The 221541-nt window shown below is 67.2% G+C and carries 224 protein-coding genes and 3 tRNA genes (2 of these 227 cut by a window edge); 131 read left to right on the top strand and 96 right to left on the bottom strand.

The genetic code is table 11. From position 1 onward, the window contains the following. The 3 genes in view from B9N75_RS03650 to B9N75_RS03640 are tightly spaced (at most 8 nt apart) and all read left to right on the top strand, a layout consistent with a single transcriptional unit that may run on beyond the window. On the top strand, positions 1-29 hold the end of the coding sequence (locus tag B9N75_RS03650) for a hypothetical protein (RefSeq protein ID WP_157123678.1). The gene continues 367 nt to the left of window position 1, outside the view; only the last 29 of its 396 coding nucleotides appear in the window; its start codon lies off the left edge, out of view; it ends in the stop codon at positions 27-29. Beyond that, positions 26-343, top strand: a complete 318-nt coding sequence (locus B9N75_RS03645) for a hypothetical protein (RefSeq protein WP_085217573.1) — start codon at positions 26-28, stop codon at positions 341-343. Before B9N75_RS03650 ends, B9N75_RS03645 begins: the two co-directional genes overlap by 4 nt. A gap of 8 nt (positions 344-351) precedes the next feature. Next, the gene (locus B9N75_RS03640; protein ID WP_157123677.1) at positions 352-903 is read left to right on the top strand and encodes a hypothetical protein; all 552 of its coding nucleotides are present in this window, start codon (positions 352-354) and stop codon (positions 901-903) included. 36 nt (positions 904-939) lie between these two features. Here the strand turns inward: B9N75_RS03640 and B9N75_RS03635 are convergent, their stop codons facing one another. The 3 genes from B9N75_RS03635 to B9N75_RS03625 form a co-directional block, all read right to left on the bottom strand. Beyond that, positions 940-1263, bottom strand: coding sequence for a hypothetical protein (locus B9N75_RS03635; RefSeq protein ID WP_085217572.1), 324 nt, complete (start codon positions 1261-1263; stop codon positions 940-942). A 154-nt stretch (positions 1264-1417) separates the two neighbouring features. Continuing rightward, positions 1418-1957: a glycine zipper 2TM domain-containing protein gene (locus B9N75_RS03630; RefSeq protein ID WP_085217571.1), complete on the bottom strand. Its 540-nt coding sequence runs from the start codon at positions 1955-1957 to the stop codon at positions 1418-1420. 98 nt (positions 1958-2055) lie between these two features. Then, complete coding sequence (locus tag B9N75_RS03625) at positions 2056-2253, bottom strand: KTSC domain-containing protein (protein WP_085219384.1); 198 nt, start codon at positions 2251-2253, stop codon at positions 2056-2058. An 83-nt stretch (positions 2254-2336) separates the two neighbouring features. Here B9N75_RS03625 and B9N75_RS03620 point away from each other — a divergent pair, with 83 nt between their 5' ends. The 3 genes from B9N75_RS03620 to B9N75_RS03610 all read left to right on the top strand — a co-directional run bounded on the left by B9N75_RS03620 (position 2337) and on the right by B9N75_RS03610 (position 4270). Continuing rightward, a complete protein-coding gene (locus B9N75_RS03620; RefSeq protein ID WP_085217570.1) occupies positions 2337-2585 on the top strand; it encodes a DUF2171 domain-containing protein in 249 nt (82 codons plus the stop codon). Between the two features lie 26 nt (positions 2586-2611). Next, complete coding sequence (locus tag B9N75_RS03615; protein ID WP_085217569.1) at positions 2612-3001, top strand: GFA family protein; 390 nt, start codon at positions 2612-2614, stop codon at positions 2999-3001. Between the two features lie 147 nt (positions 3002-3148). Beyond that, entirely contained in the window at positions 3149-4270 is a 1122-nt protein-coding gene (locus B9N75_RS03610; protein WP_085217568.1) for an extracellular catalytic domain type 1 short-chain-length polyhydroxyalkanoate depolymerase, read from the top strand. Positions 4271-4638: 368 nt separating this feature from the next. Here B9N75_RS03610 and B9N75_RS03605 read toward each other — a convergent pair whose 3' ends face one another. Then, entirely contained in the window at positions 4639-5352 is a 714-nt protein-coding gene (locus tag B9N75_RS03605; RefSeq protein ID WP_157123675.1) for a hypothetical protein, read from the bottom strand. Between the two features lie 122 nt (positions 5353-5474). Between B9N75_RS03605 and B9N75_RS03600 the strand changes: the two genes are divergently transcribed. Beyond that, complete coding sequence (locus B9N75_RS03600; protein ID WP_244552415.1) at positions 5475-6410, top strand: GIY-YIG nuclease family protein; 936 nt, start codon at positions 5475-5477, stop codon at positions 6408-6410. A 32-nt stretch (positions 6411-6442) separates the two neighbouring features. On the opposite strand, the gene B9N75_RS03595 is transcribed toward B9N75_RS03600, so the two are convergent. From B9N75_RS03595 to lepA, 7 genes are all read right to left on the bottom strand, one after another. Further along, the gene (locus B9N75_RS03595) at positions 6443-6697 is read right to left on the bottom strand and encodes a DUF2442 domain-containing protein (RefSeq protein ID WP_085217565.1); all 255 of its coding nucleotides are present in this window, start codon (positions 6695-6697) and stop codon (positions 6443-6445) included. Between the two features lie 159 nt (positions 6698-6856). Further along, positions 6857-7909, bottom strand: a complete 1053-nt coding sequence (locus tag B9N75_RS03590) for a ribonucleotide-diphosphate reductase subunit beta (protein WP_085217564.1) — start codon at positions 7907-7909, stop codon at positions 6857-6859. 125 nt (positions 7910-8034) lie between these two features. Beyond that, positions 8035-8349, bottom strand: a complete 315-nt coding sequence (locus B9N75_RS03585) for a hypothetical protein (protein WP_244552414.1) — start codon at positions 8347-8349, stop codon at positions 8035-8037. 155 nt (positions 8350-8504) lie between these two features. Further along, the gene (locus tag B9N75_RS03580) at positions 8505-10376 is read right to left on the bottom strand and encodes a ribonucleoside-diphosphate reductase subunit alpha (RefSeq protein ID WP_244552413.1); all 1872 of its coding nucleotides are present in this window, start codon (positions 10374-10376) and stop codon (positions 8505-8507) included. 644 nt (positions 10377-11020) lie between these two features. Then, positions 11021-12988 carry a M1 family metallopeptidase gene (locus tag B9N75_RS03575; protein WP_244552412.1) on the bottom strand — a complete coding sequence of 656 codons (1968 nt, stop codon included), beginning with the start codon at positions 12986-12988 and terminating at the stop codon, positions 11021-11023. Positions 12989-13153: 165 nt separating this feature from the next. Continuing rightward, positions 13154-13852, bottom strand: a complete 699-nt coding sequence (locus tag B9N75_RS03570; RefSeq protein WP_425292408.1) for a hypothetical protein — start codon at positions 13850-13852, stop codon at positions 13154-13156. 66 nt (positions 13853-13918) lie between these two features. Beyond that, positions 13919-15748 carry a translation elongation factor 4 gene (lepA, locus tag B9N75_RS03565; protein WP_085217561.1) on the bottom strand — a complete coding sequence of 610 codons (1830 nt, stop codon included), beginning with the start codon at positions 15746-15748 and terminating at the stop codon, positions 13919-13921. Positions 15749-15905: 157 nt separating this feature from the next. Here lepA and B9N75_RS03560 point away from each other — a divergent pair, with 157 nt between their 5' ends. After that, a complete protein-coding gene (locus tag B9N75_RS03560) occupies positions 15906-16667 on the top strand; it encodes a CsgG/HfaB family protein (protein ID WP_244552411.1) in 762 nt (253 codons plus the stop codon). A gap of 232 nt (positions 16668-16899) precedes the next feature. Here B9N75_RS03560 and B9N75_RS03555 read toward each other — a convergent pair whose 3' ends face one another. After that, positions 16900-17523 (bottom strand): D-Ala-D-Ala carboxypeptidase family metallohydrolase, encoded by a 624-nt coding sequence (locus tag B9N75_RS03555; protein ID WP_085217560.1) that lies wholly within the window; start codon positions 17521-17523, stop codon positions 16900-16902. A gap of 89 nt (positions 17524-17612) precedes the next feature. On the opposite strand from B9N75_RS03555, the gene B9N75_RS03550 reads away from it, so the two are divergent. Then, a complete protein-coding gene (locus B9N75_RS03550; protein WP_085217559.1) occupies positions 17613-18572 on the top strand; it encodes a YncE family protein in 960 nt (319 codons plus the stop codon). Positions 18573-18600: 28 nt separating this feature from the next. Here B9N75_RS03550 and B9N75_RS03545 read toward each other — a convergent pair whose 3' ends face one another. Together B9N75_RS03545 and B9N75_RS03540 are read right to left on the bottom strand one after the other, a co-directional pair. Continuing rightward, positions 18601-18777 (bottom strand): DUF1328 domain-containing protein, encoded by a 177-nt coding sequence (locus tag B9N75_RS03545; protein WP_085217558.1) that lies wholly within the window; start codon positions 18775-18777, stop codon positions 18601-18603. Positions 18778-19307: 530 nt separating this feature from the next. Then, positions 19308-21671 carry a putative bifunctional diguanylate cyclase/phosphodiesterase gene (locus tag B9N75_RS03540; RefSeq protein WP_085217557.1) on the bottom strand — a complete coding sequence of 788 codons (2364 nt, stop codon included), beginning with the start codon at positions 21669-21671 and terminating at the stop codon, positions 19308-19310. 116 nt (positions 21672-21787) lie between these two features. On the opposite strand from B9N75_RS03540, the gene B9N75_RS13895 reads away from it, so the two are divergent. From B9N75_RS13895 to B9N75_RS03515, 6 genes are all read left to right on the top strand, one after another. Continuing rightward, the gene (locus tag B9N75_RS13895; RefSeq protein ID WP_157123674.1) at positions 21788-21982 is read left to right on the top strand and encodes a hypothetical protein; all 195 of its coding nucleotides are present in this window, start codon (positions 21788-21790) and stop codon (positions 21980-21982) included. Between the two features lie 39 nt (positions 21983-22021). After that, positions 22022-22345: a polyhydroxyalkanoic acid system family protein gene (locus B9N75_RS03535; RefSeq protein WP_085217556.1), complete on the top strand. Its 324-nt coding sequence runs from the start codon at positions 22022-22024 to the stop codon at positions 22343-22345. Positions 22346-22427: 82 nt separating this feature from the next. Then, positions 22428-23738: an FAD-dependent oxidoreductase gene (locus B9N75_RS03530; protein ID WP_085217555.1), complete on the top strand. Its 1311-nt coding sequence runs from the start codon at positions 22428-22430 to the stop codon at positions 23736-23738. 124 nt (positions 23739-23862) lie between these two features. Next, positions 23863-23939, top strand: a tRNA-Pro gene (locus B9N75_RS03525). A 97-nt stretch (positions 23940-24036) separates the two neighbouring features. Beyond that, the gene (gene gloB, locus B9N75_RS03520; protein ID WP_085217554.1) at positions 24037-24765 is read left to right on the top strand and encodes a hydroxyacylglutathione hydrolase; all 729 of its coding nucleotides are present in this window, start codon (positions 24037-24039) and stop codon (positions 24763-24765) included. 28 nt (positions 24766-24793) lie between these two features. Continuing rightward, the gene (locus B9N75_RS03515) at positions 24794-25210 is read left to right on the top strand and encodes a hypothetical protein (RefSeq protein ID WP_157123673.1); all 417 of its coding nucleotides are present in this window, start codon (positions 24794-24796) and stop codon (positions 25208-25210) included. A 153-nt stretch (positions 25211-25363) separates the two neighbouring features. On the opposite strand, the gene B9N75_RS03510 is transcribed toward B9N75_RS03515, so the two are convergent. The 3 genes from B9N75_RS03510 to B9N75_RS03500 all read right to left on the bottom strand — a co-directional run bounded on the left by B9N75_RS03510 (position 25364) and on the right by B9N75_RS03500 (position 30033). Then, the gene (locus B9N75_RS03510) at positions 25364-27154 is read right to left on the bottom strand and encodes an AMP-dependent synthetase/ligase (RefSeq protein ID WP_085217552.1); all 1791 of its coding nucleotides are present in this window, start codon (positions 27152-27154) and stop codon (positions 25364-25366) included. A 46-nt stretch (positions 27155-27200) separates the two neighbouring features. After that, on the bottom strand, positions 27201-28916 hold the full coding sequence (ggt, locus tag B9N75_RS03505; protein WP_085217551.1) for a gamma-glutamyltransferase: 1716 nt from the start codon (positions 28914-28916) through the stop codon (positions 27201-27203). Between the two features lie 100 nt (positions 28917-29016). Next, positions 29017-30033 (bottom strand): quinone-dependent dihydroorotate dehydrogenase, encoded by a 1017-nt coding sequence (locus B9N75_RS03500; protein WP_085217550.1) that lies wholly within the window; start codon positions 30031-30033, stop codon positions 29017-29019. 98 nt (positions 30034-30131) lie between these two features. On the opposite strand from B9N75_RS03500, the gene B9N75_RS03495 reads away from it, so the two are divergent. The 7 genes from B9N75_RS03495 to B9N75_RS03465 all read left to right on the top strand — a co-directional run bounded on the left by B9N75_RS03495 (position 30132) and on the right by B9N75_RS03465 (position 37852). Then, positions 30132-31952, top strand: coding sequence for a DUF885 domain-containing protein (locus B9N75_RS03495; protein ID WP_085217549.1), 1821 nt, complete (start codon positions 30132-30134; stop codon positions 31950-31952). A 177-nt stretch (positions 31953-32129) separates the two neighbouring features. Continuing rightward, positions 32130-33575, top strand: a complete 1446-nt coding sequence (locus B9N75_RS03490) for a M48 family metalloprotease (RefSeq protein ID WP_157123672.1) — start codon at positions 32130-32132, stop codon at positions 33573-33575. A 79-nt stretch (positions 33576-33654) separates the two neighbouring features. Next, on the top strand, positions 33655-35058 hold the full coding sequence (locus B9N75_RS03485; protein WP_085219380.1) for an amino acid permease: 1404 nt from the start codon (positions 33655-33657) through the stop codon (positions 35056-35058). Then, positions 35055-35684: a hypothetical protein gene (locus B9N75_RS03480; RefSeq protein ID WP_085217547.1), complete on the top strand. Its 630-nt coding sequence runs from the start codon at positions 35055-35057 to the stop codon at positions 35682-35684. The genes B9N75_RS03485 and B9N75_RS03480 overlap by 4 nt, the downstream gene beginning before the upstream one ends. 4 nt (positions 35685-35688) lie before the next feature. Beyond that, complete coding sequence (locus tag B9N75_RS03475; protein ID WP_085217546.1) at positions 35689-36981, top strand: MFS transporter; 1293 nt, start codon at positions 35689-35691, stop codon at positions 36979-36981. A gap of 91 nt (positions 36982-37072) precedes the next feature. Continuing rightward, complete coding sequence (locus B9N75_RS03470) at positions 37073-37534, top strand: hypothetical protein (RefSeq protein WP_085217545.1); 462 nt, start codon at positions 37073-37075, stop codon at positions 37532-37534. Between the two features lie 51 nt (positions 37535-37585). Beyond that, entirely contained in the window at positions 37586-37852 is a 267-nt protein-coding gene (locus B9N75_RS03465) for a PepSY domain-containing protein (protein ID WP_085217544.1), read from the top strand. A 122-nt stretch (positions 37853-37974) separates the two neighbouring features. Here the strand turns inward: B9N75_RS03465 and glnA are convergent, their stop codons facing one another. The 6 genes from glnA to map form a co-directional block, all read right to left on the bottom strand. Beyond that, entirely contained in the window at positions 37975-39387 is a 1413-nt protein-coding gene (gene glnA, locus B9N75_RS03460; RefSeq protein WP_085217543.1) for a type I glutamate--ammonia ligase, read from the bottom strand. 170 nt (positions 39388-39557) lie between these two features. Beyond that, positions 39558-39770, bottom strand: a complete 213-nt coding sequence (locus B9N75_RS03455) for a helix-turn-helix domain-containing protein (RefSeq protein ID WP_085217542.1) — start codon at positions 39768-39770, stop codon at positions 39558-39560. Positions 39771-39783: 13 nt separating this feature from the next. Beyond that, positions 39784-40122, bottom strand: a complete 339-nt coding sequence (locus tag B9N75_RS03450; protein WP_085219379.1) for a P-II family nitrogen regulator — start codon at positions 40120-40122, stop codon at positions 39784-39786. A gap of 56 nt (positions 40123-40178) precedes the next feature. After that, positions 40179-40568: a DUF6356 family protein gene (locus B9N75_RS14240; RefSeq protein ID WP_085217541.1), complete on the bottom strand. Its 390-nt coding sequence runs from the start codon at positions 40566-40568 to the stop codon at positions 40179-40181. Between the two features lie 10 nt (positions 40569-40578). Beyond that, positions 40579-41286, bottom strand: a complete 708-nt coding sequence (locus B9N75_RS03440) for an energy transducer TonB (RefSeq protein ID WP_085217540.1) — start codon at positions 41284-41286, stop codon at positions 40579-40581. Continuing rightward, positions 41279-42109, bottom strand: coding sequence for a type I methionyl aminopeptidase (gene map, locus B9N75_RS03435; RefSeq protein ID WP_085219378.1), 831 nt, complete (start codon positions 42107-42109; stop codon positions 41279-41281). Before map ends, B9N75_RS03440 begins: the two co-directional genes overlap by 8 nt. 73 nt (positions 42110-42182) lie before the next feature. On the opposite strand from map, the gene B9N75_RS03430 reads away from it, so the two are divergent. Together B9N75_RS03430 and B9N75_RS03425 are read left to right on the top strand one after the other, a co-directional pair. Next, a complete protein-coding gene (locus tag B9N75_RS03430; RefSeq protein ID WP_085217539.1) occupies positions 42183-42938 on the top strand; it encodes a competence/damage-inducible protein A in 756 nt (251 codons plus the stop codon). A gap of 8 nt (positions 42939-42946) precedes the next feature. Beyond that, positions 42947-44119, top strand: a complete 1173-nt coding sequence (locus B9N75_RS03425) for a glycosyltransferase family protein (RefSeq protein ID WP_085217538.1) — start codon at positions 42947-42949, stop codon at positions 44117-44119. On the opposite strand, the gene B9N75_RS03420 is transcribed toward B9N75_RS03425, so the two are convergent. The 10 genes from B9N75_RS03420 to B9N75_RS03375 form a co-directional block, all read right to left on the bottom strand. Further along, positions 44114-44305, bottom strand: coding sequence for a hypothetical protein (locus B9N75_RS03420; protein WP_085217537.1), 192 nt, complete (start codon positions 44303-44305; stop codon positions 44114-44116). The genes B9N75_RS03425 and B9N75_RS03420 overlap by 6 nt on opposite strands. A gap of 203 nt (positions 44306-44508) precedes the next feature. Beyond that, positions 44509-45399 (bottom strand): SDR family NAD(P)-dependent oxidoreductase, encoded by an 891-nt coding sequence (locus B9N75_RS03415; RefSeq protein ID WP_172840797.1) that lies wholly within the window; start codon positions 45397-45399, stop codon positions 44509-44511. A 19-nt stretch (positions 45400-45418) separates the two neighbouring features. After that, the gene (locus tag B9N75_RS03410) at positions 45419-46372 is read right to left on the bottom strand and encodes an NAD(P)H-dependent flavin oxidoreductase (protein WP_085217535.1); all 954 of its coding nucleotides are present in this window, start codon (positions 46370-46372) and stop codon (positions 45419-45421) included. Next, positions 46369-48078 carry a class I adenylate-forming enzyme family protein gene (locus tag B9N75_RS03405; protein ID WP_085217534.1) on the bottom strand — a complete coding sequence of 570 codons (1710 nt, stop codon included), beginning with the start codon at positions 48076-48078 and terminating at the stop codon, positions 46369-46371. Before B9N75_RS03405 ends, B9N75_RS03410 begins: the two co-directional genes overlap by 4 nt. Before the next feature lie 43 nt (positions 48079-48121). Next, complete coding sequence (locus B9N75_RS03400) at positions 48122-49363, bottom strand: thiolase family protein (RefSeq protein WP_085217533.1); 1242 nt, start codon at positions 49361-49363, stop codon at positions 48122-48124. Continuing rightward, positions 49360-51072, bottom strand: coding sequence for a phenylacetic acid degradation protein PaaN (gene paaN / locus B9N75_RS03395; RefSeq protein WP_085217532.1), 1713 nt, complete (start codon positions 51070-51072; stop codon positions 49360-49362). Before paaN ends, B9N75_RS03400 begins: the two co-directional genes overlap by 4 nt. 2 nt (positions 51073-51074) lie before the next feature. Then, positions 51075-52241, bottom strand: a complete 1167-nt coding sequence (locus tag B9N75_RS03390) for an acetyl-CoA C-acyltransferase (RefSeq protein ID WP_244552472.1) — start codon at positions 52239-52241, stop codon at positions 51075-51077. Positions 52242-52275: 34 nt separating this feature from the next. Next, a complete protein-coding gene (locus B9N75_RS03385; protein WP_085217530.1) occupies positions 52276-53712 on the bottom strand; it encodes a carotenoid oxygenase family protein in 1437 nt (478 codons plus the stop codon). 41 nt (positions 53713-53753) lie between these two features. After that, positions 53754-54797 carry a hypothetical protein gene (locus tag B9N75_RS03380; RefSeq protein ID WP_085217529.1) on the bottom strand — a complete coding sequence of 348 codons (1044 nt, stop codon included), beginning with the start codon at positions 54795-54797 and terminating at the stop codon, positions 53754-53756. Position 54798: 1 nt separating this feature from the next. Then, positions 54799-55749, bottom strand: coding sequence for a DUF1295 domain-containing protein (locus tag B9N75_RS03375; protein ID WP_244552410.1), 951 nt, complete (start codon positions 55747-55749; stop codon positions 54799-54801). A 179-nt stretch (positions 55750-55928) separates the two neighbouring features. Here B9N75_RS03375 and B9N75_RS03370 point away from each other — a divergent pair, with 179 nt between their 5' ends. From B9N75_RS03370 to B9N75_RS03355, 4 genes are read left to right on the top strand one after another with little or no spacing between them, the layout of a single operon-like run. Next, the gene (locus tag B9N75_RS03370; protein ID WP_085217527.1) at positions 55929-58307 is read left to right on the top strand and encodes a TonB-dependent receptor; all 2379 of its coding nucleotides are present in this window, start codon (positions 55929-55931) and stop codon (positions 58305-58307) included. A gap of 22 nt (positions 58308-58329) precedes the next feature. Further along, positions 58330-59235 carry an SDR family NAD(P)-dependent oxidoreductase gene (locus B9N75_RS03365; RefSeq protein ID WP_085217526.1) on the top strand — a complete coding sequence of 302 codons (906 nt, stop codon included), beginning with the start codon at positions 58330-58332 and terminating at the stop codon, positions 59233-59235. Further along, the gene (locus B9N75_RS03360) at positions 59232-59660 is read left to right on the top strand and encodes a nuclear transport factor 2 family protein (RefSeq protein ID WP_172840796.1); all 429 of its coding nucleotides are present in this window, start codon (positions 59232-59234) and stop codon (positions 59658-59660) included. The genes B9N75_RS03365 and B9N75_RS03360 overlap by 4 nt, the downstream gene beginning before the upstream one ends. Then, entirely contained in the window at positions 59657-61162 is a 1506-nt protein-coding gene (locus tag B9N75_RS03355) for an AMP-binding protein (protein ID WP_085217524.1), read from the top strand. Before B9N75_RS03360 ends, B9N75_RS03355 begins: the two co-directional genes overlap by 4 nt. On the opposite strand, the gene B9N75_RS03350 is transcribed toward B9N75_RS03355, so the two are convergent. The 3 genes from B9N75_RS03350 to B9N75_RS03340 all read right to left on the bottom strand — a co-directional run bounded on the left by B9N75_RS03350 (position 61147) and on the right by B9N75_RS03340 (position 63656). Further along, positions 61147-62109: a winged helix-turn-helix transcriptional regulator gene (locus B9N75_RS03350; RefSeq protein WP_244552409.1), complete on the bottom strand. Its 963-nt coding sequence runs from the start codon at positions 62107-62109 to the stop codon at positions 61147-61149. The genes B9N75_RS03355 and B9N75_RS03350 overlap by 16 nt on opposite strands. A gap of 89 nt (positions 62110-62198) precedes the next feature. Beyond that, positions 62199-62864 carry a hypothetical protein gene (locus B9N75_RS03345; RefSeq protein ID WP_085217522.1) on the bottom strand — a complete coding sequence of 222 codons (666 nt, stop codon included), beginning with the start codon at positions 62862-62864 and terminating at the stop codon, positions 62199-62201. A gap of 27 nt (positions 62865-62891) precedes the next feature. After that, a complete protein-coding gene (locus B9N75_RS03340; protein WP_085217521.1) occupies positions 62892-63656 on the bottom strand; it encodes a hypothetical protein in 765 nt (254 codons plus the stop codon). Positions 63657-63830: 174 nt separating this feature from the next. On the opposite strand from B9N75_RS03340, the gene B9N75_RS03335 reads away from it, so the two are divergent. From B9N75_RS03335 to B9N75_RS03325, 3 genes are read left to right on the top strand one after another with little or no spacing between them, the layout of a single operon-like run. After that, entirely contained in the window at positions 63831-64997 is a 1167-nt protein-coding gene (locus tag B9N75_RS03335) for a PepSY-associated TM helix domain-containing protein (RefSeq protein WP_085217520.1), read from the top strand. Continuing rightward, entirely contained in the window at positions 64994-65173 is a 180-nt protein-coding gene (locus tag B9N75_RS03330; RefSeq protein WP_085217519.1) for a hypothetical protein, read from the top strand. Before B9N75_RS03335 ends, B9N75_RS03330 begins: the two co-directional genes overlap by 4 nt. Before the next feature lie 19 nt (positions 65174-65192). Beyond that, positions 65193-67421 (top strand): TonB-dependent receptor, encoded by a 2229-nt coding sequence (locus tag B9N75_RS03325; protein ID WP_342039339.1) that lies wholly within the window; start codon positions 65193-65195, stop codon positions 67419-67421. Between the two features lie 7 nt (positions 67422-67428). Here B9N75_RS03325 and B9N75_RS03320 read toward each other — a convergent pair whose 3' ends face one another. Further along, a complete protein-coding gene (locus B9N75_RS03320; protein ID WP_157123671.1) occupies positions 67429-68358 on the bottom strand; it encodes a hypothetical protein in 930 nt (309 codons plus the stop codon). Positions 68359-68587: 229 nt separating this feature from the next. On the opposite strand from B9N75_RS03320, the gene rplQ reads away from it, so the two are divergent. The 4 genes from rplQ to B9N75_RS03300 all read left to right on the top strand — a co-directional run bounded on the left by rplQ (position 68588) and on the right by B9N75_RS03300 (position 71600). Further along, a complete protein-coding gene (gene rplQ, locus B9N75_RS03315; protein WP_085217517.1) occupies positions 68588-69010 on the top strand; it encodes a 50S ribosomal protein L17 in 423 nt (140 codons plus the stop codon). A gap of 111 nt (positions 69011-69121) precedes the next feature. Then, the gene (locus B9N75_RS03310; RefSeq protein ID WP_085217516.1) at positions 69122-69700 is read left to right on the top strand and encodes a hypothetical protein; all 579 of its coding nucleotides are present in this window, start codon (positions 69122-69124) and stop codon (positions 69698-69700) included. A 53-nt stretch (positions 69701-69753) separates the two neighbouring features. Then, entirely contained in the window at positions 69754-71112 is a 1359-nt protein-coding gene (gene der / locus B9N75_RS03305; protein WP_085217515.1) for a ribosome biogenesis GTPase Der, read from the top strand. A gap of 77 nt (positions 71113-71189) precedes the next feature. Then, positions 71190-71600: an Hpt domain-containing protein gene (locus B9N75_RS03300; protein ID WP_342039338.1), complete on the top strand. Its 411-nt coding sequence runs from the start codon at positions 71190-71192 to the stop codon at positions 71598-71600. A gap of 114 nt (positions 71601-71714) precedes the next feature. Here B9N75_RS03300 and bfr read toward each other — a convergent pair whose 3' ends face one another. The 4 genes from bfr to B9N75_RS03280 form a co-directional block, all read right to left on the bottom strand. Beyond that, positions 71715-72200, bottom strand: coding sequence for a bacterioferritin (bfr, locus tag B9N75_RS03295; RefSeq protein WP_085217514.1), 486 nt, complete (start codon positions 72198-72200; stop codon positions 71715-71717). Between the two features lie 84 nt (positions 72201-72284). Continuing rightward, the gene (locus tag B9N75_RS14320) at positions 72285-72455 is read right to left on the bottom strand and encodes a (2Fe-2S)-binding protein (protein ID WP_085217513.1); all 171 of its coding nucleotides are present in this window, start codon (positions 72453-72455) and stop codon (positions 72285-72287) included. A gap of 69 nt (positions 72456-72524) precedes the next feature. Continuing rightward, positions 72525-74675 (bottom strand): phosphoribosylformylglycinamidine synthase subunit PurL, encoded by a 2151-nt coding sequence (purL, locus tag B9N75_RS03285; protein ID WP_085217512.1) that lies wholly within the window; start codon positions 74673-74675, stop codon positions 72525-72527. Positions 74676-75027: 352 nt separating this feature from the next. After that, entirely contained in the window at positions 75028-75411 is a 384-nt protein-coding gene (locus B9N75_RS03280) for a hypothetical protein (protein WP_085217511.1), read from the bottom strand. A 164-nt stretch (positions 75412-75575) separates the two neighbouring features. Between B9N75_RS03280 and B9N75_RS14180 the strand changes: the two genes are divergently transcribed. The 19 genes from B9N75_RS14180 (at position 75576) to B9N75_RS03185 (ending at position 98291) form a co-directional block, all read left to right on the top strand. Further along, on the top strand, positions 75576-75869 hold the full coding sequence (locus B9N75_RS14180) for a hypothetical protein (protein ID WP_210189355.1): 294 nt from the start codon (positions 75576-75578) through the stop codon (positions 75867-75869). 329 nt (positions 75870-76198) lie between these two features. Further along, positions 76199-76678: a division/cell wall cluster transcriptional repressor MraZ gene (locus tag B9N75_RS03270; protein WP_157123669.1), complete on the top strand. Its 480-nt coding sequence runs from the start codon at positions 76199-76201 to the stop codon at positions 76676-76678. Positions 76679-76689: 11 nt separating this feature from the next. Beyond that, positions 76690-77652, top strand: coding sequence for a 16S rRNA (cytosine(1402)-N(4))-methyltransferase RsmH (rsmH, locus tag B9N75_RS03265; RefSeq protein ID WP_085219375.1), 963 nt, complete (start codon positions 76690-76692; stop codon positions 77650-77652). Further along, complete coding sequence (locus tag B9N75_RS03260) at positions 77649-78338, top strand: hypothetical protein (protein ID WP_085217509.1); 690 nt, start codon at positions 77649-77651, stop codon at positions 78336-78338. The genes rsmH and B9N75_RS03260 overlap by 4 nt, the downstream gene beginning before the upstream one ends. Beyond that, positions 78335-80017 carry a peptidoglycan D,D-transpeptidase FtsI family protein gene (locus B9N75_RS03255; RefSeq protein WP_085217508.1) on the top strand — a complete coding sequence of 561 codons (1683 nt, stop codon included), beginning with the start codon at positions 78335-78337 and terminating at the stop codon, positions 80015-80017. Before B9N75_RS03260 ends, B9N75_RS03255 begins: the two co-directional genes overlap by 4 nt. Continuing rightward, the gene (locus B9N75_RS03250; RefSeq protein ID WP_085217507.1) at positions 80017-81444 is read left to right on the top strand and encodes a UDP-N-acetylmuramoyl-L-alanyl-D-glutamate--2,6-diaminopimelate ligase; all 1428 of its coding nucleotides are present in this window, start codon (positions 80017-80019) and stop codon (positions 81442-81444) included. The genes B9N75_RS03255 and B9N75_RS03250 overlap by 1 nt, the downstream gene beginning before the upstream one ends. Before the next feature lie 265 nt (positions 81445-81709). Continuing rightward, the gene (locus tag B9N75_RS03245; RefSeq protein WP_085217506.1) at positions 81710-83089 is read left to right on the top strand and encodes a UDP-N-acetylmuramoyl-tripeptide--D-alanyl-D-alanine ligase; all 1380 of its coding nucleotides are present in this window, start codon (positions 81710-81712) and stop codon (positions 83087-83089) included. After that, complete coding sequence (gene mraY / locus B9N75_RS03240; protein WP_085217505.1) at positions 83089-84159, top strand: phospho-N-acetylmuramoyl-pentapeptide-transferase; 1071 nt, start codon at positions 83089-83091, stop codon at positions 84157-84159. Before B9N75_RS03245 ends, mraY begins: the two co-directional genes overlap by 1 nt. Further along, complete coding sequence (gene murD, locus B9N75_RS03235; RefSeq protein WP_085217504.1) at positions 84156-85562, top strand: UDP-N-acetylmuramoyl-L-alanine--D-glutamate ligase; 1407 nt, start codon at positions 84156-84158, stop codon at positions 85560-85562. Before mraY ends, murD begins: the two co-directional genes overlap by 4 nt. 17 nt (positions 85563-85579) lie before the next feature. Continuing rightward, a complete protein-coding gene (locus tag B9N75_RS03230) occupies positions 85580-86764 on the top strand; it encodes an FtsW/RodA/SpoVE family cell cycle protein (protein ID WP_244552408.1) in 1185 nt (394 codons plus the stop codon). Then, positions 86749-87999, top strand: coding sequence for a UDP-N-acetylglucosamine--N-acetylmuramyl-(pentapeptide) pyrophosphoryl-undecaprenol N-acetylglucosamine transferase (locus B9N75_RS03225; protein WP_085217502.1), 1251 nt, complete (start codon positions 86749-86751; stop codon positions 87997-87999). Before B9N75_RS03230 ends, B9N75_RS03225 begins: the two co-directional genes overlap by 16 nt. Beyond that, positions 87996-89411: a UDP-N-acetylmuramate--L-alanine ligase gene (gene murC / locus B9N75_RS03220; RefSeq protein ID WP_085217501.1), complete on the top strand. Its 1416-nt coding sequence runs from the start codon at positions 87996-87998 to the stop codon at positions 89409-89411. Before B9N75_RS03225 ends, murC begins: the two co-directional genes overlap by 4 nt. Beyond that, positions 89408-90322, top strand: coding sequence for a UDP-N-acetylmuramate dehydrogenase (gene murB, locus B9N75_RS03215; RefSeq protein WP_085217500.1), 915 nt, complete (start codon positions 89408-89410; stop codon positions 90320-90322). Before murC ends, murB begins: the two co-directional genes overlap by 4 nt. After that, positions 90319-91251, top strand: a complete 933-nt coding sequence (locus B9N75_RS03210) for a D-alanine--D-alanine ligase (RefSeq protein ID WP_085217499.1) — start codon at positions 90319-90321, stop codon at positions 91249-91251. The genes murB and B9N75_RS03210 overlap by 4 nt, the downstream gene beginning before the upstream one ends. After that, positions 91248-92192: a cell division protein FtsQ/DivIB gene (locus B9N75_RS03205; protein ID WP_085217498.1), complete on the top strand. Its 945-nt coding sequence runs from the start codon at positions 91248-91250 to the stop codon at positions 92190-92192. The genes B9N75_RS03210 and B9N75_RS03205 overlap by 4 nt, the downstream gene beginning before the upstream one ends. Next, positions 92189-93460 carry a cell division protein FtsA gene (gene ftsA / locus B9N75_RS03200; protein ID WP_085217497.1) on the top strand — a complete coding sequence of 424 codons (1272 nt, stop codon included), beginning with the start codon at positions 92189-92191 and terminating at the stop codon, positions 93458-93460. Before B9N75_RS03205 ends, ftsA begins: the two co-directional genes overlap by 4 nt. A 111-nt stretch (positions 93461-93571) precedes the next feature. Continuing rightward, entirely contained in the window at positions 93572-95035 is a 1464-nt protein-coding gene (ftsZ, locus tag B9N75_RS03195) for a cell division protein FtsZ (RefSeq protein ID WP_085217496.1), read from the top strand. 173 nt (positions 95036-95208) lie between these two features. Then, positions 95209-97128, top strand: coding sequence for an SPOR domain-containing protein (locus tag B9N75_RS03190; protein WP_172840795.1), 1920 nt, complete (start codon positions 95209-95211; stop codon positions 97126-97128). Then, positions 97125-98291 carry a deoxyguanosinetriphosphate triphosphohydrolase gene (locus B9N75_RS03185; protein WP_085217494.1) on the top strand — a complete coding sequence of 389 codons (1167 nt, stop codon included), beginning with the start codon at positions 97125-97127 and terminating at the stop codon, positions 98289-98291. Before B9N75_RS03190 ends, B9N75_RS03185 begins: the two co-directional genes overlap by 4 nt. A 22-nt stretch (positions 98292-98313) precedes the next feature. On the opposite strand, the gene B9N75_RS03180 is transcribed toward B9N75_RS03185, so the two are convergent. Further along, positions 98314-99333 carry a ferritin-like domain-containing protein gene (locus B9N75_RS03180; protein WP_085217493.1) on the bottom strand — a complete coding sequence of 340 codons (1020 nt, stop codon included), beginning with the start codon at positions 99331-99333 and terminating at the stop codon, positions 98314-98316. Positions 99334-99519: 186 nt separating this feature from the next. Here B9N75_RS03180 and B9N75_RS03175 point away from each other — a divergent pair, with 186 nt between their 5' ends. The 10 genes from B9N75_RS03175 to B9N75_RS03130 all read left to right on the top strand — a co-directional run bounded on the left by B9N75_RS03175 (position 99520) and on the right by B9N75_RS03130 (position 108358). Beyond that, positions 99520-100167: a Rossmann-fold NAD(P)-binding domain-containing protein gene (locus B9N75_RS03175; protein ID WP_085217492.1), complete on the top strand. Its 648-nt coding sequence runs from the start codon at positions 99520-99522 to the stop codon at positions 100165-100167. Between the two features lie 73 nt (positions 100168-100240). Next, complete coding sequence (argS, locus tag B9N75_RS03170; protein WP_085217491.1) at positions 100241-101971, top strand: arginine--tRNA ligase; 1731 nt, start codon at positions 100241-100243, stop codon at positions 101969-101971. Beyond that, positions 101971-102672, top strand: coding sequence for an SPOR domain-containing protein (locus tag B9N75_RS03165; RefSeq protein ID WP_085219374.1), 702 nt, complete (start codon positions 101971-101973; stop codon positions 102670-102672). Before argS ends, B9N75_RS03165 begins: the two co-directional genes overlap by 1 nt. Before the next feature lie 68 nt (positions 102673-102740). After that, the gene (locus B9N75_RS03160) at positions 102741-103748 is read left to right on the top strand and encodes a glycoside hydrolase family 3 N-terminal domain-containing protein (RefSeq protein ID WP_085217490.1); all 1008 of its coding nucleotides are present in this window, start codon (positions 102741-102743) and stop codon (positions 103746-103748) included. A 42-nt stretch (positions 103749-103790) separates the two neighbouring features. Then, a complete protein-coding gene (locus B9N75_RS03155; RefSeq protein ID WP_085217489.1) occupies positions 103791-104540 on the top strand; it encodes a segregation and condensation protein A in 750 nt (249 codons plus the stop codon). Continuing rightward, entirely contained in the window at positions 104537-105127 is a 591-nt protein-coding gene (gene scpB / locus B9N75_RS03150) for an SMC-Scp complex subunit ScpB (protein ID WP_085217488.1), read from the top strand. The genes B9N75_RS03155 and scpB overlap by 4 nt, the downstream gene beginning before the upstream one ends. Positions 105128-105159: 32 nt before the next feature. Continuing rightward, the gene (locus B9N75_RS14450; RefSeq protein ID WP_085217487.1) at positions 105160-105426 is read left to right on the top strand and encodes a twin-arginine translocase TatA/TatE family subunit; all 267 of its coding nucleotides are present in this window, start codon (positions 105160-105162) and stop codon (positions 105424-105426) included. Between the two features lie 28 nt (positions 105427-105454). Continuing rightward, positions 105455-105835 (top strand): Sec-independent protein translocase protein TatB, encoded by a 381-nt coding sequence (gene tatB, locus B9N75_RS03140; RefSeq protein ID WP_085217486.1) that lies wholly within the window; start codon positions 105455-105457, stop codon positions 105833-105835. A gap of 1 nt (position 105836) precedes the next feature. Then, positions 105837-106631, top strand: a complete 795-nt coding sequence (gene tatC, locus B9N75_RS03135; RefSeq protein WP_085217485.1) for a twin-arginine translocase subunit TatC — start codon at positions 105837-105839, stop codon at positions 106629-106631. Between the two features lie 2 nt (positions 106632-106633). Beyond that, entirely contained in the window at positions 106634-108358 is a 1725-nt protein-coding gene (locus B9N75_RS03130) for a phospholipase D family protein (RefSeq protein WP_210189346.1), read from the top strand. Between the two features lie 51 nt (positions 108359-108409). Here the strand turns inward: B9N75_RS03130 and B9N75_RS03125 are convergent, their stop codons facing one another. Further along, on the bottom strand, positions 108410-108541 hold the full coding sequence (locus B9N75_RS03125) for an entericidin A/B family lipoprotein (RefSeq protein ID WP_085217483.1): 132 nt from the start codon (positions 108539-108541) through the stop codon (positions 108410-108412). A 368-nt stretch (positions 108542-108909) separates the two neighbouring features. Between B9N75_RS03125 and B9N75_RS14175 the strand changes: the two genes are divergently transcribed. Next, positions 108910-109110, top strand: coding sequence for a hypothetical protein (locus B9N75_RS14175; RefSeq protein ID WP_172840794.1), 201 nt, complete (start codon positions 108910-108912; stop codon positions 109108-109110). Next, a complete protein-coding gene (locus B9N75_RS03120; RefSeq protein WP_172840793.1) occupies positions 109094-109579 on the top strand; it encodes a pyridoxamine 5'-phosphate oxidase family protein in 486 nt (161 codons plus the stop codon). Before B9N75_RS14175 ends, B9N75_RS03120 begins: the two co-directional genes overlap by 17 nt. Here the strand turns inward: B9N75_RS03120 and B9N75_RS03115 are convergent. Beyond that, the gene (locus tag B9N75_RS03115; RefSeq protein WP_085217481.1) at positions 109569-111212 is read right to left on the bottom strand and encodes a sensor histidine kinase; all 1644 of its coding nucleotides are present in this window, start codon (positions 111210-111212) and stop codon (positions 109569-109571) included. The genes B9N75_RS03120 and B9N75_RS03115 overlap by 11 nt on opposite strands. Positions 111213-111239: 27 nt before the next feature. Next, positions 111240-111428: a NepR family anti-sigma factor gene (locus B9N75_RS03110; protein WP_425292407.1), complete on the bottom strand. Its 189-nt coding sequence runs from the start codon at positions 111426-111428 to the stop codon at positions 111240-111242. Positions 111429-111725: 297 nt separating this feature from the next. Between B9N75_RS03110 and B9N75_RS03105 the strand changes: the two genes are divergently transcribed. The 3 genes from B9N75_RS03105 (at position 111726) to B9N75_RS03100 (ending at position 113471) form a co-directional block, all read left to right on the top strand. Then, on the top strand, positions 111726-112526 hold the full coding sequence (locus B9N75_RS03105; RefSeq protein WP_085217479.1) for a response regulator: 801 nt from the start codon (positions 111726-111728) through the stop codon (positions 112524-112526). 82 nt (positions 112527-112608) lie between these two features. Next, positions 112609-112746, top strand: coding sequence for a hypothetical protein (locus tag B9N75_RS14170; RefSeq protein WP_172840792.1), 138 nt, complete (start codon positions 112609-112611; stop codon positions 112744-112746). Positions 112747-112826: 80 nt separating this feature from the next. After that, positions 112827-113471 (top strand): sigma-70 family RNA polymerase sigma factor, encoded by a 645-nt coding sequence (locus tag B9N75_RS03100; RefSeq protein ID WP_085217478.1) that lies wholly within the window; start codon positions 112827-112829, stop codon positions 113469-113471. Between the two features lie 75 nt (positions 113472-113546). Here B9N75_RS03100 and B9N75_RS13885 read toward each other — a convergent pair whose 3' ends face one another. Continuing rightward, positions 113547-113696, bottom strand: a complete 150-nt coding sequence (locus B9N75_RS13885; protein WP_157123668.1) for a hypothetical protein — start codon at positions 113694-113696, stop codon at positions 113547-113549. A gap of 105 nt (positions 113697-113801) precedes the next feature. Between B9N75_RS13885 and B9N75_RS03095 the strand changes: the two genes are divergently transcribed. The 8 genes from B9N75_RS03095 to B9N75_RS03060 all read left to right on the top strand — a co-directional run bounded on the left by B9N75_RS03095 (position 113802) and on the right by B9N75_RS03060 (position 123690). Beyond that, a complete protein-coding gene (locus B9N75_RS03095; RefSeq protein ID WP_085217477.1) occupies positions 113802-116513 on the top strand; it encodes a bifunctional [glutamine synthetase] adenylyltransferase/[glutamine synthetase]-adenylyl-L-tyrosine phosphorylase in 2712 nt (903 codons plus the stop codon). After that, a complete protein-coding gene (locus tag B9N75_RS03090) occupies positions 116510-116977 on the top strand; it encodes a redoxin domain-containing protein (protein ID WP_085217476.1) in 468 nt (155 codons plus the stop codon). The genes B9N75_RS03095 and B9N75_RS03090 overlap by 4 nt, the downstream gene beginning before the upstream one ends. A gap of 56 nt (positions 116978-117033) precedes the next feature. Then, entirely contained in the window at positions 117034-118422 is a 1389-nt protein-coding gene (locus tag B9N75_RS03085; protein WP_085217475.1) for an efflux transporter outer membrane subunit, read from the top strand. Further along, positions 118419-119873: an efflux RND transporter periplasmic adaptor subunit gene (locus B9N75_RS03080; protein ID WP_085217474.1), complete on the top strand. Its 1455-nt coding sequence runs from the start codon at positions 118419-118421 to the stop codon at positions 119871-119873. The genes B9N75_RS03085 and B9N75_RS03080 overlap by 4 nt, the downstream gene beginning before the upstream one ends. Further along, on the top strand, positions 119863-120564 hold the full coding sequence (locus B9N75_RS03075) for an ABC transporter ATP-binding protein (protein ID WP_085219373.1): 702 nt from the start codon (positions 119863-119865) through the stop codon (positions 120562-120564). The genes B9N75_RS03080 and B9N75_RS03075 overlap by 11 nt, the downstream gene beginning before the upstream one ends. Beyond that, positions 120564-121772 carry an ABC transporter permease gene (locus B9N75_RS03070; RefSeq protein WP_085217473.1) on the top strand — a complete coding sequence of 403 codons (1209 nt, stop codon included), beginning with the start codon at positions 120564-120566 and terminating at the stop codon, positions 121770-121772. The genes B9N75_RS03075 and B9N75_RS03070 overlap by 1 nt, the downstream gene beginning before the upstream one ends. Next, positions 121765-122568 (top strand): ferritin-like domain-containing protein, encoded by an 804-nt coding sequence (locus tag B9N75_RS03065; protein ID WP_085217472.1) that lies wholly within the window; start codon positions 121765-121767, stop codon positions 122566-122568. The genes B9N75_RS03070 and B9N75_RS03065 overlap by 8 nt, the downstream gene beginning before the upstream one ends. A gap of 240 nt (positions 122569-122808) precedes the next feature. After that, positions 122809-123690 (top strand): M23 family metallopeptidase, encoded by an 882-nt coding sequence (locus B9N75_RS03060; RefSeq protein ID WP_342039337.1) that lies wholly within the window; start codon positions 122809-122811, stop codon positions 123688-123690. A gap of 143 nt (positions 123691-123833) precedes the next feature. On the opposite strand, the gene purC is transcribed toward B9N75_RS03060, so the two are convergent. The 3 genes from purC to B9N75_RS03045 all read right to left on the bottom strand — a co-directional run bounded on the left by purC (position 123834) and on the right by B9N75_RS03045 (position 126858). Next, entirely contained in the window at positions 123834-124613 is a 780-nt protein-coding gene (gene purC, locus B9N75_RS03055) for a phosphoribosylaminoimidazolesuccinocarboxamide synthase (RefSeq protein WP_085217470.1), read from the bottom strand. A 116-nt stretch (positions 124614-124729) separates the two neighbouring features. After that, positions 124730-125953, bottom strand: a complete 1224-nt coding sequence (gene kynU, locus B9N75_RS03050; RefSeq protein ID WP_085217469.1) for a kynureninase — start codon at positions 125951-125953, stop codon at positions 124730-124732. Further along, positions 125950-126858 (bottom strand): alpha/beta hydrolase, encoded by a 909-nt coding sequence (locus tag B9N75_RS03045; protein WP_244552407.1) that lies wholly within the window; start codon positions 126856-126858, stop codon positions 125950-125952. The genes kynU and B9N75_RS03045 overlap by 4 nt, the downstream gene beginning before the upstream one ends. Before the next feature lie 72 nt (positions 126859-126930). Between B9N75_RS03045 and B9N75_RS03040 the strand changes: the two genes are divergently transcribed. Both B9N75_RS03040 and trmB read left to right on the top strand, forming a co-directional pair. Then, positions 126931-127377: a hypothetical protein gene (locus B9N75_RS03040; RefSeq protein WP_085217468.1), complete on the top strand. Its 447-nt coding sequence runs from the start codon at positions 126931-126933 to the stop codon at positions 127375-127377. Positions 127378-127409: 32 nt separating this feature from the next. Continuing rightward, positions 127410-128090: a tRNA (guanine(46)-N(7))-methyltransferase TrmB gene (gene trmB, locus B9N75_RS03035; RefSeq protein ID WP_085217467.1), complete on the top strand. Its 681-nt coding sequence runs from the start codon at positions 127410-127412 to the stop codon at positions 128088-128090. Here the strand turns inward: trmB and B9N75_RS03030 are convergent. Both B9N75_RS03030 and B9N75_RS03025 read right to left on the bottom strand, forming a co-directional pair. After that, positions 128087-128986 (bottom strand): hypothetical protein, encoded by a 900-nt coding sequence (locus B9N75_RS03030; protein ID WP_157123667.1) that lies wholly within the window; start codon positions 128984-128986, stop codon positions 128087-128089. The two genes, trmB and B9N75_RS03030, sit on opposite strands and share 4 nt — an antisense overlap. Positions 128987-129017: 31 nt before the next feature. Next, entirely contained in the window at positions 129018-130190 is a 1173-nt protein-coding gene (locus tag B9N75_RS03025; protein ID WP_085217466.1) for a PQQ-dependent sugar dehydrogenase, read from the bottom strand. 123 nt (positions 130191-130313) lie between these two features. On the opposite strand from B9N75_RS03025, the gene B9N75_RS03020 reads away from it, so the two are divergent. The 13 genes from B9N75_RS03020 (at position 130314) to B9N75_RS02960 (ending at position 143458) form a co-directional block, all read left to right on the top strand. Further along, positions 130314-131366 (top strand): type III polyketide synthase, encoded by a 1053-nt coding sequence (locus tag B9N75_RS03020; RefSeq protein ID WP_197685127.1) that lies wholly within the window; start codon positions 130314-130316, stop codon positions 131364-131366. A 4-nt stretch (positions 131367-131370) separates the two neighbouring features. Beyond that, on the top strand, positions 131371-131856 hold the full coding sequence (locus tag B9N75_RS03015) for an isoprenylcysteine carboxyl methyltransferase family protein (protein WP_085217465.1): 486 nt from the start codon (positions 131371-131373) through the stop codon (positions 131854-131856). Between the two features lie 32 nt (positions 131857-131888). Continuing rightward, complete coding sequence (locus B9N75_RS03010; protein WP_085217464.1) at positions 131889-132470, top strand: hypothetical protein; 582 nt, start codon at positions 131889-131891, stop codon at positions 132468-132470. A gap of 124 nt (positions 132471-132594) precedes the next feature. Continuing rightward, complete coding sequence (rimP, locus tag B9N75_RS03005; RefSeq protein ID WP_085217463.1) at positions 132595-133134, top strand: ribosome maturation protein RimP; 540 nt, start codon at positions 132595-132597, stop codon at positions 133132-133134. 3 nt (positions 133135-133137) lie between these two features. Next, entirely contained in the window at positions 133138-134763 is a 1626-nt protein-coding gene (gene nusA, locus B9N75_RS03000) for a transcription termination factor NusA (protein ID WP_085217462.1), read from the top strand. Further along, a complete protein-coding gene (locus B9N75_RS02995) occupies positions 134744-135550 on the top strand; it encodes a DUF448 domain-containing protein (protein ID WP_425292406.1) in 807 nt (268 codons plus the stop codon). The genes nusA and B9N75_RS02995 overlap by 20 nt, the downstream gene beginning before the upstream one ends. Further along, positions 135534-138050 carry a translation initiation factor IF-2 gene (infB, locus tag B9N75_RS02990; RefSeq protein WP_085217461.1) on the top strand — a complete coding sequence of 839 codons (2517 nt, stop codon included), beginning with the start codon at positions 135534-135536 and terminating at the stop codon, positions 138048-138050. The genes B9N75_RS02995 and infB overlap by 17 nt, the downstream gene beginning before the upstream one ends. A gap of 47 nt (positions 138051-138097) precedes the next feature. Beyond that, positions 138098-138493: a 30S ribosome-binding factor RbfA gene (gene rbfA, locus B9N75_RS02985; protein ID WP_085217460.1), complete on the top strand. Its 396-nt coding sequence runs from the start codon at positions 138098-138100 to the stop codon at positions 138491-138493. Then, entirely contained in the window at positions 138490-139035 is a 546-nt protein-coding gene (locus B9N75_RS02980; RefSeq protein WP_172840791.1) for a GNAT family N-acetyltransferase, read from the top strand. The genes rbfA and B9N75_RS02980 overlap by 4 nt, the downstream gene beginning before the upstream one ends. Continuing rightward, positions 139014-140012, top strand: coding sequence for a tRNA pseudouridine(55) synthase TruB (truB, locus tag B9N75_RS02975; RefSeq protein WP_085217459.1), 999 nt, complete (start codon positions 139014-139016; stop codon positions 140010-140012). The genes B9N75_RS02980 and truB overlap by 22 nt, the downstream gene beginning before the upstream one ends. 17 nt (positions 140013-140029) lie before the next feature. Continuing rightward, positions 140030-140299 (top strand): 30S ribosomal protein S15, encoded by a 270-nt coding sequence (gene rpsO, locus B9N75_RS02970; protein WP_085217458.1) that lies wholly within the window; start codon positions 140030-140032, stop codon positions 140297-140299. 149 nt (positions 140300-140448) lie between these two features. Beyond that, positions 140449-142806: a polyribonucleotide nucleotidyltransferase gene (gene pnp, locus B9N75_RS02965; RefSeq protein WP_085217457.1), complete on the top strand. Its 2358-nt coding sequence runs from the start codon at positions 140449-140451 to the stop codon at positions 142804-142806. Between the two features lie 229 nt (positions 142807-143035). After that, on the top strand, positions 143036-143458 hold the full coding sequence (locus B9N75_RS02960) for a hypothetical protein (RefSeq protein WP_085217456.1): 423 nt from the start codon (positions 143036-143038) through the stop codon (positions 143456-143458). Between the two features lie 51 nt (positions 143459-143509). On the opposite strand, the gene B9N75_RS02955 is transcribed toward B9N75_RS02960, so the two are convergent. After that, complete coding sequence (locus B9N75_RS02955; protein ID WP_085217455.1) at positions 143510-143773, bottom strand: DksA/TraR family C4-type zinc finger protein; 264 nt, start codon at positions 143771-143773, stop codon at positions 143510-143512. Between the two features lie 176 nt (positions 143774-143949). Between B9N75_RS02955 and katG the strand changes: the two genes are divergently transcribed. Genes katG through B9N75_RS02940 form a run of 3 tightly spaced genes read left to right on the top strand, consistent with a single transcriptional unit; the run spans position 143950 to position 147316 of the window. Continuing rightward, positions 143950-146142, top strand: coding sequence for a catalase/peroxidase HPI (katG, locus tag B9N75_RS02950; RefSeq protein WP_085217454.1), 2193 nt, complete (start codon positions 143950-143952; stop codon positions 146140-146142). Next, positions 146142-146609 (top strand): methyltransferase family protein, encoded by a 468-nt coding sequence (locus tag B9N75_RS02945; RefSeq protein WP_085217453.1) that lies wholly within the window; start codon positions 146142-146144, stop codon positions 146607-146609. Before katG ends, B9N75_RS02945 begins: the two co-directional genes overlap by 1 nt. A 41-nt stretch (positions 146610-146650) precedes the next feature. Further along, a complete protein-coding gene (locus B9N75_RS02940; protein ID WP_085217452.1) occupies positions 146651-147316 on the top strand; it encodes a hypothetical protein in 666 nt (221 codons plus the stop codon). Between the two features lie 3 nt (positions 147317-147319). Here the strand turns inward: B9N75_RS02940 and B9N75_RS02935 are convergent, their stop codons facing one another. Further along, entirely contained in the window at positions 147320-147985 is a 666-nt protein-coding gene (locus B9N75_RS02935; protein WP_085217451.1) for a TylF/MycF/NovP-related O-methyltransferase, read from the bottom strand. A 60-nt stretch (positions 147986-148045) separates the two neighbouring features. After that, positions 148046-148510, bottom strand: a complete 465-nt coding sequence (locus tag B9N75_RS02930) for an Lrp/AsnC family transcriptional regulator (protein WP_085217450.1) — start codon at positions 148508-148510, stop codon at positions 148046-148048. Between the two features lie 120 nt (positions 148511-148630). Here B9N75_RS02930 and cysD point away from each other — a divergent pair, with 120 nt between their 5' ends. From cysD to B9N75_RS02915, 3 genes are all read left to right on the top strand, one after another. Then, complete coding sequence (gene cysD, locus B9N75_RS02925; RefSeq protein WP_085217449.1) at positions 148631-149530, top strand: sulfate adenylyltransferase subunit CysD; 900 nt, start codon at positions 148631-148633, stop codon at positions 149528-149530. A 221-nt stretch (positions 149531-149751) separates the two neighbouring features. Beyond that, on the top strand, positions 149752-151026 hold the full coding sequence (locus B9N75_RS02920) for a spinster family MFS transporter (protein WP_085217448.1): 1275 nt from the start codon (positions 149752-149754) through the stop codon (positions 151024-151026). A gap of 39 nt (positions 151027-151065) precedes the next feature. Beyond that, positions 151066-152238: an acetyl-CoA C-acetyltransferase gene (locus B9N75_RS02915; protein ID WP_085217447.1), complete on the top strand. Its 1173-nt coding sequence runs from the start codon at positions 151066-151068 to the stop codon at positions 152236-152238. Here B9N75_RS02915 and B9N75_RS02910 read toward each other — a convergent pair. The 4 genes from B9N75_RS02910 to aroA are packed head-to-tail and all read right to left on the bottom strand — an operon-like array spanning position 152179 to position 156480. Continuing rightward, the gene (locus tag B9N75_RS02910) at positions 152179-153012 is read right to left on the bottom strand and encodes a shikimate dehydrogenase family protein (protein ID WP_085217446.1); all 834 of its coding nucleotides are present in this window, start codon (positions 153010-153012) and stop codon (positions 152179-152181) included. The genes B9N75_RS02915 and B9N75_RS02910 overlap by 60 nt on opposite strands. Beyond that, on the bottom strand, positions 153009-154115 hold the full coding sequence (gene aroB / locus B9N75_RS02905) for a 3-dehydroquinate synthase (protein ID WP_172840790.1): 1107 nt from the start codon (positions 154113-154115) through the stop codon (positions 153009-153011). The genes B9N75_RS02910 and aroB overlap by 4 nt, the downstream gene beginning before the upstream one ends. Further along, positions 154112-155191 carry a chorismate synthase gene (aroC, locus tag B9N75_RS02900; RefSeq protein ID WP_085217444.1) on the bottom strand — a complete coding sequence of 360 codons (1080 nt, stop codon included), beginning with the start codon at positions 155189-155191 and terminating at the stop codon, positions 154112-154114. Before aroC ends, aroB begins: the two co-directional genes overlap by 4 nt. Then, positions 155188-156480, bottom strand: a complete 1293-nt coding sequence (gene aroA / locus B9N75_RS02895) for a 3-phosphoshikimate 1-carboxyvinyltransferase (protein ID WP_172840789.1) — start codon at positions 156478-156480, stop codon at positions 155188-155190. The genes aroC and aroA overlap by 4 nt, the downstream gene beginning before the upstream one ends. A 36-nt stretch (positions 156481-156516) precedes the next feature. Here aroA and B9N75_RS02890 point away from each other — a divergent pair, with 36 nt between their 5' ends. From B9N75_RS02890 to B9N75_RS13880, 6 genes are all read left to right on the top strand, one after another. Then, positions 156517-156888: an NIPSNAP family protein gene (locus B9N75_RS02890; RefSeq protein ID WP_085217442.1), complete on the top strand. Its 372-nt coding sequence runs from the start codon at positions 156517-156519 to the stop codon at positions 156886-156888. A 290-nt stretch (positions 156889-157178) separates the two neighbouring features. Continuing rightward, on the top strand, positions 157179-158900 hold the full coding sequence (locus B9N75_RS02885) for a homoserine dehydrogenase (protein ID WP_085217441.1): 1722 nt from the start codon (positions 157179-157181) through the stop codon (positions 158898-158900). A 46-nt stretch (positions 158901-158946) separates the two neighbouring features. Beyond that, complete coding sequence (locus tag B9N75_RS02880; protein WP_085217440.1) at positions 158947-159888, top strand: glutaminase; 942 nt, start codon at positions 158947-158949, stop codon at positions 159886-159888. A gap of 98 nt (positions 159889-159986) precedes the next feature. After that, the gene (locus tag B9N75_RS02875) at positions 159987-161423 is read left to right on the top strand and encodes a cytochrome ubiquinol oxidase subunit I (RefSeq protein ID WP_085217439.1); all 1437 of its coding nucleotides are present in this window, start codon (positions 159987-159989) and stop codon (positions 161421-161423) included. Beyond that, positions 161423-162418 (top strand): cytochrome d ubiquinol oxidase subunit II, encoded by a 996-nt coding sequence (gene cydB, locus B9N75_RS02870; protein ID WP_085217438.1) that lies wholly within the window; start codon positions 161423-161425, stop codon positions 162416-162418. Before B9N75_RS02875 ends, cydB begins: the two co-directional genes overlap by 1 nt. Next, positions 162415-162540, top strand: a complete 126-nt coding sequence (locus tag B9N75_RS13880) for a DUF2474 family protein (protein WP_157123665.1) — start codon at positions 162415-162417, stop codon at positions 162538-162540. The genes cydB and B9N75_RS13880 overlap by 4 nt, the downstream gene beginning before the upstream one ends. A 9-nt stretch (positions 162541-162549) precedes the next feature. Here B9N75_RS13880 and B9N75_RS02865 read toward each other — a convergent pair whose 3' ends face one another. Together B9N75_RS02865 and B9N75_RS02860 are read right to left on the bottom strand one after the other, a co-directional pair. After that, positions 162550-162900, bottom strand: coding sequence for an iron chaperone (locus B9N75_RS02865; protein ID WP_085217437.1), 351 nt, complete (start codon positions 162898-162900; stop codon positions 162550-162552). 85 nt (positions 162901-162985) lie between these two features. After that, positions 162986-163471 carry an SRPBCC family protein gene (locus tag B9N75_RS02860; RefSeq protein ID WP_244552406.1) on the bottom strand — a complete coding sequence of 162 codons (486 nt, stop codon included), beginning with the start codon at positions 163469-163471 and terminating at the stop codon, positions 162986-162988. A 40-nt stretch (positions 163472-163511) separates the two neighbouring features. On the opposite strand from B9N75_RS02860, the gene B9N75_RS02855 reads away from it, so the two are divergent. After that, positions 163512-163835 (top strand): ArsR/SmtB family transcription factor, encoded by a 324-nt coding sequence (locus B9N75_RS02855; RefSeq protein WP_085217436.1) that lies wholly within the window; start codon positions 163512-163514, stop codon positions 163833-163835. Positions 163836-163989: 154 nt separating this feature from the next. Here the strand turns inward: B9N75_RS02855 and B9N75_RS02850 are convergent, their stop codons facing one another. After that, the gene (locus tag B9N75_RS02850) at positions 163990-164367 is read right to left on the bottom strand and encodes a VOC family protein (RefSeq protein ID WP_085217435.1); all 378 of its coding nucleotides are present in this window, start codon (positions 164365-164367) and stop codon (positions 163990-163992) included. 79 nt (positions 164368-164446) lie between these two features. On the opposite strand from B9N75_RS02850, the gene B9N75_RS02845 reads away from it, so the two are divergent. Beyond that, entirely contained in the window at positions 164447-164884 is a 438-nt protein-coding gene (locus tag B9N75_RS02845) for a MarR family winged helix-turn-helix transcriptional regulator (protein WP_085217434.1), read from the top strand. Positions 164885-165018: 134 nt separating this feature from the next. Here the strand turns inward: B9N75_RS02845 and B9N75_RS02840 are convergent, their stop codons facing one another. Then, complete coding sequence (locus tag B9N75_RS02840) at positions 165019-166080, bottom strand: magnesium transporter (RefSeq protein WP_085217433.1); 1062 nt, start codon at positions 166078-166080, stop codon at positions 165019-165021. 216 nt (positions 166081-166296) lie between these two features. Between B9N75_RS02840 and typA the strand changes: the two genes are divergently transcribed. Then, entirely contained in the window at positions 166297-168141 is a 1845-nt protein-coding gene (gene typA, locus B9N75_RS02835; RefSeq protein WP_085217432.1) for a translational GTPase TypA, read from the top strand. Positions 168142-168251: 110 nt separating this feature from the next. Continuing rightward, entirely contained in the window at positions 168252-169028 is a 777-nt protein-coding gene (locus B9N75_RS02830) for a DUF5131 family protein (protein ID WP_244552405.1), read from the top strand. Here B9N75_RS02830 and tcmP read toward each other — a convergent pair. Then, positions 168982-169914, bottom strand: coding sequence for a three-Cys-motif partner protein TcmP (tcmP, locus tag B9N75_RS02825; RefSeq protein WP_085217430.1), 933 nt, complete (start codon positions 169912-169914; stop codon positions 168982-168984). The genes B9N75_RS02830 and tcmP overlap by 47 nt on opposite strands. Positions 169915-170262: 348 nt before the next feature. Between tcmP and B9N75_RS02820 the strand changes: the two genes are divergently transcribed. From B9N75_RS02820 to B9N75_RS02810, 3 genes are all read left to right on the top strand, one after another. Continuing rightward, on the top strand, positions 170263-170730 hold the full coding sequence (locus B9N75_RS02820; protein ID WP_085217429.1) for a hypothetical protein: 468 nt from the start codon (positions 170263-170265) through the stop codon (positions 170728-170730). Between the two features lie 76 nt (positions 170731-170806). After that, positions 170807-171127, top strand: coding sequence for a YbaN family protein (locus tag B9N75_RS02815; RefSeq protein WP_085217428.1), 321 nt, complete (start codon positions 170807-170809; stop codon positions 171125-171127). A 32-nt stretch (positions 171128-171159) separates the two neighbouring features. Further along, positions 171160-172239, top strand: a complete 1080-nt coding sequence (locus tag B9N75_RS02810) for an alpha/beta fold hydrolase (RefSeq protein ID WP_085217427.1) — start codon at positions 171160-171162, stop codon at positions 172237-172239. 4 nt (positions 172240-172243) lie between these two features. Here the strand turns inward: B9N75_RS02810 and B9N75_RS02805 are convergent, their stop codons facing one another. From B9N75_RS02805 to B9N75_RS02790, 4 genes are all read right to left on the bottom strand, one after another. Continuing rightward, complete coding sequence (locus B9N75_RS02805; protein ID WP_085217426.1) at positions 172244-172630, bottom strand: cupredoxin domain-containing protein; 387 nt, start codon at positions 172628-172630, stop codon at positions 172244-172246. A 533-nt stretch (positions 172631-173163) separates the two neighbouring features. After that, a complete protein-coding gene (locus B9N75_RS02800) occupies positions 173164-173622 on the bottom strand; it encodes an OsmC family protein (protein ID WP_085217425.1) in 459 nt (152 codons plus the stop codon). 1 nt (position 173623) lies between these two features. Beyond that, positions 173624-174028 (bottom strand): hypothetical protein, encoded by a 405-nt coding sequence (locus tag B9N75_RS02795; protein WP_085217424.1) that lies wholly within the window; start codon positions 174026-174028, stop codon positions 173624-173626. Between the two features lie 32 nt (positions 174029-174060). Next, positions 174061-175461 (bottom strand): glutamate ligase domain-containing protein, encoded by a 1401-nt coding sequence (locus B9N75_RS02790; RefSeq protein WP_085217423.1) that lies wholly within the window; start codon positions 175459-175461, stop codon positions 174061-174063. Between the two features lie 49 nt (positions 175462-175510). Here B9N75_RS02790 and B9N75_RS02785 point away from each other — a divergent pair, with 49 nt between their 5' ends. The 3 genes from B9N75_RS02785 to B9N75_RS02775 all read left to right on the top strand — a co-directional run bounded on the left by B9N75_RS02785 (position 175511) and on the right by B9N75_RS02775 (position 177537). Next, positions 175511-176332, top strand: a complete 822-nt coding sequence (locus tag B9N75_RS02785) for an LD-carboxypeptidase (protein WP_085217422.1) — start codon at positions 175511-175513, stop codon at positions 176330-176332. Between the two features lie 77 nt (positions 176333-176409). Continuing rightward, complete coding sequence (locus B9N75_RS02780) at positions 176410-176688, top strand: SWIB/MDM2 domain-containing protein (RefSeq protein WP_072047029.1); 279 nt, start codon at positions 176410-176412, stop codon at positions 176686-176688. 99 nt (positions 176689-176787) lie between these two features. Further along, the gene (locus tag B9N75_RS02775; protein WP_085217421.1) at positions 176788-177537 is read left to right on the top strand and encodes an isocitrate lyase/PEP mutase family protein; all 750 of its coding nucleotides are present in this window, start codon (positions 176788-176790) and stop codon (positions 177535-177537) included. Positions 177538-177907: 370 nt separating this feature from the next. Here the strand turns inward: B9N75_RS02775 and B9N75_RS02770 are convergent, their stop codons facing one another. The 3 genes from B9N75_RS02770 to B9N75_RS02760 all read right to left on the bottom strand — a co-directional run bounded on the left by B9N75_RS02770 (position 177908) and on the right by B9N75_RS02760 (position 179527). Beyond that, complete coding sequence (locus tag B9N75_RS02770; RefSeq protein ID WP_085217420.1) at positions 177908-178636, bottom strand: extensin-like domain-containing protein; 729 nt, start codon at positions 178634-178636, stop codon at positions 177908-177910. Between the two features lie 36 nt (positions 178637-178672). Continuing rightward, positions 178673-179425, bottom strand: a complete 753-nt coding sequence (locus tag B9N75_RS02765; protein WP_085217419.1) for an NUDIX hydrolase — start codon at positions 179423-179425, stop codon at positions 178673-178675. 26 nt (positions 179426-179451) lie between these two features. After that, a tRNA-Ala gene (locus B9N75_RS02760) sits at positions 179452-179527 on the bottom strand. A gap of 228 nt (positions 179528-179755) precedes the next feature. On the opposite strand from B9N75_RS02760, the gene B9N75_RS02755 reads away from it, so the two are divergent. From B9N75_RS02755 to B9N75_RS02745, 3 genes are all read left to right on the top strand, one after another. After that, positions 179756-180838 carry a DUF2171 domain-containing protein gene (locus tag B9N75_RS02755; protein WP_172840788.1) on the top strand — a complete coding sequence of 361 codons (1083 nt, stop codon included), beginning with the start codon at positions 179756-179758 and terminating at the stop codon, positions 180836-180838. 165 nt (positions 180839-181003) lie between these two features. Continuing rightward, complete coding sequence (locus B9N75_RS02750) at positions 181004-181999, top strand: NADP-dependent oxidoreductase (RefSeq protein ID WP_085217417.1); 996 nt, start codon at positions 181004-181006, stop codon at positions 181997-181999. Next, on the top strand, positions 181996-182418 hold the full coding sequence (locus B9N75_RS02745) for a VOC family protein (RefSeq protein ID WP_157123664.1): 423 nt from the start codon (positions 181996-181998) through the stop codon (positions 182416-182418). Before B9N75_RS02750 ends, B9N75_RS02745 begins: the two co-directional genes overlap by 4 nt. Before the next feature lies 1 nt (position 182419). Here the strand turns inward: B9N75_RS02745 and B9N75_RS02740 are convergent, their stop codons facing one another. From B9N75_RS02740 to B9N75_RS02720, 5 genes are all read right to left on the bottom strand, one after another. Further along, complete coding sequence (locus B9N75_RS02740) at positions 182420-183874, bottom strand: UdgX family uracil-DNA binding protein (RefSeq protein WP_085217416.1); 1455 nt, start codon at positions 183872-183874, stop codon at positions 182420-182422. 92 nt (positions 183875-183966) lie between these two features. Next, a complete protein-coding gene (locus tag B9N75_RS02735; protein ID WP_085217415.1) occupies positions 183967-184449 on the bottom strand; it encodes a hemerythrin domain-containing protein in 483 nt (160 codons plus the stop codon). A 71-nt stretch (positions 184450-184520) separates the two neighbouring features. Beyond that, a complete protein-coding gene (locus tag B9N75_RS02730) occupies positions 184521-185759 on the bottom strand; it encodes a putative DNA modification/repair radical SAM protein (protein ID WP_085217414.1) in 1239 nt (412 codons plus the stop codon). 44 nt (positions 185760-185803) lie between these two features. After that, on the bottom strand, positions 185804-187210 hold the full coding sequence (locus B9N75_RS02725; RefSeq protein WP_085217413.1) for a peptide MFS transporter: 1407 nt from the start codon (positions 187208-187210) through the stop codon (positions 185804-185806). Next, entirely contained in the window at positions 187207-188679 is a 1473-nt protein-coding gene (locus B9N75_RS02720; RefSeq protein WP_157123663.1) for a hypothetical protein, read from the bottom strand. Before B9N75_RS02720 ends, B9N75_RS02725 begins: the two co-directional genes overlap by 4 nt. Positions 188680-188792: 113 nt before the next feature. Here B9N75_RS02720 and B9N75_RS02715 point away from each other — a divergent pair, with 113 nt between their 5' ends. Further along, positions 188793-190538: a DUF885 domain-containing protein gene (locus tag B9N75_RS02715; protein ID WP_085217411.1), complete on the top strand. Its 1746-nt coding sequence runs from the start codon at positions 188793-188795 to the stop codon at positions 190536-190538. Between the two features lie 24 nt (positions 190539-190562). Continuing rightward, the gene (locus B9N75_RS02710) at positions 190563-192311 is read left to right on the top strand and encodes a DUF885 domain-containing protein (RefSeq protein WP_085217410.1); all 1749 of its coding nucleotides are present in this window, start codon (positions 190563-190565) and stop codon (positions 192309-192311) included. Positions 192312-192366: 55 nt separating this feature from the next. Here B9N75_RS02710 and B9N75_RS02705 read toward each other — a convergent pair whose 3' ends face one another. From B9N75_RS02705 to hspQ, 4 genes are all read right to left on the bottom strand, one after another. Beyond that, on the bottom strand, positions 192367-192930 hold the full coding sequence (locus B9N75_RS02705) for a GNAT family N-acetyltransferase (protein ID WP_085217409.1): 564 nt from the start codon (positions 192928-192930) through the stop codon (positions 192367-192369). Between the two features lie 167 nt (positions 192931-193097). Then, positions 193098-193367, bottom strand: coding sequence for a 50S ribosomal protein L27 (gene rpmA / locus B9N75_RS02700; RefSeq protein ID WP_085217408.1), 270 nt, complete (start codon positions 193365-193367; stop codon positions 193098-193100). 26 nt (positions 193368-193393) lie between these two features. Further along, complete coding sequence (gene rplU / locus B9N75_RS02695; RefSeq protein WP_085217407.1) at positions 193394-193924, bottom strand: 50S ribosomal protein L21; 531 nt, start codon at positions 193922-193924, stop codon at positions 193394-193396. Positions 193925-194067: 143 nt separating this feature from the next. Beyond that, positions 194068-194448 (bottom strand): heat shock protein HspQ, encoded by a 381-nt coding sequence (hspQ, locus tag B9N75_RS02690; RefSeq protein ID WP_085219365.1) that lies wholly within the window; start codon positions 194446-194448, stop codon positions 194068-194070. Between the two features lie 151 nt (positions 194449-194599). Here hspQ and B9N75_RS02685 point away from each other — a divergent pair. Together B9N75_RS02685 and B9N75_RS02680 are read left to right on the top strand one after the other, a co-directional pair. Next, a tRNA-Ser gene (locus tag B9N75_RS02685) sits at positions 194600-194687 on the top strand. A 189-nt stretch (positions 194688-194876) separates the two neighbouring features. After that, entirely contained in the window at positions 194877-197048 is a 2172-nt protein-coding gene (locus B9N75_RS02680) for a M10 family metallopeptidase (protein WP_085217406.1), read from the top strand. Between the two features lie 228 nt (positions 197049-197276). Here B9N75_RS02680 and B9N75_RS02675 read toward each other — a convergent pair whose 3' ends face one another. The 7 genes from B9N75_RS02675 to glmM all read right to left on the bottom strand — a co-directional run bounded on the left by B9N75_RS02675 (position 197277) and on the right by glmM (position 203463). Next, a complete protein-coding gene (locus B9N75_RS02675; RefSeq protein ID WP_085217405.1) occupies positions 197277-198137 on the bottom strand; it encodes an AraC family transcriptional regulator in 861 nt (286 codons plus the stop codon). Positions 198138-198256: 119 nt separating this feature from the next. Further along, positions 198257-198640 (bottom strand): helix-turn-helix domain-containing protein, encoded by a 384-nt coding sequence (locus B9N75_RS02670; protein ID WP_085217404.1) that lies wholly within the window; start codon positions 198638-198640, stop codon positions 198257-198259. A gap of 66 nt (positions 198641-198706) precedes the next feature. After that, a complete protein-coding gene (locus B9N75_RS02665; protein ID WP_085217403.1) occupies positions 198707-199843 on the bottom strand; it encodes a site-specific DNA-methyltransferase in 1137 nt (378 codons plus the stop codon). Between the two features lie 209 nt (positions 199844-200052). Beyond that, positions 200053-200652 carry a ribonuclease HII gene (locus B9N75_RS02660; RefSeq protein ID WP_085217402.1) on the bottom strand — a complete coding sequence of 200 codons (600 nt, stop codon included), beginning with the start codon at positions 200650-200652 and terminating at the stop codon, positions 200053-200055. A 62-nt stretch (positions 200653-200714) separates the two neighbouring features. Beyond that, a complete protein-coding gene (gene thiD, locus B9N75_RS02655) occupies positions 200715-201893 on the bottom strand; it encodes a bifunctional hydroxymethylpyrimidine kinase/phosphomethylpyrimidine kinase (protein WP_085217401.1) in 1179 nt (392 codons plus the stop codon). Next, a complete protein-coding gene (locus B9N75_RS02650) occupies positions 201890-202126 on the bottom strand; it encodes a DUF1272 domain-containing protein (RefSeq protein ID WP_085217400.1) in 237 nt (78 codons plus the stop codon). Before B9N75_RS02650 ends, thiD begins: the two co-directional genes overlap by 4 nt. Then, positions 202126-203463, bottom strand: a complete 1338-nt coding sequence (gene glmM / locus B9N75_RS02645; protein ID WP_085217399.1) for a phosphoglucosamine mutase — start codon at positions 203461-203463, stop codon at positions 202126-202128. Before glmM ends, B9N75_RS02650 begins: the two co-directional genes overlap by 1 nt. 119 nt (positions 203464-203582) lie before the next feature. Here glmM and B9N75_RS02640 point away from each other — a divergent pair, with 119 nt between their 5' ends. Then, positions 203583-204887, top strand: coding sequence for a dicarboxylate/amino acid:cation symporter (locus B9N75_RS02640; protein WP_085217398.1), 1305 nt, complete (start codon positions 203583-203585; stop codon positions 204885-204887). Then, positions 204884-205306 carry an MAPEG family protein gene (locus B9N75_RS02635; RefSeq protein ID WP_085217397.1) on the top strand — a complete coding sequence of 141 codons (423 nt, stop codon included), beginning with the start codon at positions 204884-204886 and terminating at the stop codon, positions 205304-205306. Before B9N75_RS02640 ends, B9N75_RS02635 begins: the two co-directional genes overlap by 4 nt. Here B9N75_RS02635 and B9N75_RS02630 read toward each other — a convergent pair. The 3 genes from B9N75_RS02630 to B9N75_RS02620 are packed head-to-tail and all read right to left on the bottom strand — an operon-like array spanning position 205303 to position 207372. Then, complete coding sequence (locus B9N75_RS02630) at positions 205303-206223, bottom strand: cation diffusion facilitator family transporter (RefSeq protein WP_244552404.1); 921 nt, start codon at positions 206221-206223, stop codon at positions 205303-205305. The two genes, B9N75_RS02635 and B9N75_RS02630, sit on opposite strands and share 4 nt — an antisense overlap. Then, complete coding sequence (locus tag B9N75_RS02625; RefSeq protein WP_085217396.1) at positions 206220-206666, bottom strand: hypothetical protein; 447 nt, start codon at positions 206664-206666, stop codon at positions 206220-206222. Before B9N75_RS02625 ends, B9N75_RS02630 begins: the two co-directional genes overlap by 4 nt. A gap of 43 nt (positions 206667-206709) precedes the next feature. Next, positions 206710-207372, bottom strand: a complete 663-nt coding sequence (locus tag B9N75_RS02620) for an MBL fold metallo-hydrolase (RefSeq protein WP_085217395.1) — start codon at positions 207370-207372, stop codon at positions 206710-206712. Positions 207373-207546: 174 nt separating this feature from the next. Here B9N75_RS02620 and B9N75_RS02615 point away from each other — a divergent pair, with 174 nt between their 5' ends. From B9N75_RS02615 to B9N75_RS02605, 3 genes are all read left to right on the top strand, one after another. Continuing rightward, the gene (locus B9N75_RS02615; protein WP_425292405.1) at positions 207547-208380 is read left to right on the top strand and encodes an RcnB family protein; all 834 of its coding nucleotides are present in this window, start codon (positions 207547-207549) and stop codon (positions 208378-208380) included. A 142-nt stretch (positions 208381-208522) separates the two neighbouring features. Then, positions 208523-209791: a metal-dependent hydrolase family protein gene (locus B9N75_RS02610; protein WP_085217394.1), complete on the top strand. Its 1269-nt coding sequence runs from the start codon at positions 208523-208525 to the stop codon at positions 209789-209791. Further along, entirely contained in the window at positions 209788-210441 is a 654-nt protein-coding gene (locus B9N75_RS02605) for a prolyl hydroxylase family protein (RefSeq protein ID WP_085217393.1), read from the top strand. The genes B9N75_RS02610 and B9N75_RS02605 overlap by 4 nt, the downstream gene beginning before the upstream one ends. A 146-nt stretch (positions 210442-210587) precedes the next feature. On the opposite strand, the gene B9N75_RS02600 is transcribed toward B9N75_RS02605, so the two are convergent. Beyond that, on the bottom strand, positions 210588-210947 hold the full coding sequence (locus B9N75_RS02600; protein ID WP_085217392.1) for a DUF427 domain-containing protein: 360 nt from the start codon (positions 210945-210947) through the stop codon (positions 210588-210590). A 140-nt stretch (positions 210948-211087) separates the two neighbouring features. Between B9N75_RS02600 and B9N75_RS02595 the strand changes: the two genes are divergently transcribed. The 4 genes from B9N75_RS02595 to B9N75_RS02580 all read left to right on the top strand — a co-directional run bounded on the left by B9N75_RS02595 (position 211088) and on the right by B9N75_RS02580 (position 215910). Next, complete coding sequence (locus B9N75_RS02595; RefSeq protein WP_085217391.1) at positions 211088-211594, top strand: RcnB family protein; 507 nt, start codon at positions 211088-211090, stop codon at positions 211592-211594. 138 nt (positions 211595-211732) lie between these two features. Next, a complete protein-coding gene (locus tag B9N75_RS02590; RefSeq protein ID WP_085217390.1) occupies positions 211733-213559 on the top strand; it encodes a DUF885 domain-containing protein in 1827 nt (608 codons plus the stop codon). Between the two features lie 5 nt (positions 213560-213564). Continuing rightward, positions 213565-214065, top strand: a complete 501-nt coding sequence (locus B9N75_RS02585; protein ID WP_085217389.1) for a DUF6265 family protein — start codon at positions 213565-213567, stop codon at positions 214063-214065. A 27-nt stretch (positions 214066-214092) separates the two neighbouring features. Then, positions 214093-215910: a DUF885 domain-containing protein gene (locus B9N75_RS02580; RefSeq protein WP_342039336.1), complete on the top strand. Its 1818-nt coding sequence runs from the start codon at positions 214093-214095 to the stop codon at positions 215908-215910. 3 nt (positions 215911-215913) lie between these two features. Here the strand turns inward: B9N75_RS02580 and B9N75_RS02575 are convergent, their stop codons facing one another. Next, entirely contained in the window at positions 215914-216396 is a 483-nt protein-coding gene (locus B9N75_RS02575) for an Lrp/AsnC family transcriptional regulator (RefSeq protein ID WP_172840787.1), read from the bottom strand. 169 nt (positions 216397-216565) lie between these two features. On the opposite strand from B9N75_RS02575, the gene B9N75_RS02570 reads away from it, so the two are divergent. Then, positions 216566-217576 carry a S41 family peptidase gene (locus B9N75_RS02570; protein WP_172840786.1) on the top strand — a complete coding sequence of 337 codons (1011 nt, stop codon included), beginning with the start codon at positions 216566-216568 and terminating at the stop codon, positions 217574-217576. Positions 217577-217578: 2 nt separating this feature from the next. Here the strand turns inward: B9N75_RS02570 and B9N75_RS02565 are convergent, their stop codons facing one another. The 5 genes from B9N75_RS02565 to B9N75_RS02545 form a co-directional block, all read right to left on the bottom strand. Further along, positions 217579-218808 carry a TCR/Tet family MFS transporter gene (locus tag B9N75_RS02565; RefSeq protein ID WP_085217386.1) on the bottom strand — a complete coding sequence of 410 codons (1230 nt, stop codon included), beginning with the start codon at positions 218806-218808 and terminating at the stop codon, positions 217579-217581. Between the two features lie 60 nt (positions 218809-218868). Next, the gene (locus B9N75_RS02560; protein WP_157123661.1) at positions 218869-219336 is read right to left on the bottom strand and encodes a hypothetical protein; all 468 of its coding nucleotides are present in this window, start codon (positions 219334-219336) and stop codon (positions 218869-218871) included. A gap of 143 nt (positions 219337-219479) precedes the next feature. Next, on the bottom strand, positions 219480-219782 hold the full coding sequence (locus tag B9N75_RS02555; protein ID WP_085217384.1) for a hypothetical protein: 303 nt from the start codon (positions 219780-219782) through the stop codon (positions 219480-219482). Positions 219783-219861: 79 nt separating this feature from the next. Next, on the bottom strand, positions 219862-220545 hold the full coding sequence (locus tag B9N75_RS02550) for a tetratricopeptide repeat protein (protein WP_085217383.1): 684 nt from the start codon (positions 220543-220545) through the stop codon (positions 219862-219864). A gap of 88 nt (positions 220546-220633) precedes the next feature. Next, positions 220634-221541: the 3' portion of a lysine--tRNA ligase gene (locus B9N75_RS02545; RefSeq protein WP_085217382.1), read on the bottom strand. It continues 679 nt past the right edge of the window; the window shows 908 of its 1587 coding nt (coding positions 680-1587); the start codon falls outside the window, past its right edge; the stop codon is at positions 220634-220636.

Raw genomic sequence — 221541 nt, 5'->3', positions numbered from 1 at the left:
GCGACCGCATCCCGGAAAAGGCCGAATGATCCGCGTCGCGGGCGCGGCGCTGCTGCTGGCGCTTGCCGGCTGCGATGGCGGGCCGCAGACGCCGCAGCCTGCTGCCTCGCCCGCCGCCAATGCCTATGCCGATCGGCTGGTGGCAATGCCCGAAGGCGAACGCAATGCCGTCCTCATCCGCGCGATCCGCGATGCGGGTCAGGATTGCCAGCAGGTCGTGACCTCGATCCCGGCCGGGCCAGCGGGCTGGGATGCGCGCTGCGACGACGATCGGCCTTGGCGGATCAGCATCGGCGCCAACGGCGATGCCTCCGTCATACCGCTTTCCGAGCCTGCCGGTTGAAGGAGACGATGATGCGCGCGATCCCAATTGTATTGGCGCTGGTGTTCGTGGCAGGCTGTCAGAAGCCGGCGGCAGATGCCCCCGCTCCGGAAGTGGCGCCGAAGACCGCAGAAGCCACTGCGCCGGGTCAGCCGGGCGGACTGCCTGACGATCGCACGCCGGTCGCGGAGGCGCCGATCGCCGACAAGGGCCCTCAGGGCGCGGCGCAGGTGCTGCAATCCTATTTCGCGTCGTTGGAGGCGAAGGAGTATGGCGCGGCGTGGAAACTGTGGTCCGATGGCGGCAAGGCCAGCGGGCAGGATGCGAAGGCGTTCGCAGACAGCTTTGCCAATGTCGCCGAATATCATGCCGAGATCGGCGCGCCGGGAGCGCCGGAGGGCGCTGCGGGATCAACCTATGTCGAGGTGCCGATCCGCGTCTATGGCAAGACCGTAGGCGGCAGGGACTTCAGCGAGCGGGGAACGGCGGCGTTGCGGCGGGTGAACGACGTGCCCGGCGCGACGGCCGAGCAACTCCAGTGGCGCATCCACAATATGGGCGTCGCGCCGCCCGCCCAATGAGAAACGGCCGGAGCTTGGCTCCGGCCGTCTATGCGATCACCAGCCCCAGCGGCGCGGGTAATAGGGGCTGTAATAGCCCCGATGGCGCGGGTTGTAGCGATAGTAGCGCCGGTCCTGACGCACATCGCGGCGGTAGTCGCGACGCGCATCGCGGAGATCGCGGCGCAGGTCACGGCGTGCCTCGCGATAATCGCGGCGGCTGTCGGCGCGGCGGATGTCGCGGCGGTAATCGCGATAGGCATCGCGCACATCGCTTCGATATTCGCGATAATCGTTGCGGCCGCCCCAATATTGGGCGCTGGCGGGCGCGGCCGACAGGCCGAGGGTGCCGATGACGGCGGCGAGGATGAGTTTACGCATGATACGCTCCTGACGGATATCCGGGGATTCGACTTCAACGCGCCATCCGCGCCGCCCGTTTCATGAACCTGAAACTACATGCCGTTCATCTGCCCGACAGCAATGGGGCGGCCCCGCGTAGGACCGCCCCATCTTCAACGCCGAAGCTGACCGCTTAGCGGCAGCGGACGTTGCCGCGCTCGATCTCACGGCCGAGCAGACCGCCGGCGCCGGCGCCAACGAGCGTGCCGAGCAGGCTCGAGCGGCCGCCGTCGATGGCGTTGCCGAGCAGACCGCCGACCGCGGCGCCCAGGATCAGGCCGGTGGTGCCGTCCGGGCGGCGGCAATAATAGCGGCCGTCGTTGCCGCGATAGATGCGGTCACGCGCGCTCAGGCGGCGCTCCTGGTAATAGCGGCCGTCGCGATAATAACGGTCCGCATAGTAACGGTCCTGGCCGCGCTCCAGCCGGTTGTAGTCGTAGCGATTGTACTGGCGATAATCGCGCTGCGCCTGGCGGACGTTCTGGCGATATTCGCGGTTGGCGCGGCGCACGTCGCGGCGGCTGTCGGCATTGCGAAGGTCGCGCTGACGCTCGCGCTCCGCCTGGCGGATGTCGCGATTATACTCGCGCTGAGCCGAGCTCTGCGCCATCGCCGGCTGCGCCATCGGCACGGTAACGGCGGCCATCGCCGCGGCAAGAATAAGGCTACGCATGACACTTCTCCTCATAGGGAAGACCCGAAAGTCTCGGCCGCAGAACGAAGTGGTTGCCACTCGGTTGCGTGAACGCCGCACAACGAGACGAAACGCGCTCAGGCCACCTCGGTGAAGGCGAAGACGTCGCGGATGCGGGCGTTGAAATAGCGGCCCTTGGACGATGCCGCGCCAAGGCCGATCGCAGTGTCGGGCGGGACATCATGGTAGAGGTAGCGCCGCCCGGTGACGAAGGTGACGTCGAGCACCTGACGGGCGGCATCATAGGCATGATGACGAATGACGCTGGACGGCATGCCGGCGCAACGCGCGGGGCGGCAGCGCAGACGCATCCAAGTCCGCAGTCCGGCGTTGCAGCTGTGAAACCAAGGAGGACCAGATGACCGACACCAGCCAGATCAAGGAGCATATGGAAGTCATCGGCGCTGACGGCGTCCATGTCGGCACCGTCGACCGCGTCGATGGCCACCGCATCAAGCTGACCAAGAAGGACAGCGGTATGGGCAGCCACGAAGGCCATCACCATTATATCTCCACCGGCCTAGTCGCGGGCGTGGAGGGGGACAAGGTGCGGCTTTCGGCCAATGGCGATGTCGCCGTGGCCTTCGAAGAAGAAGAGGATGGCTGAGCGCGGGCGGCAGGTCGGAGACCCGAATGAGTGAGCGGTATGAGGGCGGGTGCCTGTGCGGGGCCGTGCGGATCGCGGCGACGGGGAAGCCCAATCGCGTCGCGGTGTGCCACTGCCTCGATTGCCGCAAGCATCATGGCGCGCTCTTCTATGCCGCGGCGATCTTTCCCGAAGATGCGGTGACGATCGCGGGCGAGACGCGCGGCTACCGCAACCGCCATTTCTGCCCGCAATGCGGATCGTCGGTGTTCGCGCGCTACGACGACGAGGTCGAGGTCCATCTCGGCACGCTCGATACGCCCGGACAGCTTGTCCCGACCTACGAGAATTGGACGATCCGCCGCGAGCCGTGGCTGCCGGAGCTGCCGCTGGCGTATCGCTATCTGCGCGATCGCGACGGCCCGAGCGGAGCCTAGCCCTGGCGCCTGACGTCTCAAAACGTCCCAGTTGCGCATAAAGATCAACCGGTTGCGCGATGCGCATTCGCAATCCCTCTCCCGCATCCCTATCTTGTTGCAGTGCAGCATGAACCGCAGTGTCGCGGGCTGCGAGGGAGAAACCTTATGCGACTCGCCAGGATCGTTTCCCGGATGAACAAGTCCGCCGCGGCCTTCGCGGCACCCGGACCGAAGGCGGCGATCGTCGATCGGCTCGCCGACCTGCCCGGCCCGTTTGACAATCCCGGCCAACTCGGCACGCGTTGCTATGTGCCTGCCAAGCTCAAGTCGCCCGCCGCGCTGATCGTGGTGCTGCACGGTTGCACGCAGGATGCGGCGACCTACGATCACGGATCGGGCTGGTCGCGGCTGGCGGACCGGCACGGCTTCGCGCTCCTCTATCCGGAGCAGCGGCGGAGCAACAATTTCAACCTCTGCTTCAACTGGTATCAGCCGGGCGACGCGGCGCGCGGGGCGGGCGAGCCGGCCTCGATCCGGGCGATGATCGCGCGGATGGCGGAGCTCCACCCGATCGATCCGGCGCGCATCTTCGTCACCGGCCTCTCGGCGGGCGGGGCGATGGCCTCGGTGATGCTCGCGACCTACCCCGAGACGTTCGCGGGCGGCGCGATCATCGCCGGGCTGCCCTATGGCGTCGCCGGCAACCTGCACGAGGCGTTCGAGACGATGGCGGGCCGCGGGATCGCCGACGACAAGGCGCTCACCGCCGCCGTTACCGCCGCATCGCCGCACGCGGGTCCGTGGCCGCGCATATCGGTGTGGCACGGCACCGCCGACAATCTGGTAGTGCGCGGCAATGCCGATGCCATCGTCCGCCAGTGGCAGGGCGTCCACGGGCTGAGGCGCGCGCCCGACGTTGCCGACCGCGTCGACGGATATCCGCACCGCGTGTGGCACGGCGCCGATGGCGCGGCGCTGATCGAGGAATATGAGATCACCGGCATGGCGCACGGCACCCCGCTCGCGCCCGGCCGCGGCGCCGGCCGATCGGGCAAGGCGGGCGCGCATATGCTGGATGTCGCGATAAGCTCGACCGACCGGATCGCGGCGTTCTTCGGGATCGCCAAGGCGGCGGCGCCTGCGGCGAAGCGGGTGGCGGCGAAGGCGGAGGCGGCGGCGACAAAGCACGCCGCGCCGCGCCGCAAGCCGGCAAAGGCGCCGCCGGCGCACGCGACGGTGCAGACGATAATCGAGGATGCGCTGCGCAGCGCGGGGCTGATGCGCTAGGCGGGGGCCAGGAGCGGGGATCGTTCGTCATTTCCCTATTCCGTCATCCTTCTATTCCGTCATCCCGGCGAAGGCCGGGATCCATGCTGACCCGGTGTTGTGACACGGCGACTCCGTATGGACCCGGCCTTCGCCGGGGTGACGGTGGAGGGATTGGGGCGCGAAAGCGGGTCTTTCCATTGGCCTGTGCCGTCACGCGAGTGAATCGCGTGACGTCGGTCGTGTCGCACCGGCAGAGCCGGAGCGCACGCCGTCCGGCACTTGCCGGCTCTTCGCGCAGGCGGCGAATGCTTCCGCATTCGCTCTCCTGCGCTCGGCGGCTCGTGCGAATGTTCCCAATGTTCGCACTGACCATGGGGGTGCAGAGATCACTCGGATGGCGCGTCGGCGAGGGTGTCGAGCTGGGTGGGGAAGGCGGCGCGGGCTTCGGATTGGGGATCGGCGGTGCCGTCCTTGCGCAGCTCCCACGGCGCGGCGAAGCGGCGGGGATCGAGGCGGGCGAGCAGCCACATGAGGAGCTTGTCGCTCGGTACCTTGCGCTCGGCAACGAGATCCCCGTCGCGATAGACCTGGTCGACGCGGCCGTTGATCGCGCGATCGAAAGCGAGCGCGGAGAGGCGGCCGACGGCGAGCTGCTCGGCGGTGTCCCACGCCGCGGCGAAGGGGGCGGAGCGGGCGCGCAGCCGATAGGCCGAGCGCGCCGACAGCCGCGCGGCCGAGCAGGCGAGATGAACCGATCCGGTTTCCGCGAGATTGGCGAGGAAGATGCGCTGGCGATCGGCGCTCCACCCAATCAGGCGCTTGCGGCTGTCCTCCAGCGCGACGCCGTCGAAAGGCATTGCGGGGGTGGGCGGCGCGGGCGCCATGGCAGTGTCGGAGGGCTGTGCGGCCTCGGCCGGCGGTTCAGCGGGGGCGGGCAGCAGATCGGTCGGCCACACCTCGCCGCGATCCGGCTGCGGCACCAGCGAAAGCCGCGGCCCACCCTCTTCATCCGCCGCCTCGGCCACCGCCTCATGGCGCCGCCGCGCGGCAGTCCACGCCTCGTAGTCGTCGATGTCCATTTCGCGGCTATGGCGTCTCATGAGATGCTCCTTCTGACAAGAATGGGAGCAAGCATCTTATCCTATATGGTTATCTGTAGGACATCATCTCGCTGTTATGACGGAAAGGTAAGCAGCGCAGGAGCGTAAAGAGGCTGTCGCGTGTGTTACAGGCGACCTCGACCGGCATTATCCACCTGCTTGCCGATGCCGACGAGTGGCAGCAAAGAGATTCTGTTTCAGTAGTTCAGCAAGGGAAGGCGGTTGCAGTGCCGCTCACGTTCAACGGTCTGCTCGCGGAGCATGGACTTTCGCCAAAGGGGGTAAGGCTGCTCCGTCATGCCAAGCGGCAAGGCGCGGCTGGAATGTCGCCGTTGCAGGCGTGGCGCGACGACCGGCCGCGGTTCGAAGCCTATCAATCGACGCAGCCGGCGAAGGACCGCGCTTTCTTCGACGCGCCATATTGGGCGAGCTTTGTCGCCTTCCCGCCGCGAGAGACGATGTTCGTGGGCCTCTACCGAATCGCCAAGGGCGAAGAACGTGTTCCCGCTTTCGATTGTCCCCTAACCGCGCGGCAAGTGCCGGAAGGACAGATCGACCGCTGGGCGACCCAGCCGCATCCGGATTTCATGGAGTTTGCGGGAAAGCTCTTCATCGACTGGGGTGCCGGAACCCGGAGCTGGGGCCAGCGGGCGGAGCGGCGAAACAAACCGATCTTGGAATTGCGCCGAGACGATCATGAGGAAACATATCCCGGTCACACGGCTTTTCTTCGCCAGCTTTCAGAAGTCGAGGCGTTGCCGCCGTCATGGGTGGCGATACTGCGCAGCAGCCGGGGCGTGTATCTGCTCACCTGTCCGGCGACGCGTGAGCAATATGTCGGCGCGGCGTTCGCCCAAGGCGGCTTTCACGAGCGCTGGGTGCAGCATGCTGGTCGACAGGGCGACGCGATCGCCTTCCGGTCACGAGCGCCGAGCGACTATCGCGTTAGCATCTTGGAGGTGGCCGGCTCGCTGGCGACGGATCAGGACATCATTGTGATGGAGCAGCGCTGGAAGGCCAAGCTGCAAAGCCGCGAGATGGGACTCAATCGGAACTAACGCTCTGAAGCGTGTCGTTCGCGACTTTCAAATTATGCCGCCCTTTTGCGTGTCCGCGTCGCGTCGCCGCGCCCGGCGATCAGACCGGCGATCGAGATGTCCTCATCGAGTCCTTCCCAATGGAGGCCGCTGGCGCTGATACTCACCTTGGCGCGCTCCTCCGGCGCTGCGTGGAGCAATCGGGGAAACCAGGTGAGAGGGATGCCGAGCGTGCGACCGTCGTCCAGCGCGACCCACATCTGGTCCTCGTCGAAGCGGACCTCTGTTGCCCTAGCCGAAATGCTCATGCCATGCCTCTTCGATCTTAGCACGATACACGTCTGGCCGACACGGGACTAAATCCCGTGTCGTCGGTCCTCGCTTTAGCGAGGCCGGCCGGCATTCGGCTGATCCTCGACTAAGCGACCCTCGCTGCGCTCCGGGTCGCTTAGGTTCGGGCCTCATGCTTACTCCGCAGCTACCCCAGCCCGCGTGAACATGTCGTCGCCCCCCTCAGCCTCCGGCGCGTCATTCGCCACCTTCGCCTTCTGGCGCTTGTCGAAACTGTCCCAGACCTCGTTCCAGTTGCCGCGGGTCGCGGCCTTGGAATATTCGGTGGCGCGGGTTTCGAAGAAATTGGCGTGCTCGACGCCGTTCAGGAGCGGCGTCAGCCAGGGCAGCGGGTGCTCGTCGACCATGTAGATGGGCTTCAAGCCGAGCTGGCCGAGCCGCCAGTCCGCGATGTAGCGGATATACTTCTTGATCTCGCGCGGGGTCATGCCCGGCACCGGCCCCTGCTCGAACGCCAGATCGATGAACGCATCCTCCAGCCGCACGGTCGTCTGGCAGACGTCCATGATGTCTTCCTTCACCGCCTTGGTGAGGCAGTCGCGCTCCTTGACGAAGGCGTGGAACAGGCGGGTGATGCCCTCGCAATGGAGGCTCTCGTCGCGGACCGACCAGGAGACGATCTGCCCCATGCCCTTCATCTTGTTGAAGCGCGGGAAGTTCATCAGCATCGCGAAGCTGGCGAAGAGCTGCAGCCCCTCGGTGAAGCCGCCGAACATGGCCAGCGTCTTGGCGATGTCCTCGTCGTTATCGACGCCGAACTGCTGAAGGTAATCGTGCTTGTCCTTCATCTCGGCATATTCGAGGAAGGCGCTGTACTCGCTCTCGGGCATGCCGATCGTGTCGAGCAGGTGGCTGTAGGCGGCGATGTGGACCGTCTCCATGTTGCTGAACGCGGTCAGCATCATCTTGATCTCGGTCGGCTTGAACACGCGGCCGTATTTGTCGTGGTAGCAATCCTGCACCTCGACGTCGGCCTGAGTGAAGAAGCGGAAGATCTGGGTGAGCAGATTGCGCTCGTGATCGGTGAGCTTCTGCGCCCAATCGCGGCAATCCTCGCCCAGCGGCACCTCCTCCGGCATCCAGTGGATCTGCTGCTGACGCTTCCAGAATTCGAACGCCCAGGGATATTCGAACGGCTTGTAGGTCTTGGAGGCTTGGAGAAGGGGCATCAGAGGAACTCCGGTCTAAATCGTCATCCCGGCGAAGGCCGGGATCCATGCGGCATCGGCGCCGCGCTGCATCAAGTCCGTCTGGACCCCGGCCTTCGCCGGGGTGACGGGAGGAGTAAGGCCACTCATCCCCGCACCACGCGGGTGCGGTAGACGGTGTGGGTGCGGCGGGCGCCGACGCCGAAGACGACGATGCCGAGGAAATAGCCGAAATCGTACCAGCCGCCGTTGTTCGGCACCGCATAGACCGCGACGTCGGGCATGAAGAGGCTCAGCACCCAGGCGACGGGGAAGATGAAGCCGTGCCACACGCCGAGCAGGAAGCCGGGCGAGTCCGGCGCGACGCCGGTGGCGACCTGCGTCGCGCAGGCGGTGAGGGCGAGGAGGGGAAGGAAGTTTAGAAACTGCCTAGCGCGAGCCAGCCGAAGATCCCGATCCAAAAAAACGCCATCGCCACGGCGACGACCAACAAAAGCCCCAGAAAGACGTTGAGCGCTATCCGCACGCTTCGTCTCTCGGGCACAGCCCGTGTCCCGAGCCATGCCAAGGCTGCGCAGATCGCCAAGGCGATCCACGGCCATTCCTTGGCGGTCACCTACTGACACGCCAGGCATTCGTCATAGTCCGTGGTCGCCGCCAGCTCGAGCTTCTTGAGTTCGGGCGTGTTGTCGGCTTCGACGCCGCCCGCGAAGCCGGCGCGCTGGACGCTCTTGGAGCGGAGGTAATAGAGCGACTTCACGCCCAGCTCCCAAGCGCGGAAGTGGAGCATGAGGAGGTCCCACTTGTCGACGTCGGCGGGGATGAAGAGGTTCAGCGAGGTCGCCTGGTCGATATAGGGTGTGCGGTCCGCGGCGAGCTCGATCAGCCAGCGCTGGTCGATCTCGAAGCTGGTCTTGAAGCAGTCCTTCTCCTCCTGGGTGAGGAAATCGAGATGCTGGACACTGCCGCCCTTCTCGAGGATCGAGTTCCAGATCGTGTCGGCGTTCTTGGCCTTCTCGATCAGCAGCTTCTCGAGATGCGGATTGCGGATCGCGAACGAGCCCGACAGCGTCTTGTGGGTGTAGACGTTGGCCGGGATCGGCTCGATGCACGCCGAAGTGCCGCCGCAGATGATGCTGATCGACGCGGTCGGAGCGATCGCCATCTTGCACGAGAAACGCTCCATCACGCCCATGTCGGCGGCGTCGGGACACGGCCCGCGCTCGTGCGCCAAGTGCATCGACGCCTCGTTCACCTGCGCCGAGATGTGCTTGAAGATCTTGAGGTTCCAGCTCTTCGCCATCGCGCCCTCGAAGGGGAGGCCGCGCGCCTGGAGGAAGGAGTGGAAGCCCATCACGCCGAGGCCGACCGAGCGCTCGCGGCTGGCGCTATATTTGGCGCGCGCCATCTCGTCCGGCGCGCGGTCGATATAGTCCTGGAGGACGTTGTCGAGCATGCGCATGACGTCCTCGATGAACGTCTTGTCGCCGTTCCACTCGTCCCACGTCTCGAGGTTGAGCGAGGACAGGCAGCAGACCGCGGTGCGGTCCTTGCCGAGATGGTCGGTGCCGGTGGGCAGCGTGATCTCGCTGCACAGATTCGAGGTGGTGACCTTGAGCCCCAGATCGCGGTGATGCTTGGGCATCGACCGGTTCACCTGATCGATGAAGATGATGTAGGGCTCGCCGGTCGCGAGGCGGGTCTCGACCAGCTTCTGGAAGAGCGCGCGCGCATCGACGGTGGCGCGGGCGGAGCCGTCCTTGGGGCTCTGCAGCGTCCATTCGGCGCCGTCGCGCACCGCTTCCATGAAGGCGTCGGAGATGAGCACGCCGTGGTGGAGGTTGAGCGCCTTGCGGTTGAAATCGCCCGAGGGCTTCCGGATCTCGAGGAACTCCTCGATCTCGGGGTGCGAGATGTCGAGATAGCAGGCGGCCGAGCCGCGGCGGAGCGAGCCCTGGCTGATCGCGAGGGTCAGTGAATCCATCACGCGGACGAAGGGGATGATGCCGCTAGTCTTGCCGTTGAGGCCGACCGGCTCGCCGATGCCGCGGACGTTGCCCCAATAGGTGCCGATGCCGCCGCCGCGCGACGCGAGCCAGACATTCTCGTTCCAGGTGCCGACGATGCCCTCGAGGCTGTCCGACACGGAATTGAGGTAGCAGGAGATGGGCAGGCCGCGCCCGGTGCCGCCGTTGGAGAGGACGGGGGTGGCGGGCATGAACCACAGCCGGCTGATATAATCGTAGAGCCGCTGGGCGTGCGCAGCATCGTCGGCATAGGCCGAGGCGACGCGGGCGAAGAGATCCTGATAGGATTCGCCGGGCAGCAGGTAGCGGTCCTGCAAGGTGTCCTTGCCGAAATCGGTCAGCAGCGCGTCGCGCGCGGCATCGGTCTTCACGTCGAAACGCTTGGCCATGACGGTCTTGCTCTCGCTGACGGCGCCGTCGCCGCTGTCCGCCGGGACGCTCTCGTTACCTGCGAAATCCACAGCTTTCTCCCCTATCTTATACACAATATATAGGGCGAGGGCCTCGCCCGATCCCCCTATGTTGTGATGACAGGGCTAAAACGGGCGGGCGGCCCATGGCAAGATGGGGTTTGGTTGCGGCAGGCGCAATGTGTCCGCCGTGCCACCCGCGACGCGCCGGAAAAGAGTCCTTTCCTGCCCCGTCAAGACGGTAAAAATTTTTTTACGATTGGGGTGGGGGAGGGAGGTGTGATGGTCTGACCGGCACGTGGATTCGCTGATGCTGGACACCCGCGCAGACGTCATGCTGAACTTGTTTCAGCATCCATCTCGATGAGGACGCGACTGTCGCCAAGATGGACCCTGAAACGAGTTCAGGGTGACGTTCTTGATAAGCATCAAGCGCTCGCGTTCCTCGGCGAAAGCCGGGGCCGAGCACTTATGCTCTGGCCCAGACCGGACCCCGGCGTGCGCCGGGGAGCAGTGGGTTGGCTGTGCAGCCGTCGCAGCCCGGCACCATGCGACGCGTCCAAGTTCTACGGTCATTGCGAGGAGCAAAGCGACGAAGCAATCCAGTCGCGCGGCTGGATTGCTTCGCTGCGCTCGCAATGACGGGAAGCCGACGTGAAGCTCTAAGACAATCCAGTTGGCGTTGCGAGGCGTACTTAGCCCGCCTTCTCCGCCTTCGCCGCTTCTTCCTCCGCCGGCTTGAGCAGCGCATCGACGCTTCCCGCCGTTACCGCGTGGTAGCCGGGCCTTGCCTTCGCATAGACGCGCTCGGCGATCGGGCGGCCCCAGTCGGCTTGGGCGAGGAGGTCGCGGAAGAGGGGTTCGACGAACTTGCGGCGGCCCATGCTGGTCAGGAAACGCTCGATCGCGGGGACGGCGGGGTCGTAGCGGTTGGCGATCGCGAGGCGGAGCCAGGCGAAGAGCACTTCGCTGTTGCGCGTCTGCGAGAGCTTGAAGGTGCCGTCGAGCCGCTGGAGCTGCTCGGTGCCGAGATCGCGCGGGAGGGCGTTCAAGAAGCGCACCCGCTCCTGCGTGCCCCAATTGTTGAAGCCGAGCGCGTCGGGCGAGGTCTCCGGGCCATAGGCCTTGGCGGCGGCCGCCATCTTCTCCAGCTCGGGCGAGACCGGCGCGGCGGCGTTGGACGGAATGCCGGGGCGATAGGCCCAGGCGTCGAGCTGCAGCTTCTTCTCCAGCGCCGTGTCGCCCTTGATGAGGTTGGCACGCAGATCCTCGAGGAACAGCCGCGTGGTGATCGGCTGGAAGGCGTGGCGGTCGAAATAGGAGCGGAGCCAAGCGTCGAACCGCTCGCGGCCGACCGCGGCCTCGATGGTGCGCAGGAACGCGGCGCCCTTCTCATAGGCGATGTCGGCCATGCCCTCGTCGGGGTCCTGGCCCTTGAGATCGAGGTGGAGCTGGGTGGCGGGAGCTGCGGCGCCGCCCGCGTCGCGCACCGCATTCTGGAGATCCTCCCAGCCGAGCGATTTGAGCATCTGCGCGCGCTCGGGGCCGTAGAGCGCTTCCATGATGCGACTCTCGATATAGGTGGTGATCCCCTCGTTCAGCCAGAAATCCGCCCAGGTGGCGTTGGTGACGAGATTGCCCGACCAGCTATGCGCCAGCTCGTGCGCGATGAGGCTGGTGAGGCTGCGGTCGCCCGCGAGCATCGTCGGCGTCAGGAAGGTCAGCATCGGATTTTCCATCCCGCCGAACGGGAAGGAGGGCGGCAGCACGATCATGTCGTAGCGGCCCCAGCGATAGGGGCCATAGAGCCGCTCGGCGGCGTCGACCATCTTCTCGGTATCGTGCAGCTCGTTGGCGGCCGCCTTCAGCGTCACCGGCTCGGCCCAGACGCCGGTGCGCGGCCCCAGGCTCTGGAAGGCGATGTCGCCCGCGGCGAGCGCGATGAGATAGGGCGCGACGGGCTTGTCCATGCGGAAGCGGAAGGCGCGCTTGCCCTCGCCCGCGGGCTCGCCTTCCGGAGTCAGCGCCTCGCCGCTCATCACCGCCTTCAGCGGCGCGGGGACGACGATGCGCGCCTCCCACGTCTGGCGGATGCCGGGGCTGTCCTGCGTCGGAATCCAGGTGCGGTTGAGGATCGACTGGCCCTGGCTGAACAGGAAGGGGTGGCGCTTGCCGGCGGTCTGCTCCGGGGTCAGCCATTGCAGCGCGGCGGCGTCCGGCGCGCTCCTATATTCGATGACGATGCGGTCCGCGCCGGCGAGCTCGACTTCGAGCGGGCGGCCGAGCATGTCGTCGCCCTCGCCGACCTGCCAGCGCAGCGGCTCGCCCGATCGGCTGCGGACCGAGACAATCTCCAGCCCCTTGTCGTCGAGGATGATGCGCTTGGCGCCCTTCGCCGCGGCGACGTGCAGCGTCGCGGTGCCGTAGAGGATCTTCTGCTGGAAATCGGCGGTGAGGTTGAGCGCGACATGCGTCACCCGCGCCTCCGCCGGAACGGCGTAGCTGTGGATGTCCTTGGCGTCCGGCGTCAGCAGCACCGGCGCGACCATCCGCTGCGCGCCCGCCTGCATCGGCGCGTCGGTCGGCGTCTCGGCCGGCTTCTCCTTGCACCCGGCAAGGGCAAGCGCGGCGGCGAAGGGAAGCGCGAGAGCGAAGCGGATCAAAGGCGGCCTTTCGGATCGGGGGAGGCCGAAAGGACTAACCCCAGCACCCGCTCCGGGCAAGGCTCGCGTCCCGCGGCCGCGTGGCCGCTGCTTGCCTGCGCGGTGCGGCCGAGGACTTCGAGGCGGGGCTGGCGATACCGCTCGCGGCGCGCTTCCGACGGGTGTTCAGGCGCCGTGGCCGGCGGCGGGGTCGTCGTCCATCGCTCCGCCCGCGCCGCCCATTCCGCCGCCGCCACCCATCCCGCCACCACCACCGCCACCACCGCCACCGCGCGCGCGATCGCCTTCGCCCTTGCCGCGCGCGCCGGCGCCAGCAGGCCGCGTCGGGCCTTGTGCCGGGATGTCGAGATCGGCCGGTATCGGCTCGAGATCGAGCGCGCGGCGAATGAAATCGCGAAGCGAGACGACGAGCGCATGGGTGTGCACCGCGCGTCCCGCCGCCAGCTCGCGCGCGGCACGCTCGGCCAGGCGGACATGCTCTTCGGTGCCGAGCAGGATGATGTCGGACAGCGCGGCCTCCACCGCATCGCGGATGCGCCGGGCGCGATCCGATCCCGGACCGCCGCTGGCCGGATCGGGAATCGCCACGGCATCGGCATCGCGCTGCCGGCGCCGCTCGTCACCCAGATGGGTCGGATCGACGGCGAGATCGCCGGTGAACGATCCGCCCAGGACCTTATAAGCCGCAATCAGCGTCCGTAGCCGCTCGTTGATCTGCCGGTTGAGCCGTTCGCGGCGCTGCTGGATCGTCATCATCGCGAGGAGGCGCACGCCGACGCCGATCAGAGCGAACAGGGCGAGGCCGATCAACGTGCCGAGCAGGCTGTGCCACGAACTGAAATCGATATTGCGCAACCGTGCCACCCCTCTGCCGTGCCGCGCAAGCCGACCGTGGCGAGCGCGGCGGAGCCGGACGTCCGGCGGGCGGGCTTATTCCTCGCCCATCCGGAGCGCGGCGATGAACGCCTCCTGCGGAATCTGGACGCTGCCATATTCGCGCATCCGCTTCTTGCCCTCTTTCTGCTTTTCGAGGAGCTTCTTCTTGCGGCTGATGTCGCCGCCATAGCATTTGGCGGTGACGTCCTTGCGGAGCGCCGCGATCGTCTCGCGGGCGATGACCTTGCCGCCGATCGCCGCCTGGATCGGGATCTTGAAGAGGTGGCGGGGGATGAGGTCCTTCAGCCGCTCGCACATGCCGCGGCCGCGCGTCTCGGCGCTGGCGCGGTGGACGATCATGCTGAGCGCATCGACCGGCTCGGCATTCACCAGGATCGACATCTTGACGAGATCGCCCTCGCGGTGGCCGATCTGGTGATAGTCGAAGCTGGCATAGCCGCGGCTGATGCTCTTCAGCCGGTCGTAGAAATCGAACACCACTTCGTTCAGCGGCAGCTCGTAGCGGAGCTGCGCGCGGCCGCCGACATAGGTCAGGTCTTTCTGGATGCCGCGCCGGTCCTGGCAGAGCTTGAGAATCGCGCCGAGATATTCGTCGGGCACATAGATGGTCGCCTCGATCCACGGTTCCTCGATGGTGTCGATCCGGTTGGGATCGGGCATGTCGGCGGGGTTGTGGAGCTCGATCGTCTTGGCGCCCTCCTCCTTCGATTTGGAGAGGTGGATCTTGTAGACGACGCTCGGCGCGGTGGTGATGAGATCGAGGTCATATTCTCGCGTCAGCCGCTCCTGGATGATCTCGAGGTGGAGGAGGCCGAGGAAGCCGCAGCGGAAGCCGAAGCCGAGCGCGGCGGACGTTTCCATCTCGAACGAGAAGCTGGCGTCGTTGAGGCGCAGCTTGTGGATCGAATCGCGCAGCTTCTCGAAATCCGCGGCATCGACCGGGAAGAGGCCGCAGAACACCACCGGCTGCACCTCCTTGAAGCCGGCGAGCGGCGCGGGCGCGGGGCGCTTGACGTCGGTGATCGTGTCGCCGACGCGGGTCTGGCTGATGTCCTTGATCTGCGCGGTGATGAAGCCGATTTCGCCGGGTCCGAGCTCGGGCAGATTCTCGATCTTGGGGCGGAACGCGCCGACGCGATCGACCAGATGCTGGGTACCGCCGGCCATGAACTTGACCATCTGGCCCTTGCGGATGCTGCCGTCGATCACGCGGATGAGGATGACGACGCCGAGATAGGGGTCGTACCAGCTATCCACCAGCATGGCCTTCAGCGGCGCGTCGCGATCGCCCTTGGGCGGCGGGATGCGATCGACCACCGCCTGCAGTACCTCGTCAATGCCGATGCCCGATTTGGCGGAGGCGAGCACCGCATCGTCGGCGGCGAGGCCGATGATGTCCTCGATCTCGGCCTTCACCTTGTCGGGCTCGGCCGAGGGAAGGTCGATCTTGTTGATGACGGGGACGATCTCGTGATCGTGCTCGATCGACTGGTAGACGTTGGCGAGCGTCTGCGCCTCGACGCCCTGCGCCGCATCGACCACCAGCAGCGCGCCCTCGCACGCCGCGAGGCTCCGGCTGACCTCGTAGGCGAAGTCGACGTGGCCGGGCGTGTCCATGAGGTTGAGCGTGTAGGTCTCGCCGTCCGCCGCGGTCCATTCCAGGCGCACGGTCTGCGCCTTGATGGTGATCCCGCGCTCCTTCTCGATGTCCATATTGTCGAGCACCTGGCTCGACATCTCGCGGTCGGTCAGCCCGCCGGTGCGCTGGATCAGCCGGTCCGCCAGCGTCGATTTGCCGTGGTCGATATGGGCGATGATCGAGAAATTGCGGATCTTCGAAAGGTCGGTCACGTCGGCTGCCATGTCAGGAAGTTCGCGAGCGCCGATAGCAGCGGCCTTCGCAAATGCGAAGCGGCTTCCGGGGGCGGCTGCGGGATGCTATGACGACGGCGAGCGCAGGGAAGGGATCCGGGGCCGCGCTCGTGTGGCGTCGCTGCCGGGATCGTGGGGAGATTCGAACGTGCGCACTTTCGTTACATTCGCCGTCGCAGCCGCTCTGGTCGCGACTGCCGCGCCCGCGCTGGCGCAGGGCAAGTCGTCGGGCCGCAAGATGCAGGAGCGCGGGCAGCAGGAAATTCCGGTCTGCACCCGAAAACTGGGCACGATCGCGGTGGTCGAGCCGGACAACAATTGGTGGCAGGCGCTGGGGCTCGGCAGCCCGGAGGCGATCATCAAGCTGTTCGTGATGAAATCGGGCTGCTTCGGCCTCGTCGACCGCAACAAGGGCCTCGCCAGCCGCAATATCGAGCGCGCGCTCGCCGACAATGGCGAGTTGCAGCAGGGCTCGAACATCGGCCGCGCGCAGGTGAAGGCGGCGGATTATTTCGTGGTGCCGGACATCGTCAGCCAGAATTCCAACAGCGGCGGCGGCGGCATCGGCGGCGCGCTGCTCGGTGGGCTTTCGAGCCGCTTCACCGGCGGCCTGATCGGCGGCATCTCGGTCAAGAAGAAGGAAGCGAACGTCATGCTGACGCTCGTCAACTCGCGCACCACCGAGCAGGAGCGGATGACCGAGGGTTATGCGCGCAAACAGGACATCGGCTTCGGCGCGGGTGCGGGCGGCTTCTGGGGCGGCTTCGCCGGCGTCGGCGGCGGCGGCTACCAGAACACCGACATCGGCCAGGTGATCGTCCTCGCCTATCTCGACGCCTACAAGCAGCTCGTGACGCAATTGGGCGGCCTGCCGCTCGATCCCAGCGCGGCGGCGCCGCAGGCGCAGTAAGCGGCGGCGGACAAACTGTTCCCCGGCGAAAGCCGGGGTCCAGACTCTAGTTTGTCCGATTCTCGAAGCTGAGCCCCGGCTTTCGCCGGGGAAGAGCGGGGGCGTGTTCGCTCTTACCGTCACCCTGAACTTGGTTCAGGGTCCATGGCGGAGACGGTCGCGATCGTCATCGGCATGGATGCTGAAACGAGTTCAGCATGACGGAGACGGGGGAGAAACACGGCCTCCCCCGCTACGCCGCGTTGCACGGCGAGGTCGCACCGGTGCCGTCGGGCCCCCATTTGCGGAAGCGTTTGGAATCGACGTGGAAGCGGGTGCCCGAATAGAAGCCGAGGCCGATGTCATAGCCTTCGCCCCGCCAGCGGTGGATGGCGCAGAGGCTGCGGATCATCGCCTCGCGCGTGATCGCCTGAATGGGCACCATGTCGATCGCGAAGAAGTGGCGGTGCGCGCTTTCCTTCGCGCCGCCCGAGCATTGGTTGAGCCCCTCGTTGCGATAGCCGGAGACCGCCTCGACCGGGCCGATCACCGGCGCGACATGGTTGCGCACGAACTTCAACGTCTTCACGACATGCGCCCATTCGGTGAAGGGCGCGACCTCGAAGCGCGGGCCGCCGCACTCCCGCCACATGCTCGCGGTGCGGACGAGCTGCCAGGTGGGCAGCACGTCGGCCACCGCCTGCGCCTCCAGATGCGTGCGAAAGGCGATCACCTTGGCGCGCGCATCGGGGCTGCGCGCCAGCCAGGCATGATAGTCGGCCTCGCCCTGCCCGTCGGCGACGCTCTCCGCCGCCGCGACGGGCGCAGCGAGGAGCGACAGCGCGGTGAGCGCTGGGAGAAGCCGGGGGAGGCGCATCGGGAGAAGATAGGGTCGCGTGCGCCGCCGTTGAACCCCTGCGCCGCTTCGCGCTAGGCTGGCACCAAGAGATATAAGGGGAGAGACAGATGCCCGTTTCCGCCATCGCCGCCCTGTTGCTGGCCGCCGCGCCGCCGCTGCCCGACGGATCGGCGGGGACGCTGCTGATCGGCAACAAGGGCGAGGACAGCATCAGCTTCGTCGATCTCGCGACCGGCCGCGAGGTGGCGCGGCGCGACACCGGCAAGAACCCGCACGAAATCGCCATATCGCCCGACGGCAAGCGCGCCGCGCTCGTCGCTTATGGCGGCAACAGCATCGACCTGTTCGACATCGCCAGCCGCGAGAAGACGGGCACGATCGACCTCGGCGCGAACCAGGCACCGCACGGCATCGTCTGGCTGAAGGACGGCCGCATCGTTGCCACCACCGAGAAGAGCGACACGATCGTGGTGGTCGGCGCCGACCTCAAGACGGTGACCGCGATCCCGACCGGGCAAAAGGCCTCGCACATGGTTGCGGTCTCGCCCGATGCAGCGCGTGCCTATGTCGCCAACATGCAATCCGGCAGCGCGAGCGTGATCGATCTGAAGGCGGGCAGGAAGATCGCCGATCTTCCCGCGGGCAAGGAGCCGGAAGGCCTGGCGCTGACGCCGGACGGCGGCCAGCTCTGGGTCGCGGACCGGCAGGGCGATGTCGTGCGGGTGTTCGATACGAAGTCGCTGAAGCCGGTGGGCGAAGTGGCGGTGGGCAAGAATCCGATCCGCATCGTCGTCACCCCCGACGGGCGGACGGCGATCACTTCGAACCTCGGCGGCGGGGATTTGAGCCTGATCGACGTCGCCAGCCGCAAGGTGACGCGGACGATCACGCTCAGCGGCCAGCAGGGTGCCGGGCAGGTGACAATCCTACTCAATGCGGACGGATCGCGGCTTTATGTGGCGGAGACGGGGATCGACCGGATCGCGGAGATTGATCTCTTCACCGGCAAGCTCATCGGGCGGCTGCCGGCGGGGAAGAACGGCGACGGCCTCGCCATCGCGCCTTAAGCGGACGCGCGGCGAGGCCTCGGCGTGGCTATCGCGCCAGCTTCTTGGCGCCCATGATGCCGAGCACCAGGAAGACGGCGAAGACGACCAGCGCGGCGACGAAGAGGAAGATCGCGATATTGGCGAACGTCCCCGCCGCGCCTGAAAAGCCGAGCACCGCAGCGACGAGCGCGATGAGCGCGGAGATGAAAGCGAGCTTGAGCATGGGTTTCGATCCTTCGATTGCGTTTGGATCGATCAATGCGGCGGGCGCCGGTGGAGTTCCGTCACGCGCTCCTCTCGTTTCATTCCCGCGAAAGCGGGAACCCGGCTTCACCGCCGCCTGGATCCCCGCTTTCGCGGGGATGACATGAGGGGTGATCAGGGCTTGGAGCATCCGGGCGTCGCGATGGAGATTCCGGCGCCTCTGCGCACCAGCAGAATCTTACTGCCGACCCGACAGTTGGCGATTTCTCGCTCATTAGAGGTGAATTGAACGGTTCTGCCGTCTTTCAAACGAACGGTCACGATAGGCCAGTGCGTAAACTTCGATTCCGACAGACCGAAGCGAGTTACCGTTCCCACCTCATATGATCTCGGCCCCGACGGCGCGGGCATCAACAGCGCTATGGCGATGAGACCCGCCGGAAAGAGCGAAGCGAACCCAATCGCTAAGCCATAATGCCGAATCCACCACATCGCGTGCGGAAATATTCGAAGTGAACGCGACCGGGCAGCCCAAACCCTTGGTTGCGATTACGCCGCTCGCCGGTCGCTTTGGCCCAGGACGCCGCGGAGTTCCTCGATGGGGAGGGGGTGGCTGAAGAGATAGCCTTGCGCTTCGGTGCAGCCGCGGTCGAGCACCGCGCTCATCTGCTCCTCGCTCTCGATGCCCTCGACCGTGGTGGTCATGCCGAGCCCGGTGGCGAGGTTGGTGACTGCCTCGATGATCGCATGGCAATCGCCGCGGCCGGCGTCGTCGCGGACGAAGGAGCGGTCGATCTTGATCTTGTCGAAGGGGAAGACGCGCAGGTAGCTGAGCGACGAATAGCCGGTGCCGAAATCGTCCATGACGATGCGCACGCCGAGATCGCGCAGCTTGTTGAGCGTAGCGAGGGTCTCCTCGCTGTCCCGGAGCAGCACCGCCTCGGTGATCTCGAGCTCCAGCCGCACCGGATCGAGCCCGGACTGGGCGAGCGCGGAGACGACGGTGTGGAGCAGCGCATCGCTGCGGAACTGGAGCGGCGAGACGTTGACCGCGATCTTGATGTGATCGGGCCATTGCGTCGCGACGTTGCACGCGTGGCGAATCGCCCAATCGCCCAGCGGGCCGATCAGCCCGCATTCCTCGGCGAGCGGGATGAAGTCCTGCGGCATCATCAGCCCGCGCGTCGGGTGCGCCCAGCGCATCAGCGCCTCGCAGCCGACGACCTCGCGGGTGCCGACTTTGACCAGCGGCTGATAGTGAAGCTCGAACTCGCCGCGGCCGACGCCAGCGCGCAAATCCGCCTCCAGCTCGCGCCGCTCGCGCATGACGCGCTCCATGTCGGGGCCGAAGAAGACGAAGCGGCCGCGGCCCTCGCTCTTCGCGCGATAAAGCGCGACGTCGGCGTGGCGGAGCAACTGATCGGGATCGAGCCCGTCATGCGGCGCCATCGCGACACCGATGCTGCAGCCGATCTGGACGTTGTGGCCGTTGACCTCGAACGGGCGGGTCAGCGCCTCGATCACGCGAGCGGCGAGCTTGGCGACATTGTCGCGTGTCTCAAGCCCGCCGACGATGCAGACGAACTCGTCGCCGCCGAGCCGCGCCACGGTGTCGCGCGGGCGGACGAGCTTGCGCAGACGCCCGGCGACCGCCTGGAGCAGCGCATCGCCGGTCGGATGGCCGAGCGAATCGTTGACGCCCTTGAAGCGATCGAGATCGAGGCAGAGGACGGCGAGCTCGCCGCCGCTGCTTTCCGCATCGCTCAGCGCCTTGCCGAGCCGCTGCGGCAGCTCCGCGCGGTTGATGAGATCGGTGAGCGGATCATGGCTCGCCATATGCGCGATACGGTCGTTCGCCTGCCGCTGGACGGTGACGTCCTCGGTAGTGACGACATAGCCGCCGCCCTGCATGGGGCGGTAATTGACCTCGATCGTCCGCCCATCGCCGAGCTGGCGCGAGAAGACGAGCGGCTCGTTGCGGGTGAGCTGCATCCGCTGGCGCTCGTAATAGACTTCGGGGTCTGCGTTGGAATTGCCGCGATTGATGAAATGCTCGGTGATGTCGCGCAGCGTCACCCCCGGTTTGATGACGTCGGGATCGAAGCCATAGACCTCAATGTAGCGCTTGTTGCAAACGAGCATGCGCAGATCCGCATCGAACATGGCGAGGCCCTGCGCCATGTTGCTGAGCGCGGCATCGAAGCGGAGCGTCTGGGCGCGAAGCAGCGCGTCCTGCTCCTCGAGCTGATTGTTCTTCTGCTCCAGCCGCTCGACGAGCGCGGTGGTGCGCGCGGCGGCGGCGAGCGAGCCGAAGGTCAGATCGTGGATGCTGCGCGCGATGCGGAACTGCAGCGCGAAATAGGCGATGGCGAGCAGCGCGAGGACAGCGAACACCGTGTCCTGCATTACCAGCCATGCGGCGGCGAGCGGGAAGAGCAGCAACGCGCACTGGCCAAGGACGAGGCGCGGCTCGGCACCCGACCGGCCGGTGGTGGCCGTCGCCGCGAGCACCACGCAGGCAGCGAGCAGCTGGACACCGGTGATGTCGGTCAGCGTGCCCAGCCAGCCGAACAGGCCGACCATGCCGGACGAGGTCCAGGAAAGGATGCTGTAGGCGCGCATCCAGCTTGCGACATCGGCCTCGCTGGCGAGCGGCGCCTCCTGGCGCTGATAATAGATTTGCACGCCCCAGCGGATCGCGCCTGACACCAAGATCAGCGCACCGCACAGCAGCAAGGCGGTGCTGCCCGCAATCATGCCCGCAAAGCAGGCCGCGGCCGCGCCGGTGAACTCGCCGCCCGGGATCAGCGTCGCCGGCTGACGGAACAGGCTGTCGACATGCGCGCGGAGGACTTTTTCGTCCGTTGCTTCGTGCGCATCGGCCGTGAAGCCGCTTTCAGATGAAATCCCCATCAGGCGCTCGCTAAAGGCTTAGCCTTAAGAAGCAGTATATCGCGGCGGTATTTCCCGCAGGCGGGACGGAACCGTGACGGCAACGCATCGGTTGACTGGGGAAAGGAGGTCTGCCTGTGCCGATCGAAGAGCCAGCCCCGCCGCCGCAGAAGCGCCCTACGAGCAACATTCTCTTTATGCTGGCGCTGCTGCTGCTCGTCGCCGGCCTTGCTTATTGGGCGATCCGCGCGGTGCCGCCCGCGACGCCCGATCCCACCGCGACCGCCTTTCCCGACCGCATCCCCAACGCGCCGCCGCCGCCCGAGCAATAGCCGCCTTGCGCGGCTCCGGCGGCGCGCTACATCTGCGCCATGCAGAAGCCCATCGTTATCAATCTTCCCCACACGCTCGGCGCCGAGGAGGCGAAGCGGCGGATGCAGAGCGGCATCGGCCAGCTCAAGGATCATATCCCCGGCGGCGCTGCCGACGTGCAGTCGCGCTGGGAAGGCGACCGCATGTTCCTCGACATCCGCGCGATGGGCCAGGCGGTCAGCGGCCATATCGATGTCGAGGAGCGCAAGGTGCGGCTCGAGGTGATGCTGCCCGCGATGCTCGCGATGTTCGGCCCCGTCATCGAACGCGCGCTTGCCAAGCGCGGCGGCGATCTGCTCGAGGACAAGAGCAAGCCCAAGTAGTCCGGCCGCCCGCCACGGACGGCGAGCGCACTTGCGTAGCCCGGCCCTGCCGCTAGCATCGCATCGGCAGGAGGAGCGGGCGATGAGGCATGTCGCGATCGTGGGGTCAGGGCCCGCCGGCTATTACAGCGCGGAGGCGCTGCAGAAGCAGTTCGGCGGCGCGGTGCGGATCGACATCATCGACCGCCTGCCCGTGCCCTACGGCCTCATCCGCTTCGGCGTCGCGCCCGATCACCAGTCGATCAAGGCGGTGGCCAAGCGCTACGAAAAGGTGGCGCTGAGCGACGGCGTCCGCTTCGTCGGTAACATCACTGTCGGCGAGCATGTCCGGATCGACGAGCTCACGGGTCTCTACGATGCGGTGATTCTGGCGACCGGCGCACCCAACGACCGGCCGCTCGACATTCCGGGGGCGGAACTGCCCGGCGTCATCGGATCGGCGGCTTTCGTCGGCTGGTACAACGGCCATCCCGAATTCGCCGATCTCGATCCGCCACTGGACGGCGCGTCCGCGGCAGTGATCGGCAACGGCAATGTCGCGCTCGACGTCGCGCGCATCCTTTCCAAGACGCCGGCAGAGTTCGTCGGATCGGACATCGTCGCGCACGCCTTCGAAGCGCTCGGCAACAGCCGCATCCGCGACATCACCATCCTGGGCCGCCGCGGGCCGCACCAGATCGCGATGACGCCCAAGGAGTTGGGCGAGCTGGGCCATCTCGAAGCCGCGGCCCCACGCGTCGATGCGGAAGACCTGCCGCCGGTGGACGCCGATGCGGCGCTAGAGCCGGGGCTGCGCAAATCGGTGACGCACCTTCGTGACTTCGCCGCGACCGCGACCGAAAAGCACAAGACGATCCATTTCGATTTCTTCGCCATGCCGGTGGCGATCGAAGGCGAGGGCCGCGTAGAGCGGGTGATCGTCGAGCGCAGCCGGATCGACCCCGATGGACGCGCGGTGGCGACGGGCGAGACCTATGCGGTGCCCGCGGCGATGGTCGTCACCTGCATCGGCTATCGCACCCCGCCGATCGAGGGCGTCGCCTATGATGAGGCGCTCGGCCATTTCGCCAATACGGACGGGGTGATCGGGGGCGGGCTCTATTGCGTCGGCTGGGCGCGGCGCGGGCCGACGGGGACGATCGGCACCAACCGGCCGGACGGCTATGAAGTCGCCGAGCGGATCGCGGCGGATTTGGGGGGGGGCGAGAGCGGTGGCGACAGCGGCAAGGCGGGCCGTGCCGGGCTCGACGCGCTGCTGGCGACGCGCGGCGCCGAAATCGTCACCTTCCGCGATTGGCAGAAGATCGAGGCGGCGGAGGTGGCGCAGGCGCGTGACGGCGCCCCGCGCGAGAAGTTCGTGGCGGTCGCCGACATGCTCGACGCCGCGCATTGAGGCGCCCGCGCCGCACTCTGCTCGCGGCATGAAATCGCCTGTGCGACGACGCTTGCGCTCCGCCGGAGCCATGCCTATAGGCGCACCCCTGTCTCCCGCTCGGCCCTCGTGGCCGGACACGGGTCGGGGAGTAGCTCAGCCTGGTAGAGCACTGTCTTCGGGAGGCAGGGGCCGGAGGTTCGAATCCTCTCTCCCCGACCATTTTCCTTTTCGCGTGATGCGTGTCAGCCGCCGACCGGCGTGAAGCGCAGCCGTCGGAGAGCGCGACTTTTGCGTCGCGCGGCGCTAAGATAGCGTCATGCTCGATATCGTCCGCATCCCAGCGCTCAGCGACAATTACATCTGGCTGGTTCACGAACCCGTCTCCGGCGAGACTGTGGTGGTCGATCCTGCCGAAGCCGAGCCGGTGCTCGCCGAGGCGGAGAAGCGCGGCTGGACGATCAGCCAGATTTGGAACACGCATTGGCACCCCGATCACACCGGCGGCAATACGGCGGTGAAGGCGGCGACCGGCGCGACGATCACCGGCCCGGCGGCGGAGGCGGCGAAGATACCGACGCTCGACCGGCAGGTGGCGGAGGGCGATCGCGTGACGATCGGCACCATCGAAGGCGTGGTGCTGGAAACGCCGGCGCATACTGCGGGGCACATCAGCATCCACCTGCCGGACGCGAAGGTGGCGTTCGTCGGCGACACATTGTTCGCGATGGGCTGCGGGCGGCTGTTCGAGGGCGATGCAGCGCAGATGTTCGCCAACATGCAACGGCTGGCCGCGCTGCCGGAAGAGACGGCGGTCTATTGCGCGCACGAATATACGCTCTCCAACGGCCGCTTCGCGCTCAGCGTAGATCCGGACAATGCGGCTCTCGTGAAGCGGATGGAGACAGTCGAGGCGGCGCGTGCGGCGGACGAGGCGACGGTGCCGACGACGATCGGCGCCGAGCGCGCGACCAACCCGTTCATGCGCGCGTCATCGGCGGAGGCGCTAGCTGCGCTGCGCGCCGCCAAGGACAGTTTCCGCGGCTGACGCGTTGAGCGGGGACTGGAGAATGACGATGAAGATGATCCTTAGCGCATCCGCCGTGCTGCTCGCCGCCTGCTCGATGACCGCCTCGGCCAATCCGGATCGGGCCGCACCGGCGCTATCGGAAAAGGACCAGGCCGGGCTGGAGCGCGCGCTCGCCGGCCGCACGCCGGGCCAGCCGCAGAGCTGCGTGCGCCAGCTCGATCTCGGCGCCAGCAAGACGTTCGGCGGTCAGGTGATCGTGTTCGACGGGCCGGGCAGCACCAAATATGTCAACCGCCCCTCGGGCGGCTGTCCCTCGCTGGAATTCGGCCGCGCGATCAAGACGCGGACGGTGAGCACCAACCTGTGCTCGGGCGACATCGCGGTGGCGTTCGATCCGGTGAGCGGCATCGAATATGCCGGCTGCCCGCTGGGTGAGTTCGTGCCTTACCGGCGGGGTGGCTGAGCCTGTTCCCCGGCGAAAGCCGGGGCCCAGCAACAGAGGCTAGCGACTGGACCCCGGCTTTCGCCGGGGAACGACCGTCATCGCGAGGCGCGGAGCGCTGCGGCAATCCAGACGCCGCTGGATTGCTTCGCTGCGCTCGCAATGACGACAGGGTCAGCGCTTGTAGAGCGCGTCGAGCCGCTCGCCGTAGGCCTGTTTCAGGACGTGGCGGCGGACCTTGATCGAGGGGGTGAGTTGCTCGTTCTCCACCGTGAACGGCTCGTCGGCGAGAATGAAGCGGCGGACTTTTTCGATCACCGACAGCTCGGCGTTGACCCGGTCGACCGCATTGCCCAGCGCGCGGACATAGGCGGCATCCTCGCGCAGCGCCGCGGGATCGTTGCGCTTGCCGTGCTCCTTCGCCCACTCCGCGGTCCATTCAGGATCGGGGACGATGAGGCCGACGACATAGGGCCGCTTGTCGCCCACCACCATCGCCTGGACGATCTCGGGGCGGAGAGTGAGCATGCCCTCCACCTTCTGCGGCGCGACATTGTCGCCCTTGTCGTTGACGATCAGATCCTTCTTGCGATCGGTGATGACGATGCGGCCCTTCTCGTCGATATGGCCGACGTCGCCGGTGTGGAGCCAGCCGTCCTGCAAGGCGCGCGCAGTTTCCGCCTGGTTGCGCCAATAGCCCTGCATCACGAGCTCGCCGCGGACCAGGATCTCGCCGTCCTCGGCGATGCGCACCTCGGTATTCTTGAGCGGCGGGCCGACGGTATCCATCTTGAGGCCCGCCGACGGGCGGTTGCAGCTTATCACCGGCCCCGCCTCGGTCTGGCCGTAGCCCTGGAGCAGGGTGAGGCCGAGCGAGTGGAAGAAAATGCCGACCTCCGGATTGAGCGGCGCGCCGCCCGAGACCATCGCCTTGATCCGACCGCCGAACTTCTTCGCGATCTTGGGGCGGAGCGTGCGCGAGAGGAAGAGGTCCATCGGCCGGTCGTAGAGCGGCACGCCGCCGCCATATTCCTTGGCGCCGATCGAAAGCGCGCGGCGCATCAGATAGTTGGAGACCTTGCCCTGCTTCTCCACCGTCTTGAGGATGCGCTGGCGCAGCACCTCGAACAGTCGCGGCACGACGACCATGATGGTGGGCCGCACCTCCTCAATATTGGACGCGAGCTTCTCCAGCCCTTCCGAATAATAGATCTGCCCGCCGAGCCCGATCGGGAACATCTGCCCGCCGGAGTGCTCATAGGCGTGGCTGGCGGGGAGGAAGGACAGGAAGACCTCGTCGTGCCAGCCGAAATCCTCGGAGATCACATTGGTGCAGCCCTCGACATTGTGGAGGACCGCGCCGTGGCTCTGCATCACGCCGCGCGGCGCGCCGCCGGTGCCGCTGGTGTAGATGAGGCAGGCGAGATCGGTCCGCTCGAAATTAGCGCCCGCGGCGCAGCCGGCGACGTCGGCGCTTTCGCCGCCGATCACATCGTCCCAGCGATGGATGGCGAGGGTCGACGCCTGGCCCGAGGGGATCGGCTCGATCGACACGACATGCTCGCAGGCATGGGCGCGGAGCGCGGCGGGGAGGAGGGTGCGCGCGAGCTTGTTGGTCGAGACGATCACCGCGCGCGCGCCGCTGTCGTCTAGGATATGCTGATGGTCGCGCTCGGTGTTGGTGATGTAGGTGGGCACGGTGATGCAGCCGGCCGCCATGATCGCAAGATCGGCGATGCACCATTCGGGCCGGTTTTCGGACACCAGCATCACCATGTCGCCGGGGTTGAGGCCGATCCGCCGCAGCCCGGCGGCGAGGCGCGAGACCGTCTCCGCCGCCTCGCGCCAGCTTATCGATGCCCAGGTGCCTTCATGCTTCGCCCAGAGAAACGGCGCGTCGCCCTTCTCCGCGGCGCGCGTGAAAAACATGGTGACGAGGTTGGGGAAATGTTCGAGCTGGCGCATCAATCCTCCCGTGCCGCGCGGTTTGCCCGCGTCGGTGCTCCCTTGATCATTCGCTGACCGCAGCGCCCTCGCTGCGCGGATCGGCGGCGCCGACCCAGCGGCCGCCCTTCCATTCGATCGCATTGGCCTTGAACCCGGGCGCTGCCGCGACGGCATTCTGGCCCTTGGCCTTGAGCGCCGGGATCATCGCTTCCAGCGGGGTGCCGCGCTCGACACGGACATTGTTGCCCATCGCCACGATCTGCGGAAGCGCGAGCGCCTCCTGCGCGGAGAGATCCCAGTCGATCACGCCGATGATCGCCTTGGCGACCTGCGCGATGATGGTGACGCCGCCCGCCGCGCCGACCGCGAGCCGTACGCTGCCGTCGGGCGCGTAGACGATGCTCGGCGACATCGAGCTGCGCGGCCGCTTGCCGCCCTCGACGCGGTTGGCCGAGGGGGCGCCGCCCTTGTCGGGCACGAAGTTGAAATCGGTGAGCTCGTTGTTGAGGAAATAGCCGTTGACGGTCAGCCCCGATCCGAACGGGCTTTCGATCGTCGAGGTGAGCGAGGCGACATTGCCGTCGCGGTCGACTGCGGCGAGGTGCGAGGTGCCGGCCTCCGGCGTGCTCGCGGTGACCCCGACGCGCGGCGCCCCGGCGGGGGTGCCCGCGCGCGCCTCCGCCATCGCCTTGTCGGCGGAAATCAAGGCGGAGCGGCCGGCGAGGTACGCCGGGTCCATCAGCCCCGCGACCGGCACCCGGACGAAATCGGGATCGCCGAGATAGGCCTCGCGATCGGCATAAGCGAGACGCATGGATTCGGCGATGAGGTGCCAGGCCTCGGGACTGTCCTTGCCGAGCGCCTTCAGGTCGAACCGCTCGAGCTGCTTCAGGATCGCGAAGACGGTGGTCGCGCCGGACGAGGGCGGTCCCATGCCGCAGATGCGATAGCCGCGATACGTGCCGCACAGCACGTCGCGCTCCTTGGCGTCGTAGCTCGCCATGTCGCCCATCGTCATCGCCGACGGGTTCTTGGCGGCGGTGGTGACGGTGCGGACCAGCGCCTCAGCAGGGGCGCCGGTGTAGAAATAGTCGGGGCCGCGCTTCGCGACGCTCTCGAGCAAGGCGGCGAGGTCAGGATTGCGGATGCGGGTGCCGACCGCCTTCGCCGCGCCGGATGCATCGAGCAACTGGTCGCGCCCGCCGCGCGTCATGCCGACATGATCGGTGCGCGATGCGATCATCTCGCGCATCCGCGGTGTGACGTCGAAACCGTCGCGGGCGAGACGGATCGCGGGCTCGAACAGCGCCGCCCAGGGGAGGCGGCCGTGCTGCTCGTGCGCCAGCGCGAACATGCGGAAATTGCCGGGGACGCCGACGCTCTTACCGCCGGGCACCGCCTCGCGGAACGGCATCGGCTTGCCCGCGGCATCGAGGAACAATTGCGGCGTCGCGGCGGCGGGCGCGGTCTCGCGCCCGTCATAGGTGGAAAGGCCGCCCGCCCTGGCGTCGTGATAGACGAGGAAGCCGCCGCCGCCGATGCCCGAGGATTGCGGCTCGACGACGGTGAGCGCGATCGCGGTGGCGATGGCGGCATCGGCCGCGCTACCACCCTTGCGCAGAATCTCGGCCCCTGCCGCCGCGGCGCGTGGATCGGCAGCGGAGACCATCCCCTTGGCACTTGCGGTCGCGGCGGGCCGGGCTTCGGAAACGGCGGGGGACGCGCATCCGCCGAGCATCAGCGCGGCAGCGGCGAAGGCGGGCAGAATCCGGCGCAACATGGCGGCGACCGTAACGCTTTTGCCGCGCTTGGGAAGCGGGGGATTGAAGGAGGCTATGCGCTGTGAGCTGGGCCCCGGCGTTAACCGGGGAACAGGACGGTCAGCCCACCGCTTCTGCGACGCTGGCGAAGCCGTCGCGCCTCAGTAGCGCGGCGAGTTCGGCGACGATGCGGCGGGCGAGGGTGGGGCCTTCGTAGACCAGCGCGGAGTAGAGCTGGACGAGGCTCGCGCCGGCGCGGATGCGGGCATAGGCATCGGCGCCGCTCTCGATCCCGCCTGCGGCGATCAGCGGCAGCGCGCCGCCGGTAGCGCTGCGGAACGCCTTGAGCTTGTCGAGCGCGGGGCCTTTGAGCGGTGCGCCCGACAAGCCGCCTGCCTCGCTCGCGTAACGCGAACGGAGCGGCGGGCGGGCGATGGTGGTGTTGGAGACGATGAGCGCATCGAGCCCGCGCGCGATGGCGACCGCTGCGATGTCGTCGACGTCGGCGCTTTCGAGATCGGGCGCGACCTTGAGGAACACCGGCGGCCCGGCGGCCTCGCGCGCCGCCATCACCGCCGCGAGCAGTTCGTCGAGCGCCCCCTTGTCCTGCAGCGCGCGAAGGCCCGGCGTGTTGGGCGAGGAGATGTTGACGGTAAGATAATCGGCAACGTCCTTCATCGCCGCCGCGCCTTTGGCGTAGTCGGCGATGCGGTCGGCGCTGTCCTTGTTGGCGCCAATGTTGACGCCGACGATCCCAGCGCCGCGCCGCGCGAGCCGCGCGTGCGCCGCAGCCTGGCCGCCATTGTTGAAGCCCATCCGGTTGATCACCGCGCGGTCCTCCGCCAGCCGGAACAGCCGCGGCTTCGGATTGCCCGCCTGCGGCAGCGGGGTGAGCGTCCCGACCTCGACGAAGCCGAAGCCAAGCGCGAGCATTTCGGCGGGCACCTCGGCATCCTTGTCGAACCCGGCGGCAAGCCCGACCGGGTTAGGAAAGTCGAGGCCCGCGACGCGGAGGGGCAGGCGCGGAGCGGCGCGCGCGGGGAGCGGCGTGGCCTTCAGCGCGGCGATCGTCAGGCGGTGCGCGCGCTCGCCGTCGAGCCGGAAGAGTAGGGGGGTGAGCGCGCGATAGAGGGTCATGGCGGCGCTATGGCAGTGGTTCCCGCACTGGTCAAAGCGCCTCCTCGGACGCTACGGTATACCGGATACGACCGTCCAAGAGAGGATCACCCGCCCCCATGACCCGCCTGATGCTGTCCGCCGCGCTGATTGCGCTCGCCGCTCCCGCCGCCGTGGCCCAGAACGCCGCGCCCGCTGCAAGCGCGACCGCCCAGCGGCCCGCCAATGCCGAGCTCGCCGCTTTCTTCGAAGCCTATGACAAGGCGTCGCTGGCGCTGTCGCCGCGCGCCAAGGCCTATCGCGCGATCATCGATGCGGATTACGGCAAGTGGGGCGATCAGTCGGACGCCGCCGACGTCCAGCGCCAGCAGCTCGCCGAGCGCACGCTGGCCGATCTCAAGGCGAAATTCCCGCGCGCTTCGCTCTCGCCGCAAGATCAGCTTTCCTACGACTTGTTCGAGAATATGGTCCAGCGCTCGTCCGGCGCGTTCCGCTTCCGCAAGAACGGCTACATCTTCGACCAGATGAATGGCGTGCAGTCTGGCCTGCCTGCCTTCCTCATCAACATCCACCGCGTGAAGGACCAGGCGACGGCGGAAGCCTATGTCAGCCGGCTGGCGACGATGGATGTCGCGATCGATCAGTCGCTGGCCGAGGCGAAGGCGCGCGCGGATGCTGGGGTGATGCCGCCAAAGTGGGTCTATCCTTATGTCATCAGCGACGCGAAGAATGTCGTCACCGGCGCGCCCTTCGATCAGAGTGGCAAGGATTCGGCGCTCTACGAAGACCTCAAGAAGAAGGTGAACGCGCTCGACATTCCGGCGGCGGAGAAGACGCGGATCATCGATGCTGGCGCCAAGGCGCTCGTCGAGAAGGTGAAGCCCGCCTACGGCCGGATCGTCGCCGAGATGGAGCGCCAGCAGGCGATCGCGCCGACCGACGACGGCGTGTGGCGCTTCGCCAACGGCGCCGATTATTACAACGAGCGGCTCGGCTTTTACACGACCACCGATTACACCGCCGAGCAGATCCACGACATCGGCCTCAAGGAGACCAAGCGCATCCATGACGAGATGCGTGCGATCATGAAGCAGGTCGGCTTCAAGGGCGATCTCAAGGCATTCTTCGAGCACGTCCGCACCGACCCGCGCTACTATCACACGACGCGCGAGGCCTATCTGGCGGAAGTCGACAAGGCGCTGACCCGCATGGAGGCGGCGCTTCCGAACTATTTCAACACGCTGCCGAAGTCCGAGCTGGTGGTGAAGCCGGTGGAGGCGTTCCGCGAGAAATCGGCGGGCAAGGCCTTCTACAACTCGCCGGCGCCGGACGGGTCGCGGCCGGGCACCTATTACGTCAATCTCTACAACCTCAAGGACATGCCCAAGACCGAGCTTGAGGCGCTCGCCTATCACGAGGGCGTACCGGGGCATCACCTCCAGCGATCGGTGCAGACCGAGCTTGGCGACAAGGTGCCGCCGTTCCGCCGCTTCGGCGGCGCGACCGTCTATTCGGAAGGCTGGGGCCTCTACTCGGAGGAGCTGGCCAAGGACATGGGCTTCTACACCGATCCCTATTCGGACTTCGGCCGGCTGGGCATGGAGCTGTGGCGCGCCGGGCGACTGGTGGTCGACACCGGGCTGCACTCGAAGCGCTGGAGCCGCGAGGAGGCAATCCAGTGGCTGAAGGACAATACGCCCAACCCCGACGGCGACATCGAGAAAGGGATCGAGCGCTACATCGTCTATCCCGGTCAGGCGACCGCCTACATGATCGGCAAGCTCAAGATCATGGAGTTGCGCGAGAATGCCCGGAAGGAACTGGGCGACCGCTTCGACATCAAGGCTTTCCACGACGCCGTGCTGCTGCCCGGACCGGTGCCGCTCGATATCCTCGAGAAGAATGTGGCTGCGTGGGTTGCGGAACGAAAGGCGGGGTGAGTTTTCTCCCCTCCCTGCAAGGGAGGGGTTAGGGGGTGGGTCGCGAGCGATAGCGAGCACTCTCGGACCTCCGGGGGCGTTCTCACGGGCATCGAGCCCGCAAGAACGCCGGACCCACCCCTAGCCCCTCCCTTTGCAGGGAGGGGAAGACGTCCTCGCGCAACCAACACCGTGATCATGCGTAGCAGCGCCATGCGTATCCCTGCCGCGTTGCTTGCCGCCCTGTTCGCCGCGTCTTGCGGCTCCCAGCAGACCCCCGATTATCAGCCCTCGATCAGCGAGGGCGCGCGGGCGCAGGGGGCGGAGGCGCATCCGCAGCTTCTCGCCGAATTCGGCGGTGCCTATGATGGGGCGGAGGCCGCTTATGTCACGCGCGTCGGCGAGCGCATCGCCGATGCGGCAGGGCTGCCGGGGCAATGCACCTTTACGCTGGTCAACAGCGATGTCGTCAACGCCTTCGCAGTGCCGGGCTGCTACATTTACGTCACACGCGGACTGGTCGGCCTCGTCAATTCGGAGGCCGAGCTGGCGTCGGTGCTGGGGCACGAGCTCGGCCATATCGTCGCCGACCATTCGGCGCGGCAGCAGAACCGGTCGCTGCTCCGCCAGCTCGGCGTGATCGCGGTGGGCCTCATCACCGACAGCGAGGCGCTGACCCGCATCGCCGGCCAGGCTGCGGAGTTCTTCACGCTCCGCTACTCGCGCACCCAGGAATATGAATCGGACGATCTCGGTATCCGTTACATGAAAGCGGCGGGCTACGACCCCTACGAGGCGGCGGACATGCTGCGCGCGCTCACCCGGCAGGAGAAGTTCGCCGCCGCGGGGGCGGACGAGAATGCCGCGCGGCGCATGCCCGAATGGACGATGACGCACCCGCTGACCGAGAACCGCATTCAGCGCGCCTCCGCCACGGCCAAGGCGACCGGCCTTGCCGACAATGCGCTGCCGGAAAAGGTCGAGCCGTTCCTGACCGAGCTCGACGGGATGCTCTACGGCGACGACCCGCAGCAGGGCTTCGTGATCGGCCGGCGTTTCCTCCACCCCGTGATGCGCATCGCGTTCGAGGCGCCGCCGGGTTTCACGCTCACCAACAGCCCGCAGGCGATAATGATCGAGGGGCCGGGCGGTCTGCGCGGCGAGTTCGCCGGCGGACGGATGCCGCCCGGCGGCCTCGAAGCCTATGCCGAGGCGCTGGCGCGCGGCGCGCTCGGCGGCATGGCGGCGGAGGCCGGGCCGGTGCGGCGGACGCGGATCAACGGCCTCTCGGCGGTGCTGCTGCCGCTCCGCGTCTCGACGCCGCAGGGCAATGCCGAGCTGACCGTCGCGGCCTATGATGCGGGGGACGGCGGCGCCTATCATTTCCTGGTCGCATCGGAAGCGGGCAGCGCGGCGCTCGATGCCTTATTCGGATCGTTCCGGCTGCTGTCGGCGGAGGAAGCGGCGCAGCTCCGCCCGCGCCAAATCCGCATCGTCCGCGCCGGTCCAGGCGATACGGTCCAGAGCCTCGCCGGACGGATGGCAGCCGAGCGGCCCGCAGACCGCTTCCTGATGCTCAACGCGCTGGACGCCGGCGCGACGCTGGAGCCGGGGCAGCGCGTGAAAGTCGTCACCTACCGCTAGCCGCTTCGCCGGGTTGGGGGGCATGGACGCCGCGGGCATTCCTCGTCATGGTGCGCGCCGCATCGAACAGGAGGGGCGGATGGCAGGCTGGAACGCGCGCAAGCCGATGATCGCGGAGGAAGTAGCACCCGAGCACAGGCTTACGCCGACTCTATCCTGGCCGCATCTCATCGCATTGGGCGTCGGCGCGATCGTCGGCACCGGCATCCTGACGCTGATCGGTGTCGGCGCTGACAAGGCCGGGCCTGCGGTGATCGTCTCCTTCGTGATCGCCGGCGTGATCTGCGCCGCCGCCGCGCTCGCTTATGCCGAGATGGCGACGATGATCCCGCAGTCGGGCAGCGCTTACACCTATTCCTACGTCGTGATCGGCGAGCTGTTCGCCTGGATCATCGGCTGGAGCCTGATCCTCGAATATAGTTTGGTGGTGAGCGCGGTGGCGGTCGGCTGGTCGGGCTATGCCGCGCCGCTGCTGCAGGCCTCATTGGGCGTGCCGATGAGCTTGATGCAGGGGCCGGAATTGGGCGGCATCATCAACCTGCCGGCGATCTTCATCATCGCGGTCGTCGCGGGGCTGCTGATGGTCGGCACCCGCGAGAGCGCGACGGTGAACGCGGCGCTGGTGGTGGTGAAGGTGCTTGCGCTGGTCGTCTTCGTCGCGGTCACTCTGCCCTATTTCAACGCCGCCAATTTCGAGCCGTTCAGCCCGTTCGGCTTCGCCAAGCATATGGGGCCGGACGGCGTCGAGCGTGGCGTGATGGCGGCGGCGGCGATCATCTTCTTCGCCTTCTACGGCTTCGACGCGATCGCGACCGCGGCAGAGGAAACCAAGAATCCCGCCCGCGATCTCAAGATCGGCATCGTCGGATCGATGTTCATCTGCATCGCCATCTACATGGCCGTCGCGGCCTGCGCGATCGGCGCGATCGCCTACACCCGCTTCGCCAACAGCCCCGAGCCGCTGGCGCTGATCCTGCGCGAGATCGGGCAGGGCGGCGCGGCGACCTTCCTCGCGGTGTCGGCCGTGGTGGCATTGCCGACCGTGATCCTCGCTTTCTTCTACGGCCAGAGCCGCATCTTCTTCGTCATGGCGCGCGACCGGCTGCTGCCGGAGGGCCTGGCGAAAGTGTCGTCGCGCGGCACGCCGGTGCGGATCACCATCTTCACCGCATCGATCGTCGCAGTGCTTGCCGGGTTCATCCCGCTCGCCGAGCTGGCCGCGCTCGCCAATGCGGGAACGCTCACCGCCTTCGCCGCAGTGGCACTCTGCATGCTCATCATGCGCCGCCGCGCGCCGGATGCGCCGCGTACCTTCCGCACGCCCGCGGCGCCGATCGTCGGCGGGATTGCGATCCTCGGCTGCCTTTACCTGTTCCTCAGCCTGCCGCAGTCGACGCAGCTCTATTTCGTCCTCGCGCATGTCGTCGGCTTCCTGTTCTATTTCGGCTACGGCGCGCGGCACAGCCTGGCGCGCAAGGCGTGAGGCGGATCGCGGCGCTGATCGCGCTGGCGGCGCTCGCCGCGTGCAAGCCCGCGCCCGAGGCGCCCAAGGCTGTGGAGCCGAAGCCGCTGTCGTGGACCGGCACGGCGATCGTCCACACCAACACCGGCCCGGTCGAGATCGGCGTCGAGACCAAGATGACGCCGTTCCGCGAGGCGCGGTCGGACACCTGGCTGCTGACCGAGGGGCCGGAGAGGCGCCGCTCGCTGGTAGTCGGCGAGAAGGGCGGCTGGCTTGAGGTCAACGGCGAGCGGACCGAAATGCCCGAGCCGATGTGGCGCCACGAGAAGCAGCAATTCGCGATCTACGCGCTGATGCAGCAGGCCATTCCGCTTTCCGCCACGCGAGCGGGCGAGAGCGTGACGCTGGGCGGGTCCGCGCCCGACATTCCTTCCACCACCTTCCGCTTCGATCGCGGCGGGCGGCTGATCGGCGCGCGCAACGTGGTGATCGATCCGGGAGGCAGTCCGAAGCCGGTGAACCAGCGGTTCCGCTTCTCGGGCCGCATCGACGTCGCGGGAATGGTCTGGCCGCGGCGGATCGAGATCAGCCAGCGCGAACAGCCCTATTTCACGCTGCAGATCAAGACGATCACGGTGGGACGCTAGCGGCATGAGCAACGACGTCGTTCGCGCCAATCCGCACCGCATCCGTGCCATCATCGGCGGATCGGCGGGCAATCTGGTCGAATGGTACGACTGGTATGTCTACGCCGCCTTCGCACTCTATTTCGCGCCGGTCTTCTTTCCCGAGGGCGACCAGACCGCGCAGCTCCTGAACACCGCGGCGATCTTCGCGGTCGGCTTCGTCATGCGGCCGATTGGCGCGTGGATCATGGGCATCTATGCCGATCGGCATGGGCGCAAGGCCGGTCTCTCGGTCAGCGTCACCCTGATGTGCCTCGGCTCGCTGCTGATCGCGCTGACGCCGACCTATGCGTCGATCGGCGCCTGGGCGCCCGCGCTGCTGGTGATCGCGCGGATGATGCAGGGGCTGAGTGTCGGCGGCGAATATGGCGCGAGCGCGACCTACCTCAGCGAGATGGCGGGCAAGCGCCGCCGCGGTTTCTATTCAAGCTTCCAATATGTCACGTTGATCTCGGGCCAGCTCGTCGCGCTCGGCATATTGCTGCTGCTCCAGTTCGCGATGTCGGAGGCCGATCTCGAAGCATGGGGCTGGCGCATCCCCTTCGCGCTGGGTGCGGTGCTTGCGGTGGTCGTCTTCTACATCCGCCGCCGCCTCGCCGAGACCGAGAGCTTCACCAACGCCAAGGCGAGCGACGCGCCGCGATCGAGCGGGATCAACCTCTTCCGCGATCACCCGCGCCAGGCGCTGCTGGTGATGGCGCTGACCGCGGGCGGCACGCTCGCCTTCTACGCCTACACCACCTTCATGCAGAAATTCCTGGTCAACACCTCGGGCTTCGACCGGCAGACGGCGAGCCAGGTGATGACGCTGGCGCTGTTCCTCTTCATGTGCCTGCAGCCGCTGTCGGGCGCGCTGTCGGACCGGGTGGGGCGCAAGCCCGTGATGGTGGCGTTCGGGGTGCTCGGGGTGATCTTCACCGTACCGATCTTCACCGCACTGGAGAGCGTGCGCGATCCCGTCGCCGCCTTCGCGCTCGTGTTCGGCGCGCTGGTGATCGTCACCGGCTACACGTCGATCAACGCGGTGGTGAAGGCCGAGCTGTTTCCCGCGCACATCCGCGCGCTGGGCGTCGCGCTGCCTTATGCGATCGCCAACACGATGTTCGGCGGGACGGCCGAATATGTCGCCTTCCAGCTCAAGGACTGGGGGGTGGAGCGTGCCTTCTATTGGTATGTCGCGGGGATGATCGGGCTGTCGCTGATCGTGTATCTGCGGATGCGGGACACGCGCGACCACAGCCTGATCCTGGAGGATTGACGCTTCGTCGAAGCCGCCCCGCGCCCGGTCGAACCGCGGCGCGGCCGCGGCGGGCACGGCGCTAGCAGGGCTGCACCAAGGGAGACCGGCAATGGGCGAGGCGAAGGCGATAGCGGCGGGCACGCTGGTGGCGGGCACGCTCGATCTGACGGCGGCCTGCTTATCCTCGATCCTGGCCGGAGGGTCGGCGGGCAAGGTGTTGCGCTTCGTCGCCTCGGGCCCGTTCGGGGATGCGGTGCGGCAGGGCGGCGCGGGCGCGGCCATCGCCGGCGCCGCCGTCCATTATACGATCATGGCGGTGATCGTGACGATCTTCGTCCTAGCCGCGCGGCGGCTGCCGATGCTGATCGAGAAGCCGGTCCTCTGGGGCCTCAGTTACGGGCTCGGCGTCTACATTGTGATGGAGCTGGTGGTGCTGCCGCTGCGCTGGCCCGAGATGTTCCCGGTGCTGGAGCCCGGCCACATCCAGCGTGCGATGGCATTCATGATGCTGCTTGTCGGGCTGCCGATCGGGCTGATCGCGGCGCACTATTTGCGACCAATCCGCAACTAAGCGGGCGTTCGGGCCGTTCGGCAAGTATCATTCCCGAACGAAAGGACCGACGTGAAACCGAGCCTCTTTATCGCTGCCGCGGCTGCGGCGCTGATCGCCACGCCCGCCCTCGCCGATCGCGCGCCCAATGCGCAGGAGCGCGCTGCCGTCGAGAAGGTGCTGCGCGCCAACGGCTTCGTCTCCTGGGAGGAAGTCGAGCTCGACGACGACGGCCCGCGCTGGGAGGTCGACGACGCCCGCGGCAAGGACAATGTCCGCTGGGACATCAAGATCGATCCCAAGACGATGAAGATCGTCAAGCGCGAGCGCGACGATTGACCAACGTCTCTCCTCGGCCGTCACCCTGAACTCGTTTCAGGGTCCATCTTGGAGACGATCGCGATCGTCATCGGCATGGATGCTGAAACGAGTTCAGCATGACGGCTTGGGAGCGAATGCCCTTATGAGCTGTAATACATGTCGAACTCGACGGGGCTCGGGGTCGTCTCCCAGCGAAGGACCTCGTCCCACTTGAGTTCGATATAGGCGTCGATCTGGTCTTCGCTGAAGACGTCGCCCTTGGTCAGGAACTCGCGATCGTTCTGCAGGGCGACCAGCGCTTCGCGGAGCGAACCCGCGACGGTCGGCACGTTGACCATCTCCGCGGGCGGCAGATCGTAGAGGTTCTTGTCGATCGGATCGCCGGGTTGGATGCGGTTCTGGATGCCGTCGAGCCCGGCCATCAGCAGCGCCGCATAAGCGAGATAGGGGTTCGCCAGCGCATCGGGGAAGCGGAACTCGACGCGCTTCGACTTCTCGCCCGAGCCATAAGGAATGCGGCACGAGGCGGAGCGGTTGCGGCTCGAATAAGCGAGCAGCACCGGCGCCTCGAAGCCCGGCACGAGGCGCTTGTAGCTGTTGGTGGTCGGATTGGTGAAAGCGTTGATCGCGCGGGCGTGCTTGATGACGCCGCCGATGAAGAACAACGCCATCTCCGACAGGCCGGCATAGCCGTTGCCCGCGAAGCTCGGCTTGCCGCCGTTCCAGATCGAGAAATGGGTGTGCATCCCCGATCCGTTGTCCTGCGCGATCGGCTTGGGCATGAACGTCGCCGTCTTGCCATAAGCGTGCGCAACCTGGTGGACGACGTACTTGTAGATCTGCATCCGGTCCGCGGTCTCGACCAGCGTGCCGTAGGTGAGGCCCAGCTCGTGCTGCGCGGCGGCGACCTCGTGATGGTGCTTGTCCATCGGCAGGCCCATCTCGATCATCGTCGAGACCATCTCGCCGCGGATGTCGACGGCGCTGTCGACCGGGCCGACGGGGAAATAGCCGCCTTTGGCGCGCGGCCGGTGGCCCATGTTGCCGACATCATATTCGCGGCCGGAATTGGTCGGCAGCTCGATGTCGTCGATGCGGAAATAGCTGGTGTTGTAGCCGTCCTCGAAGCGGACATCGTCGAACAGGAAGAATTCGGCTTCCGGGCCGACATAGACGGTGTCGCCCACGCCGATCGACTTCACATAGGATTCGGCGCGCTTGGCGGTGGAACGGGGATCGCGGGCGTAGAGCTCTCCGGTGCCCGGGTCGACCACGTCGCAGAACAGGATCAGCATCGGCGTCGCCGAGAAGGGATCGACATAGACGGCGTCGAGATCCGGGCGCAGGATCATGTCGCTCTCGTTGATCGCCTTCCAGCCGCCGATCGAGGAGCCGTCGAACATGAAGCCGTCGGTGAGCTGGTCCTCATCGATCAGCCCCGAGCACATCGAGAGGTGCTGCCACTTGCCCTTGGGGTCGGTGAAGCGAAGGTCGACCCAGTCGATCTCCTCGTCCTTGATGCGCTTGAGGATGGTGCCTGCGTCGTTCGCCATGGGGATGCCTGCCTTCGTGCGGTTGAGAGAGTGCCGCGTGCGGGGGATGTCGCGGCGCGGCGTGGCGCCTTCCTCCCATCATGAGGCCGAGTCGTCCACCGCTGCGTGCGCCGCGGTGAACTATTCACGTGGATAGCGGTGCGGAGAAGGAAATTGCGCCGCGGGCGCGCTCAGTGCGCGCGTCTTTGCGCCGAGACGAGGATGCGCAGCAGCATCGCCACTGGGCGCGGCACGCCGACCTTGCCGTCGAGCCAGAGGCTCACCGTGGAGCGGTTGACACCGATCGCGGAGGCGACGTCGGCCTGGGTGCGATAGCCGAGCGTCCGCATCGCCGCCCGCAATTCCTCGGGCGACATGGAAGCGAGGCGGGGATCGTCTACCATGCGGCGCGAAGGGTCAGATCGCGTCGGACCCGCGCTCGCCGGTCCGGATGCGCAGCGCTTCCTCCACCGTGGTGACGAAGATCTTGCCGTCGCCGATCCGCCCGGTGCGCGCGGCATTGGCGATCGCCTCGACGACACGGGGGGCGAGATTGTCATCCACCACCACCTCCAGCTTCACCTTGGGCAGGAAATCGACGACATATTCAGCGCCGCGATAGAGCTCCGTATGGCCCTTCTGGCGGCCGAACCCCTTCGCCTCGGTGACGGTGATGCCCGAGACGCCGACCTCGTGGAGCGCTTCCTTCACCTCGTCGAGCTTGAACGGTTTGATGATCGCCTCGATCTTCTTCACGTCGCTTGTTCCTTGGCCTTTGCGCCGCAACATAGTCCGGCCGCGAGGTGGCGCAACTAGGCAGGTTCGGCTTCACGGCCCAGCGCGAAGGCGATCGGGAAGCCGAGCGCTAGCGCGGACACCGGGGCGGCGACAAACCAGTCCGATCCGGCGATCCACGGCAGCGTGGCCGCATAAAGCGCGAGGAGCGTGAGGAGGATCAACAATCCGCCATCGTTCCTGCGCAGGAAGCGCGTATCGCCGCGATGCTCGATGACGGCATGGAGGTCGCGGATCGCGGTGCTGGCGGTGCGCGGGAAGAGCGCGGGGACCAGCGCATGGATCATGCACGCGATGCCGGCGAGCGCCATGTGCCGCCCGACCGCGAGCGCGAAGCCCATATGCTCGAAATAATCCTCGCCCACCTCGTCGAGATGGTCGCGGCTGTCGGGAATCAGGCCGGGCATGGGGCGCAGTCTATCGCCGATGGACGCGTTCGCAAATCAGCGGACGCTCCAATGGACCACGACCTTTCCTTTGGTTGCAAGCGGCCGACCGCGCTCGTCGCGTGGCATTGCAAATCGAGCCCGCAACTTTAGCAGCGCGCAGCTTCGCGTATCGAAAGCCGCGTCGCCGCTGGGGCCAACCGGTTCGCAGTGCCCGATACGTCCATCCCGGCCGATATCGAACGCCAGCGCGACCGACCGACCCCGAACCGGATCGCTTCGCCATGCGATCGGGCAGGTCGCGATCCGTGAACCACATCGACGGACTGCCGATCGCGACCGCTCCGCCGAAATCGCTTTCCAGCGCGCGCGTCTGCTCGGGCGGGATGCGCCATCGCACTGCGTAGGTATCCTTCGAAGCCACCCGGGTCCCGTCCGGACTGCCGGCCGGCGTGTATCGCGCGCGCCGTTCGAGGGCGGCGCAGGTCGCCTTCCCGAGGGCGGGGTTCTTGGAAGCGAATACCACCTTGCACTTGGCGACGCGGCCTTCGGGCGAAATGTCGAGGTCGACCGTCACCGGCCCCTGTTCCTTCCGCGCGATCGAAGCGGCCGGGTAGTCTGCGCCGGTAACCCACGCTTCGGGATCGCCCAGTCTCTGCTGAGCCTCTGCGGATGTCGCGCCTGTTGCTGCGGCAAATCCGGCAATGATCAGCAGCAGGAACGAGCGGCCGTCACGCATAAGGAGGGGCGTCGAGGCCCTTGGGGCTGGCGGTGAAAATCTCGCAGGCGCCGTCTGTGATGCCGATCGAATGTTCGAACTGGGCGGAGAGGCTGCGGTCGCGGGTCACGGCCGTCCAGCCGTCCTCCAGCACCTTGGTCGCGGCCTTGCCGAGGTTGATCATCGGCTCGACGGTGAAGAACATGCCGGGGCGTAGCTCGGGGCCGGTGCCGGGGCGGCCGGCGTGGACGACTTCCGGCGCATCGTGGAAGACGCGGCCCAGGCCGTGGCCGCAGAAATCGCGGACCACCGAATAGCGGTTTCTCTCGGCATGCTGCTGGATCGCGGCGGAGATGTCGCCGAGCCGGTTCCCGGGCCGCGCCTGCTCCAGCCCCAGCATCAGGCATTCGTAGGTGACCTCGACCAGCCGCCGCGCCTTCAGCGGCACGTCGCCGACCAGATACATGCGGCTGGTGTCGCCGTGCCAACCGTCGAGGATCGGCGTCACGTCGATATTGACGATGTCACCGTCCTTCAGCGCGCGATCGCCGGGGATGCCGTGGCAGACGACATGATTGATCGAGGTGCAGCAGCTCTTGTTGTAGCCGCGATAGCCGAGCGTCGCGGGGATCGCGCCGGCCGCCATCATATGCGCGTGGACGAGATCGTCGATCTCCTGCGTCGTCACGCCGGGGACGATGTGCGGCACCAGCATGTCGAGGATCTCGGCGGCAAGACGGCCGGCCTTGCGCATGCCTTCGAAGCCTTCGGCGCCGTGCAGCTTGATCGCGCCGCTGCGATAGGTCGCGACATCCTCGCGCTCTATGGTCTGATATTCGGTCATGCCGGCCATATAGCGATGAAGGGGCATGCGAACCACCCTCGCCGCACGCCGCAAAACTGGATATGCGGCAGGGATGAGCGAGCGGATCTGGACGGCTGGACTGACGATCATCGGCGACGAGATCCTCTCGGGCCGCACGCAGGACAGGAACGTCGCGCAGATCGCGGGCTGGCTGAACCTGCAGGGCATAAGACTCGCCGAGGTGCGGATCGTGCCCGATGTCGAAGAAGCGATCGTCGAGGCGGTGAATGCGCTCAGGGCCCGCAACGACTATCTGTTCACCACCGGCGGGATCGGGCCGACGCACGACGACATCACCGTCGACGCAATCGCCAGCGCGCTCGGCGTCGGGGTCGAAGTGCATCCCAAGGCGCGCGCGGTGCTGGAGGCGCACTACGCTACGCGCGGCGGGCTGACCGAGGCGCGACTCCGCATGGCGCGGGTGCCCGCGGGCGCGGAGCTGATCGAAAATCCGATGTCCGGCGCGCCGGGCATCCGCACCGGCAACATCTTCATCCTCGCCGGCGTGCCGCATATCGCGACGCTGATGCTGGAGGCGCTGTCGGGGACGCTGGAGGGCGGGCGTCCGCTGCTGTCGAAAACGATCGGCTGCTGGGTGCCCGAGAGCGAGGTAGCGGACCTGCTGCGCGACACCGAGAAGGCGCACGAAGGATGCCAGATCGGCAGCTATCCTTTCTTCCGCGACGGCAAAGTCGGCGCCAATTTCGTCGTGCGCAGTGCCGACGCCGCGGCGCTCGACGGCTGCGTCGCCGATCTCGAAGCCCGGCTGGTTGCGGCGGGCCGCACGCCGGTGTCCGGCGGCATCTGAACGCGCGCATGGCGCATATCCTGATCGGCTGGGAGCTCGGCGGCAATCGCGGCCATGCGGTGCGGCTGGCGCAGATCACGCGTGAGCTGCGGCGGCGCGGCCATCGCCTGAGCTTCGCGGTGCAGCGGGTCGATGTCGTCGCGCCGGAGGTGGCGCGCGGCGATCCGGTCTGGCCAGCGCCGATCACGCCGCGCCTTCTCATCAACACCGCCAAGCCGCGCGTCATATCGCACAGCATGGCGGATATCGTGCTGCGCCTCGGCCTTGACGAGCCGCCGATCGTGGGTGCGATGTTGCGGAGCTGGGACCGGATGCTCACGGCGATCCGCCCCGATGCGATCATCGCCGAATTCGCGCCGTTCCTGCTCACCGCGGCGCGCGGCAAGGTGCGGACGGTCTCGGCGGGTACCGGTTTCGACACGCCGCCCTCGACCATGCCGCGCTTTCCGAGCCTCACCGGCCAGCCGCACGCTTATGCCGAGGATTTCGGAATCGAATGCGCGCGGGAAGCGACGCGGCTGGGAGGCGCAACGCCGATCGAGACCCTGCCGCAGCTCTTCCAGGCCGATCGCGAGATGCCGGCCACCTATGCCGAGCTCGATCCCTATGCCGAATGGCGGACCGGGCCGATGTCCAAGCCCTCGCTAACCGATCCGCCGCCCGAGCTGTCGCCCGGCGGCGGGCGCGAGGTGTTCGTCTATACGCCCGAGCAATTGTCGATCGACGCGCCGATCTGGAAGGGGCTCGCGCTGTCGCGGCTGCCGGTGCGTGTCTATGCGACCGGCGTGGGGGAGGCCTATCGCGCCGAGCTGCGGCGGCTCGGTTTCGCGGTCGAGACGCAGCCGCTGCCGCTTCCCGAGATCGGGCGGCGGGCGCGCATCCTCATCTCGCACGGCGGGCACGGTTTCGTCTGCGGGGGGCTGCTGATGGGCATTCCGCATGTCGTGATGCATCTCGATCTTGAGAAGCTGATCCACGGCCGCGCCGTTACCCGCCTCAACCTCGGCGGCTATGTGGGCGCCTTCGATCTCGATCCGCAGGCGTTCGCGCGGTCGCTGGTGCAATTGTACGAGGACGAGGCGTTGGCGGCGCGGGCGCGGGCGGCGGCGCCGGTCTTTCAGGCGCGCTACGACCGGACGATGGAAGAGAGCACCGTGGACGCCGTGGAATCGCTGCTATGACCGGCGGTCGATCGCGCGCGCTTCGCGGTCGAAATCGTCGGCGATGGCGTTGAGGCGATTGGCGAGATCGCGATCAGGCGTGGACGCCGCCAGCCGCCGCGACCGCGCCGCCTGCTCGCGCAGATAATCGGCGCCGGAAGGTGCCGGGTGCAGTTGCTGCTTTGGGGATGGCGGCGTCGTGGTCATTGCTCTTGGTCGGTTCTGCCTTCGCCCGGCGGAGGGGCGAAGGCAGGTTCCTTGCGGCGAACATGCCGCATCATGCGATGGAGAAAGCACAGGACCGCTCGCCGAACGGAGCGACAGTCGGGGGCATAACCTAAGTTAGAGGCGGCTTGTTCCCGTCCGCGTCGCACTATCGCGTGGAGCGTTGCGCAAATGGCACAGGCGGATCAGCCCTTTGCCATTGCCTGCACGTCGCCCAGCATGTCGGCGAAAGCGGCCTCGCCCCCACGGAAAATGCGTGCCTCGCTGCGGTCGGCGATGGCGTCGCGCCGGTCCGCGATCCAGGCCGCGTTGCCCGTGACATCGCCGGCACCCGGCGTCTCGACCATGAAAGCACGGCGATAGCGCCCGCCGCCCGCCACCCAAAGCTGGCCGGTGTCGGTGCAGTCCGCGCTCGTAAGCCATTCGACGGCCGGCGCGACTCGCTCGGGCGGGAAAGCGATCAGCGCGTCGCCCGCTGCGCCGCCGGTCATCTTGGTCTCGGCATAAGGCATCAGCACGTTGACGCCGACGCCCGCGCGCCGCTGCTCGTCGGCAAGCGAAACGGCATAGGCGTTGAGCGCACCCTTCGACGCCGCATAGGCCGCACGCCCGCGGAGACCGTGAAGACCCGCGGTCGAGGAGACAAAGAGGATGCGGCCCGCGGGGCTTGCCTGGATGTGCGGCAGCGCGGCGGAGACGAGCGCGGCATTGGCGAAAAAGTTGATCGCCATCACCTCGGCCAGATCCTCGGGCGGCGCGGCGCCGATCTTCCCAGCGGCGCCGTTGATGCCGGCGTTGAGCACCAGCACGTCGAGCCGCCCGAAGGCCTCAAGTGCCGCTTCGACAATCGCCTGTGCGGCCCCCGGCGCATCGACGGCATGGCGATCGGGTGCGGCGCTAAGGCCTTCCGCCGTCAGCCGGTTTGCCAGCGCATCGGCGGAAGGCGCGCCGTCGCCGCGGTGGCGGTTGTTGACCAGCACTGACAATCCCGCGCGCGCCAGCCCGGTGGCGAAGGCCGCGCCGAGCCCACCGCCTGCGCCGGTCACGATTGCGGCGCGCCGTGCTGTTTCCTTCATCGTCGTCTCCCGGAAAATCCTATGCGGTGATTGCCTTGAAGCGCGCGGTCGCTTCAGCGAACTGGCGCTCCAGATCATCGACGATCGCGGCGGTGGATTGAACGGCGGTGATCGCGCCGAGGCCTTGGCCCGCGGCCCACACATCCTTCCAACGCTTCTGGCTGGTGTTGCCCGAATCGTAATTGCGCCCCTCCGCCGGGGGCTGGAGATTGTCGGGATCGAAGCCGCATTCGATGAGGCTGGGGCGAAGCCACGATGCCGCGGTTCCGGTGATCGCGGCGCTGACGATGAGATCGTCCGGCCCGTGATCGACGATCATCTGCTTGTAGGCGTCGGGCGCGAGGCTTTCCTCGGCCGCCAGGAAGCGCGTGCCCATATAGACGAGATCGGCGCCCGCGGCGATCGCACCAGCGACGCCGTGGCCGTCGGCGATCCCGCCCGACAGCACCAGCGCCCCATCGAAAAATTCGCGCACCGCGGAGACGAAGGCGAAGGGCGAGAGATGGCCGGTGTGGCCGCCTGCGCCTGCGGTGAGCAGCGCCAGCCCATCGACCCCGGCGTCCGCCGCCTTCTTGGCCAGCGCGATGCTGCCGACGTCGGCATAGATCTGGCCGCCATAGGATTTGACCGTCTCGATCGCAGGGATCGGCGAACCGAGCGCGGTGATGACGAGCGGCGGCTTGTGGCGCGCGACCAGCGCCAGATCCTCGGCCAGCCGGCTGTTGGTGCGGTGGGTGACGAGGTTGGCTGCCCAGGGCGCGACCGGTTGCCCGGCGGCGCGCGCGCCGTCGAGCCGGGTGACGATCGTATCCATCCATTCGTCGAGCTGATCGAGCGTGCGGCAATTGGGCGTCGGGAAGCTGCCCATCACCCCCGCTTCGCACGCGGCGACGACGAGATCGGGGCCGGAAATGAGGAACATCGGCGCCGCCACCACGGGCAGGCGGAGGCCGAAGGGATAGTTACCGGTCATGCATGTCCCTGTCCGAACAATTGGGCGCGGAGCTCGCGCTTCAGCACCTTGCCGACGGGATTGCGCGGCAGCGCATCCATCAACTCGAGGCGCTCGATCTGCTTGAAGATTGCGACGCGCTTTTCCTCGACGAGATAGCGGTTGAGCGCCTCCATGCTGATCCCTTCAGGCGCGACGATGCAGGCGCAGAGCCGCTCGCCCATGTCGGCATCGGGAGCGCCGACCACCGCAACGTCGACGACCGCGGGGTGGCCGAGCAGGTGGTTCTCGATCTCCTCGGCAGAGATGTTCATGCCGCCGCGGATCACGATATCCTTGTGACGGCCGACGAAGCGGTAATAGCGCCCGTCGTCGCCGGTGATGGCGAAGAGATCGCCCGTGCGAAACCAGCCGTCTTCGTCAAAGGCGCGGGCGGTGACATCGGGCGCGCGCCAATAGCCCGAAAAGATCATCGGCGATTTGATCCGCATCTCGCCGGGCTGTTCGGGCTCGGTGACTTCGAGGCCGCTGTCGGGATCGACCAGCCGGGTCCGGAGCGAGGGCGCGTAATGATAATCCCATTCGAAGCCGTGTTCGCCGAAGCGCGGGAAGCATTGGCCGCGGGTGCCGGGATCGGGAACGTCGGTGGAGGAGGAGAGGAAGGACGCGCCCTCGTTCGATCCGAAGATGTTGAGGATTTCGACGCCATAGGTTTCGTCGAAGCTGCGCACCATCCATTCGGATAGCGGTGCGGAGCCCGATCCGATCCGGCTCAGTCGCGTGAAATCGACGCCCTGCACCAACGCCGGATTGTTGAGCATGGCGTTGAGCACCGCGGGCGGCGCCACCGTATATTCGATCTTCTCCTCGCGGATCTGCGCCAGGAAGACGCCGAGATCGAAGGGGTGATGCTGGACCAGAACGCCGCCGCACGCGAGCCAGTTGAAGAGGCCGGTGGAAAGCCCCGCCATATTGACCATCGGGAAGGGGTTGAGCACCCGCGCGCCGCCTTCCAGCCGCGCGCCGCGGGCGACCGCATCGCCCATGATGATCCACTCGTTGTGGCTGCGCGGGACGCCCTTGGGCTCGGCCTCGGTGCCCGACGTCCAGCAGATGGTGGCGACGTCGTCGGCGGTGACGCCCGCGGCGCGCGCGGCTTCGGCGGCGGCGGCGATCTCCGCATCGCCGATCGCGGCCAGCGCGGGCTCGACCGCGACGGTGCCTTCTGGCGCGTCGCCCAGGACGAAGAGCGCTTTCAGCGCCGGCCATTCGCGCTTGAGCGCCAGCATCGTCTCGCCATGCGCATGGGTGCCGATCCGCGCGGTGGTGATCGCGGCCTTGGCGTCGGTGCGCCGCGCGATGCCGGTCAGCTCGCCGAGCCGATATTGCGCGGGCGCCGGCGAGACGATGATGCCGAGCCGGAAGCAGGCGAGATAGAAGAGCGTCTGCTCTACGCTGTTGGGGAGCTGGAGCAGCACGACGTCGTCCTTGCCGAGCCCGTGCGCATGGAGCAGCGCGGCGCGCGCCGCGACGCCCGCTTCCACTTCGTTCCAGCGCAACCGCTGCGGCGCGAGACCGGCGATCGATTCGAGGTTGGGCGGATCGATGAGGGCTTCGCCGTCGCCGAATGTGGCGACGTGGCGGGCGAGCAGATCGTCGGCGGTGTCGTCGCCCCACCAGCCTTGCCGCTTCATCTCCGCGATGCGTTCTTCGGGAACGATAATCATGCCATTCTCTCCAACCGGTGCGCGGCTTTGCCGCGTCGCCTCGTCATGCCCGCGGCGGCGCTTCGAGCACCGTCACGGCCGTCGCCGCTTCCTCGCCCCCAAGGAAGCCGCCCCCATTTTCCGCTACCGCGATCCGTGCGCCTTCCACCTGTGCCGCACCGGCCTCGCCGCGCAATTGCAGGACGAGATCGTGGAGCTGGACGATTCCCGTCGCGCCGACCGGGTGGCCCTTGGCGAGTAGCCCGCCCGACGCGCTGACCGGCTGGCGCCCGCCAAGTGCGAAATCGCCGCGCCGCAGTCGCTCGCCGACGCTGCCCGGCTCGGCGAGGCTGAGATTTTCGATCTGCTGCACCTCGGCATAAGCAGTCGCGTCGTGGACTTCGGCCACATCCACATCCTCGGGGCTGATACCCGCCTGTTCGTAAGCGGCGAGTGCCGTGAGCCGGCCGATGTGGCGATCGAAGGCGTCGGGCGCCCGCTCGCTGCCCGAGCGGAGGACGCTGGCGCGGATCGTCACGGCGCGAGGCGCCGCGCCGATCTTCGCGAGGCCCTTGTCGCTGCACAGGATCACCGCCGCGGCGCCGTCGCTGACCGGGGCGCACATCGCGCGGGTGAACGGAAAGGCGATGGGCTTGTCGGCGAGCACCTGATCGACGCTCATCGGGGTGCGATATTGCGCGCGCGGATTGTGTTGGGCGTGGCCGTGGTTCTTGGCGGCGACAGCGGCGAAATCGGCCTGGGTGGAGCCGAAGCGGCCCATGTGCGCGCGCGCCTGAGCGGCGTAGAGATCCATGAAGATGCTGCGCTTGGCCGCGCTCTCGTCATCGACCTCGGCGCCGAGCCGGCGCGCATAATCGCGCGTGGCCTCGATGTCGTGCACGTCGGTGCCGCCCCGGAAGGCGGCGGCGACGGCATCGGCCTTGTCCGGAAAGACCATCTTCTCCGCGCCGACGACGAGAGCGATGTCGATCATCCCGGCGCGGATGTGCGCCATCGCCTGGATCACGGCGCTCGACCCGCTGGCGCAGGCATTCTCGACATTGACGACGGGAATACCCTCGAACCCCAATGGGCGGAGCGCAACCTGGCCGCGGATCGTGTTCTGTCCTTCCAGAATCGGCTGGCGAGTGTTGGAGAACCAGGCGGCCTCGACGTCCGCGACATCGGCGCCGGCGTCGGCGAGCGCGAGGATCACGGCTTCGGCGGTCAGCGCCTTGACGCTGTCGTGCAGCCGCTTACCCAGCGCGGTGCAGCCGATTCCGGCGATGTGGACGCGGTCGCTCACGCAGCGGGGCGGCGGCGCTGCACGATCCGGAAGCGCGACGCGACGAAGGCGAGATCGGCGAGGCAGGCGTTGCCAGCCGGGTTGAGTCCGGTGACGTGATAATCGCTGTAGGCGGCGGCGAAGTTGATCCACATCGCGCCATGGAGGTTGATCGACAGGTTTGCGCCCGCCTCCTCATAGGCATCGGTGGAGCGCGCGATGAACCCTTCGTCGGTCGAATAGAGATAGGTCGAGATCGTGCCGCGCGTGGCAGCAAGCTCGGTCGCTTCGGCCACCGCGGCATCGGCGTCGTCCACCGCGACGATGAAGAGCACCGGACCGAACTGCTCCTCGGCATAGAGATGCCGCGCGCGGCCATCGACCGTCGCGATCAGCGGGGTCAGCGTGCGCGCATCGGGATATTCGGGATGCGGGTAGGGGGCGGCATCGCGAAGGACCGCCGCGCCATCCTGCGCGCCGAGCGCGTCGCGCAGTCGATCGATGACGTCGATGCTGACCTGTCCCTGGATCGCGCCCATGATGCCGGCGGCGACGGCGGGATCGTTCGCCACCGCATCCACCGCGGAGACAATCGCGGTGGCGACTTCGTCGAAGCTCGCATGGCCCTCGCCCGCGCGGATGCCATCCCGCGGCACGAAGATCGTCTGCGGGCTGGTGCACATCTGCGCGGAGAAGAGCGAAGTCGAGCGCGCGATCGCGGTGGCGGTCTGCGCGAGATCGGCGACCGACTCGATCACCACGCTGTTGACGCCCGCCGTCTCGGTGAAGAGCAATTTGCCGGTGACGGTGCGCTCGAGCTGCTGGCCGTAGCGCGGGCTGCCGGTGAAATCGACGATGCCGATCGCCGGATCGTCAATGAACCGCTGCGCGACCGGCGCCTCGACCGTGTCCACCGCGAGCGTGACGAGGTTGGGATCGAAGCCATGCTCGGCGAGCGTCGCACGCGCTTCCTCGACGACGATCGCCATCGGCAGGACGGCGATGGGGTGCGGCTTGACGATCACCGGGTTGCCGGTCGCAAGATCAGCGAACATCGCGGGGTAGGCGTTCCACGTCGGGAAGGAGGCGCAGCAGATGACGAGGCCGACGCCGCGCGGCACCATCGCATAGGTCTTGTCGAGCGCGACATCGTCGGCGCCGAAGCGGCGGCGCCACACGGTGTGCGGCGTGACGTCCGCCATCGCCTTGGCGGCATAGGCAAGCGCCTCGACGCCGCGGTCGAGCGCATTTGGGCCGCTGCCTGCGAAGGCCTGGACGTAGCTCTGCCCGGCGACGTGCATCACCGCCTGCGCCATCTCGAAATTGCGCGCGTAGAGCCGCGCTGCGATCTCTAGGCAGAGCGCGACGCGGACTTCCCAGTCGGTCTTGCGCCAGGCGGGGATCGCAGCCGTGGCGGCGGCGATCAGCGCGGCGGGGTCGCTCTGCGGATAGGTGATGCCGAGCGGCGTGCGCGTGTAGGGCGAGACTTCGGCGCCGACCCAATCGGCGATGCCAGGCTGGTCGATTTCGAAGCGTGTGCCGAGCCGCGCCTCAAACGCCGCCTTGCCCGCCGCTGGTTTCTCGGCGCCGTGGATCTTGGTCGAGGGGGAATCGGAATAGGGGCTCCAGGCCGCGCGGGTGGAGACCGCCTCGATCGCGGCATCCAACGTGGGGCGGTGCCGCGCGACGAGCGCCGCGAGCCGATCGTCCGGTGCCGCCTGCGTCGCCATGCTCAGCGCGCCATCCGCTCGACCACCATCGCCGCACCGACGCCTTGCGCGCCGCTGGTGACGACGAGGCCGTAGCGCCCTTCGCAGGCGTCGAGCGCATCGAGGAGCGTGGAAAGAAGGATCGCGCCGCTGGCGCCCAATGGATGACCGCGCGCAAGATGCCCGCCGCCGACATTCACCCGCGCCGGATCGACGTCGTAATCACGAAGGAACCGGGCGATGGTGACGCCAAACGCCTCCATGAACTCGATCCGGTCCATCTCGCCGAGCGCGAGCCCTGCCTTGGCGAGCGCCTTGTCCATCGCCGCAAAGCCGGCGGTGAGCGAGGCATGCGGATCGCCGCCGGCCTCGGCAAAGGCCAGGATGCGCGCGCGCGGTGCTGCGTCGACCGCGCCTTCGCCGCCGACCAGCGCGATCGCGGCGGCATCGCACATCGGCGGCGCGTGGGCGACAGTATGGACGGGGGTGATCGTCTCGCCGGCGAGCGCGCCCGCATAGGCGCCGATGATCTCGCCGAACGCGGGCTCCATCGCGGCAAGCTTTTCCGCGGAGACGGGCCGCACGCATTCGTCCTGGTCGAGCAGGGTCGCGCCGTCGCCACCGGTGACCGCGATGCGCGACGCGCCAAGCGCTGCATCGGCCTCAACCGCGCGGCTCTGCGAGGCGAGCGCCATTGCGTCGAGCGCGTCGCGGCCCACGTCCCAGGTCGCCGCGAGCCGGTCGGCGGCGACGGCGACGGGCACGTAGCGCGTGCGCGGCGGAAAGGCGGCATCGGCGTAATAATCGGCACGGTCCGCCATGAAGGGCACGCGCGACATCATCTCGACGCCGCCCGCGAGCGAGGCTTGCTCGTCACCGCTCGCGATCCGCGCCGCAGCCTGACCGACGGCGCTCAGGCCGGACACGCAGAAATTGTTGATCGTCCAGGCCGACACCGCATCGTCGAGCCCCGCGTGCATCTTGGCGACGATCGCGGCATTGGCGCCCTGCGCACCGATCTGCCCGACACAGCCGAGCAGCAAAGATTCCGCACTCGCGACGCCGCCGCCGGTACGGTCGTCGATTGCCGTGATGCACTGGCGGACGAGCTCGTGCGGCTGGAGGCTGGCCAGCGCCCCGTCGGGCCGGGCCTTGCCGCGCGGGGTGCGCACGGCATCGTAGAGGAACACGTCGGTCAAGGTTGGTCTGTCCTGCGCAAGGGCATCAATGGCGGATCTGGTCTCCGGGTGCCCAGGTGCCGTGGAAGCCGGCAGGCACGCGGGCGGGTAACGGAATGCGCGCGATCGGCCCGTCCGAGAAGGCCTGCGCGGCGAGAACCTGCACTTCGGAGCTGCCGTCGGCCGCGGTCACGAAGGTGATGACATAGCCATCGTCCTCGCCGCTGCCACCGACGCGCGGCGCGAAGGCGGGCTCGGACCCGGCGCTGCCCTCGGCGAAGCGGTGGAACGCGCCGCTGCCCTGCTCGAGATCGAGCTTGTAGAGCCCGTCGAAGCGCTGCAGTTCTTCGGGCGCGATCGAGACATTGTAGGACCAGCGGCTCTTGCGACCGGCATGATCGAGATTGATCGCGGGAAATTCGCTCAGCCGGTCGTCGAGCTGGCGCTGCTTCACCGCGCCGGTGCGCATGTTCATCCGCCATTCGGTCGGCACCGCGTTCAGCGCCAGCACGTTCACCATCGGCGCATAGGGGCCGTAGGCGGGATTGGCCGGATGGCCGTTGGGGATCATCTTGCAGGCATGCATCACCACCTCGTCGCCGTCCTCCCAGCTGTTGGCGACGTGATAGATGTAGCAGGGATCGGTCTCGAACCAGCGGATCTCGCTGCCCTCGCCGGTGCGCGGCACCACGCCGAAGCGTGCGGGTCGATCCTCCGTGTGGATGCGCCACATATTCTGGCGCAGCCCCTGCTCGGTGAACACCACCGGCAGATCGTGGAGGATGATGTAATTCTCGGTCAGCCCCATGTCGTGCGGCAGCCGCGGCCCGGGCAGTTCGACGCGCGAGAAATGGGTGAGCTCGTTGTCGCGGCTGACGGTGCCGAAGCTCATCCAAGGCTCGTAGAGCGAATAGTCGAAGAAGACGAACTCGCCGCTCACCGGATCGACCTTGGAGTGCGCCGAGACATGGCGCGGCAGCTTGCCGCCGAAACTCTCGTTGCCGACGGTATCAAGCGTGCGCGCGTTGATGCGGACGGGCGTGCCGGAGATATACCAGAGCGCCATCAGCTCGCCATTGTGGAAGACGAGATCGGTGTTGGCGGTATCCTTGTAGACCTTTTCGCCGCGCGACCGGGTGGAGGGCAGCATCACCCCGCCAGCGCCGCAGCCGCCGGCGCGATCCGCGACATTGTCGTCGCTTCGCACGTAGCGGTTGCGATATTCCGCCTTGCCGTTCTCGAAATAAATGGCGTGGACCATCCCGTCGCCGTCGAACCAATGGTGCATGCCCGTGGGATCGTGCGCCGGGTTGGGACCGTTGCGCACATAGGCGCCCCAAAGGTCGTTCGGCAGCTTGCCGATCACCGGCAGATCGACCGCGGTGAACTCCTCGCGCTGCGGCGCATAGAGACCGTGGACATAGGGGTTCAGATCATTGACGTTTGGCTCGGCGCCGGGCGCCGGGGAGGCGGAAGTGGCCATCCTCTCTCTCCTTCACGGCAAAAGTTCGCATATTCGGTCCATTAGCGCAAGCCAGATCGAAAAGGCAGCGATGTCGGGAGCTTGAAGAAGCCCGGCGCCGCCGCGACGACCGCGGGAAGGGCATTGATGACCGTCGCGGCGGTCGCATCCATCGGTGGACGCGAAGGCGGCGCGGCGGGATCGGGATCGGTCAGTTCCAGCGTCATGCGCAGGTTCGGACGGCCGCCGAGCTCGACCAGCCAGTGCGCCGTCTCGCTCTCGCCGTGCAGCGCGTGCGAAGACGTCCAGAGGATCGAATGATCCATCGCCACGCCATTCTCGAACAGAGCCGTCCAGCGCCAGCAGGTCGCCGCGACATGGCCCTTGCGGATGGTGCCGGCGGTGAGCGCCAAATCCTCCGGAGCGAGCGTCAGTTCGTGCGCGGGCGCGATCGTCGCGACGCGCGTGCCGAGCGCCTCGGCGACTTGATCGAACACCTCTGCATACAGCCTGTCGTAAGTCGCGGCGATCGGCCCGCGGGTGAGGTCGGTCTGCGCCGGATCGGTGTCGAAGCCCATCACGTCGAACAGCAGCGGTGCGGACGCGGTGAGCGATGCATCGAACACTTCGTGGCAGCGGATGCTGTCGAGCCGCATCATCATGCCCGAGAGTGTGGTCGCCAGGCGCTCGGCCATGAAGCCGGGGTTGAGTCCCATTCCGGCGAGCGTCGCATTGCCGGCAGCGCAGGCGGCGCGGAGCGGCGCGGCATACGCCTCGCCATGCGCGTCGGGGCGGAAGAAGCCGTTGGTCGAGACGACGTTCTTGCCACTGGCGAGCAGCCGCGCGACCTCCTCATTCTGCTTGTCATAGGGAATGCTGAGCAGCGGCACGTGGATCACAACATCGGCGTCGAGCGCGAGGATCGCCTCGATATCGTCGGTGGCGAGAATGCCCGTGTCAGGCCGCTTGGCGATCGCGCCGGCATCGCGGCCGACCTTCTTCGGGTTGGTGACGTAGACGCCGACGAGCTCGAGATCGGGATCGTCGATGACACGGCGAAGCGTCGTCCGCCCCACCGATCCCGTCGCCCATTGGATGACGCGCATATCAGCTTTCCTGCACTTGCGGGCGCGGCCAGGGGAAGAAGCGCGGAACGCGGGCGCAATAGGCGTCCCACGCAGCGCCGCGGGTGCGCGCCATGTGGCGCTCCTTGAAAGGGCCGGCCGATCCGAAGCCCATGAACCAGGTGACGTAGAGGGGCCCGGCGATGGCGAGCGCGCCCCAGGGATGCGCCAGCGCGCAGCCGAAATAGCCCCACCACATCAGCGCCTCGCCGAGATAATTGGGCTGGCGTACGAACCCCCACGCGCCGCTGTCGAGGATCCGCCCGCGGCGCGCGGGATCGCGGCGGAAGCGGGCGAGCTGCATGTCCGCGCTCGCCTGCAACGCGAAGCCGGCGAGCCAGATCGCGACGCCCGCGACGATCGCCAGACTGTTGCCCGGCGCGGTCACCGCGAACGCGAGCGGCAGGCTCCAGATCCAGATGGTGACGAACTGGAGAAGGTGGACCTGGAAGGCGCTCCACCATAGCCAACGCCGCCCGCCGCGGGCGCGCCAGGTGGCATAGGGTTCGCGCTCACTGCCGTGATTGTCGCGCAGCGTCTGGATGGAGAGGCGGACGCCCCACAACGACACGAGCCCGAGTGCCGTCCAGCCGGTGGCGGAAACGTCGGGCGCCATCCGCGCAGCAACCGTCCAGGCGATCGCCATCGGCGCGATGGGATAGGCGACATCCATCATGCCGTGATTGCGGAGCAGGGTGCCGAGCAGCCACGCCGCGGCGATGACGGCCAGCGCGGCCAGCCCGCCGGCCAGCCAGTGCGTCAGCGTGTCTCTCAGAATGCCCAGCGGCAGCAGCAGGATCAGCGCGATTGCGAGCGGCGGAAGGAGGGCGTGGATATAGTGCCAGTTCGCCCCGCGCGTCCCCCGCGGAACGAGGGTCAGCCAGATCGCTGTCAACGCCGCTGCGGCGCTCAAGGTCCAGCCGTTTGCGATCACGACAGCAACTTCATTCGCTCGATTTCGCTCCCGCTTACGCCGCTCCGGTTTCGATTCGATATCGGCGCTCCGACATGCTTGCAATACCGGTCCACTAATAATAGTCATGCCGGAGGGCGGTTGCGGGAACTGCCTGGATCGAGAGGCCGGAAACAGGCTTCCGTTGGGGAGATGGGGACATGCGGGTGCGTTGGCTGGCGATTTGCGGGGTTTCGCTTACCGGACTGGCGATTTCATCGGCGCAGGCGCAGACCGCGGATCCCGCGGCAGCGGCGCCGCCGCCTGTGGCGGAAAGCAGCGGGCCGCAGCTTCAGGACATCGTCGTCACCGCGCAGCGGCGCGAGGAATCGGCGACGCGGGTTCCGATCTCGATCACCGTCGTCGGCGGGGAATCGCTGGCCGAAAAATCGGTCAGCAACCTGCAGGACATGACGCTGTCGATCCCCAACTTCCAGATCACCAAGACGGGGCTGACGACACAGACGTTCATCCGCGGCATCGGATCGGGCAACGATCCGGCGTTCGAGCAGTCGGTCGCGCAATATGTCGACGGCGTCAGCTACGGCCGCGCGCAGCTCACTCGTGCGCCGTTCTTCGACGTCGAGCGTATCGAGGTGCTGCGCGGGCCGCAGTCGATCCTATTCGGCAAGAACTCGACCGCGGGCGCGGTCAGCATCATCACCGCGCAGCCGACCAGCGAACTCGCCGCGGGGCTGACCTCCACCTTCACGCCGACCTTCGATCAGGTTGAGACGACCGCGTTCGTCTCTGGCCCACTGTCGGACAGCCTGTCAGGCCGTATCGCGCTCCGCCACAACACCGACGACGGCTACGTCTACAACATCACCAAAGACCGCGACGAGCCGCGCAACCGCGAGTTCGCCGGCCGTGCCATGCTCGCCTATGAAGGCGCCGGTTTCCGCGCGAACCTGAAGGGCGAATATTCGCGCTTCAACTCCACCGGCCGCGAGCTCGAAGTGGTGTTCGACGTGCCGACGCGCGCCATCCCCGCAGGGCCGCTCGCCGGCACGCCGCTGACCTACGGAACGGCGCTCAACCTCCAGGGGCTCACCGGCGCGCTGGTCGATACCGAGTTCAACTATCGCCGCCAGGCGGAGCTGCCCGAGTTCGATCGTACCCGGCTCGCCAATATCACGCTGACCACTGACACCGACATCGGCGATTCCGTGCTGACCACGGTCACCGGTTATCTCGATTACAAGCGCAACTCGCAGTTCGATCTCGATTTTACCGCCGCCAACATCATCGGCGGTAACGGGCGCGAAGGCTATGATCAGTTCAGCCAGGAAATCCGCTTCGTCACGCCCGCGGAGGCGCAATTCTCCTTCGTCGGCGGTCTCTACTACGAACATAACACGCTCGACTATCTCGACATCACCGGCCTCGGCCCCAACCTCGCCCAGCTCGGCTTCGGGGTGATCGCCAATGTCGGCGTACGCCGCGATTTCCGGCAGAAGAGCGACAGCTACGCGGCCTTCGGCCAGGTGACGTTCCGCGCAACCGACGCGCTGCGGCTGATCGGCGGCGTCCGCATCACACGCGACGAGAAGGAGGCGACACGCCTGCTCGTCGCGCGCGCCGGCCAGTTCGATTACAATGGCGCCGTCATTACCGCGCCGGCGGTGATCGGTACGCTTCAGGCGGGCCTCGGCTTCTCGCTCGAAAATCCGGGTGGCGCAGGGCACGACATCGCCGGCGAGCGCGGGCGCACGCGCTTCACGCCATCGGTCACCGTCGAATATGACGTGAGCCCCGACGTGCTGACCTTCGCTTCCTACAAGGAAGGCTACAAAGGCGGCGGCTTCAACGCGCGCGCCAACAATAACGCCAACTTCGTGTTTGACGACGAGACGGTCTCGGCGTGGGAAGCGGGCATCCGCGCGCGGATCGCGGGCAACCGCGGCTCGGTCGGCCTCACCGCCTATCGCGCAACCTATTCCGATCTCCAGATCAGCCAGTTCGACGGCACCGTCGGCTTCAACGTCGGCAATGCGGGCCGCACCCGCGCGCAGGGCTTCGAGGCCGACATGCGCTATGCGGTGGCGGACGGGGTGACGCTGGGCGGCGCACTCTCCTACCTCGACTTCAAATATCTCGATTTCCGCCGCGGCAATTGCGCGTTCGGCGAGGTGCCAGACGGCGATGTCGTGAACGGCGTGCGGCTGTGCGATTACACCGGCCGGCGCGGACGCTTCACGCCCAAGTGGAACCTGTCGGGATCGCTGGCGGTAGACCGGCCGCTCACCGACTCGCTCAACATCCGCGGCGCGCTCGACGCCAGCTACAAGAGCGCGCACAACGTCCACGACAATCTCGACGCGCTGGGCCGGGTCGACGGCTATGCGATCGTCGACGCGCGGCTGGGCGTCGGCACCGAGCATTGGGACGTGGCGGTGATCGGCAAGAACCTGCTCGACGAGAATTTCCTCACCTTCTCGGCCAACGTGCCGTTCGCATCCTCGGTGGGCGCGAACACGCAATATGCGTCCACCTCACGCGGCCGCTCGCTGAGCCTGCAGTTCAGCCTGCGCTACTGACGATGACGGGGAAGCGGACGACGTGAAGGCGCTCTACTTCTACGGCCGCTTCCTCCCGTCATTCACCGGCATCGGCTATGTCGCGCGCGGCCTGCCGCTGCGCGCTGTCAAAGCCGATTTCAGCGGACAGACCTGGGTGGTGACGGGCGCAAGCGGCGGCATCGGCCGCGCGATCGCGCTCGGCGCGGCGGCACGTGGCGCGAAGGTGTTGGCGGTCGCGCGGCGCGCAGAAGCGCTGGCGGATCTGGCGCGTGAAGGCGGCGCGGGGATCATCCCCGTCCAGCGCGATCTCTCGCTCGTCGCCGACAATCTGCTGCTGGCCCAAGAAGCGTCGCGGGTCGATGTGCTGGTCAACAATGTCGGGATGCTCGAAACGCGCCATCACGCGACCGCCGAGGGTGTCGGACGGATGTATGCGACCAACCTGCTTGCGCCCTTCGCGCTGACCGAGCGGCTGATCGCCGACGGCAAGCTCGACGGCGGCGCGATCGTCAACGTCGCGTCGGGCGGGCTCTACAATGCGCCGCTCAACCTTCCCGGGCTCGACGCGCCGGCGAAGAGCTTCAACGGCTTCGTCGCTTATGCCACGCACAAGCGCGCGCAGATCGTGCTGTCGGACACATGGACCGGCGCCGCGCCGGGGCTCGTTGCCTACACGATGCATCCGGGCTGGGTGCGGACCGAGGGCGTGCGCTCCGCCTTGCCCTGGATGGACCGGCGGATCGGGCCATTGCTCCGTACCACGGCGCAGGGCGGAGATACCGTGCTTTGGCTCGCCGCGCAGCGTCCGACGCCAGAGCCGGGCGCTCTCTGGTTCGATCGCAAAGCGCGCACCGCCCATGCTTATGCGCGCACCCGCGACGCGCTCGCCACCCCCGATGAGGTGATCGCGCGGCTGGAGAATGATCTGGCGAAGGTGGTATCGTGAGTCATCGCGCAACGCTCGAAGCGTTGTTCGACGACTGGTGGGCTGGGCGGCTGGAGGCGATCGCCGACCGCTTCGCGGCCGATGCGGTCTGGCATTTCTCCGCCGCCACCAAGCCGCCCGCGATCGGGCGCGAGGCGATCATGGCGTTTCTCACCGCATATGCCGCCGGGGCGGTCGCGACGCGCTTGCGGCTGCTCCGCGCAGCGGAAGACGGCGACACGCTTTTCATCGAAGCGGTCGAGGATTTCGATACCGCGGCGGGTCGCAGCGTGCTGGTGCCCTATGCGGGCGTTCTCACCTTCCGCGACGGGCTGATCACCGACTGGCGCGACTATTTCGACCGCGCGCTGGTCGATGGACAGATCACCGGCACCGCCGCGCTACCAGACTATGCGCAGGATCTGCTGGAGCCGCCAGGCCGATGACCGGCGCGCCGGACTGCGGCGGGCGGATCGGCGACATCCTGCTCGACGCGATCCGCCGGCATGGGCCGCGCACCGCTTTCATCGAGGGCGGCGCGACGCTGAGCTATGCCGCCTTCGGCGCACGCGTCGCGCAGGCGCTGGCGATCCTCGACGCGCTTGGGCTGAAGCGAGGCGAGACGGTGGCGCAGATCGCCGGCAATTGCGTCGATCAATATGCCGTGATGGCGGCGGCCTATATCGGCGGCTACCGCTCGGTGACGCTGCACCCGCTGGGCGGCGCTGCTGATCAGGCGCATATTCTCGCCGACAGCGACGCTAGGCTGCTGATTGCCGACGCCGCCCATGCCGGACGGGCTGCTACACTGGGCGTGCAGGCTGTATTCGGCCACGGCGGTGGATTGCCATCGTTCTGGGACGTACCTGCCGAAATCCGATCCTTGCCGGAAACGTCGGCGGGGGATGCCGAGGACATCGTCCGCCTCGCCTATACCGGCGGGACCACGGGGCGGCCGAAGGGGGTGATGCTCTCCGCGCGCGCTCTCGCCGCGAACACGCGGATGGCGCTGGCGGGGATCGAGTGGCCGCAAGGCGATCTCCGCTACCTCTGTCCGGCGCCGATCTCGCACGGCGCGGGGTCGATCGTCGCGCCGGTGCTGGCGCTCGGCGGGACGGTGATCCTGCAGCGCGGCTTCGATGCGGCGCGCTTCTGCGCGGCGGCGAAGCGCCACCACGCGACCGTCACCTGGCTAGTGCCCACCATGATCGGCGCGCTGCTCGATCTGCCAGACGCAGACCTTGCGGGAATTGAGACCTTGATCTGGTCGGGCGCGCCGATGCCGGAGGCGCAGGTACGGGCGGCAGTGGACCGCTTCGGCCCGATTTTGGCGCAATGCTACGGCCAGACCGAGGCGCCCAACACCATCCTCTATCTGTCGCGCGCCGATCATATGGCGAAACCAGGGAGCGCAGGGCGGCCGTTCGACGGGATCGAGGTCGCGCTGTGCGACGAGAGCGGTGCGGCGGTGCCGCCGGGGACGGCGGGCGAAATCTGCGTGCGCGGGCCGCTGCTGATGAGCGGCTATCACGGCATGCCCGATGCCACTGCCGAGACGATGCAACGCGGGTGGCTGCACACGGGCGACATCGGCGTTGTCGATGGCGACGGCTATTGGCGGATCGTCGACCGCCGCAAGGACATGATCATCACCGGCGGCTTCAACGTCTATCCCAAGGAGGTGGAGGAGGTGATCGCCGCGCAGCCCGGCGTCGCGGCAGTCGCGGTGTTCGGCGTCGCTAATGCAAAATGGGGGGAGGCGGTTACGGCGGTGGTGGTGCCGCGTCAGGACCGGCGGCCAGACCCTGCGGAACTGATCGCGGCCGTGCGCGAGGCCAAGGGGCCGGTGATGGCGCCCAAGGCGGTGCATGTCGTCGATGCGCTGCCGCTCACCGCGCTCGGCAAGCCAGACAAGAAGGCGTTGCGCGCCGCTTATGCCGCGGGCTGAGGGCGGGGCCGCTCGGTGCCGGGCGCTTCGAGCCGCCAGCGGGTGGTGCGCGCGCGGATCGGCTGCCCGGTCAGGAGGTCGCAGACCGCAGGCGTGATCCGCTCGCCGGTCGAGAGATGGACGAGCTTCAGCGGCGGATCGTCGAAATCGCACAGCCAGCGCTCCGACCAGCCGTGCATCGCGAGCACCATCGGATAGAGTTCGAGCCCCGCTTCGGTGAGCCGATATTCGTGGCGCACCGGGCTCGTCTGGTAGGGGATGCGCGCGAGGATACCCGATCCGACCAACCGGGTCAGCCGATCGGAGAGGATGTTGGGCGCCATCCCCGTCGCCTCCAGCATGTCGTCGAAGCGGCGGATGCGGAGAAACGCGCAGGCGAGGATCGACCAGCTCCAATGATCGCCTATGATGTCGACCGATCGCTCGATCATCGGCCGCTCGGCGGGCGCGCGGCCGCCGCTCCACCGGCGGTGCGCCGGCGCGCTGCGTTCGATCAGCCCCGGTCCCTCGACGATGCCGACGTCGCGCGGATCGATCGGCTTGCCGCCGGGCCGGTCGAGCACCGCCGGGACGATCGGCTTTCCGGTCCGCGCATCGTGGAAGGAGAGGGCGTAGCGGCGCTGGAGGACCGAGGGTGCATGGTCGCGCTCCCACATGCCTTGCATCAGCGCGACGCCGTAGAGATCGATCCCCATTTCGGTGAGGCGATATTCGCCGCGCTTGGCGCCCGGCGGCACCTTCACTTCCATGATTCCGGCTTCGACGAGCCGGTTCAGCCGGCCGGAAAGGACGGTGCGCGGGATGCGCAGGTTCGTGCTCCAATCGGTGAAGCGGCGGACGCCGTGAAAGGCTTCACGCAGGATGAGCTGCGTCCACGCGTCGCCGATCACCGCATGGGCGAGCGCCAGCGGATTGCCCATCACCAACGCCCGCTTGCTCGCCGCCACGCCCCTTCCTTCCCGCGCTCATACGCGGTGCCTTTTGCCCCTTTGCCGTAGCAGCTTGGTGGGGGCAGACAAGCACCCCGTCGGGGCGGCTAGCTCTGCAGAATAAGGGCGATGACGATGACGGCGAAGACCGCTTCAAGATAGACGCGTGCCGAGATCCCGGCCGCGCGTCCCCATGACACAGTCAGCGCCTGGCGGAATTGCATCGTCTGGACGACCAGATACCAGATCGTCGCCGCCAGCAGCCCCGCCACCCCGATTGGGCCCGCATGCGGAATGCCCGTTTTCGCCGCCAGTCCCGCCAGCGACACCAACAAGGCGTAGACCGCGGCGAGATAGCATTGCCCGTAGAAGGGCGCGCGCAACAGTTTGCGTTCGAGCGGCTGGCGGCGGTTTCGCACGACGGCAAGCGCCGCGAACAGCGAGAGCAGCCCGAACAGGAAGGACCGCAGCATCACCACATTCTGATCGGACTGGAAAATCGCCTGCGCGGCGCGGCCGGTAAGTACATCGCGCTGAGGCATGCCAAGCTCGATCAGGTGCATCAGGCCGATCGTAATGAGCAGTAAAAGCGGCGGACTGAGGGTGTCGGTATATTGCTCTTCCTCGCTGTCCTTCAGCTCGTGGTTCGAATAGCGGATCATCCGCAGGGGGCGCCGCGCGATGAGCCCCAAGGTGCGCGGATAATAGATCAGCCACGTCAGCACTTCGAAGAGCAACTCTTCGAAGGAGCGGATGAGCTTCAGAAGATCCATCGTCCGGCGCGCCCCCGCGGAGGTATCTTAGAACCGCCGGTGATCGTCGCCGTCCGCCCGGTCGCAGGTGCCCCGGAACGCATAATCTCCGGTGCCCTGGATCGAGATGCGGCCGCTGCGGCGATCGATGGTGACCTTGGGCCGGTTGAGGCCGTTTAGCCGGTAGGTCGCGCGGATCTGATCGGGGCCTTCGTCCACATTTGTCAGGTCCCACCAGCCGTCATTGCCGCGCGAGTTGATCGGCGGAATGAGCTTGCGCGGCAGCAGGATACGCCCGCCGTCACCCCAGACCTGGACGGTGACCGCGGCGTCGAAATCGCGCGGCGCGATCTCGGTGCGGTTGCCGTAATCATAGCGCCCGCGGCGCTCGTTCCACTGCCAGCCGTAGCGCGTGGCAAGCTCGGGCCGCTGCCCCTCGCCGAAACAGACGAGCCCGATGTTGATGTCGCGGTCGTCGGCACCGCTCGCCGGGCTGCCGGGGCGCCGGTCGTCCCGGCCTTCCGACGCAGATCCTTGGCCGCAGTCCGGTGCAGGCGTCTCGGTGATCGAATCGTAGCGGCCGTTGACGGTCGCCACGGTCACGCACTGGCCGAGCCGCGCATTCCACCAGTTGGTCCAGACGCGATCATCGCCGGTCTGGCCCGAAACGTAGCGATAGCCGCGCGCCTGCAACTGCGTTTCGCCCGAACTACCGCGCGCGCCGACCAGATCGCGAAGCCCGGGCGGCGTCTGCGCGAGCGCTGGAACTGAGAGCGAAGCCATGAGGATGATGGAAGCCAGGGTGACGCGCATCGGTCTTCTCCTGCGGGGCCGGTGACGGCTCGGCTCCACCGCACGGGCGCGGTTCGGCCACCGCTTTCCTAGCCTAACCCGCTGCGCCCCACAAAGGCTGTTGCAATGCGTCGCCGACGGTCATAGGGGCGCTATTGATTATCCCTCGCATTAGCAGGATTTGGATTCTCCGTCGTGACGCGCAGCAGCATCCGGGCTTGGTATCTCGTGCACAAGTGGAGCAGCATCGTCTGCACCGCTTTCCTGCTGATGCTGTGCATCACCGGCTTGCCGCTGATTTTCCATCACGAAATCGACGTGCTGAGCGGCGAGCCCGCGGCTCTGGCCGAGGGCGGTCTCGCTTCATCGGGCGAAGGGCCGGGGCTGAAGCCGCTCGACGAGATGCTGGCCAAGGCGCTCGCCGCACGGCCGGGCGAAGTGCCGGTGTTCATGGCCTTCGACAACGAGCGGCCGCAGATGACCATCACCACCGCGCCCGCGCCCGATGCGCCGGGCGAGACGATGACCATCCAGCTCTTCGATCGCGCGACCGGCGAACCCACGGGGGCGGTGGACGAGAGCGGCGTGATGCACTTCCTGCTCCAGCTCCACACCGACATGTTCCTGGGGCTGGCGGGGATGCTGTTCCTGGGGTTGATGGGGGTACTATTCGTCGCCGCGATCGTCTCGGGCGTCGTCCTCTACGCGCCGTTCATGCGCAAGCTCGAATTCGGCACGCTCCGCGCCTCGCGCAGCCGCCGCGTGAAGTGGCTCGACTATCACAATCTGCTCGGCGTCGTCGCGCTCGCCTGGATGCTGGTCGTCGGCGTCACAGGCATCATCAACGCGCTCGCGACGCCGATCATGGAGCTGTGGCAGCGCACCGAGCTTGCAGAAATGACGCGCGCCTATGACGGGCGCGAGGCGCTGCCGCCGTCGCGCTACGGCTCGCTCGACAAGGCGATGGCGGAGGCGCGCAAGGCGCTTCCCGGCAACAATCCGCAGTTCATCGCCTTTCCCGGCGGCGCCTACAGCAGCAAGCATCATTATGCGGTCTTCTTCCAGGGCGCGACGCCGCTGACCGAGCGGCTGCTCACCCCGGCGCTGATCGACGCCGAGACCGGCGCCTTTACCGATGCACGGCCCATGCCCTGGTACAATCAGGCACTGGCACTCTCGCAGCCGCTCCACTTCGGCGATTACGGCGGGCTGCCGCTTAAGATCCTGTGGGCGGTGCTCGACATCTTCACGATCATCATTCTCGGCTCCGGCCTCTACCTCTGGCTCGGCAAGCGCCGCACCCCGCTCGATGCGCGGGTGCGCGAGGTCGAGAGCGGCGGCGTGCTGGTGCCGGCCGAATGAGGCGTCGCCAGACGATGCGCGCGATCTTCGCCCTGCCGCTGGCGATCGCGCTGTTCAGCATCGTCGGCCTGGTCAGCGCGCTGACCGGCGATGGATTTCGCGACGCTTTGTCCTGGGCGGCGCTCGGCGTGCCGGTCGCCGCGGTGGGCTGGGCGATGAAGGCGCGGCGCACGTGACGGATTTCGATTGGGGGATATGATGAACATCAAGACCAAGGCGGCGCTCCGCGCCACGATCGCGGTGGTCGCGCTGAGCGCGGCGATGCCGGCGTTGGCGCAGCAGCAGCCCGCTCAGAGCGAGCCGCGCGACGATGAATCGATCATCGTCACCGCGCAGCGCAACAACCAGACCGAGGTCCGCGCCGGCGGCAGCGTCGGCATCTTCGGCGACAAGCCGGCCGAGGACGTGCCGTTCAGCATCCGCAGCTATGGCGAGTCGCTGATCCTCAACCAGCAGCCCGACTCGCTGGGCGAGGTGCTGGAGAATGATCCGACGATCCGCACCACGATCGGCTTCGGCATCGCGGGCGAGGTGTTCGTGATCCGCGGCTTCGCGCTGAGCTCCGACGATGTCGGCTTCGACGGGCTCTACGGCATCACCCCGCGCCAGCTCGTCGCGCCCGAGTTGTTCTCCTCGGTGCAGGTCATCAACGGTGCCAGCGCCTTCATCAACGGCGCGGCGCCCAGCGGCGGCGGCATCGGCGGCAGCGTCAACCTCATCCCCAAGAGTGCGACGCGCGATCTCAGCCGCATCACATTGGGCTATGTCAGCGATGCGCAGTTCGCCGGCGCGTTCGACGTCGCACGGCGCTTCGGCAGCGGCGGCGAATGGGGCGTCCGCATCAACGGATCGGCGCGCCGCGGCGACATCGCGATCGATGACGAATTCCATTCGAGCTACGTGCTGGGCGGCACCGTCGACTATGACGGCGGGCCGTTCCGTGCCTCGCTCAACCTCAACTATCAGCGGCTGCGGCAGGCGAACTGGCGGCCGAAGGTCGCGGTGAGCACCGCCATCCCGCGCGCACCCGGCGCCAGCGTCAATTATGCCCAGCCGTGGAGCGCGATCGAGACCGAGGACGTGTTCGGCGCGCTCAGCCTCGAATATGACGTCGCCGAAAATGCCCTGCTCTATGCCAAGTTCGGCGCACGCGACGGCCGCGAGGATCAGACCACAAGTTCGTTCACATTGCTGAACCCGGTGACCGGTGACGGCACCGGCGGCGGCTCCTTCGTGCCGCGCACGGACAACAACGAGGCGTTCATCGCCGGAATGCGCGTGAAGCTGGAAGGCGCCGGCATCAGCCACGAGATCAATTTCGGCGGATCGGCGAGCTGGCAGGTGAACCGCAACGCCTATAATTTCTTCGGCGGCAGCTTCGCGAACAACCTCTACGATCCGGTGCGCGTGCCGCTATCGGCAGTCGATACCGGTGGCGGCTTCCTCGGTGGCGATCTCGACGATCCGTTTCCGATCTCGCGCAGCCGCGTCGCCAGCGCCTTCGCGTCCGACACGCTGGGGTTCTGGAACGATCGCATCCTGCTGACCGGCGGCCTTCGTCTCCAGCAGATCCAGACCAAGGGCTATGCCTATAACAGCTTCGGCACGGTGCAAGCCGGCGACCAGACCAGCGGCTATCGCGAAGATGCGGTCACGCCGGTCGTCGGCGTCGTCGTCAAGCCGGCCGAAGGCCTGTCGCTCTACGCCAATCGCATCGAGGGTCTTGAGCCGGGCGCCACTGCGCCGACCGTGGTTGCGGACGCGGGCGGCGGACCGGACATCATCGTCACGAACGGCGGGCAAATCTTGCCGCCTTACGCCTCGGTTCAGTACGAGATCGGCGGCAAACTGAGCTTCGGCCGGTTCAACGCTGCGCTGGCGCTGTTCCAGATCGACCGGCCCAATTCCGATTATCGCGTCGATCCGAACAACGCCGGGCAGCTGATCTTCGGGCCGTTCGGCGAGCAGCGGAACCGCGGCATCGAGTTCACGCTGGACGGCGAGCCGGTCGAGGGGCTGCGCGTTATCGGGGGTCTCGCGATCAACGATCCCGAGCTTCGCCGCACCCCGGGCGCGGTCAACCAGGGCAATGACGCGCCCGGCATCCCCGAGTGGACCGCCAACGCCAACGTCGAATGGGATCTGCCCTTCCTGCCGGCGCTGACTCTCACCGGCCGCGTCGTCCACACCGGCGAGCAGGCCGCAAACGCGACGAACACGCTCGAGCTTTCGTCCTGGACGCGGTTCGACGTCGGCGCGCGCTATGTCGCGCTGGTCGGCGAAAGCCCGCTGACGCTGCGCTTCGGCGTCGATAACGTCGCCAACAAGCGCTACTGGGCATCGGCGTTCAGCTCGTTCGGCACGCAGATCCTGCAGGGCGGCCCACGCACCTTCAAGCTCTCGGCGTCGATCGACCTGCAGTAAGAAGGGATCAGGCGCCCGGGTTGCCCGTCGCCCGGCGCCATTCCTCCATCTGCCGCTGATAGGCCTCCTCGGCGGCCTTTACGCGCGCGGCCTCCGCTTCATAGGCCGCCTGGTCGCGCGCGAATTTCGCTTCGGCGCCCTTCACCTCGGCGACGCGGTCGCGATAGGCCTGCTGCGCCGCCTCGAACCGCGCCGCCTCGGCCTTGCCGGCTTCGGCGCGGGCGTCCGCCTTGGCATTGAGGTCGGCGAGCCGCGCCTTGTCGGCGTCGCTGAGCTCGGGGCGGGGCAGGGGCGTTGCAGCGCTGGCGCCGTCACCGCTGCCGCCGACGCTCCACAATGTCGGTGAGATCACGTCCTCGCAGGGCGAGCGGCTTGTGTCGGTAAGGATCAATTTCAGCGATTCCGCGGCCTTCAGCGCATAAGCATCGGCCTCGGCTGCCGTGGAGACCTCGCGCTTCTTGGCGGCGGCGGCGCAGAAGCTCCACACCTGCACGTCGTCCGGCTCGTCGAGCGCGCGGCGCATGTAGCCGTCGGCAATCGATCCGAAGTCGGTGCGGCCTGAAGGCGATGGAGCGGCGGCGGGCGCCGCGGGTGCAGCTTCGGCCGCAGGCGCGCCGCCGAGGCGGTTTAACCGCGACGGGACGTTGCCCGGCTGATCGGGCTTGTACGCCTCGATCGTCGCGGGATCGATGTAGCGGATGGCGTAATTGGCGTCGGTGTTAGGGTTGTAGAAGCGCCAGCTCCCGTCGGGGTGCCGCTTATAGGGCGAATCGCGATTGGGCTCTTTCACCAGCAGGGTATCGCCCTGGTTGATCACCTCGATCGAATAGCTGCCGCCGTCGAGCACATAGGTGCCGCTGCTGATCGACTGCGCCTGCGCGCCGCCCGCGAAAACCGCGATCGCGATCGCCGCGCGCCAGTTGAATCCCGATGCCATTCTTTCCCCCTCGAACGCGAACCCGAAGTCCAGCTTGCCGCCGTGGCCGCATTGTCGCAAGCCGTCCGCTGGCGGGAAATCTTGACTTTCGGCCGCGGATGCGCTTTTCGGCGCGCGCACGGCGGGGCTTCGCGCTCCGCTTTTGTTTTTGGGGTCTGGGCGGCGCCCCGTTTCACCGCCCGGCCGGAAGTGCCTTGCACGGCTTCCGGACGAACGAAAGGATAGTTTCATGCGTCATCGCGTCGGCGGGCGTAAGCTCCAGCGCACCTCGAGCCACCGCGCGGCTCTGTTCCGCAACATGGCGGCCGCGCTCATCAAGCACGAGCAGATCACCACCACCCTCGCCAAGGCGAAGGAACTGCGCCCGTACACCGAGAAGCTGGTGACGCTGGCGAAGAAGGGTGGCCTTTCCAACCGCCGCCTCGCTCATGCGCGGTTGATGGACGACACGCAGCTCAAGAAGCTCTTCGACGTCCTCGCCGATCGCTACAAGGATCGCGCCGGCGGCTACACCCGCGTGATCAAGGCCGGCATCCGCGCCTCCGACGCCGCGCCGATGGGGATCATCGAGTTCGTCGACCGCGACGTATCGGCCAAGGGCCAGGATTCGGGCCCGGTGCAGACGGAAGAGAATTTCGACGAAGCCGCCTGATCGGCCGTATCGCGAGATTTTGAAAGGGTCGCTCCATTGGGGCGGCCCTTTTCATTTACGGGAACCTGATCGCGCGCCGCTCGTATCTTGCCCGTAACGAGCAGGAGCGAGATGATGAAACGCGCTGTCCTCACCCTCATTCCCGTCGCCTTCGCCGCCTTGGCGTTGCCGCAGGCGGCCGCCGCGCAGCGGCCTGGCGAGATGACGCTCTACAGCGATATCCGCTATGCCGGGCGCAGCTATACCGTCACCGGTCCGCGCGGCGTGGTCGCGGTGCCATGGACGGTGCGCTCGATCCGCGTGGCGCCGGGCGAAACGTGGGAGGTGTGCGAGCGCACCGAATATCGCGGCTGCACCCGCATCAATCAGAACATCGCCAGCATCCGCCAGAATGTTGCCTCGGCGCGTCCGGACCGCCCCGATCGGCCCGGCCCGCCGCCGCGGCCCGAACCGCCGATCGGAGGCGGCGGCGCTTCGCTCCGCGGCATGAGCGCCGAATTCTTCCGCGCACCGTCGGATCGCCGCGGCCGGGTCGAATCCTGCCGCCAGGGCAGCGCCGCCTGCGCCGCCGAGGCAGCGGATCGCTTCTGCAGGTCGGAAGGCTGGACGGCATCGTCCTACGAGACGCAGGAGACGGTGCGCGGCCGCAATTATCTGGCGGACGTGCTCTGCACGCGCACGCGGCGATAGCGCGGGCCTAGCCTGCCATTGACCGGCTGCCTCGCTTGCCCCAGGGCACCGGCATGGCAAAGCCCACCGTCGCGATCGTCGGCCGTCCCAATGTCGGCAAGTCCACGCTGTTCAACCGGCTGGTGGGCAAGAAGCTCGCGCTGGTCGATGACCGGCCGGGGGTGACCCGCGATCGGCGCGAGGGCGATGCCGATCTGCTTGGCCTCCAGTTCCGCGTCATCGACACGGCGGGGTACGAGGACGAGGATCCCGATACGCTGCCGGGCCGGATGCGCGCGCAGACGATGGCCGCGGTGCGCGAGGCCGATGCCGCGCTGTTTCTGATCGACGGCCGCGCCGGGGTGACCCCGCTCGACGAGGAGATCGCGCGCTGGCTGCGGAGCGAGGACACGCCGGTCGTGCTCGCCGCCAACAAGGCCGAGGGTCGGGCGGCGGAGAGCGGCCTGCTCGAATCCTACGCACTGGGTTTCGACGAGCCAATCGCGATCAGCGCCGAGCATGGCGAGGGCATCGCCGACCTCTTCCAGTCGCTGCTTCCCTATCTCGAGCGCGAAGGCGACGAAGCGGAGGATGCGGAAGGGGAGGACGAGAACGGGCCGCTCAAGCTTGCCATCGTCGGGCGGCCGAATGCGGGCAAGTCGACGCTCATCAATCGTCTGCTCGAACAGGAGCGGCTGATCACCGGGCCGGAAGCCGGCATCACCCGCGATTCGATCGCCATCGAATGGGAATGGCTGGGGCCGGACGGGCCGCGCCCGGTGCGGCTGATCGACACCGCGGGCATGCGCAAGAAGGCGCGGGTGCAGGACAAGCTGGAGAAGCTCTCCGTGGCCGACGCGCGCCGCGCGGTCGATTTCGCCGAAGTGGTCGTACTGCTGCTCGATGCGACGCTCGGGCTGGAACTGCAGGATCTGAAGATCGCGGATCAGGTGCTGCAGGAAGGGCGCGCGCTCATCATCGCGCTCAACAAATGGGACGTCGCGGAAAACCAGAGCTCGCTGTTCCAGGGCGTCCGCGCGGCGCTGGGCGAGGGGCTGGCACAGGCGCCGGGCGTGCCGCTGCTCGCCGTCTCGGCGCGCACCGGCAAAGGGCTCGACACGCTCGTTGGCGCGGCATTCGAGCTGCGCGACACCTGGTCGCGGCGTGTCACAACCGGGCAGCTCAACCGGTTTCTGGAGGATGCCGCGGAAAAGAACCCGCCACCGGCGCCGGGCGGCAAGCGGATCAAGCTGCGCTACATCACCCAGGCCAAGACGCGGCCGCCCAGCTTCGTGCTGTTCGGCACGCGGGTCGACCAGCTTCCCGAGAGCTACCGGCGCTATCTGGTGAACGGCATGCGCAAGAAGTTCGACTTCCACGGCGTGCCCATCCGCCTGACGCTCCGCGCACCGCAAAATCCGTTCGATCGCTGAAGTTTGGCGGGCTCTCCCGTCCATTTCGTCAATCGACTGTTTACCGGCTGGGCCTATTCCTTGCCGTCCGCCAGCCAGTGGACAGCAAAGCCGTGCAGGACAGCGATTCGTCGATCATCGATTGGGACATCTTCGCGCGCGCGCGGGCGGAGATGGGGCCGGGATTCATCCGCATCCTCGGCTATTTCCGCGAGGACGGCGAGACCGCGATCGAGCGGATCGAGCAGGCGATGCGCCGCCGCGACGCCGCGGCGCTGGTCCGCCCCGCGCAGACGCTGGAGACCGGTGCGCACGAGCTGGGCGCTGCGCCGCTGAGCGAACTCGCCGAGACGATCGAGACGACCGCGCGCCGCGCGATCGAGATGCGCGTCTTTCCCGACGAGCTGATCCCTGCGGTGTCGCGCCTGCGTCCGCTCTATCGCGAGACGGTCGATCTAGTGGAGCGCGAGGTCAACCCGCTCGCCGAGCGGCGGCGGGTACGCGGCTGAACAAACACCGCCGGTCCTGAGCTAGTCGAAGGACTGTCCTGTCTTCCTCCCAGCGCCCAGAGCAAGGGCAAGGCTTCGACAAGCTCAGCCTGAGCGGTCGGGAGCGATCGCCGGTTACTCCTGCTCTTCGGCCGGCTTGGAATTGAGCTGGATGTAATTCTGGATGCCCATCCGCTCGATCATGTCGAACTGGCGCTCGAGCGTGTCGACATGCTCTTCCTCGGAGGCGAGGATTTCGGCGAAGAGATCGCGGCTGACATAGTCCCGCACGCTCTCGCAATATTCGATCGCGCCCTTGAGCTGAACGACGGCTTCTTCCTCCAGCGCGAGGTCGGACTTCAAAACCTCTTCGACGCTTTCGCCGATGCGGAGGCGGCCGAGGAGCTGGAAGTTGGGCAAGCCATCGAGAAACAGGATCCGCTCGGAGAGCTGATCGGCATGCTTCATCTCGTCGATCGACTCGTGCCGCTCGAATTCGGCGAGCCGCTGCACGCCCCAATGATCGAGCAGGCGATAGTGCAGCCAATATTGATTGACCGCAGTCAGCTCATTCTTGAGCGATTCATTGAGAAATTCGATGACCTTGGGGTCGCCGCGCATGATGGCCTCCTGTCAGAGGCGTGCGCATAACCAATGCCGCACAAGAATTGAAACGAAAAAATGCTTTCGATTCAATCGTTTTTGCTAAGCAGAAGCAGTTTCCGCGGCGATCAATTCTCGCGCGAAGGAAAAACATTGTCCGCAGCGGGGCTTACGACCGAGCGCGCGATAGGCGCTGGTCGGACAACCTGCGCCACCCCGCGCGGCGCGGCGGACATCGCATTCCTTGAGAGCATTGCAAACGCAGACGACCATTCGCCCCTCCAGACGAATCACCTTTACCGATAATGCGAATGTGTCTCAATAGTTTTATTATGCGGTCGCTCAGGCGAGCGCGGCGTCGGCGCCCATCAGCTTCGGGAAGAAACCCTCATGCGCCTGGCGCAGCGCATCGAGCGAAACCCCTCCGACGCTGTCGCCGCCGGTGGTGCCGATCCGGCGGGCACCGGGGATGTCGCCGGTCGCGGTGACGATGTAGCAGCCCTGGTCCTCGCCGAACGCGTCGGCGGCATTGTCGAAGCCGTCGAGCCGCGCTCCGACATTGCCGGCCAGCGCCATCTCGGCGACCGCGACCAGAACGCCGCCGTCAGACACGTCGTGGACGGCGGTGACGCGGCCCTCGGCGATCAGCGCGCGGACCTTTTCGGCATTTGCCTTTTCGGTGGCGAGATCGACCGGCGGCGGCGGGCCCTCCTCGCGGCCATGGACCTCGCGCAGCCAGATCGACTGACCGAGATGACCCTTTGGCGTGCCGATCAGCCAGATGCCTTCGCCTTCGCCCTTGAAGGCGATGGTCGCGCTCTTCGACCAGTCGGCGAGCAGACCGACGCCGCCGATCGCGGGTGTCGGCAGGATGGCGGAGCCGCCGCCGGTCGCCTTGCTCTCGTTGTAGAGGCTGACGTTGCCCGACACGATCGGGAAGTCGAGCGCGCGGCATGCCTCACTCATGCCCTCCAGGCAGCCGACGATCTGACCCATGATCTCGGGGCGCTGCGGGTTGGCGAAGTTGAGGCAGTTGGTGACGGCGAGCGGCGTCGCGCCGACCGCGGAGAGGTTGCGATAGGCCTCGGCCACCGCTTGCTTGCCGCCCTCGGCCGGATCGGCGAAGCAATAGCGCGGAGTGCAATCGGTGGTGATGGCAAGGCCCTTGGCGGTGCCGTGGATGCGCACCACCGCGGCGTCGCCGCCGGGGCGCTGGACGGTGTCCGCGCCGACCATGTGGTCATACTGCTCCCAGATCCAGCGGCGGCTGGCGATGTCGGGCGATGCCATCACGGTCAGCAGGTCGGCGCCGATGTCGGCGCTCTCCGGCACATCCGCCAGCGGCGCGCGCTTCGGCGTCGGCACGTGCGGGCGATCATAAAGCGGCGCATCGTCGGCGAGCGGGGCGAGGGGGATGTCGCAGACGGTTTCGCCATTGTGGACGAGGATCATCCGGCCGGTGTCGGTGACTTCGCCGATCACCGCGAAATCCAGCTCCCATTTGTGGAAAATCGCCTCGGCCTCGGCTTCGCGGCCGGGCTTCAGCACCATCAGCATCCGCTCCTGCGATTCCGACAGCATCATTTCGTAGGCGGTCATGCCGGCTTCGCGCTGCGGCACCTTGTTCATGTCGAGCAGCAGCCCGACGCCGCCCTTGGACGCCATCTCGACGCTGGAGGAGGTGAGGCCCGCGGCGCCCATATCCTGGATCGCCACGATCGCGTCGGAGGCCATCAGCTCGAGGCACGCCTCGATGAGCAGCTTTTCGGTGAAGGGATCGCCGACCTGGACGGTAGGGCGCTTCTCGTCGGCATCCTCGCCGAAATCGGCGGAGGCCATCGTCGCGCCGTGAATGCCGTCGCGGCCGGTCTTGGAGCCGACATAGACGATCGGATTACCGACGCCCGATGCGGCCGAATAGAAGATCTTGTCGGTATCGGCGACGCCCACGGTCATCGCGTTGACGAGGATGTTGCCGTCATAGGCGGAATGGAAGTTCACCTCGCCGCCGACGGTCGGCACGCCGACGCAATTGCCGTAGCCGCCGATGCCATGGACGACGCCCGCGATCAGGTGGCGCATCTTGGGATGATCGGGCCGGCCGAAGCGGAGCGCGTTCATGTTGGCGACCGGTCGCGCGCCCATGGTGAAGACGTCGCGCAGGATGCCGCCCACGCCAGTCGCCGCGCCCTGATAAGGCTCGATGTACGAGGGATGGTTGTGGCTCTCCATCTTGAAGATCGCCGCCTGACCGTCGCCGATGTCGATGACGCCCGCATTCTCGCCGGGGCCGCAGATCACCCAGGGTGCCTCGGTGGGCAGTTTCTTGAGGTGGATGCGGCTCGATTTGTAGCTGCAATGCTCCGACCACATCACCGAGAATATGCCGAGTTCGGTGAGGTTCGGCTCGCGTCCCAGCGCGCCGAGGACGCGCTCATATTCTTCCGGGGACAGGCCGTGCTCGGCGACGATTTCGGGGGTGATCTGGCTCATGGCCGCGCGCCTAGCCGATCCCCCGCCATTTGTCGAAGGGGCGCGGCAGGGGAATTTCAGCGACGTCCATTCGTAGAGGCTGAGGAGTCGGACGGGACGATGCGCGAGGCGCGAATGTTCCCAATGTTCGCACTGATCATGGGGGTGGCGGCGAGCGATTTTCATGCGGGCGATGCGAAAGAGCCGAATGTTGTCGCAGAAATCCAAGGTGTAGGACATGGTCGAGCGCAAACCCCTCCCCATCAAGGGGAGGGGCTTATGCGAGGTTCGCGTAGGGACTTTCAGGCCCGAAAAACAAAAGGCCGGCGAAGGCATTCCTTCGCCGGCCTTTCGGTTGGATGCATTCGCGCGTTTAGACGTGGCAGCTCTGGGTGCCCTTGCCCGGCGCGGTGTAGGTGACCTGATCGGCGTTGGCGCTGATCGAATAGCCTTCCGCGGTGAACGGCGGGGTGCCGGTTTCCGTGGTAAGGATGACCGGCTCGTCGGTGCGCTTGGCACGGACCTGCACGGTGTTGTTGGTGTAATAGTCCGCATAAAGGAGGCTGTTGTCCTTGCAGCGATACGTGCGGGTCGCGGCGATCGAGGGCGGCAGCTCCACGGGGGGCGCCTCCGCCAGATCCGCCGCCTGCGGATCGTCCTGCCCGGCGACGATGGTCTCCGGCTCGGTGTTGCAGCCCGCGAGGGCGAAGAGCGCCGCGACCGGGGCGGCTGCGAGTATACGATACGATATAGCCATGCGCGGCCCCTTCGCCGTTGCCCGTGAAATCGTCAAGTATTTTTGCATTGCGGTATAGCGCTGCAAGCTTTGCGTTTCGACGAACGGTCGGCAGGGTTCGACAAGCGTCCCGACAGCGGTTAGCATTCATGGCTGGTTTCAACGGCGAAGGATATGGTCGGGGGATGCAGCGCGTCCGCATTGGCCTGACGGGGCTCGCCTTCGTTTTCGTATTGGTGCTGCTCGCGGCAGTGTTCACCAATCCGAGCGAAGAAGCGCCGATCACCGCGAACACGATCGAACGTGCGCGGACCGATTCCGAGCCGGCCGAGCCGTCTCCCGCCCCGGCGCCCAAAGAGCCGCTGGCGGAGCTCGGCGTCGCTCCGGGGGGGTCAGAGACCAACGCCATCGCGACTGCGCCTGAGCCTGAACCGACGATCACGCCCAACCCCGCGCGGGTGAACGAACCGGTCCGCTGACCGGGGAGATTTTGGCCGGCGCCTGCGCGCGGAGTCGTCCCCGTCACGCCACGCTTCATCGTCTGCACAGACTTATCCACAGCCTCGGAAATGTGAACAGAACAAGAAATATGTGTAGAACAAACCACGAAAACATGTAAGAATGCCGTGTAATGGCATGAAATCCCCAAGTAGGGCATGAAAACCCCTTCCATCCCCTGGGGCGTTCGGTTATCCACCGTCGCTCGAGTTTCAGGGCTTTTTCCGTTGGCGATCATGTCAGCGCGGGGCGCGTCGGCGCGCGTTCCGCGAGCGGGAGCCCTTGTGCGTAACAAAGGGGGCATCGCCGGGTGGACTTGGAACACCTCTTCAACGGGAGCGCGCTGAGCGCGGTGGACGCCAAAGGGCGTCTGTCCGTGCCGTCGTTCATCCGTGGAGTGGTCGAGCGCCGGTCCGATGCCAAGGCGATCGTCATCGGCATGCACGAGGTGTCGCCCTGCCTCAACGCCTATGACCGCGGCTACGCCAAGAACCTCTTCGCCGAGAACGAGCGCCGCCGGCTGATCGAGGAGGGGTCCGACCCCGCCGCGCACCACGCCCGCGCACGCCGCACCTTCGGCCTGACCGAAGAAGTGCCTTACGACACCTCCGGCCGGATCATCCTGCCGGCGATGATGCGCCGCAAGGGCCAGATCGAGGATCTTGCCCTGTTCCTCGGCGTCGGCGGCACCTTCGAAATCTGGAACCCGCGTCTCGCGCTCGACAGCGGCGATGCGGACCTGCGCGATCTCGCCGCCTGGCGGCTCGAGGAAAAGGGGATCGCGCTGTGATCCCCGCCGACATGCATTCCGCCGCCCCGCACATCCCCGTCCTCATCGACGAAGTGGTCGCGGGCCTCGCCGTGTCTAGCGGCGAGACCCACGTCGATGGGACTTTCGGGGCGGGGGGATATGCGCGCGCCATCCTGGATGCCGGGGCGGCGCGCCTGTTCGCTTTCGATCGGGATCCCGATGCAATCCGCGAAGGGGAAGACCTCATCGCGGCGAGCGGGGGGCGCCTGACGCTGGTTCCGGAGCGTTTTTCCCGGATGCGTCAGGCGCTTACCGCGCACGGGGTGGACGAAGTCGATGGCGTGACGCTCGATATCGGCGTCTCGTCGATGCAGCTCGATCGCGCCGATCGCGGCTTCTCGTTCCAGTCGGACGGGCCGCTCGACATGCGGATGAGCCAGTCGGGCCGCAGCGCCGCCGATTTCGTCAACGAGGCGGACGAAGCCGAGATCGCCGACGTGCTCTATCATTATGGCGAGGAGCCGAAGGCGCGCCGCGTCGCCCGCGCCATCGTCGCCGCGCGGCCGTTGGCGCGCACCGGCGAGCTTGCCGATGTCGTGCGCAAGGCGCTCGGCCATCACCCGGGCATGAAGAAGGATCCCGCGACGCGGACCTTCCAGGCGATCCGCATCCATCTCAACGAGGAACTCGCCGAGCTCGAGGGCGGGCTGGAAGCGGCGGAGCAGGTGCTGAAACCGGGCGGCCGTCTCGCCGTCGTCACCTTCCACAGTCTCGAAGACCGGATGGTGAAGCGCTTCCTGAAGGAGCGGAGCGGCGACGTGCCGGCCGGTTCGCGCCATCGCCCCACGGTCGCCGCCGCCCATCCGCCCAGCTTCGAGGCGGTCGCCAAGCCGGTCCGTCCCGGCGCCGGCGAGCTTGCCCGCAACCCCCGCGCCCGATCCGCAACGCTCCGGGTCGCGCGCCGCACGGCAGCGTCGCCGTGGCCCCATGTCCAGGAGAGGACAGCATCATGATCGCCCGTGGATTCAAGCCCGTCGCGTGGGTCGCCGCCGTCGCCGGAGCGGCGCTCGGCTGCTATATGTTGTCCTTGAACGTCGCCGCGGAGCGCGCCGAACTGGCGAGCCTGGAGCGGCAGATCATCCTCGCCAAGCAGGACATCCGATCGAAGCAGACCGAGCTCGGCACGCGCGGGCGGATGTCGCAGCTCGAGCAGTGGAATGCGGAGATCCTCGCGCTCTCGTCGCCCGCCTCCAACCAGTATCTCGAGGACGAGGTGATGCTGGCGCGCTTCGACCAGCGCGACAAGACGATCGGCGAGCGCACGACGGTCCAGCTCGCGTCGGCGGAAGCGCCGGTGCAGCAGGCCGCACCCGCGATCGCGCCGCGTGACTATGCCGCCGCCGCCGAAGCCGCCGAGCGCGAGCCCGCGCCGCTGGTCCGCCGCGCAAGCCTGACCACGCTGCCCGAGGCGGCTCCGGTCCGCGAGACCGTCGCGCCGCCGCAGCGCGAACCGCGCGTCATCAAGGCCTCCGCGCCGCGGCTCGAATCGGTTGCGGCCGTCGTCAAGGCGGCGGCCCCGGTCGCGCAGCCGGCGCCGCGCAAGGCCGCGCTGATCAACGACAGCCTCATGGACAGCCTCGACGCCGCCGCCAGCGCCGAGAAGAAGATCGCCCGCAAGGGAGCCGCCACCGGCCAATGACCGCGATCGCCGCTCCTGCACCGCGGACCGCGCCGGACAGCAAAGGCCGGGACGCGCTGGCGCTCACCTATCAGCGGCTGATGCTCATCATGCTGCTGTTCATGGGTGTCACCGTGCTCATTGCGGCGCGGCTGATCTATCTGGAGATTTTCGCCGATCGCAGCACGGTCGCGGCGCGCGATCCGCTGATCCCGGTGCGCGCCGACATCACCGACCGCAACGGCGTGCCGCTGGCGCGGACCTTCGACGCCTGGTCGATCGGCATCCACCCGAACAAGCTGCTCGGCAGCCCCGACGATCTGGCGCCCAAACTCGCCGCCATGTTCCCCGAGCGGACCGAGGCGCAATATCGCGCGATCCTGAAATCGGACAAGAATTTCGTCTATCTGAAGCGCCGCGCGGTGCCCGAGCAGGTGGCGGCGGTGAATGCGCTCGGCGAGCCCGCAATCGCCTTCGACCGCGAGCCCGAGCGGCTCTATCCGCAGACCGGGCTCGCCGCGCATGTGCTCGGCTGGACCGATTTTGACGGGCGCGGCGTCGCGGGCGTCGAGCGCGTGCTGAACGACCGCCTGTCCGATCCGGCGAAGCGCGGCCAGCCGGTTGCCCTCTCGATCGACAGCCGCGTCCAGGCCGCGATGGAGTCTGAGCTCGGCGCCGCGGTCACCAAGCATAGCGCCGAGGGTGGGGCGGGGATCGTGATGGATGTCCGCACCGGCGAGATCATCGCCATGGCGTCCTTCCCGACGTTCAACCCCAACGCCGCCGGCCAGTCGCCGCCCGACGCGCAGTATAATCGCGCGACGATGGGCGTTTACGAGCTCGGTTCGGTGTTCAAGCCGCTCACCATCGCCGCCGCGATCGATGCGGGCGTCATCACCTCGATGTCGCGCCGCTGGCATTCGGGCATTCCGGTGACGATCGGCCGGTTCAGCATCACCGACTATAAGGGCGAGAACCGGCCGCTGAGCGTGCCCGAAGTGCTCGTCTACTCCTCCAACACCGCCACCGCCCGCATCGCCGACGAAATGGGCATGGAGCGGATGCAGAAGAGCTTCCGCGCGCTGGGCTTCGACCAGGCCGCGCACATCGAGCTTGCCGAGAAGAGCAAGCCGCTGTGGCCGCGCGAATGGGGCCGGGCGACGGTGCTGACCGCGGGCTTCGGCCACGGCGTCGCGATTACGCCGCTGCATCTCGCCAGTGCCTATTCGGCGCTGGTCAACGGCGGCATCTGGCGTCCGGCGACGGTGTATAAGACCACCAATCCGCCCAAAGGCCGGCGCGTCTACTCCGAATCGACGAGCGCGCGGATGCGGGGGCTGCTGCGGATGGTCGTGCTCGAAGGTAGCGGCAAGAATGCCAATGCGGCGGGCTATCGCGTCGGCGGCAAGACCGGCACCGCGGAGAAGACGAGCGCGGGCGGCTACCAGAAGCGGACGAACGTCTCCACCTTCGCATCGGCTTTCCCGATGGACGATCCGCGCTATGTGGTGATCGCCATGCTCGATGCGCCCAAGGCTACGCCTGACACCCACGGCTACACCACCGCCGGCTGGGTCTCCGCCCCGATCGTGAAGAAGGTGATCGACCGCGCCGCGCCCTCGCTGGGCATCGCGCCGTCCGACACGCGCGACGTAGACGTTTCCGAATTGCGGCCGCTGGTGCGCGTCAAGGGGAAGTGATGCGGCTCGGCACGCTGATCGGCAGCGACGCGGAGCAACATGGGGACGTTGCAGTGACCGGCTTCGCGATCGATCATCGCAAGGTCGCGCCGGGCACGGTGTTCGGCGCCTTCCGCGGCACGCGCTTCAACGGCGAGGATTTCGTGGACGACGCGGTGCGCGCCGGTGCGGTTGCGGTGGTCGCGCGGCCCGAGGTAGCGGTCGCCGGCGCCGCGCATGTGGCTGCAGAGGAGCCGCGCCGCGCCTTCGCAGGTCTCGCCGCGCGCTTCTTCCAGCCGTTTCCCGGCACCGTGGTCGCGGTCACCGGCACCAACGGCAAGACCTCGAACGTCGAGATGGTCCGACAGCTCTGGCGCATGGCCGGGCACCCCTCCGCCTCGATCGGCACGTTGGGCGTCACCACTGCCGATGACCAGGTGACGACGGGGCTGACGACGCCCGACGTCGTCACCTTTCTCGCCAATATGGCGGGATTGAAGCGCGAGGGGATCACCCACGCTGCGTTCGAGGCGTCGAGCCACGGCCTCTCGCAATATCGCACCGAAGGGCTGCCGGTCGCCGCCGCCGCCTTCACCAATTTCAGCCGCGACCATCTCGACTATCACGAAACGATGCACGCCTATTTCGAAGCCAAGATGCGGCTGTTTGACGAAGTCGTCGCGGCGGACGGCGCGGCGGTCGTCTGGACCGACGATCCGAAATCGGACGATGTGATCGCACGCGTGAAGGCGCGTGGCCTGAATCTACTGACCGTCGGGCGGCGTGGCGAGACGCTGAAGCTGGTCGATCGCAGCACCAGCCAACTCGGCCAGACGCTGACGATCGAAGCGAACGGCCAGACGCGGCACGTCAAGATCCCGCTGATCGGCGCCTATCAGGCGGCGAACGTGCTCACCGCCTGCGGCCTTGCGATCGCTACCGGCGGCGCGGTCGATCAGGTGCTCGCCAATGCGGCGCGGCTCCAGCCGGTGCGCGGCCGGCTCGAGCGCGCGGTGATCACCCGCGCCGGCGCGCCGGTCTATGTCGATTATGCGCATACGCCCGACGCGCTCGTTTCGGCGATCGAGGCGCTGCGCCCGCACGTCCGCGGGCGGCTGATCACCGTCTTCGGCGCGGGTGGGGATCGCGACGCGGGCAAGCGGCCGGAGATGGGCGAGGTCGCGGCGCGGCTGTCAGACGTGGTGATCGTCACCGACGACAATCCGCGCGGCGAGGATCCGGCACTCATCCGCCGCGCGATCCTCGCTGCGGCGCCGGGTGCGCGCGAAGTCGCCGGCCGCCGCGACGCGATCGCCGCGGCGGTGGCCGAAGCGGGCGCCGACGATATCGTGCTGCTCGCCGGCAAGGGGCACGAGCAAGGCCAGATCGTCGGCGATCAGGTGTTGCCCTTTGACGATGTCACGGTGGCACGGGAGTGCGCGGCGTGAGTGTGTTCCTCATACGAAACCCTTCTCCCTTGATGGGAGAAGGATACGCAGCCTTGGCGACGCAGGAGCCTAGGCGCAGTTGGATGAGGGTGAGCGAGCCGCAGGCTCGCGCGCTCGCGATGCGAGCGCTTACCCCTCTCCCAGCTCCGACTAGGCAGCAAGCTGCCAAATCTGCGCAACCAGTGCAGGGTCAATCGTGCCCCGCACGATTGAGGACCGCCCGGGGGGCGATCCGACCCTGCACTCCCGCAAGGGGAGAGGGGCTATGAGTGTGCTCTGGACCTCCGAGGAAATCGCGACCGCCACCGGTGGGACGGCGCAGGGCGATTTTTCCGTCACCGGCGTTACCTTCGACTCGCGCGAGGTGGAGGCGGGTGATCTGTTCGTGGCGATGCGGGGCGAAGCCACCGACGGCCATCGCTTTCTCGACAAGGCTTATGCCGCGGGCGCGGCCGGGGCGCTGGTTTCCGAAGAGACGGCACAGCCGCACGTCCGAGTCGATGATCCCAACGCCGCTCTGGACCTGCTGGCCCAGGCGTCCCGCGCACGCGTGTCCGCCAAGATCGCCGGGGTCACCGGATCGGTCGGCAAGACGGGAACCAAGGAAGCGCTCTTTCTTGCACTCGACCGGGCGATGCCGGGACGTGGCCACCGCTCGGTCAAGAGCTACAACAACCATACCGGCGTGCCGCTCAGCCTTGCACGGATGTCGCGCGAGACGCGCTTCGGCATTTTCGAGATGGGGATGAGCGCCGCCGGCGAGCTTGCGGCGCTCACCCGGCTGGTCCGCCCGCATGTCGCGATCGTCACCGCCATCGCGCCCGCGCACCGCGCCTGGTTCGACAGCGACGAGGCGATCGCGGATGCCAAGGGAGAGATTTTCGAGGGGCTGGAGGAGGGCGGCACCGCGCTCGTGCCGTTCGACAGCCCGCATCGCGACCGCCTGCTCGCCGCCGCGCGGCCCCATGCCGCGCAGGTGCTGACCTTCGGCCTGGGCGACGGCGCCGACATCCGCGCGCGTGATCACGTTCCGGCGTCGAACGGCGGCAGCCTGGTTACCGCCGTGCTGCCGACCGCGGAACTCACCTTCACCATCTCGCAGCCCGGCGAGCATTGGATCGGCAACGCCATGGCGGTGCTCGGTGCGGTGGAGGCGATGGGCGGCGATCTTGCGGCGGCGGGGCTGGCGCTCGCCGACATGGCGGGGCTCAAGGGGCGCGGCGAGCGGCACCGGATCATGCTGCCGGGCGGCGAGGCGCTCCTGATCGACGAAAGCTACAACGCCAATCCCGCATCGATGGCGGCGACGCTCAAGAGCTTCGGCGCGACCGGCGTTTCGGGAAAACGTATCGCCGTGCTCGGCGCGATGAAGGAATTGGGCGAAGGCTCGGACGCCTATCATGCCGCGCTCGCCGCGCCGATCGCCGCCGCCTGTGTCGATCGGGTCATATTGGTCGGCGAAGAAATGGCGCCGCTCGCATCGGCGCTTGGCCCGACGATCAAAATGACGCATGTGGCCGGCGCGGCGGAGGCCGCACAGGAAGCCCGAAGCGCAATGGCACCGGGCGACGCCATCCTCGTCAAGGGTTCCAACAGCGTCGGGCTTTCGGCTGTGGTCGAAGCGCTGGCCGGCGGGAAAGACTGATGTTCCTATTCATCGCAGAGCTGTTCAACTTCGAGGGCTTCCTCAACCTCTTCCGCTACACCACGGTGCGCGCGGGCGGGGCGACGGCGACGGCTCTGCTAATCGGCCTCCTCATCGGCCCCAAATTTATCGGCTGGCTGCGCATCCGGCAGGGCAAGGGCCAGCCGATCCGCGCCGACGGGCCGCAGAGCCATCTCGCCAAGCGCGGCACGCCGACGATGGGCGGGCTGATGATCCTGACCTCCGTCTCCATCGCGATGCTGCTGTGGATGGATTTCGAGAACCCCTATGTCTGGGCGTGCCTCTTCATCACCGTCGGCTTCGGGCTGATCGGCTTCCTCGACGATTACGACAAGGTCCGTAAGCGCAGCCACAAGGGCGTATCGGGCAAGGTCCGCCTGCTCGCCGAGTTCGTCATCGCCGGGATCGGCTGCGCGATCATCGTATCGCGGGTTGGGACCGAGCTCTACATTCCCTTCTTCACCGGCCCGGTGGTCGATCTCGGCTGGTTCTACATTCCTTTCGCCGCGCTAGTGGTGGTCGGCGCGGGCAATGCGGTGAACCTCACCGACGGGCTCGACGGGCTCGCGACGATGCCGGTGATCATCGCCAGCCTCGCCTTTCTGATGATCGCCTATCTCGTCGGCAACGCGATCTACGCGCAATATCTCGGCATCCCGCACGTGCTGGGTGCGGGCGACCTTTCGGTGCTGTGCATGGCGATCGTCGGCGCGGGGCTCGCTTTCCTGTGGTTCAACGCGCCGCCCGCCGCCGTCTTCATGGGCGACACCGGCAGCCTGGCGCTCGGCGGCGCGCTGGGCGCGATCGCGGTGGCGACGCGGCACGAACTGGTGCTGGCCATCATCGGCGGGCTGTTCGTGCTCGAAGCTATGTCGGTGATCATCCAGGTCTTCTTCTTCAAGCGGACCGGGCGGCGCATCTTCAAGATGGCGCCGATCCACCATCATTTCGAGCAGATGGGGTGGAGCGAGCCGACCGTCGTCATCCGCTTCTGGATCATCAGCTTCGTGCTGGCGCTCGCCGGCCTCTCCACGCTGAAGCTGCGGTGATCACGGCGCGCGCCTTCGCCGGCAAACGCTATGCGGTGCTCGGCCTCGCCCGATCGGGCCGCGCCACCGTAGAAGCGCTGGCGGCGAGCGGCGCTAAGGTGGTGGCGTGGGACGCGGACGAGGGTGCGCGCGAAAAGATCCTCCCCGGAACGGGGAGGGGGACCGCGCCGCGAAGCGGCGTGGTGGAGGGGGTTGGGAGCGGGTCTCACGCCCCCCTCCACCAGCCTTCGGCCGGTCCCCCTCCCCGTACCGGGGAGGATTTGGTGCGGCTCGCCGATCCTCTCGAGATTGACCTGACCGGTTTCGACGGCGTCGTCGTCTCGCCGGGGGTTCCGATCAACCGCCACCCGATCGCGGCCAGGGCGCGGGCGGCGGGGGTGCCGCTGATCGGCGATATCGAGCTGTTCGCGCAGGCGCGCGCGGAGCTGCCGCCGCACAAGGTGGTCGGCATCACCGGCACCAATGGCAAATCGACCACCACCGCGCTTGTCCACCACATCCTCCAGACCGCGGGCGTGCCGAGCACGATGGGCGGCAATATCGGCCTGCCCATCCTCGGTCAGGACCCGCTGCCCGAAGGCGGTGTCTATGTGTTGGAACTGTCCAGCTACCAGATCGACCTGACCCACAGCCTCGATTGCGACGTGGCAGTGCTGCTCAACATCACGCCGGACCATCTCGACCGCTATGACGGGTTCGAGGCTTATGCGCGATCCAAAGAGCGACTGTTCGCGATGCAGTCGGGCGGTCATGACGCAATTGTGGTGGGTACCGATAGGGCGTCGCGCTCGATATCAAATCGCCTCCGCCATGCGCGGCGTGAAGACTCCCCCCGGCATGTTGGCGGTTACACGTTGATGCAGCAAGAATGGCCAGCGCTGCAGGGACCTCACAACTCGCAAAATGCCCTTGCGGCTATTCAGGCGTCAGTGAGGCTCGGCGTAGGCGGAGAAATTATCCGTGAAGCTATGAAGTCCTACCCGGGCCTGCCCAACCGCATGGAGCGGGTGCGCGAGCGGGCTGGGGTGTTGTTCGTCAACGACAGCAAGGCGACCAATCCGGATTCGACCGCGCCGGCGCTGGCCGCTTATCCGTCGGTCCACTGGATCCTCGGCGGGCTCGCCAAGAGCGACGATCTCGACGCCTGTGCCCCGCATTTCGATCATGTCCGCGCAGCTTATACGATCGGCGAGGCGGGGCCGCGGTTTGCGGCGATCCTGCGCGATGCAGGGAAGTCGGTCACCGAAAGCGGCGTGCTCGGGCAGGCGGTGAACGACGCGGCGGCGGCGGCGGATGCGGGGGAGGTGGTGCTGCTCTCGCCCGCCTGCGCCTCGTTCGATCAGTTCAAGGATTATGAAGCCAGGGGTGCCGCGTTCCGCGCGGCGGTGGAGGCATTGGCATGAATATGGTGCGGGGGGATATGCGCCGGAACCAGGCGGTCAAGTTCGGCCGGACCGACCGAAGCGCGATGGGGCGCTGGTTCTGGGAGATCGACCGCGTCCTGCTGCTGCTGGTCGCGGTGCTGATCTCGATCGGCCTGGTCGCCGTCGCGGCCGCATCGCCGGCCGCCGCGATGCGCTATTCGGGCGGTGCGATTCATTATGCGCCGCTCCATTATTTCTACCGCCAGTTGGTCTGGATCATGGCCGGCATCCCGGTGATGATCGCGGTCTCGATGCTGCCCAAGCCGACCGCGCGGCGGCTGTGCCTGATCGGCACCGGCTTCTTCATCTTCTGCCTGATGCTGGTGCCGGTGATCGGCCAGGAAGTGAACGGCGCGCGGCGCTGGCTGGGCTTCAGCTTTGCGCAATTCCAGCCGTCGGAGTTCCTGAAGCCGCTGTTCATCGTGACGCTCGCCTGGCTGCTGTCGCTCCGCGCCAAGGATGCGAGCCTGCCGGTCGTGCCCTTGACCGGCGTACTGACCGCGCTGGTCGCGGTGCTGCTGATGCAGCAGCCCAACCTCGGCGAGACGGTGATCTTCGCGGCGATCTGGGTGCTGCTGCTGACGCTGGCGGGCGTGCCGATGCGCTTCCTGATCCTGATCGGGCTTGCCGGCCTCGGTGCGCTGGTGCTCGCCTATTTCTTCTATCCGGTGGCGACGGTGCGGGTCGACGCGTTCCTGTTCGGGGGCGCGGGCGATGTCGACACCTACCAGACGGACAGTGCGCTGAGGACGCTGACCGCGGGCGGGCTGTTCGGCCTCGGGCCGGGCGGCGGCACGCGCAAGTTCCACCTGCCGGAGCCGCATACCGATTACATCTTCTCGGTGATCGGGGAGGAGTTCGGCATGATCGCCTGCCTCGCCATCGCCGCGCTCTACATGGCGATCGTCGCGCGCGTGCTGATCAAGCTGCTGCACGAGGAAGATAATTTCTTGGTGCTCGCGACCGCCGGGCTGGTCTGCCAGTTCGGCCTGCAGGCGCTGATCAACATGGCGGTCAACGTCCAGATCGCGCCGTCCAAGGGCATGACCTTGCCGTTCATCTCCTACGGCGGATCGTCGATGATCGCGCTGTCGATCGGCATGGGCCTCCTCCTCGCCTTCACGCGGCGAAACCCCTATCTTCACCGGTCTCCCTATGTGGTGAAATGGAGCGGCCGTTGAGCATCATATCGCGCCATTATGTCCTCGCGGCGGGCGGCACCGGGGGGCATATGACCCCCGCGCACGCGCTGGCCGAAGAGCTGATGCGGCGCGGCCACCGCGTCGCGCTCGTCACCGACGATCGCGGCGCGCGCATCCCGGGGCTGTTCGACGGCGTCCAGGTTCACATCCTCCCCGCCGGGCGGCTCGGCGGCGGGCCGGTCGGCTGGTGGAAGGCGTTTCGCAAGATATTGACCGGCCGGGCGATGGCGTCGCGGCTCTACGAGACCTTTGCGCCGTCCGCGGTGATCGGCTTCGGCGGCTATCCGGCGCTCCCCGCGCTGCTCGCCGCGCAGCGCCAGCGCATCCCGACGCTGATCCACGAGCAGAATGCGGTGCTCGGCCGGGTCAACCGGCTGATGGCGGGCCGCGTCGATGCGATCGCCACCTCCTACGATCATGTCGACCGCATGGCGAAGGCGCAGGAGCGCAAGGCCGTGCTGGTCGGCAATCCGGTGCGCGACGCGGTGATCGCGCTCCGAGATCAGCCGTTCCCGGCGCTCTCGGGCGACGGCATCTTCCGGCTGCTGGTGACCGGCGGGAGCCAAGGGGCGTCGATCTTCGCGGAGGTCGTTCCGGACGGTTTGGCACTACTTCCGGAAGCTTTTCGCCAGCGTCTGCAAGTGACCCAACAATGTCGCGCCGAGGACATTGTTGCAGTGCGGGCGAAATATGCGCGGTTCGGCATTCCTGCCGACCTCTCAACCTATATGCCTGATCTTCCCGAGCGGTTGTCCTGGGCGCACCTCGTCATTGGTCGCGCTGGCGCATCGACGATCGCCGAGTTGACCGTGGCCGGACGACCAGCAATCCTGATCCCTCTACCCAGCGCGACCGACGATCATCAGACGGCCAATGCCTTGGAAATGGCGAAAGCGGGGGGCGCTCGCGTGATGCGCCAGACGAAGCTCAGCCTCGCCGATATCGCTGACGTCGATATCGTGCCGGTGGGGGAAGAGCGTAGGCACACGACTGGCCGCTTCACCCCGCTGGAGCTGAGCCGGCAAATGCAAAAATTGGCACTTGAGCCGGGTGCTCTCGCCAACGCGGCAGAACGCGCTCGTGCGCTCGGTCGGCCCGATGCGGCCAGCGCGCTCGCCGATCTGGTCGAGCGCACCGGCCGCACCCGCGGCGAGGAACTGGTCGGCGCTGCCGAGACGCGCCACGCCTCGCTGCCTAGCGGTGCCTACGCATGAGGGGTGTGGGCACCGACATCGGCACGATCCATTTCGTCGGCATCGGCGGGATCGGCATGTCGGGCATCGCCGAGGTGATGCATATCCTCGGATACAAGGTGCAGGGTTCGGACGTGGCCGAGGGCTATGTCGTCGAGGGCCTGCGCAAGCGCGGCATTCCGGTGGCGATCGGCCATGCCGCGGACAATCTGGGCGATGCGGCGGTGGTGGTAACTTCCACTGCCGTCAGCCGCAGCACCAATCCCGAGGTCGAATGCGCCTATGAGCGGCGCATCCCCGTCGTCCGCCGCGCCGAGATGCTCGCCGAGCTGATGCGGCTTAAGTCCACCGTCGCGGTGGCGGGCACCCACGGCAAGACGACAACGACGTCGATGGTCGCCGCGCTGCTCGATGCGGGCGGCATCGACCCCACCGTCATCAACGGCGGCATCATCAACGCCTATGGCTCCAACGCGCGGCTGGGCTCGTCCGACTGGATGGTGGTCGAGGCCGACGAGAGCGACGGCAGCTTCCTCAGGCTCGACGGCACGATCGCGGTGATCACCAACATCGATCCCGAGCATCTCGACCATTACGGCGGGTTCGATCAGGTCAAGGACGCCTTCGTCGAGTTCGTCGAGAACGTGCCCTTCTACGGCGCCGCGCTGCTCTGCGTCGATCACCCCGAAGTGCAGGGGATCATCCCGAGGCTGCGCGACCGGCGGATCGTCACCTACGGCTTCGCGGCGCAGGCCGACATCCGCGCCGACAATGTGACGCCGGTGCCGGGCGGCAACCGCTTCGACATCGCGGTGCGCGACCGCACGGGCGAGGTCCGCTCGATCGCCGGCATCCACCTCCCCATGCCCGGCCGCCACAACGTCCAGAACGCGCTCGCCGCGATCGGCGTCGCGGTCGAGCTCGGCATTCCCGACGAGGTGATCGCGCGCGGCTTCGACCAGTTCGGCGGGGTCAAGCGGCGCTTCACCAAGGTCGGTGAGCTGGATGGCGTCGCGATCATTGACGATTACGGCCACCACCCGGTGGAGATCCGCGCGGTGCTCGCGGCGGCGCGCGAGGGCGCGGAAGGGCGCGTGATCGCGGTCGTCCAGCCGCACCGCTACACGCGGCTGCGCGATCTGATGGAGGACTTCCAAGGCGCGTTCAACGATGCCGACATCGTCTATGTCGCGCCGGTCTATGCCGCGGGCGAAGAACCGATCGAAGGCGCTGATTCCGAGGCGCTGGTCGAGGGATTGAAGCAGCGCGGCCACCGCGCGGTGAAGCTGGTCGAGGATGCCGACGATCTCTGCCGCCAGCTCCGCGACATCGCGGCGCGCGGCGACATGGTGATCTGCCTCGGCGCGGGCGACATCACCAAATGGGCCGCCAAGCTCGCCGACGGCATTCTGCAGGCGAGGCTCAGCAAATGAGCGCAAGCTCGAACCCGAACCCGGCACAAACGATGGATTTGGCGGGCGAGATCACGCCGAACGGCAGCCTTGCCGATTTCATCTGGTTCCGCACCGGCGGACCGGCCGAATGGCTAGTGAAGCCAGACAGTGTCGAGGATCTCGCGGCCTTCCTCTCGGCGCTCGATCCGGCGGTGCCGGTGCTGCCGGTGGGCGTCGGCTCCAACCTCATCGTCCGCGACGGCGGGGTGCCGGGCGTCGTGGTTCGGCTTCCTAAGCTGCTCGCCAAGGTCTCGGTCGAGCCGGGCAACCGCGTCCGCGCCGGCGGCGGGGCGATGGGGATCACCGTCGCGTCCAAGGCGCGCGATGCCGGGATCGCGGGGCTCGAGTTCCTGCGCGGCATACCGGGGACGGCGGGTGGCGCGGTGAAGATGAATGCGGGCGCCTATGGCCGCGAGGTCGCCGACATATTGGTCGAGGCGACGGTGGTGCTGCGCGACGGGCGGGTCGAGACCTGGCCCGCCGCACGCTTCGGCTACACCTATCGCCACAGCGAGACGCCCGAGGGTGCGATCGTCGTCGAGGCGCTGTTCCACGGCGTTCCCGGTGATCCGGCGGCGATCGGCGCGGAGATGGACCGGATCGCCGCCGAGCGCGAGGCGAGCCAGCCGCTGCGCAGCCGCACCGGCGGATCGACCTTCAAGAATCCCCCCGGCGACAAGGCCTGGCGGCTGATCGACGCCGCGGGATGCCGCGGCTTGACGATGGGCGACGCGCAGGTCTCTGAGAAGCATTGCAACTTCTTGCTCAATCTGGGCAATGCCAGCGCCGCGGACATCGAGGCCTTGGGCGAAGAAGTGCGCCGCCGCGTGTGCGAAGCGACCGGCGTCGTGCTGGAGTGGGAAATTCAACGAGTGGGCGTTCCGGAATGAGTGGTCTTCACGTCGCGGTGCTGATGGGCGGCTGGTCGGCCGAGCGCGAGGTGTCGTTGTCTTCGGGCGCGGGCGTCGCCGACGCACTGGAGAGCCTCGGCCATCGCGTCACGCGGATCGACATGGGCCACGATGTCGCCGAGCGGCTGGCCGAAGCGAAACCCGACGTGGTGTTCAACGCGCTACACGGCACGCCCGGCGAGGACGGCACGGTGCAGGGGCTGATGGACCTGATGGGCCTCGCCTATACCCATTCCGGGCTCGTTACCTCGGTCATCGCGATCGACAAGGAGCTGACCAAGCAGCAGCTCGTGCCGCAGGGCATCCGCATGCCCGAAGGGCGGATCGTCGCCAGCGAGACGCTTTACGAGACCGATCCGCTGCCGCGGCCCTATGTGCTGAAGCCGGTCAACGAAGGCTCGTCGGTCGGCGTCGCGATCGTCACCGAGGGCGGCAATTATGGCAGCCCGATCGGCCGCGATACCGAGGGGCCGTGGCGGCATTTCGACCGGCTGCTGGCCGAGCCTTTCATCCGCGGGCGAGAACTGACCACCGCGGTGCTGGGCGACGAGGCGCTTGCCGTGACCGAGCTCAAGCCCAAGTCCGGCTTCTACGATTATGACGCCAAATATACCGACGGGCTCACGCAGCACGTCTGCCCGGCGGACATTCCCGGTGATATCCGCGCCGAGTGCCTGCGCATGGCGCTGGAGGCGCATCGCATCCTCGGCTGCAAGGGCACCTCGCGCTCCGATTTCCGCTGGGACGACGAGAAGGGGATCGATGGCCTCTATCTGCTGGAGGTCAACACCCAGCCGGGGATGACGCCGCTCAGCCTGGTGCCGGAGCAGGGGCGGCATATCGGGCTCAGCTACGCCGAACTCGTCCAGCGCATCGTCGACGAAGCCTTGGCGGAGCGCGCGGCATGAGCGCGCGGATCGCCCGCGGCAATCAGGGCAAGGCCAAGGCGCGCACGCGCCAGCCGGCACGCAAGGGCGGCGGTGGACGGCGGCCTGCGAAGAAGCAAGGGTTCGTCGATGGCGTGGTGACCTCGCCCGAAAGCTATCGCGCGGCGCTCTGGTGGCTCGCGATCCTCGCGGTGCTGGCGATCGGGCTTGCCGTCGCCTTCGCAATGCGCGTGCCACAGACGGTGGGTACCGCACTCGGCGAAAGCATCGGCGATGCCGGCTTCACGGTGAAGCGCGTGGAGATCAAGGGGCTCGAGCGGATGGAGCGGCTGCCGGTCTATTCGGTCGCGCTCGATCAGGATTCGATGGCGCTGCCGCTGGTCGATCTCGACGGGACGCGCGCGCGGCTGCTCAAATTCGGCTGGATCGAGGAGGCGCGGGTGTCGCGCCGCTGGCCCGACACCCTGGTCGTCGACGTGGTCGAGCGGCAGCCGGCGGCGATCTGGCAGCACAACCAGCACCTCAGCCTCGTCGATCGCGCGGGCGTAGTGCTCGAGGAAGTGAAGCTCGACAAGATGCCCGATCTGCCGCTGGTGATCGGCCCCGCCGCCAATCTCCAGGCGGATGCGCTGACCCGGCTGATCGGCGCGGCACCGCAGCTCAAGCCGATGCTGGAAGGCGCGACCTGGGTCGGCGGGCGGCGCTGGGATTTGCGGTTTCAGTCCGGCGAGACGCTGGCGCTGCCGGAAGGACAGGAGCGCGCCGCCAAGGCGCTCGTCCATTTCGCGCGGATGGACCAGATGGCGCAACTGCTCGGCCGCGGGCTCGTCCGTTTCGACATGCGCGTGCCGGGCAAGATGATCGTCCGCGTCACCGATCAGCCGGGCAGCACGGTTCCGGTGCTCGAAGCGCCCGTTCCCACCGGCGACGGCGCGCCGGTCGATCCGAGGACGACGATATGAGGACGCGCCTGCCGCCGCCGCAGAACCGCAAGCTCGTCACCGCGCTCGACGTGGGATCGTCCAAGATCTCCGCGCTCATCGCCGAGCCGGGCGAGGACGGCAGCTTGCGCATTCTCGGCACCGGCCAGCGCGAGAGCCGCGGCGTCCGCAGCGGCTTCATCGCCGACATGGAAAAGGCCGAGGGCAGCATCCGCGAGGCGGTGGAGCAGGCCGAGCGGATCGCGGGCATCAACATCGACGACGTGTTCGTAGGCTATTCGGCCGGCGGCGTGTCCAGCACGGTCGCCTCGGTCGAGGTCGCGATCGGCGGGCGACGGATCGAGAAGGGCGACATCGAGGCGCTGCTGGGTGTCGGCAAGGAATCCATCGAGCCCGACGGCAAGATGGTGCTGCACGCGATGCCCGCCTTCTACACGCTCGACGGGATGACCGGCGTCAAGCAACCCGTCGGTCTCCATGCCGACCGGATGGCGGTCGACATCCACGTCATCGCCGCCGAGCCCTCGCCGGTGCGCAACCTCGACCTCTGCGTCCGCTCGGCGCATCTCGGCGTGCAGGCGATCGTCGCGGCGCCGGTGGCGGCCGGCAAGGCGTGCCTGACCGAAGAGGAGCGTGAGCTTGGCGTTGCGCTGATCGAGCTTGGCGCGGGCGTCACCAACGTCTCGGTCTTCGCGGGCGGGATGCTGGTCGGCCTCAAGTCGCTGCCCAGCGGCGGCATCGACATCACCGACGATATCGCCTCGGCCTTCGGCACGCGCCGCGCCGAGGCCGAGCGGATCAAATGCTTCTACGGCTCGGCGATGACGAGCCCGCGCGACAATCACGACATGATCGACGTCAACCCGCTCGCCAGCGCGGAAGAAGGGGTGGAGCCCTCGCGCGCCAGCCGGGCGCAGCTCATCGCCGTGATCCGCCAGCGGCTCGAGCATCTTATGGGCGAGATCGCCGCGGCACTGAAGGAACTGGGCTTTTCCGGCCCGTTCGGGCGGCAGATCGTGCTCACGGGCGGAGGATCGGAGCTCAAGGGCATGGCCGATTATGCGCAGGGCGTGCTAGGCCGGGCGGTGCGGATCGGGCGGCCCAGGCTGCCCGGCCTGCCCGAAGCGCACAGCGGCCCGGCCTTTGCTACGCTGGTCGGCCTTGCCCAGTTCGCGGCCTCCGACGAGCTCGACATCCGGGCGATCGGCGGCACCGGCTCGGCCGTCCAGAAACAGGACGCGAGCGGCCTTTTCGGCCGGCTGATCTCAGCATTTCGGAGCCAATATTGAGGAAATTGAATCGCCATTAACTTTTTGCTCGCGTGGGCGAATCGCATCGTGCAAAAGAATCCGCGAGAACGCTTCGCGGGGCGTGTTGATTACTAGGGGAGAGCAGGTCTCATGAGCATCGATTTCATCCGGCCGGAAGTGGACGAGCTCCGCCCCCGGATCAGCGTGATCGGCGTCGGCGGGGCCGGCGGCAACGCCATCGCCAACATGATCCACAGCGATGTTCAGGGCGTCGACTTCATCGTCGCCAACACCGACGCGCAGGCGCTCAACGCAAGCGAGGCGGATCGCCGCATCCAGCTCGGCCTCAAGATCACGCAGGGCCTCGGCGCCGGCAGCCGGCCGGAGATCGGCAAGGCCGCGGCGGAAGAGACGATCGCCGAGATCGAGGCTGCGCTCGACGGCGCGCACATGTGCTTCATCGCGGCCGGCATGGGCGGCGGCACCGGCACCGGCGCCGCGCCGGTGATCGCCAAGGTCGCGCGCGACAAGGGCATCCTCACCGTCGGCGTCGTCACCAAGCCGTTCAGCTTCGAAGGCGCGCGCCGCTCGCGTTCCGCGGATTCCGGCATCAGCGAGCTTCAGCAGAACGTCGACACGCTGATCATCATCCCCAACCAGAACCTGTTCCGCATCGCCAACCCGAACACGACCTTCAAGGAAGCGTTCCAGATGGCCGACGAGGTGCTGCAGCAGGGCGTGCGCGGCATCACCGACCTGATGGTCATGCCCGGCCTCATCAACCTCGATTTCGCCGACGTCCGCTCGGTCATGTCCGAAATGGGCAAGGCGATGATGGGCACCGGCGAGGCCGACGGCGACAATCGCGCGATCGAAGCGGCGGAAAAGGCGATCGCCAACCCGCTGCTCGACGGCGTGTCGATGCGCGGCGCCAAGGGCGTCATCATCTCGATCACCGGCGGCGAGGACATGCGCCTGATGGAGGTCGACGAGGCGGCGAGCCACATCAAGGAACTGGTCGATCCCGATGCCAACATCATCTGGGGTTCGGCGTTCAACAACGATCTGGAAGGCAAGATCCGCGTCTCGGTCGTCGCCACCGGCATCGATGCTGACGCCGAGCATCAGGCGCCGCCCGCCAAGGTTTTCGCGTTCCCGAGCACCCGCACGGTCGAAGTGCCCAAGCCCGCTGCGGCGGCCGAGCCGGAAGTCGCGGCGGAGCCGGAGATGGCGGCAGTCGAGCCGGCCGAGCTGGAGCTCGGCGCCGACATGCAGGCCGAAGACGAGCCGCTGGAGCTGACCGAGACCGCCGAGACCGAGAACAATGACGAGCTGATGCTCGACAACGCCAGCGTCGAAGCGATCGAGACGCCGGCACCCGAGCCGGAAGAGCCGACGCCGCCGACCGGTGGCACGCGGTCGTGGCTCACCGAGCAGGCACCTGCCTCACCTGCGCCGCAGCCCGCGCCGCGTCGGGAAGGCGGCACCTTGTTCGAGCGCATGTCGAGCATTGCGCGCGGTGCTGCCAAGGCGCAGGTGGACGAGGATCGCGGCACTGCCGATCGCGATCCGCTCGACATTCCGCGCTTTCTGAACCGCCAGAACAACCAGTAACCGCGCTTCGGCGCTCGATAATCGGCCGCGCCGTCTTCCGGATGGCGCGGCCGTTTTCGTGTCGGCCCGTCGCCGCTCCGGCTCGACTCGCCGATTCATTCGGGCGAACCCGCGTCCGGACATTGCCGGTTCAGTCTGCGGCAGGCTTATCGGCAGCGATGCATTCCAGATCGATGAAGCCTCCCCGGCGCGGGCTCGCGCTGCTTGCCGCCGGTGCGGCGCTGTGGGCGATGCCCGCCGGCGCGCAGACCGCACAGCCTTATGGCGCGCAGGTCCCGCACCGTGAGAATCCGGGCGAGGCGTTGAGCCGCCATCTCCGCGCTTTGTCCGAAGAGCCGAAGAGCGTCGGCGCCTTGATGGGGGCCGGGCAGGCGGCGCTGGAACTCGGCGACGCCAATGCGGCGATCACCTTCTTCGCGCGCGCGGAGGAGATCAATCCGCGCGATGCCCGGATCAAGGCGGGCTATGGCTCGGCCTTCGTCAAGCTCGAGCAGCCGCAAAGCGCGATCAAATTCTTCAACGAGGCGGTGCGGAGTGGCATTGCGGAGAGCGAGATCGCTGCGGATCGCGGCCTCGCCTACGACATGATCGGCGATTCCCGTCGGGCACAGCGCGATTATCAGGCGGCGCTGCGCGCGCGCCCCGACGATGAGATCGAACGCCGGCTGGCGCTTTCGCTGGCGATCAGCGGCGATCGCGACGAGGCCCTGGCGGCGATCGACGGGCAGCTTCGGCGGCAGGAGCGAGCAGCATGGCGAACCCGCGCCTTCATTCTCGCGCTGAACGGAGATCCGGCGGGCGCGACCAGCACCGCCGCGACCGTCATTCCGGCGCAGGCGGAGAGCCTTCGTCCGTTCTTCGCGCAACTGTCGGGGCTCAATCCCTCGCAAAAGGCGATGGCGGTGCATTTCGGCCGCTTCCCGTCGGACGGCCGACCGGTGCAGATGGCCCAGAATTTCTCGACCGCGCCCAATCCCGGCGCCGCCGGTTCGGTCAGCGGCACGACGCCCGCCACCGCTACGCGGCGCACCGCGCAGGAGCCGCCTTCCTCGCAGCCGCGGCGTCGCCCCGGCCCCGATACGACGCCGCCTCCGCAGCAGCGCCGCGTCGCGCGCGCGCCGGCTAGCGAACGCAACGAGGGGCGCACGCTCAACCGCGCCGACCGCGTCGGATCGCGCATCCCGACCTCGACGACCGAGCCGGAGGAAGCACCTCCCGCGCGCCAATATGCCGCGAACAGCGCGGTAACGCCTCCTGTAACCCAGCCCTCGCCAGCGCCGACGGCGCCGGTCCGCCGCTGGGCGACGACCGATACCGCGCCGCGGCCGGCGCTCGGTCCGCCTGCATCGGTCTCCACCGCGGCGCCGACGCCGACGACCTCGACATCCACGGCGGTGCCTACGCCTTCGACAACGACTGCGCCGAACATAACGCAGAGCACCACGCCCGCCCCGTCATCATCGCTCTCCGCGACACCGGCTCCGGTCTCGCAGCCGCCGATGGGTCCGCCTTCTGTGGCGACGACGAACTTGATCCCCTCTGCGGTCGCGGTCGATACGCCTGCGACCAGTGCGCAAGCGCCTGCGCCTACCGTCGAGGCCGCACCGGGCTTCGCGAGCATCGCATCGCTAGTCGCGGGGCTCGGCGGCGAGCCGGAACTGGTGCCCGCTCCGGAACCGGCGAGACCTGCTCCGCCACCCGCCGCGGAAAAGCCCAAGCCGGAGCCGGTCAAGGCTGCCGAGGTGAAGAAGCCCGCGGAGACCAAGCCGGCGGCCGAGGCGAAGAAACCCGAGCCCAAGAAGCCGGCCGCGCCCAAGGAGCCGAGCCGCATTTGGGTGCAGGTGGCGGGTGGCGCCAACAAGCGCGATCTGCCCGCAGCCTATTCCAAACTGCGCGATCAGGCGCCCGCATTGTTCAAGGGCAAGAGTGCGTGGACGACGCCGCTGCGCGCCACCAACCGGCTGCTGGTCGGACCGTTCAAGAGCGAGGGCGAGGCGCAGACCTTCGTCAACGCGCTTGCCAAGGAGAAACTCTCGGGGTTTAGCTGGACGAGCCCCGCGGGGCAGGAGATCGAGAAGCTGCCCGCCAAGTGACCGCCAGAGCCCCTTATGCCGCCGATCCCGTCCGATCGCGCGGGCGGCTGCACGGGGGCGGCGCGGCATCGGAAACGCGCGGGCCGCGCGACGCCTTCCAGCGCGACCGCGACCGCATCATCCATTCGGTGCCCTTCCGGCGCCTCCGCCACAAGACGCAGGTCTTCGTCGCGCCCGACGGCGATCATTTCCGCGTCCGCCTCACCCACAGCCTCGAGGTCGCGCAGATCGGCCGCACCGTTGCGCGGGCGTTGGGGCTCAACGAGGATCTGACCGAGGCGCTATGCCTGGCGCACGATATCGGCCATCCGCCCTTCGGCCATGCCGGCGAGGACGCGCTACAGGCGGCGATGGCGGAGGCAGGCGGGTTCGATCACAATGCGCATACCTTGCGCGTGCTCACCCGGCTGGAGACGCCTTATCCGCGCCACGCCGGATTGAACCTGAGCTGGGAGACGCTGGAGGGGCTCGCCAAGCACAATGGCCCGGTGGTCAATCCGCCTTGGGCGCTGGCGGAGGCCGACGCCGAATTTCCGCTCGATCTGGCGAGTTGGCCGAGCCTGGAAGCGCAAGTCGCCGCGATCGCGGACGATATCGCCTATGACAATCACGACGTGGATGACGGCCTACGCGCGGGCCTGTTCACGCTCGACGGATTGTTGGCGGTGCCGCTGGCCGCGCGATGCTGGAACGGTGTGCTGCAACGCTTCCCTGGCCTGCCGGTCGAACGCCTCATCGGCGAGCTGGTGCGGGATCAGATCGGGCTGATGGTCAACGATCTGATCGCCGAGACGAAGCGGCGCATCGCCGAGGCGGGCATCCGCGACATCGACGACGTACGCGCTGCGGGTCGGGCGCTCGTCGGATTCTCACCCGACATGGCCGCGCGCGAGAGCGAACTGAAGCGCTTCCTCTATGCGAATATGTATGGCGCGCCGGCGGTGCAGGCAGTGGCGGACGAGGCGCAGGCGGTGTTGGCGCGCCTGTTCGACGCCTATCGCGCCGATCCCGGCCTGCTGCCCGCCGAATGGCGGCCGCTGGAGGATGGAAAGACCGCGCGACTGCGCGCCATCGGCGATTTCATCGCCGGCATGACCGACCGCTATGCGATCGCGCGCCACCGCGCGCTGGTCGGTCCGGCGGAGCTGCCCGAGGCGTTCTGACGCCCCGGGCAGCGCGCACCGATCAGGTGGCGTTGTTGCTGGTAAAGATCTTCCCGTTAGGGCCGTCGGGGAAGAAGCCGCCCTTGTTGATCGTCGTCGCGCTCAGATAATAGATGCTGAGCGCCTGGCCCGTGGTGCGGCTGTAGGCGAGGCCGTTGACGTCGGCGGGCGACACGTTGGCCGTGTTCGCATCGCCGGTCACGCCCTGATCGCGGTCAGGGGCGCCGTCGAGCGCGTCGCGCGCATCCGACAGATCGTCCGACTGACCGCGCAGCGTCGCGCCCTTCAAGTAAATGAGCGAGCGGATCATCGCGGCGTGATACGACTGGATGGCGATGAGGCCGACCACCGATTCCAGCAGCGTCTTGCTGGAGATGAGCGGGGTGATCGCCTTGAACGCCGTCACCGACACGTCGAGCAGGACGAACGCGCCGAGCAGGAAATTGTCGTCGTTCGCATAAGGATTGAACGACGCGCCCGCAGCGACGATGCCCGCGCTCTGCGCCAGCTTCGAGAAGGCGCCCGCGGCGTCGGCCGACAGGTCGAGCTTCGGCTGCGCGATAGCGTTGGCGGTGCCGACGAAGGCGCGCTGAAACACGATCTGCGCGCGAAGCTCGGCCGCGATCTCGCGCGCGAACTGGGAGATATTGGCGTCGGCGAAGCTCACCGCCGGGCCACCGGTGGCCGCGCCGGCGGTGCCCGTGCCGGTCAGGATGTCCGAAGACAGGCTGGCGCCGGTGGTCGCGAACGCGAAATACTGGCCCTGCAGATAGGAGATGTTGAGCAGGAAGTTGATCAGATCGGTATCGGTGAAGGCCGGGGTCGGCGAGGGCGTCGGCGTCGGCGATCCGGTGGGGGTCGGGGTCGGCGTCGGGGTGGGCGAGGGGCTCGGGCTGCCGTTGCCGCCGCCGCAGGCGGTGGCGAGCGCCGCGCCGGTCATCGCGATGGCAAGGCCGCTCGCGCCGCGCAGGAACCGGCGGCGATCCTCATGCTGCACGGTTGCTTCCTCGACCGGCTCGATCACCGAATTTTCCTCAGACATAAACACTCCCTGATGACTGGACCTGTTTCCGGCGCGTGATCCGGCCTGGTCGATGCGCTCGGTAACGTCCCCCGCTGCCGCGCTTTCCGCCTGGCCAGCCCGATCCTTCGGCCTGATTTCGCGCCTTGCTTCGCCTTTGGTCGCGCGTCAACCTTGTTGCGGCGGAGCGCAGAGGGACGTGGGCGGATGGCGAAGCGGCGGATCGTGATGATCGGATCGACCGGGCTGATCGGCCGGCAATTCGCGGCGCGAACGGCGGGCGAGGCCGAGCTGCACTGTCTTCAGCGAAGCGGCGGCGGGCCGGGCACCGTCCATGTCGCCGATCCGGAAGAATGGCCGACGCTTTCGACATCGCTCGCGCCCGACATTGCGGTTTCGGCGCTGGGTACGACGATGCGCAAGGCGGGAAGCGAGGCAGCGTTTCGCGCGGTCGATCTCGATATGGTGGCGGCGTTCGCGGAAGCGGCGCGGAAAGGTGGCGCGCGACAGATGATCGCCGTCTCCTCGATCGGAGCGGACGCGGCATCGCGCAATTTCTACCTCCGTACTAAGGGCGAGATGGAGGCTCGGCTCGGCGCGCTCGGGTTCGAGCGGCTCGACATCTTCCGGCCGGGCTTGCTCCGCGGGCCACGCGGCGGTGACCGGCGGGCGGGCGAGCGGATCGGCATCGCGCTCAGCCCGCTGGTGAACCTGGTCCTCCGTGGCCCGCTGGACCGATATGCCGCGATCGATGCCTTGGACGTGGCTGCGGCGATGGCGGCAATCGCGGATGCATCGGAGCCCGGCACTTTCGTTCACCACAATCGTGACATCCGGCGATCGGCGCACGACTAGCCGCGCCGCTTCAAATGCCGCGCGGGTTTCGCTAAGGCGCCCGCATTTCCCGGACAGATGGATTTCCAGCCCCGTGACTCTCTACGCACGTTTCGCAGCGCATATCGACGCCATCCTCGACGCCCTCATCGCTTCGGGCGATCTGCCGGCTGGGATCGAGCGAGGCGGCGTCGCGGTCGAGCCGCCGCGCGATGTGTCGCACGGCGATCTCGCGACCAATGCGGCGATGGTGCTGGCCAAGCGCGCGGGCACCAATCCCCGCGCGCTCGCCGCGCTGATCGCGCCGCGACTGGAGGCGCTCGACGAGGTGGAGGCGGTGGAGATCGCCGGCCCCGGCTTCATCAACCTGCGGCTGACGCCCGCCGTCTGGCATAGCGAGCTGGCTGAGATACTGGCGAAGGGCGCGGATTATGGCCGCTCGGCGATGGGTGAGGGGGTCCGCGTCAACGTCGAATATGTCTCTGCCAACCCGACCGGGCCGATGCACATGGGCCATTGCCGCGGCGCCGTCGTCGGCGATGCGCTCGCCAGCCTGCTCGAACATGCCGGCTATGCGGTGACGCGCGAATATTATGTCAACGACGCCGGCGGGCAGGTCGACGTGCTCGCCCGCTCGGCGCACCTGCGCTACCGCGAGGCGCTTGGCGAGGATGTCGGCGCGATCCCGGAGGGGCTCTACCCCGGCGAATATCTGATCCCGGTCGGCGAGAAGCTCGCCGCCGAGCATGGCGACGCCTTCGTCGGCAAGCCGGAGAGCGAGTGGCAGGTGCCGTTCCGCAAGGCGGCGGTGGCGGCGATGATGGACATGATCCGCGCCGATCTCGCGCTGCTCGGCATCCATCACGATCTCTTCTCCTCGGAGGCCGAGTTGCAGGCGGCGGGCAAGCCCGAGGCGGCCGAAGCGTGGCTGCGTGCGCGGGATCTCGTCTATGACGGGATGCTGGAAGCGCCGAAGGGCGAAACGCCGGAGGACTGGGAGCCGGTCGAGCTGCCGCTGTTCCGCGCGACGCAGTTCGGTGACGATCAGGACCGGCCGATCAAGAAGTCCGACGGGAGCTGGACCTATTTCGGCGCCGATCTCGCCTATCATTTCCAGAAGGCGCAATCGGCGGACCAGCTCATCGACATCTGGGGCGCCGACCATGCGGGGACGGTGAAGCGGATCAAGGCGGCGGTCGCGGCGCTGACCGAAGGCAAGACGCCCTTCGACGTGAAGCTCGTCCAGATGGTCCGCCTGCTCCGCGCCGGCGAGCCGGTAAAGATGTCCAAGCGCTCGGGCAATTTCGTAACGCTCGCCGATGTCGTCAGCGAGGTCGGCAAGGATGTCGTGCGCTTCACGATGCTCACCCGCAAGGCCGATGCGCAGATGGATTTCGACTTCGCCAAGGTGGTCGAGGCGTCGAAGGACAATCCGGTCTTCTACGTGCAATATGCCCATGCGCGGATCCGCTCGCTGCTCCGCAAGGCGGCGGCGGAGGGGATCGACCTCGATGCGCCGGCCGATCTTTCGCTGCTCGACGCGGACGAGACCGCGCTGGTCAAGCTCGGCGCGCAATTCCCGCGCGTGGTGGAAGGCGCGGCGCAGGCGCGCGAGCCGCACCGCATCGCTTTCTACCTGTTCGACCTTGCCGCCACGCTCCATGCGCAGTGGAACAAGGGTAATGATGATCCGGCAAAGCGTTTCCTCGTGGCACAGAATCCCGAATTGACACGCGCGCGTCTGGAACTGGCCTCCGCGATAGGGCAGATTGTCCGCAACGGCCTCGGCATCATGGGGGTGGCCGCGGCGGAGGAGATGCAGTGATGAGCGACGTGCGCGCGGACGACGGGACGCTTCCCGAGGAAGATCGCCTGCCCTGGCTGGAAGCAGTCGAGGAGGACGAGCCCGAAGGTCCGTCGGCGGGCAAGATGATCGCCTTCGTGGTGATCGGGCTGGTCGCAATCGGCCTCATCGTCGGCGGTCTGTTCTGGATGAACAATCGTGACGCGACGGCGGACGGCGACGGCACGCTGATCGCCGCGCCGGAAGGCGACTACAAGGTGCCACCAAGCGATCCGGGCGGGATGAAGGTCGACGGCAAGGGCGACACTGCGTTCGCCGCAAGCGAAGGCGCCGATCCGCTCGGCAATATCGACGTCAATGCGCTGCCCGAAGCGCCGGTCGCCAAGGCCACTCCGGCTCCGGAAGCGCCGAAGGCCGCCGCGCCGACGCCAGCTCCGAAGGCGGAAGCGCCGCAGCCCAAGGCGGCCGCGCCCGCTCCGGCTGCGCCCGCCGCCGGCGGCGGCGCCATCCAGCTCGGCGCTTTCTCCAGCCAGGCGGCGGCGAACAGCGCGTGGAAGGCGATGGCGGCGCGGTTCAAATATCTCGCACCGCTCAGCCAGAGCGTCACCCCGGTGACGACCAACGGCAAGACGTTGTACCGGCTCCGCGCCAGCGGCCCCGACGCCGCGGGCATCTGCGGCCGTCTCCGCGTCGCCGGCGAGCAGTGCGTTCAGGTGAATTGAGGCGAGGCTGCGGCCCCGGCGCGTTTCGCCGGGGTCGCAACCGCCAGCGATCCTGCTAAAGCGCGGCGATGCTGCCCGCGATTTTCGGCCTCAGCGGCCCCGAGCTTACCCCCGACGAGCGCGCCTTCTTCAAGGACGCCGACCCTGCGGGCTACATCCTCTTCGCGCGCAACTGCGTATTGCGCGATCAGATGCGTGCGCTGACCGACGACCTTAAAGCGCTGCAGGGCCGCGACGCACTGGCGATCCTGATCGACCAGGAAGGCGGCCCGGTGGCGCGGATGAAGCCGCCCGAATGGCCCGCCTTTCCCGCCGGTCCGGCGTTCGATGCGCTCTACGAGACCGCGCCGATCTCGGCGATCGAAGCGGCACGGGTAAATGCCGAGGCGCTGGGGCTGATGCTGAGCGAGGTGGGCGTCACGGTGAACTGCCTGCCGTTGCTCGACATCGCCCGGCCGGAGACCACCCCAGCGGTCGCGTCGCGCGCGCTGGGCCGCGATCCGCTGCGCGTCGCTGCGCTGGGGCGGGCAGTGCTAGACGGGCTCGAGGCGGGCGGGGTGATCGGCGTCGTCAAGCATATGCCGGGGCACGGCCGCGCGATCGTCGACACCCACTATCACCTGCCTGCCGTCACCGCGTCCGATGCCGAGCTTGAGGATGATCTCGCGCCGTTCCGCAAGCTTGCCAGCGCGCCGATGGGCATGACCTCGCACATCATCTTCGAGGCGTGGGACCGGGAGCGGCCCGCGACGCTGTCGCCGGTCGTGATCGCGGACATCATCCGCGGCCGGATCGGCTTCGACGGGCTGCTGATGACCGACGATATCGACATGAAGGCGCTGAGCGGCACCGCGGGCGAGAAGGCGGCGGGATCGATCGCCGCGGGCGTCGACGTGGTGCTCGATTGCTGGGCGCGGATGGACGAGATGGTCGATATCGCGGGCAGTATCGGCCCGATAAGCGACATCGCAACCGCCCGGCTCGACCGCGCGCTCGCGCGGCTGCCGCAGGCCGCGCCGAGCCAGAATTTCGCGGCGCTGATCGAGAAGCGCGACGCGCTGCTCGCTTACGCCTGAGCGCGCTTTCCTTCGCACCGCCGCCCGCTTAGTCTTCGCGCCGTGGACGCCTTCGAATCCCCGCTGCGCGCGCCGGCCGAGACGCTGACCGTCGATGTCGACGGCTGGGAAGGGCCGCTCGATCTTCTGCTCAACCTGGCGCGCGCGCAGAAGGTCGATCTCGCCAAGATCTCGATCCTCGCGCTGGTCGAGCAATATCTGGACTTCATCGCCGACGCGAAGAAGCTGAAGCTCGAGATCGCCGCCGATTATCTCGTGATGGCGGCATGGCTTGCCTATCTCAAATCCTGCCTGCTGCTGCCCAAGGATCCCGAAGCCGACCCGAGCCCGGAGGAACTGGCGCTGCGGCTCCAGCTCCGCCTCCAGCGGCTCGACGCGATGCGCGAGGCGGGGGCGCGGCTGATGGCGGGGGACCGGATCGGCCGCGACGTCTTCCTGCGGGGATCGACCGAAGGGCTGCGCGTCGTCCGCAAGGCGGCCTGGGAGGCCGATCTCTACGATCTCATAGCCGCTTACGGCTCGGTGCGGGCGCGGACCGAGCCGGTGATCCACGTCGTCGGCCGCCGGCCGGTGATGACGCTTGAGGAGGCGCTGCTCCGCGTCGAGCGGATGATCGGCACCAGCCTCGAATGGACCGCGATCGCCGACTTTCTGCCCGAGACGGGCGATGGCGAATTCCGCCGCTCCGCGCTCGCCTCCAGCTTCGTCGCCGCGCTGGAGCTGGCGCGGCAGGGGCGGGTCGAGCTCGCACAGAAGGCCGCGTTCGCGCCGCTGATGGTGCGGGCGGCATGATCGATCCCGACGATCCGCTGCGTGCGGTAGAGGCGGTCTTGTTCGCGGCCGAGCAGTCGCTCTCCCCGGACGATATTTTAGCGCACGTCGGCGGCGGCATCGACGTGCGCGGCGCTCTCGCGAGGCTTGCCGAGGACTATTCCGGGCGGGGGATCGAACTGGTCGAGCGCGGCGGGCGCTGGCATTTCCAGACGGCGGGTGATCTGGCGCATTTCCTCCGCCGCGAGCGCGAGGATCAGCGCAAGCTCTCCCGCGCCGCGCTCGAGACGCTGGCGATCATCGCCTATCACGAGCCGGTTACGCGCGCCGAGATCGAGGCGATCCGCGGCGTCCAGATTTCGCGCGGGACGCTCGACGTGCTGATGGAGGCGGGCTGGGTGCGGCCCGCGGGGCGGCGTGAAGTGCCGGGGCGGCCTCTCACCTTCGCGACGACGATCGGCTTCCTGTCACATTTCGGGCTCAAGAGCCGCCGCGACCTGCCGGGCATCGACGATCTGAAGGCGGCGGGCCTTCTCGACCCGATCGACACCGCGATGGAACAGTGGATCGGCGAACGGGAACTGGAAACCGAAGGCGATGAGGACTAGGTAGTCCCTCACAGCGTTGGAGATTCTTCATAATGGGTGGTTTCAGCCTCTGGCATTGGCTCATCGTCGGCATCATCGTGCTGCTGCTGTTCGGCAAGGGCCGCTTCTCCGACATGATGGGCGACGTCGCGAAGGGCCTCAAAAGCTTCAAGAAGGGCATGAGCGACGACGACGAGCCGGTGGTGCCGCCGCGGCGGCTGGAAGGCGGCAGCAGCGATGTCGGCCGCGTCGACGGCGCGCCGCTCGATCCGCCGGTCGCCCGTCCCGCCGACCCGCCGGTGGACCGCCGGGAGCCCTAAACCGCTTTTCGCCCGCGAGGCGCCTTGAATGTTCGACATCGCTCCGACGGAGCTTCTGATCATCGCCGTCGTCGCCCTCGTGGTGATCGGCCCCAAGGATTTGCCGCGCGCAATGCGCACGGTGGGCCAGTGGGTCGGTCGCGCCAAGGGCATGGCGCGTCACTTTCGTTCCGGCATCGATACGATGATCCGCGAGGCCGAGCTGGAGGAGATGGAAAAGAAGTGGAAGGCGGAGAATGAGCGGATCATGCGCGAGCACCCGCAGCTTCCGCCGGTGACCGAGGAAAGCGCCGCCGCCGCGCCGCCGCCCGACGGCGCCGAAGCGCCCGCAGCCTCCGCCGCCCAGCCCGAATTGCCGCTGCCCGAAGGCGAGATGCCGCCGCCGCGCAGCGACGATGGTGAACGCTGACATGCGCGATATCGACGACAGCAAGGCGCCGCTGCTCGAGCATCTGGTGGAATTGCGCAAACGGCTGATCCGCGCCTTTCTGGCGCTGGCGGTGGCGTTCGGCGTCTGCTTTTATTTCGCCGATCACATCTTTGCCTTCCTGGCGCAGCCACTCGTTGACGCCTTCGGGCCGGGCAAGGGCAAGCTCGTCTACACCAAGCTCTACGAGGCGTTCTTCACCGAGGTGCGCGTCGCATTCTTCGCGGCCTTCTTCCTCGCCTTCCCGATCATCGCCAACCAGATCTGGGCATTCATCGCGCCTGGGCTCTATGCGAAGGAAAAGCGCGCATTCCTGCCGTTCCTGATCGCGACGCCGCTTCTGTTCATCGGCGGCGGCGCGCTGGCCTATTATGTCGTCATGCCGACGGCGTTCCGCTTCTTCCTCGGCTTCCAGGGCAATCTCGGCGGTATCCAGCAGGAAGCGCTGCCCGCGGTCGGCGATTATCTCAGCCTCGTGATGCACTTCATCCTGGCGTTCGGCATCGCCTTCCTGCTGCCGGTGCTGCTGATGCTGCTCGAGCGCGCCGGGCTGGTGACGCGGACGCAGCTGGTCAAAGGGCGGCGCTATGCGATCCTCGTCGCCTTCATCATCGCCGCCGTCGCAACGCCGCCCGACGTGCTGTCGCAGTTCATGCTCGCGGTGCCGCTGATCTTCCTCTACGAAATGTCGCTGATCGCCATCTGGTTCACCGAGCGCCGCCGCGCGCGGGAGGCGGAGGCTGAAAAGGCGATCGAGTTGCATTCAGAGCAGGGATGACCATGCCCACCGTCCCGCCCTTCATCGACCGGGACTCCAGCATGTGCGCGGCGGACGACGGGGCCGGCTGGCTCTGCCCCGCGCCGCCGCGCGACCATTGCACGGTGGAACCGCTGATCGAGGCGGCGGAAATGTATCCGCGGCTGGAGCGGCTGGTGCTCGGCGCCGAAGCCACCGTCTGGATGGGCTTCCGCATCTTCGATCCCGGTACCAAGCTGCGTTCGGACGCGGCCAAAGCACTCGGACTCAGCGATTGGGGCGATCTCATCGCGCACAAGGCGCGCGAAGGAATCCGCTTCCGCATCCTCCTCGCCGACTTCGAGCCCGTGCTCGCCGATTATCTCCACGCCGGGAGCTGGTCGACCTACCGGCGCATTCGCGAAATCATCGAGACCCTGGAGGAGAGCCAGCGCGATCGCCTGCAGCTCCTCGTCGTCCAGCATGAGGGCGAGATGGGCTGGGCGATCCGCCAGGCGCTGCGCATCCCGCTCGGGCGGCGGCTGCGAAAGGTGATCGACGGGCTGATCGGCCGTACCGATCTCGACGACGGCGGCCTCGACACGCGGCCGGGGCTGTGGCGTTCGGTGCGCTGGGCGGACGGCAAGCCCGAAGGCTGGCGGCGATCGCCGCCGCCGCGGCTGTGGCCGGCGAGCTATCACCAGAAGTTCGTGGTGGTGGACGGCCGGCAGGTGGTGGTCGGCGGGCTCGATCTCAACGAGCGCCGCTGGGACGATCAGAGGCATCGGCAGCGCGCCAACCAGAATTGGCACGACATGTCGGCGCTGATCACCGGCGCGGTGGCCGGCGATGCGGCGCGGCATTTCGCGACTTTATGGAACCGCGAGATGCCGCGCTATCGCGCGACCGTCGCCGAGTGGACGGACGGTTGCGGTCGCGAATTGATGCTCGATCCGCTGGACAAGGCCGAGACCGCCGAAGCGCGGGAGGGCGAGGGCGATGCGACCGTACAGCTTGTGCGCACCGTCTCGCGAAAGTCGCCCACGCTGTTCGCGCTGGGTCCCAAGGCCGTGGTCCGTGAACTCAAGGCCGCTCATCGTGCGATCATCGGGGCGGCCCGCGAACGGCTCTATATCGAGGCGCAATTCTTCCGGTCGAAAGAGGCGGGTCGCTGGATCGAGCAGGCGCTGGAGGAAAACCCGGGCCTGGAGGTCATCATCCTGATCGCCAATGCGCCGGAGGAGATCGCTTTCGAAGGCCAGGGTGATAACCCCGCCCACCGGCATGGCGAATATCTCCAGGCGCGCGCGCTGGAGCGGCTGCTCAAGACCGGTGGGCGCGATCGCGTCGGCCTCTTCACCCTCGCCAAGCAGGAAGAAGCGGACGGCGCGGATGCCAAGTTCAAGAAGAGCAGGGGCACCGCGTTCGGCGCGGGGGTGATCCACATCCACAGCAAGCTGCTGATCGCGGACGATGCCGCGTGCCTCATGTCGTCGGCGAACATCAACGGCCGCAGCTTCGATTGGGATACCGAGCTCGGCGTGATCTGGGCCGAGCGCGGCGATGCGATCACCCGGTTCCGCCGCGATCTCTGGGGCCAGCTTTTCGACGGCGAAGTACCCGCCGATCTGGCGGAATGGCGCACGGTGGCGAGGGCCAATGCCAAGGCCGAGCCGGAGGACCGCGCCGGCTTCGTCGTACCCTATCAGATCGGCCGGGCACGCCGCTTCGCGCGGCCCTATTTCTTCATCCCCGACGATCTCGTCTGAACGAAAAAAGGGCGCCCGAAGGCGCCCTTCCGTAACATCCGAGAAAGCGCCTTAACGGTCGCCGGCATCCTCGATGGCCTGGCCGGCCGACTGGACGTCGCGGCCCGCGCCCTCGACGGTGTTGCAGGCGGCAAGCGCCAGACTGCCGGTGAGCGCGACGATGGCGATGAACTTGCGAACCATGATGAGTCTCCTAAGCCGTTTCGCGCCATCAAACCGCATGCGCGCGAAGGTGCGGAATAAAAGTCCGAGCCGCGAATTGGTTCCAGCGGCGTTATGACTGGGGGCCATTGCGCGACGGACTGCATAGGTGAGAAAAAATTTGGGCCCGGAGGCGCTACCGGGGGGGGGAGGTTAGCGCAGTCCGGGCCCATGGTGGATAGCGAGAGCGGGGGGGCAAAAGGTCACTATCCGAAGAGCAGAACCCGCATGCAGGATGGTAGTTCCACGCCATCGAAAATTTTTTGCCGATTTTTGTGCCGCGATCGAACGGTGCAACGACTTGTCATGCCGTCCGTTGGCCCGGAACACGAGACCAAGGAACGCATAGCATGAGCAAACCGCCAGCAACCGGCCCCAATTCCGATGTGGATGGCGTCCACGAGGACCGCCACGACGTAGTCGACGCCGCGAATGCGGCGGGCCAGACCGCCGCCGACCTCAAGCACGCGCAGGATCAGAGCAAGGGCCGCCCCCAGCGCTCGCACCACAGCCAGCCATCCGAGGAGAATAAAGATGACCGCGCACGGTAACCCCGACGACGTATGGGCGCTGCTCAAGAAGCAGCCGGTCGCCATGATGACCACGGAGGAAGCGGGCCAGCTCGTCAGCCGCCCGATGTACTCGATCCTTCGCCCCGATGAGAACCGCATCTATTTCATCACCCGGCTGAGCAGCGGCAAGGTCGGCGACATCGGCGGCACCGCGCGGATCAACCTCGCTTATTCCGACCCGGGCAAGAGCGATTATGTTTCGCTCGCCGCCACCGCCTCGACCAGCCAGGACCGCGCGAAGCTGGGCGAGCTATGGTCGATGTCCGCCGAGGCCTGGCTGCCCGAGGGCCCCGATGGCGCCGATACGGCGCTGATCACGGTGACGCCCGACGAAGCGAAGCTATGGGACGCGAACAGCTCCAGCCTGCTCTATGTGGTGAAGATGCTCGCCGCCGTGGCGCGTCAGTCGCCGCCAGACGGCGGCAAGGTCGAAACCGTCACGATGTAGGCGGCGGCGACCGGAAGGGGCGCTCGGAGGTTTCTCCGGGCCGCTCCGCCCGGTCGAGGATCGCGACCTGCAGAGCATAACGACCGCGCTCCGGATCGCGATCGATGGTCGAACGGAGCTGGCGCGAAAGGCCGGTGACGATCCGCTCGAACCGGTCGGCGAGTGCCGGATCTTTGACCGCCCCGGATATCAGGCTGTCCGACTCGATGGTGAGCTTGGCGACGTCGGCCCGCTCCTGATCGACACAGATCACCACGCTGCGCGCGCCCGAAAGCATAGCAAATTCGATCACTTCCGTGAGCAGAAACGCAACCGACACGGCGACATCCTGGGTCGCGTAGATCGAATCCACATCGACCTGCACCTGCATCGCGCTGGCCTGTGCGGGCGCGGTGGCGCGGAGGTTCGCGGCGAGTTCCGAGATCAGCGAGCGAAGCGAGACGCCGCGATTGTCCTCGAACTCGGCATAATGGTTGCGGTGGACCACGGCGAGCGCGTCCACACGCCGCTGGATCGCGGCATAGGCAGCGGCGACCTCGTCCGAGGTCGCCCCTCGCGCGTGCAGGTTGATGAGCGAGGCGACCACCTGAAGGTTGTTCTTCACGCGGTGATGCACTTCGCGGACCAGCCGGGTCTGGCGCTCCAGCGCGGCTTCCAGCTCCGCTTCGTGCCGGGCGACGGTGCGGGTCACCTGATCGAAGGCAAAGCCGAGCTCTCCGATCTCGCGCGCGGGTGTGGAGAGTAAAGGCAAATCGAGATGGCGGTCACCCGGCTGATAGGAAGCGACCGCACGCTGCATCCGGACGAGCGGTTTCAGCAGCAGGCGGTTGACGATCCACCAGCCGATGCCCGCCGCGCCCATCCACATCAGCACCGGCAGCAGGATGATGAGGATCTCCGCGGCGGTGATCGGCACCGCGCCGGCGCGGATGCGCAGCTCCAGCCGGTCGCCGATCACCGGCGTCGCCGCGTTTATCGTGGTCTTGAGCGCGGTGTTGCGGAAGCCGTCGTGCAGCGTCAGCGTGCGCGCACCGTCGCCGATCTCCAGATCATAGCCGCCGGCGGTGTTGGGAAAGCGGGTGATGCGCTCCAGATTGGCGCGGTCGAACTCGGCCACGCCTTCCAGGATGCCGCGCTGGTCGTAGAGCAGCAGGGTGAGCGAGGATCCGTCGTCGGCGATCCGCGCGGTCGAGGTCGGGCTATTGAACCCGATCGCCATGGGCCGTGCCGCCGCGAAGCCCGGACTCGAGCATAGCGCGGCTCCGTCGTCGGAAAACAGGGCGTAGCGCCACTGCGATCCCTGCGCGCGCGCCAGCCGCTCGACCGTTCGCTCGCACAAAGCGGGATCGGGCGCGGCCGCCCGCAAGGCTCCGCCCGCTGCGCGCATCGTCAGCACCGCGCGGCTTACCGCCGCGTCGAGCCGTTGCGCTTTCAGTTCGAGCGCGGTCTGGATTTCGCTGATATTCTTCGCGTCGTTGGCGCGCGCGCTCTCTATGGAGGCGAGCACGGCGATCAGCCCGAGCGGGCAGAGCCCGATCCCGAGAATGAAAAGCATTTTGAGCCCGGTCGACAATCGCGCGAAACGCGCGCCGATCCAGTCGAGCAACGATGGCCGGTATTTGCTGGCCGTCATGGCGACGTCCTGCGCTCGATCCTCACCTCAACCGAGCTTGCCGAGAAGGTCGAGCATCTCGGGAGGAATATCCTCGTTGACCGTCCGCTGGTAAACGGTGCGCAAGGCATTGCCCACGTCCGCCTTGCCGCCGGATTTCTTGCTTTTGCCGCTGTCGGATTTGGCGCCGTGACCCCCGCGCCCATCCTTTTGCTTCTCAAGGCTCAACTCTATCACCCCTCGCGGCCGTTCCCTCGGCCGGTATTTTTCTCGTTCAAAACACTCGCCCAGGGTTGCCCACCCCTACGGCCCATCGCGCGGGCGGACGATCCGAGTCCGGGCGGACATAAGAGCCCGGAATGGGCAATGAAACAAAAAACTCCCTGATTGGTTCCAATGTTCAGGAAGGGGAGCGGGCCGGGCTGTTTCCTTTCCGTCCGCCATCGTTGCGTATCCGAAAGGACGCGGGGTTGCCAAGCGAGGGGCGGGCTTCCAAAAGACCGGCAACACGGATTTCCAGGAGTTTTCCCGCTTATGTCGCTTGGTCAGGATCTCGCGCCGCATCTTCCCTTCCTTCGGCGCTATGCCCGTGCTCTCACCGGCAGCCAGGCCCATGGCGACGCTTTCGTCCGCGCGACGCTCGAGGCTATCGTCGCGGCGCCGGACGATTTTCCCCGCGATGTTGACCCGCGCTTGGGCCTCTACCGCACGTTCCACGCGATCTGGTCGAGCGCGAATATCGAAGAGAATGTCGACGGCGACGATGTCGATGATACGCACGAGGGGATCGCCAAGGCGCGCCTTGCGCGGATCACGCCGCTGTCGCGTCAGGCGTTGCTGCTGACCGCGATGGAAGGATTCACCCCCGAGGATGCGGGCTATCTGATCGGTGCGGAAGCCAATGAGGTGGACAGCCTCGTCGCCGAAGCCTTGTCGGAGATCGAGCGCCAGACGCACGCCGAAGTGCTGATCATCGAGGATGAGCCGATCATCGCGATGGATATCGAGACGATCGTCCGCGATCTCGGCCACGAAGTGGTCGGCGTCGCGGTGACGCGCGAGGAAGCGGTCAGCCAGGCGCTGGCGCGCCGCCCCGGCCTCGTGCTCGCCGACATCCAGCTCGCCGACGACAGTTCGGGGATCGATGCGGTGAAGGACATCCTCGCCGAATTCCAGGTGCCGGTGATCTTCATCACCGCCTTCCCGGAGCGTCTCCTTACCGGCGAGCGGCCGGAGCCGACCTTCCTCATCACCAAACCGTTCCAGCGGTCGACTGTGAAGGCCGCGATCGCGCAGGCTTTGTTCTTCGACACGGCGACGGTGCCGGCAGGCTGACAGCGAGGTCCTCGAAGGAACCGTCCGCGACTCCGCCGCGTTGGCAACCGAAACGAACGGAACTTCGAGGACCGCATTACCGATGGACGAAGGCGAACCGCATCTCAGCAAGACCGAAGCACGTGCCGGCACCACGCCGCACATGACGCGCAAGATTCTCCCGATCTCGATCATATTGGTCGTGATCATCTTTGCGGTGCTCTTGATCGTCTGGCGCTAAGTCCTAGATTCCCGTAAACAAAAGAATGACCGTCGCGGCTTGCCATTTCTCCGGCAAGGCGGGATGTTGGCCTTGGGGGCATGATGACGTCAGCCGAGAATGAGGAACCGTTGGAGGACGCACGGCGCGAAGAGCCCGTTCCGCTGTCCGACAACGAGTTCAAGGAGCAGCTCGGGCTGGTCATACCCCATCTGCGGGCGTTCGGCCGCTCGCTCTCGGGCAGCCGCGATCTCGCCGACGATCTGGTGCAGGAAACGCTGCTCAAGGCCTGGGCTGCGCGCAAGCGTTTCCAGGCGGGCACCAACATGCGCGCTTGGACCTTCATCATTCTGCGCAACCTCTTTCTTAGCCAGATGCGCCGTGCGCGCTTCAAGGGGGAGTGGGACGAGCTGACCGCATCCAAGCTGCTCGCTGCGCCGGCGAGCCAGGACCGTCACGTCGAGCTCGGCGATATGCAGCGCGCGTTGCTGCATCTTCCGCAGCCGCAGCGCGAGGCGCTGATTCTCGTCGGTGCCGGCGGCTTCGCTTATGAGGAAGCAGCGGAAATCTGCGGTTGCGCCGTCGGCACGATCAAGAGCCGCGTCGCGCGTGGGCGCGTGGCGCTCGAAAATCTTCTCACCGAGGGCAAGCTGCCCTCGCGCCGCGAGCAGGCGAAATCAGACGTCAGCGCGCTCCAGTCGATCATGGACGAGGTCGACGACCTCAGCCGCGACCGCGACGCCTGAAACCCAAAAACAACATTGCGGCGCCCGGCCGAAGCCGGAGCGCCGCAATGTTTGTCACGTCGGATTACGTCGCGCTCAGTCGAGCTTGGCAAGCAGCGCCTCAAACGAACGCGGGTTACGCGGCTCGCTCTCCAGCGCGAAAGCTTCACGCAACGCATTCCCGACGCCGGCGTGAAGCGTGGGCGGAGCCACCTTCACAAACCGTCTTTCGGAAGCGTTGATCATGGCTTCTCTTCTCGGGTTGATCGTAGTCACGGACCTAATAACGTCCATGTTTAACACAGGTTGCCATTGTTGCGCCTGCACAACGGTTCAATTTCTGGCTGTGGCATGAATGATACTCTTGGTGACGTGAATCTTAACGACGCGCTGGCCCGCGCGCGGCAACACGCACCCTTCCTGCGGCAGCGGCTGGAGAGCGACCCCGCGCTGGCGCACATGCTGGCCGCCGGCCGGCTTGCTGATGCGCTCGTCATGGCCGGAAATACTGGTGACGACATCGACGACGTGGGGATCGCGCTGCGGCGGCAGCGAAGCGCGGTCGCGACCGTCTTGGCGATCGGCGATCTTGCAGGCGCGCTGCCGCTCGAAGCGGTGGTCGAGGGCTTGTCGGACCTCGCCGATCGCGCGCTCGAGCGGGCGATCACCGCGGCGATGCTCGCGCGCACGCCCGACGAGGCGCCGCGCGGTTTCGCGGTCATCGCGCTGGGCAAGCATGGCAGCCGCGAACTCAATTATTCGTCCGACATCGACGTGCTGTTCCTCTACGATCCGCGCACGCTGCCGCTGAAACCGCGCGAGGATCACCAGCAGGCGGCGCTGCGCATCGGCCAGAAGGTCGTCGAGCAGCTCCAGGCGCGGACCAGCGACGGTTATGTGTTCCGCGTCGATCTGCGGCTCCGCCCGTCGCCCGAAGTGACGCCGATCGCGCTGCCGGTCGACGCCGCCATCTCTTATTATGAATCGCAGGCGCTGCCGTGGGAGCGGGCGGCGTTCATCCGCGCGCGCTTCGTGGCGGGCGATGCTGCGGTGGGCCGCTACTTTCTGGACGCGATCCATCCGTTCGTGTGGCGCCGCAGCCTCGATTTCGGCGCCATCGGAGAGATACGTTCGATCACCGGGCGGATCCGCGATCATTATGCGCAAGGGCAGGCGCTTGGCCCGCGCTATGATCTGAAGCGCGGGCGCGGCGGCATCCGCGAGATCGAATTCTTCGCGCAGGCGCATCAGCTCATCCACGGCGGTCGCGAGCCGGCGCTACGCGCACCCGCGACGCTTGACGCGCTCGCAGCCTTGGCCGCAGGCGGGCGGATCAGCGAGGCGCAGGCGGCGATGCTGTCGGAGGCATATCGACTGTTCCGGACGGTCGAGCATCGCCTGCAGATGGTCGATGATCGCCAGACGCACAGCCTGCCCGAAGGCGCAGCGCTCGACAATGTCGCGCGGCTGCACGGGCTGGCCGACGGGCCGGCGCTCGTCGATCTGCTCGCGCCGCATGTCGCCAAGGTCGCCGCCAATTACGACGCCCTCGCGGACGACGATGACGAGCAGAACGCGCGCCTGCCGCGTGATGCCGCGCCGCTGGAAGAAGCCCTTGCGCGCGCCGGCTTCAGCGAGGCCGAGGCTGCGCGGCAGCGGGTCGAGAGCTGGCGCTCGGGGCGGGCGCGTTCGCTCCAGGCGGGCGCCGCGCGCGAGGCGTTCGAGGCGCTGCTTCCGGCGCTGATCGAGGCGCTCGGCGCATCGCCCGATCCGGCGCGCGCGCTCAACCGCTTCGACGATATCGTCGAGAAGCTGCCCGGCGGCGTCAATTTCTACCGCCTGCTGGAGGCGCGGCCCGCGCTGCTCCAGATTCTCGCCACCGTGCTCGCGCACGCACCGACGCTGGCCGAACAGCTCGGCCGCCGCCCGGGCCTTCTCGACGGCCTGATCGATGCCAGCGCCTTCGATCCGCCGCCCGAGGTCGACCGGCTGATCGCCGCCTTCTCGCGGCCCGAGCGCGACGGCGAGGATTATCAGATGGTGCTCGATCGCGTCCGCCGCCGCGTCAACGAGCGCCGCTTCGCGCTCGGCGCGCAGGTGGTGCTGGCGCGCAGCGAACCGATCGACGTGGCGCACGGCTATGCGCGCGTGGCGGAAGCCGCGCTCAACGTGCTCGCCGACGCCGCCATCGCCGAATTCGCCGCGCAGCATGGACGCGTGCCGGGGGGCGAACTCCTCGTGCTCGGCCTCGGCCGGCTCGGCGGTGCGGCGCTCACCCATGCGTCCGATCTCGATCTGGTCTACCTGTTCACCGGCAGCCATGAGGCGGTCTCGGACGGGCGCCGTCCGCTCAGCGCCACCGATTATTTCAACCGGCTCGCGCCGCGCGTGTCGTCCGCGCTGTCGGTGCCGACGGCGGCGGGGCCGCTCTACGAGGTTGATACGCGGCTCCGACCGCACGGCGGCGACGGGCTGCTCGCAGTGTCGCTCGAAAGCTTCGCCACCTATCAGCGCGAACGCGCCTGGACTTTTGAGCATATGGCGCTGACCCGCGCGCGGCCGGTCTATGGCTCCGCCGATGGCCGGGCGGCGCTGCAGGCGATCGTCGATGCGGCGCTGTGCAGCCCGCGCGATCCCGCCGTGCTCACCGCCGACGCGGCGCGGATGCGCGCCGAGGTTGCCCGTCACAAGCCGCCTGCAGGGCCCTTCGACATCAAGATGGGCGAGGGCGGGCTGGTCGATCTCGAATTCGCGATCCACACGCTGCAATTGCGCGAGGGGATCGGCATCGATCCGCGGCTGGAATGCGCGATCCCGGTGCTGACCGATGCCGGGTTCGTACCTGCCGGGATCCGCGATGCGCTGCGCCTGCTTACCGCCATGCTGGTGACCATGCGGCTCGTCTCCCCCGCCTCCGCCGAGCCGCCGGAAGCCTCGCGCGCGCTGGTGGCCCGCGCGTGCGGGGTTGAGGATTGGGACGCGCTGCTTGCGGCGCACGACGCGGCACGGCAGAGCGTATCGGCGCTGTGGCGATCGGTCGCGCAGACGGCAGGAGACGAATGATGGTGGACGAAGGCAGCCCGGTTCCGGACGTCGCGATGGAAGGCGCGGAGGGCAAGCCGATCAGCCCCGCGGACTTCAAGGGCCACAAACTTGTCGTCTTCTTCTATCCGAAGGACGACACCTCGGGCTGCACGCGCGAGGCCAAGGACTTCACGGCATCGGCCGACGAATTCCGCAAGGCGGACACCTGGCTGCTCGGCATTTCCAAGGACGATCGTCGCTCTCACGAGAAGTTCACCGCCAAATATGATCTCTCTGTTCCGCTCGCCTCCGACGTCGACGGCGCCGCGTGCGCGGCGTTCGGCACCTGGGTCGAAAAGTCGATGTACGGCCGGAAATATATGGGAATCGAACGCGCTACCTTCCTCGTCGACCGCGATGGCGTGATCAAAAAGGTGTGGCGCAAGGTCAAGGTTCCGGGTCATGTCGACGCGGTTCTGGCCGCCGCGCGCGAGCTTCCCTGACGTTGGCGGGTTTCAGCGGGCGTTCATGCGATGAACCGCTAACCGGGGGCGTGAATATGCGTATCGCCACCGGCCTGTTGCTTACCGCCGTGCTGAGCGCCTGTGCGTCCGGACCCGATTATCGGCCGGCGCCGGCCAGTGCTCTCGGGGTTCCAGATGCCTATCACGGCCCGGGCGCCAATCCCGGCGAGCCGCAGCAACTCGCGACCTGGTGGCAGCGGTTCGACGATCCCCTGCTCACCGATCTCGTCGACCGCTCGATCGCGGGCAATCTCGATCTTGCCGCGGCTGCGGCGCGGCTGCGGCAGGCGCGCGAGGCGCTGGTCCAGGCGCGCGCCGGCTATCTGCCGAGCGTCGGCGCTTCCGCGGGCGTCAATCGCAGCATCGGCGCGGGTAACGACAGTACCAATTTCTCGCTCGGCGGCGATGCCGCGTGGGAGGCCGATCTGTTCGGCGGCATCCGTCGCAGCGTCGAGGCCGCGCGCGCCGACAAGGAAGGCGCTGGCTTCGATCTTGCCGGCGTTCGCGTCGCGATCGTTGCGGAAACGGCGAACAATTACATCAGCGCGCGCCTCGCGCAGGAGCGCCTCGCGATCGCCCGCGATTCTCTCGCCATCGCCGATGATAATCTGGATATCGCCGGCTGGCGCGTGCAGGCGGGCCTCGTCTCGTCGCTCGACAGCGAGCAGGCGCGGGCGGCGCGCGCGCAAACCGCCGCGTCGATCCCCAATATCGAGACGAGCTATGCCGCCGCCGCCTATCGGCTCGCGGTGTTGACCGGGCAGGCGCCGGGCGCGATCAACCCGTCGCTCGATCCCGTCCGTCCGGTGCCTACCGGTCCCGCCGACATCGCGGTAGGTATTCCGGCCGACACGCTCCGCCAGCGTCCCGACGTGCGCGGCGCCGAACGCAGCCTTGCCGCCGCCACCGCGCGGATCGGCGTTGCTGAAGCGCAGCTCTACCCAGCGCTCCGCATCGGCGGGAACATCGGCACCAGCGCTTTCTCGATCGGCGGGCTGTTCGATGCGATCACGGGCAGCCTGTTCGCCGGGCTCAGCCAGACGATCTTCGACGGCGGCAGGCTGCGCAGTCAGGTCCGCAGCCAGCAGGCCGCCGCCGACGGCGCCTATGCGAGCTATCGGCAGACGGTGCTGACCGGGCTGGAGGATGTCGAGAATGCGCTGCAGGCGCTGACCGCCGCCGAGCGCCGCCAGCGCGAGTTCGCGATCGCCTTCGACGCCGCAAGCAACACCGCGATCCTTGCGCGCAGCCAGTATCGCGCCGGCCTCACCGATTTCCAGACCCTGCTGGAAGCCGAGCGGTCGCTCCTATCCTCGCGCGACGGGCAGGCCAACGCCCGCGCCGATCGCGCGTTCGCGCTCGTCCAGCTCTATCGTGCGCTGGGCGGCGGATGGGACCCCCTTGCCGAGGGTAGCAACGCATGACCGACACCGCATCCCCACCGCCGCCGGGCGAAAAAGCCGATCTCGACGAATTCCTCGGCGCGCCCAAGGAAAGCCCGTGGCGGCGCCGCGCGATCATCGCTGGGACGATCGTACTGCTTGTCGCGGTCGTCCTGCTGCTGGTGCGCTGCTTCGGCGGCGATGAAGAGGGCGGCTATGCGACCGCGCCGGTGCGGCGTGGCGATCTCACCGTCACCGTCTCCGCCACCGGCAATATCGCGCCGACCAACCAGGTCGAGGTCGGCTCCGAGCAGTCGGGTCTCGTCACCGCGGTGTTTGCCGACAACAATGATCGCGTCACCAAGGGCCAGCCGCTAGCCCGGCTCGATACCTCGCGGCTGCTCGATGCCGTGACGCAGGCGCGCGCCGCCTTGGCTTCGGCGCAGGCGCAAGTCGCGCAGGCGGAAGCGACGCGGGTGCAGGCCCGCGCCAACCTCGCGCGGCTCGAGGAAGTATCGCGGCTGTCGGGCGGCAAGGTGCCTTCGAAGGTCGAGCTGGAGACGGGCCGCGCCGAGGCGCAGCGCGCGGTCGCATCGGTCAACGCCGCGCAGGCCGCAGTCGCGCAGGCCCGCGCGCAGGTGTCCTCGGCCGAGACCAATCTTTCCAAGGCGACGATCTATTCGCCGGTCAACGGCGTCGTGCTCTCGCGCCAGGTCGATCCGGGGCAGACCGTTGCCGCCTCGCTCAACGCGCCGGTGCTGTTCGTCATCGCCGAGGATCTCTCGCGGATGAAGCTCGAAGTGAAGGTCGACGAAGCCGATGTCGGCCAGGTGAAAGACGGACAGCGCGCGACCTTTACCGTCGATGCCTTTCCGGGCCGCAGCTTCCCGGCGACGATCCAGCGCGTCGATGTCGGCGCCAACGCGACGCAGCAGACGACCTCGACCGGCACCAGCACGTCCTCGACATCGTCAGGCAGCAACGTCATCGCCTATACGGCGGTGCTCACTGTCGCGAACGCCGACCTTCAGCTTCGTCCCGGCATGACCGCGACGGCGGACATCGTGACGTTCGAAAAGCGCAACGTGATCACGGTGCCGAATGCGGCGCTGCGCTTCTCGCCCGATCAGTCGGGCAGCGGCCAGAAGGCGGGCGGCGTCACCAGCGTGCTCGTCCCCCAGCGCGGCCGGCGCGGCAATCGCGCCGAGCGTGAGGTCACCATCGGCCGCGGCAGCCGCCAGACCCTCTATGTCGTCGGCGCGGACGGCGAGCCGCAGCCGGTGCAGGTCGTCGTCGGCGAGACCGACGGCGCGCGCACCGAAGTCAGCGGCGAAGGGCTCCGGCCGGGGATGCAGGTCATCACCGCCCGTCTCGCCGCGGGCCAGCAGAGCCGCAGCGAAGGAGCGCGCTCCGGTCGCCGCGGCGGCGGCGGTGGTAGTGGCGGAGGTCAGGGCGGCGGTGGCGGTGGCCGGGGTGGTGGCGGTGGCGGCTGATCCGCTCATCCGCCTCAAGGGTGTCACCAAGACCTACGGCACCGGCGCGACCGCTTTCCAGGCGCTGAAGGGCGTCGATCTCGACGTCGCGCAGGGCGAGTTTCTGGCGGTGATGGGCCCGTCTGGCTCGGGCAAGTCGACGGCGATGAACATCCTCGGCTGTCTCGACGTACCGACCGGCGGCAATTATCTCTTCCGCGGCGTGCCGGTCGAGACGCTCGACCGCGATCAGCGCGCCTTGCTGCGCCGCAAATATCTCGGCTTCGTCTTCCAGGGCTTCAACCTGCTCGCCCGCACGAGCGCGCTCGAGAATGTCGAGCTGCCCTTGCTCTACCGCGGCGAGACCAAGGAAGAGCGACACAAGGCCGGCATGGCGGCGCTGGAGAAGGTGGGGCTCGCCGACTGGTGGGACCATACCCCCGCCGAGCTCTCCGGCGGCCAGCAGCAGCGCGTCGCCATCGCCCGCGCGATCGTCACCCATCCCGACGTGCTGCTTGCCGACGAGCCGACCGGCAATCTCGATTCCGAACGCTCGGTGGAGATCATGGAACTGCTCACCGATCTAAATCGCAACGCCGGCATTACCGTACTGATGGTGACGCACGAGCCCGAGATGGCGGCCTTCGCGCGCAGCATCGTCCATTTCAAAGACGGGCTCGTCGAGCGGTTCGAGAGGGGAGGCGGCGGCTGATGCTCGGCACAACGATCATCCTGGCGGTGCGCGAGATACGGCGCCACCTGCTCCGCTCGTTCCTCACCATCCTCGGCATCGTCATCGGCGTATCGGCGGTGGTGACGATGGTGACGCTCGGCAACGGCGCGACCAAGGCGGTGCAGGACCAGATCGCCGGGCTCGGCGCCAACATCCTCCAGATCCGCCCCGGCCAGGGGTTCGGCCGCGGCGGCGGCGGGCCACGGCCGCCGGACTTCAAAATGCAGGATGTCGATGCGATCCGCGAGCAGGTGCCGGGGGTCCGCGCGGTTGCGCCGCAGACGAGCACCACCGTCACCGCGATCCGCAACGCCGCCAACTGGTCGACCACCGTCAACGGCACCACCGGCGATTATTTTGTCGCGCAGAACTGGCCGCTCTCGGGCGGCAGCCTGTTCACCGAAGCCGACGAGGAATCAGGCAAGGCGGTCTGCATCATCGGCGATACCGTGCGGCAGAATCTGTTCCGTGGCAGCGATCCGGTCGGCGAGCGGTTCCGCGTCGGCGAAGTGAGCTGCGATGTCGTCGGCACGCTGTCGCGGCGCGGGCAGGGCGGTTTCGGCGCCGATCAGGACGATGTCGTCATCATGCCGATCAAGGCGGTGCAGCGGCGCTTCACCGGCGATCGCGACGTGCGCAACATCATGGTCGCGGTGGACGACAATTACGACACCGGATCGGTGCAATCCTCGATCAGCGATCTGCTGCGCGAGCGGCGCGGGCTGCAGCCCGGGACGCCGGACAATTTCAACATCTTCGACACCCAGCAGATATCGGACACGCTGTCCGGCACCACGCGCATCCTGACGACGGTGATGGGCGCGGTGGCCGCGGTCAGCCTGCTGGTGGGCGGCATCGGGATCATGAACATCATGCTGGTGTCGGTGACCGAGCGAACTCGCGAGATCGGCATCCGCCTCGCCATCGGCGCGGTGGCGCGCGAGGTGCTGCTGCAATTCCTGGTGGAAGCGGTGGTGCTGGCGATGCTCGGCGGGCTCGTCGGGCTCGCGCTCGCCTTGTTGGCGACGGTCATCCTCGCGCCGATCATCCAGGTGCCGTTCCTGTTCGATCCGCAGATCAACCTCGTCGCCTTCGCTTTCTCCGCGCTGATCGGCGTGGTGTTCGGCTATTTCCCGGCCCGCCGCGCCGCCGCCCTCAACCCGATCGACGCGCTCCGCCATGAATGACGTCGCGGCGGCCTGCCGCGCGGTGCTGACGGCGGGCGAACCGCGCGAGAAGGTGAAAGCGGCGCGTCAGGCGTGGCGCGCGCTCAAGGCCGGTCGGCTCGATCACCACTTTGGCGTGGCGATGCCCGACGCTCCGGCGCGCCCGGACCGTCCCGAACTGCTCGCGCCGTCGCATATGCCAAAGCGCGGCCGCGCGGGATCGGAGCGATCGCGGATCGCGATGCTGCACGCGCTGGCGCATATCGAATTCTCCGCGATCGATCTCGCCTTCGATTGCGCCGGCCGGTTCGGCGCAGACTTCCCGCCGGAGTTCACCGCCGACTGGTTTTCGGTCGGTGCCGATGAAGCGATGCATTTCGCGCTGCTCGACCGGCGCCTCCGCGCGCTCGGATCGCATTATGGCGCGCTCCCCGCGCATGACGGATTGTGGGAAGCCGCGGCGGCGACGGCGCACGACGTGATGGCGCGCCTTGCTGTCGTCCCGATGGCGCTGGAAGCGCGGGGGCTGGACGTGACGCCGGCGACGGTGGCGCGGTTCGAGGCGGCCGGAGACATGCGATCGGCCGCCATTCTGATGCGCATCTATCGCGACGAAATCCGGCATGTCGGGGTCGGCACGCGCTGGTTTCGCGACGCCGCGGGATCGGCGGGATTCGAGGCTTCAGGCCGCTGGAAATGGTTAATCAGAACCTACTTTCGGGGCACGATTAAACCACCGTTCAACGACTCGGCGCGTGCGTCAGCCGGTTTGTCCCGCGATTTCTATGCAGGCCTTGCCGAGGAAAGTGTTCTTTAAGAGGCTAAGCTCATCCGTCGCGGGGTGGGCAACTTCCCGACGCATATACGCCGAACCGGAAGGTTCACATTTTTGGGTTTCACGGCCGCATTTCGCGATGCGGCCACGCCGACCTGTTCGGTCGCCGGGGATTTTATGATTGATCGAGTACCGACGTCCAATGCGTCTGCCGCCGGAAAGTTCCGGTCGCCGTTCCGCCACCGCGACATTTTCTTTCACGACGGCAAGCAGTTGCGCCGCGTGAGCGTCGCGCCGTCGGTGCAGGCCGCGGCGGTGCTGACCGTGCTGGCTTTGCTGCTGTGGTCGGCCTTCGCGACCGGCCAGATGCTGCTGGCGAATGCTCCAGGCGCCGAGCGCGCACCGATCAAGACCAATGTCTCGGCCGAGATGCTGCGCATGCAGCAGCAGGTCCAGGCGATGGAGCAGAATGTCGCCGCGATCCGCCAGGACGTGCGCGAGCGCTACCAGCTCACATCGCAGGAAGTCCGCAAGCTCGGCCTCGATCCGAAGCGTTTTACCAAGGGTGAATATACCGGCCAGGGTGGTCCCTTCGAAGCTGTCGAGCCGCTGAAAGCCGGCACCGATTCGAAGTTCAAGGAACTCTTTACGAGCTGGAAGCGCCTCGATCAGCTCGAACTCGGCACCATCTCCATTCCCTCCGCGCAGCCGGTTACCGGCACCGCCCTCACCAGCAACTATGGCGTCCGTTCCGATCCTTTCCGCGGCCGCGCCGCCATGCACGCCGGGATCGATCTCGCCGGCCCCACGGGCACCCCGATCTACGCCACCGCCGACGGTTATGTGCAGCGCTCCGAATGGGCGGGCGGCTACGGCAATCTCGTCGAGCTGAGCCACGGGCGCGGCATCCAGACGCGCTACGGTCACCTTTCGCGCTCGGTGGTCAACGCCGGCGACAAGGTGAAGCGCGGCCAGCTCATCGCCTACATGGGTTCCACCGGCCGCTCGACCGGCAGCCACCTCCACTATGAAGTGCGCGTCGACGGCAAGGCCGTGAACCCGATCCCCTTCATGCAGGGCACCGACTATCTCCTCGCGGTCCAGCGCCGCGCCGCGGCCGGCAACACCCAGGTCGCGATGGGCGGGCCGGAAGCCTCCAAGTAATTCGAACAGCCGAAAAGGCAGGAGAGGAGCCCCGCCGGTCGATCGCGACCGGCGGGGTTTTTCGCTTCTATCGGGGAGTGGCGTGCTGCCGGCTTTGAGCCGGTCGCAGCGACAGCGGCCCGGCGCGGCTGCCGGGCCTAGGCTTACTTGCCGCGCTTCTTGCGGTGGGTGTCGAGATCGAGGACGCTGCTCGCCTCGCCCTCGGGCATCAGGCCGAGGCGGCGCGCGACTTCCTGATAGGCTTCGGCCTCGCCGCCGAGATCGCGGCGGAAGCGGTCCTTGTCGAGCTTCTCGTTGGTCGCCATGTCCCACAGGCGGCAGCCGTCGGGGCTGATCTCGTCGGCCAGGATCACGCGGGCATATTCGTTTTCCCAGATGCGGCCGAACTCCAGCTTGAAGTCGATCAGCCGGATGCCGATCCCGGCGAACAGGCCGGATAGGAAATCGTTCACGCGGATCGCCATGTCCGCCATGTCGTTCATCTCGTCCTGGCTCGCCCAGCCGAAGGCGGCGATATGCTCGTCGGCGATCAGCGGATCGCCCAGCGCATCGTCCTTGTAATAATATTCGATGATCGTGCGGGGGAGTTGCGTCCCTTCCTCGATGCCGAGCCGCTTGCTGAGCGTGCCGGCAGCGACGTTGCGCACGACGACCTCGATCGGGATGATCTCGACCTGGCGGATGAGCTGCTCGCGCATGTTGAGACGGCGCAGGAAATGCGTCGGTACGCCGATCTGGCCGAGAAGCGTGAAAATATGTTCGGAAATGCGGTTGTTGAGCACGCCCTTGCCGGCGATCGAGCCGCGCTTTTGCGCGTTGAACGCGGTCGCGTCGTCCTTGAAATACTGGATCAGCGTGCCGGGCTCCGGACCCTCGTAGAGGATCTTGGCCTTGCCCTCGTAGATCTGGCGGCGGCGCGACATGGCGGGTCTCCAAAAGGCAGGCGCCCCGCGCGCGGCGTGATGAAACGCGCGGACGGGGCGGAAGCGGCGGCTATATCGGCGCGGACGCGATTCCGCAATGCGCGCGCAGGGAGCGGTCAGGTGACCTTGCCGCGCACCGCATATCGGGGCTCGCGCCACGTTTCGCGGCCCATGATCTCCGCCATGATATCGACCGCGCGCCATACGTCCTCGAAGCCGAGATACAGCGGGGTGAGGCCGAAGCGGACCACGTCGGGCGCACGGAAATCGCCGATCACGCCGCGCGCGATCAGCGCCTGGCAGATCTCGAACGCATGGGGATGCGCGAAGCTGATGTGGCTGCCGCGTGCATTGCGCTCGGCGGGCGAGATGCAGGTGAGGTCGGGGCACCGCTCGGCGGCGAGCGCCGCGAAGAGTTCGAACAGCGCCGCCGATTTGCCCCAGAGCGCATCGAGATCGACGCCCTCGAAGGCATCGACGCCCGCCTCCAGCCCCGCAAGGCTCAGCACCGGCGGTGTGCCGGCAAGGAAGCGCGCGATGCCGGGGGCGGGGACATAATCGTCGGTGAAGGCGAAGGGCTCGGCATGGCCCATCCATCCGCGCAGCGGCGAGATCAGCCGATCCTGGAGATGCTCGGCGATGTAGAGGAAAGCCGGCGCGCCGGGGCCGCCGTTCAGATATTTGTAGCCGCAGCCGATTGCCAGCTCCGCACCGTCGGCGTTGAGCGCGAGCGGCACCGCGCCGGCACTGTGGCTCAAGTCCCAGATCGTCCGCGCGCCGGCCGCCTTGGCCTTCGCGGTGAGCGCCGCCATGTCGAATTTCGCGCCACTCTTATAATGGGTGTGGGTGAGCAGCAGGAGGTTGGTGTCCTCGCCGATCGCGCCCTCGACCTCGGCGCGCTCGACCGTCTCCAGCCGCATCCCCGGCACCATCTCCACCGCACCACTCGCGATGTGGAGATCGGTGTGGAAATTGCCCTTCTCGGACAGGAGCACCGGCCGATCCGGCGTCAGCGGCGCCGCGGCGACGATCAGCTTGAACAGGTTCACCGAGGTCGAATCCGCCACGATCACTTCGTGCGGCTTGGCGCCGATCAGCGCGGCGATCTTGGCACCGACGCGTTGCGGGGCGTCGATCCAGTCCGCGTCGTTCCAGCTCCGGATGAGCGCCTCGCCCCATTCGCGCGTGACGACTTCGGCGAGCCGGCCGACGCTCGCCTTGGGCAGTGCGCCGAGCGAATTGCCGTCGAGATAGAGGATGCCGTCGGGGAGGTGGAAACGATTGCGGATCGCGCGCAGCGGATCGGCGGCGTCGAGCGCCCTGGCTTCGTCGCGGGTCATCGTTTGAGCGCCTTCTCGATTTCCGCGACCGCGGCCTTCCACGCATCGCTCTCGGGCGCGATCAGCTCGACATGGCCGGTGCGGTCGATCACGCGCACTGCGACATCGTCGCCTGCCGCGCGCATCGGCGCGGCATAGCCTTCGGCATAAGCGAGCGGGATGATCTTGTCCTGCCGCCCGTTGACCAAGACCTGCGGCACGCCGAGCGGCTTCAGCCGTGGCACCGACGTATCGGCGAACCGGCCGCCGGTGAGCTTCTCGATCACTTCGGTGCCGCAGCCACTGCCCGGCGGGCGCGCGGCTTCCTCGAGATCGGGCAGTCCGCCGAGGCTGACGACATGATGGATAGGGAGAGGATTGGCGGTGTGGAGCGGACTGTTGGCCGGCAGCCGGGGCCGCGCGGCGAGCCACAGCGCGAGATGGCCTCCCGCCGAATGGCCGGTCGCGACGAGATTGGTGAGGTCGAGCCCATATTCGGCGGCATGGTCGCGCAAGGCGTCGGCGGCGCGCGCGGCGTCGAGGAAGGTGCCGGGATAACCGCCTCCCGTCCGATCGACCCCGCGATAATCGATGTTCCAGACGGCGATGCCGCGCTTCCTCAAATCGTCGGCGATCCAGTTCATGATCCGCCGGTCGGCGATGTCGGTGGTCCAGCAGCCGCCGTGCACCATCAGCACGGTGGGGTGCGGCCCCTTGCCCTCGGGCAACCACAGATCGACCGATTGCAGCGCGGATTCGCCGTAGCGAATGTTGCGCGTCGGCTCGGGCCGCGGCCGCTCGAGCAGGTCCGGCCAGACCATCAGGCCATCGGGGCCGGACGCGCGGTTGGGCGGGGGCGGGGCGTCTGTCGTCATCGCACAGCCGGTTAGGGCGGCGATCGCGAGCAAGGCAAGCGGCTTCATCATGCGATTTCCCTTAGGCGCTCGCGCCAGCCTCCGCTAGCGAACGTGCGAAGAGGACGACGAGCGAGGGCACGCATGAACCTGCACGATCTGGATGACGTCATCGCCGCTTTCTACGCGAGCATCTCCGGCACGGCGGGCGGGCAGGATTGGGAAACCTCGAAGCTGCTGCTGCATCCCGATGCGCGCATGGTCCGCACCCGCCTCGACGAAGATGGCAAGCCGATCGCCTGGTCCTTCTCGGTCGACAGTTATCGCGAGAATACCGCGCCGCTGCTTGCGGGCATGGATTTCTACGAGGTCGAGATCGCGCGCCGCACCGTGCGCTTCGGCAATGTCGCGCAGGCCTTTTCCGCCTACGAGGCTTATGACGCGCCGGAGCGTGGCAAATTGCTCAAGCGCGGCATGAACATGATCCATCTCTACGACGACGGCACGCGCTGGTGGATCATGCACGTCATCTGGGACGACGAGCGCGAGGGGCTGCGCATCCCGGACCGCGCCTGGTTCGACCGCGATTGAGGCCGGCGGGCGCGTCGGCTATCGGCGCCGCCATGACCGATCCCGCCACCATCCGCCGTCTCTACGGCCGCGCCAAGGGGCACAAGCTGCGCCAGGGGCAGGCCGCGCTGCTCGAAGAGCTGCTGCCCGCGATCAGCGTACCGGAGGAGGGGCCGGTCGATGCCGAGATCCTGTTCGGCGATGCGCGCCCGCTCCATTTCGAGATCGGCTTCGGCAGCGGCGAGCATCTCGCCTATCGCGCCGATCTGCTGCCTGATCACGGCTTCATCGGCTGCGAGCCGTTCCTGAACGGCGTCGTCGGCGCGCTGCTCCACGTCCGCGACCGGCACCTGCCCAACGTCCGCATCCACATGGGCGATGCGCTCGACGTGCTGGAGCGGCTGCCCGATGCTTCGCTCCGTTTCGTCTATCTGCTCCACCCCGATCCCTGGCCGAAGGCGCGTCATGCCAAAAGGCGGATGGTCAACAACGGCCCGCTCGACCTCATCGCCGCCAAGCTCCAGCCGGGCGGCGAGTTCCGGCTCGGCACCGACGATCCGGTCTATTGCCGCTGGTCGATGATGGTGATGAACAAGCGCCGCGACTTCGAATGGCTCGCCGAAAGCGCCTCGGACTTCCTCACGCGCCCTGGCGGCTGGCCCGAGACCCGCTACGAAGCCAAGGCCCGCCGCAAGGGCCACGAAGTCTGGTACTTCCGCTACCGGCGGGTCTAGGCGAGCGCCGTCGCGAGGCTTGCGCCAACGTTCCCATCGGGCGTTCGGCTCGCGCTAGCGTCCACCTTCGAACCCTCGGCAACGGTGCGCGGCAGGATGGCCAGCGCCAGCAGATAGCCGATGATCGCGCTCCCGCCATATCCGACCAGCGGCGTCGGATAATTGCCGAGTGCCGCGGCGAGGATGACGGTGAGCCATGTCGCCCCTGCGACCGCACTGGCCGTGCGCGTGTTTGGACTGCGCAAGCCTACAAGCGGCGGCACCAACAGGAGCGCCGCGCCGCCCGCCACCGCTAGTCCCGCCGCGAGACCTGCGTCGAAGGCGGAATAGAATATGCCGTCGACGAAGGGCACGGCAGGGGAGAAATCCGGGATGGCGAGGGTAACGGCGAAAGCGGAGAGCCCCGCGGCAAGGCCGATACCGGCCCAGCGATCGCGTTCGAGAAGGAAGAGCGCACCCATCGCGGCAGCGAGCGTGGCCGCCATCGCACGATCCGGCTGCAGCGCCAGCGCCAGCGCCGCCAGCGTGATCCCGAAGGTCGAGGCCGGTGCCCGCGCACGCGCGAATGCGATGACGAGCATCGGCAGGAGGAGGAGGCTCGGCTGGAGCAGAATGGGCCCGAGCGCCGCCCAGCGGGTCACGCCCGTCGCCGTCACGCCGAACAGCGCGGTGGCGATCAACGCGCCGCCGATCGCGATCGCGGCGACGTCGCCCCGAGCATGAACTCCGATCCGGGCGACCGCGACCATCAGTAGAAGCCCCAATGCCACCGACGCGCCGTTGAGGATCAGCATCTGGGCCGGCGCGCCCGCGGCGACCATGTAGACTATTCCCAAGGCGACCGCCGCGACGGCGCAGCCGACGCCGATCGCCTTGGGATTTCCGTTCCGCCTCATCAACATCGTCCGTCCTCCCCCAACCGTTCGACTATTGTGCGGGCGTCAGCTTCAGCAGTCGGCCCTTCGATCCGCGGCCGCCGTCTTCCAGAATGTAGATCGCGCCGTCGGGGCCCTGCTCGATCTCGCGGATGCGTTGGCCGTCGAGGTCGAACACGTCGGCTTTCTGCGCTTCGGTGCCGTTGAGCTCGACACGGACCAGGCCAGGCTTGTTCATACCGCCGATGAAGGCGGAGCCCTTCCACGCGGGGAACATGTCGCCCGAATAGATCATCAGGCCCGCCGGCGAGATGGCGGGATCCCAATAGGCCTTGGGCGCCTCGAACTCGGGCCGGGTCGAATGGTCGGGGATGTCGCGGCCGTCATAGTGATTGCCGTTGGAGACGATCGGATAGCCGTAATTCTTGCCCTGGACGATGAGGTTGAGTTCGTCGCCATGCGCGGGACCCATTTCGTGGCTCCAGAGGCGGCCCTGCGCGTCGAATGCAAGGCCGAGCGGGTTGCGATGGCCCTTGGTCCATTGCTGCGCCTTTACCCCGCCTTCGGAGGCATAGGGATTATCCGCCGGCACCGCGCCGCTGTCGGTGAGGCGTACGATCTTGCCGAGCGTCTGCGCATCGTCCTGCGCGGGATCGAACTTCTGCCGGTCGCCGTTGGTGATGAACAGGTGGCCGTCGGGCGAAAAGGCCATGCGATGGCCGTAATGGCCCTGGCCTTCGACCTTCGGCGCCTGCCGCCAGATCACTTGGAAACCGTCGATCCGCGCGGTATTGCCGTCGGTCACCAGCTTACCGCGGCCGACCGCGGCGCCCGACGTGCTGCCCTCGCCCGCCTCGACGAAGCTCAGATAGACGAGATTGTTGCTCGCGAAATCGGGGTGGAGAACGACGTCGCCGAGGCCGCCCTGGCCGCCGTAAGCGACCTTGGGCACGCCCGCGACGTCGATCACTGCGCCATCAGGCTGCCAAAGCTTCAGCACGCCCTTTTTCTCGGTGATGAGCGCGTTGCCGGTGCCGGGAATAAAGGTCATCGCCCAAGGCTCGGCGAACTGCGCGATCACTTCGGTGCGGAAGGGCTTGCCGTCGGCGCTTGCCGTTTGCGCGGTGCGGGCGGTGGGCGCTGCCTGATTGCCGGTAGCGTTGACGTCTCCACCACTGCACGCGGCGATGAGGACGGGAAGGGCGGCAATCGGCAAAAGGCGCATCGGGGTCTCCGTGTCGAATGGGTCTTGGCGAGCACCCTAGAGGCGCTTTCCACGAAAAAGAACCTTTGAGCGCCCGGGGAGTTGCCGCAAGGTGATTGCCCTCATGCCGCCGGATGCCGTCCAATGACTTTGCCGCATTCCCCGGTGGCGCTGCTTTCGCTCGCGAGGGCAGTTCCCCACATCGTCCTTCCCCAGGCCGAGGCAAAGGCGCTGGCGCGGCGCCTGTTCGGCGGGCGGGCGGCGCATTTCGATAGGCTCGCCGGCGTGTTCGACAATGCCGGGATCGATACCCGGCACATCGTCCAGCCCGTGGACTGGTATGTCGGCGAGCATGGCTGGGCGTCTCGCAACCAGGCCTATGTCGAAGCGGCGGACGCGCTTTATGTCGAGGCGGCGACGGCCGCGCTCGCCGAGGCGGGGGTCTCGGCGGCGGAGGTCGATACGCTCGTCACCGTCTCCACCACCGGCATCGCGACGCCGAGCATCGAAGCGCGGGTGGCGGGTGCGATGGGCTTCCGCGCCGATGCGGAGCGCGTCCCGGTATTCGGCCTGGGCTGCGCGGGCGGCGTCACCGGCCTCGCGCTCGCCGCGCGGCTGGCGGCGGCGGGGCGGACGGTGCTGTTCGTCACCGTCGAGCTGTGCTCGATCGCGATCCGGCTCGACAAGCTCAGCAAGGCCAATATCGTCGCCACGGCCCTGTTCGGCGACGGCGCTGCTGCCGCGGTGCTGCGCCCCGGCGAAGGCGGCATAGCCTCGGTGGGAGCGGGCGCAGAATTGCTATGGCCGGATACGCTGGGCATCATGGGCTGGGACGTCGAGGATCCGGGGCTGGGCGTCGTGTTCGATCGCGCGATCCCGCCGTTCGTGGAAGAGAATATGGCAGCGGGCGTCGCAACGCTCCTCGAGCGATGCGGGACGGAGCGCGGCGCAATCGACCGCTTCACCTGTCATCCGGGCGGCGCCAAGGTGATCGCGGCGCTGGAGGAAAGTCTCGCGTTGGGCGAAAGCGCGCTCGACCACGAACGCGCGGTGCTCCGCACCTGCGGCAACATGTCGGCGCCCACCGTTCTTTTCGTGCTGCGGCGCCTGCTCGACGCGGGGTTCGCGGGCCAGACGATGCTCCTCGCGCTCGGCCCCGGCTTCACCGCGAGCGGGCTGACGATGCGGGTGGGTTGAACCGATGGCCGCTATCCTGATCCTGTCCTTCGTCACGCTCCAGCGCCTGGGCGAATTGCTGCTCGCCGCGCGCAACACGCGGGCGCTCGTCGCGCAGGGTGCCTATGAGGTATCGCCCGGCCATTATCCGCTGATCGTCTCGGTCCATGCAGGATGGCTCGGCGTTCTGTGGTGGCTCGCGCCCGGCCAGCCCGTGTCGTGGCCGCTGATCGCACTCTTCGCCTTGCTTCAGATCGCGCGGCTGTGGGTGATCGCAACGCTGGGGCCGCGTTGGACGACGCGGATCATCATCCTGCCCGGCGCACCGCTCATCACCGGCGGGCCGTATCGCTTCATGCGTCACCCCAATTATGCGGTGGTCGTGGCGGAAATCGCGCTGCTGCCGCTCGCCTTCGGGCTCGAGACGGTGGCGGTGGTCTTCACCTTCCTCAACGCGTTCGCGCTGACCTTGCGTCTGCGCGCCGAAGACAAGGCCTTGCGCGCGGGTTGATCTCGTCCGTCCAGCCGCTAGCCTCGCATCGCATGAAACGCACGATCCTCCTCGCCGCTGCGCTCGGCGTCGCCGGATGCGCCACCGCATCCACGCCCGCCAACCCGCAGGATGCCTTCTTCGATCGGCTGAGCGCCTTGTGCGGTAAGGCTTTCGCCGGTCGCATCGCCAGCCCGGCGGTGGAGGCGGACGCGGATTTCGCGGGCAAGGCGCTCGTCATGCACGTTCGCGAATGTTCGGACGACGTGATCCGCGTGCCGTTCCACGTCGGCGAGGATCGCTCGCGCACCTGGGTGGTGACGCGCACCGGCGCGGGGCTGCGCCTCAAGCACGACCATCGTCACGACGACGGCAGCGAGGACAAGCTTACTCAATATGGCGGCGACACCGCCGCGCCCGGCACCGCCTCGCGGCAGGAATTTCCGGCGGACCAATTCTCGAAGGACATGTTCGTCGCGCAGGGGCTGCCGCAATCGGTGCCCAACGTCTGGGCGATGGAGGTCGAGCCCGGACGGCTCTTCGCCTACGAGCTGAGGCGCCCCAGCCGCTTCTTCCGCGTCGATTTCGATCTGACCCAACCGGTGGTGCCGCCGCCACCGCCCTGGGGCAGCTGATCGCGACTTGCGGCGCGGCCGGCATCCGCCTATATGCGCCATGCCTTTCTCGACATCGGTAACAATGTTGAGGCTGGTCCCACCCCGGGGCCGGCGCGGAGGCGCTTTAGCTGCGTGAGGACGAATGGCGGACATTGCCGCGCTGACCCGATTGATCGAGCCGGAGGCCAAGGCCCTGGGCTTCGATCTCGTGCGCGTGATGATGATCGGCGGCAAGGACGATCCGACCCTGCAGGTGATGGCCGAGCGGCCCGACACCCGCCAGCTCGATCTCGCCGATTGCGAGGCGCTGTCGCGGCGGCTGTCCGAAATATTCGACGAAGCTGATCCGATCGAAGAGGCCTACCGCCTGGAAGTCAGCTCGCCGGGCATCGACCGGCCGCTGACCCGGCCAAAGGATTTCGAGGATTGGAAGGGTTTCGAGGCGCGGCTCAACCTTGCCGAGAAGCTGGAGGGCCGCAAGCAGTATAGCGGCATGCTCCAGGGCCTTGCCGGCGAGGACGTGCTGATCGACGTCGATGGCCTCGGCGAACGCAAGGTGCCGATCGCCAGCCTCCATTCCGCCAAGCTGTTGTTCACCGACAAGCTCCTCGCCGCGACCGCGCCGCTATCCGCGGACGGTGCGGACGAATTCGAACAGACCGAAGAAGAAGGACAGGATTAAGCCATGGCCAGCCAAGCGCCCGGTGCCGTTTCCGCCAACAAGGCAGAACTGATTGCGATCGCCGATTCCGTCGCGCGGGAGAAGCTGATCGATCGCATGATCGTGATCGAGGCGATGGAGGATGCGATCCAGCGTGCCGCCCGTACCCGCTACGGGCAGGAAATGGACATTCGTGCCAAGCTTGATCCCAACAACGGCGATCTGCGCCTGTGGCGCGTCGTCGAGGTGGTCGAGGAAGTCGAGGATCTCTACAAGCAGGTCAATGTCGAGGACGCGCAAAAGCTTAAGGCTGGCGCAGTCGTCGGTGACTTCCTGGTCGATCCGTTGCCGCCGATCGAGTTCGGCCGCATCCAGGCGCAGGCCGCCAAGCAGACCATCTTCCAGAAGGTTCGCGATGCAGAACGCGAGCGCCAGTATGAAGAGTTCAAGGACCGCGCGGGCGAGATCATCACCGGCGTCGTTAAGCGCGTCGAGTTCGGCCATGTCGTCGTCGATCTCGGCCGCGCCGAGGGCGTCATCCGCCGCGATCAGCAGATCCCGCGCGAAGTCGTCCGCGTCGGCGATCGCACCCGCTCGATCATCCTGCGCGTCGTCCGCGAGAACCGCGGCCCGCAGATCTTCCTGTCCCGCGCGCACCCGGACTTCATGAAGAAGCTGTTCGCACAGGAAGTGCCCGAAATCTACGACGGCATCATCGAGATCAAGGCCGCCGCGCGCGATCCGGGCAGCCGTGCCAAGATCGGCGTCATCAGCCACGATTCGGGCATCGATCCGGTCGGCGCCTGCGTCGGCATGAAGGGCAGCCGCGTCCAGGCGGTCGTCCAGGAGATGCAGGGCGAGAAGATCGACATCATCCCGTGGAGCGAGGACACTGCGACCTTCGTCGTCAACGCACTCCAGCCCGCCAGCGTCAGCCGCGTCGTCATCGACGAGGAGGACGATCGCATCGAGGTGGTCGTCCCCGACGATCAGCTCAGCCTTGCGATCGGCCGCCGCGGCCAGAACGTCCGCCTCGCCAGTCAGCTTTCGGGCAAGGCGATCGACATCCTGACCGAGCAGGACGCGAGCGAGAAGCGTCAGCGCGAGTTCGTCGAGCGGTCAGAAATGTTCCAGAACGAGCTCGACGTCGACGAGACGCTCGCCCAGCTCCTCGTCGCCGAGGGCTTCGGCGCGCTGGAAGAGGTCGCCTATGTCGAGGCGGACGAGATCGCGTCAATCGAGGGTTTCGACGACGAGCTGGCATCCGAGCTGCAGAGCCGCGCCGCGGAAGCGCTGGAGCGCCGCGAGGAAGCGGCGCGCGAGGAGCGCCGCGGTCTCGGCGTCGAGGACGCGCTCGCCGACATGCCCTATCTCACCGAGGCGATGCTGGTGACCTTGGGCAAGGCGGGCATCAAGACGCTCGACGACCTCGCCGATCTCGCGACCGACGAGCTGGTCCAGAAGAAGCGCCCCGAGCAGCGCCGCCAGCGCGAGAGCAACCGGCCGGAGGACAAGGGCGGTATCCTTACCGATTACAACCTCAGCGACGAGCAGGGGAACGAGATCATCATGGCGGCGCGCGCCCACTGGTTCGAGGACGAGCCGGCGGCGGCCGAAGGGGAGGACGCAGTTGCGGAAACCTCCCAATGAGCGCCTGACGGGTCAGGCGCGAACCCCGGCGAAAGCCGGGGGCCAGGATGAAGCCGATGCCGCGTCCCGGTTCGAGCCGGGTCGCGACGGCAAGCACGTCCCCGAGCGCAAGTGCATCCTGACGGGTGCGCATGACGCGCGCGACAATCTCATCCGCCTCGCGCTCGCGCCGGACGGCACGGTCGCGCCCGACGTGCGCGCGTGCGCGCCCGGCCGCGGCGCCTGGACCGGCGTCGATCGCGCCGGGCTGGAAGCCGCGCGGGCCAAGGGCAAGCTGAAAGGCGCGCTCGCGCGGGCGTTCAAGGCCGAAGTCACGGTGCCGGACGATCTCGCCGATCTCGTCGAGGATGCGCTGCGGCAGGCGGCGCTCGACCGGCTCGGGCTGGAGGCGCGCGCCGGCACGCTGCTCACCGGCAGCGAGAAGATCGAGGCGGCGGCGCGATCGGGCCAGGTCGCGGCGCTCTACCATGCCGCGGATGCCCGGCCCGACGGCAACGCGAAGCTCGATCAGGCCTGGCGCGTTGGCGGCGGCGAGCGGCAAGGGTTGGTAATTCCGGCACAAAGGGCCATATTGTCATTGGCGCTGGGGCGGCAGAATGTGGTACATATCGCCATCGTCGACCCGGCAGCGGCGGCGCGCACATCCCGCGCGCTGGATCGCTGGCGTGCTTTCATTGGACTGGATGCTGGGCTAAGCGCTGGCGCGGATGTTCCGCCTGGCGACCGGACTGCGGCCTTCGGTGGCGGCGAGAATAGAACGAAGGATTCGAATGAGCGAGACGACTGACAAGCCGAAGCTCGGCGCGCGCGCGCCGCTGGGCCTCAAGCGCACCGTGGAGACGGGCAAGGTGAAGCAGAGCTTCAGCCACGGCCGGTCGAACACGGTGGTGGTCGAGGTGAAGAAGCGCCGCATTCTGGGCCGCCCGGGCGAGGAAGCACCGCAGAAGGAAGAGGCCGCGCCCGCACCGGCGCCCGCCGCCGCTGCGCCGAAACCGGCTGCCCCCGCCGCTGCGCCCAAGCCGGCCGCCAAAGCGCCGGTGATGGACGCGACCGCACGGCGCGAGATGCAGGAAAAGCTGCTCCGCGAAGCCGAGGAAGCGCGGATGACGGCGCTCGAAGAAGCGCGCCGCCGCGAGGACCGTCAGGCGCTGGAAGCGACCGAAGACGAGAAGCGCCGCGCCGAAGAGAATCGTCGTGCCGAGGAGGATGCGCGCAAGCAGGCCGAGGAAGACGCAAAGCGCGCCGCCGAAGAGGCCGAGCGTGCCGTCGCCGAGCCGCAGCCTGCCGCCGCCGCCCAGCCGGCGGAGGCGGACGACCGCCGTCCCAAGCCGCGCCAGTTCACCCCGGTCAAGCGCCCCGAGCCGGCGCGTCCGGCCCGCGGCCGCGACGATCGCCGCCATTCTGGCAAGCTCACCGTCAGCAAGGCGCTTTCGGGTGAGGACGACAGCCGCGCCCGCAGCCTCGCCGCGCTTCGCCGTGCGCGCGAGAAGGAAAAGCGCGCCCATCAGCAGGGCGGGCCGAGCGCCAAGCAGAGCCGCGACGTCGCGGTGCCCGAGATGATCACCGTCCAGGAGCTCGCCAAGCGCATGGGCGAGCGCGGCGCCGATCTCGTCAAATCTCTGTTCAAGATGGGCACGCCCGTCACGATCACCGAGACGATCGACCAGGACACCGCCGAGCTGCTGATCGAGGAGTTCGGCCACCGCATCGTCCGTGTGTCGGACGCCGATATCGACATTCCGGTCGAGACCGACGTCGACGCCGCCGAGACGCTGAAGCCGCGTCCGCCGGTCGTCACCATCATGGGCCATGTCGATCACGGCAAGACCTCGCTGCTCGACGCGATCCGCGGCGCCAACGTGGTGTCGGGCGAGAGTGGCGGCATCACCCAGCATATCGGCGCCTATCAGGTGACCCTGAAGGACAAGTCGAAGATTACCTTCCTCGATACGCCGGGCCATGAGGCGTTCACCGAGATGCGCCAGCGCGGTGCCAACGTCACCGATATCGTGATCCTGGTGGTCGCGGCGGACGATGGGCTGCGCCCGCAGACGGTGGAGGCGATCAACCATACCAAGGCGGCCGGCGTGCCGATGATCGTCGCGATCAACAAGATCGATAAGCCCGGCGCGAATGCGCAAAAGGTGCGCGAGGAGCTGCTTCAGCACGAGATCGTCGTCGAGGCGATGTCGGGCGACGTGCAGGACGTCGAGGTGTCGGCGCTCAAGAAGACCAATCTCGACGGGCTTCTCGATGCGATCAACCTGCAGGCCGAAATCCTCGAGCTGAAGGCCAATCCCGATCGCGCCGCCGAAGGCGCGGTGGTTGAAGCCAAGCTCGACAAGGGCCGCGGCCCGGTCGCGACGTTGCTCGTCCAGCGCGGCACGCTCAAGGTGGGCGACGTGTTCGTCGCCGGCCCGATCTCGGGCAAAGTGCGCGCGATGGTCGACGATACCGGCCGTCAGGTGAAGGTCGCGGGGCCGTCGGTCCCGGTCGAAGTGCTCGGCCTTTCGGGCGTTCCCTCGGCGGGCGACGTGCTGACCGTGGTCGAGAATGACGCGCGCGCCCGCGAAGTCGCGGCCTATCGCCAGGGCGTGCTGGACAAGAAGCGGACGACGTCCGCCCCGGCCAGCTTCGACACGATGTTCTCGGCGCTGCGCGACAAGCAGGCTATCGAATTCCCGCTGGTCATCAAGGGTGACGTGCAGGGTTCGGTCGAGGCGATCGTCAACGCGGTCAACAAGATCTCGAACGACGACATCAAGGCGCGCGTGCTGCACGCCGGCGTCGGCGGCATTACCGAGAGCGACGTGACGCTGGCGGGTGCCAGCGGCGCGCCGATCATCGGCTTCAACGTCCGCGCCAACGCCAAGGCGCGCGAGATCGCCGAGCGCAACGGCGTCGCGATGCAATATTACGACGTCATCTACGACCTCACCGATGCGGTGAAGGCGGCGATGGCGGGCGAGCTCGGCCCGCTGATGGTGGAGAATGTCGTCGGCCGCGCCGAAATCCGCGAGGTCTTCTCGGCCGGCAAGCACGGCAAGGCTGCGGGTCTGCTCGTCACCGAAGGCGTCATCAAGAAGGCGCTCAAGGCCCGCATCACCCGCGAGGACGTGATCATCTACAACGGCGAGATCGCGTCGCTGCGGCGCTTCAAGGACGATGTTGCGGAAGTTCGCGCCGGCCTCGAGTGCGGCGTGACGTTCACCCAGAACTTCACCGACATCAAGGCGGGCGACTTCCTCGAAACCTTCGAGGTCGAAGAACGCGAACGGACGCTGTGATCCAACCCTTCCCCGCGCGTCGGGGAAGGGCGTAGCGCGGAGCAGACGTGGCACGGCACAACGAATCCCAGGAAGGCCGATCGGTCCGCCTGCTGCGCGTCGGCGAGCAGGTGCGCCACGCCCTGTCCGACATCCTCACGCGCGGCGACGTGCATGACGATGTCCTGGCGCGCCACAGCGTGTCGGTAACGGAGGTGCGGATGTCGCCGGATCTCCGCCACGCCACCGTCTTCGTGAAGCCGCTGCTCGGCGCGAACGAGGATGTCGTGATCAAGGCGCTGCGCACCAACACCGCCTATCTCCAGCGCGAGGTCGCCCGGCGGGTGAACCTCAAATATGCCTCGAAGCTCAAATTCCTGCCCGACGAGAGCTTCGACGAGGGCAGCCACATCGACTCGCTGCTGCGATCGCCGCAGGTGGCGCGCGACCTCGACGGCGAATGATCGACTGCCTGGCAGCGCCGATGCAGGGCGACGGCGTCCGCGCCGAGCCGTTCTCGGATGCGCATCACGCCGCGCTGAAGGCCGCCTGCGCCGAGGATCGCGACATATGGGCGATCTACTCGATCTCCTTCGATCCCGATCATTTCGACGCGAGTATCGCCCTGTTCGTCAATGATCCGCGCACGCGGACGTTCGTGTTGTTCGCGGGCGATGAGTTGCTCGGCATGTCGAGTTTCCTCGGCATCGACGAAGGCCGCAAGGCGCTGGAGATCGGCGGCACATATTACCGCCCGCACCTGCGCGGCACCGGCGTCAATGCGCAGGTGAAGGACATGATGCTCGCCCGCGCCTTCGGCTGCGGCATCCGCCGCGTCGAGTTCCGCGTCGATGCCCGCAATGCGCGGAGCCAGGCGGCGATGGCCAAGATCGGCGGTGTCCGCGAAGGTGTGCTCCGCGCCGACCGGATCACCTGGACCGGCCACGTCCGCGACACGGTGCTCTTCTCGATCCTGGCGGACGAATGGCGCTCCACGGCTGGCTGATCCTCGACAAGCCGCTCGGCCTTGGCTCGACGCAGGCGGTTTCGGCGGTGAAGCGCGCGCTCCGCGAGGGCGGCTATGCCAAGGTCAAGGTCGGCCACGGCGGTACGCTCGATCCGCTGGCGAGCGGCGTGCTGCCGGTTGCGCTTGGCGAGGCGACCAAGCTTTCGGGCCGGATGCTCGATGCCGACAAGGCCTATGATTTCACCATCGCCTTCGGCGTCGAGACCGACACGCTCGACCTCGAAGGCGAGACGATCGCGACTTCGGACCAGCGACCGACGCTGGCGGAGATCGAGGCGGTTCTGGAGCGCTTCACGGGCCCGATCGATCAGGTGCCACCTTCTTATTCCGCGCTCAAAGTCGACGGCAAACGCGCGTACGACCGCGCCCGCGCCGGCGAAACGGTGGAGCTGGCGAGCCGTCACGTAACGATCCACGCCCTCTCGATCCTCCCCGGGACGGGGAGGGGGACCGCGCCGCGCAGCGGCGTGGTGGAGGGGGCTCGGTGCGGGTCTCTGGACCCCCTCCACCAGCCTGCGGCCGGTCCACCTCCCCGTTCCGGGGAGGTGCTTGCGGAAATCACCCTGTCCGCACGGGTCTCCAAGGGCACCTATATTCGCAGTCTCGCACGCGACATCGCGCTGGCGCTCGGCACCGTCGGCCATGTCGCGATGCTGCGGCGGACGAAGGCCGGGCCGTTCGGCCTCGAAGGGGCGATTTCGCTGGACAATTTGGCCGAAGCCGCTAAGGCGCGCGACCTTGAAAGATTGCTTTTGCCGCTGACGGCGGGGCTGGACGACATCCCGGCTCTCACCGTCTCCCCCGATCAGGCAAAGCTGCTCCGCCAGGGGCAAAGGATGATCGGGACCGCCCACGCACCGGGCCTCCTCATGGCGATCGACGGGAACGGCGTTCCGGTCGCGCTCGCGGAGGCCGTCGGCCCGGAGATACGGGTCGTGCGCGGGTTCAACCTCTAAGTCGAAAGGAATGGACGATGTCGATTACCGCAGAGCGCAAGGAAGCGCTGATCAAGGAACATAGCCGCGGCTCCGACGACACGGGTTCGCCCGAGGTCCAGGTCGCGATCCTCACCGAGCGCATCACCAACCTCACCGAGCATTTCAAGGGCCACGCGAAGGACAATCATTCGCGCCGCGGCCTGCTGATGCTGGTCAACAAGCGCCGGTCGCTGCTGGATTATCTCCGCAAGAAGGACCAGGCCCGCTACACCGACCTCATCGGCAAGCTCGGGCTTCGCAAATAAGTCGAAAGCGGCCCTGCGGGGCCGCTTCGCATATCGGGAGGGTGCAATCCGGCGCCCCTCGATAAGGGCCATATGGGCCCGACACCGCGGGGAAAGACCCCGCACACAGGCCCCCGCCGCATCCGGCCGCGGGAGTTGAAGGAAAACACATGTTCGACATGAAGAAAGTGGAAATCGAGTGGGGCGGCAAGACGCTGACGCTCGAAACGGGCCGCGTTGCCCGCCAGGCCGACGGCGCAGTGATCGCGACCTACGGCGAAACCGTCGTGCTGTGCGCCGTGACGGCCGCGCGCACCGTGAAGGAAGGGCAGGATTTCTTCCCGCTCACCGTTCACTATCAGGAAAAATTCTCGGCAGCCGGACGCATCCCGGGCGGCTTCTTCAAGCGCGAGCGCGGTGCGACCGAAAAGGAGACGCTGACCAGCCGTCTCATCGACCGGCCGATCCGCCCGCTGTTCCCGGAAGGTTTCTACAACGAGATCAACGTCATCGCGCAGGTGCTGTCCTATGACGGCGAGAGCGAGCCCGATATCGTCGCGATGATCGCGGCCTCGGCGGCGCTCACCATCTCGGGCGTGCCCTTCATGGGCCCGATCGGCGCCGCGCGCGTCGGCTACAAGGACGGCGAATATCAGCTCAACCCGTCGATGGAGCAGGTGAAGGAGGGCGATCTCGACCTCGTCGTCGCCGGCACCCAGGACGCGGTGATGATGGTCGAATCCGAAGCCAAGGAGCTTTCGGAAGAGGTGATGCTGGGCGCCGTGATGTTCGCGCACCGCGAGAGCCAGAAGGTGATCGACGCGATCATCCGCCTCGCCGAGCAGTCGGCGAAGGAGCCGTGGGAGCTCGCGCCGGTTGCCGACAAGTCGGAAGCGATGGCCAAGCTCAAGTCGCTGATCGGCGACGATCTGGCCGCCGCCTACAAGCTCACCGTCAAGCAGGACCGCCAGAACGCGATCAACGAGGCGCGCACCAAGGCGCGCGACGCGCTCGCCGACCTCAAGGAAAGCGATCCCGCGCAATATCTCGGTACGCTGAAGCTGGTGAAGAAGCTGGAAGCGGACGTCGTCCGCGGCGCGATCCTCAAGGACGGCCGCCGCATCGACGGCCGCGACACCAAGACGGTCCGCCCGATCGAGGCGATCGTCGGCTTCCTGCCGCGCACCCACGGTTCGGCGCTGTTCACCCGCGGCGAAACGCAGGCGATCTGCACCACCACCTTGGGCACCAAGGACAGCGAGCAGATGATCGATGGCCTCGACGGCCTCAGCTACTCGCACTTCATGCTGCACTATAACTTCCCGCCCTATTCGGTCGGTGAAGTGGGCCGCTTCGGCGCGCCGGGCCGCCGCGAAGTCGGCCACGGCAAGCTTGCCTGGCGCGCGCTGCATCCGGTGCTGCCGACGAAGGACGAGTTCCCCTACACGATCCGCGTCCTCTCCGACATCACCGAGTCCAACGGCTCGTCGTCGATGGCGACGGTGTGCGGCGGCTCGCTCAGCATGATGGACGCGGGCGTGCCGCTGAAGCGCCCGGTCTCGGGCATCGCGATGGGCCTCATCCTCGAAGGCAAGGACTTCGCCGTCATCAGCGACATCCTGGGCGACGAGGATCACCTCGGTGACATGGACTTCAAGGTCGCCGGCACGTCGGAGGGCATCACCAGCCTTCAGATGGACATCAAGATCGCCGGCATTACCGAGGAGATCATGAAGATCGCCCTCGCGCAGGCGAACGAGGGCCGCGCGCACATCCTGGGCGAGATGGCCAAGGCGCTCGATCACACCCGCGAGGAGCTTTCCGCCCACGCGCCGCGTATCGAGACGCTGCAGATCGACAAGTCCAAGATCCGTGAAGTGATCGGCACCGGCGGCAAGGTGATCCGCGAGATCGTCGCCGAGACCGGCGCCAAGGTCGACATCGACGACGAGGGCCTGATCAAGATCAGCTCGTCCGATCTGTCGCAGATCGAAGCCGCCAAGAACTGGATCCTCGGCATCGTCGAGGAGCCGGAAGTCGGCAAGGTCTATACCGGCAAGGTGGTCAACCTCGTCGATTTTGGCGCGTTCGTGAACTTCATGGGCGGCAAGGACGGCCTCGTCCACGTGTCGGAGATCAAGAACGAGCGCGTCGAGAAGGTCTCGGACGCCCTGAGCGAAGGCCAGGAGGTCAAGGTCAAGGTGCTCGAGATCGACCAGCGCGGCAAGGTCCGCCTGTCGATGCGCGTCGTCGATCAGGAAACCGGCGAGGAACTGCCCGACACCCGTCCGCCGCGCGAACCGCGCGAGGGCGGTGATCGTGGTCCGCGCGGTGACCGTGGCGATCGCGGCCGTGGCCCGCGCCGTGACGGCGGCGGCCGTGGTGGTGACCGGGATCGCGGCCCGCGCCGTGACGGCGAGCGCGGTGATCGCGGCGGCGACCGTGACCGCGGCCCGCGCCGCGAAGGTGGACGCGATGAGGGCCCCGAGCCCGAGTTCGCGCCGGCCTTCCTGCAGCGCGACGACTGATCCTCAGCCTCAGGCAAATGAAGGGCCCCGCGAGCGATCGCGGGGCCTTTTGTTTTGCAGGCCGCCGCGCTGGCGCCACGGCTCGTCCTGAAGCGCCCCAAATGCCCGCTTCCCGGCGCGGAGCAAAGGCGGCTGGTCGCGGTTTATCTCATCACTGAACGCGGCCCCGCCGCGACATTACGGCCCCGGAAAGCCGGGCGCCGCACCAACCTTTTTGGAGTGATGAGTCATGAAAACCGCTGCTTTTGCCATTGCGCTGATGATGGGCACCGCCGCGATCGCGCAGACCCACGATGCCACCCACGGCGACATGAACACACCGATGGAAGCGACGACGACCGACACCACGGTCGACAGCACCACGACGGCGGACTGGTCGGCGACGACCACCGCGCCGGCGCCGATGGCGGCCGCCTCGGGCGCCACCGTCGAGGCGCACAATGCCAGCCCCGAGCGCGACGCGCGCGGTATCGCCGTGATCTCGGATGCCGCGAATGTCCCGGCGGGCTGGAACGGCGTCACCGGCAGCGCCGAAGGCGGCCCGCTGCTCGACGCGACGGGCGCGCCGGTCGCGCCGGACAATTATCCCGCCTGCTCGCGCACCATCACCGACAATTGCCTGCAGGCCTACGAGCGTGGCCGTCAGGGCTGATCCGATGCTTATTGAAAGAAGCCCCGCGAGCGATCGCGGGGCTTTTTTTGACTAGCGTAATTGGCTGTCCTTGCTGCCGCGGCGATTGATGCCGGCCGACACCTTCGTCCGGTCGCGCTCGGATTGGCAGGCAACGCAGGTCCGCACGCCCGGCAGCGCCTTGCGGCGCGCCTCCGGGATGTCTTCGCCGCAGATGACGCATTCGTCGCTGCCTTCGCCCGCCGGCATGGCCGCCCGCGCCGCGAGCACCGCGTCGCTTACGGTATCGTCGATCTGGTCCTGCACCGCGCCGTCGCGCGCCCATCCGCCGGCCATGTCCGTGTCTCCTCGTCTTGGCTTGCAAGATGGGAAGCGGCGGCCGCGATGTCCAACCCGCCGCGACCACGCTTGATCGGTTTTGCCCCTATCTCTGACGAGCATTAATCGCTTTTGTCACTTCGAGTGGCGATCTAGGCTGGCGCGAAATCCCATTGCGAGAGGACGATACGAACATGGACGCGAAGACCGGAGAAATGGGCGGCTGCCCGATGAACGGAGGTGGCGTCCGCGCGCTGCTCGGCCGTACCAACAAGGATTGGTGGCCGGAGATGCTGGCGACCGAGATCCTCAACCCCAATGGCCCGTCCAATCCGCTGGGCGCCGATTTCAACTATGCCGAAGCCTTCAAGCAGCTCGATTATGATGCGCTCAAGGCCGATCTCACCGCGCTGATGACCGACAGCCAGGAGTGGTGGCCGGCGGATTATGGTCATTACGGCCCCTTCTTCATCCGCATGGCCTGGCACGCGGCGGGCACCTACCGCACCGCCGACGGGCGCGGCGGCGCCAACAGCGGGCAGCAGCGTTTCGCGCCGCTCGATAGCTGGCCGGACAATGGCAATCTCGACAAGGCGCGCCGCCTGCTTTGGCCGATCAAGCAGAAATACGGCAAAAACATCTCCTGGGCCGATCTCTTCATCCTCACCGGCAACGTCGCGATCGAATCGATGGGCGGCCCGGTGTTCGGCTTCGGCGGCGGCCGCGCCGACGTGTTCGAGCCGGAACGCGACATCTATTGGGGCTCGGAGGACAAATGGGTGAACGAAGGCGTTCAGACCCGCATCGCGCCCGAGCACGGCATGCACGAACTGGAAGGCCCGCTCGCCGCGATCCAGATGGGTCTCATCTACGTCAATCCCGAAGGTCCGGGCGGCAACCCCGATCCGCTCCAGTCGGCGCGCGACATGAAGGCGACGTTCGAGCGCATGGCGATGAACCATGAGGAGACCGTCGCGCTCACCGCCGGCGGCCACACCTTCGGCAAGGCGCATGGCAATGGCGATGCCTCGCTGCTCGGCGCGGCGCCGTCGGGCGGCGATCTCGTCGCGCAGGGGTTCGGCTGGGTCAGCGGGCATGAGAGCGGCGGCATCGGCGAACATACCGTCACCAGCGGCATCGAAGGCTCGTGGGTGAATACGCCGACCGAATGGTCGGAGAATTATTTCCGCCTGCTGCTCGACTATGAATATGAACTCGTCCGCAGCCCCGCGGGAGCGCAGCAGTGGCAGCCGGTGAACCAGAAGGAAGAGGATATGGCCCCCGCGGCCTGGGATCCGAGCCTGAAGGTCCCGACGATGATGACCACCGCCGACATGGCGCTCAAGATGGATCCGGAATTCCGCAAGATCAGCGAGAAGTTCCGCAACGACCATGAAGCGTTCAAGGACGCCTTTGCCCGCGCCTGGTTCAAGCTTACTCATCGCGACATGGGGCCCAAGGTCCGCTACCTCGGGCCGGAAGTCCCCGCGGAAGACCTCATCTGGCAGGACCCGGTTCCGGTCGGCACCATGCCGTCCGATGCCGATGTACAGGCAGTGAAGGAGAAGATCGCGGCCAGCGGTCTCACCGTCAGCCAGTTGATCAAGACCGCCTGGGCGTCGGCCTCGACCTACCGCAAGTCCGATCACCGCGGCGGCGCCAACGGCGCGCGCGTCGCGCTGGCGCCGCAGAAGGACTGGGACGTCAACGAACCCGAGATGCTCGCCAAGGTCATCGACACGCTCAACGGCCTGCGCGGTTCAATGAGCCTCGCCGATGCCATCGTGCTGGGCGGCGTGGTCGGCCTTGAAAAGGCGATCAAGGATGCGGGTGCCAGCGTTGCGGTGCCGTTCACCGGCGGCCGCGGCGACGCGACCCAGGCGCAGACCGACGCCGAAAGCTTCGCGGTGATGGAGCCGGAGGCCGACGCCTTCCGCAACTACATCGGCAAGAAGAAGCTCGCGGTGAAGACCGAGGAGATGATGCTCGATCGCGCGTCGCTGCTCGGCCTGTCGGTGCCGGAGATGACGGTGCTGATCGGCGGCCTTCGCGTCCTCGGCGCCAACCACGGCGAGCGCGGGCACGGCCATTTCACCAAGCGTGCGGGCCAGCTTACCAACGATTTCTTCGTCAACCTTCTGGGCATGACCAATGTCTGGAAGGCGGTCGATGGGTCGGAGGATCAGGAATATGTCGCGACCGACCGCAAGGGCGGCCACGAGACCTGGCGCGCGACCCGCGCGGACCTCATCTTCGGTTCGAATTCGGAGCTGCGCGCGGTCGGTGAGGTCTATGCCGAATCCGGTGGCGAGGAGAAGTTCGTGAAGGACTTCGTCGCCGCCTGGACCAAGGTGATGAACGCCGACCGCTTCGACCTCGCGGCGTGATGGCAGGCGGCGGGCGCCAGTGGCGTCCGCCGCCGGACGCCTGGGCCGCGCTGGCGATCGCCGCCGCGCTGCTCCTCGAATGGCTGTGGCCGCTCGGGCTGCTGCCGCCGCCGGGCGTGGCGGTCAGCGGCGTCGGCATCGTCATTCTGCTCGCCGGCTTGGCGCTGGAAATGGCGTCGGCCCGTGCTCTGATCTTCGCCGGCACCACCACCAAGGCCGGCGCCGAGCCGCAGGCGCTGGTTACAACCGGCCCCTTCGCCAAATCGCGCAATCCTTTCTACATCGGTCTGCTCCTCGTCATGGCCGGCCTCTTCGTTGCGACTGGACTCGATTGGGGCGTGCTGGCGCTGCCCTTGCTCTGGCTGGCGCTGGATCTCCGGGTCATTCCGTTCGAGGAACAGCGGCTCGCCGCGGCATTCGGCGACGAATACCGTTCTTATGCGGCACGCGTCCGCCGCTGGCTCTGACGCCCGTCTTCAGTTAAATCCGTTGGCGGGGGTGGGGGCTTATGCGGCTGTGGCTGGTCGTGTTGTGCATGGCGCCGGCGCAGGCCGTACGCGCTGCGGGCGGCGCGCATGTCGTCGACGATTCCGAGGTCGAAACGCCCGGCGTCTGCCATTTCGAAAATTGGTACACGCATTACGGCGCGGGCAGTGGCCTCGCCAATTCGGATGTCGGCTGCACGCTGAAGGCGCATCCGCATGTCGAGCTGAACGGCGCCGTCCAGCACATCTGGGATCGCGCCGGTGCCACGACTTACGCCTCGCCCAGCATCAAGCTGGCGCTGAGGCCGGTGTCGGAAGGGCTGGGCATCGCCGCATCGGGCACCGCCACCTTCGATCTCGACCGCGGGCGGCTCGACAGTTTTGCCGTGACCACGCCGCTTACGCTCGCGTTTTCGCCCAAGGTGCGCGCTCACGCCAATCTCGGCTATCAATGGGCGCGCACCGGCGATCGCAACGCGTTCTTCTGGGGCGCCCAGCTCGACGTGCAGGCGAGCGACAAGCTTGCCCTCATGGGCGAGGTATTCGGGCTCAATCGCGGCCCGGCCGGTTTCCAAGCCGGCGTCCGCTGGACCCCCGAGCATTGGATCGACGTCGATCTGCTCGCCGGCCGTTATGTCGACGGCGCGTCGCCCCGCGCGCTCACGCTCGGCATCACGATCCGCCGCTGAGTCTCAGCGCGCCACCGCGAAAGCAGGGATCGCATAATGGTGAAGCTTCTCCATCGCCAGGTCATGGCGCTCGCACATCTCGTCGGCCGCGCGCGTCGCGCCTTCGACCATCCCGTAATCGTCGAACACCACCAGCCCGCCCGGTACCATCCGGTCGATCATCTGCTCGATCGCGAAGGCGGTCGGTTCGTAGACGTCCATGTCGAGGTGCATCAGCGCGATCTTCTCGGCGGGCTTGTCGGCCAGGAAGGCGGGCACAGTGTCGAACACATTGCCTTCGATCAGGGAGATATTGGCGAAGCCCTTGGCGGCGATCAGCGCCTCCAGGTCCTCGCGAGCGATGCCATCGCCGCCCGCCGCCTCGAACCGCTCGATGAACGCCTTGTCGGCGTCGCCCGCCACCTCGCCGCGCGGGAATGCGCCGAAAGCATCGAAGCCGTAGATGGCGCGCGCATGATCGTTCTCCAGCACGCCGCGGAACGTCGCGAAACGCATCAGCGACGCGCCCTTGTAGACGCCGAGCTCCACAACCGCGCCGGGCAGCCCCGCGATCATCTGGTAGAGCTCGTAATGCGCGAGCAGCTTGGCGAGCCGCGACGGATGGCTCAGCAGGTAGAAGCCGTTCTCGGTCTCGTAGATGTCGTCGGCGGCGGGCTTGTATCGGGCCATGTCGATCTCGCTGTTCGGGAGCCGGAACCTAGTCGCGCACCGGCGCCCGCAGCAAGGCCGTCAGCGCACCGCGTCGGGGATGGGGTAGGCGGTGGTGTACTTCACGCGCTCCATCGCAAAGCGCGAGGTGACGTTCTTGCACGGCACGCCGGCGATGAGGCGGCGGTAGAAGGCATCGTAATCGGCCATGCCGGGCACTGCGACGTGGAGCAGGTAATCGACGTCGCCCGCCATGCGGTGGACGGCGAGCACCTCGGGCATGTCGGCGACTAGCGCGGCGAAGGTGTCGAGCCATTCGGCGCTGTGGTCGCCGGTCTCGATCGACACGAAGACGGAGATGTCGACGCCGATCGCCGCCGGATCGACCAGAGCGACCTGGCGGCGGATGATGCCCTTGCCCTGCAATTTCTGGATGCGCCGCCAGCACGGCGTCTGCGACAGGTTCACCCGGCTCGCGACCTCGGCGACCGAGAGCGAGGCATCCTCCTGCAGGATGCGGAGGATTTTGATGTCGGTGGCGTCCATGGCAGGCTCCGGTTGGAACGATCTTGCTCTATCGCGGCCGTTGCCCGTGTAAAGCGGCAAATATCTTGCGCGGGCGGCGAGACATCGACCGGCGCCGTGGAGGCGCTATAGGATGCAGCAATGACCAGCCGTTCCCATCTCGACGCGCTCGAAGCCGAGAGCATTCACATCCTGCGCGAAGTGGTGGCCGAGTCCGAGCGGCCGGTGATGCTCTATTCGATCGGCAAGGATTCGGCGGCGATGCTGCATCTCGCGGTGAAGGCCTTCGCCCCCGCGCCGCCGCCTTTTCCGCTGCTCCATGTCGATACGACCTGGAAGTTCCGCGCGATGTACGATCTGCGTGAGCGCGCGGCGGCGGCGGCTGGGATGGAGCTTATCGTCCATCGCAATCCCGAGGCGGAAGCGGCGGGGATCAACCCGTTCGATCACGGCGGCCGCCATACCGACATGTGGAAAACGGAGGGGCTGAAGCAAGCGCTCGATGCGCATGGCTTCGATGCTGCATTCGGCGGAGCGCGCCGCGACGAGGAGAAGAGCCGCGCCAAGGAACGCGTGCTGAGCCTCCGCTCGGCGCACCACCGCTGGGATCCCAAGAACCAGCGGCCCGAGCTCTGGAATCTCTACAACGCCCGCAAGGCGAAGGGGGAGAGCATCCGCGCCTTCCCGCTCTCCAACTGGACCGAGCTCGACGTCTGGCGCTACATCGCGCGCGAGAGAATCGAGATCGTGCCGCTCTATTTCGCGGCGCCGCGGCCGACGGTGACGCGCGACGGCCTCATCCTGATGGTCGATGACGATCGTTTCCGCCTTGCGCCCGGCGAGGCGCCCGCCGAGCGCTGGATCCGCTTCCGCACCTTGGGCTGCTACCCGCTCACTGGCGCGGTCGAGAGCCGTGCCGAAACCTTGGACGCGATCATCGCCGAGATGGAAGCCGCCACCACCAGCGAACGCCAGGGCCGCGCGATCGACAAGGATGCGACTGCGAGCATGGAGAAGAAGAAGCTGGAGGGCTATTTCTAGGCGGGTAGATGCGCTGCTCCGGCATCGTCGCGGGTGATGATCGCGGCCGGGGCTACATCCGCGGTGACCACCGTCCGGAACACGCCAGGGATGACGTCCACCGCCGGCAGGATAGGCAGATGTTCCAGCAGCGCGTTCCAGAGCCGCCGATGCGGTAATGGTTGCTTCGCCGCTCCGCTCCTCGCAATGACGGGGAAACAAAAAGCGACGGGGATGGCGTGATGGCGACGGCGGTGGACAACAAGCCCGGGCGCGTGCTCGTCATCCTGCTCATCGCCTACATCTTCAATTTCCTCGACCGGCAGATTGTCTCGATCCTCGCCGAGCCGATCAAGGCTGACTTGGGCCTCAGCGACACCCAGTTGGGGCTGATGGGCGGTCTCGCCTTCGCGCTCTTCTACACCGGGCTCGGCATACCCATCGCCTTGCTCGCCGATCGCAAGAGCCGGGTGACGATCATCTCGATCAGCCTCGGCGTCTGGAGCGCATTCACCGCGATCTGCGGCCTGGCGCAGAATTTCTGGCAATTGTTTCTGGCGCGGATGGGCGTCGGGGTGGGCGAGGCGGGCGGCGTCGCGCCGTCCTACGCGCTCATCGCCGATACCTTCCCGCCCGCGCAGCGCGCGCGTGCGCTCGCAATCTTCTCGTTCGGCGTGCCGATCGGCTCGGCGCTCGGCGTATTCTTCGGCGGCATCATCGCCGCGCATGTCGATTGGCGCGCGGCCTTCGTGATCGTAGGCATCGCCGGCGTGCTGCTCGTCCCGCTCGTCAAGTTCGGCATCAAGGAGCCGCCGCGCGGCGGGCTCGATCGCCTCGCGGGCGCCGCGCCCGGCAGCGGGCCGGTCGCGCCGGCGTTTCGCACGGTGGCGCGCACCTTCGCGTCCAAGCCCAGCTTCTGGCTGCTCGCCTTCGGATCGGCGTGCAGTTCGATCCTCGGCTACGGCATCGCCTTTTGGCTGCCGTCCTTCCTGTCGCGCAGCTACGGGCTGGAGCTGGTCGATCGTTCGATCGTCTACGGCTCTGTCGCGCTGATCGGCGGCGTCGCGGGCGTCTGGCTCGGCGGCTGGCTCGGCGATCGCGCCGGCGCCCGCGACGTGCGCGGCTATGCCCGCGTTCCCGCCATCTGCTTCCTCATCGCCGCGCCGGCCTATGCGATCGCCCTGTTCGCGCCCAACATCTGGGTGGGCTTCTTCCTGTTCCTCGTCCCCACCGCGCTGTCGCTGTCGTGGCTCGGCCCCGTCAATGCGGCGATCCAGCATATCGTCCCGCCCGAGATGCGCGCCACCACCGCCGCGTCCTTCCTCTTCATCAACAACCTGCTCGGCATCGGCTTCGGCACCTGGTTCCTGGGCTTCATGTCGGATCGGATGCAGGCGAGCTACGGCGAGGAATCGCTGCGCTATTCGATCCTCTACACGCTCGTCTTCTACCTCATTGCCGCGGTTCTCTACTTGATCGCGGCGCGGCGGCTGGAGAAGGATTGGCACCGGGCCTGAGCGCGCGCTAGGCAGGCCGCCCCATCAAGGAGATCGCCGGTGCCCGAAGCCTATATCGTCGAAGCGGTGCGCACCGCCGGGGGCCGTCGCGGCGGGCGGCTGGCCGGCTGGCACCCCGCCGATCTCGGCGCCGAGGTGCTCAACGCCGTCGTCGATCGCAGCGGGATCGACCCGGCGGCGATCGACGATGTGATCCTAGGCTGCGTCAGCCAGGCGGGCGAGCAGGCGTTTCAGCTCGGCCGCAACGCGGTGATGGCCTCGCGCCTGCCAGACAGCGTGCCCGCCGTCACCATCGATCGGCAATGCGGCAGCTCGCAGCAGGCGATCCAGTTCGCCGCGCAGGCGGTGATGTCGGGCACGCAGGACATGGTCATCGCCGCCGGGGTCGAGAGCATGACGCGCGTGCCGATGGGCTCCAACTTCATGCTTCATGCGCAGGCCGGCATGGGCGCCGGGCCATTCTCCAAGCGCATCCAGGATCGCTACGGCGTCGCGATGTTCAGCCAGTTCACCGGCGCGCAGATGATCGCCGATCGCTACGGCTTCTCCCGCGAACAGCTCGACGCCTTCGCGCTGGAAAGTCACCGCAAGGCGGCCGCCGCGGCCGGTGCGGGAGCGTTCGCTGAGGAAATCGTCGCGCTGGAAGTGGAGACACCCGACGGCACGGTCACCCACGACCGCGACGAGGGCATCCGCGCGGACGCATCGATGGAAGGGCTCGCCGGGCTCAAGACGCTCGAGCCGGGCGGCGTCGTCACCGCCGGCAACGCCAGCCAGATCTGCGATGGATCGTCGGCGGTGCTGGTCGTCAACGAGCGTGCGCTGAAGGCGCACGGCCTCACCCCGCTCGCGCGCGTGGTCAACCTCACCGTCACCGCGGGTGATCCCGTCATCATGCTGATGGAGCCGATCCCCGCGACGCGAAAGGCGCTGGAGCGCTCGGGCCTGTCGATCGGCGATATCGACTTGTACGAGGTGAACGAAGCATTCGCGCCGGTGCCGCTCGCCTGGCTCCTGGAGATCGGCGGCGATCCTGGCAAGCTCAACGTCAATGGGGGTGCGATCGCGCTCGGCCATCCGCTCGGCGCATCGGGCACCAAGCTGATGGCGACGCTTGTCCACGCGCTCCGCGCGCGCGGCCTCCGTTACGGATTACAGACGATGTGCGAGGGTGGCGGCATCGCCAATGTCACCATCGTCGAGGCGCTGTAGCAGCGCCGCATCCGCCTCGGCGGGCGGCGCCACCCCGTAGAACAAGGCGAAGGCGCGCCGCGCCTGGCCGATAAGCATGGTGAGGCCCTGCGCGATCGGCAGGCCGCGTGCCCTGGCGGCGGCGAGCAGTGCCGTCTCGCGCGGCGCATAAACCATGTCGAACACCAGCGCGTCGGCCGGGGCGGCGCCGAGCGCAGCGATAAGCCCGCCCGGTATCGGCGCGTGCGTCATGCCGAGCGGGCTCGCATTGACGATGAGGTCGGCGCCCCGAAACGCGTCCGCTGCGGCTTCGAACGGGCGCGCCGCCGCAAGCGCCTCTGCCTTGCCGGGATCACGCGCGAGCAGAGTGATCGCCGTGCCGCGCTGCGCCAGCACGTCCACCATCGCCCGCGCCGCGCCCCCAGCGCCGATCACCACCGCTCGCGCGAATGCACGGTTGCCGATCGCCGCGCCGATGCCGTCGACATCGCTGTTGTAGCCAACCAGCGCGCCGCCTTCAGCGACGATGCAATTGACCGCGCCGATCCGCTCCGCGGCCGGGTCGATGCGGTCGATCAACGGCAGCACCGCGCTCTTGTGCGGCACGGTGACGTTGCACCCGCGCCAGTGCGGATCGCCGCGCCGCTCGCGCAGATGCGCCGCCAGCCGGTCCGCCATAACCCGCGTCGCGCGATAGTCGCCCGCCAAGCCCAGCCGGTCGAGCCAGAAGCGGTGGATGCGCGGGGACAGTGAATGTGCGACCGGATCGCCGATCACCTCCGCCCAGGCCGTCACGCCGCGCCCTCGGTCCGCAGGAACTGGGCGACCCCTTCGGGAGCCACGCCGTGCTCGACAAAGGCCGCGCCGATGCCGTGCGCGAGCACCAGTGTCAGCGCGTCGCCGCTCGCCTTCTTGTCGTGCAGCATGAGCGCGGCCAGATCCTCGGCGCTCGCATGGCTTCCTGCTTCGTCGAGCGTCGTCGGCAGGCCCACTGCGGCGAGATGCGCCGCGACCCGCTCCGCATCCGCTCGCCCGCAATGCCCCAGCGCCGCCGACAGGCGAAAGGCAAGCGCCATGCCCGCCGCCACCGCCTCGCCGTGCAGCAGCCGCTCCGAATAGCCCGCCTCGGCTTCCAGCGCGTGGCCGAAGCTGTGGCCGAGGTTGAGCAGCGCACGGCGTCCCAGCGTCTCGCGCTCGTCCTCGGCGACGATCGCAGCCTTGGCGGCGACGCTCACCGCGATCGCGTGCGCAATCGCATCCAGATCGCCCGCCAGCAGCGCCGCGCCGTTCGCCTCGCACCAGGCGAAGAAATCCGCGTCGCCGATCAGCCCGTATTTCACCAGCTCGGCATAGCCCGCGCGCAGTTCGCGCTCCGGCAGCGTGGCGAGGCAGGTCGGGTCGATGAGCACCGCGGCGGGCTGGTGGAACGCGCCGATCATATTCTTGCCCGCAGCGGCGTTGATCCCGGTCTTGCCGCCCACCGAACTGTCGACCTGTGCGAGCAGGCTGGTCGGCATCTGCACGATCCCGCAGCCGCGCTTGACGATGGCGGCGGCGAAGCCGGCGAGATCGCCGACCATCCCGCCGCCGAACGCGAGGATGTGGTCTCCGCGCGCGATCCGTTCGCTGAGCAGCCGGTTGGTCAGATCTTCCAACACCGCCCAGCTTTTCGACACCTCGCCGGGCGAGACTAGCAGCGGCAACGGCGCGATCCCGCCGCGCTCCAGCCCGGCGGTCAGCCGCTGACCCTGCGCCGTCCACACAGTCTCGTCGCTCACCACGACCAGTCGCCCGTCGCGCGCATAAGGCGATAGCAAGACACCTGCCTCGTCGATCAACCCGGGCGCGATGCGGACGTCATAGCTCCGCGCTTCCAGCGCGACGCGGACCGTCGTCACGTCCGCTCGCCGCATTGCGCGCGGTCGAGCAGATAATGGTCCGCCAGTACCAGCGCCATCATCGCCTCGACCACCGGCACGCCGCGAATGCCGACACAGGGATCGTGCCGCCCTTTGGTCGCGATTTCGGTCTCGCCGCCGTCGCGACCGATGGTCGGTAGAGGGGTGGGGATCGACGAGGTCGGCTTGAACGCCACGCGCACCACCACCGGCTGCCCGGTCGCGATGCCGCCCGCGATGCCGCCTGCATGGTTGGAGAGAAATGCAGGCGCGCCGTCACTGCCGCTTCGCATCGCATCCGCATTTTCCGCGCCGCCGAGGCGCGCCGCAGTAAAGCCGTCGCCGATCTCGACGCCCTTGGCCGCATTGATCGAAACCATCGCCCCGGCAAGGTCCGCGTCGAGCTTTCCATAGACCGGCGCGCCCCAGCCGGCCGGCATCCCGGTCGCCACGCATTCGACGATCGCGCCGAGCGAGGATGCGTCCTTGCGCGCCGCATCGATCCGCTCCTCCCACCGCGCCGCGGCGGCGGGATCGGGGCAGAAGAAGGGATTGGCGTCGATTGCCGCATTGTCGAACGCCGCGCGGTCGATAGCATCGCCGCCCAATTCGACGACATAGCCGCGGATCGCGACGCCGGGGATGATAAGCCGCGCGATCGCCCCCGCCGCCACCCGCATCGCTGTCTCGCGCGCCGAACTCCGCCCGCCGCCGCGCCAGTCGCGCAGGCCGTATTTGGCGTCATAGGCATAATCGGCATGGCCCGGCCGGTAGGCGGCGGCAACCGCGTCATAATCCTTCGGCCGCGCGTCGCTATTGTCGATGACCAGGCTAATCGGCGTGCCCGTCGTGCGCCCCTCGAACGTGCCCGAAAGGATGCGCACCGCGTCCGCCTCGCGCCGCTGGCTGGTGAAACGCGACGCGCCCGGTCGCCTCTTGTCGAGCCACGGCTGGATGTCGTCTTCGGCCAGCGCGATGCCCGGCGGGCAGCCATCCACCACCGCGCCGATCGCCGGCCCGTGACTCTCCCCCCAGGTGGTCACGCGGAGCAGGCGGCCGAAGCTGTTGACGCTCATGCCGTCGCGATCCGCGCGCCGATGCCGCGCATCAGATCGGCGAACCCAGGAAAGCTGGTCGCGATCATGTCGGCGCGGTCCACCGTCACCGCGTGCTGCCCCGCGATCCCAGCGACGAGAAAACTCATCGCGATGCGGTGATCGCCTTGCGTGAATATGTCCGCAGCGCGCGCCGGCCCGCCGCAGCCGTGGACGGTCAACGCGTCGTCCTCCACCTCGGCGCGCACGCCGCAGGCCGCGAGCCCGTCGGCGATCGCCGCCAGCCTGTCGCTTTCCTTCACCCGCAATTCGCCGAGCCCGTGCATCACCGTCGGACCTTCGGCGAAGGCGGCGACGACCGCAAGGACCGGATATTCGTCGATCATTGCGGGCGCTCGGTTCGCGGGTACGGTGACGCCCCGCAGCGCGGACGTCCGTACAGTGACATCAGCCACCGCTTCGCCGCCGACCTCTCGCTCTTCTTCGAAACGGATGTCCGCGCCCATTTCGCGCACTGTCTTGTAAAGCCCGGTGCGCAGCGGATTGGCGAGCGTGCCGGTGACGGTGAGGTCGGAGCCTGCCGTCAGCAGCGCCGCGACCAGCGGGAAGGCGGCGGAGGACGGGTCGCACGGCACCGTGACCTGCGTTGCGCGAAGCTGCCGGTGCGCGGGCAGGGCGATGATCTTACCCTCGCGTTCCACCGCGCAGCCGAAGGCGCCGAGCATGATTTCGCTATGGTCGCGGCTGGGCCGGTCCTCGCGCACCGACACCGCGCCGTCCGTGCCGAGACCCGCCAGCAGGATCGCCGACTTCACCTGGGCTGATCCGAAGACATTGTCGAACGCGATTCCCCTCAGCTGCCCGCCGCGCACCGTGATTGGCAGCCTGTCGCCGCCCTCGATCGTGGCGCCCATCGCGGCCAACGGGGCGACGACGCGGTCCATAGGCCGTGCGCGGAGCGATGCGTCGCCGGTGAAGGTGGCGGTGACGCCACGCCCTGCGGCGGCGCCCATGAGCAGCCGTGCGGCGGTGCCCGAATTGCCGCAGTCGATCGGTGCGTCCGGCGATCGCCACGGCCCACCGGTCACGCGCCAGCGTCCCTCGCCAAGCCGCTCCACGTCTGCGCCCAGCGCCTCGACGGCGCGCGCCGTCGCCAGCACGTCGTCGCTTTCCAGCAAGCCTTCGATCCGCGTCTCGCCCTCGGCCATCGCGCCCAGGATCAGCGCGCGGTGCGACATGGACTTGTCGCCCGGCACTGCGATCCGGCCGCTCAGCCCCCGCGAAGGCGTGGCACGCAGCTTTCCTTTCATCGCGGATCGCCGCATGGGGCGGGGAGGAGAGACGCCATGATCACCTGTTTCGTCGATTACCGGATCGATCCCGCCAAGACCGCCGCGTTCGAGAAATTCGCGCGCGCCTGGATGTATCTCGTCGATCGCCACGGGGGAACGCATCACGGATATTTCCTGCCGTCGGAAGGTGCCAGCGATCGCGCGCTCGCGCTGTTCAGCTTCCCGAGCTTCGCCGCCTATGAAGCCTATCGCGCCCTCTTCGGCGTCGATCCGCAGTTCGTGAAGGCGGACAGGATCCGCGACGAAAGCGGCTGCGTCGTCCGCTACGAACGCTTCTTCTTCCGCCCACTGCTGCCCGGCGATAGCGCCGTGCCAGACGGGCTTTTAGCCGACGCCGCGCCGTTCACCTTATGTGAAGACGGTTGACGGATGATGGCGTTCCGCACCATCAGTGCGGCGCGAAGGAGATCGCGAGCGATGACGATGGCGGTTCGGATTGCAGTGGATGCGGGTGCCGGTAACGGCATGGCGTCCTGCGTCCGTGCTCCTTTCGCCGCGATGATGATGATGGCCGCCATGCGAATGCGGGGCGGTGCCGGCTGATTTTTTGACCTGACAGGTCCAGCTCGAACCACCGACCCGCTCCCCGACCCCGGCGAGCGGGTTTTTTATTGCCCGCGCGGGATGTACCCCGCGCCAATCGAAAGCGAAAATCCATGCAGTCCATCGAAGCGGACGTCTGCGTCCTGAAGTTCGGAAGCTCGGTCCTGGAGAGCGAGGCCGATTACCGATGTCTCGCCGATGAAGCCTATCGCCACATCCGGGCAGGCGAAAAGGTCGTGCTCGTCCTCTCGGCGATCGCCGGAGAAACCGATGCGCTGTTCGCCCAGGCGGAAAGGGTGGGCGGCGACGCGGCGGCGCCCGCGCTGGTTGCGCGGCTGGCGCGGATCGGCGAGCTGCGGTCCGCCGCACTGATGGCGCTGGCGCTGGGCCGGATCGGCGTCCGCGCCGCCGCGCTCGATCCGCACGAGATGGCGCTGGTCGCCGAAGGCGCGCCGCTCGATTCGAACCTTGTCGCGCTCGACGCGGCGGCGGTGGCGGCGAAGCTCGCCGATCATGAGGCCATCGTCGTTCCCGGCTTTATCGCCGGCCATGCCGAACATGGCGTGGTGACGCTCGGCCGCGGCGGCACCGATCTTTCCGCGGTCTTCTTCGCGGCGGCCCTGGGCGCGAAAAGGGTGCGGCTGCTCAAGGATGTCGATGGCGTTTATGCCGAGGATCCCGCGGTCAATCCGCGCGCCGAGCGCTACGGCGCGATCGATTATGACACCGCCGCCGAAGCGAGCGCCGGGCTCATTCAGCCCAAGGCGATCGCGGCGGCGAAGGCGGCGGGCATAGCGATCGAGATCGCCGCGCTCGGCGAGCATGAGGCGACGGTGATCGCCGCCGGCCCGGCCATCCGCCGCCTGCCGCTGCTTACGGCTCCGCTTCGTGTGGCGCTACTAGGCCATGGCGCGGTCGGGGCGGGCGTTGCCGAATGTATCGACCGTCATTCGGATCGCTTCGCGTTGGGTAAAGTACTGGTGCGCCATCTCGACGGTCGTGATCCCGCGCGTTTCACCGATGATCTTGACGAAGCGCTTGCCGGCGACCCCGACGTGGTGATCGAGTTGATCGGCGGCAGCGACGCCGCGGACATACTGTCCCGTGCGCTCCGCCGCGGCGCGCATGTCGTCACCGCAAACAAGGCGGTCGTCGCCGCGCATTATGACGCGTTTCACGCTGCGGCCACGGCGGGCGGCAGCCAGCTCGTCTTCTCGGGCGCGGTCGGCGGCGGTGCTCCCGTGCTGGAGGCCGCCGCGCGGCTGCACGCCGGTCCGGGTCTCGTCGCGGTCGAAGGGGTGATGAACGGTACCGCCAACCATCTCTTCGGCCGTCTCGCCGCGGGCTGGCCGCTCGATCGCGCGCTGATCGAGGCGCGTGCGCTGGGCTTTGCCGAAGCCGATCCCTCGGCAGATGTCGACGGGTATGACGCTGCCGCCAAGCTCGCGATCCTCGCGCGCGCCTGTTTCGGCGCGGCGCTCGCGCCCGAGCGCATCCCGCGCCAGTCGCTCCGCGCGACCACGCCCGAGACGGCGCAAGCGGCGTTGGCGCGCGGCGAGGTGCTGAAGCAGGTCGGCCGTTGCCGCGTGCTTCCCAATGGCACGCTCGCCGCAGGGGTCACGATCGAATCGCTGCCCCTCGCGCATCCGCTTGCCGGCGCGAACGGTGCTGAGAACCGCTTCCGCCTCACCGACCGCGCGGGCCGCGTCCACACGATCTTTGGCCAGGGCGCCGGTCGCTGGCCGACTGCGGCGGCGGTGTTCGCCGATCTGATGGACGTCCGCCGCCGCCATATCGAAGCGCTGGGTGAAGAGCCGATCCGCCTCAGCGCTTGACCCTCGCGCCATTTTGCGCCGCTATCGCCCGCGAGCCAGGGGACCGATGATGTTGAAGCGCGATGTGGATTTGAAGGCAGCGGTGGAGGCGGCATGGGCCGCCGCCGCGGCGCATCGCGGCGAGGGCAAGGTCGCGTCCTACATCCCCGCGCTCGCCCGCGTCGATCCGATGAAATTCGGCATCGCGGTCGTAACGCGGAGCGGCGAGGCGATCGTCGCGGGCGATGCGGACGAGGCCTTTTCGATCCAGAGCATCTCCAAGGTGTTCATGCTCGCCCTCGCGCTCAACCGCATCCAGGCGATGCTGTGGGAGCGGGTGGGGCGCGAGCCGTCAGGATCGGCGTTCAATTCGATCGTCCAGCTCGAGGTCGAGAAGGGCAAGCCGCGCAACCCGCTGATCAACGCGGGTGCGCTTGCCGTCACCGATGCGGTGATCGGCGACGGCAGCCCCGACGAAGCGGTCGCCGCGCTGCTCGACTACCTCCGCTCGGCGGGCGACGATGGCGCCGTGCTCACCGACGACGAGGTCGCCACGTCGGAGAGCGAGGCCGGCGCGCGCAACCGCAGCCTTGCGTATTTCCTCTCCGCCTTCGGCAATCTCCGCAATCCCGTGGAGGACGTGCTCTCCGCCTATTTCCGCCAATGCGCGACGGCGATGAGCTGCCGCCAGCTTGCCCGCGCCGGGCTGCATCTCGCCTTCGATGGGCGCGATCCCGTCACCGAGCGTGCGCCGATCACCCCGTCGCGCAGCCGCCGCATCAATTCGCTGATGCTGACCTGCGGCCATTACGACAATTCTGGCGATTTCGCTTTCCGCGTGGGGCTGCCGGGCAAGAGCGGCGTCGGCGGCGGGATCCTCGCGATCGTGCCGGGCGAGGCGTCGGTCTGCGTCTGGTCACCCGGCCTCAACGCCGCCGGGACGTCGCTCGCCGGGGCGATCGCGTTGGAGGCGCTGGTCGAGCGCACCGGCTGGACGGTGTTCGCCTGATTGCAGGCCGTGCAAGTCCACTCGCGCGTTCGGCAACCTTCGGGGGGTGAAATCTCCGCGCGGCTCGGCTAGGAGCCGCGGGCAGGGAGGAATGCGACGTGGCCGACAGTGAACTGGCCCTGCTGCTGGCGCGAATCCAGTTCGCGTTCACCGTCTCGTTCCATTTCATCTTCCCCGCTTTCTCGATCGGCCTTGCTTCCTATCTCGCGGTGCTCGAGGCGCTGTGGCTCAAGACCGGCGAAAGCCGCTATCTCGATCTCTTCAAATATTGGCTGAAGATCTTCGCCATCGCCTTCGGCATGGGTGTCGTCTCGGGCATCGTCATGTCCTACCAATTCGGCACCAACTGGTCGGTCTTCTCCGACAAGGCGGGGCCGGTGATCGGGCCGCTGATGGCCTATGAGGTGCTGACCGCCTTCTTCCTCGAGGCCGGGTTCCTCGGCGTCATGCTGTTCGGCATGAACAAGGTGGGGAAGGGCCTCCATTTCGCGGCGACTTTGATGGTCGCGGTCGGCACTTTCATATCGGCTTTCTGGATCCTGTCGGTCAATTCGTGGATGCACACCCCGGTCGGCTGGGCGATGAACGATGTCGGCCAGTTCGTGCCGGAAGCCGGCTGGTGGGAGATCGTGTTCAACCCCAGCTTCCCCTATCGCTTGGTTCACACCGTCATCGCCGCCTATCTCACCACCGCGCTCGTCGTTGGCGGGGTGGGGGCCTGGCATCTGCTGAAGGGGCGCGCGAGCCCGCACGTCCGCACGATGTTCTCGATGGCGATGTGGATGGCGGCGATCGTCGCGCCGGTGCAGATTTTCGTCGGCGATCTCCACGGTCTCAACACCCTGGAGCATCAGCCCGCCAAGGTCATGGCGATGGAAGGCCATTTCCAGAGCCATCCGGACGGCGCGCCGCTGATCCTGTTCGGCATTCCCGACAGCGAAGCGGAGACCGTTCATGCCGCTATCGAGATCCCCAAGCTCTCGTCGCTGATCCTCAAGCACGATCTCAACGCGCCGCTCGACGGGCTCGACACGATCGCGCGTGAGGACAGGCCGCCGGTCGGCATCGTCTTCTGGTCGTTCCGCATCATGGTCGGCATGGGGATGCTGATGCTGCTGCTCGGCCTGTGGAGCCTCGTCGCGCGGGTGCGGAAGCGGCTGTACGACTGGCCGCTGCTTCATCGTTTTGCGCTGCTGATGGGCCCCGCGGGCTTCGTCGCCGTGCTCGCCGGCTGGGTGACGACCGAGGTCGGCCGCCAACCCTGGGTGATCTACGGGCTGCTCCGCACCAAGGATGCGGTCGCGCCGATCGGCGTCCCCGGCGTCGCCGGATCGCTCGCCGCCTTCGTCGTCACCTACTTCCTCGTCTTCGGCGCGGGGACGATCTACATCTTGAAGCTGATGGCGAAGCCGCCGCATCCCAATGAAGAGGATGTCGCCGACGCCCCGATCCGCACAGCCGGCATCACCCCCGCGCAGGCGCTCGACCGCGACGGCATCCACCCGCGCCCCGACAAGCAGGAGGGCGCTGAGTGATGGACCTGACCATCGTCTGGGCCGTCATCATCGCCTTTGCGGTCGCCATGTATGTGGTGATGGACGGGTTCGATCTCGGCATCGGCATCCTCTTCCCCGGCTTCACCGTCGGCAAGGAGCGCGATCAGGCGATGAACGCCATTGCGCCGGTGTGGGACGGCAACGAGACGTGGCTGGTGCTCGGCGGCGGCGGGCTGATGGCGGCGTTTCCGCTCGCTTATGCGATCATCCTGCCCGCGCTCTATGCGCCGCTCACCGCAATGCTGCTCGGCCTCGTCTTCCGCGGCGTTGCGTTCGAGTTCCGCTGGCGCGATCCGGCGCACCGCCGCTGGTGGGATGCGGGCTTCTGCGGCGGATCGTTGCTCGCCGCCTTCGCGCAGGGGATCACGCTCGGCGCATTGCTCCAGGGCATCCACGTCGACGGCCGCGCCTATGCCGGTGGCTGGTGGGACTGGCTGACCCCGTTCAGCCTGCTCACCGGGCTCAGCCTCGTCGTCGCATATGCCGCGCTCGGCGCGAGCTGGCTGGTGTGGAAGACCGAAGGGCGGCTTCACGACGATGCGCGCCGCTTCGCCAGCGCGCTGTTGCCCGTCTTTTTGTTGCTTACCGCGGCGGTCAGCCTCGCGACGCCGTTCCTTGAAGGCCAATATTATCAGCGCTGGTTCGAGTGGCCGGGGCTGATCTTCACGCTGCTGATGCCGATCGCATATTGCCTCACTGCGCTGCTCGCCTGGCACGGCATCCGCCGTGGCACCGATGCGACGCCCTTCCTCGCGACGCTGGGGCTGTTCGCGCTTACCCTCGTCGGCCTCGGCATCTCGATCTGGCCCGATGTCATCCCCGGCCGCGTCGATATCTGGCAGGCGGCGGCGCCGGAGAAGAGCCAGGCGTTCATGCTGGTTGGCGCCGCCATCCTCGTCCCCGTCATCCTCGCCTACACCGCCTGGTCCTATTGGGTGTTCCGCGGCAAGGTGGACGAGGAGGGCTATCATTGAGCGCGCCGGGCGAAGCGGCCGGTCCCCTGTGGAAGCGGCTCGGCTGGTTCGTTCTGCTCTGGGCCGCGGGCGTCGCGGTCATCGGCACCGTCGCCTGGCTCATCCGCCTGTGGTTGCTCTGACCGTCTCGTTCAGGGCTTCTGATCGCGGCGGGACGCCAACGCGAGTGTCCTGACGAGCGCGTCGGGCATCGGCTGCTTCGGCGAGAAGGTAACGCCGGTTTTCGTCGCCTTCAGTCCCGCCGCCGCGATTTCGTCCGCATGCGCCGCAATCGCGGATGCCGCGACATACAGGCCGCATTGTTTGCTGAACGCCGCATAGCCGGCAATGATCGCCTTGCCGATCCGGAAGCCCGGCATCTTGTAGGCGATGATCTCCTCGGCATCCGGCAGCGCATCGGCGAGTTCGGCGCGCAATCGCTTCAGCAGGGGACGAAGTGGCTCGGGGGCCTCCGCAATATAGGCGTCGTGATCGGTCGCCATGGTTCGGCACGCTCCGTTGGACAGCAGTTTCAGATATGCCGCCGCTGGAATCGCGCGCGATTCCGATCGGCCGGGCGGCCCTCGGCTATTTGTACATGCCTTCGCGCAGGTTGATGCCATGCTCCAGCCAGGCCTTCAGCGCGCACAGCATCTGCGACCAGCCCATGCAATTGCCGTAAGAACCCTGCAGCCCGACCTCGGTCTCGCGCCAGCCTTTCTCGGCGATCTCGACCAGCGTGCGGCCGTCGTCCAGCGCGGTAAAGCGCATGGTGACGGTTGTGTCATAGCCGACCTTCTCCACGTCGGCGCCTTCGGGCGGCGGGCCTTCGTTCGCTTCCCATTGCAGCACGATCCGCGCGTCGGGGACGACCTCGACCACCTTCACGGGGAAGGCGCCGGGGAAGTCGGCGAACTCCCATTGCACCGTCGCTCCGGTCTCCAGCCGCCCCTTGGCGCCGCCTGTCGTGAAGTAACGCGATAGCTGATCGGGGTTCGCCACCGCCTCGAACACGTCGTGCACCGGCTTCGCGATCCGCGCCGATACCTGAAACTTCAGATCCATCATCATCATTCTCCTTGAGTCGCACTCTTATATGTTATAAAAACATAACATGTCAAAAGCGGTCAGCGACGATCGGATTTTCAAGGCGCTGGCGGCGCCGCTGCGGCGCGATCTGCTGGACGCGCTGAAGGCCGGGCCGCGCACCACCGGCGATCTGTGCGATCGCTTCCCGAAGCTCGACCGGTGCACGGTGATGCAGCATCTGAAGGTGCTGGAGCAGGCCGATCTCGTCATCGCGCGGCGCGAGGGGCGCGAGCGCTGGAACCACCTCAACGCGCTGCCGATCAAGCGCATCCATGATCGCTGGATCGGGCCCTATGCCGAACGCGCCGTCGATCTCCTCGACACGCTGGCGAGGGATCTGGAGGGTTAAATGCGCAACCCCCATTCAACGCTCATCTCGAGCAAAGCATCGAGCGCAGCCGAGATGCGCCGTCGAGAGACGGATCTCTCGACTTGGCTGTCTCGACCTCGCTCGACAGCCGCTCGAGATGAGCGGGGGTGTTGGTTGAATTGGCGGAAGCGGTCTAGCCCGCCGCCTGTTCGCTCATCAGCCCGATCATATTGCCCTCGCTGTCGCGCATGAACGCCAGCCACACTTGCTTGCCGTTTACCGTGGCGATCTTGTGTGCGGGCTGCTCGATCGCGACGCCGCCGGCGCGCAACTCCGCCTCGGCGGCCCCCGCATCGGGCACGCCATAATAGAGGATCGCGCTCGTCGCGGTCTCGGGGCCTTCGGGTTGGCTCAGCATGAGCCGCGTTTCGCCGCAGCCGAAGAAGGCGAGGCCGGGCGGCGCATCGAACAGATGCGGCAGACCCAGCTTGTCGCGGTAGAAAGTCCGCGCGCGGTCGAGGTTGCGCACGGGCACGGCGACCTGCGCGATGTGGGTGGCGGCAATGCTCATCGGCGCTCTCCTTGCCGGGCGACTCGGCAGGTGCTAATTATTGCGCATAACAAAACATTAGCAAAGCTAATTAAGTGCGATGAGCTACGAGAGTGACCGGATTAATGAGGATATTGCGGCGCGGCTGCACGGCGCGGCCATCCGGTTGCTGCGCCTGGTCCGGCGCGAGGATGTCGCCGCTGGCCTCTCCGCACCGCGCCTCTCCGCTCTGTCGGTGCTGGTCTTCGCCGGGCCGCTTTCACTCGCCGAACTCGCCGCAGCCGAGCAGGTGCGCCCGCCGACGATGAGCCGGATCGTGGATGCACTGGTCAAGGCCGGACTGGCTACGCGCGAGACCGATGCCCGCGATCGCCGCGCGGTTCGCATCGCGGCGACAGACGAAGGGCGGGAGTTGCTGGAAGAGGGCCGACGCCGCCGCGTCCGCGTCCTCGCCGCCCGCTTGGCCGCACTCGGCCCCAGCGAGCAGCGCGCGCTCGCCCGCGGCGTCGAACTGATCGAGCAGGTCAGCCGGGGTTAGTCTCTCGACGACGCATCTCGGCTTCGCTCGATGCTTTGCTCGAGATGAGCGAGAGATGTCAGCAACCAAGTTCCGCTCATCTCGAGCGGCCGTCGAGCGCAGTCGAGACGGCCAGTCGAGAGAGACCCGCAAACCTACAGCAGCAGCACCGTCGACAGCGTCAGGAAGATGCCCATGCTCGCCACGTCGCTGGCGGTAGTGAGGAAGATGCTCGACGCTGTCGCCGGGTCCGCGCCCGCCTTCTTGAGGCCGAGCGGGATCAGCGCGCCGGCGAGGCCGCTGACGATGCAGCTCACCACCATCGCGATCAGGACGACGATGCCCATCATCAGCGGCTGCGCCTCGCCCTGCATCGATGCGTAGAGCGCCATGCCCGCGCCCGCGGTGACGCCGACGAGCAGGCCGTTGAAAAGGCCGAGCATGCCCTCCTTCATCACCAGCGCGCGCTCGGTGCCCGGCTTCAGATCACCCAGCGTCATGCCGCGCAGCGTCACCGCCAGCGCCTGGCAGCCGGTGTTGCCGGTCTGCCCCGCCATCACCGGCAGGAAAACGGCGAGGATTACGAGCTTGCCGAGCGTGTCCTCGAAGATGCCGACCACCGCCGCCGCGACGAAGGCGGTCAGCAGGTTGATCTGCAGCCACGGGTGCCGGAGCAGCAGGCTGCGGCCGAGCGGCGTGTTGAGGCGCTCCTCCTTCTCGACGCCGACCATGCTACCGGCCTGCGCGGAGATTTCGATCGCCTGTTCGGCGAACAGCTCGTCGCCGCGCACCAGCCCTTTCAGCACGCCGTTGATGTCGACCACCGGATAGACCGGGTAATGGCGCGACAGCGCCAGCTTCAGCGCATCCTCCAGCTTCATGTGCGCGGGCAGCGCGAAGATGTCGCGCGCCATCAGCTCTTCCAGCTTCTGCTCGGGCCGGGCGAGCAGCAGATCGCGCATCACCACCAGCCCCTGCAGCCGCCCGTCGGCATCGGTGATGTAGCAATAGGTGACGATCGCATCGCGGGTCATCACGCGGAGCTGCTCGATCGTCTCGGCGACCGTCATGTCGGGGCGGAACACGCCCACCGGCGGCGACATCAGGTCGCCCGCGGTCGTGGTGTTCGGATCGCGGCTCAAGAGCTTGCGCTTCTTGACCGGCGGTTCTGCGGGCACGGCTTCGGGCTGCACCACGCTTTCGGCGACTGTAGACATGAACGGCTCCCACCCCGATTTTTATGGGCGTGAGTGTGGCCGACAAACCACCGATTCACAATGCGATATATGCGGCCTCCGTCGCCCCGATCGCCGCTTCCGTCGCGCGATGGGACGGATGCGCGGCCACCGCCCGGTCCGCACCGCCCTTGTTGCGCCGCAATAGGATGCTATAGGCGCGGCCAATCCCGCTTTTCTGACATCGAGAGAATTTCCATGAGCCTCCGCAACGTGGCCATCATCGCGCACGTCGATCACGGCAAGACCACCCTGGTCGATCAGCTTTTCCGCCAGTCCGGCACCTTCCGCGACAACCAGCGCGTCGAAGAGCGGGCGATGGACTCGAACGATCTCGAAAAAGAGCGTGGCATCACCATCCTCGCCAAATGCACCTCGATCGAGTGGCAGGGCGCGGGCGCGGAGGCGATGCGGATCAACATCGTCGATACGCCGGGCCACGCCGATTTCGGCGCGGAGGTGGAGCGCATCCTCTCGATGGTAGATGGCGTCATCCTGCTCGTCGATGCGGCGGAAGGGCCGATGCCGCAGACCAAGTTCGTCACCGGCAAAGCGCTCGCGCTCGGCCTCAAGCCGATCGTCGTCGTCAACAAGATCGACCGGCCGGACGCGCGCCCGGCGGAAGTGCTCGACGAATGTTTCGAGCTGTTCCTCAGCCTCGACGCCAATGACGAGCAGCTCGATTTCCCCGTCCTCTACGCCAGCGGCCGCTCGGGCTATGCCGGCCGCACCGATGACGTCCGCGAGGGCGATCTGACGCCGCTGTTCGAAACGATCGTCGCCCACGTCCCCGCGCCGGGCCTCGACACCCAGGGCGAGTTCAAGATGCTCGCCACCCTGCTCGATCGCGATCCCTTCCTCGGCCGTATCCTCACCGGCCGCATCGAGAGCGGCAAGCTCGACGTCAACATGCCGATCACCGCGATCGACGTCGACGGCAATCCCGTCGAATCCGGCCGCGCGACCAAGGTGTTCGCGTTCAAGGGGCTCGAGCGCGTGCCGGTGGAGAGCGCGCAGGCGGGCGACATCATCGCCATCGCCGGCCTCACCAAGGCGACCGTCTCCAACACCATCGCCGCGCCCGGCGTCACCACCCCCGTCGCCGCGCGCCCGATCGATCCGCCGACGCTGGCGATGAGCTTCTCGGTCAACGACAGCCCCTATGCGGGCCGTGACGGCGACAAGGTGCAGAGCCGCGTCATCCGCGACCGGCTGGAGCGCGAGGCGGAGACCAACGTCGCGATCCGCGTTACCGCCGCGCACGACAATGATGCGTTCGAGGTCGCCGGCCGTGGCGAGCTGCAGCTTGGCGTCCTCATCGAGACGATGCGCCGCGAAGGCTTCGAGCTTTCCATCTCGCGCCCCCGCGTCCTCTTCCGCGAGGGCAAGGACAGCGAATCCGGCGGCCGCGAGGAGCCCTATGAGCAGGTCGTCATCGACGTCGACGACGAGCATTCGGGTACCGTCGTCGAGAAGATGGCGCTCCGCAAAGCCGAGATGACCGACATGCGCCCGTCGGGCGGCGGCAAGACGCGGCTCACCTTCTCCGCCCCCTCGCGCGGCCTCATCGGCTATCATGGCGAGTTCTTGAGCGACACGCGCGGCACCGGCATCATGAACCGGCTGTTCGAGAAATACGGGCCGTACAAGGGGCCGATCCAGGGCCGCCAGAACGGCGTCCTCATCTCGATGGAACAGGGCGAGGCGGTCGCCTATGCGCTCAATTCCATCGAGGAGCGCGGCATCCTCTTCATCGCGCCGGGCGACAAGCTCTATGAAGGCATGGTGATCGGCGAGAATGCCAAGCCGCAGGATCTCGAGGTGAACCCCTTGAAGTCCAAGCAGCTCACCAACTTCCGCGCCAGCGGCAAGGACGAAGGCATCCGCCTGACCCCCCCGCGCCGCATGACCCTGGAGCAGGCGATCGCCTACATCCAGGACGACGAACTGGTGGAAGTGACGCCAAAAGTTGTTCGGATTCGCAAACGGTTTTTGGACCCGCATGAAAGAAAGCGACAGTCGCGGAAGGCTGAAGCCGCGTGACTGTGACTCAGTTTGGCCAACTTCTTAAAGGAGAATAGGGAGACAAGGGGTTTTAATCCTGTTATGTTCCTGTTTCGTTCCTACTTTGCGGGAAGTCGATCATGTCCCAGATGTCAAAAATCGAATGGACAGAAGTCACATGGAATCCTGTGGCCGGCTGCACGATAGCCACGGCTGGCTGCACAAACTGTTATGCGATGCGAATGGCTGCTCGACTGGAGGCGATGGGCAACAAGAAGTACGAGGGCCTAACAAGGAAAAGCGGTGACCGCTACGTTTGGACAGGCAAAGTTGTCACTGACGAGAAGGCTTTGGCTGCTCCCCTGCGGTGGCGCAGCCCGCGTACCGTCTTTGTTAATAGCATGTCCGATCTGTTCCACATCGCCGTCCCGACCGAATTTATCGAGAAGGTATGGTCTGTGATGGCGGCGACACCTCGTCACACATACCAAATTTTGACTAAGCGGCCTGATCGGATGCGCGAAGTTTTGTCGCGTCCAGAGTTTGTCGTCCTACCAAATGTGTGGGTTGGGACGAGTGTGGAAGACGCAACGGTGCTGCATCGGATCGAAGATCTGCGAGCAACTCGGGCCGCCGTCCGATTCATTTCGTTTGAGCCTCTCATCGGCAGTGTATCGGGCGCAAATCTCGAGGACATTGATTGGGCGATCGTTGGTGGTGAAAGCGGTCCACGCGCTCGACCGATGCCTCAGAAGTGGGTCGAAGAGATCGAAGTTCTTTGTAGGGCAGAAGGAACAGCCTTTTTCTTCAAGCAGTGGGGCGGTAAGAATAAGAAGTCTACGGGTCGAACATATAAAGACCGAACTTACGACGAGATGCCTACTGCCCGCCATATTTCTTCAGCACTCCGGCAACTCCCCGCTTGATGAGTGCGATAGCCGCTTCGGAAACGCTGTTTGAGAGGCAGAAAAGCGAGAAAAGCTGGCGGCCGGAATCGTTCAAAAGCGGTAACGGATTAGATACATACGCAGAAAAAATAGTTTGTAATCTCTCTTGTGCGTAACGCTCGATCTGGCCACGATCGAATTGCCGTGTGGCGGTTGTAATTCGCTCTGCGAATAGATCGTTAGTTGTTTCAACTTTATAGATATCTTCGCGCCAAGTGGGTGTGCCGAATATCTCGTCGAGACGCCGCTGTTTGTGTGTGTCCACGCGATCCAGCCGTGCGGCAAGCTGTCGTGACACGGCGTCGAGCGGGAACAGATACCAAACGTCAATGGCGCGCGTCTGTGCAAGAAGCTTCAAAGTCGCCCAATTCACATTCATTCCATACGGATCGAGGAAGCATAGCCCGCGACACGATCCTCTCCCTTCCCGCTGATCACTCCACGGCGGCGCACTGAATATCTCCACTAATTTTTTATTGGCATCGCCATTCAGACAGACAATACCCCTTTCCGGGTGCGCGGCTCTTATCTTTTCGAGTGACTTGAACCGTCCGCGGTGTCCTTCAATGAATGCCAATTTGTGAAAGGGTGGTTCGACGTTGAGAGCGTTCAAGACTGACCCTGCCATGTCCTGCGTTGCGATCTCTATCGGTCGCCCTTCCAACAAACCGCCAGACTCTCGATCAACTTGGCGAGTGCCACTTCCGGCAAAAGCGTCAAAATACCAGCGCTCAAAGGGTCGACTAGGCGTCGGCTTACCCACCAACACCTTATTAAAAAACTGACAATAGTAGCTTACGGCGTCGAGTTTAACCTCGGTCCACGCCCCGCCAAAGCGATGACCCTGTTCTGCAGCAACAGCCATAGCGGCTCTCCTCTTATGCCGTACAGCGTAAGGAACACCTAACGAACGTCAAGTCGCACTTTGGATTAAACAAGTATGCAGTCTGAATCAGTTCACTTGGGGACTTGAAGCTATTTCCTACACCACTGAGCTAGTGTATGGTCGGCCAGTCTCAGCGGGTCGTGGTTGGTCGTTACGGATGTCCAAATACTAGGGAAGGGGCAGGCCCACATCTCATCCAACAGGAGTAGGTCACCACCCCCCTGGCTAGTGCGAACATTGGGAACATTCGCGGCTTTGCCCCGCCGCCGCGCCCTCCCACACCCGCCTTCGCCTTGCGCTCCCCCCGCATGGCCATATGGTGGGGGGATGCGTGGTCTTTTGCTTCTTCTTCCGCTTCTCGCCGCCGGGTGTCAGGAGCGGAGCGATATCGATACGTCGCGCGGGTCGACGACGCCGGCGTATGAGCGGGTCGAGAATGCCGCGATCGACGAGGGCGGGCTGGAAACGCCGGTGCGCGTCGGCGAATCCGGGCCGAGCTTCCCGGCCTGCACCGCGCGCGGCACCACGCGGCGGCTGGCCGAGGGGCAGGGGCTCGCCGTCCGCGCTGCGCCGTTCGAAGGCGCGGGCCAGGTGGCGGAGCTGCCCGCGGGGGCGAGCTTCTTCGTCTGCACCCGCTCGATCGATCAGCGCTGGCTGGGCGTGGTGTTCGACGATGCCGGGGCGGCGTCGCCCGCCTGCGGCGTCTCGCGCCCCGTCGCCGATCGCCGCGCCTATGACGGGCCGTGCCGCGCCGGCTGGGTCGCCAGCGCCTCGGTCCGCCTGACGGCCGGCTGAGGCGGCAGGCGCGGCGCCGGTGCCACCCCGCGCCTCGGCCCGCGCGCTCGGCTGGCGCGCCGCCGGCTTCGCGGCGATGGGGCTCGGCATCGTCGGCGCCTTCCTGCCGCTGCTGCCGACGGTGCCGTTCATGATCCTCGCCGCCTTCTGCTTCGCGCGCGGCAGCCCGGCGTGGGAAGCAAGATTGCTGGCCGATCCCACGCTCGGCCCGCACATCCGCGCCTGGCGGGAGCATCGCGCGATCTCGGTGCGCGGCAAGATCGCCGCCGCCATCGCCTTCGCCGCCAGCGCCGCGCTCGGCCTCTGGCTGATCGAGGCGCCGTGGCACTGGGTTGCGCTGATCGCACCGATCCTCGGCGGCGCCTGGGTGTTGACCCGGCGGACCGCAGTCCCTTGAATGGCGGTTCAGCCAGAAAAGGGTATGGATCGATGCGTTGGATCGCGCTGCTCGCGCTCATGCTGCTGCCGCTGGCGCCCGCGGCTGCCCAGACCGATTGGGCCGCGCAGCTCAAGGAAGGCGACGTCACCTTCCGCGATTTCCGCTTCGCCAGCGGTCAGACGCTGCCGGAACTGCGCATCCATTACGCCACGCTCGGCTCGCCCAAGCGCGACAAGGCGGGGCGCGTCACCAATGCGGTGATGGTACTCCACGGCACCGGCGGGTCCGGGCGGCAGTTCCTCCAGCCGCACTTCGCCGACGCGCTCTACGGGCCCGGTCAGCCGCTCGACATCACCCGCTATTACATCATCCTCCCCGACAATATTGGCCACGGCAAATCCTCCAAGCCGAGCGACGGGCTCCGGATGCGCTTTCCCAATTACGATTATGCCGACATGATCGAGGCGCAGCGGCGGATGCTGGCCGAGGGGCTGAAGGTGGATCGGCTGCGGCTGCTGATGGGCACCTCGATGGGCTGCATGCACGGCTTCCAATGGGCCGAAACGCATCCCGATTTCGCCGCGGCGATGATGCCGATGGCGTGCCTGCCGACCGAGATCGCGGGCCACAACCGGATGTGGCGCAAGGCCGTGGTGGACGGCATCAAGGCCGATCCCGCCTGGGCGGAGGGGGACTATAAGGAACAGCCCAAGCTCGGCCTGCGCACCGCGGCCAGCGTGATGCAGGTCGCGGGCTTCGCGCCGCTCCACCTCCAGAAGCAATATCCCACACGCGACGCCGCGGAGGCCTATGTCGTCAAGCGGATCGCCGACGATATCGCGTCGCGCGACGCCAACGACCTCGTTTACCAGGTCGAATCCTCGCGCACCTACAATCCGCTGCCCGATCTGGAGAAGATCCGCGTGCCGATGACCTGGGTCAATTCGGCCGACGATTATATTAACCCGCCCGAATATGGCATTCAGGAAGCCGCGCTGAAGCGGATGCCGACGGTCAAATATGTGCTGATCCCCGCCAGCGACGAGACCCGCGGCCACTCCACCCACACCTGGGCGCGCTTCTGGACGGACGAGCTGGTCGACCTGTTGAAGCGCACGGAAGCCCGCTGACCGCCTAGTCGACGACGATCGCGCCCTTCATCCCGAACAGCGCGTGCATCGTGTGGCCGCAGTGGAACTTGTAGCGGCCCGCCTTGGGAATGAGCGCGATGTCCTGCGTTGCGCCGCCCGCAAGGTCCACCGTGCCGTCGGCGATTTTGCCGCGGTCGGCATCACGGACGGTGGCGGCGGCGAAGAAATCGCGCGCGGTGAAATCATGCCCGCCGCGCGCGCGGTTGACGAGATGGAGCCGCACCGGCTGCCCGGCCTTCAGATGGATTTCGCGCGGCGCGAAGTCGTAATTCTCGAGCGCCACTGGCACTTCCGGCGCGCTGCGCCAATCGGGCTGCGCCAGGGCCGGCGCGGCGAGAAGGACGAGAAGCAAGATCGGCGAACGACGCATGGCGGCTCTCCTGCCGGACTGCCCCGCTGCACGCTTCTATCACGAAGCGCGCAGCGGCTGCTCGTATATTAGACGGGTGGAGCGGCGCGCTTGCCGGCGTCGGAGCCTGCCCCAAAAAGATAATGGGGGCTGGTGTCGCCACCAGCCCCCACTGTCCCGGATTTTCGCGCGCCGCCGAAGCGATACGCGTCTGGCCGGGGCCCGAAGTCATGCCGCAGTCGCTACGTCATGCCTCCGTTTTTGCGATGCCTGCGTCCGAAGAGTTCGGCATCGCCGGGACGATGGGGCGGTTCGTCCGGTCCTTCTCGCGAAGGGCCGAGGCGTCGCTGGCCGCCATCCCTGCCGTCCGATTCCGGTGTCCATCCTTGCGGATTTCGGCCTCGATCCTGGGCTTGTGGAAGCGGCTTTCCGGTCCGTTTTACGGGGCCTTCGGGCCTCTTCCACGCCCCGAAGCTGTCACGACTTGCGAGTCGCGCAAAGCCGAATCCACCTGTGGATAATGTGGATATCGGGGATGGAATCGTCGGCCCGTCTCAGCGCGTTTCCACGACGATCTCGGTCTTCAGCGAATTGGCGATGAAGCAATCATCGTGCGCCTTGTGATGCAGCGCCTCCACCGTCGCGGCGTCGGGCGCGTCGCCGCCGAAGGCGATCTCAGGCGAGAGGGTGATGCGGGTGATCGCGATGCGGCCGTCAGCACCTTTGCCCATCTTGCCCACCGCATGATCGCGATAGCGCTCGACGATCAGCCCGGCACGGCGGGCGTGATCGAGGAACCAGAGCATGTGGCACGCCGAAGCGGAGGCGATCAGCGCCTCTTCGGGATCGACCCCCGCGGCGTCGGAGAATGGCAGGGGGACGACGGCGGGCGACGACGAACCCAATACCGTCGCGCCGCCGTCGAACGACAAGGTGTGCGCGCGCGAATAGCGACCCTTGGCGAAATCGCCGTCGTCGAGCTGCCATTCCACCGTCGCTTCGTGACCCGCCATATTATTTCGTCTTCTTGGCGGGCTTCGGGGGCTTGGGCGGCTTCGGTGGCTTTGGAGGCTTGGGCGGTTTGACAGCGTGGGCGGGCTCGCTGCGGATCGCCTCGGCGGAACCGGCCAGCGTCTCGCTGAGCTGGCGGAGCGCGTCACTGGTCGCGGCCTTGATCGCGGCCTTCAGCTCGGCGCCGTCCGATTTGACCTTGGTCGCGAAGGCCTCCGCCTCGTCCTTGATCACGCGGCGCTTGCCGCCGTCGCGGAGCGCCGCGGCGGCGGCGAGCAATGCCGAGGCGGCGAGTTCGGCGAGGATCGGATGCTGCTCGGCCGCGGCGATCAGCTTGTCGCCCTTCTTGCGGATCTTCTTGGGCACCTTCACGCCCGCTACCTGCTTGGGAATCTTGGTCTTGGCCATGTCCGGTCCCTCTGCTGTGTTAGCGCGCTATATCACCTATTCTCGAGCCGCGCGAGTAGGCCTGCGGCAAATTCGGATAATGTGTCGTCACGGGCGCCCATCACGACGATGCGGTCGCCGGGCTGGGAGAGCGCGATCAATCGGTCGCCGCAGCCGTCGCGGGTTTCAATATGCTCCGCTTGCCGCCCTGCGTCGCGGACGCCCGCGATGATGTCGGCGGTTCCGACTGTGCGCTCGACGGTGCCGCCGAAATAGACCGGGTCTGGCATCAGCAGCACGTCTTCTTCGGACATGTTCTCGACGAAGCAGGCGATCAGTTCGTCCTTCATCACCTTCAGCGGCCCGTAGCCGTGCGGCTGGAACATCAGAAGCAGGCGGCCGGGGAAGGCGTGGAGCGTCTTCAGTGTCGCGGCGATCTTGTCGGGATTGTGCCCGAAGTCGTCGATGACGCTGACCCCGCCCGCGGTGCCGACCACGTCGAAGCGGCGGCGCAGCCCGGTGAAGCCAGCGATCGCCTCCGCCGCCTCCGCCAGATCGACGCCGATCGCGCGGACCGCAGCCAGCGCGGCGAGCGCGTTGGCGGCATTGTGGCGGCCCGGCACCTGCAGCTGCACCGGCACCGTCCGATCGCCCTCGCGGACCAAGAAGGTGATCGCCAGCGGCGCCTCGACCACATCACCGCCGTGAAGATCGGCAGCGGGATCGTCGAAGCCGAAGCTGATCATCCGTCCGCGCGGCAGCGTCGCGGCGAGGCGGCGGGTCTCGTCGTCGTCGAGGTTGAGCGCGGCGATCCGCGCGCGGCCGACGAAATCGCGGAAGAGCATGCGCAGCTCGTCGAGCGACTTGTGATCGAGCGTGATGTTGCCGAGCACGGCGACATCGGGGCGGTAGAGCGCGATCGATCCGTCGCTCTCGTCGACTTCGCTGACGAAGACGTCGCCCTTGCCGACCAGCGCGCTGGCGAACGGGCGGTCCGCGCTCGCGAAATTCTTCATCACCGCGCCGTTCATCACCGTCGGATCGCGGCCGAGCGCGTGGAGGATCCAGCCGATCATGCCGGTGGTCGTCGATTTGCCGCTCGTCCCGCCGACCGCGATGCCCGCGCCGGCCGCATTGAACAATCGGGCGAGCATCTCGGGACGGCTCAGCCGCTCGGCGCCCACCCGGTTCGCCGCGACGATGTCGGGCACCGTTTCCTCGACCGCGGCGGAGGCGACGACGATCTGGTCTGCGCTGGTGACGCCGCTGCCGTCCTGCGGGAAGAGCGCGATGCCCTGCGCTTCGAGAAACGCGAACTTGCCGCCGAGCCGCCCCTGATCGAGCGATCGGTCGGAACCGGCGACTTCATGGCCCTGGGCGCGGACGATGGTGGCGAGCGGGAGCATGCCGCTGCCGCCGATCCCGCAAAAGAAATAGGATTTGGCGTCCGTCATCCCGCCGCCCTATGCGCAAGCCGCGGGCTTTTCAAACGAGGGAATGAGGATGCGGATCGCGATCGTGGCGCCGAGCACGCCGATCGAGCCGGCGCTGGCCGAGACGGTGACCAAGATCGCCGCCGCATCGCATCCCGATGCCGAGCTGCTGTTCCACCCGCAATGCTTCCTCCGCCACGATCATTTCGCCGGGGACGACGCGACGCGGCAGGCGGCGCTGGTGGAGGTCGCCAACGATCCCGGCATCGACGCCATCTGGTTCGCGCGCGGCGGTTATGGATCGTGCCGCATCGCCGCCGACGCGCTGGCCTCGATGACGCCCGCGGCGCGGCGCAAGCGCTGGCTGGGCTATAGCGACGCCGGTTTCCTGCTGGCGGGTCTCTACAGCATGGGCTTTCGCGAAGTGGCGCATGGGCCGATGCCGCAGGACGCACGGCGCGAGGGCGGCGCAGCGGCAGTGGAGCGCGCACTGGGCTGGCTGCTGACCAGCGATCCCGGCGTGCTGGAGCCTTCGCTCGACACGCGGCCCGCGGCGGCGTTCAACATCACGGTGCTCAGCCAACTTCTCGGCACGCCGCTAGAACCCAATCTCGCCGGCCATGTGCTGATGCTGGAGGAGGTTTCCGAACATGCCTATCGCACCGATCGCGCTCTCTTCCACCTAACCGAGAATCCCTCGATCCGCCGCGTCGCGGGGATCCGTATGGGCCGGTTCAGCCTGGTGCCGGATAACGACCCCGATTTCGGCCGCACGCCGGAAGAGGTGGTTCGTTACTGGTGCGAGCGTTCTGGAATCGCCTATCTCGGGCCTGCCGACATCGGCCATGACGCCGGCAACTTGGTCGTTCCGTTCGGCGCGCGCGGCCAATAGAGCGAAAACGCGTGACAGGCCGTTGCATTGCATTCGCGTTTGCGCTCTACGAGTCGGCGAAAACATAGGAGGGCTCAATGGCCAAGGGTACTGAGACGAAGTCTGGTTCGGGCAAGCAGAATGGCCTGCAGCGGCCGGTGAAGCCCTCGGCGGATCTCGCGCCGATCACGGGTGCCGATCCGCTGCCGCGCAGCCAGGTCGTCAGTAAGGTCTGGGATTACATCCGCAAGAACAACCTCCAGAATCCGCAGAACAAGCGCGAAATTCTGGCGGACGACAAGCTCGAGAAGATCTTCGGCGCCAAGAAGGTGACGATGTTCGAGATGAACAAGCACCTCTCCAAGCACCTCAGCTGATTGCCGGGCGGCCCGCGCGCCGCCTTTTGACCGCAACAAGCGGAATGCTCCCTCGGTCGCGCGCCGCTACATGCGGTGTGTGATTCGAGGGAGTTTTCTATGACCGACCGCAAGCCCCGCGCCGACGCGTTCCGCGCGCTCCATGTCCGGGGCGATCCGCTCCTGCTGTTCAACGCCTGGGATGCGGGCAGCGCGGCGGCGATCGCGCGCGCGGGCGCCAAGGCGATCGCTACCGGAAGCTGGTCGGTGGCCGGGGCGCATGGCTTTGCGGATGGTGAGGCGATGCCGTTCGATCTGGCGATCGCGAACCTCAAGCGCATTGTCGACTCGGTCGATCTGCCGGTCAGCGTCGATCTGGAAGCGGGCTATGGCGATGCGCCCGAGGATGTCGCGCGCAGCGTCGCCGCCGCGGCGGCCGCCGGCGCGATCGGCTGCAATCTGGAAGACGGCATCCCCGCCGGTGGCTTCTACGAAACGCCGAAGCAGGCTGAGCGGCTCGCCGTGGCGCGCGATGCCGATCCGCTGATGTTCCTCAACGCGCGCATCGACATCTTTCTACGCGCCGATCCGGCGAGCCATGCGGGGCTGATGGAGGGGGCGCTCGCCCGCGCTGCGGCCTACGCCGATGCCGGGGTGGACGGCATCTTCCTGCCGGGCCTGGCCGACGAGGCGCTGATCGCGCGGGCGGCAAAGGCGATCGCGCTGCCGCTCAACATCATGGCGATGCCGTCCACGCCGGCCCTCGCGCGCCTGGCCGAACTCGGCGTCGCGCGGGTGAGCCATGGACCCGGGCCCTGGCGGATGGCGATGGACGCGGTGGAGCATGCGGCACGCGCGGCGATGGGGTGAGCGCCCGGAGACTATGAGGCGCAGCGCGCGAATGTTCCCAATGTTCGCACTGACCATGGGGTACTGAGCACCCGGACTTTGCGCGCGGAACGGCGGGCATGGGGGAGCGGACGATAGGAAAGAGCCGAACGCGCTGATCATCGCAGAATACCGGGATGTAGGACATGGCTCGACGCGCCCTCAAAGCCCTCCCCCTTGATGGGGGAGATGATCAGGCTTGGATTGCCCCGCAATCCAAAGCCATGTCCGGGGGACATGGCGACCTGATCATGGGTGGCGGTGGCGGTGGAGATGAAGGCACTTTTTCGGAGACGCCACCCCACCCCAACCCCTCCCCATCGAGGGGAGGGGCTAAGGTTGGGTAGCGTTTTTAACGGCACCCCCGCCATCCGGTCGCGCCTCTTGCCGCCTGGTCGAAGTGGAAATGGTCGCGGTGTGCGGCATTGTAATCGGGGGAGAGCACCGTCGCGAACAGCTTGCACGCGCCGTCGCGGACTTCGCGGAGGAAGGCGGCTTCGTCGGCATCGCCGGTCCAGTCGTTGACGACGCTCACCCGGCGCCCGCCGGTGAGGCGGAAGGCCGCGATGTCCACCGCATTGGCCGAGGCATGTTCGCTCCACCCGCCCTCCGAGCGGCCGTAAAGGCGGCGGCACGAATAGCTGCCGAAATGCTCGATCCGCTCGACGCTGCGCCCGAAATGCTTCTGCGCGGCGGGCTGGACGACGTGCCATTCCCACAGCGCGAGCGCAGCGCTCACGGCGCAACGCGTGCCGAGATCGGCGGGCGCATAGCCGATGGTGAGCGAGCCACCGTCGCGCAGGCGCACCGCATCGGCATAGCCGCATTGCGGGCCGTCGGTGCGCGCGGGGAGGGCGGTGAAGCGCACGCCCGCCTGACCGAGCAAGGCGCGGCATTGGGCGGGATCATCGCCGAGCGCGACGAGCTTGCGGCCGGTGAACATGCCGACCGGCTGGGTGAGGTCGAGCGCGGTCCACGGCAGGTCTTCGGGATGGTTGCGCGCATAGCCGTAGAGCAGCAGCGCGCCGAAACCGAACAGGGCGAAGAGGATGGCGGTCTTGATCCAGCGGAGCGGGCGCATGGCGGGAGAGACGCGCGAGACGCGCGTTCGGCTCCTTCAGCGGCGGCGCGCGGTGGTCAGCGGCTCACTCGTCACGGGATAGCCGATGCCTTTGGGAATGCAGACGTGCGGCTCGCCCTCGCGCTCCTCGACCCAGGGGGTGATTTGCTGGACGGGATGGCGGGCGGCGTCGGCGCGCGCCGCATCGATCGAGGCGAAGAGCGCGAGCCGCTCGAGGTTGCGGCGGGTGGGGAAGATGACGTGCGCGCGGCCGGCGTCCACGTCCGCCAATATCGCCTCCGCGCTGGCCCAGAACAGGCGCACGGATTCGCCCTCATCGGCGGTGGCGACGGCGCCGACCGGGGCTTCGGCGAGAAAGAAAAGTGCATCGAACCGCCGCGTCTCGCGGAAATTGGGGCACCAGCGCGCGAAGGGGGTGAGCGCGGCGGCATCGACGTCCAGCCCGGCATCGCGAAGCAGCGCCAGGAACGGAACGCCGTCGTCAAGCTGGTCGCGCAATCGTGCGCTGGTCGCTTCATCGGGCTGGGGGGTGAGGCCGACGGCAATCCCCGCCTCCTCAATCGTCTCGCGGATCGCGGCGATGCGCGCCGCCCCGTCTGGGACGCTGGGGAGCAGCGCGGCGGCAGCATCATGGTCGCCCGGGTCGATCCGCCCGCCGGGAAACACCAAAGCACCCGCGGCAAAGGCCATCGTGCCTGCGCGCTCGACCATCAACAGCTCGGGAGCGGCCGCAGCGGGACGCATAACCACCAGCGTGGCGGCAGGTATGGGATCGGGAAGCTCGCTCATCGTCTGCTCTTAACGATCGCGAGGTCTGGTGGAGCCGAGGGGAATCGAACCCCTGACCTCTGCAGTGCGATTGCAGCGCTCTCCCATCTGAGCTACGGCCCCGCGCCCAAGGGCGACAGGCGCTCCCAATAGCGGCGCGAATGCCGCGATGCAACGGCCTGTTTCCGGCCGCGCCGCGCGCCTTGCAGAGCCTTGAAATCACACGCTTTCGTTTCGGCTCCGTACCCCAACGATCCGGCGCGCACGGTGGAACGCGAGCTCTCATCCATCGTTTCGATTCCGACGCGCGCTTCCCCCTTGGCGCGCGCCCAGATGCGAAGGAGATCTCATATGGCATATCGTGGCGACCCCAACCGCGGCGGCGATCATCGATGGCGCGACCATGCGGACCGCGGCCACCAGCGGAGCGAGCATTATCGCGGTTACGGCCGCGACGACGATCGCGGCTTCTTCGACCGCGCGGGCGACGAGATCAAATCGTGGTTCGGTGACGACGATGCGCAGCGCCGCCGCGAGATCGACGAGCGTCGTTGGGAGCGCGAGCAGGGCTATGCTGGCCGCCGCGACAACAATTACGGCAATTACGGACCCCGCGGATATGCGTCGGCCGACTACGGCTATCGCGGCAATTACGACACCGGCGGCTTCGGCAACCAGCGCGGCTGGAGCGACGACGATCGCTTCGCCAGCGAGCGCGATGCACCCGGCGGCTACGGCTCGATCGGCGGTGGCGGTGATACCTGGGGCGGCAACAACCGCGGCTATAGCACCGGAGCCGGCGGCTTCGCCAGCAGCGGATATGAAGATGGACGCCGTTTCGACCGCATTGATGCCGGATCGACCGGCACCCATGCCGCGCACCCGCAATCCGCGCCGGTCGGCGGGTCGAGCTATCGCGGATACCCTACCTACAGCGAGGATTATGAGGGCTATGAGCGGTCGTCGGGCCGTTCGGGCTCGCAGCACGATCCGCACTATAGCGCATGGCGCAAGAGCCGCATCGAAGAGCTCGACCGCGACTATGACGACTATCGCCGCGAGCATCAGTCGAAGTTCGAGCAGGAATTCGGCACGTGGCGCACGCGCCGGCAGGGCCAGCGCGACCAGCTCGGCAAGGTGAACGAGCATATGGAGGTCATCGGCTCCGACGGCCAGCATGTCGGCACCGTCGACAAGGTGCGCGGCGACCGCATCATCCTGACCAAGAACGATCAGGACGCCGGCGGCCGCCACCATTCGATCCCGTGCAGCTGGATCGAGAGCGTCGACGACAAGGTGACGGTCAGCAAGACCGCCGAGGAAGCCAAGACCGCCTGGCGCGACGAAGACCGCAATCGCGCGCTCTTCGAACGCGAGGATCAGGGTCGCGGCGGCCCCGGTATCCTCAATCGCAGCTTCTCGGGCACGTACTGAGAACGCCGATACATCGGGCGCGCCCTGACGGCGCGCCCGTACCGACTGGGCCCGGCCGTCGTGCCGGGCCCTTTTCGTTGGCGAGGTTGCGTTGCGTAATGCCACGGATCTTTGACTCTGCGCTGCTTTGCCGCGAAACCGGAGCAAAGCGAAAGGAGCCCCTCGATGACCGCAACCACCCGCGCCTGGCATCTGAAATCCCGCCCGCAGGGCATGCCGACGTCCGACAATTTCGAGCTGAAGGATCTGCCGCTCGACGATCTGCAGGACGGCTGGGTGCGGGTCGAGAACAAGTGGCTGTCGGTCGATCCTTACATGCGCGGGCGGATGAACGACGTGAAGAGCTACGTGCCGCCCTTCCAGGTCGGCGCGCCGCTCGAGGGCGGGGCGGTCGGCAAGGTCGTCGAATCGCGCTCGCCTGATTTCAAGGATGGCGATACGGTCTTCCACATGCTCGGCTGGCGCGAGGGCGCGGCGGCGCCGGCGGCGGCGTTCAACAAGCTCCCCGCGATCGGCGTGGGCGACGAGCAATGGCTCGGCAATCTCGGCCTCACCGGCGGCACCGCCTATTTCGGATTGCTTCGTGTGGCCGAGGCGAAGGCGGGAGACGTGGTGTTCGTCTCCGCCGCGGCGGGCGCGGTCGGGTCGGCGGTCGTCCAGATCGCCAAGGCCAAGGGCATGACGGTGATCGGATCGGCGGGCGGCGCCGACAAATGCGAATTCGTCCGGTCGCTGGGCGCGGACCAGGTAGTCGATTACAAGGCGGGATCGATAGTCAAAGGACTGGCGCAGGCCGCGCCCGACGGGATTGACGTCTATTTCGACAATGTCGGCGGCGAGCATCTCGATGCCGCCTTCGCCGCCGCGCGGCAGAATGCCCGCTTCGCGATCTGCGGCATGATCGACGCCTATAATGCCGCCGAGCCGCAGAGCTTTCGCTACATCATGCGCATCATCTCCGCCCGGATCGCAGTGAAGGGCTTCATCTACACCGATTTCATCCGCGACTTTCCTGCCTTTCATCAGGAAATGGGCGGCTGGATCGCGAGCGGCGCGGTGAAGAGCCGCGAGACGGTGCGCGACGGGCTGGAGGCGACGCCCGACGCATTCCTCGATCTCTTCCGCGGCGGCAATACGGGCAAGATGCTGGTGAAGCTTTGAGCGCGGCCCCGCGCATCGACGGACTGCTCGAAACCGCGCTCTATGTCGACGACATGGCGCGGTCGGTAGCGTTCTTCCGCGATGTGCTGGGGCTGGCGCCGATGCTGGAGACCGAACGGCTGACGGCGTTCGACGCCGGGCGGCAGGGCGTGCTGCTCGTCTTCCTGCGCGGCGCCTCGCGCGACAACATGCCGGGGCCGAACGGTATCGTCCCCGGCCACGACGGCAGCGGCCCGCTCCACATGGCGTTCGCGATCGCGGCGGAAAGCTACGATGCCTGGCACGCCCGGCTCACCGATGCCGGCGTGCCGATCCGCGGCGAGATGAACTGGCCGCGCGGCGGCCGCAGCCTTTATTTCGAGGATCCCGACGGCCATGTGCTCGAACTGGCGACGCCGGGCCTGTGGGAGAATTATTGACCTAGCCCGCCAGCTCCTTCGCCCGCGCTCCGATCCGCGCGAGATCCTCGACGAAGCGGGCATATTCGGTGCGCTTGCGGTCCTCTTCGGGGATGCGGAGCAGGAAGCTGGGGTGGACCGTCACCCATGCCTCGCTGCCGTCGGCGAGAACGTGAGGCTGGCCGCGCATCCGGGTGATGGTGACCTGCTTGCGAAACAGCGACAGCGCCGCGGTGGCGCCGAGCGCGACCGTCACCGGGGGGCGGATCAGTTCGCGCTCGCGCTCGATCCACCAGCGGCACGCCTCCACTTCGGCGCCGTTGGGCTTGGAGTGGATGCGCCGCTTGCCGCGCTGCTCATATTTGAAATGCTTGACCGCGTTGGAGACGTAGGTCGCGGCGCGATCGACGCCCGCTTCCGCCAGCGCGCGATCGAAGAGCTGCCCCGCGGGGCCGACGAACGGGCGTCCCGCCAGATCCTCCTGATCGCCCGGCTGCTCTCCGACGAAGAGGATGGCGGCGTCGAGTGGGCCTTCGCCGAACACGGTCTGCGTCGCGGGCTGCCACAGCGGGCAGCGCCGGCAGCCGCGCGCTTCCTCCATCAGCGCTTCCCAGGCCTTGAGCGCATTGCCGCCCGGCTCGATCGCGCGCTCGGCCGTCTTCGCTTCCACCACGCCTGCCGCCTGTGCGGCGACCTTGGTCTCCGATCGTGCGACCATTTCCGTCTCGCGCGCCTGCGCTCCTGCGATCAACCCGCCTACCAACGCGGTTTCGGGCATATTCTTCCAATATTTCTTCGGCATTTCCTTGGTCATCGCCTTCACCTTCACCCGCGCCGGATTGAAGATCGAGGCGTAATAAGTCTTCCACGTCTCCTCGATCGGATCGCCCTCGGGCGCATCGGCCCGCGTCGCGCCAGGCGAGAAGCTGAGCGCCGCACCGTCCCAATGTGCCGAAAGCTCGGGCGTCAAAATCGACCAGGCCATGCTCGCGAAGCGCCGCGCGAAGAAGCCCGCGCCGCGGCGGACGATGTGATTGTCGGGCTCGAACCAGGCGACGTAGCGGACGCCGCCCTCGCCGTCGTCCATTTCGCGGAAACGGACGAAGGCATGCATCTTGTGGAGATCGCGCCGCACTTCCTTCGCCATGCCCTCGATGCGGCGAAGTAGGGGATCGGCGCGGTCCTCGAGCGCCTTGGGATTCTCGCGCAGGCGGCAGAGCAGCGCGTAGAGCAAAGCAAACCGCTCGGCATCGCGATGAAGGATCGCCGCCGACGCGAGATCGACGAAGCCGCGCGGGACGGAGAAGGCGCCGGCTGGCGCCGACGGCGCGGAGGCGGGGTCGGCGAACAGATCGCCGGTCGCGCCGCCGACCTGCCAGATCACTTCCTGCGGATCGGCGCCGGCCAGCGCCAGCGCGCGCGCCGCGTCGCGCCAGCCGTCAAAATCGTCCTCGGCCGTGAGGGTTACAGTGCGCATGCCTGTTCCCCGGCGAAAGCCGGGGCCCAGCATTCACCGGAAGACTGGACCCCGGCTTTCGCCGGGGAACGAGACGGCTTTAGTGGTCGCATTCAGTCCCGATCGTCGCCCGGAGAATTTTCTTCGGCCAGCTCGAGTTCCTTGGGCTTGCGATCCTCGAATATCTTGGCGAGCCGATCCTGCTCGGCCTTGGGGAGATCCTCGGCGGCGGCGGGGAACATCTCTTCCTCTTCCTCGTCGATATGATGCTCGTAGCGATGGCGCATTTCCTTGAACTTGGTCAGCCACGCGCCCGAACTCATCTCTATGTCCATCAGCTCGCCGAGCAGATCGTCGACTTCCTTATGCTCGGACACTGAATGGCGAGCTTCGTCGCGCAGATCGGGCTTGGCGAGCATCGCGGCATAGAGCGACTCCTCCTCCGCCGCGGCATGCGCCGAAACTTCGATGCGGAAATTCTCGAATAATTCGCGCCGCTCGGGCGTGTCGCCGCTGGTTTCGGCAATGCGCGCCAGAAGCTCGCGGTGGCGATCGTGGTCCGCCTTCAGATCGGCGAAAATGCGGGCGTCGGCCATGAAGGGCCCTCCTTGCTGGGTTCGAGCGTCAAACCGCCAAAGAGGCCGCTAGTTTCACCTGCGAATCCGTTTCAGCCGGCGAAGAGTTCGAGCTGCTCGGTCTTGGGGCGAAGATGCAGTTCGGCGCGGTCGGACAATGCCGTCGGCCGCCAACCTTCGGCGATCAGAAACGGCCGCATTTTGGCGATCGAAACGGTGAGCCGCGCGATGTCGTCCAGCGTCAGCCGCCGCCACCGGCGCGACGCGATAATGCGGTTCACCGCCTTCACGCCAAGGCCGGGAATGCGCAGCAGCATCTCGCGCGGCGCACGGTTTACGTCGACCGGAAAAGTCTCGCGATGCTTGAGCGCCCAGGCGAGCTTGGGATCGATGTCGAGCGGCAACATCCCATTCGTATCGGTCGCGTCGGCAACTTCGGTGGGCTTGAAGCCGTAGAAGCGCATCATCCAATCCGATTGATACAGGCGATGTTCGCGCAACAGCGGCGGGCGCTTGAGCGGCAGCACATGGCTCGCGTCTGGGATCGGGCTGAACGCGGAATAATAGACCCGGCGGAGCGCGAAGCGGTCGTAGAGCGTGCTCGCGCGCTGGATGATGGCGCCATCGTCCGCCGCATCCGCGCCGACGATCATCTGGGTCGATTGGCCGGCGGGCGCGAAGCCGGGAGCGCTGCGATATTTGCGCTTGGCATCGCGCGCATCCTCGATCGCGCCCTTCATGCCCTTCATCGCGCCCTCGATCCGCGCGCCGTTCTTCTCGGGCGCCAACGCCTTGAGCCCGCCCGCAGTCGGCAGCTCGACGTTGATCGAAATGCGGTCGGCATGGACGCCCGCCTGCCGGATCAGTTCGGGATCGGCATCGGGGATGGTCTTAAGGTGGATGTAGCCGCGGAAATCATGATCCTCCCGCAGGCTGCGCGCGACCGCGACGATCTGCTCCATCGTATAATCCGACGAGCGGATGATGCCGGAGGAGAGGAACAGACCTTCGATATAATTGCGCCGGTAGAAAGCGAGGGTGAGCTGGACGACTTCCTCGACTGTGAAGCGCGCGCGGCGGACGTTCGAACTCTTGCGGTTGATGCAATAATGGCAGTCGAAGATACAGCTGTTGGTCAGCAGGATCTTGAGCAGCGAGATGCAGCGGCCGTCGGGCGCATAGGCATGGCAGATGCCCATGCCTTCGGTCGATCCGATGCCCTTGCCGCCGCGGCTGTCGCGCTTGGCCGTCCCCGACGACGCGCAGGAAGCGTCATATTTCGCCGCATCGGCGAGAATCGCTAGCTTTTCACGCGTGTCGAGCCGGGACATTCGTTCCTTTTATGTTCCCGAACGCCGATTGTCATTGATACAGATCAATCGGGCAGGGGATTAGGCTCCCGGGCAATCAGCCGCTTGGAGAGGAACAGCTTGAACAGCAGGAAAACCACGCCCGCAAACCCTGCGAACCCGGCGTGCATCAGCCAGAAGGTGGTGGTCGGCATCGTCTCGTAGAAGCCGCCGACCCAGCCCACCATCGAATTGCCGGCGAAGAAGGCGAGATAATAAAGGCCGATCACGGTGGCGTTGATCTGCTTCGGCGCGAGCTTGGCGAAGAGCGCGAGGCTGACGGGCAGCATATGCGCGAAGCCGATCGAGTTCACGATATGGAAAAGCACCGGCCACGCCAGGCCGATCTTGGTGCCGGGCGCCTGCGTGGCGGCTGCCATGAAAAGGCAGAGCATGCCGCCCACCGAGAAGAGCGAGCCGATGATGATCTTGGTGAGCTCGTCGGGCTCGCGCCAGTGCTTGCCGTACCAGCGGTAGAAAAGCGCGACGCCGGCGAGGAAGCTGACCGAGACGATGGCGTCCAGGGTCACCAGCCAGGTCGTCGGCAGCTTCTCGCCGCGCCAGTAGAGATCAAACTGCTGATCGCCCCAGACCAGATAGGCGTTGAAGATCTGGTTGTTGGGGACGATCGCGATCGCCATCACCGGGATGAGGAGGATGAGCGCGATGACCGCGGTCCAGTCCTGCCGGGTGAACGGCTCGCGCGTCGCAGTGGCGGCGCCCTCCGCCCGCCCGCGCGGCGCGAAATGCTCTTTGGGCAAGTGCTTCTGCCCGGCGACGTAGATGGCGAGGCCGATGAGCATGCCGACGCCCGCGGCGCCAAAGCCGTAATGCCAGCCGTAGACCTCGCCGAGCGTGCCGACGACGAGCGGCGATGCGATGACGCCAGCGTTGATGCCGAGGTAGAAGATCTGGAACGCGTCGGCGCGGCGCAGATCCTCGGGCTTGTAGAGTGCGCCGACCTGGCTCGCGATATTGCCCTTGAACAGCCCCGATCCGACGACGAGGCAGAGAAGCGCGAAGAGGAAAGTCAGCTCGAACGCCATCAGGAAATGGCCCGCCGCCATGGTAACCGCGCCGAGCAGGACGGTCCGCCGCTTGCCGAGCATCCGATCGGCGATGAAGCCGCCGAGGATCGGCGTCAGATAGACGAGCGCTGCGTAAGTGCCGAAGATTGCCGAGGCGAGTGCCTGACCCTGCAGCCCGCCGTAGAGCCGGCTGAACGGCTCGAAGAGCGCGATATTCTCGACATGGCCGGCGAGCAGCAGCTCCTTCGTCATGTATAGGACGAGAAGCGCCTGCATGCCGTAATAAGAGAAGCGCTCCCACGCTTCGGTGAAGGCGAGATAGGCGAGGCCCTTGGGATGGCCGAGGAACGCGCGGTCGGCGTGATCGACCGCGTCCAGCTCGGGTGTCGCTTCGGCTACGGTCATGCTCGTTCCTCGATACGCGGTCCGATGCGGACCTTATCCCGCGCGGGTCTCAGCGCCAGCGCAAAAAGCACGACGAACAGTGACAGGATCGCGAGGTAGAGCGTGACCGCTTGCTTCGGCGTCCAGCCGAGGAACTCGATGGGCAGCGCGCGGATGTCGTCGCGCGAAAAGCGCTGCCAGATCTCGTCGCGGAGCGGGAAGGCGATCTCGGCATAGGCCATCGGCTCGGCGGCGGCGGTGATGAAGGCGATGGCGGCACTCACCTCGAACAGCAGCAGCGCGGCGGCGCGGAACAGCGGCGGGCGGACCAGCGCCCAGAAGCCCGCAAGACCGAGCGCGAGGAAAGGGACGCCGGGCATCGCGTGGCGCGGCCCGCTCGAATTGCCGCCGTCCCAATAGACGTAGGAGGCGTTGAGCAGCCAGTAGATCGCGTCCACCGCGACGGCGAGCGCGGCCGTGCCGCGCGCCTCCGGCCGCCGCCACAGCAGCCAGAGGCCGACCGGCGCGAGGACAAGCACCGGCGCGAACCAGAGGATACCGCGCCGCATGCCGAAGGTGATCTCCCACAGCACTTCGGGCTTCGGGTAGGTGAGGCCGAGCACGCCCTGCTGCATGCCCTCCCAGCCGACGACGCCCTGATAGCCGACCTGGAACGGCGTCCCGAAGGCGAGCAGATTGTAGAGCGGCAGCGGCGCGATCGCGACGAGGCCGGCGACTAGGCCGCAGCCGAGCAGCACCAGCCGCTCGCGCGCCGCCAGCGACCGCGTTTCCCAGAGGCCGTAGAGCAGCACCGCGAGGACGGCGAACACGGCATGGTGCTCGACGACCAGTGCCCAGGCGAGCGTCGCCGCGGCTAGCGCCGCTGCGATGCGCGTCCGCACGCCCGGCGGGCGGATTGCGACGTGATGGAGCGCCGCCGTGCCGATGATCAGCAGCGCGCCGACCGCAGCGTGGCCGAAGAGCGTGGTCGACCAGCCCCAGATCGGCGTCGCGAGCGCATAGCCGAGACTGCCGAACAGCGCCGCGCCCGCGCTGCCGGTCAGCGACCAGGCGAGCCAGAAGAGCGCGACGGCGCCGAGCGCGGTCAGCAGCGCCGAAGACATTGCGGTGGCGATCCGCGTCCGTACCAGCAGGTAGCGGTCGAAATCGCCCATCTGCTCCTTCGCCATCGCGTGCGAGGTCTGTCCGGTCCAGGCGTTGGCGAGCGCGACGGCGGGCACCGCCATCAGCGTCATCCCCGGCGGCTTGTCGGTATAATAATGGTCGCCGAACTTGGCGCGATCGATGGTGAGATGCTGGAACTCGTCGATCGTCGCATCGCCGTCCTCGACCAGCGAGATCGCCGCGAACAGCCGCGTTGTATTGTTCGGGTTCCACGCCCAGGATCCGAAATAGCAGCAGGACAGCCAGGTTAGCAGGAAGACCAGCAGCATCAGCCGCCGGGGCGAGGGGGTAGCGCGTGGCGGCATGCACGTCCTTCCGTTGCTCCGCGCCCTAGCCGGTGTGGCCCCATCTCGTCCACGGCTTGCGCTCGGGCCAATGCCGCCTAGGGTGTGCCGCATTCCGCTGCCCGGAGATTCTCATGCGAATGCTTGGTCTTGCCGCCGCGCTTCTGATTGCCGCTCCGGTGGCCGCCGCGCCCGCGGACGATTTCCGCAAGCTGCTCGATGCGCATTACGATTTCCTGCTGCGCGAGAACCCCGAACAAGCCACCGCGCTCGGGGTCCGGGACTATGACGACCGGCTGCGCGACATGAGCGTCGAGGGCCGCGAGCGGCGCGTCACGCAGGCGAAATTCTTCCTCGAGCAATTGAACCGCATACCCGCCGAGACACTGCCGCCGGCGGATCGCGTCAACCGCGCCATCCTGAAGCGAGGGCTCGAGGAGACGATCGAGGAAGATCGCTACCCGCAGCGCGACATGCTGTTCACCACTTATTACGGCTGGCACCAGGGCTTCGCCGGAATGGCGGACAATCTGCCGTTCCGCACCACCGCCGATTACGAAAGCTACCTCAACCGGCTGAACGGCTATCCGGCGCTCAATGACGCCGCGCTCGGCATCACCGCGACCGCGGTGAAGGGCGGGCATGTGCTGCCCTGCTCGGTGCTCACCGGTTACGAGAAGACGATCGCGGGCGTGATCGTCGAGGACCCCGCCAAGTCGCGCTTCTACGAGCCGTTCCTGCGCAGCCGCCCGGCGGATGCGAGCGCGGCGCAATGGGCCGAGCTCCAGCGCCAGGCGCAGCATGCGATCACCAACGTCGTGAACCCGGCCTATGCCAAGCATCTCGATTTCTACCGGACGCAATATCTGCCGAAATGCGCGAAGGCGGACAGCGTCTCGGCGCAGAAGGGCGGCCCGGCCTATTACGCTTTCCGCGTCCGTCAGGAGACGACGACCGATCTGACTCCGGACCAGATCCACCGCATCGGCCTTGCCGAAGTGAAGCGCATCCGTGCCGAGATGGAGAAGGTCGCGAAGGACGCTGGCTATCCGAGCCGCGAGGCGTTCATTGGCGAGCTCCGCACCGATCCCAAATATTATGTCACCACGCCCGACGCGCTGATGAAAGAATCGGCGATCGTCACCAAGACGATCGACGGGCAGATGCCAAAGTTCTTCGGCCGCCTGCCGCGGCTGCCTTATGGCCTGAGGCCTATCCCCGCCGAGATCGCGGATGGGACGACCACTGCCTTCTACGGCTCCGGATCGCCCGAAAGCGGCATCGCCGGCACCTATTACGTCAACACGTCGAAACTGAACCAGCGGCCGCTGTGGGAAATCCCCGCGCTGTCGCTGCACGAGGCGGTGCCCGGCCATCACCACCAAATCTCGCTCCAGCAGGAGCTGGACCTGCCGCCCTTCCGCCGCAACTTCACCAGCTTCACCGCCTTCACCGAAGGCTGGGGCCTTTATGCCGAAAGCCTGGGGACGGAGATGGGCCTCTACGACACGCCGGCCAAGAAGATGGGCCAGCTCTCCTACCAGATGTGGCGCGCGTGCCGGCTGGTGGTCGATACGGGCATACATTCGAAGGGCTGGGACAAGGCGCGCGCCGTCGCCTTCATGAAGGACAATAGCGCGCTCACCGACGCTAATATCGATGCCGAAGTAAACCGCTACATCTCGTGGCCCGGCCAGGCGCTGGGCTACATGATCGGCAACATCCGCATCCGCGAGCTGCGCGCCGAGGCGGAGAAGGCGTTGGGCGGCAAGTTCGACATCCGCCGCTTCCACGATGCAGTGCTGGGGCAGGGTTCGGTGCCGCTCGACGTGCTCGAAGTGCAGGTCCGCGAGTGGATCGCGGCGGAGAAGACACGCTGATCTTTACGAAATAGGGGGACTGACATGCGCAAGACCATCATTGCTCTGTTGCTTGCCGCGGCGACGCCGGCCTGGGCGGCGCCGGCCGACGATCTCGCCCGTGTGCTCGACGATCACTGGGCCTGGTATCTCAAGAATAATCCCCTGTCCGCGACCTTTTACGGCGAGCGCGGCGGCGAGAGCGAGCTGGGCGACTTCACCCTCGCGGCGCAGGACCGGCAGGCCAAGGAAGCAGCGGAGTTGATCGCGCGGCTCGACGCCATCCCCGACAGCGGCCTCTCGCCGGCGCAGCGCGTCGACAAGGCGATCGTCAAGCGCGGGCTCGCCGAGCAGATTGAGGCCAACCGCTTCGGCCAGCGGACGATGATCTTCTCCAGCACAGGCAGCTTCCACCAGTTCCTGCCCGAGCTCGGCAATTTTATGCCGCTGCGCTCCAAGGCGGATTACGAGAATTACATCGCCCGGCTGGAGAAGGTGCCGGCCGCCGTCGATCAGGCGATCGCGGTCAGCCGCGAGGGCGTGAAGGGCGGCTTCACCCAGCCCTGCGTCACGCTCGGCGGGTTCGGCGCGACGATTACCGCCGAGATCGCCGACGATGCCACCAAGTCGCGCTTCTACGGCCCGTTCACCCGCCGCAAGCCCGACAGCATTTCGGACGCCGACTGGGAGGCGCTGCAGGCGCGCGGTGCACGCGCGATCACGCAAGGGGTGAACCCCGCCTATCGCAACTTCTCCACCTTCTTCGAGAAGGAATATCTGCCCAAGTGCCGCAAGGACATCGCGACCACCGCGATGCCGAACGGCAAGGCCTATTACGCCTTCCGCGTACGGCAGGAGACGACCACCGATCTAAGCCCCGACCGGATCCACCAGATCGGCCTCGACGAGGTCAAACGCATCCGCGGCGAGATGGACGCGCTTGCCAAGAAGGCGGGTTTCGCGAGCCGCGAGGCGTTCATCCAGGAGCTGCGCACCAACCCCAAATATTATGCCAAGACGCCCGAGGAGCTGCTCACCTACACCGCGCGGCAGACCAAGATCATCGACGGCAAGATGCCCGAGATCATGGGCCGCCTGCCGCGGCTGCCCTATGGCATCAAGGAAATCCCGGCGGCGAATGCCGAGACGCAGACGACGGCTTATTATTATCCGGGGTCGCCCGCCGCGGGGCTTGCCGGCTTCTACTTCGTCAACACCTCCAAGCTCGATCAGCGGCCGTTCTGGGAAGTGCCGGTGCTGACGGTGCACGAGGCGGTGCCGGGACATCACCACCAGATCGCGCTGCAACAGGAACTCGAAATCTCGCCCTATCGCCGCAACGCCGCCAATTTCACCGCCTTCAGCGAGGGCTGGGGACTCTATTCGGAGCGGTTGGGCATCGAGATGGGGCTCTACGACACGCCCGAGAAGGAGATGGGGCGCCTCAGCTACGACATGTGGCGCGCGTGCCGGCTGGTGGTCGACACCGGCATGCACGCCAAGGGCTGGAGCCGCGACAAGGCGGTCGCCTTCATGAAGGACAATAGCGCGATGTCCGACGCCAATATCGATGCGGAGGTCAATCGCTATATCGGCTGGCCGGGACAGGCGCTGGCCTACAAGATCGGCCAGCTCAAGATCATGGAGCTGAGGCAGAAGGCGGAGAAGGCGCTGGGCGAGCGGTTCGATCTCCGCCACTTCCACGACGCCGTGCTCGATCAGGGGGCGGTGCCGCTCGACGTGCTGGAAACGCAGGTGGACACGTGGATCGCCGCGGAGAAGGCGAAGGCGTGAGGGGCCGGGGCCGCGCGGAGAGGAAACGCGCGGCCCCGGTTGTTTCAATCAGGCTTCAGGCAGCTTGGCGACAGGCCGCTTCCTGATCGCACGGCGCGGCCGCCGCGGTGAGATCGCGCACGAACTCGCGGCACGGCGCCGCGCCGCGCCGCGCGACGCTGTAGCGCTGCGCGATCTGCCCCGTCGCGACGAAGCCGAGCTTCTCGAGCACGCGGCCTGACGCCGGATTGTCGGTGAAATGGCCGGCGTAGAGCCGATTCAGCCGCAGCGTGTCGCGCGCATTGGCGATCATCGCCTCGGCCGCCTCGGTGGCATAGCCCAGGCCCCAGTGGCGGCGCGCGATCCAATAGCCGAGCTCGATCCGCCCGTCGGGCATCGGGCCGAAGCCCGCGGCGCCGATCAGCTGCGGCGCGCCCGCGGTACGGCGGAACACCAGCAGCGCCGGCTCGTGTGCGTCGCGGTCGCGCGTCAGCCAGGCCTCGGCGTCGTTCAGGCTATAGGGCCAGGGCGGGCTCGCCAGATTGCGGACGATAGCTTCGTCGGCGATTGCCGCGGCAAGTGCGGGCGCGTCCTCTGCCCAGCCGGGACGCAGCAGCAGCCTGGGTGTCCTTGCGAACATGGTCTTCCTCCTCTCTCGCGCCGCCGCTACCCCCCTCGGGTTACGGTCCGGCGTCAGTTTTCGAGGGAGAAATAAAAAAGGGAGAAGGGGGCTGTCCCTTCTCCCTCGAATGTTCCTGGTGGAACCTGAGGACCGCCCCCTGGAGGACGGTCCTTCTTCGACCGTCCCTATTCTGCTGCTTCCGTAATCATGTCTACACAGACAAATTTGCGGCCCAGCTTGCCGTCGCGGAACGCGACGGTGCCACCGGTAAGCGCAAAGAGGGTATGGTCCTTGCCCATACCCACGCCGGTGCCCGGATAATATTTGGTGCCGCGTTGGCGCACGATGATGTTGCCGCCGACGACCGTCTCGCCGCCGAACTTCTTCACGCCAAGGCGACGGCCGGCCGAGTCACGACCGTTGCGCGATGAGCCGCCTGCTTTTTTGTGTGCCATGGGTCTTCTCTTACCTTCGAATCTCTTTACGCGTTCTTATCAGACGCGGGCTTCTTGGTCGCGGCCTTTTTGGTCGCTGCCTTCTTCACCGGCTCCTCCGCCTTCGCCTCGGCCTTTTCGGCCTTGGGTTTTGCGGCGGCTTTGGGTGCGGCTTCCTTCTTGGGTGCGGGCGCTGCCTCGGCCTTTTCCGGCTTCGGCGCGGCTTCGGCCTTAGGGGCTTCTTCCTTCTTCGGCGCGGCCTTCTTGGGCTCCGCCTTCTTGTCGCCGATCGCGGTGATCTTCAGGATCGTGTACTGCTGGCGGTGACCCGCCTTGCGCCGGTAATTATGCCGGCGGCGCTTCTTGAACACGATCACCTTCTCGCCCTTCGCCTGGGCGACGATCTCGGCGGAAACGGTGAGCCCGTCGGTGGACTTGAGGTCGGAGCCTTCGCCCGCGAGCAGCACGTCGCCCAGCGAGATGGTGTCACCAGCCTCTCCGGCCAGCTTCTCCACGGCGATCTTGTCTCCGGGGGCGACGCGATACTGCTTGCCGCCCGTGCGCACGACTGCGAACATGACTTTATCCAAACCTTCTAAAGCTGATCCACACGGAACATCGGCCACGGCCTTAGCCCCCGCGCGGGATGGAGGGGCTGCTAGCTTGGGTGCCTTTGTGTGTCAACCGACACGTCGGGCCCGGAGGCTTGGGGGCGGGTCGCCTAGTGGCGGCGCTCGCGGCGGAGCATGTAGCGGCCGCCGGCGAAATCCTCGAACATGCCGTCGATCGCCGGATGGTCGATCGGCTCCTCGCTCTCGTCGTGCACCAGATTCTGCTGGCTGACGTAGGCGACGTAGCTCGAATCCGAATTTTCGGCGAGCAGGTGGTAGAAGGGCTGGTCTTTGCGCGGGCGGATGTCGGCCGGGATCGCGTCATACCATTCGTCGGTATTGGCGAAGACCGGATCGACGTCGAAGATCACGCCGCGGAAATCGAACAGGCGGTGCCGCACCAGATCGCCGATCGAGAAATTGGCGCGCGCCACCGGCGGCGCTGCAATCGCGCCGGTCGCATCGGGGGCAGGGCTATTCGAATCCGTCATCATGCCTGCTTATGTAGGAGCCGCGGCCCCGCTGGCAAGAAATGGCGCCGGGGCGCGAGGGCATGTTGGTGGGTTGGCAAGCCCCGGACCATCGGCTAAGCGGCCCGCCGTCGACAGGGCTTGCCGCGTCAGCGGAAAGGCCACGCGCCGCGGAGAGGTGCCAGAGTGGTCGATTGGGACGGTCTCGAAAACCGTTGTGCGGCAACGTACCGTGGGTTCGAATCCCACCCTCTCCGCCAACGCAGGCACCGTCGCTTCGCGCCGTTGCCTCATCCCGGGACGGCCACGGAGCTTTCGCGAAATCGTTAAAGATTCGCAGCGCGCGACAACATCACCGCGAAACATTGGTCTAGCCCTGCCGCAGCCACGGGGGCGTGGGGCAGTCTTGTCTGCGCCTCAGCCTCGCCGATGCGAAAGGGAGGAATGCGATGACGATCAAATCGATCGAAGACGGTTACCAGAGCGACCGGCAGACGCCGTTCTGGGAGCAAGCGGACCTCGTCCGCTTTGGGCCCCGAACCTATGAAGCTTCGGTCGACGGGCAGGGCGGCACGATCCGCGGCAAGCCCGTCTTCACCAAAGAGGAGGCCGCCTATTATCTAAATCGCGGCGATGGCGTGATCACGGTCAATGGCGTCTCGTACAATTCGGGTGCGAACTGGCTCGGCGCCAAGGGCGATGCCAATAACACTTATTACGATCTCGCCGCGACCAAGGGCAATCCGTCGGGCGGCCCGCTCAATGAAATTGCCTTCGGTTTCTACGAGACGCAGGCGACGTTGCCGGAGCCCTACATCATCCGCCTGCCGAATGGTTCGGTTGTATCGGCCATGGGCCAGACCAACGGCTTTTCCGCTTTCACGGCTGCGCAGCGCGAAGCGACGCGGCTGGCGATCAGCATGTGGGACGATCTCATCGACGTCAAATTCGTCGAGAAGCATTTCTCGCAGGCGGACATCAATCTGATGAACACCACGACGGGACCCATCCAGGCGAGCGCCTACCCGCCCTATGATTATGGGAATGTCACCTATACCAACGGTAGTCCCGTCATAAACTCGCAAGGTCAGGTGGTGACCTACGCCGAGATTGCGGGAGACGTCTATATCAATCCCAACCAGGCTTCGAACGCCCAGTTCCTGCCGGGTCAATATGGTCTCGATACGCTCATCCACGAGCTGGGCCACTCATTGGGGCTGGATCACCCCGGTGCCTATAACTTCGGCCCTGGCTTCGATGTCACCTACGACAATGGCGCGGAATATTACCAGGATTCGCGCATGTACTCGATCATGTCCTACTGGGACGCGGAAGAGACCGGCGCGTCTTCGGTGAACTGGGCAACGCTGAATTACAGCTATAATTCTACCCCCAAGGTTCACGATATCCTGGCGATCCAGCGCATCTACGGAGCCGATCTCACCACGCGCACCGGCGACACGGTCTATGGCTTCAACAGCAACGCCGGGAAGGACATGTACGACTTCTCGAAGACCCCGGCGCCAAGCATCTCGATCTACGATGCGGGCGGCAACGATACGCTCGACCTGTCGGGCTACAACACCCGCTCGTTCATCGACTTGAATCCGGGGTCGTTCAGCAGCGCGGGCGGCTTCTATTCGGAAGACATCCCGACGCTCGACGAGATCAACAGCCGTCGTGCGGCGCTTGGTCTCGCGCCGCGCACCCAAGCCGATTACGACCTGTACATCGAGCTGTTTGGCGGCTTCTACACCGACGGTCTGATGCGCGATAACATCTCGATCGCGTACAATTCGATCATCGAGAATGCGGTCGGCGGCGACGGGGACGACACGATCGTCGCCAACGGTGCGGCCAACCGCCTTGACGGCGGCGGCGGCAACGACATCGTCAGCTACCAGACCTCGGGCACCGCGGTCAGCGTCAACCTCGCCAATGGCCTCGTGTCGGGCGGTGCGGCTGGCGACGTGCTGATCTCGATCGAGGGCGTCACCGGCAGCCGTCACAACGACGTGCTGACCGGCAGCGACGGCGACAACGTGCTTAACGGCATCGGCGGCGCCGACATCATTTATGGTCGCAACGGCAATGATGAGATCGACGGCGGCGAGGGCAACGATCAGCTGTTCGGCGACGGCGGCAACGACACGATCCGTGGCGGTGAAGGCAACGACACCATCATGGGCGGTGCCGGCGACGACATCCTGTTCGGCGATGCCGGCAACGACACGCTGTACGGCGATGCCGGCAACGACGTGCTCGACGGCGGTGCGGGCGACGACAAGCTGTACGGCGGTGCGGGTGCGGATACGTTCCGCTTCTCGGATCTCGGCGGCTACGACACGATCGTCGACTTCCGCCGCGGCCAGGGCGACAAGATCGACCTGACCGGGATCGACCCGAACATCAACGTCGATGCGGTGAACGAGCAGTTCAACTTCATCGGCAACGCGGCTTTCTCCGGCACCGCCGGCGAGCTCCGCACGTTCGTGGACCGCGGTTCGACGATCATCGCCGGTGACGTCAACGGCGACGGTGTCGCCGACTTCCAGATCAACGTCGGTGCCACCGCCATCCGTGCCGACGACCTGATCCTGACGGTCAACGTCGCCGCCTGATCGAAGTCAGCGCAAGAAGAAGGGACGCCGGGAGAAATCCCGGCGCCCCTTTTTCTTTGTCGCCTTTAGATCGAACCGGTCTTTGCCCCTACCAGTCATGCTGAACTTGTTTCAGCATCCATCTAGGAGATGATCGCGATCGTCTCCACCATGGACCCTGAAACAAGTTCAGGGTGACGATCGGGATGTGACAGGCGCAGGAGAGATTCCTCCTCCTCTTTGTGGATTTCAGTCGCCGCCGACGCCCGTATTAAGGCTCCGCACCGGCGCGGCGCCGAACGCGCGGCGGTAGGCATGGCTGAAGCTGCTGCCGTCGGCGAAGCCGAAAGTCTGCGCGGCCTGCGCGCATGTCAGCGCTTCTCGCTCCACCTGCCGCATCGCAAGCCGCAGCCGGAGCCGCCTATGATAGGTCGCCGGTGGCGCACCGAAGCATCTCCGGAAATTGCGCAGCAGCTCGAACTGCGAAATTCCCGAGACGCGCGCCAGCTCGGCGATGCCGACCGCGCGGTCGGTCACGTCGTGGAGATGGCCGCGCGCTAGGTTCAAGCGCCGCAGCAATTCGTAACGCGTCGACGTGCGGACTGCGGGCAGCGCATCGATGTTCGATAGAGTTTCCTCGAGCAGCGGTTCCAACCCCGATCGCAGCGCGGCGAGCACCGCTTCCGCCCGGCCGGTTCGCCCGGGGGCCGGACGGCGCAGATCGCTGATCGCCGATTGCAGCATTTGTCCCACCCGCGAGCTTGATGCCGAAAACGTCAGTGGCTGCTCGATCGCGCCGTCTGCCATCCAGTGTGGCGCTTCCGGCATCGGCATGAAAGCGCAAATTCCGATCATCGAGGAGCCGCCCGATTTGGGCACTTCCAGCTCGCCCGCGACATTGCTCGGCACGCAGATGAACTGTCCGGCCTGTACGACATGCTGCTTGGCGCCGTAGCGATGGATGACCCGCCCGCGCGCTACATATTTCAAGGCGAAGCTGGTGCCGCCGGTCTCCGTATAAGCCTTGTGGAGATCGGAGAAGACGAGCCGGTGCACCGGCTGTGGCCGCTTCTCAACCGCTTCGAATGTACCGCGAATTTCCTCGTACATGCTGTTCGCAACCGATGGACCGAAACGGCCTATTGGTCCGCTTTTTAGCAAGAACGGTCAATATGGCGATGCCGGAGACGCCGGATTTCGCAGTTTCCGCCAACTTGCGGTTGACGGTTTCAGCCTCGCGCAGCGACAAGATAGGCGATCGGCAACAGCTCCATCCGCAGCATGACGGCGTCGATCGGAAGCCCGGAGGCCGATGCCAGCTCGCGGCGTGCCTGGTCGAGAATGCCCGCGACGCGGTTCGCTTGGCCCAGGGGGTCGGCGGCCGGCGGGCCGCTACGCAGAAATTCAGGCGTCACGCCAAGGCGGCCCGCGAGAGCGCGCAGCACGGCGGGGCGGGGGCAGTTGGCACCCGATTCCCATTTGTGGAGCGCGGTGCGCGAGACGCCGAGCTCCGCGGCGAGGCGCTTGGCAGCGAGGCGCTGCGCGCGGCGCAGATCGCGGATGCGCCGCCCGATCGCGGGCGCGTCGTCACTGGCGGGCGGCAGGCTCTCCATGCCCTGACGATAGGATATCTGTGGCCGCCTGAGTTGCCAGCGGCTGCGAAAGTCGCGAGGCGCGTGCTATTCGCCGGTCAGCAGCAGATATTTCTGCCTCAGCTCGTCGAGCGCGACCAGCGCCTCCGCCTGCTCGACATGCCAGAAGGTCCAGCCGTTGCAGCTCGGCGCGCTTTGCGCGGCGGCGCCGACCTGGTGGATGCTGCCCTGCTTCTCGCCCATCTCGACCGATGCGTCGGCGCGGACGCGGGCGCGGTAGCGGCGCTTGGCGTCGGTTAGCACGGCGCCGGGCTCGATCATCCCGGTCTCGATGAGGGCGCCGAACGGCACGCGCGGCTGCGCGCGCTTGGACGCCATGGTCTTCATCGCGCTTTCGTCGAGCGGCAGCGTTGCATCGATCCGGCCGCGCGCGACCTTCACGTAGCGCGTCTCGCGCTCGATCCCGATCCATTCACGTCCCAGCCGCCGCGCGACCGCGCCGGTGGTGCCGGTGCCGAAGAAGGGATCGAGCACCACATCGCCCGGATTGGTGCAGGCGAGGAGCACGCGATAGAGCAGGCTTTCCGGCTTCTGTGTCGGATGCGCCTTGCTGCCGTCTACCTTGGCGCGCTCGCTGCCCGAGCAGATCGGCAGCAGCCAGTCGGAACGCATCTGCAGCTCGTCGTTCATCGCCTTCATCGCGCGATAGTTGAACGTGTAGCGGCTGTCCTCGCTACGGCTCGCCCAGATCATCGTCTCGTGCGCATTGGTGAAGCGCGTGCCGCGGAAGTTGGGCATCGGGTTCGACTTGCGCCACACGATGTCGTTGAGGATCCAATAGCCCTCATCCTGCAGCGCAGCGCCGACCCGGAAGATGTTGTGATAGCTGCCGATCACCCAGAGCGTGCCGTTAGGCTTGAGGATACGGCGCGCTTCCTTCAGCCAGGCGCGGGTGAAGCTGTCGTAGGAGGCGAAGGTGTCGAACTTGTCCCAATCGTCGTCCACCGCATCGACGCGACCGCCCTCGGGCCGGAAGAGATCGCCGCCGAGCTGAAGATTGTAGGGCGGATCGGCGAAGATCATGTCGATCGAGGCTTCGGGCAGCCGCGCCATCGCGGCGACGCAATCGTCCTGGATGATGGTGCCGAGCGGCAGCCCCGCCAGCGGCGCAAGCTTCGCCTTTGCGGGGCGCGTATTCGCCCCAACCCGCACCATCGCCGTCATATAAGCACCGCCCCCGGTTGTTGGACGACAAGGGTGAGTCAGCGGCGGAGTCCGGTCAAGCGGCGGGCGACGGACCGAGCGGCGGAGCGGCCCGGAGCCGTTGCGGGAACGAAAGGAGTCTCCGCGACATATGGTGTTCGCCGCGGCGCTTCAGACTCAATATGAAGTAGGTGTGTCCGTGAGGACTCACAATATCGGCTTTCGGCGCCCTATAGCGCCAGTATGTGCTGCTTGACCGGCGCGAAGCTGCGGCGGTGGAGCGGCGTCGGGCCGAGGCGTTCGAGGGCGCCGAGATGCTCGGGCGTGCCATAGCCCTTGTTGGTCCGCCAATTGTAGCCCGGCCAGGCGGCGCAATAGTCGGCCATCATCCGGTCCCGCGTGACCTTGGCGATGATCGAGGCAGCGGCGATCGAGCGGCTCCGCGCATCGCCGCCGACGATCGGCTTGGAAGCATAGCGCCACTTGGGGCAGCGGTTGCCGTCGACCAGCACGACGCCGGGCTCCAGCCCTAGCGCCTCGACGGCGCGAGTCATCGCCAGCATCGTCGCCCATAAGATGTTGAAGCGGTCGATCTCCTCGACGGAGGCGACGCCGACGCCGATGCGCGCGACCTGCCGCAGTTTGCCGTAGATCGTCTCGCGCGCCTCCAGGCACAGCTTCTTCGAATCATCGATGCCGCGCGGGCAGCGCCGCCGGTCGAGCACCACCGCGGCGGCGACCACCGGCCCGGCGAGCGGCCCGCGCCCCGCCTCGTCGACTCCGACGACGGGATCGGGCCAAGCCTTTTCGATCTTGAAGCAGGGCGCCATGGCGCCCTTCTAATGCCCTCGCCCACTGCACCGCCAGCCCGGCGCGAACTTATCTGTGGATATCAGTGCGATCCCTCGCCGGCCGTCATGCGCCAAGGCGGGAAGCGGCGGATTTCGGCGGCGCGGTAGAGGCAGATGCGGTTGCCGGCGGGATCGCGGAGATGCGCCTCGCGCCAGCGCCAGCGCTTGTCCTCGGGCAGCGCATCGAAGGCGAGCCCGGCGGCGCGGAGCCGCTCCACCCAGGCGTCGAGATCGGACGCCTCGAAATAGATCACGGCATCGCCCGCGACCGGCTCTTCCTCGAGATGGATGGAGAGCGTCGCGCCGCCGGGACATTCGAACCGTGCGTAGAGCGGCGGTGAATTGACGATCTGAGTTAGACCCAGCGTCCGGTAGAAGGCGACTGACGCGGCATAGTCGCCCGTGGGCACCGTCACTTGGTTGAGGTTAACAAGGCCGGACGCCGCCGCCCAATGGCCCATCGGCCCGTGCCCCGCGCCGAAGCCGGGCGCCGCCGCCATTGCACTGCGCACCAGATCGCGCGCGGCGGCGATCGCATCGGGAAGCACCGCACCGCGGCCGAGCCCGGTGGCGATCGCGCTGGCGAGGGTGCAGCCGGTGCCGTGATCGTGCCGGGTTACGATACGCGGCGCGCTCCACTGCGTCGCGTCGCCCTCGGGCGAAACGAGGATATCGATCGCCTCGTCTCCGCCGATATGGCCGCCCTTGGCGAGCACGTGGACGCTGTGTGCGTCGGCGAGGTTCCGTGCCGCTGCCTCGGCTTCGCGGGCATTGGTGACACTTGCTCCGGTGAGCGCGGCGAGTTCGGCGGCGTTGGGTGTCACGACCGCCGCGATGTCCATCAGCCGGCGGAAGGCGGCGACGGTCGGCGCATCGGCGAGCACTGCGCCGCTCGACGCGACCATTACCGGGTCGAAGACAATCGGCGCATCGAGGCGCTCGAGCGCCTCGGCGACGGCCTCCGCGGTCTCGGGCGATCCGATCATGCCGATCTTCACCGCGTCGATGCCGATATCGTCCTGCACCGCCGCGATCTGCGCGACCACCATGTCGGCGGGGATGGGATGGACCGCAGTGACGCCGAGCGTGTTCTGCGCGGTGATCGCGGTGACAGCGGTCATCGCATGGCCGTGCATCACGGTGACCGTCTTGATGTCCGCCTGGATCCCCGCGCCGCCGCCCGAGTCCGATCCGGCAATGATGAGGACGCGCGGTGTCATTCGCGGGTTGCTGGGCCTTTGCGCGCCGTCGATGCTGGAAACCGATCGAGCAACGCCTCGCCCCGCGCCGGGCGCTTCTCGAAGCCGCCGCCGCAATTGGGGCAGACGCCGGCCAGCGCCCCGTCCACGCATTCCGCGCAGAAGGTGCATTCGAACGAGCAGATGCGCGCATCGGCAGTGCTTGGTGGCAGGTCGCGGCCGCAGCGTTCGCAATCGGGGCGCATCTCCAGCATCAGGCAGCGGCCTTCACGGCATCGCAGATGCTGTCCACGACCTCCGACACCAGCGCCTCGTCCTCGCCCTCCGCCATCACGCGGATCAGCGGCTCGGTGCCCGATTTGCGGATGACGAGGCGGCCCGATCCGCTGAGCCGCGCCTCGGCATCGGCGATCGCCGCCTTGACGCTGGCGGCGTCGAGCGGCTGGCCGCCGGCGAAGCGGACGTTCTTGAGGAGCTGGGGCAGCGGGTCGAACAGGTGGAGCAACTCGCTCGCCGGCTTCATCTCGGCAACCAGGCAGGCGAGCACCTGCAACGCCGCGACCAAGCCGTCGCCGGTGGTCGCATAGTCGGAAAGGATGATGTGTCCGGATTGCTCGCCGCCGACGTTGCGGCCAGTGCGGCGCATCGCCTCCAGCACGTGCCGATCGCCGACCTTGGTGCGCTCGGTGCCGATGCCCTGGCCGGCGAGAAAGCGTTCAAGTCCTAGGTTGGACATCACTGTCGTCACCAGCGCGCCACCTTTCAGCCGCCCGCGCGCCTGCCAGTCGCTGGCGATCAGCGCCATCAACTGGTCGCCGTCTACGATGCGGCCCTTCTCGTCCACCACGATCAGCCGGTCGGCGTCACCGTCGAGCGCGATGCCGATGTCGGCGCGCTCCTCCAGCACCCGCGCCTGCAGCGCGTCGGGCGCGGTCGATCCGACATTGTGATTGATGTTGAGCCCGTTGGGGGAAACGCCCATCGCCACGACATCTGCGCCCAGCTCCCACAGCGCAGCGGGGGCGACTTCATAGGCCGCGCCGTTCGCGCAATCGACGACGATGCGGAGGCCATCGAGCCGCAGCTCCTCCGGAAAGGTCGATTTGGCGGCGTGGATGTAGCGCCCGCGCGCATCCTCGATCTTGCGCGCGCGGCCGATCTCGGCGGAAGGCGCGAGCTTGGGCTCGGTCTCGAGCAGCGTCTCGATCGCGGCTTCGTCCTCGTCGGAAAGCTTGTAGCCGTCGGGGCCGAACAGCTTGATGCCATTGTCCTCGAACGGATTGTGGCTGGCCGAGATCATCACGCCGAGGTCCGCGCGCATCGACCGGGTGAGCAGCGCCACCGCCGGGGTCGGCACCGGACCGACCATCACCACGTCCATGCCGACGCTGGTGAAACCGGAAATCAGCGCCGATTCCATCATATAGCCCGAAAGCCGCGTATCCTTGCCGACGACGACGCGGTGGCGGTGATCGCCGCGCAGGAAATGCGCGCCCGCGGCCTGGCCGACGCGCTGCGCCATTTCGGCGGTCATCGGCGATTGGTTGGTGCGGCCCCGGATACCGTCGGTGCCGAAGAATTTGCGGCTCATTCAAAATCCCGTGTTTTCAAGGGCGCTGCAGCCCGCTCAACTGCCCTGATAGCGGCAAGCGCGGGCGGGCGCCATTAGGGCGCTTGCCGCACTGCGGCATCGCGCGCTACGCATCGGCCATGTCGCAGCCGACCCGCATCCTGCTCGCCCTCGTGCTCGGCATCGGCCTTGGCATCATTGCCGCACGGATCGGCGGCGATTGGGTGGCGTCGAGCACGGCGATCGCCGAGCCGATCGGCGGCGCCTGGCTCAATGCGCTGCAGATGACGATCGTGCCGCTGGTCGTGTCGCTGCTCATCACCGGCATCGCCGCTTCGGCGGAGGCCGCGCGCGCCAGCAAGCTCGCCGCGCGCGCGCTCGTGCTGTTCATCACTCTGCTGTGGATGTCGGCTGCTACCGCGGCGCTACTGACGCCCTTGTTCCTGGGTTTCTTCCCGATGCCCGCCGAGGCCGCGGCGGCGCTTCGCGATGCGCTCAGCACCACCAGCGCGGTCGGCGCGGTGCCGAGCTTCTCCGATTTCGTGAAGTCGATCGTGCCGACAAATCCGGTCGGCGCGGCGGCGAGCAGCGCCATCCTGCCGCTGATTATCTTTACCGGCCTTTTTGCCTTCGCGATGACGCAATTGCCCACCGAACCGCGCGAGGTGCTCGTCGGCTTCTTCAAGGCGGTAGCGGATACCATGCTGGTGGTGATCGGCTGGGTGCTGTGGATCGGGCCGATCGGCGTCTTCGCGCTTGCCTATGTCGTCGGCGCGCGCGCGGGCGGCGCGGCGTTCGGCGCTCTGCTCCATTATGTGCTGATCGTCTCGGCGGTCGGCCTCGTCGTATCGCTGATGGCCTATCCACTCGCCGTCTTCGGGGCGAAGATCCCGTTCCTGAAATTCGCGCGCTCGGTGGCGCCCGCGCAGGCCGTCGCCGTCTCCACCCAATCCTCGCTCGCCTCGCTTCCGGCGATGCTGCGCGCTTCCAAGAAGCTCGGCGTGCCGGTCGCGGCATCGGGCGTGGTGCTGCCGATGGCGGTGGCGATCTTCCGCGCGACGGGGCCGGTGATGAACCTCGCCGTGGCGATCTACGTCGCCCACTGGTTCGGGATCGAGCTGACGCCGACCGCGATGGCCGCGGGCGTCGCGGCGGCGGCGATCACCACGATGGGGGCGGTCGGCATCGCAGGCCAAGCGAGCTTCATCACCTCGATCGCGCCGATCGCGATGGCGATGGGCGTGCCGATCGAGCCGCTCGCGCTGCTCATCGCAGTCGAGACGCTGCCCGATCTCGTCCGCACTTACGGCAACGTCAGCATGGATGTCGCTGCCACCGCGACCATCGCGCATCGTTCGGGCTATGACTCCGAGGATGCCGACACGCGCGAGGACCGGCTGCTCGCCGAGGGCACCTGGCCGACCGACAAGAAGGAAGAGACATGATCCTGCCGATCACGCTGACGACCGCGGGGGCCGCGGCGCTCGTCAACATCTGGCTTGCCGTGCGTATCGGCCGCGTGCGCCGCGCGGCGAAGGTTTCGGTGGGGGACGGCGGGCACGACCTGCTGCTGCGGCGGATGCGCGCGCAGGCCAATTTCACCGAATATGCGCCGTTCGTGCTGATCCTCATCGCCCTCATCGAGCTGGCGCGCGGCTCGCTCACCTGGTTGTGGCTCGTCTCGCTGGTCTTCCTACTCGCACGAGTCGCACACGGCTTCGGGATGGACGGAGGCAAGTTCGCGAAGCTGCGTATGGTCGGCATCGTCGCGACCCTGCTCATCCTCCTCGGCCTTGCGGCCTATGCGATCGCGATCCCCTATTTCAGCCCGGCGCTGAAGGTGGACGGGCTGCAGATCGCCTAGGGCCGGTCTCGCTCGGGCGGGATGAAGCTCAGCTGCACCAGCCGCCACGCACGCTCGGGCGATCCGGGCCAGATTTCGGCAAGGTCGATCGGCCCTTCGTCGACGGCGCCCGCCACCTGCGCGCGGATGTAGCGCCCGGTTTCGCGCAGTCGCACTTCGCTGCCGGGATAACGCGCGTGCAGTACCGCCTCTAGCGCACGGGCTTCGTCGGCGATCGCATCGCTGTCTAGCGCTCGGGGCGTGCCGTCGATCAGCTCAGCCGTCGCGGTGGCGAGCGCGGAAATCCCGTCCTTCAGAATCGAAACGGCGATCAGCAATGCGGCGGCTGCGTCCGCCCACCAGAAGCCAAGTCCGATGCCGATGACGCCGGCGATCCCGGCCAGGCCGGTCTGCCAGTCGGCCTTCTGCATCATCGCGTCGGTATGCAGTACCTTGTCGGAAAGGCGCCGGGCAAGCGGCTGCTTCATTCGCCCGAGGATCACCGGCGGCACGATCGAATAAGCGAGCGCCGCGATCATCAGCCAGCCTTGCCAGATCTCCTGGCCGAACAGGACGACGGGCGGCACCGTCACATGCTCCTGCGCCCACAAGGTGCCGACCGATTCGACGATCAGGATCGCGCCCACCGAGGTCAGCGCGACCGCGGAGATGATAAAGGCCAGGCTGTGTGCGCGGTGAAAGCCGAAGGGGAAGCGCGGGTTGGGCGGCTTGGGCTCCAGCCGTACGGTGATCAGGAAGACGATCGCCGGCACCAGGCTGAGCAGATCCTCGATCCAGGCGGTTCGCATGGCCTGGCTCGACCCCATCACCAGACCCATCAGGGCGACCACCGAGGCCATCCAGCCTAGCGTCCAATATTCGAGCCGCCGCGCGCGCCGGAGATCGTCGCGGATTTCGGGGGGTACGGCGTTGGTCACAGCTCGCCGCTCCGCACCGCGCGCGCTTCGCGGTCCAGCACCATGATCCAGGCATTCTCGCCGTGCCGCGCGATAGGGGTCAGCACAGCGCGGTGTTGCGGGCCATGGTGCTCGGCGATGGGGCGGAGAATCGAGACGCGCTTCGCCCACGGGCTGTCGTGCGCGACTTCGCCGACGACGAGATCGAGCGCGCCGGCTTCCAGCTTTGCGAGCAAGGTCTCGGAAGGCCCGCTCTCGATGCGCGCACGTGCGCCGGTCGCCCGGTCGACGCCCGCAAGGAACGCGCCGGTGGGGACGGCGAAGCGCACGCTGTCGGTGCCTGCGATGATGCCGACTCTGAACGCCTGCTCCGAGCGCACTCGCTCGAGCGTGCCGTCAGGGTCCGCGGGGATCGCGCCGCAGCCGGCGAGCGCGAGGAGCAGAGGCAGGAGCGAACGGCGCATCACCGCGCCGCAACGCACCGGCCCACCAGCCGTTCCGCTGCCGTTACGCTCGTTCGAGTACCCGGTCAGCGACGAAGGGGTTGGTGCGCCGCTCGTGCGCGAAATTGCTGACCGGGCCGTGGCCGGGGAGGAAGGTGGTGTCGTCGCCCATCGGCCAGAGCTTGTCGCGCACCGAATCGATCAACGTCTGATGATCGCCCAGCGGAAAATCGGTACGGCCGATCGATCCCTGGAACAGCACGTCGCCGACGATCGCGAGCTTCGAGGGCGGATGGTGGAATACCACATGACCCGGCGTATGGCCGGGCGTGTGATAGACGTTGAGCGTCAGATCGCCGATTGTCACCTGGTCGCCCTCGACCAGCCAGCGGTCGGGCTCGAACGCCTGCGCGGGAATGCCGTAGGATTTGCCGTCCTCGTCGAGCCGCGCGATCCAGAAGCGGTCCTGCTCCTCCGGCCCCTCGATCGGTACATTGAGCTTCTCGGCCAGTTCCTTGGCGCCCCCGGCATGATCGATATGACCGTGGGTAAGTAGGATTTTCTCGACCGTCACGCCCTGTTGCGCGACGGCGCCGAGGATGCGCTCGAGATCGCCGCCGGGATCGACCACCGCGGCCTTCTTGGTGGCGGTGCACCAGAGCAGGCTGCAATTCTGCTGCAGCGGGGTCACCGGGATGATCGCTGCGCGTAAGGGGGCTTCTGTCATCGCCCGCAGATGGCGTCTGCCCGGCCGCGACGCAAGATTTTGTGCAAATCCGGGACGGCATGCGACCCAACCAATGCTTGCGCGTTGCTGACAGGTGAGTTCAGCATCGGCTCATCAGCTTTGGTGCACATGCCGCCTCATGCCACCACTGCGGGCGTGTCCCGCGAGGAAGGAGTGACGGGTTTGCGTAAGATACTGACAGGATTGCTGCTTGCCGCCACGATGGCGACTCCGGTCGCGACCATGGCTGCTCCGCCCGAGCGCGGGATGCTCGAACGCTATGAACGCCAGGGCCAGCGCAACCAAGCGCGGGTCGATCGCCAGCAGGCACGAGAGGCGCGCCAGCGCCCGCAGCGGGCCGAGCAGCGGCAGCAGCGTGTCGAGCAGCGTGCGGCCCAGCAGCCGGTCGCCGTCGCCCAGCAGGACCGGCGCGGTCCGCGCGGCGATCGTGGCCGCGGCGGCGGGCGCGAGGCCTATCGCCAGCATATCGAGGCGACGCGCGAGGCCTCGCGGCAGAGCGCACAGGGTCTCAGCCCCCGCTATCAGCAGCGTGCGGCGGAGAACCAGCGCAACTACGAGCGGCAGGTCCGCCGCGGTGATCGCGACTGGCGTGACGACCGCCGCGACACCCGAAACGACCGGCGCTGGGATCGCAACGATCGCCGCTGGGACAGGAACGACCGGCGCGACTGGAGCCGCTCATGGAACCGCGGCTGGCGCAATGACAATCGCTACGATTGGCAGCGCTGGCGCTATTCGAACCGCAACCACTTCCGGGTGGGCCGCTATTATCCGCCCTATCGCGGCTACAGCTACTCGCGGTTCGGTATCGGTGCGTTCCTGACTTCGGGTCTCTATGCCCAGAATTACTGGCTGAGCGATCCCTGGTCGTACCGCCTGCCGGCGGCGCCCTACGGCACGCAGTGGGTCCGCTATTATGACGATGTCCTGCTGGTCGATATCTACAGCGGCGAAGTGGTCGATGTGATCCACGACTTCTTCTGGTAGGAAGTCCCCATCACCGAACGGACGGCCGTCGCGGCAACGCGGCGGCCGTTCTGGTTTGCGGGCACGGCAACGTTCCGCGTCGCGAACCCGGCTTGCGTTCCCCCGCCCGCGTGGCATCAATGCCGCCAACAAAGGGGACATCATGATCCGTACCGTCGCGCTCGCCATCTCGCTCTTACTCGCTGCACCAGCTTCGGCCGAAACCGTGGTGATCCACGCCGGCCGCCTCATCACCGATGCGTCGCGCAATGCCACCGGGCCGGCGACCATCACGGTCACCGACGGCCGCATCGCCAGCGTGAGCGATGGCCTCACGCCGCCGCCGGCGGGCGCGCGGCTGGTCGATCTGTCGCAGAAGACGGTGCTTCCCGGCCTCATCGACACCCATGCCCATCTCGCGGGCGATCCCGGCGGCGATTTCTGGAAGCAGGCGGTCGAGACCGACGATTATGCCGCGCTGATCGGCGCCAAGAACGCGCGGCTGACGGCGAAGGCGGGCTTCACTACCGTCCGCGATCTCGGCTCCACCGCGGGCGGTGGCTTCGCGCTCCGCGATGCGACGGCGCAAGGCGTCATCCCCGGCCCGCGCGTCGTCGCGGCGGGGCAGGGCATCTCGATCATCGGCGGCCACGGCGATGTCACCGGCTTCCGGCCCGACGTGACCAAGGCGCTGGAGGGCGGCAACACCTGCACCGGCGCCGAGCAATGCGCGGCGCGGGTGCGCGAGGCGGCGCGCGCGGGCGCCGACGTCATCAAGTTCACCGCCACCGGCGGCGTCCTCTCGCAGCAGGCGCGCGGGCTCGGCCAGCATTTCACCGATGCGGAGATGAAGGCGATCGTCGACACCGCCCATTCGCTTGGCCTCAAGGTCGCCGCCCACGCCCATTCGGCGCGCGGGATAGAGGCGGCGGCGCGCGCCGGCGTCGATTCGATCGAGCACGGCACCTTCGCCGACGCCAAGGCGATCCAGGCGATGAAGGCCAGCGGCAGCGCTTTCGTTCCGACGCTGATGGCCTATGTCGGCATCCGCGAGGGGCTTGCCGCCAACGCCTTCACCCCCGCCGTCGCCGCTAAGGTGCGGATGACGCTGGACGAAGTCGGCAAGGCGGCGCGCGCGGCACGCGCCGCAGGCGTGCCGATCGTCTTTGGCACCGATTCCGGTGTGTACGCCCACGGCCGCAATGCCGAGGAGTTGGGCGAGATGGTCGAGCGGATCGGCATGACCCCGCGCGAGGCGCTCGCCTCTGCCACCACCGGCGCGGCGAAGCTGCTCGGCATGGAGAATGAGATCGGCCGCATCGCGCCCGGCTATTCGGCGGACATCGTCGCCGTCGCCGGCGATCCGCAGAGCGATGCTGCCGCGCTCCGCACCGTCGATTACGTCATGGTCCGCGGGCGCGAGATCGAATGAGCGAACTGCCGGCGCTCGATCGCGCGGCGCTCGGTGCCGCGGTTCGCGACCGGCTCGCCGCGGTGCCCGGCATCTTCCACATGCCGGCGCCGATCGACATCTTCCTCTTGCGCAATTTCCTCTCGGGCGAGGAATGCGCCGGGCTGATCGCGCTCATCGATGCCGATCGTCAGCCCTCCACGCTCTTCGCGCCCGATCGCGATCCCGCGTTCCGGACGAGCGAGAGCTGCAACCTCAAGCGCTCCGAGCCGCTGGTCCATGCGATCGAGCAGCGCCTCTCGACTCTCACCGGCATCGATCCGGCCTATGGGGAGACGGTGCAGGGCCAGCGCTACGCCCCCGGCCAGCAGTTCAAGCCGCACCATGATTTCTTCCACACCGACCAGCCCTATTGGCCGCACCAGGAGAAGATCGGCGGCCAGCGCACCTGGACGGCGATGATCTTCCTCAACCAGCCCGAGACCGGCGGCCAGACCGATTTTCCCGAAGCCGGCATCCGCGTCACACCGCGCACCGGCAACCTCCTAGCCTGGAATAATCTCGACGCGCTCGGCGAGCCGGAACTCCGCACTCTCCATCAGGGCCTGCCGGTCGAGGCGGGCATGAAATATGTGATCACCAAGTGGTTTCGCGAAAGGCCGTGGGGGTAGGAAAAGGCCGCCTTCGCTACCCAAAGCCGTCACCCTGAACTCGTTTCAGGGTCCATTTTGGAGGCGGACGCGAGCTTCATCGTAATGGATGCTGAAACGAGTTCAGCATGACGGGGATAGTCGAGTTCGCGTCATCGCTCCCGCCATCACCCCAGCGGCACCGTCTCCACCTCCACCTTGTCGGTGTAGAAAGCCAGATACCCCGCGATCTTGCGGACCGCGGGGAGGGGGTCCGGGTAGGTCCACACCGCGTCGCGTGCGATGCGATCGCCGTGGGTGACGTGGAAATAGGCGGCGTCGCCCTTGTGCGGGCAGTGCGAAACCGTGTCGCTCGGTTGGAGATGCTCCATCGCCGCGTCGGTGCGCGGGACGTAGAAGACGTCGGCGCATCCGCTCTCGCGCAACAGCAGGGCGTGGGCGCTGTCGGCGATGCTCTCGCCCGAATAGCTCACCCGGACGCGCCCGGCGAAGGGGGCGATGACGATGCGGTGTTTCGCTTCGGCCATGTTGCGACTCCGTCAAGTGTCGCTGACTGGCGCGTGACTATCACATTTCCGCGCCGTTCAGATGCGCTTTGCGATGATCCGAGTCGCCGGTACGTGCGCACCCCCGCGCGAAGCGGCCGGCGCGTAGGAAAGGATCGATCATGCGTAAGTTGATCATCATGGGCCTGATGGCGGCGACGATAATGCCTGCCACCCAGGCCGCAGCCCAGTCGCGCGGCGAAATCCGACGCGACGTCCGCGACGTGCGGCAGGAGCAGCGCGAGCTGCGCGATGCCCGGCGATATGGCGACCGCAATGATGTCCGCCGCGAGCGACGCGACGTGCGAGAGGCGCGCCGCGAGCTTCGTGAGGACCTTCGCGACCGGCGTGACTGGGGCCGCAACGACTGGCGCGGCTATCGCAGCTCCAACCGCTCGCTCTATGCACGTGGCAATTGGCGGGCGCCGTTCCGCTACCAGTCGTTCCGCCCGGGCATCGTTATCCGCCCGGCCTATTACAGCAGCCGCTATTATATCGCGGACCCGTGGCGCTATCGCCTGCCGCCGGCGCGGGGCCAGCTCCGCTGGGTGCGGCACTATGACGATGCGCTGCTCGTCAACGTCCGCAACGGCCGCGTCGTGGACGTGATCCGCGGCTTCTACTGGTAAGGCGGACCGGAAAAAATGACGTGGGCGGCCGGCGCGGATTTCGCCGCGCGGGCCGCCCATCGCGTTTCCGGCACCTTGCGGCGCGCCCACCTTCCGTTTTAGGAGCGCAATACAGCTCCCACGGAAGGCCACTCGTCCATGTCGCTTCGCCTGTTGCTTCTCGCCGCCGCCGCGCCAATCGCTCTCCTCTCCGCCACCGCACCTGCGCAGCAGGCCGCCGCGCCGGGCGCTACGGCTGCGCAGCCCTCGGCGGAGGACAAGAAGCTCACCGATCTCTTCAAACGGAGCGATGAGGACAGCCTCAAACGCAACCCGATCAGCGCGCTGTTCCGCGGCGACATGCGTTATGCTGACCGCTTCGGCGATTACATTTCCGACGTTTATGTCGCCGCCGAAGTCGCCGCCTCCCGCCGCGATCTTGCCGAGCTGAAGGCGATCGACCGCGCCAAGCTCAGCCCGGTCAACCAGATCGCCTACGACGTTTTCCAGATCGACACCGAACGCGGCCTGCGCGGTTCGACCGGCGAGCTGCTGAAGCTCCAGCAGGTCCGGCCGCTCAACCATTTCTACGGCTTCCACATGGGCTATGCGAACCTCTCGTCGGGCGAGGGCGCGGCGCCGTTCAAGACGGTCGCGGACTATGACAACAATCTGAAGCGCCATGCCGGCTTCGTGAAATGGGTGGACGGCGCGATCGGCCGTTTCCGCGAGGGAATGGCCACGGGCGTGTTCGAGACCAAGCTGACCATCAGCAACGTCATTGACCAGCTCGATCTGCAGCTCGCCAAGCCGGTCGAGGAATCGACCTATTACGCGCCGGTGAAGGAGTTTCCGAAGGAGATACCGGCCGCGGACCAGACGCGGCTCACCAAGGCCTATCGCGACGCCACTGCCAACCAGCTCTATCCGGCGCTCACCCGCCTGCGCGATTTCCTGAAGAACGACTATCTGCCCAAGGCGCGCGATCAGGTCGGCCTGTCGTCGATGAAGGGCGGCGATGTGATGTACGCCTATCTCATCGAATCGAACACCACGCTGCCGCTCAAGGCCGAGGAGGTCCACCAACTCGGCCTCAAGGAAGTCGCCCGCATCCGCGGCGAGATGGACGCGATCCGCCAGCAGGTCGGCTTCAAAGGCGATCTCCAGGCCTTCTTCGAGCATCTGCGCACCGCGCCCGAGTTCCGGCCCAAATCCAAGGAGGCGCTGCGCGACGGCTATTACGAAATCGGCAAGCGCGTGGACCTGAAGGTCCGCGAGCAATTCTCGACAATCCCGCGGACGCGGATGGAGATCCGTCCGGTCGAGCCCTATCGCGAGAAGACGGAGGCTGGCGGCTCCTATCAGGACGGCACGCCCGATGGGTCGCGCCCTGGCGTCTTCTACTACAACACTTACGACCTGCCGTCGCGCAACACCTACGGGATGGAGACGCTCTATCTCCACGAGGGCATCCCGGGGCACCATTTCCAGATCAGCCTGGCGAACGAGAATGAATCGCTCCCCGCCTTCATGCGCTACGGCGGCAACACTGCCTTCGTCGAAGGCTGGGCGCTCTATGCCGAGACGCTGGGGCCGGAGCTCGGCATGTTCACCGATCCCTATCAGCGCTTCGGCCATCTCGACGACGAGATGCTGCGCGCGATGCGGCTGGTGGTCGATACCGGCATCCACGCCAAGGGTTGGACGCGCGACCAGGCGATCAACTACATGCTGAGCAATTCGGGCATGGGCAAGACCGACGCCACCGCGGAGGTGGAGCGCTACATCGCCATTCCGGGGCAGGCGCTCGCCTACAAGATCGGCGCGCTCACCATCCAGCGGCTGAAGGCAAAGGCTGAGGCCGAGCTCGGCGACCGCTTCGATCCGCGCGAGTTCCATGCCGAGGTGCTGATGACGGGGGCCTTGCCGATGACCGTCTTGGAGAAGAAGATCGACGACTGGATCGCGGCCAAGAAAAGGGGCTGAAGCTTATGACGCTGCTGCTTTCGTTGCTCCTCGCCGCTGCACCGGCTCCGGCCGAAGTGCCGCGGCGGCTGGAGGCCGGGCAGACGTCGCCGGCGGCACAGGTGGAGGCGCTCGACTTCCTCACCGGCACCTGGGTCGGCGGGCGCGAGGGCGTCGAGGCGAGCGTCGTCTATCTGCCGCCCAAGGGCGGCCAGATCTCCGGCCATTTCCAGGAGGGCAAGGACGGCAAGGTGACGATGTACGAGATCGTCCAGATCGTCCATGCGGGCGCATCGCTCGCCTATCGCCTGAAGCATTTCAATCCTGACCTCACCGGCTGGGAGGAGAAAGCGGGCGATGCCGCGACCGTCTTCCCGCTGGTCGCCGTCGAACGCGACGCCGTTTTCTTCGACGGCTTCACCATCCGCCGCACCGGCCCCGATACGCTCGCGGAAACGGTGCGGATTACGAAGAAGGACGGCAGCGAGATGCTGCTCCACTACACCTACCGCCGCGCCCCGCGCTGACCCAGCGGATATCGATCAAACAAAGGAATGATGATGAAGCTCGCACTGCTGCTCGCCCTTGCCGGAACCGCGATGACGCCGCTGATCGCCCAGGCGCCGTCCGCGCCCGCGGCGGCCGAGGCCGCGAACGCCTCGCAGCAGCTCGCGGCGCTCTTTGCGGCCAGCGACGAGGCTGAGCTGAAGCGCAACCCGATCGGCGCGCTCTATCGCGGTGACCTTCGCTATGCCGACCGGCTCGGCAATCCTTATTCCAAGGAGCATCAGGGTGAGGAGCGCACCGCCGCGGTGAACGAGCTAGCGGAGCTGAACAAGATCGACCGCGCCGCGCTCAGTGCCGAGGAGCGCATCTCCTACGACGTCTTCAAATGGCAGCGGACGACCGATCTCAAGGGGCTGCAGCCCGACATGCTGGCGCTGACCGCAGTCCGCCCGATCAACCATTTCTACGGCATCCACACCTCCTTCCCGGAGATGAGCAACGGCGAGGGCGTGGCGCCGTTCAAGACGGTGAAGGATTATGACAACGGCCTGTCGCGGATCGACGATTTCGTGGTCGCGGTCGATACGATCATCGCGCGGATGCGCGAGGGCATGGCGAGCGGCGTCGTCCAGCCGCAGCTCGTCGCGCAGAATATCGTCGGTCAGCTCGATCAGATGCTCGGCGAGAGCGTCGAGGGCAGCGCCTTCTACCGGCCGCTGACCAAATTCCCCGCCGACGTCCCGGCCGCCGACCAGGAGCGGCTGAAGACCGCCTATCGCACCGCGATCAGCAGCAAGCTGCGTCCGGCGCTGCAGCGGCTGCGCGATTTCACGGCGAACGAATATCTCCCCGCCGCGCGGCCGAGCGTCGGCCTGCTCGACATGAAGGGCGGCCCCGCGCTCTACCGCTATCTGGTGGAGGTCAACACCACCACCGACATGACGCCCGAGCAGATCCACAAGATCGGCGTCGACGAAGTGAAGCGGCTCCATGCCGAGATGGAGAAGGTGAAAGCCCAGGTCGGCTTCAAGGGGACGCTGAAGGACTTCTTCGAGCACATCCGCACCGATCCGAAGTTCAAGCCGCAATCGCGCGAGTGGCTGCAGCAGGAGTATGTCGCGATCGGCAAGCGGCTCGACGGCACTTTGCCCAACTTGTTCTCGACGCTGCCCAAGGCGCCGCTGGAAATCCGGCCGACGCCGGCGCTGACCGAGAAGGGAGCTGCGCGCGGCTCCTACAATCCGGGCACGCCCGATGGCTCGCGCCCCGGCGTCTTCTATTACAACGCTTATGATCTGCCGTCGCGCACCACGCCGTCGATGGAGACGCTCTATCTCCACGAAGGCGCGCCGGGGCACCATTTCCAGATCAGCCTGGCACAGGAGAATGAGGCGCTGCCCAACTTCCAGCGGTTCGGCGGCAACACCGCTTATGTCGAAGGCTGGGGCCTCTATGCCGAAACGCTCGGCCGCGAGCTCGGTGTCTACACCGACCCCTACCAGTATTTCGGCTATCTCGATTCGCAGCTCTTCCGCGCGATCCGTCTGGTCGTCGACACCGGCATCCATTCCAAGGGCTGGACCCGCGATCAGACGATCCAGTATATTCTCGACAACAGTTCACGCGGGCGGAGCAACGCCACTGCCGAGACCGAGCGGTACATCGCCATTCCGGGCCAGGCGCTCGCCTATAAGGTGGGCCAGCTCAAGATCAGCGAATTGCGCGCCAAGGCCGAGAAGGCGCTCGGAAAGCGTTTCGACGTTCGCGAGTTCCACGCCCAGGTGCTGATGAGCGGCGCGCTGCCGCTGGCGGTGCTGGAAACCAAGATCGACACCTGGATCGCAGCGAAGAAAAAAGCGGGCTGAGGCTCAGCCCGCATCCCGCGCGTCGAGTGGGATGGCTAGCGTCTGCTTGAGCGCCTTCTTTACGAAGCTGGTTTCATAGCGCCGGATCGCCGCGTCCTTGGCCAGCATCGTGTCGGCGAAGGCGTTGAACTCGGCCATGTCGCGCGCCGTGACGGTCAGGAACAGGTCGAAGCTGCCGCTCACCTCCAGGCACGACTGGACGTGGTTGGAGGCGAGCAGCCGCTGGCGCAACACCGCGAGCCCGGCTTCCTCGGCGTGATCGTGAAGCTGGATCTGGACGATGGCGGACAGCCGCCGCCCAGCGAGCGCCGGGGACAGCACCGATACGTCGCGGTCGATGACGCCGCTGTCCTTCAGGCGCCGGATCCGCCGGGTGATCGCGGAGGGGGACAGCGCGACAGTCCGAGCCAGCGCATCCGCGGTGGCGCGATTGTCCGCCTGCAGCGCGTTGAGCAGCGCGATGTCGAACGGGTCCAAGACCTTCATGGCCACCACGATGCATTTTTCCGGCGTATCGGCCACCCCAATTTCGCCCAACATGCGCACGCTTCGTGTCACAGTGAGTTAGTTAGGCAACACAGGGGCGCGGGGTGCGGCGATGCGATCGAGGCGGTTGGGGCTTGTGGCGGCGGCGACCGTCACGGCGGGTTTGTCGATGACGTCGCCGGCGGCAGGGTGGGGCAACGATCAAGCCGCGCTCGCGCCCGATACCAATCAGACCGTGGAATCGCTGGCCAAGACACTCGAGGACAATTTCGTCTTCCCTGACGTCGCCGCGGATTATGCCCGGATGCTGCGCGCGAAACAGGCGGCTGGTGCTTATGCTGCGCTCACCGATCCCGCCGCGCTGGCCGCCGCGCTGACGGCTGATCTGCAGGCGGTACATCCGGACAATCATCTGAAAGTGGTACCGCCCCAAGCCGCGAAAGCGGGTGAGAAGTCCAGCCCTCCGCCGATGCCGGCAGGCGGGCTGGAGCGATCGGGCTGGATCGCCGACGGTGTCGCTTATGTCGAGTTCACGCTCTTTCCCGGCGACAAGAAGACGCTCGACGGCATTGCCGCCTTTATCGGCAACTACGGCGATGCGCGGGCGGTGATTATCGATGCGCGCCGTCACAAGGGCGGCGGACTGGCCGAGATGGATGCGCTTTTCCCGGCGCTCTTCGAGGCCGAAACGCAACTGGTGGGCATGGATACGCGGCTGGCGGTGGAGCAGGCGATGGGGCCGATGGCGCCCGACCTGCCGACGCTTCGCCGCGTCGCCGGGCCCGACGGGGTGGTCCGCCGCATGCATTTCGCGATGGGCGATTCCGCCAAGGCGCGGCTCGGTAAGGCCAAAGTCTTCCTGCTCGTCTCCGGCAAGACCGGATCGGCGGCGGAGCATCTCTCGCTCTCACTGAAGCGCACCGGGCGCGCCACGCTGATCGGCGAGCCGACGGGCGGCGCCGGCCATTATGGCGGGATGATGCCGATCGCGGCCGGCTATTCGGTGTTCGTGCCGGTCGGCCGCACTTTCGATCCCGACACCGGCGAAGGCTGGGAGGGGAAGGGCGTGGCGCCCGACGTTGCGGTGCCCGCCGATCAGGCGCTGCTGGAAGCGCTGCGGCTGGCTGGGGTCGCGGACGTAGCGGCTGCGGCTGGGCGTTTCCCGGGGCCGACGGCCTGAAGTCAGGTCGGAGGCGCGGCGGCTCTTTCCGCGCCGGCGGCCCTACGCGCCACCGCCGCGCCGATCAGCCCGCCCGCGAGGAGCACCGCCGCGGCGATGAGGAAGCTGAGGCCCGCGTGGGTCGTCACGCTGACTTGGTAGACCCAGCCAAAGAACAGCGGCGATGCAACGCCGGCGATGCTGGCGACGCTCATGTTCGCGCCCTGGAGCTGGCCTTGCTCGCTCTCCGACACGCGCCGCGTCATCAGCGATTGCAGCGTCGGCATGGCGAGGCCCCACAGCGCGTTGGGCAGCATCGCGAGCGTGAACAGCCAGCCATTGGGGGCGAGGCCCATGCAGGCGATGCCGAACGATCCGGCGAGCAGGCCGAATACCATTGTCCGTCGATCGCCCCACCGTTTCACCACCGGGCCGACGAGCAGGCCCTGGACGATCATGTCGAGGCCGCCGACCAGCCCGAGGAGCACGCCGACCTCGAGCGGACCCCAGCCGTAGCGATAAGCAGCGTAGAGGACGAACACCGCTGAGAAGACGTGATGCGCGAAATAGAGCAGGAAGTTTACCACCGCGAGGCCGCCAAGCTCGGGGTGCGAACCGAGAAGCTTCATCGCGCCGAACGGATTGGCGCGCCGCCATGAGAAGGCCATACGCTTTTCGGGCGGCAGTGATTCCGGGAGCACCACCAGCCCGTAGAAGAACGCGATCGCGGACAGTCCGGCCGCCGCCCAGAAGGGCACGCGCGGGCCGAACTCGCCGAGCACGCCGCCAAGCAGCGGTCCTGCGACGAAGCCGGCGCTGAACGCTGCGCCGATCAGGCCATAAGCGCGGGCGCGGCCTTCAGGCGGGGTGATGTCCGCCATATAGGCATAGACGGTGGTGAAGCTGGACGACGTTATGCCACCCACGATCCGCCCCAGCGCCAGCCACCAGAGGTTGGGAGCCACCGCCATCAGTGCCCAGTCGGCGGCGAGGCCCGCAGTCGAAATGAGGATCGTCGGCCGCCGCCCGTAGCGGTCCGAGATCGAGCCGATGATCGGCGAGAAGATGAACTGCATCCCCGCCCACAAGGCGACGAACAGGCCGTTCCAGAAGCCCGCCGCTGCATTCGATCCGGTGAACTGCTCGATCAGGATCGGCAGGACGGGGATGACGAGACCCATCGCCATCACGTCGAGCATGGCGGTGATGAGGATGAAGGCGATCGCCGGCCGGAATGACTTTCGTACCATCATGGCGGGGGGCCCGTGGGGCCGGCCGGGGCGGTCGTCAAGCGAAATGGATTTGGAGGCGGCTCAGCCTCGTGCGGGCTGAGCGAGATCGGCGCGGAAGGTGCGGTCGGCGACGATGCGGCTGCGGCGGAACAGCAGGGTGGCGATGGTGGCGAGCACGGCGACATGGAGGGCGAGCCCGAGGCACCAGTCGTTGCGGACCATCAGCGCGACCGCGGCGGCGATCATCGCGACCGCACCGGCGATGAGCATCGCCCATTCAGCCCCGCGCGAGAAGCCGAAGCCGGTCTGCCCGTCGTGGGTGCGCACGCCGTGGACGCTCGGCCGCGCGCCGAGCCCGTGGAGATAGAAGCGGCCGCTGGTACCAGGCGCGATCGCGCCGGCGAGCGCCGCGGGCACGGTCAGCTTGCGGAACTTGACCTCGAGCCCGTCGAGGCTGAGCAAGGTGACGTCCTGAAACTGGCAGCGGCGCCGCGTCTCGCGCTTCAGCGTCGCCACTTGGATCGTGCCGTCGATAACCCGATGTACCATGAAATTCCGTTCGCGATTCGCGGGGACCTGCCGCCAATCGCCGAATCGCGGAAGGTGCGGGAGCGGAGTGCGACGATAGTCGCGGATCGGGCGACGGAATTGCACGCCGCCGGACAAGCCGTGCGGCGGCGTCGGCAAGAGGATCAGGAGAAGCGCGACACCGGCGCGTCGGCAAGCCAGGCGCCGGCCATGTCGGACAATGCGCTGCGGGCGCAAGTCGCGGCACGATCATCGCCGGTCATCAGCGCCCATTCCAGGCGGTGGATGGCGACATAGGCGGCTTCGGCCTGGCCGATCATGCGCGGGGTGGCGTCTTCGGCGCGGAGGCGGTCGATGCCACGGGCCAGTGCCCCATGCGCGCCGCGCGGCAGAGTCGGCTCGTCCGCGGCGAGGTTCATCGCCTGATAAATGCTGACGTAGATGTCCGCCTGGTTGCGGTCTTGCATCGGAAAATCGTCCCCTGGATATGATCCGGGTTAGGTCCCAACTCCAAACAAGACGTTAACCAATGGCTGCGGCGCGCCGCTAGCTGTCGAACCGGCCGAAGGGCATCAGCCTCTCGGCCTGCGCCGCGGCGGCCTTGCCGTTGCCGCCCTTGAGCAACGCGAGGAGGGTGGCGGCGTTGCGCTGCATCACCCGATCGACCGGATTGGCGACGCGGCTTTCGACCGCGGCCTCGGCGAGGCTGCGCGCCGGGGCGACGGCGGCGGGATCGAGCTGGATGCGGGTCAGGCTGGCATAGGCCGGGATGAAGGCACGGCCGCCGGCCAGCGCGACGGCGCGATCGAGCGCCTGCATGCCCTGGGCCTTGCGCGCGCCGAGGACCGTGCGCGCGACGATCGGCCCCAGCTCTATGATCGCGCCGAGATGCCAGCCGGCGAGCGCGAGCTGCGCCTCGGCATCGCGCGGATTGGCTTTGACCAGCGCCTCGAAGCCCTTGCGCGCAGCCTGCACGTCGTGGCGGTTGCGCTTCAGCTTGCCGCGATAGCCGATGCCCACCGCACGCTGCAGCAGCGCCTCGTGATTATCGGGATCGCGCTTGAGGATGTCTTCGGCGGCATCGAGCGCGGCCTCGATCCGTGCCAGCGCGGTCGCCTTGTCCCGCGCGGTGAAGGCGGCGCTCGCCAACAGTTCGCGCGGGCTTTGCGCCACCGCGGGGGTCGCACAAACGGCGATACAGGCCGCAACGGCGGCGGCATAGATACGCATGCCCACTGATCCTCCCTTAGGTCGCCGCCCTGCCGGCGGCGCTCGGGAGCGAAATCAACAACAAAGGATATGGTTGCGCAAGGGGGCGCTATTCTGCCTTGGCGAGCGCTTCGGCGATCAGCTTGCGCGTGTCGGCAACGCCATACATTGCGATGAACGTTCCCATCCGCGGCCCCTGGCTGGTGCCGAGCAAAGTCTCGTAGAGCGCTTTGAACCAGTCGCGCAGGCTCTCGAACCCGCCGGTCTTGCCGATCTCATAGACTTCGTCCTGGATCGCCTCGGCGCTCGCGTCCTCGCCGAGCTCGACCAGCTTTGCGTCGAGCCGGCGCAGCGCCTCAGCCTCGTTCGCGTCGGGCGCGCGGTGGAACAGGCTGTCGGCGATGAAGTCGCGGAAATAGGTGAGCGCGAAGCCGATCAGCGCGTCCAGCTCGGGATGCGTTTCGGGCGAGGCGTCGGGCGCATGGCGCTTCACAAAGCCCCAAATCAGATCCTTGTCGTCGGTCGAGGCGACCGAAACGAGGTTGAGCAGCAGCGCGAAGGTGATCGGCATCCGCGATTGCGGCGGATCGCCGTCGTGGATGTGGTGCACCGGATTGCCGAGCCTCTTGTCGACTTCCTGATCCGGATAATTGCCGAGGAACTGGTGATACTCGTCGACTGCCTTGGGGATGATCCCGAAGGAAAGCTGCTTCGCCTTCTTGGGCTCGCGATAGAGATAGAAGCTCAGGCTCTCCTCGGGCGCGTAACGCAGCCACTCGTCGATGGTGAGGCCATTGCCCTTGGACTTGGAGATCTTCTGCCCGTCCTCGTCGAGGAACATCTCGTAATTGAACCCCTCGGGCGGACGGGCGCCTAGGATGCGCGCGATCTTGCCGCTCAGCGCGACGGAATCGATCAGATCCTTGCCCGCCATTTCGTAATCCACGCCGAGCGCAACCCAGCGCATCGCCCAATCGACCTTCCATTGCAGCTTGGCGCCCCCGGAAAGGATCGACT

The organism is Allosphingosinicella indica (assembly GCF_900177405.1).
Lineage (GTDB): Bacteria > Pseudomonadota > Alphaproteobacteria > Sphingomonadales > Sphingomonadaceae > Allosphingosinicella > Allosphingosinicella indica.
This window is presented reverse-complemented; position numbering and strand designations above follow the sequence as displayed.

Excerpts from the sequence above, each read along its gene's own strand:
- B9N75_RS03645 (WP_085217573.1), top strand. The coding sequence starts at position 26 with ATGATCCGCGTCGCGGGCGCGGCGCTGCTGCTGGCGCTTGCCGGCTGC.
- B9N75_RS03640 (WP_157123677.1), top strand. The coding sequence starts at position 352 with ATGATGCGCGCGATCCCAATTGTATTGGCGCTGGTGTTCGTGGCAGGC.
- B9N75_RS03635 (WP_085217572.1), bottom strand. The coding sequence starts at position 1,263 with ATGCGTAAACTCATCCTCGCCGCCGTCATCGGCACCCTCGGCCTGTCG.
- B9N75_RS03630 (WP_085217571.1), bottom strand. The coding sequence starts at position 1,957 with ATGCGTAGCCTTATTCTTGCCGCGGCGATGGCCGCCGTTACCGTGCCG.
- B9N75_RS03625 (WP_085219384.1), bottom strand. The coding sequence starts at position 2,253 with ATGCCGTCCAGCGTCATTCGTCATCATGCCTATGATGCCGCCCGTCAG.
- B9N75_RS03620 (WP_085217570.1), top strand. The coding sequence starts at position 2,337 with ATGACCGACACCAGCCAGATCAAGGAGCATATGGAAGTCATCGGCGCT.
- B9N75_RS03615 (WP_085217569.1), top strand. The coding sequence starts at position 2,612 with ATGAGTGAGCGGTATGAGGGCGGGTGCCTGTGCGGGGCCGTGCGGATC.
- B9N75_RS03610 (WP_085217568.1), top strand. The coding sequence starts at position 3,149 with ATGCGACTCGCCAGGATCGTTTCCCGGATGAACAAGTCCGCCGCGGCC.
- B9N75_RS03605 (WP_157123675.1), bottom strand. The coding sequence starts at position 5,352 with ATGAGACGCCATAGCCGCGAAATGGACATCGACGACTACGAGGCGTGG.
- B9N75_RS03595 (WP_085217565.1), bottom strand. The coding sequence starts at position 6,697 with ATGAGCATTTCGGCTAGGGCAACAGAGGTCCGCTTCGACGAGGACCAG.
- B9N75_RS03590 (WP_085217564.1), bottom strand. The coding sequence starts at position 7,909 with ATGCCCCTTCTCCAAGCCTCCAAGACCTACAAGCCGTTCGAATATCCC.
- lepA (WP_085217561.1), bottom strand. The coding sequence starts at position 15,748 with ATGGCAGCCGACGTGACCGACCTTTCGAAGATCCGCAATTTCTCGATC.
- B9N75_RS03555 (WP_085217560.1), bottom strand. The coding sequence starts at position 17,523 with ATGCGCCTCCCCCGGCTTCTCCCAGCGCTCACCGCGCTGTCGCTCCTC.
- B9N75_RS03550 (WP_085217559.1), top strand. The coding sequence starts at position 17,613 with ATGCCCGTTTCCGCCATCGCCGCCCTGTTGCTGGCCGCCGCGCCGCCG.
- B9N75_RS03545 (WP_085217558.1), bottom strand. The coding sequence starts at position 18,777 with ATGCTCAAGCTCGCTTTCATCTCCGCGCTCATCGCGCTCGTCGCTGCG.
- B9N75_RS03540 (WP_085217557.1), bottom strand. The coding sequence starts at position 21,671 with ATGGGGATTTCATCTGAAAGCGGCTTCACGGCCGATGCGCACGAAGCA.
- B9N75_RS03535 (WP_085217556.1), top strand. The coding sequence starts at position 22,022 with ATGCAGAAGCCCATCGTTATCAATCTTCCCCACACGCTCGGCGCCGAG.
- B9N75_RS03530 (WP_085217555.1), top strand. The coding sequence starts at position 22,428 with ATGAGGCATGTCGCGATCGTGGGGTCAGGGCCCGCCGGCTATTACAGC.
- gloB (WP_085217554.1), top strand. The coding sequence starts at position 24,037 with ATGCTCGATATCGTCCGCATCCCAGCGCTCAGCGACAATTACATCTGG.
- B9N75_RS03515 (WP_157123673.1), top strand. The coding sequence starts at position 24,794 with ATGAAGATGATCCTTAGCGCATCCGCCGTGCTGCTCGCCGCCTGCTCG.
- B9N75_RS03510 (WP_085217552.1), bottom strand. The coding sequence starts at position 27,154 with ATGCGCCAGCTCGAACATTTCCCCAACCTCGTCACCATGTTTTTCACG.
- ggt (WP_085217551.1), bottom strand. The coding sequence starts at position 28,916 with ATGTTGCGCCGGATTCTGCCCGCCTTCGCCGCTGCCGCGCTGATGCTC.
- B9N75_RS03500 (WP_085217550.1), bottom strand. The coding sequence starts at position 30,033 with ATGACCCTCTATCGCGCGCTCACCCCCCTACTCTTCCGGCTCGACGGC.
- B9N75_RS03495 (WP_085217549.1), top strand. The coding sequence starts at position 30,132 with ATGACCCGCCTGATGCTGTCCGCCGCGCTGATTGCGCTCGCCGCTCCC.
- B9N75_RS03490 (WP_157123672.1), top strand. The coding sequence starts at position 32,130 with ATGCGTAGCAGCGCCATGCGTATCCCTGCCGCGTTGCTTGCCGCCCTG.
- B9N75_RS03485 (WP_085219380.1), top strand. The coding sequence starts at position 33,655 with ATGGCAGGCTGGAACGCGCGCAAGCCGATGATCGCGGAGGAAGTAGCA.
- B9N75_RS03475 (WP_085217546.1), top strand. The coding sequence starts at position 35,689 with ATGAGCAACGACGTCGTTCGCGCCAATCCGCACCGCATCCGTGCCATC.
- B9N75_RS03470 (WP_085217545.1), top strand. The coding sequence starts at position 37,073 with ATGGGCGAGGCGAAGGCGATAGCGGCGGGCACGCTGGTGGCGGGCACG.
- glnA (WP_085217543.1), bottom strand. The coding sequence starts at position 39,387 with ATGGCGAACGACGCAGGCACCATCCTCAAGCGCATCAAGGACGAGGAG.
- B9N75_RS03455 (WP_085217542.1), bottom strand. The coding sequence starts at position 39,770 with ATGGTAGACGATCCCCGCCTCGCTTCCATGTCGCCCGAGGAATTGCGG.
- B9N75_RS14240 (WP_085217541.1), bottom strand. The coding sequence starts at position 40,568 with ATGCCCGGCCTGATTCCCGACAGCCGCGACCATCTCGACGAGGTGGGC.
- B9N75_RS03440 (WP_085217540.1), bottom strand. The coding sequence starts at position 41,286 with ATGCGTGACGGCCGCTCGTTCCTGCTGCTGATCATTGCCGGATTTGCC.
- map (WP_085219378.1), bottom strand. The coding sequence starts at position 42,109 with ATGACCGAATATCAGACCATAGAGCGCGAGGATGTCGCGACCTATCGC.
- B9N75_RS03430 (WP_085217539.1), top strand. The coding sequence starts at position 42,183 with ATGAGCGAGCGGATCTGGACGGCTGGACTGACGATCATCGGCGACGAG.
- B9N75_RS03425 (WP_085217538.1), top strand. The coding sequence starts at position 42,947 with ATGGCGCATATCCTGATCGGCTGGGAGCTCGGCGGCAATCGCGGCCAT.
- B9N75_RS03420 (WP_085217537.1), bottom strand. The coding sequence starts at position 44,305 with ATGACCACGACGCCGCCATCCCCAAAGCAGCAACTGCACCCGGCACCT.
- B9N75_RS03415 (WP_172840797.1), bottom strand. The coding sequence starts at position 45,399 with ATGAAGGAAACAGCACGGCGCGCCGCAATCGTGACCGGCGCAGGCGGT.
- B9N75_RS03410 (WP_085217535.1), bottom strand. The coding sequence starts at position 46,372 with ATGACCGGTAACTATCCCTTCGGCCTCCGCCTGCCCGTGGTGGCGGCG.
- B9N75_RS03405 (WP_085217534.1), bottom strand. The coding sequence starts at position 48,078 with ATGATTATCGTTCCCGAAGAACGCATCGCGGAGATGAAGCGGCAAGGC.
- paaN (WP_085217532.1), bottom strand. The coding sequence starts at position 51,072 with ATGGCGACGCAGGCGGCACCGGACGATCGGCTCGCGGCGCTCGTCGCG.
- B9N75_RS03385 (WP_085217530.1), bottom strand. The coding sequence starts at position 53,712 with ATGGCCACTTCCGCCTCCCCGGCGCCCGGCGCCGAGCCAAACGTCAAT.
- B9N75_RS03380 (WP_085217529.1), bottom strand. The coding sequence starts at position 54,797 with ATGCGCGTCATCCAATGGGCGACGGGATCGGTGGGGCGGACGACGCTT.
- B9N75_RS03370 (WP_085217527.1), top strand. The coding sequence starts at position 55,929 with ATGCGGGTGCGTTGGCTGGCGATTTGCGGGGTTTCGCTTACCGGACTG.
- B9N75_RS03355 (WP_085217524.1), top strand. The coding sequence starts at position 59,657 with ATGACCGGCGCGCCGGACTGCGGCGGGCGGATCGGCGACATCCTGCTC.
- B9N75_RS03345 (WP_085217522.1), bottom strand. The coding sequence starts at position 62,864 with ATGGATCTTCTGAAGCTCATCCGCTCCTTCGAAGAGTTGCTCTTCGAA.
- B9N75_RS03340 (WP_085217521.1), bottom strand. The coding sequence starts at position 63,656 with ATGCGCGTCACCCTGGCTTCCATCATCCTCATGGCTTCGCTCTCAGTT.
- B9N75_RS03330 (WP_085217519.1), top strand. The coding sequence starts at position 64,994 with ATGAGGCGTCGCCAGACGATGCGCGCGATCTTCGCCCTGCCGCTGGCG.
- B9N75_RS03325 (WP_342039339.1), top strand. The coding sequence starts at position 65,193 with ATGATGAACATCAAGACCAAGGCGGCGCTCCGCGCCACGATCGCGGTG.
- B9N75_RS03320 (WP_157123671.1), bottom strand. The coding sequence starts at position 68,358 with ATGGCATCGGGATTCAACTGGCGCGCGGCGATCGCGATCGCGGTTTTC.
- rplQ (WP_085217517.1), top strand. The coding sequence starts at position 68,588 with ATGCGTCATCGCGTCGGCGGGCGTAAGCTCCAGCGCACCTCGAGCCAC.
- B9N75_RS03310 (WP_085217516.1), top strand. The coding sequence starts at position 69,122 with ATGATGAAACGCGCTGTCCTCACCCTCATTCCCGTCGCCTTCGCCGCC.
- der (WP_085217515.1), top strand. The coding sequence starts at position 69,754 with ATGGCAAAGCCCACCGTCGCGATCGTCGGCCGTCCCAATGTCGGCAAG.
- bfr (WP_085217514.1), bottom strand. The coding sequence starts at position 72,200 with ATGCGCGGCGACCCCAAGGTCATCGAATTTCTCAATGAATCGCTCAAG.
- B9N75_RS14320 (WP_085217513.1), bottom strand. The coding sequence starts at position 72,455 with ATGGTCGTCTGCGTTTGCAATGCTCTCAAGGAATGCGATGTCCGCCGC.
- purL (WP_085217512.1), bottom strand. The coding sequence starts at position 74,675 with ATGAGCCAGATCACCCCCGAAATCGTCGCCGAGCACGGCCTGTCCCCG.
- B9N75_RS03280 (WP_085217511.1), bottom strand. The coding sequence starts at position 75,411 with ATGGCTATATCGTATCGTATACTCGCAGCCGCCCCGGTCGCGGCGCTC.
- B9N75_RS14180 (WP_210189355.1), top strand. The coding sequence starts at position 75,576 with ATGCAGCGCGTCCGCATTGGCCTGACGGGGCTCGCCTTCGTTTTCGTA.
- rsmH (WP_085219375.1), top strand. The coding sequence starts at position 76,690 with ATGCATTCCGCCGCCCCGCACATCCCCGTCCTCATCGACGAAGTGGTC.
- B9N75_RS03260 (WP_085217509.1), top strand. The coding sequence starts at position 77,649 with ATGATCGCCCGTGGATTCAAGCCCGTCGCGTGGGTCGCCGCCGTCGCC.
- B9N75_RS03255 (WP_085217508.1), top strand. The coding sequence starts at position 78,335 with ATGACCGCGATCGCCGCTCCTGCACCGCGGACCGCGCCGGACAGCAAA.
- B9N75_RS03250 (WP_085217507.1), top strand. The coding sequence starts at position 80,017 with ATGCGGCTCGGCACGCTGATCGGCAGCGACGCGGAGCAACATGGGGAC.
- B9N75_RS03245 (WP_085217506.1), top strand. The coding sequence starts at position 81,710 with ATGAGTGTGCTCTGGACCTCCGAGGAAATCGCGACCGCCACCGGTGGG.
- mraY (WP_085217505.1), top strand. The coding sequence starts at position 83,089 with ATGTTCCTATTCATCGCAGAGCTGTTCAACTTCGAGGGCTTCCTCAAC.
- B9N75_RS03230 (WP_244552408.1), top strand. The coding sequence starts at position 85,580 with ATGCGCCGGAACCAGGCGGTCAAGTTCGGCCGGACCGACCGAAGCGCG.
- B9N75_RS03225 (WP_085217502.1), top strand. The coding sequence starts at position 86,749 with ATGGAGCGGCCGTTGAGCATCATATCGCGCCATTATGTCCTCGCGGCG.
- murC (WP_085217501.1), top strand. The coding sequence starts at position 87,996 with ATGAGGGGTGTGGGCACCGACATCGGCACGATCCATTTCGTCGGCATC.
- murB (WP_085217500.1), top strand. The coding sequence starts at position 89,408 with ATGAGCGCAAGCTCGAACCCGAACCCGGCACAAACGATGGATTTGGCG.
- B9N75_RS03210 (WP_085217499.1), top strand. The coding sequence starts at position 90,319 with ATGAGTGGTCTTCACGTCGCGGTGCTGATGGGCGGCTGGTCGGCCGAG.
- B9N75_RS03205 (WP_085217498.1), top strand. The coding sequence starts at position 91,248 with ATGAGCGCGCGGATCGCCCGCGGCAATCAGGGCAAGGCCAAGGCGCGC.
- ftsA (WP_085217497.1), top strand. The coding sequence starts at position 92,189 with ATGAGGACGCGCCTGCCGCCGCCGCAGAACCGCAAGCTCGTCACCGCG.
- ftsZ (WP_085217496.1), top strand. The coding sequence starts at position 93,572 with ATGAGCATCGATTTCATCCGGCCGGAAGTGGACGAGCTCCGCCCCCGG.
- B9N75_RS03190 (WP_172840795.1), top strand. The coding sequence starts at position 95,209 with ATGAAGCCTCCCCGGCGCGGGCTCGCGCTGCTTGCCGCCGGTGCGGCG.
- B9N75_RS03180 (WP_085217493.1), bottom strand. The coding sequence starts at position 99,333 with ATGTCTGAGGAAAATTCGGTGATCGAGCCGGTCGAGGAAGCAACCGTG.
- B9N75_RS03175 (WP_085217492.1), top strand. The coding sequence starts at position 99,520 with ATGGCGAAGCGGCGGATCGTGATGATCGGATCGACCGGGCTGATCGGC.
- B9N75_RS03165 (WP_085219374.1), top strand. The coding sequence starts at position 101,971 with ATGAGCGACGTGCGCGCGGACGACGGGACGCTTCCCGAGGAAGATCGC.
- B9N75_RS03160 (WP_085217490.1), top strand. The coding sequence starts at position 102,741 with ATGCTGCCCGCGATTTTCGGCCTCAGCGGCCCCGAGCTTACCCCCGAC.
- scpB (WP_085217488.1), top strand. The coding sequence starts at position 104,537 with ATGATCGATCCCGACGATCCGCTGCGTGCGGTAGAGGCGGTCTTGTTC.
- B9N75_RS14450 (WP_085217487.1), top strand. The coding sequence starts at position 105,160 with ATGGGTGGTTTCAGCCTCTGGCATTGGCTCATCGTCGGCATCATCGTG.
- tatB (WP_085217486.1), top strand. The coding sequence starts at position 105,455 with ATGTTCGACATCGCTCCGACGGAGCTTCTGATCATCGCCGTCGTCGCC.
- tatC (WP_085217485.1), top strand. The coding sequence starts at position 105,837 with ATGCGCGATATCGACGACAGCAAGGCGCCGCTGCTCGAGCATCTGGTG.
- B9N75_RS03130 (WP_210189346.1), top strand. The coding sequence starts at position 106,634 with ATGCCCACCGTCCCGCCCTTCATCGACCGGGACTCCAGCATGTGCGCG.
- B9N75_RS03125 (WP_085217483.1), bottom strand. The coding sequence starts at position 108,541 with ATGGTTCGCAAGTTCATCGCCATCGTCGCGCTCACCGGCAGTCTGGCG.
- B9N75_RS14175 (WP_172840794.1), top strand. The coding sequence starts at position 108,910 with ATGAGCAAACCGCCAGCAACCGGCCCCAATTCCGATGTGGATGGCGTC.
- B9N75_RS03120 (WP_172840793.1), top strand. The coding sequence starts at position 109,094 with ATGACCGCGCACGGTAACCCCGACGACGTATGGGCGCTGCTCAAGAAG.
- B9N75_RS03115 (WP_085217481.1), bottom strand. The coding sequence starts at position 111,212 with ATGACGGCCAGCAAATACCGGCCATCGTTGCTCGACTGGATCGGCGCG.
- B9N75_RS03105 (WP_085217479.1), top strand. The coding sequence starts at position 111,726 with ATGTCGCTTGGTCAGGATCTCGCGCCGCATCTTCCCTTCCTTCGGCGC.
- B9N75_RS14170 (WP_172840792.1), top strand. The coding sequence starts at position 112,609 with ATGGACGAAGGCGAACCGCATCTCAGCAAGACCGAAGCACGTGCCGGC.
- B9N75_RS03100 (WP_085217478.1), top strand. The coding sequence starts at position 112,827 with ATGATGACGTCAGCCGAGAATGAGGAACCGTTGGAGGACGCACGGCGC.
- B9N75_RS13885 (WP_157123668.1), bottom strand. The coding sequence starts at position 113,696 with ATGATCAACGCTTCCGAAAGACGGTTTGTGAAGGTGGCTCCGCCCACG.
- B9N75_RS03095 (WP_085217477.1), top strand. The coding sequence starts at position 113,802 with ATGAATGATACTCTTGGTGACGTGAATCTTAACGACGCGCTGGCCCGC.
- B9N75_RS03090 (WP_085217476.1), top strand. The coding sequence starts at position 116,510 with ATGATGGTGGACGAAGGCAGCCCGGTTCCGGACGTCGCGATGGAAGGC.
- B9N75_RS03085 (WP_085217475.1), top strand. The coding sequence starts at position 117,034 with ATGCGTATCGCCACCGGCCTGTTGCTTACCGCCGTGCTGAGCGCCTGT.
- B9N75_RS03080 (WP_085217474.1), top strand. The coding sequence starts at position 118,419 with ATGACCGACACCGCATCCCCACCGCCGCCGGGCGAAAAAGCCGATCTC.
- B9N75_RS03070 (WP_085217473.1), top strand. The coding sequence starts at position 120,564 with ATGCTCGGCACAACGATCATCCTGGCGGTGCGCGAGATACGGCGCCAC.
- B9N75_RS03065 (WP_085217472.1), top strand. The coding sequence starts at position 121,765 with ATGAATGACGTCGCGGCGGCCTGCCGCGCGGTGCTGACGGCGGGCGAA.
- purC (WP_085217470.1), bottom strand. The coding sequence starts at position 124,613 with ATGTCGCGCCGCCGCCAGATCTACGAGGGCAAGGCCAAGATCCTCTAC.
- kynU (WP_085217469.1), bottom strand. The coding sequence starts at position 125,953 with ATGACCCGCGACGAAGCCAGGGCGCTCGACGCCGCCGATCCGCTGCGC.
- B9N75_RS03045 (WP_244552407.1), bottom strand. The coding sequence starts at position 126,858 with ATGATGAAGCCGCTTGCCTTGCTCGCGATCGCCGCCCTAACCGGCTGT.
- B9N75_RS03040 (WP_085217468.1), top strand. The coding sequence starts at position 126,931 with ATGAACCTGCACGATCTGGATGACGTCATCGCCGCTTTCTACGCGAGC.
- trmB (WP_085217467.1), top strand. The coding sequence starts at position 127,410 with ATGACCGATCCCGCCACCATCCGCCGTCTCTACGGCCGCGCCAAGGGG.
- B9N75_RS03030 (WP_157123667.1), bottom strand. The coding sequence starts at position 128,986 with ATGAGGCGGAACGGAAATCCCAAGGCGATCGGCGTCGGCTGCGCCGTC.
- B9N75_RS03025 (WP_085217466.1), bottom strand. The coding sequence starts at position 130,190 with ATGCGCCTTTTGCCGATTGCCGCCCTTCCCGTCCTCATCGCCGCGTGC.
- B9N75_RS03020 (WP_197685127.1), top strand. The coding sequence starts at position 130,314 with ATGACTTTGCCGCATTCCCCGGTGGCGCTGCTTTCGCTCGCGAGGGCA.
- B9N75_RS03015 (WP_085217465.1), top strand. The coding sequence starts at position 131,371 with ATGGCCGCTATCCTGATCCTGTCCTTCGTCACGCTCCAGCGCCTGGGC.
- B9N75_RS03010 (WP_085217464.1), top strand. The coding sequence starts at position 131,889 with ATGAAACGCACGATCCTCCTCGCCGCTGCGCTCGGCGTCGCCGGATGC.
- rimP (WP_085217463.1), top strand. The coding sequence starts at position 132,595 with ATGGCGGACATTGCCGCGCTGACCCGATTGATCGAGCCGGAGGCCAAG.
- nusA (WP_085217462.1), top strand. The coding sequence starts at position 133,138 with ATGGCCAGCCAAGCGCCCGGTGCCGTTTCCGCCAACAAGGCAGAACTG.
- infB (WP_085217461.1), top strand. The coding sequence starts at position 135,534 with ATGAGCGAGACGACTGACAAGCCGAAGCTCGGCGCGCGCGCGCCGCTG.
- B9N75_RS02980 (WP_172840791.1), top strand. The coding sequence starts at position 138,490 with ATGATCGACTGCCTGGCAGCGCCGATGCAGGGCGACGGCGTCCGCGCC.
- truB (WP_085217459.1), top strand. The coding sequence starts at position 139,014 with ATGGCGCTCCACGGCTGGCTGATCCTCGACAAGCCGCTCGGCCTTGGC.
- rpsO (WP_085217458.1), top strand. The coding sequence starts at position 140,030 with ATGTCGATTACCGCAGAGCGCAAGGAAGCGCTGATCAAGGAACATAGC.
- pnp (WP_085217457.1), top strand. The coding sequence starts at position 140,449 with ATGTTCGACATGAAGAAAGTGGAAATCGAGTGGGGCGGCAAGACGCTG.
- B9N75_RS02960 (WP_085217456.1), top strand. The coding sequence starts at position 143,036 with ATGAAAACCGCTGCTTTTGCCATTGCGCTGATGATGGGCACCGCCGCG.
- B9N75_RS02955 (WP_085217455.1), bottom strand. The coding sequence starts at position 143,773 with ATGGCCGGCGGATGGGCGCGCGACGGCGCGGTGCAGGACCAGATCGAC.
- katG (WP_085217454.1), top strand. The coding sequence starts at position 143,950 with ATGGACGCGAAGACCGGAGAAATGGGCGGCTGCCCGATGAACGGAGGT.
- B9N75_RS02945 (WP_085217453.1), top strand. The coding sequence starts at position 146,142 with ATGGCAGGCGGCGGGCGCCAGTGGCGTCCGCCGCCGGACGCCTGGGCC.
- B9N75_RS02940 (WP_085217452.1), top strand. The coding sequence starts at position 146,651 with ATGCGGCTGTGGCTGGTCGTGTTGTGCATGGCGCCGGCGCAGGCCGTA.
- B9N75_RS02935 (WP_085217451.1), bottom strand. The coding sequence starts at position 147,985 with ATGGCCCGATACAAGCCCGCCGCCGACGACATCTACGAGACCGAGAAC.
- B9N75_RS02930 (WP_085217450.1), bottom strand. The coding sequence starts at position 148,510 with ATGGACGCCACCGACATCAAAATCCTCCGCATCCTGCAGGAGGATGCC.
- cysD (WP_085217449.1), top strand. The coding sequence starts at position 148,631 with ATGACCAGCCGTTCCCATCTCGACGCGCTCGAAGCCGAGAGCATTCAC.
- B9N75_RS02920 (WP_085217448.1), top strand. The coding sequence starts at position 149,752 with ATGGCGACGGCGGTGGACAACAAGCCCGGGCGCGTGCTCGTCATCCTG.
- aroC (WP_085217444.1), bottom strand. The coding sequence starts at position 155,191 with ATGAGCGTCAACAGCTTCGGCCGCCTGCTCCGCGTGACCACCTGGGGG.
- aroA (WP_172840789.1), bottom strand. The coding sequence starts at position 156,480 with ATGAAAGGAAAGCTGCGTGCCACGCCTTCGCGGGGGCTGAGCGGCCGG.
- B9N75_RS02890 (WP_085217442.1), top strand. The coding sequence starts at position 156,517 with ATGATCACCTGTTTCGTCGATTACCGGATCGATCCCGCCAAGACCGCC.
- B9N75_RS02885 (WP_085217441.1), top strand. The coding sequence starts at position 157,179 with ATGCAGTCCATCGAAGCGGACGTCTGCGTCCTGAAGTTCGGAAGCTCG.
- B9N75_RS02880 (WP_085217440.1), top strand. The coding sequence starts at position 158,947 with ATGATGTTGAAGCGCGATGTGGATTTGAAGGCAGCGGTGGAGGCGGCA.
- cydB (WP_085217438.1), top strand. The coding sequence starts at position 161,423 with ATGGACCTGACCATCGTCTGGGCCGTCATCATCGCCTTTGCGGTCGCC.
- B9N75_RS02865 (WP_085217437.1), bottom strand. The coding sequence starts at position 162,900 with ATGGCGACCGATCACGACGCCTATATTGCGGAGGCCCCCGAGCCACTT.
- B9N75_RS02860 (WP_244552406.1), bottom strand. The coding sequence starts at position 163,471 with ATGATGATGATGGATCTGAAGTTTCAGGTATCGGCGCGGATCGCGAAG.
- B9N75_RS02855 (WP_085217436.1), top strand. The coding sequence starts at position 163,512 with ATGTCAAAAGCGGTCAGCGACGATCGGATTTTCAAGGCGCTGGCGGCG.
- B9N75_RS02850 (WP_085217435.1), bottom strand. The coding sequence starts at position 164,367 with ATGAGCATTGCCGCCACCCACATCGCGCAGGTCGCCGTGCCCGTGCGC.
- B9N75_RS02845 (WP_085217434.1), top strand. The coding sequence starts at position 164,447 with ATGAGCTACGAGAGTGACCGGATTAATGAGGATATTGCGGCGCGGCTG.
- B9N75_RS02840 (WP_085217433.1), bottom strand. The coding sequence starts at position 166,080 with ATGTCTACAGTCGCCGAAAGCGTGGTGCAGCCCGAAGCCGTGCCCGCA.
- typA (WP_085217432.1), top strand. The coding sequence starts at position 166,297 with ATGAGCCTCCGCAACGTGGCCATCATCGCGCACGTCGATCACGGCAAG.
- B9N75_RS02830 (WP_244552405.1), top strand. The coding sequence starts at position 168,252 with ATGTCAAAAATCGAATGGACAGAAGTCACATGGAATCCTGTGGCCGGC.
- tcmP (WP_085217430.1), bottom strand. The coding sequence starts at position 169,914 with ATGGCTGTTGCTGCAGAACAGGGTCATCGCTTTGGCGGGGCGTGGACC.
- B9N75_RS02820 (WP_085217429.1), top strand. The coding sequence starts at position 170,263 with ATGCGTGGTCTTTTGCTTCTTCTTCCGCTTCTCGCCGCCGGGTGTCAG.
- B9N75_RS02815 (WP_085217428.1), top strand. The coding sequence starts at position 170,807 with ATGGGGCTCGGCATCGTCGGCGCCTTCCTGCCGCTGCTGCCGACGGTG.
- B9N75_RS02810 (WP_085217427.1), top strand. The coding sequence starts at position 171,160 with ATGCGTTGGATCGCGCTGCTCGCGCTCATGCTGCTGCCGCTGGCGCCC.
- B9N75_RS02805 (WP_085217426.1), bottom strand. The coding sequence starts at position 172,630 with ATGCGTCGTTCGCCGATCTTGCTTCTCGTCCTTCTCGCCGCGCCGGCC.
- B9N75_RS02800 (WP_085217425.1), bottom strand. The coding sequence starts at position 173,622 with ATGGCGGGTCACGAAGCGACGGTGGAATGGCAGCTCGACGACGGCGAT.
- B9N75_RS02795 (WP_085217424.1), bottom strand. The coding sequence starts at position 174,028 with ATGGCCAAGACCAAGATTCCCAAGCAGGTAGCGGGCGTGAAGGTGCCC.
- B9N75_RS02790 (WP_085217423.1), bottom strand. The coding sequence starts at position 175,461 with ATGACGGACGCCAAATCCTATTTCTTTTGCGGGATCGGCGGCAGCGGC.
- B9N75_RS02785 (WP_085217422.1), top strand. The coding sequence starts at position 175,511 with ATGCGGATCGCGATCGTGGCGCCGAGCACGCCGATCGAGCCGGCGCTG.
- B9N75_RS02780 (WP_072047029.1), top strand. The coding sequence starts at position 176,410 with ATGGCCAAGGGTACTGAGACGAAGTCTGGTTCGGGCAAGCAGAATGGC.
- B9N75_RS02775 (WP_085217421.1), top strand. The coding sequence starts at position 176,788 with ATGACCGACCGCAAGCCCCGCGCCGACGCGTTCCGCGCGCTCCATGTC.
- B9N75_RS02770 (WP_085217420.1), bottom strand. The coding sequence starts at position 178,636 with ATGCGCCCGCTCCGCTGGATCAAGACCGCCATCCTCTTCGCCCTGTTC.
- B9N75_RS02765 (WP_085217419.1), bottom strand. The coding sequence starts at position 179,425 with ATGAGCGAGCTTCCCGATCCCATACCTGCCGCCACGCTGGTGGTTATG.
- B9N75_RS02755 (WP_172840788.1), top strand. The coding sequence starts at position 179,756 with ATGGCATATCGTGGCGACCCCAACCGCGGCGGCGATCATCGATGGCGC.
- B9N75_RS02750 (WP_085217417.1), top strand. The coding sequence starts at position 181,004 with ATGACCGCAACCACCCGCGCCTGGCATCTGAAATCCCGCCCGCAGGGC.
- B9N75_RS02740 (WP_085217416.1), bottom strand. The coding sequence starts at position 183,874 with ATGCGCACTGTAACCCTCACGGCCGAGGACGATTTTGACGGCTGGCGC.
- B9N75_RS02735 (WP_085217415.1), bottom strand. The coding sequence starts at position 184,449 with ATGGCCGACGCCCGCATTTTCGCCGATCTGAAGGCGGACCACGATCGC.
- B9N75_RS02730 (WP_085217414.1), bottom strand. The coding sequence starts at position 185,759 with ATGTCCCGGCTCGACACGCGTGAAAAGCTAGCGATTCTCGCCGATGCG.
- B9N75_RS02725 (WP_085217413.1), bottom strand. The coding sequence starts at position 187,210 with ATGACCGTAGCCGAAGCGACACCCGAGCTGGACGCGGTCGATCACGCC.
- B9N75_RS02720 (WP_157123663.1), bottom strand. The coding sequence starts at position 188,679 with ATGCCGCCACGCGCTACCCCCTCGCCCCGGCGGCTGATGCTGCTGGTC.
- B9N75_RS02715 (WP_085217411.1), top strand. The coding sequence starts at position 188,793 with ATGCGAATGCTTGGTCTTGCCGCCGCGCTTCTGATTGCCGCTCCGGTG.
- B9N75_RS02710 (WP_085217410.1), top strand. The coding sequence starts at position 190,563 with ATGCGCAAGACCATCATTGCTCTGTTGCTTGCCGCGGCGACGCCGGCC.
- B9N75_RS02705 (WP_085217409.1), bottom strand. The coding sequence starts at position 192,930 with ATGTTCGCAAGGACACCCAGGCTGCTGCTGCGTCCCGGCTGGGCAGAG.
- rpmA (WP_085217408.1), bottom strand. The coding sequence starts at position 193,367 with ATGGCACACAAAAAAGCAGGCGGCTCATCGCGCAACGGTCGTGACTCG.
- rplU (WP_085217407.1), bottom strand. The coding sequence starts at position 193,924 with ATGTTCGCAGTCGTGCGCACGGGCGGCAAGCAGTATCGCGTCGCCCCC.
- hspQ (WP_085219365.1), bottom strand. The coding sequence starts at position 194,448 with ATGACGGATTCGAATAGCCCTGCCCCCGATGCGACCGGCGCGATTGCA.
- B9N75_RS02680 (WP_085217406.1), top strand. The coding sequence starts at position 194,877 with ATGACGATCAAATCGATCGAAGACGGTTACCAGAGCGACCGGCAGACG.
- B9N75_RS02675 (WP_085217405.1), bottom strand. The coding sequence starts at position 198,137 with ATGTACGAGGAAATTCGCGGTACATTCGAAGCGGTTGAGAAGCGGCCA.
- B9N75_RS02670 (WP_085217404.1), bottom strand. The coding sequence starts at position 198,640 with ATGGAGAGCCTGCCGCCCGCCAGTGACGACGCGCCCGCGATCGGGCGG.
- B9N75_RS02665 (WP_085217403.1), bottom strand. The coding sequence starts at position 199,843 with ATGACGGCGATGGTGCGGGTTGGGGCGAATACGCGCCCCGCAAAGGCG.
- B9N75_RS02660 (WP_085217402.1), bottom strand. The coding sequence starts at position 200,652 with ATGGCGCCCTGCTTCAAGATCGAAAAGGCTTGGCCCGATCCCGTCGTC.
- thiD (WP_085217401.1), bottom strand. The coding sequence starts at position 201,893 with ATGACACCGCGCGTCCTCATCATTGCCGGATCGGACTCGGGCGGCGGC.
- B9N75_RS02650 (WP_085217400.1), bottom strand. The coding sequence starts at position 202,126 with ATGCTGGAGATGCGCCCCGATTGCGAACGCTGCGGCCGCGACCTGCCA.
- glmM (WP_085217399.1), bottom strand. The coding sequence starts at position 203,463 with ATGAGCCGCAAATTCTTCGGCACCGACGGTATCCGGGGCCGCACCAAC.
- B9N75_RS02640 (WP_085217398.1), top strand. The coding sequence starts at position 203,583 with ATGTCGCAGCCGACCCGCATCCTGCTCGCCCTCGTGCTCGGCATCGGC.
- B9N75_RS02635 (WP_085217397.1), top strand. The coding sequence starts at position 204,884 with ATGATCCTGCCGATCACGCTGACGACCGCGGGGGCCGCGGCGCTCGTC.
- B9N75_RS02625 (WP_085217396.1), bottom strand. The coding sequence starts at position 206,666 with ATGCGCCGTTCGCTCCTGCCTCTGCTCCTCGCGCTCGCCGGCTGCGGC.
- B9N75_RS02620 (WP_085217395.1), bottom strand. The coding sequence starts at position 207,372 with ATGACAGAAGCCCCCTTACGCGCAGCGATCATCCCGGTGACCCCGCTG.
- B9N75_RS02610 (WP_085217394.1), top strand. The coding sequence starts at position 208,523 with ATGATCCGTACCGTCGCGCTCGCCATCTCGCTCTTACTCGCTGCACCA.
- B9N75_RS02605 (WP_085217393.1), top strand. The coding sequence starts at position 209,788 with ATGAGCGAACTGCCGGCGCTCGATCGCGCGGCGCTCGGTGCCGCGGTT.
- B9N75_RS02600 (WP_085217392.1), bottom strand. The coding sequence starts at position 210,947 with ATGGCCGAAGCGAAACACCGCATCGTCATCGCCCCCTTCGCCGGGCGC.
- B9N75_RS02595 (WP_085217391.1), top strand. The coding sequence starts at position 211,088 with ATGCGTAAGTTGATCATCATGGGCCTGATGGCGGCGACGATAATGCCT.
- B9N75_RS02590 (WP_085217390.1), top strand. The coding sequence starts at position 211,733 with ATGTCGCTTCGCCTGTTGCTTCTCGCCGCCGCCGCGCCAATCGCTCTC.
- B9N75_RS02585 (WP_085217389.1), top strand. The coding sequence starts at position 213,565 with ATGACGCTGCTGCTTTCGTTGCTCCTCGCCGCTGCACCGGCTCCGGCC.
- B9N75_RS02580 (WP_342039336.1), top strand. The coding sequence starts at position 214,093 with ATGATGATGAAGCTCGCACTGCTGCTCGCCCTTGCCGGAACCGCGATG.
- B9N75_RS02575 (WP_172840787.1), bottom strand. The coding sequence starts at position 216,396 with ATGAAGGTCTTGGACCCGTTCGACATCGCGCTGCTCAACGCGCTGCAG.
- B9N75_RS02570 (WP_172840786.1), top strand. The coding sequence starts at position 216,566 with ATGACGTCGCCGGCGGCAGGGTGGGGCAACGATCAAGCCGCGCTCGCG.
- B9N75_RS02565 (WP_085217386.1), bottom strand. The coding sequence starts at position 218,808 with ATGATGGTACGAAAGTCATTCCGGCCGGCGATCGCCTTCATCCTCATC.
- B9N75_RS02560 (WP_157123661.1), bottom strand. The coding sequence starts at position 219,336 with ATGGTACATCGGGTTATCGACGGCACGATCCAAGTGGCGACGCTGAAG.
- B9N75_RS02555 (WP_085217384.1), bottom strand. The coding sequence starts at position 219,782 with ATGCAAGACCGCAACCAGGCGGACATCTACGTCAGCATTTATCAGGCG.
- B9N75_RS02550 (WP_085217383.1), bottom strand. The coding sequence starts at position 220,545 with ATGCGTATCTATGCCGCCGCCGTTGCGGCCTGTATCGCCGTTTGTGCG.